Below are 230,686 nucleotides of genomic sequence, written 5' to 3' on the forward strand. Positions count from 1 at the left end.
GGAATGCCCAACAGAGCGACCTTGCCTCCATGGTGCATGGTGCGCAGCAGATCGGTGAACGCGAGCGGATTGCCGGACATCTCCATACCGATGTCAAAGCCCTCGGTCATCCCGAGTTCGCGCATTGCGTCGTCCAGTGAATCGCGGGTGACATTCAGCGCTCGGGTCGCGCCAAGTTTGCTTGCCAGCTCAAGTCGATAATCGTTGATGTCAGTAATGACGACGTGGCGCGCCCCGGCGTAACGAGCTATGGCGACGGCCATAATGCCGATTGGGCCCGCGCCTGTGATCAGCACGTCTTCGCCAACCAGGTCAAAAGACAGCGCGGTGTGGGTTGCATTGCCTAACGGATCCAGCACCGCAGCCATGTCGTCGGTAATGGCATCTGACAACTTGAAGACATTAAATGCCGGTACGGAAATGTATTCGGCAAATGCACCCGCTCTATTCACACCCACGCCGCTGGTGTTCATGCACAGATGACGACGACCGGCGCGACAATTGCGACAGACACCGCAGGTAATGTGGCCTTCCGCGGAAACCCGATCGCCAGTTTCAAAGCCCACGACTTCACTGCCGAAATCGACTACCTCACCACAAAATTCGTGGCCCACGGCGATCGGTACCGGGATAGTCTTGCGAGCCCAGTCGTCCCACTGAAAAATGTGAATATCAGTGCCGCAGATCGCGGTGCGACGTACGCGAATCAAGACGTCATTGTGGCCGATCTCCGGCTCCCGAATGTCCTCCATCCAGATGCCGCGTTCAGCTTTGGCCTTGACCAGTGCTTTCATCATTTTGTCCTATTGAATGACGCCGAGTTCGCGGCCTACTGTTGCAAAAGCAGCTACGGCTTTTTCCAGGTGAGAGCGGTCGAGACCCGCCGACATTTGCGTGCGGATTCTGGCCTGGCCACGTGGCACGACAGGAAATGCGAATCCGATCACGTAGACGCCGTGATCCAGCAACTTGTCGGCCATCGCCGTTGCCAGTTTTGCATCACCGAGCATGACCGGAACGATTGGGTGCGCGCCGGGTTTAAGATCAAAGCCTAGCGCAGACATTTCAGTTCGGAAGTAGCGGGCGTTGTCGTGCAAGCGGCGGCGCAGGCTGTCATCGTTTTCGAGGAGGTCGAGTACTGCAATGGAGGTTGCAGCAATGGCCGGTGCAACGGAATTCGAGAACAGGTAGGGGCGCGAACGTTGTCGCAGCCAGCCGATTATTTCCTTGCGTCCGGATGTGTAGCCGCCAGACGCGCCGCCCAGTGCCTTGCCGAGCGTGCCGGTAATGATATCGACGCGGCCCAAAACATCGCAGTGCTCATGAGTGCCGCGACCCGTAGCACCCAGAAAGCCGGTGGCATGGCAATCGTCGATCATGGTGACGGCGTTGTACTTATCGGCGAGCTCACAAATACTTTTTAGGTCGGCAATCGTTCCGTCCATGGAGAACACACCGTCAGTAACGATCAGCCGGTGGCGACTGCTCGCCGCATTCTTCAACTGTGACTCAAGGTCGTTCATGTCATTGTTCTGGTAACGAAAGCGGCCGGCTTTACTGAGCCGAATACCGTCGATAATACTGGCATGATTCAGCGCGTCGCTGATGATGGCGTCTTTGTCGTCCAGCAAGGTCTCAAAGAGGCCGCCGTTGGCATCGAAACACGATGGGTACAAAATGGTGTCTTCGGTGCCAAGGTATTCGCTGATACGGCGTTCGAGTTCCTTGTGTATCGTTTGCGTGCCGCAGATAAAACGAACTGATGCCATGCCGTAGCCGAACTCATCAAGAGCTGTGTGGGCGGCCTGAATGATCGTCGGGTGATTAGCGAGGCCAAGGTAGTTGTTTGCGCAAAGGTTGATGACTTCGGTTTCTGAGCCGTTCTGTGCGACCTTGATGTCCGCCTGTTGCGGCCCGGTAATGTGGCGTTCCTGCTTGAACAGTCCTTCGTCCTTGAGGGCTTCGGTTTGGGTCGCCAGCTGGTCTAGTAAGGTTGTTGACACGGGATTGCTCTCTTTGGTCAAAGGCAGCAAAGTATATCAGGGTGACCCTATGGTACAGAGCCGCTAATGCAGACGAATCCGCCGGCCGGGCTACGAATTGATCGTTGGCTCTGGTTCACACGCTTCTACAAAACCCGCACGCTCGCAGGGCAGGCGGTAGCGGGCGGGCATGTGCGGATCAACGGCGTTCGTGCGCGTCCGGGCCAAGAAGCAGCGGTTGGAGACAATGTTGAGCTCGTCAAGAATCAACTGCCGTGGAAGATTCAGGTAGTCGCTATCCCCGCGCGTCGTGGTCCGGCGAGCGAAATGACGGGCTGTTACAGCGAAGATGCAGAAGTGGTGGCGCAACGTGATGCATTGCGACGCCAAATCAGCAGCGACCGGCGCCAGATGCCAACGACCGAAGGCCGGCCGGACAAGCACACAAGGCGTTTGCTACGGCAACGTAACAGAGGCGAGTAAGCGACAGAATCCCAACTCTCTTTTATGCGTATTATCGAGCGGCTACACTGCGGCGTGTCGCTCTGGGAATCCTTCACCAGGTTGGCAAGGACACTCGGCTGCCACGGACGATCACGCTATGAAGTTTACTGAACAAGGTTCGGCCAGTACGCACCCTCTGGGTAAGGTCAGTAAGTTGTACCTTGCAGACGAGGCTGTGCTGGTCAGTCGATTGGCAGCAAAAGCCGACGCTGGTGAGGCGGGTCGCGCACAGGTTCAGGCAACAGCAAAAACACTGGTTGAAGCCGTGCGCCGGCACTCGGCCAATGACGGCGGTATCGATGCTTTTCTGCAGCAGTACGACTTGTCGTCGGAAGAAGGTGTGTTGCTCATGTGTATCGCGGAAGCGTTGCTGAGAATTCCGGATGCCGACACGGCTGACCGATTGATCGCCGACAAGATTACTGCGGCGCGCTGGCAGGATCACATTGGCGCCAGTGACTCTTTGTTTGTTAATGCATCGACCTGGGGGCTGATGCTTACCGGCAAGATACTGAAGGTCGAAGACGCGGCGAAGCGCAACCCGGCCCATTACCTCGGCAAACTGGCTAGTAGCGCCGGTGAACCGGTTGTTCGGGCGGCGATGCGTCAGGCGATGCGCATCATGGGGCATCAGTTCGTCATGGGTCGCAACATATCCGAGGCGATCAAACGTTCATTGAAGAAAGACAATGCCCGCTATCGTTATTCGTTCGATATGCTCGGCGAAGCGGCGTTAACAGCGATTGATGCCGAGCGCTATTTCGAATCGTACAGCCGGGCTATCGCGACAATTGGCGAGAGCACTTCTGACGACAACATATTCAGCGCACCGAGTATTTCGGTGAAACTGTCGGCACTGCACCCTCGCTACGAGTACACCCAATACAAGCGGGTAATGAACGAGTTGGTACCTGTGCTCACCGAGTTGGCGATGAAAGCGCGTCAAGCTGGCATAGCCCTGACCGTGGACGCCGAGGAAGCGGATCGCCTCGAGCTGTCGCTGGATGTTTTCGCAGCGGTGTATCGCGATAAGCGACTGAGTGACTATCAGGGACTCGGTCTTGCCGTACAGGCATACCAGCGACGTGCGACCGATGTAGTGCAGTTTGTTGCAAGCCTGTCCAGTGAGTACGGCCGACGTATTCCGGTACGGCTGGTGAAAGGCGCCTATTGGGACACTGAGATCAAGCGAGCGCAGGAGCTGGGACTTGGCAGCTACCCGGTTTTCACCCGCAAGGCGCACACGGACGTGTCTTACCTTGCCTGTGCCCGGCAAATGCTGGCAACAGGGGAGCAGCTCTACTCACAGTTCGCGACACACAATGCGCACACGCTTGCGAGCATCATGCATTTCGCCGGTGCGGGTAACGATTTTGAATTTCAACGTTTGCACGGTATGGGCGAGGAGCTGTATGACGAAATTACGGATCCTGACAAGTACAACAAACCGTGCCGGGTATACGCGCCTGTCGGCAGCCACGAAGACCTGTTGCCTTATTTGGTACGCCGTCTTTTGGAGAACGGTGCAAATACATCGTTCGTCAACCGGATCATAGACGAGAGCGTCGCCGTCGAAGATATTGTTGCGGACCCGGTTGCATTGGCGCAAACGACAGAGTTTCAGCCGCATTCAAGGATTCCGTCACCCGGCGGCCTGTTTGGCGAGCGACGTCGCAACTCGGCTGGGCACAATCTCGCGGATCGTGACGCTACCGCAGCATTGTTGAAGGCGATGCAAGCTGTGGATTCGATGTCGATTGCCGCGGCGCCTATCGTCGGCGGCAAGTTATTGGATGGCGAGTCCGGGGTTTCCGTTAACCCGGCGAATAACGCTCAGGTTGTCGGCCACTGCAAGCAGTCTACGCCGGCGGCGGTCGAGAAGGCGCTCGACCTTGCGGTTGCTGCACAGCCAGCATGGGATGCAATGGATGTGGAGCAACGTGCGCTGATCCTTGAGCGTGCCGCTGACCTTTATGAACGCGATACGGCACAGCTGATCGCCTTGTGCGTACGTGAGGCCGGCAAGACTATCCCTGATTCAATTTCAGAATTGCGCGAAGCCGTCGATTTTCTCCGTTACTACGCACAGCAAGCCCGGCTACATTTCGCGACAACGCAAGTGTTGCCGGGACCGACCGGCGAAAGCAATGAACTCGGGATGCGCGGGCGCGGTGTGTTCGTTTGCATCAGTCCATGGAATTTCCCATTGGCAATCTTCACTGGGCAGGTCTCAGCGGCGTTGGCTGCTGGCAATGCCGTACTGGCCAAGCCCGCTGAACAGACGCCGTTGATCGCATTCAAGGCAGTGCAGTTGTTGCAGGAGGCCGGTGTACCGGACGACATCCTGCATTTCTTACCGGGAGACGGCGCGGCAGTAGGCGGGCACGCTGTTGCCGATCCGCGGGTCGCTGGTGTGGCATTTACCGGTTCTACGGAAACGGCGCGGTTGATTAACCGCACGCTCGCTCAACGTGATGGACCGATCGCGGTGCTGATTGCCGAGACCGGTGGCCAGAACGCGATGTTTGTAGACAGCTCTGCGTTACCTGAGCAGGTTGTCGATGATTGCGTGGCGTCCGCGTTTAACGCCGCCGGCCAACGGTGTTCGGCATTGCGGATATTGTGTGTGCAGGAAGACATAGCGCCAAGGGTCATTTCGCTCTTGCAAGGCGCGATGCAGGAACTGGTGATAGGTGACCCGGGCGATCTGGCGACTGACGTTGGGCCGACCATCGATGATGCGGCGCGTGCAGGCTTGCAGGCGCATCTTGACGACATCAGCCATGAGGCGACGGTAATACGGCAATGCCGTTTGCCGGCAACCGCCAGTTCGGGCACCTACTTCGCGCCGGTTGCCATCGAGATAGGCAGCATCGAGTTGCTTAAGAAAGAAGTATTCGGGCCCGTCCTGCATGTCTATCGTTACCGGCGCCGTAAACTTGCCGAAACAATCACTGCCGTTAATGCCACGGGTTTCGGTTTGACAATGGGACTGCACAGCCGGATTGGGGCTCGCGCAAGAGCGTTCGTAAAGCAATCCGGTGCAGGCAATATTTACATCAATCGCAATATGATCGGCGCGATAGTCGGTTCACAGCCGTTCGGTGGGCGTGGCCTGTCCGGCACAGGACCGAAGGCCGGCGGGCCGAACTACTTGCCGCGCTTCGGTACGGAGTATGCTGTTAGCAATAACGTTGCGGCGGTTGGCGGCAATGCTGGCCTGTTATCACTCTCTGAGTCCTGAACGAATCCAAAGGCGCGCCTCATGGCTGAAATCAGTGTCTTCGACATATTCAAGATCGGTGTAGGACCTTCCAGTTCGCACACGGTAGGCCCTATGAAGGCCGCGTTCGAGTTCGCTAATTCGCTGGCGGCCGCATCGTTCGACCTGACGAGCATCAACGTGCGTCTGTACGGCTCGCTTGCGTACACCGGGCGCGGGCACGGCACCGACTCTGCCGTATTGCTGGGTTTGAGCGGCGCTCATCCAGCCACTATCGACCCGGATAGCATGGAGCCGACCTTGCGACGCATTTACGCCGAACATCGTCTGAATGTACCTGGTGTCGGCGAGATTGATTTTGATCCTGAGAACGATCTTGTCTTCGATTTCGAAGACGAATTGCCGCGCCATACCAATGGCATGCGCTTTAGCGCCTTCGATCAAGCCGGCACGCAACGGCTAAGTGAAGACTGGTACTCGGTAGGCGGCGGGTTTGTCGTACGTGGCGAAGAGCCGGAATCCACGCCACAGGAAGGCGAACCGCCGTATCCCTTCGCGGATGCCGCAACATTGCTCGGGCTCGCTGCCGACACCGGAATCAGTATTCCGGAGTTAATGCTGCGAAACGAACGACACTGGCGTTCCGAACAGGAAATCAAGGAACGGTTAGGAGCGATATGGCAAGCAATGCGCAGCTGCGTGCAACGCGGCCTCGTTACTGAAGGGGTGTTGCCGGGCAAGATGTCGGTGCTGAGGCGCGCTCCCAAGTTGCACCGTACGTTGCAGGAACGCAGCGACGGTGGCGGGCTCGACACGATGGACTGGATTAATGCGTGGGCGATCGCCGTTAATGAGGAAAATGCGGCTGGGGGGCGTGTCGTTACCTCACCGACCAACGGTGCCGCCGGAATTATTCCCGCGGTCCTGCATTACTACAGCGAGTTGGTGCCCAGCGCGACGCAGGCTGGCATCGAACGCTTTTTATTGACCGCTGGCGCGATCGGCATCCTGTACAAGATCAATGCGTCAATTTCAGGCGCCGAGATGGGTTGTCAGGGCGAGGTCGGTGTCGCCTGTTCGATGGCGGCCGGCGGCCTTGTTGCGGCGTTGAGTGGCAGCAATCAGCAAATCGAGAACGCCGCCGAGATTGGCATGGAACACAACCTCGGCCTGACCTGTGATCCGGTGGGGGGTCTGGTGCAGATTCCGTGCATCGAACGCAACGCCATGGGCGCGCTTAAAGCCATTAATGCGGCACGTCTGGCGAAACATGGCGACGGTACCCACAAAGTGTCGCTCGATCAGGTGATTGCGACGATGCGCCAGACGGGGATCGATATGTCGACCATTTACAAGGAAACGTCGCGCGGCGGTCTGGCGGTCAACGTTCCCGAGTGTTGATTGCTGACCGATGCGGCAGCGTCGCTTAGCGGCCGGCTTTCTTCGGGTAGTCGTATATCAGTAACTCTTTGCTGCAGTCGGCACGCAAATCCCAGTGATCGGTATCAATGCTTACCGATACGACCGCACAGGTCGGCAGGTTGCCCGTGAGACCGGGAATCAGGTAGTTGGCAAGGTCAGTCAGCCCTGGGTTGTGGCCGACCAGCATCAAGTTGTTGAAGCCCTCATCCTGTTTCGCAATCACTTCGAGCAGGCGGTTTTTCGATGCCAGGTAGAGGTCGTGCTCCCGTTGCAAGAACTCCAGTGGGTATTTCAATTCGCGCGCTACGACTTTGGCCGTGCTCCATGCGCGCACGGCGGGGCTGCTGATAATCAGGGAAGGGCGGATTCCCGCTTCCAGAATCCGCTTAGCCATCATCGGCGCATCGCGTTCACCGCGTGGGTCCAGCGGTCGGTCGCTGTCGGCAACGCTGCTTGATTCCCAACTGGATTTTGCGTGGCGCAATATCGTAAGCGTCTTCATGGCAACTGACTTTTCCTTACATCAAGCCGGTTTGCAAACGAGCTTCGTCAGACATCATGCTCTGATTCCACGGTGGATCGAAAACCAGTTCGACGTGCACATCTGCAACCGTCGGGATTATAGCGATCTTGTCCTCGGCATCCTGCACGAGCACTTCGCCCATGCCGCAACCAGGGGCCGTCAGGGTCATGTCGACAGACACTGAGCGTTGGCCGTCGGGACGCTTGCTGACGTCACAGCGATAGACCAGGCCAAGATTGACGATGTCCACCGGGATCTCCGGGTCGTAACAGGTTCGCAGTTGCTGCCAAATGACATCTTCAATGTCTTTATCAGTCGCATCGGCCGGTACCGCCGGCGGTTCGACCGGTTCTTTGCCCAGAGCATCGGCATCTATGCCGGCAATTCGAAACAAATTTCCTTCGACGTAGACCGTGAAGCTGCCACCCAATGCCTGGGCGATAAAGCCCGTCGTAGTCTCGCGCAGGATTATCGTTTCGCCGGCCGGAATAATGATGGCTTTGACGTCTCGTTCGAGCGTGAACGGCTCATTGGTATGTCCAAACATTCTGCAGCTACTCTGTTGTTACGGTCTGCGATTCGCTGTTAAGCGCGGAGTGTAATGCGTGCCATGCCAGCGTGGCGCATTTTACCCGAGAGGGGTAATCACGCACGCCTTCAAGTGCACGCAGTTTGCCAAGATCTATTGTTGCGTCTGTCGCTTGCTTGCTATTGCCACTCAAGCGACTGGTGAGCGCGGCAAAGTATGCAAGTGCTGTACCTTTGTCGAGCCCGACGACGGTGTCTGTTAGCAGGGAGGCCGAAGCCATCGAAATAGCGCAGCCTGTGCCGTTAAACGACGCCTTGCCGATTACGCCGTCATCAAGTATTTCCATGTACAGGTGCAGCTTGTCGCCACACAGCGGGTTAACCCCGTCCGCCTGGTGAGTGGCGTTCGGTAGTTCACCAAAATGCCGCGGGTTCCGTGCATGATCCAGTATCAGCTCACGGTAAAGGTCGCGCAGTTCGCTGTTGTCGCTGGTCACCCTGCAAACATCTCCCGCGCTTTCTGCAATCCCTCCGCGAGCCGGTCGATGTCATCCTGGTTGTTGTAAAAACCGAGTGACGCTCGTGCAGTTCCCGGAATTTCAAAAAGTTGCATCACGGGCATTGCGCAATGATGACCCGTACGGATGGCAACGCCCTGATGATCCAGGATAGTGCCAAGATCGTGCGGATGTATGTCGTCCAGCAAGAACGATTGAACACTGGCCTTGCTCGCTGCTGTTCCTATCAGTCGAATGCCCTCGATGTTCTGCAGGGTAGTCGTCATGTATTCAAGCAGGCTGGCTTCGTAGTCGGCAATGCGCTGCATGCCGATAGCCTGTAAGTACGCGATACTCGCGCCGAGTCCGGCGGCGGCTGCAATGTTGGGTGTACCAGCCTCAAATTTGTAGGGCAGTTCGTTATAGCTTGTGCCATCGAAACTCACTTCGAGGATCATGTCCCCGCCGCCTTTCCACGGCGGCATTTTTTCCAACAGGCGCTCTTTCGCATACAGAATGCCAATGCCTGTCGGGGCGAACATCTTGTGCCCGGAAAACGCAAAAAAGTCGGCGTCCAGCGCCTGCATGTCGAGCGCAACATGCGGTGCTGCCTGAGCGCCATCGACCAGTACCGGTATCTCGCGGCGATGTGCTTCCACAATAATTTCTTGCACCGGGTTTACAGTACCCAGAGCATTCGATACGTAGCTGATTGCCAGCAGTTTCACGCGCTCATCAAGCAGTGCGTACAGTCTGTCGAGGATCACTTCGCCGCGTTCGTTGATCGGGGCGACGACCAGTTCGGCACCGGTCTGCTCGCAAATCATCTGCCACGGAACAATGTTGGAGTGATGTTCGAGGTGACTTATTACTATCCGGTCACCTGCTTGCAAAGTCGGCCGCGCGTAACTCTGCGCGACCAGGTTGATGGCTTCTGTAGTGCCACTGGTATAAACGATTTCGCTGCGACTGCGCGCATTGATAAAGGCTGTGACCGCGTCACGGGCACCTTCATAAATGTCGGTAGCGCGATGGCTCAGTGTGTGGACGCCGCGGTGTACGTTCGCGTGGTTGTAGCGCTGGTACTCAGCCATCGCGTCTATGCTGACGTCAGGCTGCTGCGACGACGCCGCACTGTCGAGGTACACGAGCGGGTGGCCGTTGATTGTTTGCGACAACGCGGGGAAGTCCGCCCGGTAATCGCTCATTGGGCGTGAACTGATAGCGGTATTGCTCACAGGGCTGCTCACACTCACTGGCTTGTATCCTCCAGCAAAACATCCAGTCGTGCATCGACCAGAATTTCAAGATGTTCGTGCAGCGATTTGATCGGTAGCTTTGCCAGAATCTGTGCTGCAAACGCGCGCGTCAACAGGTGGGCCGCCTGATCGCGATCAAGCCCTCGCGATTGCATATAGAACAACGCTGTCTTGTCCAATTGGCCGACCGTCGCACCATGACTGCACTTGACGTCTTCAGCGTAGATCTCGAGCTCGGGCTTGGTATCCACTTCGGCTTTGTCAGACAAGAGCAGGTTGTGATTGGCTTGTTGCGCGTCGGTGCCATCAGCGCCTTTGTGAACAACGGCTTTACCGTTGAATACGCAACGTGCGCGGCCGTTCAGAATGCCACGGAATTCTTCGCGGCTGTCGGCCGGGCCTACCCGATGGTCGACACGCGTGTGATTGTCGATGAACTGTTTGTCAGTCGCGAGATAGAGGCCATACATATTGACCAGGGCGCCAGCGCCAACGATATCTGCGACGACGTCCTGGCGAATCATACTGCCACCCAGATCAATGGAGGCGTAATCCAAAGTCGCATCCCGCTGAACTCGTGCGTTCAGTTTGCCGACTTGTGATTGTGAGGCGCCGCGATTCTGCACGCGAACAAAGTTCGCACGCGCACCCGTCGCCAGCTCCAGTTGGGTCACTGTATTCGCGAAGTGTTCGCCGGGAGTGCCGTTGGTGTGATATTCGATAATATCGATGTGTGCGTTCTCAGCGACATGAACAACGATACGAGTCTGGCTCGCGGCGCTGCCGCCGTCGGCAATGAAGATGGCTAGTGGCTTGTCAAGCGTTTTCCCTTTGGCAACGGAGATGTGCAGACCGTCGTGTAACAAGGCCGCATTGAGCGTATCCATCGGCCCGTCAGCGAAGATCTGATCGGCAGCGTCGCGCAATCGGCGCAACTGCAGAACATCAGTGGTGGTGGCTTTTACAGTTGCGAACATTTCGTCATCAACTTGCCCGTTGCTGAACAGCAACGCGTGCGCGTCGATGGTGGGCAATGCAGGGGTCTTAGCCGTGCTGGTCGCGGCATCCGCTGCGATTGACTCGAGCCATTGTGTACTGAGTTTGGCCGCGTTGTTCAGATTGGTGTAACGCCAGTCTTCGTCTCGTGACGTCGGAATTCCCTGGCGCACAAATCTGGGTAGCGCGTTCTCACGCACTGCACGCAGGGCATCATCCGGCAGCGCCTGTTGCGCGCTCTCCAGCAAGGACTGGCTTAGCTGGGCGTCGTTCATGCGCCAGCGGCCTCCCGCACCCAGTCGTAACCTTGGTCTTCGAGTTTCAGCGCCAAGGATTTGTCGCCAGAGCGCACGATTTGACCTTGCGACAGCACGTGCACGAAATCAGGCTCTATGTAATCCAACAGGCGCTGGTAGTGAGTGACCAGCACGATCGCGCGTTCGGGGCTGCGCAGTGCATTGACGCCACCGGCAACTGCTTTCAGTGCGTCGATATCGAGTCCGGAATCGGTTTCATCCAGTATGGCGAGCTGCGGCTCCAGCATTGCCATTTGCAAAATCTCATTGCGCTTTTTCTCGCCGCCGGAGAAGCCTTCGTTGACACCGCGTTTCAGAAAGCTGGGATCCATGTCCAGCAGTTTCATTTTCGCTTTCGCCATTTGCATGAACTCGAACGCATCGATCTCGTCTTCGCCATTGTGCTTGCGACGGGCATTAACGGCGGCTTTTAGCAAGTAGGCATTGTTGACACCGGGTATCTCCACCGGGTACTGAAAGCCAAGAAAGACGCCTTCACGGGCCCGTATTTCCGGATCCAGTTCCAGCAGGTCTTTGCCATTGAAGGTGACACTGCCGCCGGTAACCTGGTAGTCCTTATGGCCGGCAACAACCTGCGCAAGCGTGCTCTTGCCGGAACCGTTAGGACCCATGATGGCGTGCACTTCACCGGCTTTCACACTCAGGTTCAGGCCGCGAAGAATTTCTGTATCGCCGATGCTGGCTTTTAGGTTTTTGATCTCTAACATTTCGTTTCTTCCTGACTAACCAACGGCGCCTTCAAGGCTGACGTTTAGCAACGCCTGTGCCTCGACAGCAAATTCCATGGGCAATTCTTTGAACACTTCTTTGCAGAAGCCATTGACGATCATGTTGACCGCGTCTTCTTCCGATATGCCGCGCTGTCGGCAATAGAACAATTGATTCTCCGAGATCTTCGACGTCGTTGCCTCGTGCTCAATTTTCGCGCTCGGATTGCGGACTTCCATGTAAGGGAAGGTATGGGCGCCGCATTCTTTACCGATCAGCAGGGAATCACATTGCGTATGGTTTCTGGCGTTCTCTGCCTGCGGCATGATCTTGACCAGACCGCGGTACGCGTTCTGCGCGCGGCCAGCCGAAATTCCCTTGGAGACAATCGTGCTGCGGCTGTTGCGACCAATGTGAATCATCTTCGTGCCGGTATCGGCCTGCTGCATGTTGTTGGCAACCGCGACTGAATAAAACTCACCGACGGAATTGTCACCGCGCAAAATGCAGCTTGGGTACTTCCACGTAATCGCGGAGCCGGTTTCAACCTGTGTCCAGGAAATCTTGGAGTTGTCACCACGGCAATCACCTCGTTTGGTTACGAAGTTATAAATTCCGCCTTTGCCGTCCTCGTCGCCGGGATACCAGTTTTGTACGGTTGAGTACTTGATCTCCGCGTCTTTCAGGGCAACCAGTTCTACCACTGCCGCGTGCAGCTGGTTTTCATCGCGCATGGGCGCGGTGCAGCCTTCGAGGTAGCTCACATGACTGCCTTCTTCGGCAATTATCAGCGTCCGCTCAAACTGGCCGGTGTTCGCTGCATTGATGCGGAAATAGGTCGACAGCTCCATTGGGCAGCGGACGCCCTGCGGAATGTAAACGAACGAGCCGTCGCTAAAAACGGCAGAGTTCAGCGTGGCAAAAAAATTGTCGCGATAGGGCACAACCGTGCCGAGATACTTCCTGACCAGTTCCGGGTGATTGCGTGCCGCTTCTGAGAAGGAACAGAAGATTACGCCGGCTTCCGCCAGTTTCGACTTAAACGTTGTAGCAACGGATACGCTGTCGAATACCGCATCGACGGCGACGCCGGCCAGACGCGCGCGTTCATGCAACGGTATGCCCAGCTTGTCGTAGGTCTCGAGTAACTTCGGGTCGACTTCGTCGAGGCTCTGTGGCTTGTCCGCTTCAGACTTTGGCGCGGAAAAGTAAGAGATGGCCTGATAGTCGATCTTCGGGTAATGCACGTGAGCCCATTCTGGCTCTTTCATGGTTAGCCAGTGCCGATAGGCTTTGAGCCGCCATTCCAGCATGAACTCGGGCTCGTCCTTGCGTGCGGATATTGCCCGTACGACATCTTCGTTCAGTCCGGGTGGCAGGCTGTCGGTATCGATGTCGGTGATAAAGCCGTGTTGATAGCGACGGTTGACGAAGGACTCGATGTCCTGCGATTCAGTAGACATTATTTCTCTTTCCGTTCGACATTGACGGGCATGCCGGCAAATTTAAATTGGGGTAGCGGAGCATTGGCGCGAATCAGATCAGCGAGGCTGATATCGTCGAGAGCGCGGCGGATTGCGACGTTTACGCGCTGCCAGGCACCTCCAACACTGCAGACCGCCTCCAGCTCGCAATGGCTTTCATGGCCACTGCACTCGGTTATGGACACCGGACCCTCCAGGGCGTCAATAACATGGGCAGCGCTGATCAGGTCCGGCTTGCGAGCCAGTCGGTAGCCACCCTGGGCGCCACGGCTGGATATTACGAGCTCTGCTTTGTGTAATGATTTCAATATCTTACTTACTGTTGCCAGACCGAGTCCGGTAGCTGCGGCGATGTCGGCCGAGCTGAGCTGGGCCGTCTCGCTGTGGGCAAGGTGGCCGAGGACAACGGTGCCGTAGTCGGTCAGTTTGCTGATTCGCAGCACGGAATCGCTCCAAAGCTGAAAGCGGACCATTTTAGTCCTATTTGCTGGTAGTGGCCAGTCCGGACACCAATCCTTACAGGCATTGCCTGCCACCGATATTTGCTATGCTACGCCGTCGCGAAGGGGCCGCAGGCCGCTTCCCCTGAACACACAATCATCATCTAATTGTAATTTGGAGGCGGTGGCATGGATCTCAAGCAATTGAACGGCGTGGCGAAGGCGATGGTTGCCGATGGCAAAGGTATTCTCGCGGCCGACGAAAGCTCGCCCACGATCAAGAAGCGTTTCGACACGATTGATACCGAATCCACGGAAGAAAGCCGGCGCCGCTATCGCGAAATGCTGATTACGACGCCGGGCGTCGAGAAATACATCGGCGGCGTGATCATGTACGACGAGACGTTGCGCCAGGCTACCAGCGACGGGGTGCCGTTCGCGAAGTACATGGCCGATCTGGGCATGATTCCGGGTATTAAGGTCGACATGGGTGCCAAGCCGCTGGCGGGTTTCCCTGGCGAAACGATTACCGAAGGTCTCGATGGCCTGCGTGCCCGGCTCGACGAGTATTACAAGCTGGGCGCGCGTTTCGCCAAATGGCGCGCGGTAATCACCATCGGCGACGGTATTCCGAGCGAGTTTTGTTTGCAGGCCAATGCGCACGCGCTGGCTCGCTACGCGGCGCTGTGCCAGGAAGCGAACATTGTGCCGATCGTCGAACCTGAAGTGCTCATGGACGGTGGCCACAGCATAGGCCGTTGCGAAGAGGTAACGTCGGCAGCGCTGCAGGCACTTTTCGCGGAGCTGGCGGCTCACAGGGTCGCGCTCGAAGGCATTATTCTGAAACCGAACATGGTTATTTCCGGTATGGCGGCGAGTAATCGTGCCAGTGCCCAGGAAGTCGCGGATGCAACATTGCGTTGTCTGAAGGTCCATGTTCCTGCCAGCGTGCCCGGGATTGCGTTCCTGTCAGGTGGGCAGACTGCAGAAGAAGCGACTGAACACCTCAGCCTGATGAACGCGGCGGGTGATCTGCCGTGGGAACTGTCGTTCTCATACGGACGTGCGTTGCAGGCGCCGGCACTGGATGCGTGGCGCGGCAAAGAAGAGAATTACAAAGCTGGTCAGAACGCACTGAGCAAGCGCGCGAAGCTGAACAGCATCGCGCACCTTGGAAAGTACGACAGTGCCATGGAATCGGCGGCCTAAGGCTGCTGGCAGGCGGAATCCGCAATTGATATGAACACGAACTCTGACGCCTTGATCGAGATTCGCGATCTCGACTATTCGCGCGGGCAAAAGCAGATATTCAAGAACCTGAATATCACGATCGCCCGTGGCAAAGTGACTGCTGTCATGGGGCCCAGCGGTACCGGTAAAACCACGTTGCTGCGTCTGATAACGCGGCAACTGGTTCCGGACCGTGGCTGCGTGCTGGTGGATGGCGTGGATATTTCCCATCTGAAAGAGAAGGAACTGTTCCAGTTGCGTAAGCGGTTCGGCATGCTGTTTCAGAATGGCGCGTTGCTGACCGATCTGTCAGTGTTTGAGAACGTTGCTTTTCCTTTACGCGAGCATACGCGGCTGACCAACCGTTTGATCAGGCACATTGTTCTGACCAAGTTGCACGCGGTTGGCTTGCGCGGTGCAGCGGATATGTTGCCCTCGGAAATGTCGGGTGGCATGGCACGTCGCGTTGCGTTGGCGCGCGCCATGGTAATGGACCCGGAGATACTGATTTATGACGAACCGTTTGTGGGTCTTGACCCGATATCGATGGGCGTCATCGTCCGCTTGGTGCGCAAAATGAACGACGCGCTGGGTATTTCCAGCATCATTGTCAGTCATGATGTGCAGGAAGTGTCGACGGTCGCGGATATCAGCTACCTGATTTCTGATGGCCAGGTCGCGGCATCCGGCAGTCCTGCGGAGCTGAACCAGACATCCTCGGAACTGGTTAGGCAATTCATGCACGGAATGGCCGACGGCCCTGTCGCCTTCCACTATTCGGCGCCAAACTACGCCGAGCAACTGCTTGGGCGGGACAACGAGTGACGCTCATCGGCCAGGCGGTATAGACCATGTTCCGAGATATCTATTACACCTTTATAGAGTTCCTGCGCACGTTTGGCGCGTTGCAGTTGTTCTTTCTGCAATTGCTACGCAATTCGCCAACAGTCTTTGTGCGTCGCTTCAGGCTGGTCGTTCAGCAGGTCTACAATACCGGCGCTTTGTCGCTGGTCATTATCATGGTCTGCGGATTGTTTGTCGGCGGCGTACTCGGCTTGCAGGGCTACTCGAATCTGGCGCGCTTCAATGCTGAAGATTCTGTGGGTACCTTTGCGGCGTTCTCCTTGTTGAAGGAGTTGGGCCCGGTCATTACCGCCTTGTTGTTTGCCGGCCGTGCGGGTACATCGCTGGCATCAGAGATCGGCCTGATGCGAGCGACCGATCAGCTCTCTGCCATGGAAATGATGGCGATCAATCCGGTACGGCGTGTTTTGGTCCCACGCTTTCTGGGCGGCGTGATCTCAATGCCGCTGCTGACGGCCGTGTTCACCGTGGTGGGCTTGTTTGGCGCACACGTAGTTGGTGTGAATTTGCTGGGCGTCGATGCAGGCGCATTCTGGCAACAAATACAGAACTCCGTGAGCCTTGGTGATGTCTACGAGGGCATCATCAAGAGTTTCGTGTTTGGCATTGCCGCCAGCCTGTTCGCGGTTTGGGAAGGCTATAATGCCATTCCGACCGCCGAAGGGGTTGGTCGCGCGACCACACGGACAGTTGTCATTACGGCAATTACCGTATTGATTCTAGATTTCATGATTACCGCAATTGCGATGTAAGGAATAACGATGCAACAGACACGTTCCGTTGAGCTTGGCACCGGCCTGTTTGTTTTGCTGGGCATGGCTGCGCTGTTTTTTCTCACGACCCAGACTACGGGTACCGACGCGTTTTCCGGCGAAGAAACCTATGAGGTGACGGCGCGCTTTGAAAACGTCGGTAGCCTGAAGAGCCGTGCGCCGGTCGCGATGTCCGGCGTCACGATTGGTCGGGTTACTGGCGTACGATTTGACCCCGAACAACTGAATGCCGAAGTGACATTCGTGATTGATCAGCGTTACAGCATGATCCCGGAAGATTCGGATGCCAGCATTCTTACAGCCGGCCTCCTGGGTAGCCAGTACATAGGGTTGCAGCCGGGCGGTTCGGACATGTTTCTTGAAAACGGTAGCGAAATTCAATTCACGCAATCCGCCGTGGTTCTGGAGAACCTGATCAGCAAGTACTTGTTCAGTGCGGGCGGCAATGAGTAGGGCCTACAACATGAAAATAAGACATTACATGGTAGCGATGCTGCTGGCGCTTTTTGCAGTTAATGCGCATGCACAGTCGCCAACTGACCTCATTGAAGAGGCGGCGGACACGTTGGCGAAGCGCATCGAAGGCCGCAAGGACGAGTTGCGGGCGAACCGGCCGGCGTTGTACGAGATGATTGACGAAATTTTGCTGCCGCGCTTCGACCGCGACTATGCGGCGCAGTTGGTTTTGGGTCGCGCATGGCGTACGGCCAGCGCCGACCAGCGCAAGCGATTCGTCGATGCGTTCTACCGGGCGCTACTGCACCGTTATGCGGACGGTGTCCTCGAGTTCGATCAATCGAAAGTTGAAATACTGCCGTATCGGGGCAGTGACGATGACAAGCGCACGACCGTGCGTACGTTTGTCACCCTGGATGATGGCACGCGCGTTCCGGTCAACTACGCACTGGTGAACCGGGACGGCAGCTGGTTAATGTTTGATGTGACTATCGAGGGCATTTCGTACGTGAGAAATTTTCGCGCTGAGATGAACTCGGAGATCAATGAGAAAGGCCTTGATGCGGTCATTAAACGCCTTGAAGCTGAGGCGGCAGCAAACGACGCGTCATGAGTGATTTCAAGTTGGAGGACCTTGGCGAGGGTCGCTTTGCGCTCTCCGGCGAGATGGGCTTTCGCTCAGCAGACCAGATTCTGCGCGCCAGTGAATCCATGTTCGATGACCACACACGCATCGAGGTTGATTTGCAGGGCGTTGATAAAACGGATTCAGCAGGCCTGGCGTTGTTGCTTGAGTGGATCACCTGGGCGAACCACACTGTGCGCGAGATTCGGTTTCTCAATACTCCCGATAAAATCACGGCTATTGCGCGTACAACCGAAGTTGATGGCTTGCTGAAGCGCGGTGAACGGTGGTCGGGCTTTATCGAGGCGCCCAACGACGAAGAAGATTGAACTACGGTTCTTCGTCGAGCATATCGTCATACATGTCGTCGTAAAAATCGTCATCCATCGGCGGATCGCCGTCATGGATTTTGTAGTTGCGATTCTGTAAGTACGACTCCCGCAAGGTGATGTAACGGTCGTTTGAATCCTCCAGGAATCGTTCAGCGGTCAACAGACGGGCCCGCAAATCAATTGCCTGCAGCACGCGCAACTTGTCGCGCACCGAGGAATTCTCGTAGTAGTACAGCGGGCCGCTGAGAATATCGACCGGTGTTGCGAAGGCGTCCCGCAAGGTGCTGGGTCCGAAGAACGGAATGACGACGTAAGGGCCGTCGCCCACGCCCCAAACAGCCAGCGTTTGGCCGAAGTCCTCATTGTGTTCGGTCAGGCCGAATTCCGTACCAACGTCGATGAGCCCGCCGATACCCACCGTACTGTTCATCAGAAAACGCCCGATATCGATGAAGCCGTCGCGACCTTTGCCTTGCAGGAAATTGTTGAGCGCGACAGACGGTGTGCCCAGGTTCGCGAAGAAGTTACTGATACCGCGTCGTGCAATATTCGGCACGACTTTGCGATAGCCTTTCGCCAGCGGCTTTAGCGTGACCTTATCGACCGCCGTGTTGAACGAGTCCGTTTTGCGGTTCATCGTTTCCCACGGATCACTCGCGGCACGGCCATTGTCTGCGGCGGCAGGGCCGTTGCTTGCGCACGCGCTCAGCATGAGGTTAGCGATAAGCAGCAGTACCGCAGTGTATCGATGAGGCATCGGGTTTAGGTTCCTATGATGGGACGGGTTCGAGCAGCGGAGTATTTGGCGTGTCTATGCCGCCGGGCGGCTGGCTGCACTGGGCACCCGACTTCGTCGTAATTGCTGCAATTGTTCTTCGGACATGTATTCCTGAATGCGATCAATGCGTGCCTCGAAACGAATGCGTTGAATTTCCTGCAGCTCGGGCAATGCCAGTGCTTGCCGCAAAAAGCCAACACCGCCCACCAGATCGCCAATCATAAAGCGGTACTCGGCCATGTAGTAGTGTGCTTCGGCGCTGTCGCCCGCTTCGTCGGCGGCGCGGGCAATCAACCGCACCTGTTCTGGCGTTGGCGGTACATTGTTGAGCAGATCCAGCAACAACTGGTGCGCCTTGGCAGGCTGGCCGAGTCGCAGTAACGCTTCGGCGTAATGCACTACCAATGGCACGTTGCGCGGAAACAGGCTCAGCGCTCGCTCGAAGGTGGCGGAGGCGCCATCAATGTCCTCCAGTGCGAGTTGGGCCTGGCCCAGACCGATGTGGTAGGGGATGACGTCCTGATCGCGATTGACGAGTTCCTCGAAGATGGGCTCGGCTTCCCGGAAACGTCCGGCGCGCATGTAAGCGAGCGCACGTCCGTACTTGTCAGCCGCGGATTGCTTGCTGTATTCCTGCAGTTCAAAGCGACTGACGGCTTGGTCGGCACGTTCGAAGCTGTCCACTTCAGTGCGTGCCCGCGCGATGCCATAGCCGCGTCCGCTGCTGCTGGCCACCGGCGGATAGTCTCTGGCACGACTACGGGCTTCGGCGATACGTGCACTGCTGACCGGGTGCGTGCGCAGGAATTCGGGTAAGCGGTATTCGACTGGGCGTGTATCCCGCGAGATCACTTCAAAAAACGATGCCATGCCTTCCGGATTGAAGCCCGCTTTCGCCAGTGCCTCCATGCCAACCCGATCCGCTTCGTACTCGTTGCTGCGGGTGAAATCGATTTGTTGCTGTACGGCCGTACCCTGGGCTACCGCTATGGCACCCTGAATGGCGTCGCCACTGCCGCCCGCCGCGCCGGCCAATACTGCGCCGAGCATGATGGCTGTGCTGAGAATGCTTTGCCGCTGATTCGCGTGAATGGCGCGAGCGATGTGTCGTTGCGTAACGTGCGCGACTTCGTGGGCGAGTACGCCTGCGAGTTCGTCTTCACTGCGTGTCGCTTGCAGGAGCCCGGTATGCACGCCGATGTAGCCGCCGGGTAATGCGAAGGCATTGATGTTGGGATCGTCCACGACAAAAAAGGTGAATTTCTGTTCACCGTCGTTTGCCTGCGACGCAATACGATGACCTATTTCATTGATGTACTCGGTCATTATCGGGTCGTCGATGACCTGGCCGCTTGCACGCAGCTGGGCCATGATCGCTGAGCCGATTCGTGCTTCGTTCGATTTGGAGAGGATTGCGTCAGCGGGGCTGCCGATGTTCGGCAGGTTGATCTCTGCCGCCGACAGCAACGTAGAGCCGCCGAGGGCCAGCAATGCAATGAGCAGGCGAACGTGGCTGGTCAGTGTTTTTCTCACTCGTGGATCACCCGGGTAATGAAATTGGCATCAGCTCTTCGGACTCCGTGATGCCTGCCGCGTTCCCGATAATACCCGCCTCCTGTGCGCTGCCAAGCGAAGATTGCTGTTGCCGCGTGGGCGGTATTACGACAATCAATTGATAAATAAAGGAAAACAGGGTTAACAATTCTTGACGGCCGCTAGTACTTCGGCGGCGTGTTCTTTGACTTTGACCTTGCGCCATTCCGCACGCAATTTGCCGTCTTCGTCGATAAGAAAGGTGCTGCGTTCGATGCCCATGTACTTGCGGCCGTACAGGTTTTTCTCTTGAATCACATCAAACGCCTTGCAGACGGACTCGTCCTCGTCCGACAGGAGTTCGAACGGGAACTCTTGTTTGGCTTTGAACTTCTCGTGTGAGGCAAGACTGTCGCGAGAGACGCCCAGAATGATGCAATTCTGGCGTTTGAATTTTGCGTGGAGATCACGAAAGTCCTGCCCCTCGGTCGTGCAGCCGGGGGTGGCGTCTTTCGGGTAGAAGTACAGTACGACTTTTTTTCCGCGCAGAGCTTTGAGCTGGATGGTTTGATCACCCGTCGCCGGACACTTGAAGTCGGCAACAACCCTATTGAGGCGTGGTGCAGGCACAGTTATCTCCTATCTGCATTTGGGGACGCGGCTGATCAGGCTTTAACCGGCTCTATCAGGCCGTCGAGGTTAAGCTGGTCGCAAATTTCCATGAACTCATCGCGCAGCTGCGACAAATGCACCGAGCCCGGAACGTTGACGCTCATTTGCACGGCGAACATCGGCGAACCAGTGTGCGCGGCCGGGTAGCTGCGGGTGGCAAGGTCGGCGATTTCGATATTTCGACTGGCAAAAAAGTGCGACAACTGAAACACGATGCCAGGCTGGTCCAGGGCGACGACATCAACGGCGTACGGCATGCTTTCTTCAGCACGCTTGCGGACGCCGGTTTTCTTGATGTTGATCGTGAGGTCACGATCCTTGCTGAGTTTGTCGAGACTGGATTCGAGCTTGCTCAGCGTATGCCAGTTTCCGGACACCAGCAGCAGCATCGCGAACTCTGTGCCCAGAGCGGCCATGCGGCTTTCTTCAATATTGCCGCCACAATCCAGGATCACTTTGGTGAGGTCATTGACGACACCCGCGCGATCAGTACCAATCGCCGATAAAACAATAAGTTGTGACATTTTACTCGATTTTTTCTTGAAATTGCTCGGGTGCCGGTGCGGCTGGTCGATGCTTGCTTGCCAGCACCGGGGGTGAACAGTAACATCGCCGCCTTTGTCGTGGCGAGGAGATATTGTGTTCGAAGGCAGTTTGGTGGCGCTGGTCACTCCGTTTGATTCGCGTAACCGTGTCGACTATGGCGCTGTAGAACGCCTGGTTGAATTTCATGTCGCTGCCGGGAGTAACGGCCTGGTTGTCGCCGGTACGACCGGCGAGTCGGCCACGTTGTTGAAAGGCGAGCACGCCGAGTTGATCAAGAACGTAGTCGATATGGTGGCCGGGCGTATGCCGGTTATCGCGGGTACAGGTTCCAATTCGACCTCACAGACGATCGACTTGTCGCTCGAAGTCGCGAATTGCGGTATCGACGCTTACCTGATGGTAGCGCCGTACTACAACAAGCCGGTGCAAGAGGGTATTTATCAGCACTTTGTGACGATCGCAGAGCAGGTGGACAAGCCGATCATGTTGTACAACGTGCCGGGCCGAACCGTGACCGATATCCTGCCCGAGACCGTCGCACGTCTTGCCGCGCACCCAAAGATTTTCGGTATCAAGGAAGCCACGGGCAGCGTGCAGCGCCTGAAGGACATCAAGGCTTTGGTACCGGACAGTTTCCGACTCTTCAGTGGTGACGATTTCACGGTCTGCGAATTCATCGAAGCAGGCGGCCACGGTGTGGTCACAGTGAGCGGAAATCTGGCGCCGGCCGAGCTGGCATCGTTATGCCGGTTGGCGAGCAGTGGCGAGGTCGAGGCGGCGAGGGCGATCGATGCGACGCTGCAGGCATTGAACACAGCACTGTTTGTCGAGTCGAATCCCATTCCGGTGAAATGGGCACTCGCAGAAATGGGTCTCATTGAGCCGCATATTCGCTTACCATTGACCCCATTCAGCGAGCGGTATCACGAACAGATGATCAATGCGATGAACACAGCAGGAATTACACTGGGAGCTACGGCATGAGACAGCAGGCTCTGATACTGGCATCTCTGGCCGCCACGGTGCTGCTTAGTGCCTGCGGCGGTACGAAAACGGTCGAATGCGACGAGCGTCGTCTGTATCAGGACGCCGTTGCCGGCAAACGGATTGAGGCGCCGGAAGGGCTCGACACTCTGGCAGCGGACCGCGAAATGACCGTGCCCAAGGCGTCCCCACAAGCGCCACCCCCACCCGGAACCTGCCTGGACGCGCCGCCGACCCTGAGTACCGATTCCTCCAATAAATAGACAACAGCGCTCAGCCAGTTAGAATACCGGCCGCCGCGGGCGGTCATGCTGATGGCGAGCGGCAGGAGCCGCGAGTCAAAGCGAGTGTGCTGACTATCAGCAAGTAGAAAATTCGGAGAGGTGGCTGAGTGGTTTAAGGTGCTCGCCTGGAAAGCGAGTGTGCGGTAATACCGCACCGGGGGTTCGAATCCCCCCCTCTCCGCCATTCAACGACTTAGCGAGGACCGCTCAGGACCGCTAGAGTCTGTTTTATTTCAAAGTGTTAGGGTGCTCACCACCTGTGAGCGACCAGCCCTAAGAGGTCTAAACCGGGCCTCAGAAAGACACAATAGCGACACATCCAGATGATTGACTGGATTACAGCTGTTGTCCCTTGCACGCACATTGACGCGCTCGATGGTGGTCGTGTCTACTCGGTGGATACCGATGGTTGCGTCGAGTGGGAAACGAGCAAACGACTCTCCGTAGAAGGCTCGTATTCTTCAAAGGTTCAGATCAAGACCCACTCGGATAATCAGATCTGGATCTCCGGCAACCCGTCAAAATTCCTGCAGGGTCACAATCTTTTCGGCTCCAATAGTCCGAGAAAGCTGGTCTATGCTTTCCTAAACGAAATTACCAGGCAACTCGGCCTAACTCCGACTTTCGGAGATCGGCTGCGCTGGCGATCTGGCCACTACAGCATCACGCGCATCGACATTGCGGAATGCTTTCGGCTTCCGAGCACGTTAGATGTAGACAACTGGATTCGAGCCGCAGCACCGCTCGTTCGCGGCAAGCATCAACAAGTGTCGGCCTACGGCGGCGAAACAATATACGTCGGGCAACGGTCGCGGCGGATCTCTCTGAAGATCTACAACAAATCCCGCGAATTGAAAAAGCATCCATTGGATAAACGAATTCCCCATAGAGAGCGATTGCTCGAGTTCTCTGAAGGGCTGTTGCGCGTGGAGGTTTGTTTACGTTCGCAAGAACTGAAGAGGCGAGACCTGGACAGAGTAGAAAATTGGGAGTCAGGGACAGCAATGGAAATCTTGAGAGAAAGAATCGGGAGACTTGAAATGCCAGAAAAACTACGCCTAACCGCCACAGAGATTGCCGAGCTGCCGCCCAGGCTGATTGGAGCCGTTCGGTTATGGGAAAGCGGCCACGATTTGCGAAACGTTTATCCAAAGTCGACTTTCTATCGATACCGATCTGAGCTGATGGAATTCGGCATCGATGTGCTCGCTATTCCTAGCGCAGCTTCGAATGTTGTGCCCCTTATTTCCTTTCTTGATGCGAAGCACGAAGCGCGAGTACCGAGTTGGGCCATTGGCACACCGCTGCTTGCATGCGCGACCTAAGCCGCGCGGCGTTTGAGCGCGCTGAACCTTTCACCTGGAGGAAAACAGAATGACAGAACCTAAAGCTGCGCCGAAGTACCTCAAGTACTTCAGCGCTATTCTGGAAAACCAATCGGCCTCTCAGTTACCGGAGGAGCTGCAAAGCTGCGGCGATTGCGGGAACCAGCATGGCACCTACCATGCGCTTGTAGCAGGCCCCCGAGGGCGCAAGAAAGGTATTGAAGGGGTCTGTGTCGTTAACTGTCAGTCGTGTGGCTCGGTTCATCTGACGCAGCTGTTCACCCGGAACTATCGGGGACGTGGAATGGATGCCCCGATCCTGCGTGCTATAGCGAAGGACATGGGGTTCAATGCTGGACCGGCACGGGAAGCCTGGCATTGGCCGCAGCCAGATGCGTAGCAATCGGCGCGGCCGATGCCAGGCTCCGGCACCGTCATGTGCGGTACCAGTAATACCGCACATTAGTCTCAGTTTGGGACTATCTCTGCCGTAACGCGTTGATTTTGGCTGGACTTGACTGCGAGGTTCACTAGTGTACTCTAGAGTCAGTTACTGTACTTGAGGTTCACTATGTTTAACCGGGCTCCAATTAGACCCTTTCAGAAAATCGACGCAGAGTTGGACAATTATCTCTGTGAGCATATCGCTGAGTTCGAAGGTTATGGGGGCGACCTGCAAGCAGCATTGGGCGCTTTAGTTCTGGGACGGCACTACGGCATGCGGGCACTCCGCATCATGCACAGTCCCGCGACAATCCGAAAATACGACCGCGTACTAGGAATCAAACTCAAAGACTACTGCCCGCAGGAAACGCATCTCTCTGACAAGATTCTGGGCGTGCGATTCGCCAACAAGATAGGCGCTTTTTGGGACGTGGTAACCGGTCGCCGCACTATTGCAGACAAAGGTATGGTTACCGATGAAGGAATGGAGCCATGAAAGACCGCCACTGGGTAACAGTCGAAAAACTGGCGGAACACACTGGCCTTTCTCGGGAGGCGATTTGGGCCTACCGAAAGAAAGGGCAACTCCAGCTTGGCACGCACTACGTCAAGAAGGGCAGAAGACTATTCATTGACCTGGACGGATTTAACCGGTGGCTGGAAGGTATCGAGGCGTAACCAAACGCGGTCAGGGTTGGCAGCTCTCGTTCTCGCTTTCTGACGGTATACGATGCCGGGAAATTGTCCGCTTTCCTCAAACGCGAAAGGGAGAGGACGAGGCGTTTGCGATGCGAGCGAGAATACTTGCAGAGGTCGACCGCGGCACTTTCGACTATGCGCAGTGGTTTCCACGGAGCAAAAATGCGAAGCGCTTTTCATCAAATCCGGGCAGCATATTTTGATTCGAGATGCTTTGCGCGAATACTTGGTACGAGAAAGGGACCGAATTGCGCGGAGTACGTACTACAACTACGAAACGAGAATTTACAAACACCTAATACCAGCATTTGGTCACCTATCGTTGGCGAAATTGACTGCGGAGAACGTTCGAATTTGGTGCCAATCGCAGAATCTGTCTGGAAAATCACTCAATAATATTTTGATCCCGCTCCGGGCAATTTTCACCGATTCATATCAGGCTGGAGTGATTGACCGAAACCCCATGGACCGCATCAAGGCCTACCCAGTCCAACGTCGGGAGCCTAATCCGTTCACAGCTACCGAGGTGCGTAAAATATTGAAAGCTCTGAATCGGCGCAGTAAGGAAATCCGACTCTACTTTCAGTTGGCGTTTGCAACTGGTCTAAGAACGTCGGAACTCTTGGCATTGAGTTGGGATGATGTTGATCTAGAAAATCACACGATATTTGTTTCTAAGGCGTGGGTTCGTGGCCAAATGAAGTCACCGAAAACAACGGCAGGACGTAGGACAGTCGATATCAATATCCTAGCGTTCAAGGCGCTAGTTGCGCTACAAAAGTATCGCTCGAAGGGCCGGGTTTTTCTGAATCCGGTTACCGGAAAATTATGGCAAAACGAGCAAGTGCTGAGAAAGTCGTATTGGTATCCTGCATTGGCCTCGGCCGAGGTGCGCCGGCGAAATCCGTATCAAACTAGGCATACGTTCGCATCTCATTTGCTCAGTAATGGTGAAAATCCTATGTACGTTGCAATGCAAATGGGGCACTCGGACTGGGGTATGATTCGTCAAGTCTATGGGCGATATATCACTGAGTATCAGGGGGCGGCAAGATGATAGACGAACTTGTACGGTCAATAAGAATTCATCTGAGCGACAAAGTTAGTAGTCCCCTAGGTGGAGCGTTCTTCATTTCGTGGATGATTTGGAACTACAGGTTAGTTCTAGTGTTACTCGCAACTTGGGATGTTCGGGAAAAATTTGAATTCATACACCTAACTCTTTATCCAACTATCGAAGAGTTGCTACTTATTGGTATTGTCGCGCCGCTATTATCAGCGATCGCTGTACTGTTGGTTTATCCGCTTCCGGCACGGCTTGTGTACTCGTTTTGGCATAAACAGCAGAGCCTCCTCAAGAGTGTTAAACAAGCGATCGATGACGAGACGCCGTTGACGCAAGAAGAGTCGAGGAAGATTCGGCGCGAGCAGCTAGAGTTAGAGAATCGTTTTGAAGAATTGGTTCGAGCAAAGAATAGTGAGATTGAGCGACTAAGACTGGAAGTCGAGAAATTGCATGAGGACATTGGAACTCAAAGTAGCCCGCTAGAACAAACACATGATCCGTCTTATGATTCTGGTTCATCTCGTAACGTTTATGGGCATTTTGGCTCTGACTTATCTGATGCACTGACAGGCGAAGAGTTGACCGTGCTAGAAAAGCTTACGAAAGAAGATGGTTGGATGTGGGAGGAAGCGTTGTACCAGGAGTTGTCGGTCCCTCGAGTTCGCGCGGAGTGGATACTTGAAAACCTCACTCGCCGAGAATTAGTAAAGGTCGATTTAAGGTGGACAGAGCAACGGCGGAAGCAAGAGCCGATCATCGAACTAACTGCCGGTGGCCGAGAATTTGCTGTTGCAAAGGGGTGGGCGTAGTGCACCCCATTTGCACGATTTGGAACAGGTGCTTGATTTGAAACCGATTCAGGGGGGTTCGAATCCCCCCCTCTCCGCCATTCTTCGAACGTAATTGCTTGAAGTAATTTAAATAAAAAGAAGTACGATTCAAGTTAACCCACAAAACGTCCCACAATATTTTGTTTCGCTTAAATCAGAATTTGCCTTCAGTGAATCGGAATCTCGCGCACTCTGCATTGCGTTGATAGCCACAGAAAGGCCAAGTCGGCGCGACGGCTATCGATTTGCCCTCAATAAATGCTGCTTCGATCAAGTCGCCCAACCCCTCACCCAGTGGATTATTTGCAAACCGAATGATGGGTGAAACAGCTTTGAGTAGGCAATTAACAAAAATGTGTGATGCCAAAATTTTCTCTTCGCTTCTTATTGCTTGTCCCTGCAATTGCAGACCAACTTCATCTGTGTTGCTGCCTTGAAATTGTCACTTTTCCCAGCCTAGCTGAGCGAATCCCCGGTTCGTTTTATTAAGTGGGGTGCCGAATAGTTTTACATTCGTCACACATTGCAACGACCAGCGTTCTCATAACTCTTAGATTTTTCAGACAATTCGGGTCCGGGCACAACTCTTGCACAGGTGTTACATGAGTTCCGCGAATAACTTATAGAGAATTGACCGGTACAGCAAACCAGTACGTATAAAATTGGACTATTGGGAAGCGAGCTATGAGAAAAATAATGAAGAGAGTTCTATCAGCCAGTGTACTTATTGGGCTGTTTGTAGGGCAGGTTAGTCAAGCGACCATCATTGAGCTCGATTTCAAGGCGGATCGTCGGTACTACGGTAGCGATCCAGCCTTGGCTGTGCATCTTTATGGGACTATCACCATCGATACGAGCGCGGCTGAAATAAACTCGAATTCTAGCCTCCCAGAAGATACCTCACCCTATCTGATCCGAATCCGTGATTTTGTTTCGAACGTAGACCTCAACGTAAATGGTGAGGATATCGATTTCGGTGATATTTCTGGTAGCGGGATGCGGATAGATACACCTCCAGATATGGGGGTAAGTGGACAAGGACCAGCTAGCTTCTATATCGAAGGCTATGTTCTCCGATACTTACCGCAGTTAAATTTCATGGATTGGACAGAGGCTGATATGGCCGACATGCTCTTGGACATCGATACTACGTCTGACCGTCAATTTGATATGAGTGCTGTACTTCCTGATGGTCGGGTTTTTCCGTCGGAATCTATAACTGGAACAATGACCGCGGTACGTGCAGTTCCTGAACCTAGTTCTCTTGCACTCCGTAGGTCTAAGCTTATTTGGTCTAAAGCTAGCTCGTCGTAAGAAATTGGGGAGGGCACAAAGAAATAATTAGGGTCTAATTGCTTCTGCACTGTGGTTAATCGTATTAGGTAGGGGTGATGTTCGGTTGTAGATGATTTCGAAACCGATCGTGATCATTCCGTCCTAGAAAGCCAGGAAAAATGGCAAGTTGTATCCGCTTGGCGGAGTTCCTCTCTCTGCCACATTTTGGCCTAAGTAGCTGAAGAATAAATAAGCCGATTTGACTCGGGTCAGGTTGCCGAAAGAGTCTCCGGCACGATCGCAAGTTTCTTCCAGCGCCTGTGTTCCCGGTGCAGATATACGCTGAGCGCTATCCATACCAGTACCAGCAGAATATTGATAACAACGAATCCCATGTAGTTCAGATCAAACACGCGCGTGCCAATGAGTATGGTCATTGCAGCAAGGCCGTCACCCAGCCTGACGAACAGGGTGTCGACCGTTGGTTTAGCCTGATAGAGCATCTCTTTGGTCGTTGGCAGCCACAGCATGTGCCGTGCTGTATTGTGAATCGAGTACGCGCTTGAGTTCTCGGCAATCTTCAATACTTTTATGAGTCCGAGAATTGGCACAAAGGCCATGGACGCGTACGCCGCCAACGATACGAATGGTGTCGTAAACAACAGTGCCCGCATCCCGCCCGCGCTTAGAATTCTTGAGACGATGAACGCCTGCAGGAAGAGCGTCGCGAAGTTGATCCAGAAATAGAAATCGCCGTAGAACGCCGTGGTAGCTTCGTTCAGCGCCACGTTGTAGGCGAGCGGATCATTCTGAACATCAACAAGCGTTTCGCTAATGGTCTCCTGAACAATACCGAATAGCAGATTGTCGCCACTGGTTACGACCCAGGTGAAGACCATGATCATCAGGGCCGTAACGGTGAGGTACCGGTGTTTCAGCAGCAGGTGGTACGGCCCTTCGTTGACAGGAGCTGCTGGCTCACGCCAGCGGTCTTTAGTCCACGCGGACGGGTTTCCGTAAGTGCCTCGGCGGTCAGTCCATGCGGCAAGCAGCAAGGCAATCAGTAATGGGACCAGCGCAACCAGGAGCAGATCAAACGCTTCCACGTAGGGCAGTCGAACCAACTTTTCGCCTAGCCATGAGCCGGTAGTCGAGCCGAGCGCCGCGCCGATGGCAATCAAGGGAAACAGCCGCGCACCTCGCTGGGCGCCATAAATATCCGCGCAAAATGCCCAGAATAGTGCGACCAGCGTCACGCTGAATATCCCGACAAACAGGTAAAAAAGAATGCCGGCGAAGGGTATGCGCGTGAACAAGAAGTTTGGCTGGGAAAACCAGAAACCGACAAGGACGAAAGCAAAGGCACCGCCAACGCGCAGGATAAGATCCCGGCGCGACCATTTTGCTGCGAGCCGCGCGTAGGTTGGCAGTATGGCTACGAGTAACATGCTTTGAGCGAATGCCGAGTAAGCTTTGACCTCAAGCTTCGTCAGTCCCGCGATGTCCGTGACAGCTAGCCAACCCTCCCGAACCGGCTTGATGAGATAATATGCGGCGAGTATCAGAAATATGTTTCCTACCAGAACCAGGCAGGTAATGCCTTCACGCGGCTGAACGTCGGCGAATACCCGTAACAACCGTTCGAATTGGGAATACGTACCCGCCTGTTTGGAACCGGCGCTCATGTGAAGGACCCCGGAGAATTACTCATGAAGTTGGTCGCCCGTTTAGTCTTACTGCTGTTAACGAGCATTGCAGGCGCTGCGCCACTGGACCCGCCATCATCTGATGTTGTAACTGCGGCGCGTGGGATTGTACAGGACATGATCGCGAACCCGCGCGGTCCGTACAGCCGCATTCGTTGGTACTGCAACGATGGCACCGTACAGCCACCCATCGCGTATGCCTGCCGGGAGCACGGTGGAGGGCGACAGCACGCCGAATACTCGAGCCAAAGAACCGAGCTTGCCGCGTTAGGTTGGTCGGTCGGCACCGTTTTCGCGAGCATGACTTTTGAAGAGTTGTTTGAGAATGGTCTGCGACAGTCGAGGTTGCGCGAGCTGGCGCTTGAACGATACCTGATCGACACCGACACGGGGTGGGTCCTGCGGCGGGCGCGGGGCTACAGGGGAAGGGTTCAGGTTGAGGATGAGGCGGCGGCGGGTACGGCGTTGCTGCTCCGCCTGCTGGAGAACACGTCCTGGGTTAGTGACAACTTTCTGCTTACCCGCGAAGCGGTACGAGTGATTCCGCACGGCGAGGAAACCGACCTAACGCGCCGAATCCGTCGCGCCGCAATCGAACTGGCCGAGCTTGACGCCGATGCGGAGCAATGGCGCGCAGAGATTCATTCAGACCCGGGCCCCGGCATTGCGGAACGGCTGCGAGAGTGGCTGGACCAGGGACGGCAACATGCAACGGCGGAGGCCGGTTACCTGCTCGTCGCGGATCTCGAACGTTTGTACGGCCGTGATGGCCGTCGCGAGCGACTCGACGTGTCGCTTGACCGGATGCGCAATGTTCCTGCCAGCGCAACCTGGGCCGCTGCACTTTCGAACGTATCTGCTCTACCTGCCAAAGAACAAATTCCCCGGCTGTGCAACGCGCTGGCCGATGGCCGGTCGACTGTGCTTCAGGCGCTCCCTTCACGAGAACGACTCGCGATGCTGGACGCCATGCAGAACCTGGATACCGAAGCCCTCGTCGTGTATCAGGACATCGATGCCAGTGAGTCCTTGACCCGCGCTGATCTACTTGCGTTGAGCGCTGCGCTTGTTGATTGCGCGTACGGCTCGGGTCTGCTTTCCGGCACCGAGCGCGCGACACTTGTGAAAGACCTGTCGGTGGAGAACGTCGAAACACTCGCGCTGGCCGATTACCGTCGACTTGTTGCCCGCCTCAAACGTGCCCCGAGCTGGGCTGTTGGCACCATTCGACATACGTTTGCGGAGGCGTTGGTGCGTTACTCGGCGCTCGAGCCAGGTGCGTTGCGCTTCAGCGACGACTTGCTACGCGGTTCGTCGATGTGGCTGCTTGGCGATACGCTCAAAGTGCTTTCCAGAGACCTCGATGCAATGCTTGGCAGTGTCGTTCAGTTCAACGGACGAGCGGTTGCATCTGCGGTTGCTTTAAACGGGGGAATAGCAAAAGGCCGACTGCGAATATTTGAATCGATAGATGAAGTTGAATCTGCTGCATTGCAGGCAACGGATATCGTCGTGCTGCCGGAGACGATCGCGGAGCTGTCGCCGGTCGCGGGCATTCTAACGCTCGGGGAAGGCAATCCTTTGTCGCACGTGCAGTTGCTCGCGCGAAATTTCGGGATACCAAACGTGGCCATCGGCCAAGAGGCTGTTGAGCATCTGCGTCCCATTGAAAATTCTGTCGTAGCGCTGGTAGTTGATAACCGAGGGAATGTTATTCTTCGATCGGAAGATGCCAATACCGCCGAAGTATTTGCCCGTCATGCCGGGTTGCAAACGCGATCACTCGAACGCTTCAGCGTTCCGCTACCGGACCTGGCAGGCGTGCAGCTACTGCCTCTTTCCACTCTTGGACGGGAACTCTCGGGCAGGTTGGTTGGCCCGAAGGCGGCCAACCTGGGCGAATTGAACCGTCTGTTCCCCGGCCGCGTTGCTCCGGCGATCGCTATCCCGTTCGGCGTGTACGCGTCGCACTTGAAACAGGCAAATCTCGACCAACGAATAGCGACACTCTTTGGGGCCAAAGATGACGGCGATACGGGCAGCGAGGAGTTTGCTAAGGCAATTGCCATCGTCCGTGCCGAGATTGCGGCGCTCAATCTCGATGACCGGGTTCGGTCGGACCTGGTAGGTATGATGAACGAAGAATTTGGAGAGCCGGGAACGTACGGTGTATTCGTAAGGTCTGATACGAACGTCGAGGACCTGCCGCGCTTCACGGGTGCAGGACTGAATGAAACGGTACCGAACGTCGTCGGGCTAGACGCACAATTGAACGCTATTCCTCGCGTCTGGTCGTCGGTTTTTAGTCCGCGCGCGCTTGCCTGGCGATCCAACGTGCTGGAAAACCCGGAGCACATTTATGCGTCGGTACTGCTGATGAAAAGCGTGCCGGTGACAAAGTCAGGCGTTCTCGTTACCGCGAATCTATTCGATCGGGAATTGCCCGCGCTGACCGCTTCTGTAAGCTGGGCGTGGGCGGTGCCGTGGCAGGTGAGTCGGCGGAAACAACGGTCATTCACAATGACAGCAGTGAAATTTACTCGGAGGCGAAGTCACCGTATCAAAGGGAGATTCTTGAGACTGGCGGCGTCGCATGGAAACCTGCACCGGCAGGCCCTGTGCTGAGTGAAAATGAGATGAACGCGCTGCGCCAATTGGCTGTCGAAGTTGACGAGAAATACGCAGCGGTACTCGACGATACGGGCGAGCCGCGCCCCTGGGATATTGAGTTCGGCTTCATCGACGGCGAGTTAACGCTGTTTCAGATACGGCCGTTGGTTGAACGCGGCAATCTCAACGCCGATTCGCTACTGCGGCAGCTATTGCCAGGTATTCAATCAGCCGGCAAGGGGTCCGCAACGGTGGTGCTTCAAGAGCGGGTGCTTCAATGACCCGGTCAAATCTGTCTACAGTCTTGACGCTGGCACTAACGCTGCTTGTCGTCGCGCCATTCGCCAATGGCTACCCGCTCGACGAGGAGTCGTCAGGAATTCGCCGGCTTGAAGGTGACCGGCTCGCACAGAAAATGCCGAATGGACCAAAGCTGGTACCCGGCCAACTCTGGAGTACGACGGACATACGTCTGAGCCTGCTGGACTACGACGGACCGGACTTCGATCAGTTGCCACAGGATCCTGGACTCGCAGCATTTCTTGCCAGCAACCTCAGCATGCGCGACCCAAGCTACAGCATGGTGGTCGTTAATTTTTCCGATCCCGCACGGATACGGTGGGCCGGACTTCGACCGGACCTGAAACAGAACGCCGGCAGTGTCGGCAAACTGCTGTGTTTGACCGGACTTTTTTATGCACTCGCGGAAGCGTTTCCGGACCCTGTGGATCGAGCACGCATCCTGCGCGAATCGGTATCGCCAGCGGGTCATTGGGTCAGCAATGAAATACACAAAGTACCGAAGTGGAGTGACACGGAGCAACGCAATCGGTACTCAGTCATTCAACCTGGCGACCGCTTCCGTTTGAGTGAATGGATTGATCACGCAATTTCTGCATCGGCGAACGGTGCCGGCTCGATCATATGGCGGGAAGCGATGTTGATTCGTCACTTCGGTTCCAGTTACCCCAGAAGCGACGAGGAGAATGATCGTTTCTTCCGCGAGACGTCTAAAGGCACGCTTTCCGCTCTTGCACGAGTGGTGATCAACGAACCTTTGGTAGCCGCCGGTCTGGATACCACCAATTTGCAGCAGGGATCATTTTGGACCACGAACTCGAAAGCCATCGTTCCGGGCACTGTTTCTTTCGCGACGCCCAGAGAGCTGGCGCGGCTGGCGTTTCGGCTTGAGCAAGGGCGATTGGTGGATGAGTGGTCGAGTCTCGAGATGAAGAAGTTCATGTACCTTACGAAACGTCGCTACCGTTACAGTTATGCTCCCGAGCTACGTGACGCCGCGGTCTTTTTCAAGAGCGGTTCACTTTACTCATGCAAGCCCGAAGAGGGGTTTCGCTGCGACAAATACATGGGCAACGTGCGGAACCTGATGAACTCGCTGGCTGTCGTCGAAGGCGCGGGGCAGGTGGGTCCGCACTATATTGTTTCGCTGATGTCCAACGTCCTGAAATTCAATTCGGCCTGGGACCATTCGCGCATTGCCGCAGCATTGCACGAGACGATTCTTACCGACTCTACACACAGTCTGCGCGAAGACGCATCGGCTGGCGAAATGCAGGAGGCGGGAAGAAGCGAATGAGGGTGGAGTCGCGGGCGCGGTGGTAACAGATGGTCATCATGGACGTGACGAAATGTGCCAGTTTGCGGCGGTTATCGCGGGTGCTACAGTCGGCAATTCGCTATCGTCAGGTGCCGACCCCAGCACGTATGCAGTGTCATTGACCGAAGTAACGACCATGTTCCTGGGGCGGTAGTACTTTTCGCTTTACCTCATACCGCTGCGGCGGGCGGTCGTGATTGCCAGAGAGCAGCGTTTCGGTGGACTAATCAGGGTTGCTGTTTGCAGCGTCGATTAGATCACTCGTGGGCCCACGTGTCCGTGGCGTTCGGTTACTTTTCCGGTCTAGTCCAATCATGAAAATCGATTGCAAATCAATCAGATACTTAATCCAGATTTCGACGTTCAAGGCGTTACTGGGGCGCGTTTTCAGTGAGAGTCCCGGTCGGCGGGAGCCACGCATTGGCCGATTGTTTGGCGGGTTGGGCGGTAGTCTGGCAGCTCTGCAGAACCTGGCCGGGTGCCGTGTTGCAGCCAGGCCAGATCCGCGCCAAAGCCGAACCGGTGGCATTGGCCGGAACCTCCTAGCGGCGGTCTTCCTGCTCACGTTCACGCCGTTCGTCGTTGCTTCAACGGATTGGCAGCCGCTGTACTCGAGGGTGGATCCGTCGCTGCAGCTCGCCATGGAAAAACGCCTGAAAGAAAACCCGGAATGGGCGCGCCTGATCCGGTCGAAGAAGATGGCGATCGGTCTCGTCGATCTAAGTGGGGAACAGCCGCGCTTCGCCCGGGTCAACGGCAATCAGATGATGTATGCGGCCAGCCTGCCGAAGATCGCCATTTTGCTCGGCGCCTACGTTTCGTTTGAGGATGGCTCGCTGGCAGAGACCGAAGCCGTACATACTGATCTCGCGGATATGATTCGAGTATCGAGTAACTCGGCCGCAACCCGCCTTATCGATCAGGTCGGCATGAAAAAGATACAGGCTGTCCTGAAAGATCCGCAGTTCGGTTTCTACGATGAAAAACGTGGCGGTGGACTATGGGTTGGCAAGCGTTATGCAAGCGATGGTCCGCGCGTTGGCGATCCGTTGTACAACATTTCACACGGTGCAACGGTAACCCAGGTCTGCCGCTTTTTTTATCTGTTGGCTAAAGGCCAACTGATCAGCGCAGATCGCTCGGCGCAAATGCTGGATGACCTGGCCGACCCACACCTGCACCACAAATTTGTTTCGCAGATTGACGAGCGAGCACCCGACGCCCAAATGTTCCGCAAGTCAGGAACCTGGAAGCAATGGCATGCGGATGCGATCATGGTGCGCGGTTCTGAATGGCGTGACTACATTCTGGTTGGTCTGGTGGAAAGTCAGAACGGCGAGAAAGTGCTGCGCCAGGTCTTGCCTGCGATCGAAGAGCTCATCGTACCGGACAAGTACGCGCAGAATGCTGGTGGTCTCTGATCCCGAAGGCTGATGAACGCAAGTCCGGGCGCGACTTTCAGGCGAACTATTCTAATTTTCATGACACAACACTGTCGTCGGTATTGATCGTAAGTGCGTCCATTGGAATAGCGAACGGCTTGTTGGCTATTCCGAGTGCGCCGCCAAACGACCATACGGCCAAGTCGATCTTGCCATTGCTTGTGTCGATCAACAGGTCTTCGACCTTGCCCAAACCGCCATCGTGATGATTGATCACTTTGTCGCGAATAGGGGTGCTGCTGGATACGTGCACTGTCCAATGTCGACTGCATTCGTATGAGCAACGATTGTTGCAAATAACCTTGCGTCCGCTGATGGCGTCAAAATTGAAATCGCGCAACGCACCGGGCGGAATCCAGCTGCAGCTGACGCGCGCAGGCAGCTTGCTGCGATTTTTAGCGTTTGTTGTGGGGCTCCGACGGCCCCTAAAATGTTGCCTGTGACTGCGAACGCGGTGGTGTAACGGCGGTCCCTCCGGCATGTCGGCCGCCTTTACAGTTGGCTACAGTCTGGTTTGTGAGGAAGTCGGTAACACATTGAAAAATAATATTAAAAAGGTTCCGGCACGATCATTGCTTTGTACCTGGTAACACTCAAAGAAAGCAGGGATGATCCAATGAAAGGCATTTTCAAAACACTCGCAATTTCATCGCTGGTATTCGGCGCGGCGACCGCGCAGGCAATACCGGTTGAGATTAGCTTTACCGCCGACAACGTTACCGGCGATGGCGGCCTGTGCTCGAACTCCGCTTGCTCCACCGGCACTGGCTGGTCCGCGCTGGGCGCTACGCCGAATACCGGCAATTGGCGAGCGGCTGACAGCGTCACGGTTGATCTCGGCGTTGGTACGCACTGGTTCGCGTGGCTGGTCAATAACACGGGAAGCGGCAGCTCGAACAACCCGGCGGCTTTGCTGGCAGAAATCCTCTGGGACGGCAGCAGTAATTCGTCATCCGTATTGTGGGAAATCAGCACGGACAATCGCAGTTCCTGGGAAGCGGCGACCTCCTACGGTGCCAATGGCGGGAACAACATCTGGAATTCTGTGAATGGCGGCCCGGTAGCTGGTATCAGCGGTGACGCCGAATGGATCTGGACGCCGTACAACCACAATATCGAAATGCACAACAGCGCCTGGGTACGCACCAGCATAACAATTGCCAGTGTTCCTGAGCCGGGCACGCTGGCCTTGTTGGGTCTGGGATTGGCCGGTATGGGCTTCTCACGACGCCGCAAGAGCTGAGCCTCAGGATTCAGGCAGGAAGATCAAACGCCCCGCATTGCGGGGCGTTTTTTTTTGCTTCGGCTCAAGTGCCGCTCGCAGTACGGTTTGGCAGGACCTCTGATCCTCGTGCCGATGTATGGCTCGAAGCGTTTATCGTCAGCCAGTTGATCGCTGTAACGATTGTTCACGACATTTTATCCCCTGTCCGGTGATACTTATCGGCCACAGACCTGAAACAGATTCCCCCGGAGGCAGCCATGCGCTGGAAAGGCCGCAGACGCAGTTCGAACATAGAAGATCGCCGCGGCGCGAGCACTGGCGGCAAACTTCTGGGTGGCGGCATCGGTACGATCGTGGTCATCCTGTTCGCCGCGTACACGGGTATCGACCCGAGCTTGCTTATGCAGGGGCTGGATGTGGTCAATAGCTCAACCCAGTCTTCGCAGCCGTTGCCGGAAGAACTGAAAAACGACCCGACCTCCAATCGGGTTGCTGTCGTCCTTGCCGACACAGAAGAAGTCTGGAGCCAGATATTCCAGAGTGGCGGACAAACCTACGAACCACCAACGCTCGTGCTGTTTACAGGCTCCACTCGTTCTGCCTGCGGACTGGGGCAAGCGGCGATGGGTCCGTTTTACTGCCCGGCCGACCGTAAGGCCTACATTGATCTGAGCTTTTTCGAGGATCTGCAGAATCGTTTCGGTGCGCCGGGCGATTTCGCCCAAGCATACGTATTGGCTCATGAAGTCGCGCATCACGTTCAGAACCTGCTGGGTGTCTCGGGGAAGGTCCGCGAGCTGCAACAACAGGGACGCAATCAGGCCGAGGTCAATCAGCTGTCCGTGCGCCTAGAACTGCAGGCGGACTGTTTCTCGGGAGTATGGGCCAATCGGGCGGAGCAGATGTTCGGCATCCTGGAAGAAGGTGACTTGGATGAAGCGCTGAATGCGGCGACGGCGATAGGCGATGACCGACTGCAACGTCAATCGCGTGGCACTGTTGCGCCGGACAGTTTCACGCACGGCAGTTCTGCGCAACGCAAACGCTGGTTCAAGACCGGATTCGATACCGGCAACCCGGACGCCTGCGATACGTTTACCAGCGGATCTCTCTGATTCCGATTGCGGCTAGCGCTGGAGCGCAGAACCGCTACAATCGCCGCCATGCTGCAGTTCACTCATCTCGCATTACGGCGCGGTGTGCGCCTCTTGCTCGAGGACACCACGTTACAAATTCACCCGGGCCACAAAGTCGGTCTGACCGGCGCTAACGGCAGCGGCAAGTCGAGCCTGTTTTCTTTAATACTCGGTGAATTTGGTCCTGATGGTGGCAGCGTGTCTGTGCCGTCAGACTGGGTGATCGCGCACGTCGCCCAGCAAACGCCGCACGATCTCCGTCCCGCAATTGAATACGTACTCGATGGCGATGCCGAGCTGCGCGAAGTTGAGCGCCTCATCGCGGCGACTGATGGCGAGAAAGACGGTGAGAAACTGGCCCTGCTGCACGGACGCCTCGAAAACATCGACGGCTACTCGGCGCGCGCCCGTGCCGGTCGCCTGCTGCACGGCCTCGGTTTCGGCATTGGCGAAGAACTGCGCGCGGTGAACGAGTTCTCCGGCGGCTGGCGAGTCCGCCTGAACCTGGCGCGTGCCCTGATGTGCCGTTCGTCGTTGTTGTTGCTTGATGAGCCCACCAACCACCTGGATCTCGATGCCGTAATCTGGCTCGAGGGCTGGCTACGGGAATACCCGGGCACATTGTTGCTGATTTCGCATGACCGGGATTTTCTGGACAGCGTCGTGGCGCATGTCGTGCACATCGAGCACAGCAATGCGCTGCTGTACAAAGGCAACTACACCGCATTCGAACGCGTGCGAGCCGAGCGGCTTGCATTGCAGCAATCGCAGTACGAGAAACAACAACGCGAGATTGCGCACATGCGGTCGTTCGTAGATCGGTTTCGGGCGAAGGCCTCCAAGGCACGGCAAGCACAGAGTCGGCTCAAAGCGCTGGAGCGGATGGACATGATCGCCGCAGCGCACGTCGACTCGCCATTTCATTTCAAACTGTTGCCCCCTGAGAAAAACCCGAAACCGCTGCTGACCCTGGAGCAGGTTGCGGCGGGCTACGGCGTGACCAACGTGCTGCAGGGCGTGCGGCTGACGCTGCGTCCCGGTGATCGGGTGGGTTTGCTGGGCAAAAACGGCGCGGGTAAATCAACCCTGATCAAACTCATGGCAGGAATGATTGAAGCGCAGGGTGGCGAGGCGGTGGCGGCACGCGATCTTAAGATCGGTTATTTCGCGCAGCACCAGATAGAGCAGCTCCGCCCGGACAGTTCGCCACTGGAGCACCTGCAGTTACTGAATCCAAAAGCGCGGGAGTCAGAGCTGAGAAACTGGCTCGGCGGCTTTGGCTTTGCCGGAGACACTGTATTTATGAACACGGCGCCGTTTTCCGGCGGCGAGAAATCACGGTTGGCGTTGGCATTGCTGGCGTATCAACGGCCCAACTTGTTGTTGCTCGACGAACCCACCAACCACCTGGACCTCGAAATGCGCCAGGCCCTTGCTACGGCGTTGCAGGATTTCGATGGCGCGATGGTCATCGTTTCGCATGACCGGCATTTGTTGCGGGTTGTGACCGATACTTTGTTGCTGGTTCACGGTGGTCGCGTTGAGGACTTTGACGGCAGCCTCGACGACTACCCGGAGTGGCTGGCACAGCAACAACGCGAGGGCAGCAGCAAGGCGGGCAATAACAGTGCCCAGCAATCGGCTGCAGAACGCAAGGCGCAAAAGCAACGGGATGCCGAGAAACGACAGTTGCTGTCTCCGCTCAGAAACCGTATGCAGAAGTACGAACGGCTGCTTGAAGACTTGCAGGTGCAGAAAGAGCGCATCGAAAAGGCGCTCTCTGATTCGACGCTGTATGAGCGCGAGAACAAGGCGACGCTCGACAGCTTGCTGGCCGATCAAGCGCGCGTTTCTCACGAGCTGGATGACACGGAGCTGAACTGGCTGCGAGTGTGCGACGAACTGGAGCAATTGCAAAACCAATGAGCACTGCAGCACAGCAAACATTGCGCCGTGTATTCGGCTATGACGCTTTTCGCGGTGAGCAGGAAGCGGTTATCGAGTCGGTCATCGCAGGGCAGGATGCGCTGGTCATCATGCCGACAGGCGGAGGCAAGTCGCTTTGCTACCAGATTCCGGCTTTGCTGCGCGAAGGGGCGGGTCTCGTTGTGTCGCCATTGATTGCCCTGATGCAGGATCAGGTGGCGGCGTTGCACGAAGCCGGCGTCGAGGCCGGATTTCTGAATTCCAGCCAGACAGATGAAGAACAACGGGAAGTTGTCCGGCAACTGCGCGAGGGCAAACTTCAGTTGCTTTACGTTGCACCCGAACGGCTTGCTCATGGCAGCACCCGGGCATTGTTACGTGAAGTGCCATTGTCAGTGATTGCGATCGACGAAGCCCACTGCGTATCGCAATGGGGGCACGATTTTCGGCAGGAGTATTTGCAACTCGGCGAGTTGAAAACACTGTTTCCCGGCGTACCGCGCATGGCATTGACAGCTACCGCTACGCGACTCACACGCACCGAGATTGTCGAACGACTCGCGCTCGACGAGCCTGGTATCTTCGTCAGCCCTTTTGACAGACCGAATATCTCCTACCTCGTGCAACCGAAGACGGATGCGAAACGGCAGCTATTGAAGTTCCTGCAGGGGCATCGCAAGGAAGCCGGTATTGTTTATTGCCTGTCCCGAAAGAAAACCGAAAGCACGGCAGACTGGCTGTTTGCTCAGGGTTACAACGCGTTGCCTTACCATGCGGGACTTGCGAGCCACGTGCGCACTGAGCATCAGCGCCGGTTCCTGAACGAGGACGCGGTTATTATTGTCGCGACGATCGCCTTTGGCATGGGGATTGATAAACCGGACGTGCGATTTGTAGCCCATCTGGATCTGCCCAAAAGCATGGAATCGTATTATCAGGAAACCGGGCGCGCGGGACGGGACGGCGAACCGGCGGATGCATGGATGGTGTACGGATTGCAGGACGTCGTGCGTCTGCGGCAGATGTTGGACGACTCCGACGCCAACGAAGAATTCAAACGTCACGAACGGCAGAAACTCGACGCACTGCTGGGTTGGTGCGAAGTGACCGGCTGCCGTCGGACCCCGTTGCTTGAATATTTTGGCGACCAACCCAAAACCGATTGCGGGAACTGTGATGGATGTCTGACACCCGTGCGAACCTGGGAAGGTACCGAGGCTGCGCAGAAGTTGTTGTCGGCTGTTTATCGGACCGGGCAGCGATTCGGTGCGGCGCACGTGATTGATGTGCTGGCTGGCAAATCCACGGATAAAGTGCGCCAGCACGGACATACGGAACTCAGTGTGTTCGGTATAGGCAGCGAGCTGGATGCGACGGTATGGCGATCGGTCATACGTCAGCTGATTGTACGGGGCTATTTGCGCTCCGACGCAGAGCGTTTCAGTGCGCTGGTGCTTACTGAACAAAGTCGCAGCTTGTTGCGCGGCGAAGTGGCGGTACAGTTCCGGGAAGACCCGAAACGTCCTGCAACCGTTCGAACCTCAGCTACGGCTGCTGCAGCGATCGCGCCACAGCATGCCGGCATGTGGGCCGCGCTGCGCAGCTGCCGGCAGCAGCTGGCCAGTGAACACGACGTGCCGCCGTACGTCATATTTCATGACAAGACGCTGCAGCAAATGCTGATCGATCGCCCGCAAAATGAGGCGGATCTGCTTGAGATCAGCGGCGTAGGCCAGACCAAGCTTGACCGCTACGGCGCTCATTTTCTCGAGGTCCTGCGAAACCCGGCGTTCGCAGCGGGCTAATTCGCCGTCACCAGGTTGCGCTGCGGCAGCGAACCGGCTTAGCGGAGTAAAGTGAACTGATCAGCGTCGGCGGCGAACGGAAACTTCTCGCGAAACCTTGCCAATCCCGCGCTGTCCAGCGCAGCGTATGCTGACTCAGCTTTGTCGCCCAGATCGACGATGTTCTGGCCGAGGTAATCAATAATGGTGCTGCCACCGGCATAAGGCAGGCCGTTGTCGTCAGTGCCAATGCGATTCACGCCGGCAACATAACACTGGTTTTCAATGGCTCGCGCACGCAACAGGGTTTCCCATGCGTGATGACGCGGCTTTGGCCAGTTGGCGACATAGAGCAACAGGTCGAAGTCATCGTCCTGGCGTCGTCGGCTCCACAGCGGGAAACGCAGGTCGTAACAGACCATTGGTCGAATGCGCCAGTCGTTCAGCATGAAGGTGGGCAGCGCGGAGCCCGCCTTGAAGTGCTCGCCTTCACCGGCAAGGTGAAACAGGTGACGTTTGTCGTAGTGCGCAAACGATCCATCAGCCTGCATGAAAATTAATCGATTGTAGTATTGGCCATCGTCCTTAACGATAAGGCTCCCGCAAATTGCCGCATCCGCTTTCTTCGCCTGATCCGCGAGCCACTGCAGTGACGGTCCGTCCATCGTTTCTGCTTGCCCCGGTGCATCCATGGAGAAGCCGGTAGTGAACATTTCCGGGAGAACGATCAGGTCACAAGCAGTATCGAGAGCATCGATGCGTGCACTGAATCGATCGCGATTGGATTGTGCGTTGTGCCAGTCCAGCTCGGCTTGAATTATGGCTACGTTCAAAGTCGACATAGGCGCTCGGCGGCTTCCTCTAACATGGCATCGTCTTTTGCGAAACAGAACCGCAACACGCGACTTGCAGGTTCTTCCTTGCAGAATACGGAAATCGGGATGGCAGCAACGCCTATTTCGCGGGTCAATCTCTGTGCGTAACTGAGATCATTTTCGTTGGAGATTTCGGAGTAATCCAGCGTCTGGAAAAACGTCCCGGCCGCGGGTTTGTGTTTGAACCGAGAATCCTTAATCAAGTCACAAAAGTGATCGCGCTTCTGTTGGTAGAAATTGGACAGCTCCGCGTAGTGATTCGGTGCTTCGCGCATAAAGTCTGCCAGGGCGTGCTGGATCGGCGTTACTACGGCGTAACAGGCAAACTGGTGGATGCGCCGAAATTCGACGGATAGCGCCGCGGGTGCGACGCAATAGCCAATTTTCCAGCCAGTCGCGTGATAGGTCTTGCCGAACGATGTAACGACAAAGCTTCGTTCCCACAATTCATCGTGGGTGAGGACGCTGCAGTGTTGCTCGCCGTCAAACACTATGTGCTCATAGACCTCGTCGGATAACAGGAAAATCGACGTATCCCGCACTATCTCCGCCAACGTATCCAGATCATTGCGACTGAGAATCGAACCGCTGGGGTTGTGCGGAAAGTTAATGATGATCAGCCGGGTACGTTCGTTGATCGTATCCTTTAACTGGTCATAATCGATGTGCTGACCGGGCCGCGTCGGGCTGTCCTGCAAAGGCAAGTGGCGCGCAATACCGCCAGCCAGAGTGACTGCCGGTGCATAGGAGTCGAACGCGGGGTCAAAAATAATGACCTCGTCACCCGGTCTCACAACAGCAAGGATTGTGCTGAACAAGCCTTCGGTTGCGCCGTCGCTGACGGTGACCTCATGGTCACTGTCAACCGTGCGACCGTACAAGCGCTGTACTTTTTCCGCAATAGACTCACGCAATTCATCCACGCCCGCCATCGGTGCGTACTGATTTGCGCCGTTTTGCAGATGGTAGCTAATTCGCGCCAGCAATCGAGGGTCCGGTTCAAAGGTCGGAAACCCCTGGGCCAGGTTGATGGCGTTGTGTTCATTTGCGAGCTGTGTCATCACCGCGAAAATCGTGGTGCCGACGTCCGGCAACTTACTGTCGATAGTAGGAATGTGCTTGACCTCAGGCTGAAGCAGGAATAGTCCAGCCGGCCGGCAACGGCCCCTGGTCCATGATGATTTCTCGGTGGCCACTCCAGGTAGCGAGTATCGCTTCTGCAGTGCCGATGCCGGCCGCGCGCGGATCACCGCATGGCCCGAACCAGTGATTTTGCGGTGCGCCCGTCGTGCGGGCACGCATACCGCAATAGGTCGTACCGTTTACTGTTGCGCCCAGAACGGTTTTCTGGAAGGCGACGTCGTTGCTGACGACGGCCGCTGTCAGGTGATGCGATATACGTTCAAGAATGCCGAGTACCGTCGCCAGATCTTCGTCGCCGTAGCTGACGACAACCTGGAAGGGGCCAAACAATTCGGTAGTTGCCAGTTCGAAGTGGTCGCCGGCGAGGGCAGCCAATGGCACTTCAACCGCCGTGGCTTGCAGGGTGCCGTAACAGGCCGGGACATTGTGTCCGTCCAGGGCTTTGCCACCGAACAGGAGTTTTGCGCCAGGCAATGCGGACACGGCAGCAACATGCGCTTGCATGCGTTCGCTGGTCCAGCTCAGCACAGGGCCAAGGGTTAGGTCGTCGATGCTACGGCGCGCCGCCAATTCCGCGAGTTTCGGCAGCAAGTTTGCCCGCCAGTTCTCATGCACAAACAAAATGCTCTGTGCCGAGCATTTCTGGCCGGTGGCGTTGTAAGCGTCCTGGTCGGATTGCCACGCAACGTAGTCGAGCCAGTCGGGGTCATAATCCGGTCCGATCACTTTCCAGTCGAAGCCGGCATCTTCGAGTCGGACGCGGCCGTTCAAGTCATGCGCGAGGCGTTCTGCAACGCCGCTTGAACCAGTGAATTGCACGAGACGCAGAACATCGCGGGCATCGTGTATGAGGTTGCCCATTTGCTGGCCAGGACAATGTATGAGGTCGACGTCGGTTGCGGGTAAGCCGCAATGAATCAGCATCCGCAGGAATTGTTCGAACACGGTGCTGACTTTGGAATCAACTTTAACAATTGGCTTGTTACCCATGAACAAGGCGCCCATCGTTTGCAGCGCCGGAATCTCAAGGGGGAAGTTGAATGGGGCGACCACGGCGACGGGTCCGAATGGCCAGCGATAGCCGCGGGATTCCTGACCATCGTGATCGCCGGGGTTGGAGAAGCCGCGACCCAGAAAACGCACCCCATCGCCGGCAAAATTCTCCAGGAATACCCGGGTGACGACCACTTCGCCTTCACACTGACCCCAACTCTTCGGCATGACGCGCTGAATGAGCCGGGTAAAGTAATCCTGCACGTCAGGTTCGGCCATCAGGGCTGCAGCCCGCGCGCAGACACGGCCGAGCATCAGGTAGCGGTCCGGTCGCGAATGCGGATTGTGCAGGCCGGTCTTCGGACACTGTCGCAACGAGTCAATGTACCCGACGTAGTCCTTCGTATCAGGAACCTGCAGGAAGGCTGCGCCGTTCATTGGGTCAACGATGTCGTCGCGAATCGCCGAGCCGCTACTCCATGCGCCTGCCAACAGGTTTTGCACGACGCCGGGTGCTTTGGCGGTCATGCCGTTGAACGGGTCGACGGTGGCGAAATCCGGCAAATTGGACATCGAGCTCTCCTGAGGGGTATGGCGCAACGTGTGACAGGCGGCGCGGTGAGGGAGGATATCAACCTGTTACGACGCAGACCATGCCAAATTGAGCGGATGAACGATATGGGACGCGAGTATCGGCAGGTTGGGCCGGTATCGGGCCGCGCGCATTGTAACGAGCGTCGTCCAAGGTGATAATCCCGCCCGGTCCGCGTCGGCTACCTCGCGACGGTCAACCGTGAACCCCGTCAGACCCGGAAGGGAGCAGCGGCAGCGGTGCAGCCGGGTGCCGGGGAGCGGCTGGCGCGGACCACTCATTTAAAGCGACCGGCGAACGGCCAAATGCGGCTTGTTACGCTCGCACCAATGGTTACACTGGTCGCTCTGCACTGAATCCTGCCGAATCAGGCACCTAACTGGCTGGCGTATGAGTTATCTGGTTCTCGCGCGTAAGTGGCGACCGAAGAATTTCACCGACACGGTCGGGCAAACCCATGTCCTGCGCGCGCTGTCCAACGCGCTGGAAGCCGAACGCCTGCATCACGCGTACCTGTTTGCCGGCACCCGTGGAGTTGGCAAAACCACGATTGCGCGCATTCTTGCCAAGTGCCTGAATTGCGAAAAGGGCCTGACCGCGTATCCCTGTGGCGAGTGCAGCGCCTGCCGTGAGATCGACGAAGGGCGCTTCGTTGACCTGATCGAGGTTGACGCCGCTTCCAAGACCAAAGTAGACGATACCCGCGATCTGCTGGACAACGTGCAGTACGCGCCCGCTCGCGGACGATTCAAGGTGTATCTGATTGACGAAGTGCACATGCTGTCGAAGAGTTCGTTCAACGCCTTGCTCAAGACCCTGGAAGAACCACCGCCGCACGTTAAATTTCTGCTGGCAACGACTGATCCACAGAAGTTGCCGGTCACAGTGCTGTCCCGCTGTTTGCAGTTCAACCTAAAACGCTTAACGCCGAAGCTCATCCGTGACCGTCTTGATTACATTTGCAAGGAAGAAGGGATTGAATGCGACGTCGATTCACAGGCGCTGATTGCGCGCGCCGCCGACGGCAGCTTGCGTGACGCCTTGAGTTTGATGGATCAGGCCATTGCCTATTGTGGTGGCGCAGTTGAAGGCGCGTCCGTAGCGGCAATGCTGGGAACGATCGACCGGGCACACGTGGCACGGCTGCTGGCCCTCCTCGCGGATGGCGATGCAGCCGGTTTGCTGCAGGCGGTTGCCGAGATTGACGAACAGTTTCCGGATTACGCCAGCCTGCTGGATGATCTGGCGCGGACACTGCAGAGAATTGCCGTCTATCAGGTGACCGGCGTCAGTGACCTGCACGATGAACTGGACGAGGCACAGCTCGCCGATTTCGCAGGAAGGATCGCGGCCGAGGACGTACAGCTCTATTACCAGATTGCGATTATCGGGCGTCGTGATCTTCATTTGTCACCCGATCCACGCAGTGGTGCAGAAATGACCTTGTTGCGGATGTTGGCATTCCGGCCGGGCGCCGCCGCTCCCACGGCCGCGGGTGGCAACCGACGTCCCGCACCGGCCAAGACTGCCTCGACAGCAAGCGCGCCGGCGGTCGGCACTTCGTCGGCGCCCGCAGCACCTCGCAGACGAGAGGCGGCGGCTACCAGTCAGTGGCAGGAACCCGATTGGTCCGCATTGATAACGACGCTCGGTCTGAATGGGGCGGCTCGTATGCTGGCCAGTAATTGCGGCTATTTGCGCCGTGAAGGCGGCACGGTGCACCTGTCGCTCGACAAGCGTTCTGAGGCCATGCTGACGCCGTCGCGCAAAGACACCATAGCGAATGCATTGACGCGACAGTTCGGCGAAGAACTGCGGGTAGAAATTGAAATTGGCAATAGCGCGGTTGAGACCCCCGTGCAGGCGGATGCGCGGATTGCCGACGAGCAATTGGAAGCGGCCCGGCAATCACTGGAAGACGACCCCAATGTAAAGGCACTGCAAGACATGTTCGGTGCCACATTGAACCCGGATTCCGTCGAGATTGTCAGCCGCGACAAATCAGCAAACCAGGAGCATTGAATGAAAGGTGGTATCGGCCAGCTCATGAAGCAGGCGCAAAAAATGCAGGAAGACATGCAGAAGGCGCAAGCCGAGATGGGCAAGGAAATGGTGACCGGCGAGTCCGGTGCCGGCATGGTGCAGATTCACATGAGCTGCAAGCATGAAGTGCAGGGCATTAAAATCGATGATTCGCTGCTTGGCGAAGACAAGGACATGCTCGAAGACCTGATCGTCGCGGCATTCAATGACGCCGTGCGGCGTGTAGAAACGACGGTTGCGGAAAAGTTTTCCGGCATGGCGTCCGGCCTGCAGTTACCGCCGGGCATGAAATTGCCGTTTTAGTTCGCTGTGTCCTATTCCCCGCTATTGGTACGCCTGATCGATGCACTGTGCTGCATGCCGGGCGTTGGGCGTAAATCGGCCCAGCGAATTGCCTTTCATCTGCTTGAGCGTAATCGCGATGGCGCAAACTTGCTGGCAACGGCGCTCAGCGAGGCCTCGGCCGGTATCGGTCATTGTCAGCGTTGCCGGATGTTCAGCGAGACCGAGCTTTGCAGTATATGTTCGGCCGGCAGCCGCGACCGCAGCTTGCTGTGCGTTGTGGAATCGCCGGCAGACGTTATGGCCATTGAGGATGCCACCGGCTACCGCGGCCTCTATTTCGTGCTGATGGGGCATTTATCGCCCCTGGATGGAATTGGTCCTGAGGAACTCGGCGCCAGCGCATTGGAAAAACTGCTGGGTGAAAACGAGACCAAGGAAATGATCATCGCCACGAATCCTACGGTCGAAGGTGATGCGACCTCGCATTTTCTGGCCGGCCTTGCCGCACAGCACGGTATTCAGGCGAGTCGAATCGCGCACGGAGTGCCGCTCGGCGGTGAACTCGAGTACGTGGACGGTGGCACATTGTCACACGCATTTTTCGGCCGGCGAGCCATCTAGCGGCCAGTACCGGCAGGTTAAGGAGTCCAGCCATGTCTGACAGCGAATGCCTGTTTTGCCGCATCGAACGCGGCGAACTCAATGCCGATATCGTTTATCAGAACGATTCAGTCATTGCGTTTCGCGATATCAACCCGCAAGCCCCGACCCACATCCTGATAATTCCGCGCAAACACATTGCGACTATTGATGATTTGCAGGACGACGATGCGGCGACGGTTGGCGCATTGTTTCTGGCGGCCAAAGAACTGGCAGCGTCAGAAGGCTTGGGTGAGTCAGGTTACCGTGTGGCGATGAACTGCGGAGAAGGTGCCGGGCAGAGCGTCTTTCACATTCATTTGCACATGCTTGGCGGCCGGGCATTCAGTTGGCCACCCGGTTGATCAGTAGCGGCCGCGTCCTTGCTGCTCAGTTAGCAATAGCATTCGTTTGTAGCTCTCATAGCGACGTTCACTGATATCGCCGGATTCCAGTGCGGCTTTGACCGCACAGCCCGGTTCGTGACGGTGACGGCAATTGGCGAAGCGGCAGTTCTCACTGCGACTGTGGATTTCGCGAAAACCAAATTCAACATCAGCAGGTTCAGCGATAGCCGGCGCGTAGTCGCGAACGCCGGGTGAGTCAACGACGAAACCACCACGAGGTTGTGCGAGCATGACGGAGTTGACGGTGGTGTGCCGGCCTTCACCGCCTTTCGCCGTCGACACCGCCGCCGTTCGTTGTTCGCCCTGGGTAATGACATTGATCAGGCTGGATTTGCCGACGCCGGATTGACCCACAATGATGGCAACGTGTTGTTCGAGTACCGTTTCCAGAGCATCCATATTGCGTTCGGTTTTTGCGCTACAGACAACGGTGTCGTAGTCCAGCGCGCGATAAACGGCGAGCTCGTCCGCCGCGTCAGGTTCGGGGCTGCCGTCGTCAACTTTGTTGAACACGATTGCGGCTTTGACCTGCATCAGTTCAGCGGCACACAAATACCGATCAACAATGTACCAGTCCGGCTTTGGCACGGCAGCGCAGGTGACTGCAACGAAATCGATGTTGGCGGCGAGGATCTCTGTCTTGCCGCGTAGGTTCGGTCTTGTTAGTTCGTTGTCGCGAGGCAGGATTTCGACGATGAGCAAGTCGGGCTCATTTTCAATGTCTTCAGCGAGCACCCGGTCGCCGCAGACCGGTTTCAGGTCGCGGCCTTTGATTCGCGCTCGAACAGTCGTGCCATTGGACAATATTCGCAAGTTCATGCGTCGCCCAAAGGTTGCGATGACGACAGCTTCTTGCCGGTTGATCACAAGGCACTACTGACGGGGTTGGGGTTAATTCTGCGCATAGCGCCGCAGTATGCCGTGCACCGGGTGGGCATGCACGAACTGAGTGGCTGGTGACAGGCTGGAACCGCGGGTACTGGCCATGCGACACTGCCGACCGGAAACCAGCGATGACAGAGGACAGGATGGACGAACCTGAATTGCACCCCGCGGCCGACAACCTGATCTGGATAGATCTGGAAATGACCGGCCTGGATACCCAGCGCGATCACATTATCGAGATTGCGACGATCGTTACGGACCGGCACCTGAATGAGATCGCCGAGGGGCCAGCACTGGCGATACGCCGGCCGAAATCGGTGATGGATGCAATGGACGAATGGAATACCCGTCACCACGGCAACTCGGGTTTGACGGATCGCGTGCTGAACAGTTCGGTGACTCTGGAAGAAGCCGAGCAAGCGACCATCGCTTTTCTCGCTCAGTACGTAACGCCAGGGAAGTCGCCCATGTGCGGTAACAGCATTTGCCAGGATCGGCGCTTCATGGCTCGCGAGATGCCGCAACTTGAAGCGTACTTTCACTACCGCAATCTGGATGTCAGTACGCTCAAGATTCTCGCTCAGCTTTGGGCGCCGGACGCTGCCATCGCCCCCGCAAAATCATCGGAGCATCGTGCTCTGGCGGATATACGGGACTCGATCGCTGAGTTGGAAGCCTACCGACGTACTCTGTTCGATCAAAACGTACTGGCAGGTAACGCATGACGCGGTTGGCAGATGCGCCGGCAACGGCACGGAATCGGCAACCGATTCTTGAGGTCCTGCAGCAGGAAATGAACGCTTGCCAGAACGTGCTCGAAATCGGTTCAGGTACTGGTCAACACGCTGTCTATTTCGCCGAAAAAATGCCCGGCGTGACATGGCAGACCAGCGATCGTGAAGAGAACCGCGCGGACATTGCGGCCAGACTGCGCAGCGCGGCACTGGACAACATTGGATTGCCGCTGGCACTGGATGTACTGCATGACAAAGACCCGGATGGCACGTATGACGGGATATTCTCTGCCAACACCTCGCACATCATGAGTATTCAGGCGGTCGTCGCACTGTTTGCGCTGGTTGGTCGTTTATTGCCCGAGGGCGCACCGTTTTGCCTGTACGGACCGTTTCGCATTGACGGCGAGTTCACCAGCGAGAGCAATGAGCAGTTCGATACATCGCTTAGACAGCGAGATAGCGCGATGGGAATTCGGGATCTCGAGTACCTTGATGAGCTGGCGACGCTGGCACAATTGCAACGGACGGCGTTGTACGCGATGCCAGCCAATAACTTCATTGCCGTGTGGCGCAAAATGGCGACAGTTGTAGAAAGCGCTTAGCTGTCTAAGCGACCGTATTCACAGAGGATTTGACTGACAGCGGCCGCTAATGTCTTATACTCGGCGGACCGCAATGTGAGCGATTGATCTTGATGCACAGAATCACCAAATTTTCGGCGTACACGCTGCTTTGCAGCCTGATGCTGACCAGCTTGGCGTTGGCCGAGCCTATGTGGGTTAGCGACCGGTTCGAGGTCATGCTGCGTACCGGACCCAGTACCAGCAATGCTATCCAGTTGATGGTGGACAGCGGTACTCAGCTGGAAGTCATCGAACGTGACGCTGCGAGTGGCTATTCAAAAGTCAGAACGTCGGGTGGCACTGAAGGCTGGGTGTTGACGCGCTACCTCATGGCCGAGCCAGCCGCGCGCGAACAGCTGCAGCAACTGACTGGTCAGCTGACCGATGCAAAGTCGACTGGCAGCGGTCTCAGCGAACAGCTCAATGCGATCCGTGGTCAGCATAAGGAAGCGAACCAGCGCATCGATACCCTCGAGCGTGAAAAGCAGGCGCTGCAGAGTGAGCTGGATACGATCAAACGGACGGCTGCCGATGTGCTGGCGATCGACAGTCAGAACCAGCGGCTGCAGGAAAAACTGACCGACACAGAAATCCGCGCAGATACGTTGCAGCAGGAAAATCAGAACCTGCGGAGCCAGCAGAATCGCAATTGGTTTTTGACAGGGGCCGCGGTATTGGTGGCGGGCATAATTTTGGGTATCTGGTTGCCGCGAGTCCGATGGCAACGGCGCTCACGCTACGATCGTTTGTAAGCGAATTCAGAACAAGAAAAAGCCCGCCCTGTTGCCAGGCGCGGGCTTTTTTTTGCGTTGTAACTGCGTAACCGCAGCGCGGATGATCAGATTTCCTGACCCGCCAGGAACATCCAGGTTTCGATAACGCTGTCCGGATTCAGCGACATGCTTTCGATGCCTTGTTCCAGCAGCCACACCGCGAGGTCGGGATGATCGGACGGACCTTGTCCGCAGATGCCTACATACTTACCGCGCTTGCGGCACGCCTTGATGGTCATTTCGAGCATGGCCTTGACCGCTTCATCACGTTCATCGAACAAGTCGGCAATCAGTCCGGAGTCTCGATCCAGCCCCAGAGTCAGCTGGGTCATGTCATTCGAGCCGATCGACATGCCGTCAAAATGGTCCAGGTACTTGTCAGCGAGCAGGGCGTTAGTCGGCAACTCGGACATCATGATTACACGCAGTCCATTCTCGCCGCGCTTCAATCCGTTCTCCGCCATGATGTCGATGACCTGTTTCGCTTGAGCGACGGTGCGCACGAACGGGATCATTATCTCAACATTGGTCAAGCCCATCTCATCGCGAACTTTTCGCAGTGCCGCGCACTCGAGATCGAAGCAAGGTCTGAACGCTTTGGACACGTAGCGTGCGGCGCCTCTGAAGCCGAGCATAGGGTTTTCTTCGTCCGGCTCATACTTCTCGCCACCAATCAGGTTCGCGTACTCGTTTGATTTGAAATCCGACATGCGGACAATAACGGGTTGCGGCGCAAACGCTGCGGCGATGGTGCTGACACCTTCTGCCAGCTTGTCGATAAAGAAGTTGATTGGATCCGGGTATCCCGCCATTTGGCCATCGACGAGTTCTTTCGTATCTGCGTCGAGCGTATCGTATTCGAGCAGCGCGTTCGGGTGTACACCAATCATCCGGTTGATGATGAACTCAAGCCGGGCGAGACCGACGCCACGGTGCGGAATTGATGCAAAATCAAACGCCCGGTCGGGATTGCCGACGTTCATCATGATCTTTACAGGAATTTCCGGCAGCGAATCCAGCGCGATCTCGCGCTCTTCGAATTCGAGCAGGCCGTCGTACACGTAGCCCTCATCGCCTTCGGAGCAGCTCACGGTCACCGCTGTACCATCTTCTATGAGTTTCGTTGCATCGCCGCAGCCGACTACGGCCGGTATGCCCAACTCGCGTGCAATGATAGCGGCGTGACAGGTACGGCCGCCGCGGTTGGTGACAATAGCCGAGGCACGTTTCATGACCGGCTCCCAATCGGGGTCGGTCATGTCGGACACCAGTACGTCGCCAGGTTGAATACGATCCATCTCGCTTACGTCACGTATGACTTTCGCCGTGCCAACGCCGATCTTCTGACCAATACTGCGGCCTGTGCAGATAACGTTGGATTGGCTCTTGAGGATATAGCGGCGGATCGATTGACCACTGCGGCTTTGGACGGTTTCTGGTCTGGCTTGCAGGATGTACAGTTTGCCGTCGCTGCCGTCTTTGCCCCATTCGATGTCCATCGGTCGCTCGTAATGGTTCTCGATCGTAACTGCCATGCGTGCCAGTTCGATGATGTCATCGTCATTCAGTGAAAATTGCTGCGCATCCACGTCGTCGACGTCAACAGTATCAACCGTCTTGCCGGGCGTCGGATCGTCGCTGTAAATCATCTTGATGGCTTTCGCACCAAGGTTCTTGCGCAAGATTGGAAAGCGATTGTTAGCTAGAGCAGGTTTGTAAACGTAAAACTCGTCGGGGTTAACGGCGCCCTGGACAACTGTTTCACCGAGACCGTAAGACGACGTAACGAAAACCGCATCGCGAAATCCGGATTCGGTATCGAGGGTGAAAATTACGCCAGCCGAACCGATGTCACTGCGTACCATGTACTGAACGCCAACGGACAAGGCGACAATGTCGTGCTCGAAACCCTGGTGTACCCGGTACGCTATGGCCCGGTCGTTGTACAGCGACGCGTAGACCTGGTGTATGGCGGCAAACAAGTGTTCTTTGCCGCGCACATTAAGAAATGTTTCCTGCTGGCCTGCGAACGATGCATCGGGCAGATCCTCGGCCGTAGCGGAAGACCTGACAGCGACGGCGATTTCTTTGCCACCGGACATCTCGTCCCAGGCTGCTTCGATTTGCGCGGTGAGCGTATCCGGCAACGGCTCGTCGGTAATCCAGCCTCTAATGGTCCGACCGGCCTCCGTCAGTGCAGCGATATCGTCAACATTCAGCTCACGAAGTAGCTCGGAAATTCGCCGGTCAAGACCATTGCTGGCAAGGAATTCCCGGTAGGCGGCGGCAGTGGTGGCAAAGCCGCCAGGGACCGAGACACCGAGGTCGCTAAGGTTACTGATCATTTCGCCGAGCGAGGCATTCTTGCCACCGACGACTTCAACATGTTGCATGCCAAGCTCATTGAGCTTGATGACGTAAGGCTCCAAACCGGACTCCCTTGTGTTGACGCTTAGGACGTGCACAATCAATCATGCAAACCACACGCAAGCCGCGCAATGAGTGACGGCGATTGATCGGGGTTAACTAGCAATGAGTGAGCGAGCTGTTTTCTTTCTGTCGGACCAGACGGGCGTAACTGCAGAAACCCTTGGCCATAGCCTGTTGACGCAGTTTGACGGCCAGAAATTTCGGCATGTGACTTTGCCATTTATCGATACCCTTGACAAGGCGAGGGAGTCCGTTCGGAAGATTAATCTGGCAGCCAAAGATAGCGCTTTGCGGCCGATCATCTTCTCGACCATGGTTCAGGATGACTTCCGCGCGGTTATTCGGGAGGCCGAAGGACTGCATCTGGACATATTCGACGTATTCCTGGAGCCACTGGAAGCGGAGTTGCAGCAGAAATCAACGCATCTGGCTGGTCGTGCACACGGTATGAGCGATATTGAAGGGTATATGCGTCGTATTGAAGCCACCAACTTTGCACTCGCGAATGATGACGGCGGAATTTCCCGAAATTATGACAAGGCGGACGTTATCCTGATCGGCGTGTCGCGGTCCGGTAAGACCCCAACCTGCCTCTACCTTGCTCTGCAGTACGGTGTCTATGCGGCTAATTTCCCATTGACCGACGAAGAGTTTGATCGCGGCGAGTTGCCGGATATTCTTCTGAAAATGAAGCAAAAGCTGTTCGGGCTGACGATCGCGCCAACACGGCTTCGCCAGATTCGAAAGGAACGCCGTCCTTTGGGCAAGTATTCGTCTACGCAGCAAGTCGGGTACGAAGTCCGTGAGGCCGAGAAAATATTCAAGCGCCACAATATTCCTTATGTCGATACAACTGAATTTTCAATCGAGGAAATAAGCAGCCGGATTCTCGATGGCACCGGGGTTGAACGACGCGTTCGACCCTGAACGGTCAAGTGACGAAATTGAGAACTCTGGCGTTGTAAGCACGGTGGATTGCGGTCCTCGTGTGATATATTTCGGTCATGTTACTTGAGCATCAACTGGTTCCACAGGCTATAGCGAAACCCGGTAGTTTCGTCGGTTTGATGGCGCTGTACGAAAGCAACTATCTGCGTTTGCTGCAGCTGGTTCCGGAGATAGAGCGACTCGATGGCTACTATCGCTCAGGAGTCGCAGGCGATTGCGATTTACACCTGGAAATTCTCGATCGAAGTCGTTACACGGTGACTCTGTCTCTCACGTATTTCTTCTTTGACGGATCCCGTCGGGTTGCCGATCCGGACATGCAAATTCGGCTGTACCTCGATTGTAATCTGGCTGAAGCTATGAGCCTTAGCGGGAATCACCGTCACGCCGGGTTTCGGCAGCTGGTTCGTGAGCACAAGAAAGAACTGGATGCTCGCTGGCATCGCAATACCGTGCTGAATAAATGGCTGGAGTATTTGAGCGATCATGGCCACCTCATTCTTGAACGTTAGCTGATCTCGCGGTAGTGGCGTACTTGCCCGTGATCCTGTTGGCTTGTCCCTGATTGAACCCTTGCGGCCCCGTATTCACGTCCGGCCTAAGAAATGAGTGTTAAGTCAAAGAATCCAGTGGAGCCGGAAGGCATCATCGCTGCTGGATAAGATTGCCGTGGCCGATGCCGGCCATGGGATTATGTCAAGGAGTGAGCATTGTCAGTGCTTGCGGGACTTTTCGGAAGTACGCCCGACCAATCGCATGACAGCGAGAAATTGCTGCACCTGTATTGGAATCGCGCTGAACTGAAAAAAGAATTCGCAGGGCTGCGCAAAGAACAATTCCGGCTACGTGATCTCGTGAAGCAGCAGGAGGGCGCGACCGCGCGTTTGCAGCAAAAGCTCGATCACCTCGAGAGCTTGCTGATCGATCCTGAGTGGGCAAGTAACGCGGTTACGTTCTATCAGCTACGTGGCTTGGCGCTGCGCTGCGAACGCAAGCTGGCCAGGTTCGCGGAACAACTAAAGCAGCAACGTGAACAAAAGCAGCACAACCAGTTGCTTGTAAGCTGGAATGACGAGCGTATGCGTGAGCGCCGTATTATCGAACGGAAACTAGCGGGCGTTCGGGAGACGGCAACAGAGCTCGGGACGGCGCTGTCTGCGGAAAAAAGCAAGCTGGTCAAAATGAAAGGCTTTCTTAAAGTATTTCGGCGACGATCAGTTACCGCGATCCTCGAAAAAACCACCAGTCAGATTGAGGAACTCCAGCAGCAGGAATTGGAAATACTGGACAAGCTTCAACAGTTGAAGGATCGGCGTCCCCCTGAAAATCATGGGCTGGACATAGCCACCAAACGCTCGATCAATTTCATGATCATTGCGTACTCCCAGCAGCTATTCTTGCACTTTGGAGATAACGATTTCGCAGCGTTGGCCAAAGAGGCGAATGACAAGAGTGTTGGCGGCATCAAGTACGGTAATGATGCGGAATGCCAGCATTTGCTGCGGCGAATCCAGAAGCATGTAGCGGTGTTGGATCGCAGCAACGATGTAGCTGCCGTATTGCAACGGCGTTCACACTTGATCGGCGAAAAAGCCGAATTCCGAAACGATGATGATGCTGTACCGATTGCCACCAGTGTGGCGATTGTCTTCGAATTTGGCAGTGATTCGCAGGTTACCGAATCCAGGGCCAACATACTTGGCGAGAATTACTGGGGTATTGCGAAGTACCTGAGCCGGTAGCGAATCGACTACTCGATGCGAAAAAAAAGCGCGCTGGGCCGGTCGGCTCAGCGCGCTTTTTGGTATTCGAGTGTCTTAGATGTCGGTGCGATACATTTGCCGCTGGAAGCGAGGTACGTATTGATTGTTGCTTGAATCAGTGCTGCGATCAGCGTCTAGCGTGTTGTTTGCCGCAGGCGCAACCGGAGCACTAACCAGGGGCGGGCTGGAAGCCGCAGGCAGCTTCTTCTCAACCGGCATGGGCTCTTTATCGGCAACGGTTGCGTCGTCAGTCAGGTTTGCATCAAAGACCTTGCGCATGATCGTTGCGACCCGAGGCGTTAGCAACAAAATCGGTGCCACGGCGTCCGCGTGATCAAGGTCGCTCTCCAGTGATGCCGACAGTTGATCGCTGCCATCAACCGATACGTGATCAACGGTCTCGAGCGGCAAAACGTTCGCGGGTACTTCGAGGCTGCGCAATTCGCTTGCAAGTTGATCGCAATCAAAAAAACTGTCGGTTGCTGCGAGCGCCGACTGGCCAAACAGCACACTCGCGAACAGCGCAATGGCCGTCAGGCGGGTGCGGTGACCGGGTTCCAGACAAGGGCTGCGCGATTACTACTCTTTGCGGCTGCATTTCGACCTCCGGTCGGGGCTATACCCCGTTAGGTGTTATAGCCGAGTATAACAGCGGGCAATAGCCGCGCAAGCCCGGGCGGGGCCTGCGCGGGTCAGGCGAATGGCCACGTGCTATTGCACCGGTTCCGGCTGAATGCCCGCTGTCTGGGGCAAGTGGGCTTTGACCTCCCGCATCTGCGCCAGGTCTGAGACGATTTCCGCCGCCTCGTTGCGCTGTACGTCGGGCCCTTCCAGTTTTTCAAGTTCTTCAACGGTTTCAATCGCTTCCAAACCCAATGCTGCACGGCGCTGATTCTCACGTTCCAGCCCGCGCTGCCGATCATCTTCGCGGTCGGCGAGTCGATTGTTGATGTTCAATGAGACGGTTTTTCGGGCTCGCGCTTTCTCCACTTCTTTGATTGCGGCTGTCAGATACTGGTAATCCGGGTCGATCTTGCTGCGGTCCAGGTGGTTTGCCGTCAATGACGAAATTGTGGCATTCAGGGGCTCTCCGGCGCGGAAACGGGTCGTACGTATCGTGTCCCAGGGGAGGGCGGTGTCGCGCACGCTTTCACCAACCTGACTCGCATCGATCGGCGAGGGCAGCAATATGTCCGGGTTTACGCCGCGGTGTTGCGTGCTTTCGCCGGTGACCCGGTAGTACTTACCGATGGTCAGCGTCAGTTGTCCCAGGCCCTCTTCATCCTGTCGACGGACGTATTGATCCAGCGAGTACAGGTTTTGCACGGTGCCTTTACCAAAGGTCTGCTGGCCGATGATCACGCCACGGGCATAGTCCTGAATTGCCGCTGCAAAAATTTCCGATGCGGAGGCACTGTAGCGATTGACCAGTACCGCGAGCGGGCCGTTGTAGGCTACCCGGGCGACCGGGTCCGGGTCATCGAGACGGCTGATACGGCCGTTCGAGTTGCGGAGCTGGACGACGGGCCCGTTGTCGATAAACAAGCCAGATAGTGCGGTTGCTTCGGTTAAATGACCGCCGCCGTTGTTGCGAAGGTCGATGACCAGGCCGTCGATTCCCTGTTCTTCCAATTCACCGATCAGGCGTTTTACGTCCTTGGTGGTGCTCGTGTAGTCCTTGTCGCCGTTGCTCAAAGCCCGGTAGTCACGATAGAAACTGGGAACCTCAATGACACCGATAGACCATTCCCGACCATCACGAGGCACGGTAATGATTTCACTCTTGGCGGCTTGTTCTTCGAGCTTCACCTGATCGCGGGTCAGGTTGAGTACGGTCTCCGGGCTGCCAGGTAAGGCGCCGGCGGGAAGTATTTGCAGTCGGACCTGAGTATTCTCAGGTCCTCTGATCAATTGCACGACATCGTCCAGGCGCCAGCCGATGACATCAACCAGTTCACCATCCGGACCTTCGCCGACCGCGGTAATTCTGTCTTTCGGTTGCAGAGAACCGTCGATGGAGGCAGGGCCGCCCGGGATAATGTTGATGACCATGACGTAGTCATCGTCCACTTGCAGCGATGCACCAATGCCGAAATACGACAGGCTCATCTGGATCCGGTATTCCTCGGAATTACGAGGCGACAGGTAGCTCGAATGCGGATCCAGCGTGTGCGCGAATGCATTCATGAAGGTTTCGAACACGTCGTCGTTCTTCACCTGGTCCATGCGTTTGAGGAAACGAGAATAGCGTTTGTTCAGCGTTTCCTGAATTTCTGTCCACTCTTTGTCCGCCATCGCGAGGCTCAATGTGTCGTTCTTGACCCGCTTGCGCCAAATTTCGTCCAGTTCGGCTTCGGTCTTGGCCCACGGTGAGTCTTCGCGATCAAACTCGTATTCTTCATCAACGGTGTAATCGGGTTCGCTTTCGAGCAACTGCAATGCGTAGGTCAGCCGCTGACGAGCACGTGTGCGGTACACGTCGAACATTTCGAATACCGGTGTCAGAGGATCTGCCCGCACCATGTCGTCGAGTTTATAACGGTACTTCTCGAACGCCGCGACATCACTTTCAAGCAGGTAGAGGCGGTTACTGTCCAGTGACTCGACGTAGCGATCGAGAACCTGTGACGACAGTTCGTCATCCACGGCCGCCTGCCGGTAGTGTGATTTCTGGACAAACTCCGTTACCAACTGGCCGATTTTTTCATGACGGGGCAGTGGCGCGAGTTCACTATTGGTTTCTGTTGCTGGCGGTGAGGCCGCTGCAGACAATAAAAATAAACTCAGAATGGCCGCGGCTATCCGAAGCGGCGCGCCGGTCACATATTGCGTCAAGTCTTTCTCCAAACAAGGCCACCGAAGGTGTTGTGTTGAGCGTAGTTGAGCTAGGCTAGATGTCCCTAGCGCCCCGATCAAGGGTGTATTTGGCAATTTCATCGGAATCTATTTAGCTGCCCGCGAGGGCGGAACTCACAGTTATGCGTCCACTTACCGTAATTACCGGCATTATTTTCGGCTCATGCGCGTCAGTTGCAATCAGTTTGATGGCGGTATTGCTCATATTTCTGATCCTTGGCGACGATTACCCGAGACTCCAGTACGAATTTCGCGGGCTGGTATCCAGTTTGCTGATATTTGTAGCTATGACCGCGATAACTGCGTGGAGTTTCTATTCCATGATAACTAACAACAAAGCCCGGCATTTTGCGCAGGCAGCAATGTGGTCGGGTCTGTCTGTAGTGGTTTTTTACTATTGGCCCTAGGCCTCGGATGCCCGCTTACAGGAGCTTGAGAGGACGCGGACGGCCGGGCTCGTTGTTTTTTTTCCGACGCCGACGCATTCGGGACTGAAGTTCCTTGCGGCGCTCCTCCAGCCACTGATCGCGTGTCACGTCGGTTGTCTTGGCTTTGATGCTGGTGCGCGGTGCCATACGTTCGCGGTAATCGCAGAAATCGCGGTAGGCATCCATTTCATGGCGTAATTCCCGAACCACCAGTTCGATCATGATGGCATCGTCAAGGAATCCCAGTCCTGGCACGTGGTCCGGAATCAGGTCCTCGGGGTCGCGAAAGTAGGCCAGAGCATTGAGGACCCGCGCGACTTCCGTGGCTGGCAAGCGCCATTCATGGTCTTCGAGCATCTGGATCATGATTGCCAGTCGTTCAAGGCGTTCACTGATGAACTGGGGTACACGCACTGCCTTCACCTCGCTCAGGAGCTGCTTGGCGCTGGCGACGATGTCTTCGGGGCTAAGATTGGCGGCGGACTTGCTCGCCTCTTTCATGATAAGACGAAAGTGCTGCAGGTCGCTCTCTTCGAGCTCGAAAGTAACGCGCAGGCTCATGCGGGTAGCTCCGGGTGCGGGGCGAGCAGACTAACTGCCAGTGGCGGAAGCCGTCAACGCAGCTTGCTGCCTTTTTTCCTGAGCCGTTGGTGACCGTACGGCCGGCCGCGGTGATATCTACTTGCGGAAGCGTGAGTTCCAGGACTGAGACCGATCAAACCGCCCTGTATTGTAGGGGTCGATACCGTCGTCCTCTTTGATCTCCAGTGCATCCGGGTCGATAATTTTGAGATTGTCGTGCGTGCCCGAGTCTTCACGAATGTACTTGTTTCGAACCAGCACGTTTTTTCCTGGCCCGGCATCTTCAATTCGCCCGCCAATCTCGGTTTCGAAACGCAGATCCTTTTTAGGCGCGGGCTTTTTCGCTTCAACGGTTTTCGGGTTTATTCCTGCGCGCTCGGCAAGAGGGCGAACCCGAACGGCCGTCTCTCGGAAATCCGGTTCAGATGGGTGGCGAAACTTGGCGATCAGTTCGCGAATCCTTGATAGTAGTCTGTGCATAGTCGTGTTGGACGGTGTTGGGTCAGCGCTGTTCAATATTTTCTGCACGGACATTCGTGCCATCGGGAATCATGCAATAGTGTTTACATAATTGCCATGAAACTCAGTCTAAATGCTTGTTTGAAAAGTAGAAAATGTGAATCGCGTCACATTTGATTGCGACCTGCCTGTGCTCCTAGCGAGCCGTCGGAAGCGCTCGTGAGCGAAAAGCCTTGATGGTTATGCGCAGTGTTTGCAGCACCAGGTAAGGAGACAAGACCAGAAATATCACCGCCCACTGGCCCTGCATCAGGCCTGTCAGCAAGTTCTTGTGAAAATCGTTGTATTCCCCGCCACCGTAAACGCCGAATACCGTGTGACCCACCGCATAGACCGCGATAGGCAGAATGGTGATTCCGATAAACAACAGAACGCCGAACAGAATGACTTCTTTTCGCCAACGCGGGGCGGCGCTCTTGCTCGTTGTGGACATGACAGGTCGCTCGATGGGGCTTGGAAGCGCCAATCCTATCGGCCCAATCCGGTGGGTCAAGCGATTGCCGTGATTGGCAGAGTTTTATTGCAGCGTTTCGCCCGTTTCAGCGGCATCAGGAGAGTCCGGATTTTGCTGCTTTCGGCGCCGTAAAACCACCAGAGAAAAGTGCAGGCACGCGGCCGAGAACAACAGGTAGTGAGGCAATACCCAGAACCAGTCACTGATGTACAAGGTCGCGAATAGTGCGGCGAAGCCGGAGCTCAAGTAGAAGTAGGGAAGCGCGTCATAGACGAGCCGCGGCAACCAGATTTTTCGAGTCGCGAAGTTGCCTGCCTTGGTTACAAATATGCGGGTACTCGAGAGGTCCTGCACTTCATTCGCGGTATTGGTCAGCATTTCGAAAGAATCGGCGGCGGTGAACAGTGTTGCCAACCTTAGCGAAATGTGCCTAGCAGTTCCGTGATTGTTCTCACAGATAACAAACCGGCTCATCCGCGCCTTGTTAGTTACACGGGACCGTACGCCCATCGGCCCATTGGCGCAGGGCCTGGAGCTTTTCCTGCATTACTACCGACAGTGGCCGCGTTGCCTCGACTTCGGTGAGCAGCAGGGACGTCGTGATCGGCGAATTCTGGGCATGCGCCGCGTACAGCGCGGAAACGACCACTTGCTCCAACTCAGCGCCCGAAAAGCCGTCAGTCGCTGCGGCCACCGTTCGCAGGTCGATGCCATCGCCGGGTTGCTCGCGTTTGCTGAGGTGTATGGCAAGAATGGTTTGCCGGACATCGACGTCAGGAAGGTCGACGAAAAATATTTCGTCAAATCGACCCTTGCGGACCAGTTCGGGCGGCAGAGCGCTGATGTCGTTCGCCGTGGCGACAACAAATACCCGACTTTGTTTGTCGGCAAGCCAGGCCAGAAAGCTGCCGAGCACGCGTTGCGTGGTACCCGTTTCACCACCGGTGCCTGCCAGGCCTTTTTCAATTTCGTCGATCCATAAGACACAAGGCGCCATAACATCGGCAGTCTGCAATGACTCGCGAAGATTGCGTTCCGTTTCGCCATGGTACTTGTTGTAGAGCGCAGCAAAGTCCAGTCGCAACAAAGGAATACCCAGAATGCCGGCGGTTGCGCGTGCGGCAAGACTCTTGCCGCAACCCTGCACCCCGATCAGCAACACACCTTTAGGCGTATCAAGGTGCACGGCCTGGGTGGCGGTTGAGAAGGCGGGTTTGCGTTGCGTCAGCCATGTCTTGAGTTTGTCGAGTCCGCCTATTTCAGCAAATTGCCGGGTGTCGTACTCAAACTGCAGAGTGCCGCCACGATTGAGCAATTCGTATTTGGCTTGCATGACTCCGGGCAAGTCACTGTGGGTAATGGCACCGTCTACAAAAATGGCATTGCGGGCCAGCTGTTCGGTGTCACCTTCAGTCAGACCGGCGAGGTTCTGGATCAGCAATTCGTAAGCACGGGAGTCGGTCTTGACGGATTGCCCGGGGTGTTGATCGACATACTCACGAGCGACACGCCGGACAATGGCTTGTCGCTCGTTCTGATTTGGCAAAGCCATTTCGAAACGTGCAGCGTAGGCCTCCAGTTCACTGGGAAGGCTGATCTCATGACTTAGCAAAATCAATTGCCGTGCATGTGTCGAGAAGGTGATGCAAATATCTTTGAGCAAACGGATATTGACCGGGTCTTTCAGGTACGGGTGAAAGTCAAGCAAGACGTAGATGCCAGCTTTCGTTACCGCGCGAATGTGTCGCAGAGCTTCTGTCGGTTCCGCGTTGTGGAGCTGCGGTTCAAGAGAAATGTCGAGGCGTTGCAGGCCGTCGGTGACGGTCCAGCGGAACAGCGGGAGGTATTCGTTTGAGGCACCTTTAAGCGTAATCTCCTTGAGCATCGCAAGGACCCGGGATTCATCGCGAGTCTCGATGGTCACTAGTGGCGTGCGTGATCGCAGCACCAGCTCTAGGTCGTTTTGCTGATTCTGGCGGGGCACTACAGCTTGCACCCTGGCAGATTGCGGGTCGATAACGCTTTGGGCATTGAGCCATTGATTTCGCTGGCGAGGCTGCGCAAGTCGGCGACGCTCACCTTGCTGTTGGCGGCCACCAGGTTACGGAGCAGGTCGTCGAGCGGATCTCCACCGCTGCGGCGCAGCTCTTTGTGCAGTGCCGCGATGACGCCGACTGCACGCGCAGTAGTCGCGCCGGTGGATTGTGTCGTGCACAGAGTTTCTGCACTTTCTCCCCATTCGGCCAGATTCTTAAGTGCCGCCTCAAAGCGCTTCTTCGAGATGCTGCGACTGCGCCGCAACAGGTCCAGCGAGTAATATTCTGCAAAGCCTTCGACGATCCAGTCCGCGCCCGGCTCCGCGCTGAAGCCGGTTCCCAGATGCAGAATCTCGTGCAGCAACGTGCTGGTCGCATTTTCGCTGATCAGCGGCAAGTCAGCATGCAGAAAGAGCGATTGCGGACCGGACAGTCCGCCACGCCACATGTCTTCGCCGGCACTGATGATGGTCAGGCGCGATGGGAAGTCGGGGAGTACGCCTTTCAGGTGAGGCAGCGTCCAGTGCAGCAGGGCGAGCACGTCAAGGCGACGTACAGCGTGTCCGGCAGGCCCACCGATCAATACGCGGACGTCGGCGATGGTTTCGATTCTTACGCCGATCTTGCCGAGCAATATCCAGCCCGTCGGGCGGTCGAACCGACGTTCCGGATTTTTCACGGGGTAACGGCCTGCACGTTCCGCATACTGCGTCAGTGATGACCAGTCGTCCGGCAGGTCGAATTGCAGATAGGTTCGACTCTGCGCGCCCGTCAATGCGCGGGTGCGTGCCGGCGGTATGATGTCGGAGGCGCGGAAGACGGCCCAGTCCTCATCCAGCCACGCGTCGTACGTTGCATTGTCGCGCTGGTGTTTGATTTTAACGGTCCAGCGCAAAGTGCCACCGTCACGTGGTGGAGACCAACGCAATTCTTTGTTGGTTACCGCGAGTTCGCCGTCGCCACTTATTTCGCTGAAACTGTTGCCAGGCAAATCCATGGTCAACTGACGGAGCATGCCTCGTGTCTGACTCACGGCCATCTCGATCTCAGCACTGTTTGAATCCGGCAGCGGTCGGACAGTGTAGACGACGTCGTATATGCGCTCGCCGTCCGTGTCAGCAGCAAATGCCCCGAACGCGCAACCGCAGATCAGGAAAAGCGCTAAGGTCACACCACGCCGTCGTGCCGCAGGGCGACGCTGGCCGTTGTGAGCGGGAACGTTGTCTCTCGTCGGGGTGTCTTGTCCTGTTTCGCCATTCATGCCGGATTCAGTCTGCTCCATGTATGCTTGTCCATTAGTGAGGCCGAAGTGTTTCATATGATCTTGCAGCCAGCCAGTCTTGCCCGGTTAATCGTCGTAATCGTCTGCAGTGCGGGCCTGTTTGGTTGCGCGGGACACACTCCATACCCCCGAACTGCCAATTCGCCACCACCCAGCCCGCCGACGGTCGCAAGCGATTCTGGCGAGGTCGTGCCGGAACGCTCGTTAGGTGAAAGGGCGGCCGTCGTCGCGGTACGTCAGATTGGCGTACCGTACCGTTACGGTGGTGCTGGTCGCGATGGTTTTGACTGCAGCGGCTTGATCCAATACGCCTACAAGCATGCTGGGGTGACGGTTCCGCGCACGACCAGTAGTCAATGGCGAGGCCTGCAAGCGGTCAGTCCCGATGACATGCAAATAGGCGATGTTCTGTTTTTTCGAATTCGCGGCAGAATGTCCCACGTAGGAATGTATCTCGGTGATGGCAGGTTCGTACATGCGCCGTCAAGTGGGCGGGAGGTTACGGTTGCAGCACTTGATACGCCGTTCTATCGGCGTGCTTTTATTCGGGCCGGTCGGCCCTGAGATTGACGGTCAAAGTCAGGCGTCTTCGTCGACGATGAACAACTTAAGTTGATCGGACAGGCCTTTGCAGGCCTTGGCTTGAGTCCGCGCAAAGAGTGGTATGGGTACGACCACGGCCGGCAAGAACGAGGTGCCGCTGAAATCGGCGCTGACGGTGCCAGCGTCCTCGAGACCCGACAAGTCCCACACTGACGCTTCGTAGTTGGCGTCATTCTGCCACCACGCAAACCCAAAACACCCGCCGCCGCCCGGACCGGCTGCGCACGAAAGACTGCCGCCACCGGCTACCCGGTCGGTCTCGCCATCGAGCCAGACAACGTAGCGCACGCCTTTCTTGGCAATGGCCTGCTTCACACCGGGGCGCGACATAAGGCTGGGCAGGCCTTTGGTATCGGCAGGCGCTGTGCGCGGTTCAAACCACGGAAACAGTGCGTCGACAAATTCCTGATTGGGCACTACGCGCAGGCCGCTTGAACCCCGCCCGATGGCGTCGCCAACGCAGGAGATAAATTTACTCTCCGTCTCATTGCCGAGGTGATAGCTCTTGGCCATGATGACGATACCTTCGCCTGCATTGATGCCGGTGCCACCTTGTCGGGAATCTTCGACCCGCGAAGTTACGCACGCGCTCAGAGGCAGCAACAACAAGCCGAGCAGGAAACGCTGCCATGTACCGTCCAGACGGCTATTGCTGTAATCAACCGGACTCATCGGTAATGACCTCCGTTGCGGTGGTTTGTTGCGCGGCAGGCGTCAGGGTCTGTTCCGCCGGTGCCGGGCTGGCTGCAGGTGCCGCTTTCTTGCCAAGCTGGCTGATGCCGGTTGCTTTGTCCATTTGCAGAATGACCAACGCGGCGGCGTCGCGCATGGCCAGGACCGCGGCACGTTGCAGTGCATTGTCACCGCCAAAGGTGGACGACTCGCTCTTGCCGTAGGCGCTGATTGGCCAGTTGGCAATTTGCGTTCCGGCATCATCGAAAATCTTGATTCGGTAACGAATCCACACGGCAAATGCGTCAGTCTGACTTTGTTCAGGTACCGAAAACTCAAAGGCATCGATGCCGGGCTCGATCAAAGCGTCAATGCCGAGAGCGGCGGTATCGGTATCGGCGTCTATGACCTGCAGGTTGTCGAACATCGCACCGAACAGCTTGGTGAACAGCAGCTTGTTCGACTTGCCAAGATCGATCGTCCAGGTCTCTTTACCGATAACCCGTTCTTCGTGGACGAAGTGTTCGAAAGACTCGGGGTAGCGCACGGCCACACTGATGGGCATGCGAGCGACAAGTGGATCAGGAATTCTTGGGTCGACCATCGCAACTTGCGAGCCGCACCCTTGCAGAGCGATCAGCGTCAGCAAAAAAATACCTGGATAGAGCCGTACTGACATCAAGTCCCCGATATTGCGGAGAGAGCTTTACACCGCTGGTTATTCATTCATTTGAGCCATTTGGTCAGTCTTAGTTCCGCTTCGTAGCGCCTGACTTTGACGATTCCGACTTTAGACCGGGTCCCATGGATTCGCAACAGGGCGATGTGGCAGGCAGGTGAGCAGGGCTCTTGGTCAGGCGTACCACGCCAATGGCGGCTCTTGAATCAATGCGGTTTGCTCGCGCAGGCTCAGAATGTGCTCGTCCCAATAACGGCGGGAATTGAACCACGGAAACGCCTGTTTGAAGGCCGGGTCTTCCCAGCGGCGCGCCAGCCAGGCGGCGTAATGCATCATCCGCAGGCTGCGCAGAGCTTCGATGAGGTGGAGTTCACGGGCGTCAAACGGGCGAAATTCCTGATAGCCGTCAAGCAGTATGCTGAGCTGAGGGGTTTGTTCTTCTCGGTCGCCGGACAGGAACATCCATAAGTCCTGAACCGCGGGGCCGGTGCGGGCGTCGTCGAGGTCAACAATATGCACCCGGTCTTCCTGCACCAGGACGTTGCCCGGGTGAAAATCGGCGTGTAGACGGAATTCGCGGACGGTACCAGCACGCTCGAAAGCGGCTTCAATATTGTCGAACAAGTGATCCGCTATGCCGATGTACACCTCTTCCAGTTCCTCAGGTATGAACTGGTTGTCCAGCAGGTAATCGTGCGAATCGATACCGTAGCTCTCGATATCCACGTGCGGCCGGTGTTGAAAATTGGACCGTTCGCCCTGCAGGTGTATGCGAGCCACGAGTCGACCGATCTGACGCAGCAACTCGTCGTTGTCGAGATCCGGTGAGCGCCCGCCATGACAGGGTGATACCGAAACCCGAAACGGCCCGTGATGGTGCAGCGTTGCGTCATTGATGCGCAGCGGCGCGACCACCGGGATATCCGCGGCCGCGAGTTCGGCAGCGAATTGGTGTTCTTCTTCGATCGCCTCGTCAGTCCAGCGGGCCGGCCGGTAGAACTTTGCAACGACCGGCGGACCGCCTTCTATACCTACCTGATAAACCCGGTTCTCATAACTGTTGAGTGCCAGCATGCGGCCATTGCAATTAAAACCGAGACTCTCCAATGTATCGAGTATGTCGTCGGGTTGCAGTGCCTGATAAGCGAGTGCGCTGTCGTCGCTTTCGGTCATGCTCGCAGTCGTGAATCCCGCTTGCGTTCGTTCTCACTCAATAATTTCTTGCGCAGCCGGATGTTGTTCGGAGTGACTTCGAGCAGTTCGTCGTCGTCGATAAATTCCAGCGCCTGTTCCAGTGAAAAGCGGATCGGTGTCGATAGGACGATATTTTCATCGTTGCCGGCCGCACGAATGTTGTTCAGCTGCTTGGCCTTGGTCGGGTTAACGACGAGGTCGTTCTGCCGACTGTGAATGCCAATAACCCGTCCTTCATAGACCGGCTCACCGTGGCCTATGAACAGTTTGCCGCGTTCCTGCAGGTTGTACAGGGCGTAGGCCAGCGCCTTGCCCGTTACCATGGAGATAAGCACGCCGTTATTGCGCTGACCGAGGGACTCTGCGATATGACGATCGTATTTTTCGAACACGTGGTAGATGAGGCCGGTACCGGACGTTGCCGTAAGGTACTCAGTCCGGAAGCCGATCAGACCGCGGGTCGGGATGCGGTAGTCGAGACGCATGCGACCTTTGCCGTCCGACTGCATGTTCAGCAGTTCACCTTTGCGCTCGGCAATGCGTGACATGACGCCGCCCTGATAGGCTTCTTCAAAATCGACGGTCAGTTGTTCCCACGGTTCCTGCTTCACGCCATCAACTTCGTGAATAATCACTTCAGGGCGCGATACCGCGAGTTCGAAACCTTCGCGACGCATTGTTTCTATCAATACCGACAAATGCAGTTCGCCGCGGCCGGAGACGCGGAATTTGTCGGGGTCGTCGGTATCGTCAACGCGCAGCGCAACGTTGTGTTTCAGCTCCTGTTGCAGTCGTTCCCGGATCTGGCGGCTGGTGAGAAACTTGCCGTCCTGACCGACAAACGGTGATTTGTTCACCTGGAAGGTCATGCTAATGGTGGGTTCGTCGACTGCCAGTGGAGGCAACGCTTCCGGATGATCGCGTGGACATAACGTGTCTGAAATATTCAGGTCATCAATGCCGCTGAATACGACGATGTCGCCAGCATTCGCGGTTTCGATCTTGCGCCGTTCCAGACCGTGGAAACCGTACAGTTCGAGCACGCGTGCATTGCGTGTTCGGCCATCGGCGCCCACGACGCTGACAGCGGTATTGGTGGCGATTGCGCCGCGCTGGACACGCCCGATGCCGAGTACGCCGACGTAGGAATCGTAGGCAAGACTGGAAACCTGCAACTGCAGCGGGCCGTCAATGATCACCGGCGGTGACGGCACCTTGTCGACGATTTCCTGGAACAGCGGCTGCATGTCACCGCTGCGGGCGGTGGAATCATGGCTAGCGTAGCCTTCCAGTGCCGACGCGTAGAGCACCGGGAAATCCAGTTGTTCGTCAGTGGCGCCCAGTCGGTCAAAGAGATCGAAGGTTTGATCCAGCACCCAGTCCGGGCGCGCGCCGTCGCGATCAATTTTGTTAATGACAACGACTGGCACGAGGCCGCGAGCAAACGCTTTCTGGGTAACGAAACGGGTCTGTGGCATCGGGCCGTCAACCGCGTCCACGAGCAGCAGTACGCTGTCGACCATCGACAGGACGCGCTCAACTTCGCCGCCGAAGTCGGCGTGCCCGGGGGTGTCGACGATGTTGATGTTGTAATCGTGCCAACGAATGGCCGTGTTCTTGGCCAGAATGGTGATGCCTCGCTCACGCTCCAGATCGTTGGAGTCCATCATGCGATCGGGCATAGCCGCCCGTTCATTGAGCGTTCCGGACTGTTTTAGCAGTTGGTCTACCAGGGTGGTTTTGCCGTGGTCGACGTGCGCGATAATGGCGATGTTGCGGAGCTTGGAAAGATCGGACATGAGAATAAGTGCTGTGGCGAAGTGGCCGCGGATTATAGAGAGCGGCAAGGCCAATTGATATGTCAGTTGACAATCAAGCCGTAAAAGACCGGATCTGCGGTAAGCTGCGGGCATTCAGGAGGTAGCCAGTGGCAGCGAATTCGTCGGTCAGGGCCGTATATGGCCAGATTACGCGCGAGGCGGAGCGCTCGGCCAAGGGCCCGGGCAGTATTGCGTTCTTCGACTTTGACGGCACTTTGATCTTCGGGTTCTCCATTGCCTCGGTCTTCCGCGAACGCCTCGTTTCCGGAAAATTGACGCCTCGGGACGCTATTGCGCAGTTTTTCGGCATGGTGACGCACGGCATTAATGGCAGCGACTATGCGCAGCTGCTGCGCGATGCGGGCAGGACGCTCGCCGGTGTCAGCGAGCAGGAGTTCATCGATCTCGGCGAAACCGTATTCCGCAAGTACCTTGCGGGCTCTGTCTACCCGGAATCGCGGGCGCTGTTGCGCGCCCATCAGGCGCGCGGGCATACCGTGGCGGTGCTGTCGTCGGCAACCCCTTATCAGATCGAGCCAACAGCTCGTGAGCTGGGCATGAGTCATGTGCTCTGCAACCACTTTGAAGTGGAAGACGGTGTATTCACAGGCGAAATTCGCGAGCCGGTCGTGTTCGCCCAGGGCAAGCTGGATGCGGCGCGAGTGTTTGCCGCTGAACGCGGCGTCGATCTGGCTGATTGCTGGTTTTACAGCGACGGCCTTGAGGATTTGCCGTTGCTGGAAGCGGTCGGCAGGCCGCGGCCTTTGAACCCGGATACGACCTTGCGCGAGATCGCAAAGCGGCGTGACTGGCCGATACGCGATTTCAGCAGCCGTGGTCTGCCAGGCTTGAAGGAAGTGGTGCGGACCGGCCTCGCGTACGGCGCGTTCTTCTCAGCTGCGCTGCAAATCGTGCCAACCTGGATATTGAACCAGTCTCGTCGCGATGCGGTAAATCTCGCGGTAACGACCTGGGGCGAGTTCGGCAGTGCACTTGCCGGTGTCGACATTCGCGTGCGTGGGGAGAATTACGTTTGGGAGCAGCGGCCCGCCGTGTTCCTGTTCAATCATCAGAGCGCCATCGACGTACTGATTATTGCCAAGTTGTTACGCCGTGATTTCACGGCGATTGCTAAACAGGAAATCGCGTTGAACCCGCTGGTTGGCCCGGTATTCAGAGTGGCGGATACGGTGTTCGTTGACCGACGCAATCACGAGAAAGCAATTGAAGCGTTGCGCCCCGTGGTCGAGTCATTGCGCTCCGGCTTGTCGCTGGCAATTGCGCCTGAAGGCACCCGTAGCAACAGTGATCGGCTGGGGCCGTTCAAGAAAGGGCCGTTTCATATCGCCATGCAGGCGAACGTACCGATCGTTCCAATCGTCATTCATAACGCCAGTGATGTGTTGCCAAAAGGCAGTCTGTTCATTCGTCCGGCACGGGTACAGGTGGACGTCTTGCCGCCGGTCTCGACGGATAACTGGCGTCCGGAAACGGTTGACAAGCACGTCGCTGAGATTCGACAGCAATACCTTGAGGTACTCGGGCAGGCGGAAGAAACGACGCCTGTGCTGAAGCAGGTCAAACAATCTCGGTGAAATGAGACCTGATACGCGCCGGGTCAGGGTATTGCCAGTATCCTTCCGTGTTGCCAGCAAGCTGATGCCGGTAGCCGACATTCACGCACCACGAATATGGAATGACAAACCATGCAAGCAAGTACCTTCCTCCGAAATTTATGCGCTGTTCTGTTGCTGGCGCTCGTAGCGGCCTGCAGCAAGGGAGCGGATGCGGTTCAGGCCGCCGACTCGCCGATACTCCAGTACGTGGCGGCCGATACCCCGTATCTGTTTGGCATTCTGCAACCGCTGCCGGATGATCTTTCTGACAAACTTGAGCCGCGAATTGAGAAACTACTGCAGGGTTACCAGAGTTTGCTGCGTGCGGCTGTTATAGCGGACGTTGAGGACCCCGAAATTGTCAATATGACGACGACAGAGAATCGCGAACGAGTCATCGCATTGTTCGACAAGATGACAGGTTTGTTTTCGGTGTCGGGAATGCGGGAAGCAGGCATCGGTCGCGAATCAACGATGGCAATGTACGGTGTGGGTCTGGTACCTGTGTTGCGAATCAGCCTGACGGACGGTGACGCCTTCGAACGCGTGTTTGCCGATATTGAAGCGGACGCCGACTCTGCGATGGCAACCGCCGAAATTGACGGTAAAGAATATCGCTACGCGGGCGACAACGACGCTACGTTTATTCTGGCCAGATTTGACGAGCAACTCGTATTGACCGTGCTGCCTACCGAAGCGAGTGACGAGTTACTGCGCACTGTGCTCGGTCTGACACTGCCGACGAAGTCTATCGCCGACTCCGGCAAGTTGGATCAAATCAGCGATGACTATGGATTTACCGCGCACGGTGTTGGCTTCATAGATTTCAGGGGTATTGCGACTACGTTCCTCAATGAGCCAACAGGCGTAAACGCAGAGCTGTTCGAATTGGCCGACTATGACAGTGACTCTTTGAGTGCGGTGTGCAAATCGGAGCTGTCATCTTTGGCTGATATCGCGCCACGGCTGCTAACGGGCTACACCGAAATCAATGCCGACGTTATCGCATCTAACACGGTGCTGGAACTGCGCGCCGATATCGCCAACGGATTAAAGGCACTGACGGCACCCGTGCCGGGACTCGGTGCAGATCATGGCGGTTTGTTCTCAATCGGCATGAGCATCGACCTGCTGGCATTCCGTTCATTCCTGGAAGCACGCCTGGATGCCATGGATGACGATCCGTTCGACTGCGAATTGCTTGCGGATTTGCAGGCCAGCGTTGCTCAGGGGCGGATGGCACTGGAACAGCCCTTGCCGCCAGTCGCGTACAGCCTGAAAGGCTTTCTCGCCGTCGTTGATGACGTGCAAGGTGGGAACCTAGCTGCCCAAGTACCTCCAACCTCGATCGACATGCGATTCCTTTTGGCGACGGACAACGCGGCGGGCCTCGTGGCGATGGGCAGCATGTTCAGTCCTGAACTCGCCGGCCTGAACCTGCAGGCTGATGGCAAACCGGTTCGTTTCGATTCACCGTTATTGCAAGCTCCCGTTGAAGAAGCGTGGCTGGCGATGAACGGCAGCGGCCTGGCACTGGCAGTAGGCGAGGGCGGTGACAGGCGCTTGTCAGCGATGCTCGCCGCAAAAGCGACGGAGCCGGCGCCCTTCTACGCCATGCACATGGATGCCGAGCGCTACTACGCATTTATTGCGCAAGCGAGCGACATTCAGCAAAGCGAGGACACGACGCCGGAAGTCACTCAGGCAACTCGCGACATCATGCTGAGCATGAGTGGGTTGTTTGATCGCATATCTCTGTTTGTGAATCTCACCGAACGAGGCGTGGAAATCCCCAGCGTGGTTACGCTGGCTGACTAGCCGGGTTGGAGGGTCGGTATTTCTATACCGGCACACATTGTCACTACGGTTGAAACTGGCTTGCCAACGTTAACTTCGCCCAGAGGAAAATCGCTTAAGCGCTGACTTCGATGTGGGATGAAAAGGATTTCCGGCGGTGACTTTGCGAACAGCTGAGTGACGACCGAGGCTGTGTGCTGCAAGTCGCTGGTACGCAGATCAGGTAGCTTAAGAGTTGCACCATATTGGTTGGCAGAAATTTCGAATTGCTGCCCTATGACCGAAATTTTCATCACAACAGGTTAAGACAGGAGTGTGCAATGCGAAACGTAGTTCTGCTATCCGTCATATTCTCGCTGTACGGCTGCTCGTCGGAAGAGCCTTCCACGGTGTCACAGCCTTCAGCTGATGTGGCGACAATGGCCCCAGCAGCGGCAACCGGTAACGAAGAATTTCACATGAGCATTGCGGATGTATTTAACATTACGAACAGTGGCACTGTGGTTACCGGCAAAATTGCATCGGGAATGGTGTCCAAAGGGGATTCAATCTGTATCGACTCTGCCAAGGTCGGTAAGACGGATATTCAAGTTACTGGAATAGAGCAGTTCCGCAAATTGCTGGAGTCAGCCGGTGCTGGTGAGAATGTTGGCCTGCTGGTGACCGGCATCGCCAAAGACGATATTAGTGTTGGCGACACGTTGAGCGACGATTGCTAGGTGCTAACAGTCGCATGCCCAATATGACGTGAAGTGTCGTGCAAATTTTGTAGATTCGCTCGGCTGTAGTACCTGCCCGGCAAATGGCCGTCGCATCCTCAAATGCGTCGATATATGGCGTCGTCGTTGTTAGGTGTTTGCGACCAGCCTGAAAGCAATCGAGTAGTCAGCGGATCGACATCGCCGGTTCGCATGAGGTCAAATTTCCCCTGTCCTGAGCCAGCGTGACCATTCCTGTCGGCGCCTGGCCTTCTAGCATTGCAACGTTGTAGTGGCCTGCAGCCTTTGCAGCCTCAAATGCAATCACCAGTTCATCATCTCGCGAATCCGGCGCTGCGGTGACAGCCAGCGGTGCCGCCCAGCGCATACCATTGAATGTTCATACACTCGCATGGCCGGACTTAATCGCGCCAAGGCGCTGAATCTGTACGTCAAAAGCCTCTGATTAATTTCGGTAGAGCAAATTTCTACAAGAAATAAAATAATTGCCTTTAAAAACAAGATCTTTATGAATTTCTGTCCAAAAATGCCCCGACATTGGCCCCTAAAGTTGCCCCAAATTGTGCCCCGTTAGGATATGTAATTGTCGACCTTCGTTATTGTTTATATAGCTTTAAAAACAGAAAGTTACTGTCTAACTTAAGCAACCTTTTTACTTTTTGTTCAGTAGCTTCGGAAGGTCGCCGGTTGAATCCTGCTTTCTAACGACGTTAGCGACAAAGCGGGAGGTAACCCCGACCGGGTTGGAGGGGGGACTAGAAAAGTTCGAAATTCACGGGCGCGGTCAAATCCTTAGCCTTGTTTTTGGGTTTCTTTGCAGATTTCGGCTCGTCGTTGCCCGCCTTAATGCGATCGAGATAATCAGCCCAGGCCTGCATCATCTTTTTTCGTTCCCGGAGGTGGGTGGACTTGTTGGTGAGCGGATTGACTTCGCTGTCCACCGTATTACCCAGCTGCTGCTCTATAAGTTCCGGTCGGAAGCTCAGGACTTCGCCAAGAATCGTTCGAGCCATTGCCCGGAACCCGTGGCCGGTCATCGTGTCTTTCGAGATACCCATGCTTCTGAGGGCGGCGAGTATGGCGTTGTCGCTCATCGGGCGCGTTTTGCTGCGTCCGCCCGGAAAGACGTAATCGCTGTTGCTGGTAATCGTCTGCAGATTCGCGAGTATCGGGATCGCCTGTCGGGACAACGGGACGACGTGCTCAATTCCTGATTTGGCGACCGTGAAGCGCCATTCTGCGGCTTTAAGGTCGATTTCTTTCCAGCGGGCTTTGCGCAGTTCACCGGGTCGAACAAACACCAGCGGCGCGAGCTTCAGGGCACTGCTGACCACCGGCGTTCCCTGATAGGCGTCGATGGCTCGTAGCAGCTCGGCGATCTGATCCGGTTTAGTCACTGTGGGGAAGTGCTTGGCTTTGACCTGGGGCAGGGCACCGCGGAGGTCCGCTGAAATGTCCCGTGCGGCCCGTCCTGTAGCCAGAGCGTAACGCATGATCTGACCGCACAGGCTCAATGTTCGGTGCGCCGATTCGAGCGCTCCTCGTTGTTCTACCCTTCGGACAGTGCTCAATAATTCCTGCGGTGTTAACTGGCTGATTTCTCCAATGCCGATCCACGGGAAGACATCGCGTTGCAGGCCACTGATAACTCGTACCGCATGCGCCTGCGACCATTTGGGCTCGTGCTTGGCAAACCACTCGCGGGCCACGGCCTCGAAGCTGGAAGCACCCATTGTCTGCCGTAAGGCCTTTTGTGCCTTCCGGGCGGCACTTGGATCGATGCCGTTGCCGAGCTGCTGTTTGGCAGCGTCACGGCGCGTACGGGCCTCTATCAGGCTCACTCGCGGGTAAACCCCCAGAGAGATTCGCTTCTCTTTCCCGCCATAGCGGTACTTGAGTCGCCACCATTTGCCACCTGATGGCGCTACTTCCAGATACAGCCCTCCGCCGTCGAACAGGCGTTGCGCCTTGCTGGCAGGCTTTGCATTAATGATGGTGGTATCGGTCAGGCGCATTTGGGGGCAACTTTCGGATAGCTGGTTTTCCGTGGCCGCGCATGTTGCCCCCAGATGGCTCTGAATGTCAAAAGGACAGTAGGGGGCAACTCTATGCGACAGAGACAGGGAGGCCTCTGTTGGAATGGCATGCAGCGTCACGGTGGATTCCGACAAGCCCGTGTGTAGCGCAGAAACTGGGAATCGAATCAGAACCAATCAGGAATTGGTTTTAGCCGCTGCTGCAGTGCGTATGTGCCTGAGGCCGTTCAGGTAGTCCGTACTTACGCGACCAATAAAATGAGCCCCAAAAGGGGCCCAGATTTTGTTGGTGGAGGCGGCGGGAATCGAACCACCACCTCGCAAGATTTTATGAGCGCCACACCTGTCAGCGGCATACTGTGCCCAAACCCACGCGGGTGGTTGGCGCGGGCACCGCGAACAAAATGGGCCCCAAAAGGGGCCCAGATTTTGTTGGTGGAGGCGGCGGGAATCGAACCCGCGTCCGCAAGCCCTCCGCTATGAGGTCTACATGCTTATCCCTTCTTTAATCTCACCGAGAGCTACCCGAAGGGCAGGGAAGACTCACGGCCTGCTCAGATTGGATTTAACGGTTTGCGTGCTGAGCACACCCTCCCCGCGGTCCTATGTGGGTGACCCCTGGACCCCGAACGCACAGGCACATCCGGTCAGAGGGCATTCAACTGGTTTTTAAGCAGCTAATGCGTAGTTGTCGTCGTTGGCAACTATAAGTGTTACAGCTGGATTTACGAGGTTATCTGTTCCTCGGCATGCACCCAGAGTTTCGCGACCCACGTCGAAGCCATGTCGCCCCCGGTGTCTATCAACGCCGGCCACCTGCCGACGCTGCCCACAGTGTAGGGGCGTTTCGGCAAATTACAATCACTTACCAGCTGAATCGAATACGAGCAGCAACAGGCCGCGCTGACTTGTATTGTTCAAACCCTCAGCTACGCTATTGATATCATAGCAAAAACCAAAGGCGCTACTGTTTGTATAGCAAGTAGCGGGAGGCCGCATGAATAAAAGCCCTGGACGATGGCGACGTCAACCCACGCCGACAACGTTTGTCGCTCTGAGCGACTTGCTGGGGCGGCGTTGGGCCTTGCGCGTAATCTGGGAGTTGCGTGCCGGAGCGCTGACGTTTCGGGCGCTGCAGGCTGCCAGTGGACGGATTTCCCCCAGTGTATTGCAGGCGCGCGTGCACGATCTCTCCAGCCTGGGCGTCATTGAGAAAATTCCCCGGGTCGGCTATCGCTTGAGTGCAAGCGGCGAGCAGTTGTTCTTAATCCTCGAGTCACTGTGCGACTGGGCAGAGGGCTCTGTAGTTGCCCCCAAACAGATGTGATAAAAGACGTTAATTATTATCGATAAGTAATTGGTTATTATATAAGAAATAAGTGATATCGACTTGTTCGTCACACCATCCTTGGCCCCGCCTGAAAGCGAGGGTCAACCAGTTGTTTCTGCACCTGTACGCATTGAGTAATTGGAGCTGAAGGGGCTGTAGTTGCCCCCAAGCGAACCCAGCCAATGTCTTTTCAGGGCCGATCCTGTTCGGTGTTTTGTCGAAGCCGAAGATGAGCTAGCGGTCGTTGCCCATTTGGCTTCCGCTGGCCTGCGTGCGGTGAGCCGCTGTCGCCGCACCTGGAGATACGGTGCGACCTGGCATAAGGCTTTGAAGTTGCCCCCAAGCGAACGCAGCGAATAACTTTAGCTAAAGCGCATAACTTCTTGTTTGGATGCCTGTCAGTGGTGGATCAAGTTTGATTCTTGATTCGAGCTTGGCATTGCTTGGGTACGAGCGAAGTACTGCAGTTTTGGTATCGTGCGCTGCGGTTCAAACGGACAGGGAGTGCTGGAGTTGCCCCCAAGACCAGGGTGGTAACGAGGGTGATCTGAAGGTTGTCCTCTGGTTCGAAGGTCGCTCGGTGGAGATTTCAGGTGGTCGGTTTCAGGATTGGCCGATGCTCGCCAGTGAGTAGTGAGCGGCTGCTGCTGCGCCTGGAACCTGGGTCAGATGCCTCTAAGTTGCCCCCAGCAAAACTTAATTTAAAACATCATAAATAGAGCATAGGTCATTGTTTTAACAGTTATGGACGAAGAATTCTCGCCTTCTGGCGTTCCCAGTCCCGTGCCTTGTCCGTCGCCCGTTTGTCATGTTGCTTCTTGCCCTTTGCCAGGCCGATGTCCACCTTCGCTTTGCCTTTCGACCAGTGCAGGTTCAGCGCCACCAGTGTGTAGCCCTTGCGTTCGACGGCACCTACCATCCGGTCCAGTTCGTTCTTGTTCAGCAGTAACTTCCGGGTGCGCGTCGGATCTGCGGTGATGTGCGTAGAGGCGCTCAGGAGCGGCGATATGTTGGCGCCGATCAGCCAGCCTTCACCATTCTTCAGGTGGACGTAGGTTTCGGTAATCTGCGCGCGACCGGCCCGCAGGCTCTTGACCTCCCAGCCTTGCAGGACAAGGCCGGCTTCATACGTGTCTTCGATGAAATAGTCGTGCCGAGCTTTGCGATTTTCCGCAATGCGCGAGTCCGTTTTCCCAGCTTTTTTCGATTTGCTCATTGCGGTGTCTTGCGACCATTTGCCCAAGGCGACCGGCGATTATACGGGAGCAAGCCGCACTCCACACGGTTGAGCGTTGTTGTCAGGGCTCCTGATTTGATCCAGAATCCGGGCCATCGCGGGAGACGAGAATAATAATGCTCACACCGGAAGCTGGCGACGGCGGGAAACGCAAATCACTACACGGCCATTGGTCCTCACGAATGGCATTCATACTGGCGGTGACCGGGTCCGCGGTTGGCCTCGGCAACATCTGGAAGTTTCCGTACATCGCCGGTCAGAATGGCGGCGGCGCTTTCGTCCTCGTTTACCTCTTGTGCGTATTCCTGATTGGCATGCCGGTCATGATGTCGGAAATCCTCATCGGCCGTCGCGGCCGACGCAACCCGGTCGCCACCATGGCGTTGCTTGGCAAGGAAGAAGGCAGTTCCAGTCAATGGAAATGGGTTGGTGGTATGGGCGTTCTCGCCGGCGTACTGATTCTTTCCTATTACAGCGTCATAGGCGGCTGGACGCTGGCTTACGTCTTCAAGAGCATTAGCGGTACCTTCACCGGTGCCAATGCCGCTGACATCAGCGCCGAGTTTTCCTCGTTCACCAGCAGTTGGTGGAAGGTGGCGTTGTGCCACACATTCTTTATGGGGCTCACGGTCTTCGTCGTAGCGCGGGGCGTGGAGCGCGGTCTCGAGAAAGCCGTTCGCTTTATGGTGCCGGCACTGTTGTTGCTGATGTTCACCTTACTTGGCTACTCGATAAATTCCGGGCACTTTGGCAGCGGTGTGTCGTTCATGTTCTCGGCTGATTTCGATGCGCTGACCTGGGACAGCGTACTTGCTGCGATGGGGCAGGCGTTTTTCACCCTGAGTATCGGCATGGGCGCGATTATGGCTTACGGCGCCTACCTGCCTGAGGAAACATCCATTACTGGTGCGTCGACGGCGGTCGTCATCGCTGACACCGGCATCGCAATACTCGCTGGTCTTGTCATTTTCCCATTAGTGTTCGCGAACGGTCTGGATCCGGCAGACGGCCCAGGTCTGGTATTCGTTACGCTGCCCCTCGCGTTCGGGCACATGACGGGCGGCACAATCTTCGCAACCATCTTTTTCGTCTTGCTGACATTCGCCGCCTGGACATCTGCTCTGGGCCTGGTTGAGCCAGCTGTCGCCTGGTGTGTCGAACACTTCAAGCGCACTCGTTCGCAAGCCGCGGTGATAGTGGGTGGCGTGATATGGGTATTGGGCTTCGCTACCGTATTCTCCTTTAACGCCATATCTGACGTGACCTTCTTTAGAGGTACGTTGTTCGACAACATCGACTACCTGACCAGCAACGTGATGTTGCCGCTCAGTGGCCTCCTGATAACCATCTTCGCCGCGTGGGTCATGTGCCGGAACTCGACCTCGGAAGAACTCGGCGGGGCTGGGACCGGATACCGCGTATGGCGTTTCCTGGCGCGGTTTGTGGCGCCGGTCGCGATCCTGTTCGTGTTCCTTAAGGCCATCGGCGTGTTGCCTGAATTCTCAGGTGGCTAGACCGTTTCCAGCAGGCACGGTCGGAAGTATGTTTGCTCATGCGTAGCGCTCACCGCAGTGCGCTGGTCCCCTTCAGTGCCCGGCAAATGTACGAACTTGTGGATGACATTGAGGCGTATCCAGAGTTCTTGCCGTGGTGCAGCGACGCCCGCGTTTTGAAGCGTGAAGGCAATACGGTTGAAGCAACTCTGGAACTTAACAAGTCAGGCATTCGCAAATCATTCACTACCCGCAATACCGGTCACGCCTACGATGCGATAGAGCTGAGGCTGGTGGGCGGCCCGTTTCGCCATCTTGAAGGTGGCTGGCGATTCACGGACCTGAACGGACAGGGGTCCAAGGTTGTGCTCGATATCGACTTTGAGTTTGAGTCGGCGTTTGTCGATGTCATCTTTGGATCGTTTTTTGAGGATACCTGCAATTCGCTGGTTGATGCATTTACACAGAGAGCTGGCTCGGTCTACGCAGGCGGTGGAACGTGAGTGATGTCGGCACTGGTCTGCAGGTTGAGGTCGTATTCGCGACCCCGGCTCAACAGGTCATAAAAGCAGTGAACGTACCCGTGGGAAGTTGTGTTGACGATGCGATCGAACAGTCGGGGATTCGGGCGTTGTTTCCCGATGTCGACCTTGACGTCCTGGCAACCGGCGTTTGGGGGCAGCCAGCCGAACGCAGCCAGATACTGCGCAGCGGTGATCGGGTTGAGGTTTACCGTGCGCTACTGATGGACCCCCGCGAAGCACGGCGCCAGCTTGCCGAGCATGGCGGCGCGATGGGCCAGAAATCGTCGGCTCAGTAGAGTAGGCCGTCCCGGCCAACGTTGCGCTCAGATGTTGGGGCTTAGTCCGCGGTCTTTTTCGATGCGCGTAACCGCTTCGTCTTCAAAGTAGATTGATACCCAACGCTTGAAGCTCGCTTTCTCGCGGCCCACACGCAGGTAGTAGACGTAGTCCCAGCGATCCTTGTGGAAAGGGTCGTTCACCATTGGCGTGCCGAGCAAAAAGCGAACCTGGCTGCGGGTCATACCCACTTCAACCTGTTCAAGGTCATCCTCTTTCAACAGGTTGCCTTGTGACAGCGGCGCTTGGTAGACGCAGGCGCTGGTCAGTGACAGTAGCAGAAAGGCGAACAGTGTCAGGGCTAATCGTTGCATGGGTTCTCGAATCAAATTGGCCGGGGATTACCCAGACTCCGTCTGCACAGGTGGAGCCGTACGGATAACTGGGTCATAATAGGCGCTGAATGATACCTGCTCGACGCCGGCGACGATAGCCGCGGATTTCCCCTAATAAATTGAGAGTGTTGCGGATGTTACAGCGCCAGGAACTTAGAAAAGCCGGTTTGAAAGTGACCTTGCCGCGGCTGAAAATCCTCGAGATTCTGGAGGGCGACGGTACTCGTCACCTCAGCGCCGAAGATATCTACAAGGAATTACTGGAGACAGGTGAGGATATCGGGCTCGCGACGGTCTACCGCGTACTGACCCAGTTTGAATCTGCGGGCCTTGTGACCCGGCACAACTTTGAAGGCGGTCATTCAGTCTTCGAAGTCGATGAGGGCGAACATCACGATCACATGGTTTGTGTCGAGACCGGGGATGTCGTCGAATTCATGAACGAAGAGATCGAACGTCTGCAAAAAGAAATTGCGCGCAAACACAATTACGAGCTGATCGATCACAGCCTCGTGCTTTACGTAAAGCCTCTCAAGAAAGACAAGTAGGCGATTCAGCCTGCGCTGCGTTTGCGCTTCTTGCTAGCGTTACCCACCTTGCCGAGCATTTCCGCAGCGTGATCGCGGGTTCGCTTGGTGATTTCCACGCCGCCTAACATGCGCGCCAACTCTTCGATGCGTTCTTCTTTCTTAAGGACCGTCACTGTGGTGCGTGTGGACTTGCCGTCCGAGATTTTGTTGATACGCAAATGCTGACCGGCCTGGCTCGCAACCTGCGGTAGATGTGTTACGCAGAGAACCTGGCGACGCCCCGCCAATTCACGCAGACGCCGGCCCACCATCTCCGCAACACTACCGCCCACACCGCTATCCACTTCATCAAAGATCATTGTAGGGATGGCACTGCCGTCACTGGCAATAACCTGAATCGACAAACTCATGCGCGATAACTCGCCGCCGGAGGCAACTTTGGTCAGTGGCATGGGACGTTGGCCCGGGTTGGCGCTAATCAGGTACTCAGCATCCTCAAGGCCCCAGGCACGTGCGTCATTCTCACCCCGCGGTTTCAGAGTGACCTCGAAAACGCCACCTGGCATACCCAGGTCGGCCATCGCAGCCGTCACTGCCACGGACAATTTTTTCGCGGCTTGCTGTCTGCCTTTGCTGAGTTTTTGCGCTTGTGATTCGTAGTTGCCCCAGGCTTTTGCGACACGTTCTTCGAGTTGTTCGCCACGCTGTTTGGCATTGCGTAAATCGTCAAGTTGTTGCGCGATGCGTTCGCGCAAATCACTCAACGCGTCAGGTTCGACCCGGTGCTTGCGCGCGATCGATTGAACGGCGTCGAGCCGCTCTTCAATCCAGTCTCGTCTTGCGGGGTCAGCGTCCAGATTGTCGGCGCACCGCTGCAACTGGTCCGCGGCTTCTGCCACCTGAATGACCGACTCCGAGAGCAAGGTCACTGCCGAGGCGAGATTCTTGTCGAACTCCCCGAGCGGCTGCAACGACTGCTGGGCTTTGGCAAGCAGGCGGTGTGCGTTGTCGGGTTCTGCCTCGTAGATGAGTTGCAGTGCTTCGGCCACGCCGTCCGCAATGCGTCCGCTGTACTGGAGTTTCTTGCGTTCTGCGTGTAACTCATTGAGTTCGTCCGGCTTTAGATCCAGCACTTCGAGTTCGTCGAGCTGGAATTCCAGCAAGTCGATTCGCGACGCGCGATCCGCGTCGTCGTCTTCCAGTGACTTCAGTTCCGCCGCCAGCTCGTGCCACTCGGTCCAGGCTGCAGCAATGGCAATGCGCTGTTCCGTGAGCTTGCCAAAATGATCCAGCAGGTCCCGTTGTACCTCGCGTCGACCGAGTGACTGGTGAAAGTGCTGACCGTGAATGTCCAGCAACAGCGCGCCCAGTGCCGCGAGGCTCTGCAGTGTTGCCGTGGTGCCATTAATAAATGCACGCGAGCGACCGTCAGCACCAATGACCCGGCGCAGGACGCAGGCGTCGTCCACGTCCAGTGCCTGTTCTGCGAGCCAGGCGCTGGCCGCTTTGTGTTCACTGATGTCAAATTCCGCACAAATTTCGGCTCGGTCTGCGCCTTCGCGAACAAGCCCGGCGCTGCCGCGCTCGCCCAACACGAGCGCAAGTGCGTCCACAAGAATTGACTTGCCGGCGCCGGTCTCGCCGGTGAGCACTGTCATGCCGGATGCGAAGACCACATCGACCTGGTCGATGATGGCGAAGTTACGTACCTGCAAACTGGTCAGCATGTCAGGACTCCGACACTTCGTCCGAACCACCGCGTCGACGGCTATCACGCCCCCAGTGCAGCTTGGATCGCAGAATCTCGAAGTAGTCGTAGCCGGGCGGGTGGATGAGCGTTACCTGGCTACCCGCATCCCGGACTAGCAATCGATCTTCCGGCGTGAAATCGCCAAGGGTGTGGCCATCAACGGTGACTTCCGCTTTCGTGTCCATTCGCTCCAGAACCCGGATTTCGATTTCCAGTGTTGAGGGCACGACAATTGGTCTGTCGCTAAGCGTATGTGGGCAAATGGGCACCAGGACCACTGCATTCAGTGATGGTTCGATGATCGGTCCGCCGCAGCTTAAGGCATAGGCGGTTGAGCCCGTCGGCGTAGCGACGATCAAGCCGTCGCCGGAGTGCGCGTTCACGAAGCGTCCTGCAATGCGGGTTTCGAAATCGACCATGCGGCCGGTTTCCCGGCGCTGCAAGACTACGTCGTTCAGTGCCATGGCACTCGCCTCGACTTTACCGTCGCGGATGCGTTCGGCCACCAGTAACTGGCGGGATTCCCGGGAGTAGTCGCCGGCAAGAACCTGGTCGACACTTTCCAGCATTTCGGCCGGAGTAATGTCAGCAAGAAAGCCGAGCCGTCCGCGATTGACGCCGAGCAGTGGTACGTTGCGATCAAATGCCAGGCGCGCCGCGTACAACATCGTGCCATCGCCACCGATGGCGATTATCAGGTCGGCCTGACGCGCGAAACCGGTTTCGTTGACCTGACGGGCCGGCAGATCGAAGTTCTCGGCTGAATCCGCGATGACGTCGACGCCGGCCCGCGTGAGGTGCTCCGCGAGCAACAGCATCGGTTCCGCGACGCGAGGGTCCTCGTCCCGGCCGAGAACTGCGATTGTCTTAAACTCCATACTCGATCCAGGGCAGGTGATGGTGGTGCTTTCGCAGCCAGCCTTCGGCGTGAGAGGTCGCGATTGTTGCAAACCGCGGCCCTGTCGCCAAGCAGGGGGCGCGCTTACTTTGTCGAAATTCACAGCAATGTGCAGCTTGTCATGCTCCACTGACTTGTACCATGGCTTCCTTGTGTATACTTTTTCGCCCACGGTCCCTGTGTTTCAAATGAGCCTACCTCCGGCATGTCGAATCAAGCAGTAAGCAATGTGCCCAATGAGCGTTCTCAGTACCTCCTGAAAATACTGATTCAACGCTTTATTCGTGATGGTCAGCCGGTCGGATCGCGCACTTTATCGCGGGATTCCGGTCTGGACCTCAGCCCGGCGACCATACGCAACGTTCTCGCAGATCTGGAAGACCTGGGCTTCGTCTCGGCGCCGCACACGTCCGCCGGTCGGGTGCCAACGCCTCGCGGTTACCGCATGTTTGTGGATACCCTCGTGCAGTACAAGCAGCCGAAAGACGGCGAAATCCGGCGTTTGCAGAAGCGCCTCGCGGGCAACGATCAGGACCCGGACAACCTCGTGAATTCGGTATCGAATGCCTTGTCGCGTATTACAAGTCTCGCGGGTGTCGTCACGATGCCCAAAGGCCAGCACGCCACATTGCGCCAGATTGAATTCTTGCCGCTATCGGACAACCGGGTTCTGGCAATTCTGGTCATCAATAACCGGGAAGTACAAAACCGCATCCTGAATACCGACCGCAACTACACGAGTGACGAACTGCAGCGTGCGGCCAATTACATTAATGAGAATTACGCCGGGGTTGAGCTTACGGATATTCACCTGCGGCTGGTAAGCGATCTGGAAAAAACCCGGGATTCCATGAATCAGGCGATGCTCGATATCGTGAGCGTAGCGCAGTCGGCGATGGACGGGGCGGGGCCGCAAAAAAGCGGCTTTGTCGTGAGCGGCGAAACGAATTTGATGGGTATTGCTGAATTGTCCGATATCGACAAGCTGCGGCGTCTGTTCGACGCGTTTTCGCACAAGCGGCTGCTGATCGACCTACTGGACCGGAGTATCAGCGCCAACGGTGTGCAGGTATTTATCGGTGAGGAATCCGGCTACCAGATCCTTGATGACTGCAGTGTGGTTACGGCTCCGTACCGCATGGACGACGGCAAGATCGGCGTGTTGGGCGTTATTGGTCCTACTCGCATGGCCTACGACCGGGTTGTTCCGATCGTCGAGGTTACGGCGAAGATGCTGGGTTCTGTCCTGAACGTGCCTGATTAGCGACTCATTTGCGCTATATCGGCGTGAAAACGACGATTAACCGCCTCAGACGCTTGATATTTTCGTCGCTGCCCCCAAAATCCCCCCCTTCTTCAGCGGTACCCGCGGGCGAGCCTGCGGTTATTCGTACGGTCAATTATCAGTACGTGGAGTTTTTTTGACATGACAGGACAGCCCGATCGCCCGCAAGCCGACAACCCGGACCGGCCCAACGCCGACGAACCGTTGGCGGAAAATGCAGGCGCCGAAGGTGCGCAAACGGCCGACAACAGCGAACTCGAAGTACTGCAAGCCCAGGCCGACGAGAACTGGGACAAGTACCTGCGAGCCATGGCCGAGCTCGACAATGTGCGCAAGCGTTCGCAGCGTGACGTCGAGAACGCCCGCAAATTCGCACTGGAGCCGTTTGCCAGGGAGCTGTTGAACGTGCGGGACAGTCTCGAAATGGGCCTCGCAACCAGTGCAGGTGCCGAGCCGGAGCCGCTGCGCCAGGGATTCGAGGCCACCCTGAAGCAGTTGGCTACCACGATGGAACAGTTCGGCATACAGGAATTGGATCCGCACGGCGAGCCTTTTGATCCGCAACAACACGAGGCAATGACCCTGCAACCGAGCACTGAGGTTGAGCCGGGAACCGTGCTGACCGTCTATCAGAAAGGCTATTCGCTGAATGGCAGGCTGTTACGACCCGCGCGCGTGGTTGTCTCGGCAGCGGTGGACGCCGAATAAATAGGGTGATGAGCAGCGCTTGAAAGCAGAGCCTCAGACCCCACCTAAAGAATCAGTTTGCAGTTTCATAAAGAATTCGGAGAAATACGTTATGGGTAAAGTGATTGGTATCGATCTGGGTACCACGAACTCCTGCGTCGCGGTCATGGAGGGTGATAAGCCCAAAGTGATAGAGAACAGCGAGGGCGATCGAACAACGCCGTCGATAGTCGCGTTCGGCAAGGACGGTGATGTACTGGTAGGCCAGGCAGCCAAGCGTCAGGCGGTAACCAACCCGAGCAATACCTTGCACGCGGTTAAACGTCTGATCGGTCGGCGGTTCAGTGACGATGTTGTTAGCCGCGACATTGACATGGTGCCTTACAAGATTGTCAAAGCCGACAATGGCGATGCCTGGGTCGAGGCCAATGGCAAAGCCATGGCACCGCCGGAAATCTCCGCGCGCGTCCTGATGAAAATGAAGAAGACCGCTGAGGATTACCTGGGCGAGCCGGTCACTGAGGCCGTCGTCACTGTGCCCGCGTACTTTAACGATTCGCAGCGCCAGGCAACCAAAGATGCCGGCCGTATTGCCGGTCTGGACGTCAAGCGCATTATCAACGAGCCGACCGCGGCTGCGTTGGCGTACGGCATGGACAAGAAGCGCGGCGACTCGAAGATTGTTGTGTACGATCTTGGCGGCGGTACCTTCGACGTCTCAATCATTGAAATTGCTGAAGTCGACGGCGAGCATCAGTTTGAAGTACTGGCCACGAACGGCGATACGTTCCTCGGCGGTGAAGACTTTGACCTGCGCATCATTCAGTACCTGACATCAGAATTTAAGCGCGAAAGCGGCGTGGACATCAGCAAAGATCCGCTTGCCATGCAGCGCCTTAAAGAAGCGGCTGAGAAGGCCAAGATCGAGCTGTCTGCCGGTCAGCAGACTGAGGTTAATCTGCCGTACATCACTGCAGACGCTTCAGGTCCCAAGCACCTTACGATCAAGCTGACGCGTGCCAAGCTGGAATCACTGGTTGAAGATCTCGTAACCCGTACGATCGAGCCGTGCAAAGTAGCGCTCAAAGATGCGGGCTTGAAGGTCAATGAGATTAACGACGTCATTCTGGTTGGCGGCCAGACGCGTATGCCTAAAGTTCAGGAAGCCGTACAAAACTTCTTCGGCAAAGAACCGCGTCGTGACGTAAACCCGGATGAGGCTGTTGCACTTGGCGCCGCAATCCAGGGCGGTGTTTTGGCAGGCGACGTGAAAGACGTCTTGCTGCTGGACGTTTCGCCGCTGTCGCTGGGTATTGAAACGCTTGGCGGTGTCATGACCAAGCTGATTGAGAAAAACACGACTATTCCGGCCAATGCGGAACAGGTGTTCTCGACAGCCGATGACAACCAGACCGCAGTAACTATTCACGTACTGCAGGGTGAACGCGAGAAGGCGCAGGGTAACAAGTCGCTGGGTCGATTCGATCTGACTGATATTCCGCCGGCACCGCGGGGCATGCCACAAATTGAAGTGACCTTTGATATCGACGCGAACGGTATCCTGAACGTGTCCGCGAAGGACAAGGCAACCGGTAAGAGCCAGAACATCGTGATCAAGGCATCGAGCGGTCTCACCGATGACGAGATCGACAAAATGGTATCGGACGCAGAAAGCCATGCTGAGGAAGATCGTAAGTTCCGCGAACTCGTCGATACACGAAACAAAGCGGATGGCTTGATCCACGCAGCTGAAAAGACGATCACTGAACTCGGCGATAAGGCGACAGACGAGGACCGTGCTGCCGTCGAAGCGGCTGTCAGTGACTTGAAAGATGCGTTGAAGTCTGACGACCCTGAGCAGATCGAGGCCAAGATCAATGCCTTGACCGAAGCGTCGGGAGCGGTTGCCCAGAAGTTGTACGCTGAGCAAGCGACAGAGGGCGCAGCTGAAGGCGAAGCCGCAGACGGCCAGGCAGCGTCAGGCAAGGACGACGTCGTTGACGCGGAGTTTGAGGAAGTTGACGACGACAAGAAAAAGTCGAGTTAATTTAAATACAAGAGATTGAGTGCTATCCGGCGGACGTCAGGCCTGACGTCCGCTTTTCAGCAATAGAGGCAGTATGGCCAAACGCGATTATTACGAAGTTCTTGGGGTTAAAAAGACCGCAACCAAGGACGAAATCAAAAAAGCTTATCGCCGTCTGGCTATGAAGCATCATCCTGATCGCAACAAGGATGATGAGGATGCAACGCGCCGCTTCAAAGAAGCTCGCGAAGCCTATGACGTGCTGAGCGATACCGAGAAACGCGGGACCTACGACCAGTTCGGCCACGAAGGATTGCGTAGCAGGGCTGGCGGTGGTGGCGGCTACGGCGCCGAAGGGTTCGGCGACATTTTCGGCGACGTCTTTGGCGACATTTTCGGCGGTGGCGGCCGGCGAGCCGGGCGGAGCCAGGTGTTCCGCGGCGCGGACCTGGGCTACGAGTTGCGTCTTGATCTGGAAAAAGCAGTCAGCGGCGACACCGTTACCATCGAAGTGCCGACCCAGGCTGCCTGCGATACCTGTGACGGCAGCGGCGCACGCAAAGGCAGCAAACCAACCCAGTGCACAACCTGCGGCGGTGTTGGTCAGGTGCGCATGCAACAAGGATTCTTTTCGATCCAGCAGACTTGCCCGGCGTGTAAGGGCAGCGGCTCCGTTATCGCGGACCCTTGCGATGATTGTCACGGTCGCGGCCGCGTTTCCCGCGTCAAGAAACTCTCGGTGAAAGTGCCGGGCGGAGTGGATGAGGGTGATCGTATTCGCTTGTCGGGCGAGGGCGAAGCGGGCCGCAACGGCGGACCTCCCGGTGACCTGTATGTCGAAATCAGGGTTAATCCGCACAAGATTTTCACCCGCGAAGGCGCGGACCTTGCCTGCGAAGTGCCGGTCAGTATTACGACCGCGGCCTTGGGTGGCGAGGTGGAATTGCCAACGCTTGAAGGTCACGTGTCACTGAAAGTGCCCGCTGGCACGCAGTCAGGCAAAGTATTCCGGCTGCGCGGTAAAGGTGTTTCGACCGTACGTGACCGTCGCCAGGGCGACTTGTTCGCGACGGTGCTGGTTGAAACTCCCGTTAATCTGACGGAAACGCAAAAGACGCTGTTGCGGGATTTTGAAAAAGCAGTGGCCGAAGGCGGTGACAAACACAATCCTCGTGCTGACAGCTGGCTGGGCACCGTCAAGCGATTCTTTGATCGTATTGGGCAAGCCTAGGCAACTCGGCGCATCGGTCTGCCGGATGGTGGCGCTGTAGTCGGCCAACGCCGGCAAATTTTGGAGATCCGACATTTCAAAGCTTGGCATTAGTGTGCTCGGCGCAGGCCGCATGGGCCGCGAAATCATGCGAGCCATCGCGGCCAGTGAAGCATCGCTGCAATTGAGCGGAGTTTGGGTCCGTCCGGACAGCGCATTGCTGGACAGGCCCATGACCGAGTTTGCTGGATCCGCGGCCAATGGCGTGACCGCGAGTTGCGATTTGCCGTCAGTGGTCGAAGCGGCGGACGTTGCCATTGATTTCAGTCTGCCGGATGCGCTGCCGGGCATCCTCGAGGTATCGGTCAAAGCGCGCAAGGCGCTGGTTTGCGGCGTCAGCGGTCTGGATCAGGATTCACTGGCGGCGTTGCAGTCCGCTGCGCGCACTGTGCCGCTGTTCTACGACCGCAATATGAGCATAGGCGTTGCTTTGCTGCGGCGCATGGTCGAGCAGAGCGGGCGAGTACTCGGCTCGGGATTCGCGGCGAGAATCAGTGATCTGCACCATGCCGAGAAACGCGATGCACCGTCAGGCACGGCGCTGATGCTGGGGGAAACGCTGGCGCAAGCGCGTGGACAGGATTTCGATTCGGTCATGCGTTACGACGCAGAGCGGCCGGCGATTGCACAGAATAACGACGAGATCGTATTCGACGTGCGCCGCGAAGGGCTGCACCCCGGTGCGCACACGGTGGTGCTTACCGGCCCTGACGAAAACCTCTCTTTTAGTCATACGGTTACGGACCGGCGAGTCTTCGCCGTTGGCGCCCTGCGAGCGGCGCAATGGCTGCACGGACGCCCGCCGGGGCTCTATAGCATGCAGGATCTGCTCGGCGGTTGAAACGACAGCAGAGGGCAAACAGCGGGTTCCCGCGCGCGAATCGGGTTCCGGGGATAAGCAAATTGCCCGCATAGCTCTGGCACCTTTCGCCCGCGTTGAGTAGACTACGCCGGATCGCCAGTTGGCTGGCGATCTCATAAGCGGGAGGCATCGTCCTTCCGCTTTTGTGCATCTAACGTTGCCGTTTCCAGCGGCGCCGGTAGATGGTAGTACAGAACAAACCGAGGAATGCCATTGACTACACCCGCAATACTGGCCCTTCAGGACGGCACTGTATTTCATGGTATTTCCGTCGGCAGTGAAGGCAAGACGATCGGCGAAGTCGTCTTCAATACGGCCATGACGGGTTACCAGGAAATATTGACCGATCCGTCCTATTGCCGCCAGCTGGTAACCCTGACCTATCCCCACATCGGTAACGTTGGCACCAACAGCGAAGACATGGAGTCGCGCCGTGTGCACGCGTCCGGGCTCGTCATTCGCGACAGCTCAATGGTGACCAGCAGCTGGCGCTCGGAACGCAGTTTCAGCGACTTTCTGCGGCAGGCGAAGACCGTCGCCATTGCCGAAATCGACACGCGCAAACTGACCCGTTTGCTGCGTGAAACCGGCGCTCAGTCCGGCTGCATTATGACGGGCGACGCCGATCCTGCAGTTGCCGTGCAGCACGCGCGCAAATTCCCGGGCATCTCCGGCATGGACCTCGCCAAGTTCGTGACTTGCGAACAAAAATACCAGTGGAGCCACGGTACCGAGTTTGGCCGCGGTCCGCGGGTAATGACTCGCCGGATAGCGCCTTACCACGTGGTCGCCTACGATTTTGGCGTCAAGCGTAATATTTTGCGGCTGTTGTCCGACTTCGACTGCCGGATGACCGTTGTCCCCGCCACTACTTCGGCCGAAGAAGTTCTGGCGATGGCGCCGGACGGTGTGTTCTTGTCCAACGGCCCCGGTGATCCTGAGCCCTGCGACTACGCGATCAGGGCCATTCAACAATTCCTCGAGGTTGAAATTCCGGTATTCGGCATTTGCCTCGGCCACCAGTTGCTGGCACTGGCTGTCGGTGGCCGTACTGAGAAAATGAAATTTGGTCACCACGGTGCCAATCACCCGGTCCAGGATCTGGCGTCCAAACGGGTTTTGATCTCCAGTCAGAACCACGGTTTCGCGGTTGATGAGGCGTCACTGCCGGGCAATGTCGAAGTGACGCACCGTTCGCTGTTTGACGGCTCGGTTCAAGGTATCGCGCTGACGGGTCAGCCAGCGTTCGGCTTTCAGGGACATCCGGAGGCGAGTCCAGGGCCGCACGATCTCCTGTTCCTGTTTGAGCGGTTCATCGCTGACATGGATGAAGCAAAGCGCGGTGCGGCGCACAGTACGCTCGCGGCGAGACAATAAATTAGCTTCATTTCAATCAGATACAATCAATAGTTAAAGTAAAAAACGATTTCATTAGCTGGCCTCGGGGCCACAGCAGCAGAGCACCATGCCCAAACGCAGTGACATAGAAAGCATCTTGATTATCGGCGCTGGCCCCATCGTTATTGGTCAGGCGTGCGAATTTGATTATTCCGGTACTCAGGCCTGCAAGGCGCTAAAGGAAGAGGGCTACCGGGTCATACTGGTGAACTCGAATCCGGCGACGATCATGACGGATCCGGAAACGGCCGATGCCATCTACGTCGAACCGGTTCACTGGCGTGCCGTTGAGCAGATTATCGCCCGTGAACGGCCTGATGCATTGTTGCCGACCATGGGTGGGCAGACGGCGCTGAACTGTGCTCTCGACCTGGTTCGGGAAGGTGTCCTCGAGAAGTACGGCGTCGAAATGATCGCCGCATCGCGCGATGCCATCGACATGGCCGAAGATCGCGAGCAATTTCGTCAGGCCATGACCGAGATAGGGCTGGAAACGCCACGGGCCGAGATCGCTCACACGCTGGACGAAGCGCTCGAGAAACAGGAGAGCATCGGTTTCCCGACGATCATCCGGCCGTCCTTCACCATGGGCGGCAGCGGCGGCGGTATCGCCTACAATCGTGAAGAGTTTTCGCGCATCGTCGCGCACGGTCTGGAGCTGTCGCCAACCACCGAGGTCCTGCTGGAAGAGTCGGTACTGGGGTGGAAAGAGTTTGAGATGGAAGTGGTTCGCGACCGCGCGGACAATTGCATCATCGTCTGCTCAATCGAAAATTTCGACGCGATGGGCGTGCATACCGGGGATTCCATTACGGTAGCACCCGCACAAACGCTGACCGATAAAGAGTATCAGCGGATGCGCAACGCGGCGGTCGACGTACTGCGCAAGATCGGCGTCGAAACCGGCGGCTCGAACGTGCAGTTTGCATTGAATCCTGTTGACGGGCGCCTGCTCATTATTGAGATGAACCCGCGGGTGTCCCGATCTTCCGCGCTCGCGTCTAAAGCGACCGGCTTCCCTATTGCAAAAATCGCGGCGAAGCTGGCAGTTGGCTATACGCTCGACGAACTGCAAAACGACATTACGGGTGGCGCAACGCCTGCCTCGTTTGAACCTTCGATAGACTACGTAGTTACCAAGATCCCACGCTTTACGTTTGAGAAATTTCCGCGTGCCAATACACGCCTGACGACGCAGATGAAGTCCGTCGGCGAAGTCATGTCGTTCGGTCGAACCTTCCAGGAGTCACTGCAGAAGGCCTTGCGCGGTCTGGAAACCGGCGTCTGCGGGCTGGATGAAAAGCTGCACACTCTGCAAGACCCGAACGATCTCGATGAACTACGCCAGGAATTGCGTTTGCCCGGTGCGGACAGAATTTGGCTGATCGCCGATGCCATGCGGCTGGGGATGGAGCTGGACGAGATCGCCGAAATCAGTGGCATCGACCCGTGGTTTTTGGCTCAGATCGCGGACCTGGTGCGCGAAGAGCAGGCATTTGCCGATACTGGCATCGATGGTATTGATGCCGCGTGGCTGCGCCGACTGAAACGCAAGGGCTTCTCCGACATGCGACTGGCGAAACTGGCCGGTTGCCCAGAGGCGAGGGTGCGGGCTGCACGGCACGAGTTCGGTCTGCGGCCCGTTTACAAGCGCGTCGATACCTGTGCGGCCGAGTTTGCGACCACAACCGCGTATCTTTACTCGACCTACGAAGAAGAGTGTGAGGCGGAGCCAACCGGCCGCGACAAGATCATGATCCTTGGCGGCGGCCCCAATCGTATTGGCCAAGGCATCGAGTTCGATTATTGCTGTGTGCATGCGGCGCTGGCTTTGAAGGAGTCGGGTTACGAGACCGTCATGGTCAATTGCAACCCGGAGACTGTGTCTACGGACTACGACACCTCTGATCGGCTGTATTTCGAGTCGCTGACGTTCGAAGACGTCATGGAAATTATCGACAAAGAAAAGCCAAAAGGGGTGATTGTTCAATACGGTGGGCAGACGCCGTTGAAACTCGCGCGTGATCTTGAGGCTGCTGGCGCTCCGATTATTGGCACGTCGCCGGATTCGATCGATCTCGCCGAAGACCGGGAGCGTTTCCTGCAGCTGGTTAATGAACTGAAACTGCGTCAACCGCCAAACCGTACGGCTCGAAATTACGATGAGGCATTGTTGATGGGGGCGGACGTCGGTTATCCGCTGGTTGTCAGGCCGTCCTATGTACTGGGCGGACGGGCGATGGAAGTCGTACACAGCACGGATGATCTGGCGGCGTACATGAAAGCTGCGATAGATGTGTCCAATGACAGCCCCGTGTTGCTCGATCGCTTCTTGGATCTGGCCACTGAGGTTGACGTCGATATTATTTGCGACGGCAAAGACGTGCTGGTCGGTGGAATCATGGAACATATCGAACAGGCTGGCGTGCATTCAGGTGATTCCGGTTGTTCCTTGCCGCCGTTTAGTCTGAGCGAAGACATACAGAAAGAATTGGTTGAGCAGGTCATTAAACTTGCCAATGGTTTGAATGTTGTAGGGTTGATGAACACCCAGTTCGCTATTCAGAACAATGTGGTTTACTTACTGGAAGTGAATCCGCGCGCGTCGCGAACCGTACCGTTTGTATCCAAGGCGACCGGCGTGCCGCTGGCAAAGATCGCTGCCCGGGTTATGGTTGGCGAGTCATTGCAGGATCAGGGCTATACCGAGCAACGCAAACCGACTTTTTTCTCGGTCAAGGAAGCGGTATTCCCGTTCATTAAGTTCCCCGGCGCTGACCCGATTCTTGGGCCGGAGATGAAATCCACCGGTGAAGTGATGGGCGTAGGACGTTCATTTGGCGAAGCCTATGCAAAGGCGCAGCTGGCTTCCGGCGTGGTGTTGCCGCGCAAAGGCCTGGCGCTTATCAGTGTTCGCGACCGGGATAAAGATGGCGCGATAGAGCTGGCGCAAATCCTCGAAGCACACGGATTTGATATTGTAGCGACACACGGTACTGCGAAAATGCTGGCGGCCGCCGGCGTGCCGTGTCGGCGAGCGAACAAAGTGCGCGAAGGTCGGCCGCATATCGTTGACATGATCAAGAATAATGAAATAGCGTTGATCGTTAATACAACGGAAGGAAAACAGGCTATTCAGGAATCAGAATCTATTCGCGCCGAAGCGGTGCGGAAGAACGTTACCTATTACACGACGCTCGGCGCTGCGATCGCTACATGCCGGGCGCTCGATCATCTCGATAATATTGAAGTCAATCGATTGCAGGACCTGCACAGTGAGGTGGCAGCATGAATAAAGTACCGATGACCGTACGCGGTGCTGAACTGCTGCGCGACGAACTCAAGAAACTGAAATCGACTGATCGCCCTCAAGTGATTCAGGCCATTTCAGAAGCCCGTGCACACGGGGACCTGAAAGAGAATGCGGAATATCATGCGGCTAAGGAGCAGCAGGGTTTCATTGAAGGTCGCATCAAGGAAATTGAAGGCAAGCTGTCCAACACTCAAATCATTGATGTCAAAACCATAGACGCCAAAGGGCGAATCGTTTTCGGTTCGACTGTCGAGTTGCTTGATGAAGAATCAAGCGAGAAGAAGGTGTATACGATCGTGGGTGAGGACGAAGCCGATATAAAAATTGGCATGATTTCGTTTTCGTCGCCGATTGCCCGCGCACTGATTGGCAAGAATGAAGGCGATGAAGTCAGCTTCTCTGCGCCAGGCGGCGAGAAGCATTACGAAGTGATCGCTGTTCGTTACGAATAGCTTGCCCAGTTTCCGGGTAGCTTGATCTTTGGCTTTTTGCGGTTGCGCCGGAACAGCAGCGCGACATTGCCGATGCGGGTTATCAGCTCGGCAGACCCGGACTCGCACAGTTGCTCAATGATCTGGTCGCGTTGCTGGCGATCGCCAATGCGAACCTTCACTTTGATGAGTTCGTGATGATTGATTGTTGAGTCAAACTCTTTCATCACTGCTTCGGAGAGGCCGGCGTCGGCAACGGTAACGACAGGCTTCAGCGAGTGGCCAAGTCCGCGCAGGTATTTTTTTTGTGATTCGGAGATTTTCATGGGCGGCGATTGTAACAGCCTGCGAGGGCGGCCGGTGATAGTTGCCGCAGGAAATTTGTGAGCCGGCCGCGCGGCAGTTCGGGCTCCTGGCGATCGCGGCAGGAACGGGATCCCTATGTGCAGCGAGCACGCCGCGAAGGGTGGCGATCGCGGGCCGTTTTCAAGCTGGAAGAGATTCTGACCAAGGAGAAACTGCTGAAACCGGGCATGCTGTGCGTGGACCTCGGCGCGGCGCCTGGCGGCTGGAGTCAGTACGTGAGCGCCCGCAACACCGGCAAAGTAAGAATCGTGGCCGTCGACCTGCTGCCGATGGACAGTTTGCCGGATGTGGAGTTCATACTGGGCGATTTCACCGAGCCGGAAATCCTGGAGCAAATGCTGCTTAGCCTCAATGGCGAAAAGGCAGACCTTGTAATGAGCGACATGGCACCCAATATCAGCGGCACGAAGGCCGTTGACCAACCGCGCTCGATGTACCTGACTGAACTGGCGCTGGATATGGCGCGACAGGTGCTGAGAGCGGGAGGCAGCTTCATTTGCAAGATGTTTCAGGGTGAAGGCAGTGATGCCTTTATCCTCGATGCGAGGCGGTCATTTGGGCGAGTAAAAGTGATGAAACCCGCGGCCTCCAGAGCCTCCAGTAGTGAGGTCTATCTGGTAGCGAGAAACTATCAACTGTAGTAGTGTCTAAGGCTTAGACGCAGTCTAAAACAGGTGCCGAAGGCGGCTGTGCGGAAGGCGAAAAGCTGTTTTCGGAGTGGTGCAAATACTGTGAACGACCTGACCAAGAACATCCTCGTATTCATTGTCATCATAGTGGTGCTGCTGTCAGTTGTGCAGGGCCTTACGGGTGCCAATGGTCAGCCGCCGGCAAAGGTTGATTACTCCGAATTTCTTCAGGAAGTTCGTGGTGGCAACGTACAACGAGTCGAGTTCAAAGGCGACCGGATCAATTTCGGCAGCCGTGACCCATTAACGAACTACACGATCAGCCCCGAGACTGACAACAACACGTTGATTGGTCTCCTTGAGCAAAACGGCGTTCGGTTTACTGCTGAAGAGCCGGAACAGCCCAGCATCATCGGCCAACTGCTGATCAGCTCATTCCCGATCCTGTTATTGATTGGTGTATGGATTTACTTCATGCGCCAGATGCAAGGTGGGGGCGGTGGCCGTGGCGCAATGTCCTTCGGCAAGAGCAAGGCCAGACTGCTGGGCGAAGACCAGGTCAGCGTGTCGTTTGCAGATGTTGCCGGTGTCGAGGAAGCCAAAGAAGAGGTTTCCGAGATCGTCGAGTTCCTGCGGGACCCCAGCAAGTTCCAGCGTCTCGGCGGCAAGATTCCCAAGGGTGTGTTGATGGTAGGCCCGCCCGGAACCGGCAAGACCTTGCTTGCCCGCGCTATCGCCGGCGAAGCCAAAGTGCCGTTCTTTACGATTTCCGGTTCGGACTTCGTAGAAATGTTTGTGGGCGTTGGTGCTTCCCGTGTTCGCGATATGTTCGAACAGGCGAAGAAACAGGCGCCTTGCATTATCTTCATTGACGAACTGGATGCTGTAGGTCGCCATCGCGGTGCGGGTCTCGGCGGTGGTCATGACGAGCGCGAGCAAACCCTGAACCAGATGCTGGTTGAAATGGATGGCTTTGAGGGTAACGAGGGCATCATCGTCATCGCTGCGACCAACCGCCCCGATGTACTGGATCCAGCGTTGTTGCGACCGGGCCGTTTTGATCGGCAGGTTGTGGTGCCGTTGCCGGATATTCGTGGCCGCGAACTCATTCTGAAAGTACATATGCGCAAAGTGCCGCTCGCCGACGATGTCGATGCAGCAGTAATCGGTCGCGGCACGCCAGGTTTCTCCGGCGCCGATCTCGCGAATCTGGTCAACGAGGCCGCGTTGTTTGCGGCACGTTCGAACAAGCGCGTCGTGAGTATGGAAGAGTTCGAGAAGGCCAAAGACAAGATCATGATGGGCGCTGAACGCCGATCCATGGTGATGAGTGAGAAGGAAAAGCTCAATACGGCCTATCACGAGGCAGGTCATGCCATTGTGGGTTACCTGGTCCCGGACCATGATCCAGTGCACAAAGTGACTATCATTCCACGAGGGCGTGCTCTCGGCGTAACGATGTACTTACCTGAAGAGGACAAGTACAGCATTTCAAAAGAACGCCTCGAAAGCTCGATTTCGTCTTTGTTTGGTGGCCGTCTGGCCGAAGAAATGACGCTGGGGCCAAACGGTGTCACGACCGGTGCGTCCAATGACATTGAACGAGCGACGGATATTGCCCGCAACATGGTTACCAAATGGGGATTGTCCGAAAAGCTTGGGCCGCTGACTTACAGTGAGGACGACGGCGAAGTGTTCCTTGGTCGGTCAGTGACTCAACACAAGCAGGTGTCCGACGTTACTGTGCATACGATCGATGAAGAAGTACGCGCCATTATCGATCGCAACTACGCGAGAGCGAAACAGATCCTCGAAGAGCAGGTCGACAAGCTGCACGTCATGGCGAAAGCACTGATGAAGTACGAAACGATCGACTCAACCCAGATTAAAGACATTATGGAAGGGCGCGAACCGCAGCCGCCTGAGGGTTGGGACGACACGGGCAGCACGCCGCCGCGTGGCACGCGCAGCAAGCGCGATAACAATGATGCCACCGGCACCATTGGCGAGCCTGCTACCGAGAACTAGCACCCGACGTACAGGGTTGTCGCGGGCGGCGAAGTATCGCCGCCCGCGATACTTCCGGCAGACCGCTCCATGCAACTAAACCTCGGTTCGCAAACATTCGACCTTTCGCGACCGCGGGTCATGGGCATTCTGAACGTTACCTCCGATTCGTTTTCAGACGGAGGCCGTTTCCTTCACTTTGATGATGCGCGCCGGCAAGCCCTGGAAATGGTCGCGGCCGGCGCCGATTTCATTGATATTGGTGGCGAATCGACAAGACCGGGCGCTGCCAATGTCCCTGTCGACGAAGAGATCGAGCGGGTAGTACCCGTCATCGAAGCGGTTGCCCGGGAGACCGGTGCGCTGATTTCCATCGATACCAGTAAGGCCGGGGTCATGCGTGCCGCTGTAGCTGCCGGTGCCTGCCTGATAAACGATGTGTACGCATTGCGGCGTGATGGGGCGCTCGCGGCGGCAAGCGAATTGCCGGCGGCTGTCTGCCTGATGCACATGCTGGGCACACCAGCCACCATGCAGGCAGACCCTGTTTATGAGTCGCTGCCCGGCGACATTATTGATTTCCTGAGTGAGCGAGTCGCAGCTTGTGAGGCAGCCGGGCTTGCGCGGGACCGGTTGGTGATTGACCCTGGCTTTGGCTTCGGCAAGACGGATCAGCACAATCTCAGGATCTTGCGAAGCTTGGCAGAATTCCGGCAATTGGGCCTGCCCGTACTGGTTGGTTTATCCCGTAAACGCACGCTCGGTAACCTGACTGGACGCCAGCCTGACGAGCGCCTGGCGGCAGGACTGGCAGCCGCAGTCTTGGCTGTAGAGCGCGGTGCGCATATAGTGCGCACACACGACGTCGCCGCAACGGTCGACGCACTGCGGATTGTCGCAGCCACCATGGCCGATTCGTGATCTGCAATAACTTCGAAGACAGAGGCCAGATGACTACCAAATATTTCGGAACAGACGGCGTTCGTGGCACCGTGGGGCGCGACCCAATGAGCGCTGATTTTGCACTGCGACTGGCCAGCGCGGCGGCGCAGGTGCTGGTACCGCCAGGCGGTACGGTGTTGATCGGCAAAGACACCCGATTGTCAGGGTATATGTTTGAATCGGCGCTGGAGGCCGGGTTCGTCGCCGCCGGCGCCAACGTCTTATTGCTGGGACCACTACCTACGCCCGGTATTGCCTTCCTGACGCAGCAATTCAATGCGGATCTCGGCGTCGTAATCAGCGCATCGCATAATCCGTACTACGACAACGGGATTAAATTTTTCGATGCCAACGGCGGCAAACTAACCGACGAGGAACAAGCGGCTATTGAACGTTACCTCGGACAGCCTGCAATTACGCTTGAGTCCCATGAGCTTGGTCGCGCCCGTCGAATTGATTCGGCGCGTAGCCGTTATCAAGATTTCTGCGCGTCCACTTTCCCGAAGGAATTGACCCTCGACGGCATCAAGGTCGTCTTTGATGGTGCCAACGGCGCAGGCTACAAAGTGGGACCACGGACACTGAACGAATTGGGTGCGGAAGTCATTCCAATTGGTTGTTCACCGAACGGGCGCAATATCAATGACAGTTGTGGCTCCACCGAACCGGGGTTGTTGCAACAAACGGTGCCGGCCGTAAAAGCCGATGTAGGTATCGCGCTGGATGGTGATGGTGACAGAGTAGTGATGGTCGATGAGGCCGGTAACCTGCTGGATGGCGATCAGCTGCTGTATATCATCGCAACCGATCGCAAGCAGGAAGGCAAGTTGCGTGGGCCAGTGGTCGGGACGGTCATGAGCAATCTTGGGCTGGAACATGCCCTGCAAAAGAGCGGCATAGATTTCCGGCGGGCAAAAGTGGGTGACCGCTACGTACTCGAAGCCTTGCGCGAATCCGGCGGAATCATCGGTGGTGAAACCTCCGGGCACATGATTTGTCTGGACCAAACGACTACGGGCGATGGCCTGATCAGTGCGTTGCAGGTATTGGCGATCATCAAGCGCACAGGCAAGACTTTGGGCGAACTGGCAGCAGGCATGCCGAAATACCCGCAAATATTGCTGAATGTACGGACGGACAAGCGTCTGGACCCAGCTTCGTCAACCGCCATAACCGCTGCTGTCGAACAGGCAGAAAAAGAGCTGAAAGACTCGGGTCGGGTAGTGCTGCGGGCCTCGGGCACGGAACCGGTAATTCGGGTCATGGTAGAAGGGCAGGATCAGAGCCAGGTGCAGGCGCTGGCGGAGCGATTGGCCGCCGTGGTCGCGGAAGCGGCCACTTGATACCCTTTCTGTCCGCGCGCGAGCACTTCCGCGTTGATTTGCGCCTGACCGGCGGGTATCCTTGCGCGCCTTTTGAGCAGACCCGGATGCGGGGACAGTGATGCGGAACTTTCTGGTAGCTGGAAACTGGAAGATGAATGGCAGCCGTGCTGCCAACGCGGAGTTGTTGAGTGCGATACGCGCCGGCGTTGAAGTCGGTTCTAGCGCGAAAATGCTCGTTTGTCCGCCGTTTCCGTATCTTGCTGATGCGGTAGCAGCGCTAGCAGGCAGCGGAATTGCTGTTGGTGGTCAGAACGTGTCGGAACACGAGTCCGGGGCGTTTACGGGGGAAATCTCGGCGGCCATGTTGCAGGACGTTGGTTGCAGTCATGTCATAGTCGGCCATTCCGAACGGCGTGCGCTACTTGGCGAGACCAGCGAGACTGTGGCGGCCAAGTACGTGGCGGCGATTTCGCAGGGGCTGACGCCAGTATTGTGCATCGGCGAAACCTTGCAGGATCGTGAGGCAGGCCGTACCAACGGCGTGATTGACGCGCAATTGAATGCGGTACTGGAATTGGCGGGCGTTTCGACGTTCGCCGGAGCCGTTGTAGCGTACGAGCCGGTTTGGGCCATAGGAACGGGCGAAACGGCGAGTCCGCAACAGGCGCAGGAGGTGCACGCGCACATCCGGGGCTTAATTGCGGCACAGGATGCGGGCGTGGCTGAACGTCTGCAAATCTTGTATGGCGGCAGTGTCAAAGGTGACAATGCGGTTGGCCTGTTCGAGATGCCGGACATAGACGGTGGCTTGATCGGCGGTGCGTCGCTGAAGCCGGCGGATTTTTTGGCGATTGCTGAAGCAGCAAGCGCCTGTAATTGAGGTAACAATGAATACATTGCAAACAGCTGTCCTGATCGGCCATACGCTGATCGCGATACTTATTATCGTGCTGGTACTGATTCAGCGCGGCAAAGGCGCGGATGCTGGCGCCGCTTTTGGTGGCGGTGCGTCCGGTACGGTCTTCGGTGCACGCGGTTCATCGAGCTTTTTCTCCCGTATGACGGCAGTACTGGCGACAGCATTTTTCGCCACCAGCCTTACGCTGGCTTACATGAGCAGCCAACGGGCCGAGGCGCCAACCAGCCTTATCGAAACGGCACCGATAGTCGATGAGTCTGCTGCGCCCGCCGTCAACGAAGTGCCGGAGCTGCCGACACTGGACCCGGCTGATGAGGCCGCCGTGGACATGCCGTCACTGGAAAGCAGTGACGAAACGGTTGATCCGCAGTAGCGGGCCGAAGGCATACAACGAAATTAGCCGACGTGGTGGAATTGGTAGACACGCTGTCTTGAGGGGGCAGTAGCGAGAGCTGTGCCGGTTCGAGTCCGGCCGTCGGCACCAATTCAAAAAGGGCGATTTGCACGGGCAGATCGCCTTTTTTTGGGGCGCGTGTTGGCCTTCCGGCCCATGCGGCCTTGCAGTTGCCGGAGTAGGGCATGGTCGTGGGCGTGTTACCCGCTGAGTCGCTGCTCGTCACGAACCCTGCCTGCGTGCGCAGTCCTTCACGCGCGAATGTTGCTGCCGCGTGCCGCAAGTTGGACGCATAGCTATTGAGCAACCTATCAAAACACGTGTGTGTATCCGGCGAAATTCGGGCTATTACTGTTTCTGAAACGAAAAGTAAGGAAAAAGTGTTACCGGCAGGGGAGTTAGGGGTATTAACAGCCTCCGACAGACTGATACAATACCGCGGCTTATTTACCTGGGAACGGGGCAGCTATCTGGCTGCCGAGAACAATGCTTGAAAATTACCTGCCTGTTTTAATTTTTCTCGGTGTTGCAACCGGCATTGGCTTGCTATTGCTTGCCCTTGGCTTTTTGTTCGGTAGTGGTGAGAAAGACACTGAAAAGCTGTCGGCCTACGAATGCGGCTTCGAACCCTTTGAGGATTCGCGGACGAAGTTCGATGTGCGTTACTACCTGGTTGCCATCCTTTTCATTATTTTTGATCTCGAGATCGCCTTTCTGTTTCCCTGGGCCGTGTCACTGGATACGGTCGGCGGATTCGGTCTGATCGCGATGGGAATCTTCCTGGCTATCCTCGTGGTCGGCTTCGCGTACGAATGGAAGAAAGGGGCGCTCGAATGGGATTGAGTACCGCAGGTCAGGAACCCGTTCCTGCCGCTGCTACTGGCGGTGCTGAGCAAAGCCTGCAGAAAAAAGGCTTCGTGGTCACCAGCGTAGACAATGTGATCAACTGGGCGCGGACCGGCTCGTTGTGGCCCATGACCTTCGGGCTCGCTTGTTGCGCCGTCGAAATGATGCACGCTGGTGCAGCACGTTATGACCTTGATCGCTTCGGAATTATATTTCGTCCAAGTCCACGACAATCGGATGTCATGATCGTTGCAGGAACTCTGGTCAACAAGATGGCGCCGGCATTACGCAAAGTCTACGACCAGATGCCAGAACCGCGCTGGGTATTGTCCATGGGCTCCTGTGCCAATGGCGGCGGTTACTACCATTATTCATACGCAGTTGTTCGCGGTTGTGATCGCGTTGTGCCCGTAGATGTTTACGTGCCGGGTTGTCCGCCAACGGCTGAGGCCCTGGTGTACGGCCTGATTCAGCTGCAGAAAAAAATTCGCCGTACCAATACGATTGCCCGGTAAGACATCAAAACAATGAACGACAAATACGAGACCCTGGCGGCTCGGATCGACGCTCGTTTTACGAGTAACGTGGTTCGTGTGCCGTCCACCTGCAGGGAATTGACCTACGAGGTCGAACGCGACGCGTTGCTTGAAGTTGCTGAGGCAATTCGCGACGAATTCGGGTTCGAGCAACTGATCGATGTTTGTGGTGTTGATTACCTCACCTATGGCACCGCTGAATGGGTGACGGAGCAGGCTACTGAAACCGGGTTTAGCCGCGGAGTTTTGCGCGAGCCTGTGATCCTCGATGAGTCAGACGTCTTTGAATCCCGGCGTTTTGCGGTCGTCTACCACTTGCTGTCGATACAGAACAACGTTCGCTTGCGATTGCGGGTCTTTACCGGCGAAAGCAATCCACCGGTCATCAAGTCGGTCGTCAATATCTGGAGTTCCGCCAACTGGTTCGAGCGAGAAGCGTTCGACATGTACGGCATACTCTTTGAAGGCCACCCTGATCTTCGCCGCGTCCTGACCGACTACGGCTTTATCGGCCACCCGTTCCGTAAAGACTTTCCGTTGTCAGGCAACGTTGAAGTGCACTACGACGCTGAGAAGGGCCGTGTAGCGTATCAGCCGGTCAGTATCGAACCGCGCACTTTGGTACCCAAGGTGATTCGCGACGACAACCGTTACAACCCAGATATCAAGGACGTCGCGACCGATGGCTGAGATTCAGAATTTTACAATGAACTTCGGCCCGCAGCATCCGGCCGCGCACGGTGTATTGCGCCTCGTGCTTGAAATGGATGGCGAAGTAATTCAGAAGGCAGACCCGCACGTGGGTCTGTTGCACCGCGGTACCGAGAAGCTGGCCGAGTCGAAGCCCTATAACCAGAGCATCGGTTACATGGACCGTCTCGACTACGTGTCGATGATGTGCAACGAGCACGGTTACGTGCAGGCCATCGAAAAATTGCTCGGCATTCAGGCGCCGGTCCGCGCGCAGTATATCCGGGTCATGTTTGACGAAATTACCCGCATCCTGAACCACTTGATGTGGCTGGGTGCACACGGGCTGGATATCGGCGCGATGACCGTGTTCCTGTATTGCTTCCGTGAGCGCGAAGACTTGATGGACTGCTACGAAGCAGTGTCCGGTACGCGTATGCACGCAACTTACTACCGGCCGGGCGGCGTCTACCGTGATTTGCCTGACAGCATGCCGAAGTATCAGGCGTCGAAATGGCGTAAGCAAAAAGACGTCGATGAACTCAACGAAGCCCGCGACGGATCTTTGCTTGATTTTGTCGAAGCGTTCACCGAGAAGTTTCCCGCGTGCGTTGATCAGTACGAAACGCTGTTGACCGATAACCGCATCTGGAAACAACGCACGGTTAACATCGGCGTGGTTAGCCCGGAACGTGCGCTCCAGCTGGGTTTCACCGGTCCCATGCTGCGCGGTTCAGGCATCGAATGGGATTTGCGCAAGAAACAGCCGTACGCGGTGTACGACAAGATGGACTTCGACATCCCGGTCGGTGTGAACGGCGACTGCTACGACCGCTACCTAGTGCGGGTTGAAGAAATGCGTCAGTCCAATCGTATCGTGAAGCAGTGCGTCGACTGGCTACGTAATAATCCCGGCCCCGTGATGGTGGATGATCACAAAGTCGTCGCCCCAAAACGCGTTGAGATGAAAGATGACATGGAGTCATTGATCCATCACTTCAAACTGTTTACCGAAGGCTATTGCGTTCCGGCTGGTGAAGCATACGCAGCAGTTGAAGCGCCGAAAGGCGAGTTCGGTGTTTACATGATTTCTGACGGCGCCAACAAGCCCTACCGTGTGAAGGTCAGGGCACCGGGCTTTGCGCACATAGCGGCAATGTCCGAGATGGTCGAAGGCCACATGCTGTCTGACGTGGTTGCCGTTATCGGTACCCAGGATATCGTTTTTGGTGAGATTGACCGATGAAGAATTCGGATGTGCTGTCGGCACACGTGTGTGAAGAGATAGAACGCTGGATAGCGCGATTCCCTGAGGATCGCAAACGCTCGGCCGTGATCGGAGCATTGCATGCGGCACAGCATGAGAACGAAGGCTTCCTCACGACGGAGATTATGGATGCGGTTGGCGAATACCTCGACCTGCCGCCCATTCAGGTTTACGAAGTCGCGTCGTTCTATTCCATGTTCCAGACCAAGCCGGTTGGGCGGCACAACGTCGCTATTTGCACCAACGTTTCATGCATGTTGCGTGGCGGCGAAGAACTGGTCGCGCATGCCGAGAAGAAACTGGGCATTAAGCTCGGAGAAAGTACCGCGGACGGACGTATTTACCTCAAACGTGAAGAAGAGTGCCTCGCAGCATGCTGCGGCGCCCCCATGATGATGGTGGATCACAAATACCACGAGAACCTGACCATCGAGCAGGTTGACGAAATTCTGGACGGGCTGGACTGATGGCGTACGAACAAAATCTGGTCTGCTTCAAAACCTTTGGCTCGGAACAGTCATGGTCGCTGGCTACTTACGAGAAGCACGATGGCTATCAAACCTGGCGGAAGGTGCTTGCCGGCGAATTGACACCTGAACAGATCATCGACGAAGTAAAAGCATCCGGCCTGCGCGGTCGCGGCGGTGCTGGTTTCCCTACTGGTCTCAAGTGGAGCTTCATGCCCCGAACGGCACCGGTACAAAAATACCTGGTATGCAACTCGGACGAGAGTGAACCCGGAACCTGTCACGACCGCGAAGTGCTGCGCAAAAATCCGCATGCCTTGATTGAAGGTATGGCGATTGCCGCTTATGCAATGGGCGCGACAGTTGCATACAACTACATTCGCGGCGAGTTCATTGACGAACCCGTGCCACGGTTCGAGGCGGCACTGGAAGAGGCCTACGCGGCCGGTCTGTTGGGCAAGAACATTCAGGGATCGGGAATTGATTTCGACCTGTACACGTTCGTCGGGGCGGGTGCTTACATATGTGGTGAAGAAACCGCGTTGATCGAATCGCTGGAAGGCAAGCAGGGCAAACCGAGATTCAAGCCGCCGTTTCCGGCGAACTTTGGTTTGTACGGTAAACCGACCACAATCAACAACACTCAAAGTCTCGCCAGCGTGCCAACGATTATGCGCAAGGGGGCGGCGTGGTTTGCGGCACTCGGTCCTGAGAAATCAGGCGGCACGGCACAGTTTTCAGTTTCCGGTCACGTTGAGAAGCCCGGCAATTTCGAGCTTCCGATGGGAATTCCGTTCAAAGACTTGCTCGAGCTTTGTGGCGGCGTGTGGCAAGGCCGCAAGTTGAAAGCCGTCATTCCTGGCGGTTCGTCGGTTCCCGTGTTGCCGGCCGATATCATCATGGACTGCACGATGGACTACACGTCATTGCAGCAGGCCGGTTCGTCGTTCGGTACCGGTGCGGTCATGGTGATGGACGACACAACCTGCATGGTGCGCGTCCTGCGACGGATTTCCCGATTTTACATGGCAGAGTCCTGTGGCCAATGCACGCCGTGCCGGGAAGGTACGGGTTGGCTATACCGTATGTCGACCCGAATTCTGGAAGGCGAGGGCCGTGAAGAAGACCTCGATCGCCTGGTGGCGGTAGCCAACAAGATCGAAGGGCATACCATTTGCGCATTAGGTGACGCCGCGGCCTGGCCAGTGCAGAGTTTCCTGCGACATTTTTATCACGAGTTCGAATACATGGTGAAGAATCGGGGCCGCAGTATTGTTGAAGGCGGCGCAGAGGTTGCGGCATGAGTGACGATACCGTAACCATTGAGGTCGATGGCAAGCCTGTTGAGGCGCGCAAAGGCCAGATGCTGATCGAAGTAACGGATGCTGCCGGGCAATACGTGCCGCGTTTTTGTTATCACGAGAAGCTGAGCATCGCGGCCAACTGTCGCATGTGTCTCGTCGAAGTCGAGAAAGCACCGAAACCCTTGCCGGCCTGCGCAACTCCGGTTGGCGATGGGATGAAGGTATTCACCCGTTCACCGAAAGCCATCGCTGCGCAGAAAGCAACGATGGAATTCCTGCTGATCAATCATCCACTGGATTGCCCGATTTGTGATCAGGGCGGCGAGTGTGAGTTGCAGGATTTGGCGATGGGCTACGGCCGTGATGTATCGCGTTACAACGACGGCAAGCGCGTTGTTAAAGACAAAGATATAGGCCCGCTCGTTTCGACTGACATGACACGCTGCATACATTGCACTCGCTGCGTGCGCTTCAGTCAGGAAATCGAGGGTCTGCAGGAGCTCGGTACTATTGGTCGCGGCGAAAACATGCAGATCAGCATGTACATTGAAAAGGCGGTCGACCACGAAATGTCGGCCAACATCATCGATCTGTGTCCGGTAGGTGCACTCAATAACAAACCTTATCGCTACAGTGCCCGCGCCTGGGAAATGGTGCAGCGGCCGGCGGTGTCGCCACACGATTGCGTGGGTTCAAACATGTACGCGCACGTACTGCGTGGCACGGTAAAGCGCGTTGTGCCGCGTGAGAACGAAGAAATTAACGAAACCTGGATTTCGGATCGCGACCGGTTCAGCTACCAGGGGATTTACAGCGACGAACGCCTGTCGCGGCCGCTGATGAAGGTCAACGGCGATTGGCAGAGTGTGGATTGGCAAGTGGCGTTGGAAAAACTGGCCAACGTCCTGTCGGCAGCTGACGGTGACAAAGTCGGTATCTTGTCAGCACCTACTGCAACGCTGGAAGAAAGCCACCTGCTGGCTCGAATTGCGGCGAAATTGGGTAGCGACAATCTTGACCATCGCTTGCAGCAACGGGATTTCTCAGACCAGGAGAATGACCCGTTAATGCCCGGGTTGGGTTGTAGCATTGCAGATCTGGAAACGCGGGATGCGATTCTCGTGGTGGGTTCGAATCTGCGCCGGGAGGCGCCGATTCTGGCGCACCGGGTACGCAAGGCAGCAATGGCCGGTGCACGTGTGGCATTTGTTAACAATGGCCGCCATGAATACAACTTCCCGGTCGCGGAATATCTGGATACAACTTCGTTGGTAGCAGAGCTCGCGGGTGTTGCCGTTGCATTGAGCGCTGGTCGTTCTCTGCCGGATTCGGTGCGCGATCTTTGCAAGGGCGTGTCAGCGACCGCCGGTCAGGAACAGATCGCAACCTTATTACGCGACGCTGCTGCTGCTCACGTACTGCTGGGTAACGTTGCCGGGCATCACCCTGCGTTCGCGGCACTGCGCGCATTGTCCTCGGCCATTGCCACGCTCGCCGAGGCAGGGTTCGGTCGCTTGAGTGACGGACCGAATTCGGCAGGTGCTTCACTTGCCGGCGTATTGCCGCATCGCAAGCCGGGCGGTGAAGCGCGCGCTCCTGGCGGTCTGAACGCTGCTGAAATGCTCGACGCTGATCTGGATGCGTTGTTGCTGCTTGGCGTTGAGCCCGACAAAGATCTGGCTGACAGTGATTCATTGGCGAAAATCGCCGCACAGAATTTTGTGGCCGCCTTGACGTGTTACGACACGCCAGCGCTTCGACAATCCGTTGACCTGATGCTGCCGATAGGCAGTTTTGCGGAATCGGCCGGTACGTTCGTCAATTGCGAAGGTCGGTGGCAGAGTTTTGCGGGCATGGCAAACCCTGTGGCCGAAGCAAGGCCAGCATGGAAAGTGTTGCGCGTGCTCGGCAATCTTCTGAACATCGACGATTTCGATTACGAATCCAGCGAAGATGTCTTGACCGACATAGGCACCGTGGTGGCCAAGTCGCCGCCTGCCGCGCAATACACAGGAAACAGGGTACTGCCGGGCGTCAATGGCGAAGACAAAGCGCAAGCTGAGTTCGATGTGCCGATGTACGCGACTGACAGTCTGGTACGCCGTGCTACGGCCTTGCAGCTGACGGCAGAGGCGCGTCGCAACGGCGGAGGGAACGAGGTATGAGCGGTTTGATTCCTCAGTTCGTTGTCGACATCTGGGACAATCTGCCACCGATGCTACAGTACCTGACCATCACTACCAGTCAGATTTTGGCCGTCACCATTTGCGTCATTCTTACTGTTGCCTTTACCACTTACTTTGAACGCAAAGTAATAGGTTACATGCAGGGCCGAGTTGGTCCGAACCGGGTTGGTCCGTACGGCTTGCTTCAGCCATTCGCTGACGTCATCAAACTGCTGATCAAAGAAGTGGTCATTCCGACCCGGTCGAATCGCTTCCTGTTTGTTATTGCGCCGTTGTTATCGATTATCCCGGCTTTGGCTGCTTGGGCGGTTATTCCGCTAACGGATTCTTTCGTTATTGCCGATATCAACGCAGGCCTTCTGTACGTCCTGGCCCTGACATCTATCGGCGTATACGGGGTGATACTGGCGGGCTGGGCAACCAACTCGAAGTACGCATTTCTCGGTGCCATGCGTTCCGCTGCACAAATCGTCGCTTATGAAATAGCGATGGGCTTTGCGCTGGTTGGCGTCCTGATGGCCGCAGGCAGCCTGAATCTGGGCGATATTGTCCGCGCGCAGTCCGGCGGTTTCAGTCAGTGGTTCCTGTTGCCATTGTTACCGCTCTTTGTCGTTTACTTCATTTCGGGCGTCGCGGAGACCAACCGTGCGCCGTTCGACGTAGCGGAAGGCGAGTCCGAAATTGTGGCCGGCTTTCACGTTGAATATTCAGGTGTAGCTTTCGCGGTGTTCTTCCTCGCGGAGTACGCCAACATGGTGCTGATATCCGCACTGACGGCGATCTTTTTCCTGGGCGGCTGGGCTTCTCCGTTCGAGGGTTGGGCATTCCTTGGCGAAGATAGTCTGTTGCGAGCAGGCAGCTTCTTCTGGCTGGCCGCGAAAATAGCATTCTTCATTTTCGTCTTCTTTTGGTTTCGAGCTACATTTCCGCGCTATCGCTACGACCAGATCATGCGCTTGGGCTGGAAGGTATTCATTCCGGTGACAATTATCTGGATCGCGGTTGAAGGCTTTATGTCCTGGATGCATTGGGGTCCATGGGCAAGGTTGGCAGGTTAATTTGATGGACAGGTTTGTAAGCTATTTTAAGACGTTTTCGCTGTGGGAGCTGTGGCAGGGCCTCGGCGTCACGTTCCGCAATTTCTTCCGTAAGCCGGTTACGGTCTACTACCCGGAAGAAAAGACGCCGCAATCGTCGCGCTTCCGTGGATTGCATGCGTTGCGTCGTTATCCGAACGGAGAAGAGCGTTGTATCGCCTGCAAATTGTGCGAAGCCGTATGCCCGGCGCTTGCGATCACCATTGACTCCACTGTCGGTGAAGACGGCACTCGCCGTACGGCGCGTTACGACATCGATCTGTTCAAGTGCATTTACTGCGGCTTTTGCGAAGAAGCGTGCCCGGTCGACGCGATCGTTGAAACCAGGCTGCACGAATACCACATGGAAAGGCCCGGTGAAAATATCATGACCAAAGACAAGCTATTGGCTGTTGGTGATAAGTACGAAGCCATGATTTCGGCTGATAAAGCCGCCGATGCCAAGTATCGCTAAGGGGCAATAAGAACGTGTTTCACGCAATCCTCTTCTACTCTTTCGCCGCTGTCTTGATCGGCGCTGCACTGGGTGTGATTTTTTCGAAGAACCCGGTGCACGCGGTGATGTTCCTCGTGCTGGCATTTTTTCAAAGCTCCGTACTCTGGTTGCTGGCCGAAGCGGAGTTCCTGGCGATCGTGCTGATCCTGGTGTACGTCGGCGCGGTCATGGTGTTGTTCCTGTTTGTCGTGATGATGTTGGATATCAATGTCGAAGAGGCGCGCGATGGCTTCACCCGTTATCGCTGGTTCGGTCTCGGTATAGCGATGCTGATGGTGGTTGAGTTGATGCAACTGATTTGGTTGCGAGGCAGCGACGTGATGAGCGGCACTGGCTTTGCGCCAACCCCTGAGGGGTACAGCAATACCAAAGCGCTGGGAGCTGTGCTCTATACCGAACACGTGTATGCGTTTGAGCTTGCTGCTGTGATTTTGCTGTTGGCCATCGTTGCGGCGATTACTCTGACGATGCGCAAGCGGCCAGGCCTGAAAATGCAGAATATTTCCAAACAGGTTGCTGTGCGGGCTAAGGACCGCGTGCGAGTTGTGAAAATGGATTCGGAGAAGTCGCAATGATTGGTTTGCAGCACTACCTGACCATGTCGGCGATTCTGTTTGCTCTTAGCGTCGCCGGTATATTCATTAATCGACGTAATTTGATTCTCTTGCTGATGTGCATCGAACTGATGTTGCTGTCAGTTAACTTCAACTTCGTCGCTTTCAGCCGATACCTTGGCGATGAAACCGGGCAGGTATTCGTGTTCTTCATTCTTACTGTGGCTGCAGCAGAAGCCGCTATTGGTCTCGCCATTCTCGTGGTGCTGTTCCGTAATCGACGCTCCATTAATGTCCAGGAGCTGGACACCATGAAAGGCTGACGGGCAATGCACAGTATTCATCTGACAATTGTATTGGCGCCGCTGTTCGCGGCCATCATTGCGGGCCTGTTTGGTCACAAGATCGGCAGGGCGGGCGCTCATTGGATAACGATCCTCGGCGTCGGCCTGTCTTGCGTTTTGTCCCTCCTGGTTTTAAAGAACCTCTATTGGGATGGCGGTCAGTCTGACAATTACAGCCTGTATACGTGGGCGGTAACCGACGGATTGCGAATGGAGGTTGGCTTTCTGGTCGACCGCCTGACAGCGCTGATGATGGTTGTAGTGACCTTCGTTTCGCTGATGGTGCACATCTACACCATTGGCTACATGCACGATGATCCTGGCTACCAGCGCTTTTTTAGCTACATATCGCTGTTTACGTTTGCGATGTTGATGCTGGTGATGTCCAACAACTTCCTGCAGCTGTTCTTCGGCTGGGAAGCGGTAGGTCTGGTTTCGTACTTGCTGATTGGCTTCTGGTACAAACGAGAAACCGCAATATTTGCCAACCTGAAAGCGTTCCTGGTTAACCGGGTCGGTGACTTTGGTTTTATTCTGGGTATTGCCGGCGTGGTGATGTTCACCAACTCGCTGGACTACGCAACCGTGTTTTCCCAGGCCGACAACATTGCTGCACAGCAGATAGAAGTATTCGGCGGCAGCCCATGGAATGCGATGACGTTGATTTGCATTTTGTTGTTTGTCGGTGCGATGGGTAAGTCAGCGCAAGCGCCGCTGCACGTGTGGCTACCGGATTCGATGGAAGGTCCGACACCCATCTCCGCGCTTATCCATGCGGCTACCATGGTGACGGCCGGCATTTTCATGGTGGCGCGCATGTCACCGTTGTTCGAGTTGTCTGAAACGGCGTTGGCGGTTGTGCTGGTCATCGGCTCCTTCACTGCTTTCTTCATGGGCCTGTTGGGTATCGTCCAGAACGACATCAAGCGGGTCGTCGCGTACTCGACGTTGTCGCAGCTGGGTTACATGACGGTTGCTTTGGGTGTCTCAGCCTACGGCGCTGCGATTTTCCACCTCATGACCCACGCGTTCTTTAAAGCGTTGTTGTTCCTGGGTGCGGGCTCCGTAATTATCGCGATGCATCATGAGCAGGACATTCGCAAGATGGGTGGCCTGAAGAAATACATGCCGATCACCTACTGGACAGCATTGATCGGTTCGCTGGCATTAATTGGTTTCCCGGGCAGTGCGGGTTTCTTCTCGAAGGACGCTTTGATAGAGGCGGTCAAGGACTCACACTGGCACGGCCAGGGCGCAATATATTGGATTGCGTATCTGAGCGTATTGCTTGGTGTGTTCATCACCGCGCTGTATTCATTCCGGATGTTCTTCCTGGTCTTTCACGGTGAAGAGCGTATGGACGCCAAGACCAAATCGCACCTGCATGAAACACCGGCGGTGGTCACTGTGCCGTTGATCATGCTGGCGATTCCCTCGGCGGTTATCGGCTGGTTCGCCATAGGACCCGTGCTGTTCGGCGGTTTCTTTGGCGATGCGATTGTTGTCAGCCCGGCTCACGATGTGTTGGCTCATTTGGGTGAAAATTTCCACGGTAGCTGGGCCTTTATTCTGCATGCGTTACAAGGGCCAGCGGTTTATCTGGCTGCGGCGGGTGTGGTCACTGCCTGGTTCCTGTGGCTGAAGCGGCCGGATATTCCAGAAGCGCTCAAACAACGGTTTTCTGGTTTGTACAACCTGCTGGACCGCAAATACTACTTCGACGAATTGTGGATTAAGGGCTTTGCTGGCGGCGGTCGTGCGCTGGGCGGATTCCTTTCTGCCAAGGGTGACGCCCTGGTCATTGACGGCTTGCTGGTTAATGGCACCGCCAACAGCGTTCGTCGACTTTCCGGTGTCCTGCGGCATTTGCAGACCGGTTATCTCTACCACTACGCGTTTGCCATGATCATCGCCTTGACGATGTTCCTGGGCTGGCTGTTATGGCTGCAATAAGCGACGTGACTAAACAAGAACAAGACCCGCGACAGCGGCTCCGCGAACAACGAGTCTGACGCATGGATTTATCGCACAATATTCTGAGCATACTTATCTGGCTGCCGATTCTGGGTGGAATCGCTGTACTGGCGGCGGGAGATGATGGCGATGCCGACAGCGCCCGTGCTGGTGGCATGCGTATGCTTTCGCTGGGAGTGTCCGTACTGACGTTCCTGTTAAGCCTGTTCCTGTACAAGAGCTTCGACAACGGCACGGCTGCCATGCAGTTTGTTGAACGAGTGCCCTGGATTGCGGCGTTCAACGTTGAATACTTCCTTGGTGTTGATGGTATTTCGGCGCCGCTGATATTGCTGACAACGTTCATAACACCACTGGTGATCATTACTGGCTGGAACAACATCAAGCAACGCCCGGCACAGTACTTCGCGGCATTCCTGATCCTTGAAGGCCTGATGATTGCGGTCTTCTGCGCTCTTGATGCCGTGTTGTTCTACGTAATGTGGGAAGCCATGCTGGTGCCGATGTTCCTGATCATCGGTGTATGGGGTGGTGAACGCCGCGTATACGCGACGATGAAGTTCTTCCTCTACACGTTCCTCGGCTCTGTGTTGATGCTGGTTGCCTTTATTTATCTGTACGGCAAGACCGGCGACTTCAACTTCTTCTCGTTCATGGAAGTACCGTTGTCCATGACGGAGCAGAAGCTGATATTCATTGCGTTCCTGTTGGCCTTTGCAGTCAAAGTTCCGATGTGGCCAGTACACACGTGGTTGCCGGATGCGCACGTTGAAGCGCCGACAGGTGGTTCCGTCATTCTGGCAGCGATCATGTTGAAAATGGGGGGCTATGGCTTTGTGCGCTTGTCACTCCCGATGCTTCCGGACGGTAGCCAGTACTTTGCCGGTTTAATGATTGGGCTGTCGCTGATCGGCGTTGTCTACATTGGCATGGTTGCGCTGATGCAGAAAGACATGAAAAAGCTCATTGCATATTCGTCGATCGCGCACATGGGTTTTGTCACGCTGGGCTTCTTCCTCTTGTGGGGAATTGGCGAGGGTAACGGCGCCGGACTCGGAATTACTGGCGGCATGGTTCAGATGGTGTCGCACGGGCTTATTTCCGGTGCAATGTTCCTCTGTGTTGGCGTCCTTTACGATCGTGTTCACAGTCGACAAATTGCGGACTATGGTGGTGTCGCCAATACCATGCCGACATTTGCGGCATTCTTTGTACTGTTCGCGATGGCGAATGCCGGTTTGCCAGGTACCTCCGGTTTCGTCGGTGAGTTCATGGTGATCATCGCCAGCTTCAAAGCCAGCTTCTGGTACGCCTTCTTCGCCGCGATGACCCTGATTCTGGGTGCCGCCTATACCTTGTGGATGATCAAGCGCGTCCTCTATGGCGAAGTAGCGAACAAGCAGGTAGCAGAACTTAAGGACCTGAATCAGCGCGAGTTCGTTGTCCTCGGCATTCTCGCTGTAATGGTTTTGCTCGTTGGTCTATGGCCAGCTCCTTTGGTCGACATGATGACAGTAACCGTCGATCAACTCATTCAGCACATCAGCCAGTCCAAACTGGCAGCTTTGTAAGGTTCAAGACGAATGCGAGTTACTGATTTCATGCCTGCGGCACCGGAGATGGTCCTCCTTGGATTGATCTGTGCGGTATTGCTGATCGATCTGATGGTGCGTGATGAGAAACGCGTCGTAACCTTCTGGCTCAGTATTGCGGCACTTGCGGTGACGGCGATTGCCTTGCTTGCGACTGCTCCTGAAGGACGAGTCATTACGTTCGACGGCAGCTATGTCAGCGATGGCTTGTCGCAGCTACTGAAGTTGATGTCGGTCGGCGTGGTTGCAGTTGGTTTCCTCTATTCTCGCGACTATCTCAAACAGAATGAATTGCTGCGCGGCGAGTTCTTCCTGCTGGGCTTGTTCGGCCTGCTTGGCATCATGGTGATGATTTCGGCCAACAGCCTGCTGACCATGTATCTTGGCTTGGAGACGTTGTCGTTGTCGCTTTATGCGTTGGTGGCATTCGAACGCAATTCGGCTACAGCGGCCGAATCGGCGATGAAATATTTCGTGCTTGGCGCCATTGCATCCGGTGCCTTGCTGTACGGAATATCCTGGGTCTACGGTATTACCGGCAGCATTCAGTTCGACGAGATTGCCGCAGCCCTGCAAGCCCGTCCGGAACTCAATGACGTTCCTTTGTGGTTCGGGCTGGCATTTCTTATCGTCGGTATCGCGTTCAAATTCGGTGCGGTGCCGTTCCATATGTGGCTGCCGGATGTTTATCAGGGTGCTCGTTCACCGGTGACCTTGTACATAGCGTCCGCACCAAAGCTGGCAGCGCTCGCCCTGACGTTACGCATACTGGTCGATGGCTTGGGTGATATCCATGCCGTCTGGCAAGGCATGTTAATGGTCACCGGTGTCTTGTCTCTGGTCATCGGCAACATAGTGGCGATCGCCCAGACAAACATCAAACGCATGCTGGGTTATTCTGCGATAGCGCATGTCGGTTTCATCTTGCTCGCGATCTTTACCGGTTCGGCGGAAGGCTACGGCGCTGCGGTGTTCTATACCGTCACGTACGTGATCATGGCGGCCGGTACCTTTGGCATGATCATTCTGCTCAGCCGGCAAGGTTTCGAAGCCGATTCGATCAGCGACTTCAAGGGCCTGAACGCGCGCAGCCCATGGTTCGCACTGATGATGCTGTTTTTCATGTTTGGTCTGGCTGGCGTGCCGCCGTGGGTTGGTTTCTTCGCCAAGGTGAACGTGATCAGCGCGGTGGTGAACGCGGGCTTCTCAGGTTACGCCGTATTGATGGTCTTGGCGTCAGTCGTCGGGGCTTTCTATTACCTGCGCGTGATCTGGTACATGTACTTCGATAAGCCGGCTGATCGCTCAGTGTTTCAGGCGGGCAGGGATACGCAGTTCGTGCTCAGTCTGAACGGTGTGGCTGTTCTTGTTTTGGGTATTGTGCCGGGTTGGCTTCTCAAAATGTGCCTGGACGTCATGGGATAACGATTCGCGTCTGTATTATTTAAATAACAGGTTGTAATCATCAGGCGACGTTTGTATGATCCCGTCCCTACTGATGCGGGGTGGAGCAGTCTGGCAGCTCGTCGGGCTCATAACCCGAAGGTCGCAGGTTCAAATCCTGCCCCCGCTACCAAATTGAAATGCCGGGCCCGGTCTTTTTCGGGTCCGGCTTTTTAGTTTGGAAATGAGCAAGGTTGAACCTGTACAGCCGCGGCGCGGCGCAGGTTCGTGTCGAGCGCGGCGCAGCCGCGCGACATAACTGAGCCTCGAAGAGGCGAAGGCCCATCCTGCCCCCGCTACCAAAAACTAAAAGAGCCGGTCCCTGTGGGTCCGGCTTTTTTTATGCCATCGCGGACAGAATTTGTCTGCGAAGGGATCTGAGCGATTTTGGGTTGAGTCACTGAAGAGCAATCCGCGCCGGGCGGTCTGGAAAATTGTCGGCATGGCCAGCAAGTAGAAACCGAATTTCGTCCCTGTTATTCGTTGAATAGCCAGCGCTTAGGGACCGGCGTTCTTCCCCGCCATCCCTGCCAGAAAAGTCGCTCAACGTATGATGCATTGGCAGATAGTCTCGCGGGGGCAGACTCGCTGAAGCCCTGTTCCTCGTTGAGATCCGGCAGGCCCTGACGGTCCCGGATCGCGCCCATGTTATTGTGCCAATGGGCTGCCAAACTCCAGCCATCGCGATATTGATGCACACTGGTTCAGGCAAGTGGGAGTGCGAATGAGTAACCGACTGGGATTCTGGCTGAATCGATTGGGAGAACGCCTGTGGGTGAGGCCACTGGTATTCTGTGTCTTGTCCGTCGGTGGTGCTTTTTTGGCGAAAATTGCTGATCGACTTGATCTTGATGACGTAGTGCCGGATATCTCGCCCGATTCTATCGAGGCTTTGCTCTCCATCGTTGCATCCAGCATGTTGGTGATTGCGACCTTTGCCGTGGCGTCGATGGTGTCGGCCTATGCCTCCGCTGGAAGCGCCGGCACCCCACGGTCGTTCCCGTTAATAGTGTCCGATGACGTGTCGAAAAACGCGCTGTCGGTTTTTATCGGGGCATTTATTTTCAGTATTGTTGCGTTGGTGGCTTTGAAGAACAGCTACTACCAGAACGCTGGGCATTTCGCGTTGTTTGCGTTAACCCTTGGCGTCTTCGCCTGGGTAGTGCTGACGTTCGTTCGCTGGGTGGACAAGATTGCACGGCTAGGGCGATTGGGCACCACGGTTGATAAAGTAGAAAGCGCGACTGCTGCTGCGCTGCAATCTCGCCGCCGCTACCCCAGTATGAGTGCGGTGGCAGCTACGGGTAAATCGTCTGAAGGAAAGCCCGTCTTCGCCAGGAAAGTTGGTTACGTACAGCACATCGATATTAGCGCATTGCAGCAGCATGCTGAGAAGTGGAATCTGCAGATTAGGGTGGCGGCTTTGCCGGGAACCTTGGTGACGCCTGATAAGCCGGTTGTCTATTTTGCTCGCTCAGAGTCGGACGCGGATGAGTTCGATGAGTCAATGTTGACTGCTCCGTTTGAGGTCGGAGATGACCGGGTATACGAAGACGACCCTCGATTTGGCCTGATCGCACTTTCGGAAATAGCCAGCCGCGCATTGTCGCCAGCGGTCAATGACCCGGGCACAGCGATCGATGTGATCGGGACTCTACTGAGATTGTTCGCTGCCTGGAGTTCGCCGCTCGATGAGGACGAGTCCAAAATGGAAGTTCGTTTCGACCGGGTACAGGTACCACTACTGTCTGTACGTGATCTGTTTGACGACGCGTTCGCGTCGATAGCTCGTGACGGTGCCGGGCTCGTCGAAGTACAGATCCGGCTACAGAAGGCGTTATCGGCACTTGCTGCGATGAAAAACGATGAAATGGCAGCGGCGGCCAGAGAGCTTTCGCAATTGGCATTGGAGCGGTCGAAGAACACGCTTACCTTGCAGCACGATATTGATTTGGTTGTGGCACAGGCAGATTGGTCTGCGGAGTAGAACCCATAAAATAAACTGGCGTATACGCCCGGTGCCGGACGCAGTTTTCACATTACAAGGACTGTGTTATTGAATACTGTGGCCCTTAGGGCGGCCGATTGTGCCGCGAACAAATTTCAATCAGGAGACGCATGAGCAGCGGCTTTGTCAGAGTCATCAACAGACGCGAAGTACTGTCATTGGCCTTCGGCGCAATGGTCGGCTGGTCCTGGGTGGCGCTGAGTGGCGTTTGGGTCAACAACGCCGGGCCTGCAGGGGCGGTTGTGGCATTCTTGCTGGGCGGGACCGCCGTAATCCTGGTTGGCCTGACTTACGCGGAGCTCGCGTCGGCGATGCCGCTGGTCGGTGGCGAACACGCTTACTCGAAACGGGCGCTGGGTCGGACAGCGTCGTTTATATGCACGTGGGCAATTCTTCTGGGCTACGTGTCGGTGGTTGCATTCGAGGCCGTTGCACTACCCACGGTACTTGAATACCTGGTTCCCGGGTTCAGTCAGGGGTATCTGTGGACGGTGGCAGGATGGGATGTAAACGCCAGTTGGGTTGCTACCGGGTCGGTGGCGGCCATTTCGATGGTTGTACTCAATTGCATCGGTATTCGTACCGCGGCCAAGCTTCAGGTGCTTGTGGTCGTAGTAATCCTGCTTATTGGCACGAGCTTGTTTACCGGCGCTGCAGTGCGTGGCGAAGTCGCGAACGTATCGCCTGGTTTTGTCGGCGGCATAGCTGGGATGGCCACTGTGCTGGTGATGGTGCCATTCATGTTCGTCGGATTCGACGTCATCCCGCAATCGGCTGAAGAGATCAATGTGCCGTTTGCCGAAATTGGCCGTCTGCTCATCGTCTCCATTGTGCTGGCCGTAGTCTGGTATGCAGCGGTCATCGGTGCGGTAGCGCTGGGCTTGCCCGCAGCCGACCGGTCCACAGCAACATTGCCGACAGCGGAGGCCGCTACGGCATTGTTTGGCGGCGAATGGGCCGGGCGATTGTTGGTGATCGGTGGAATAGCCGGGATTATTACCAGTTGGAATGCATTCCTGATCGGTGGCAGCCGCGCGCTCTATGCGCTGGCTGTAGCCGGGCAGGCGCCCAGCGCATTTGCAACTTTGCACCCGAAGTACCGGACCCCGCATCGGGCCATCATGCTGATTGGCGGCTTCGCGGTCATTGCGCCGCTGTTCGGTCGCCCAGCAATGGTCTGGCTGGTTGATGCGGGCGGGCTGGGGATCGTCACTGCCTACGCGATGGTTGCTTTGTCGTTTCTGGTTTTGCGCAAACGAGAGCCGGATATGCAACGGCCTTACCGCGTCAGTCACGGCATGGCGGTCGGCTCGGCGGCATTGCTGCTGTCCGTCGGGCTTGCAGCGCTGTACCTGCCGTGGAGCCCAGCGGCGCTGATATGGCCGCAGGAATGGGCCATAGTCATTTTCTGGTGCCTGTTAGGACTGCTCTTTTTCTGGAGTAGCCGGAAGCGCCAAGCCGACCGTATCGCTGATTAGCCCAGCCGTTCGGTCGTCAGCAGCCAGGCAGCGGTCGAGCCGTTTATCCGGTTTGGGCGCGCTTGGTCCGGATCAGCGGTTAACTCCGCAGGCCGATTCCCGATTTCCGATACGAGCTCACGCCAGAGGGGGGGCATGTGTGGGCAGTCGGTCGTCATTGCGCAAGTCGGCCGAATTGCCTATAATCGCGCGCCTGCGGGTGGTGGGTTTGCACTACAGACACTTGTCTTCGAGTGCGCTCTTGCCTCCGCTACCAGCTACTTGGTAGACGAAGAAACCCCGCTATGGGGTTTTTTGTTGCCCGGTGACAGTGGCTCGGGCTCGGACCGAGGGTAAGACGAATGGGCCGAAGGCCCATTTTTTGTTTAGGAAATATGTTTAAAATACAGACGTTTACGAGGCGATCAAGATGACCAGTGAGGAACTCTCCCGGTTGCTGGAGCCTGCTATTGAAGGTCTGGGCTACGAGTTGTGCGATCTCGAGGCGAAACTCGGCGGCCGCGACGGCGTGCTGCGGGTTTTCATCGACAAGCCTGAGGGCATCGTGCTGGAGGATTGCGAGAAAGTTAGCCGGCAGATCAGCGCTATTCTCGACCTCGAGGATCCATTGCCAGGGCAGTACGCTTTGGAAGTGTCGTCGCCGGGGCTGGATCGGCGTTTGTCGAAGCCCGCGCATTTTGAACGTTTTTTAGGTGAAGTCGTAAAGATCAAATTGCGTATGCCGCTGGATGGGCGACGCAATTATCGAGGCACACTGCGTGCCGCGAATGAAGAGAACATAGAAGTTGAGGTCGACGGACAGGCACATAGCTTGCCGATTAAGACCATTGAGTTGGCCCGACTGGTGCCGTCGCTCTGATCGCGATGACACCGCATGGACTAGGTAAAGATTATGAGTAAAGAAATTCTGATGGTGGTGGATGCTGTCTCTAACGAGAAGGGCGTCGAAAAAGACATCATCTTCGAGGCAATCGAAGCGGCCCTGGCATCGGCGACGCGTCGCCGTAACGGTGACGACATTGACGTCCGAGTGGCAATTGACCGCGAGAGTGGCGATTACGAGACATTCCGCCGTTGGTTGGTATTTGCTGATGAATCCACCGAGCTTGAATTTCCGGATCGCGAACTGCGCATGATCGATGCTGTTGACGTCGATCCCGCAGCAGAACCTGGCGGCTACGTCGAAGAGCCGATGGAGTCAGTGGACTTTGGGCGCATTGCGGCGCAAACCGCAAAGCAGGTCATTGTCCAGAAGGTACGTGAAGCAGAGCGCGAGCAGGTCGTCGAAGAGTACAAGGAACGCGTCGGCGAGATGTTGTCCGGGTTGGTAAAGCGTGTCGATCGCAACGGTGTCTATATCGACCTTGGCGGCAACGCCGAAGGCTTTGTTTCGCGTGATCAAATGGTGCCGCGCGAGCCAGTACGTCCGCAAGATCGCATGAAGGCTTTGTTGACTGAAGTACGTTCGGAACCGCGAGGCCCGCAATTGTTCATGACCCGGACATCACCGGAATTTTTGGTCGAGCTGTTCAAGATCGAGGTTCCCGAAGTTGGCCAGGGCTTGATCGAAATTCTGGGCGCTGCTCGTGACCCGGGTTTGCGCGCCAAGATTGCAGTTAAGAGCAACGATTCGCGAATCGATCCTGTCGGTGCTTGCGTCGGTATGCGCGGTTCGCGCGTCCAGGCCGTGTCCAATGAGCTGGCCGGCGAGCGAGTCGATATCATTCTCTGGAACGAGAACACGGCGCAGTATGTTGTTAATGCGATGTCTCCGGCCGAAGTCGTGTCTATCGTCGTCGACGAAGATTCACACAGCATGGATATCGCCGTTGACGAGGATAAGTTGTCACAAGCGATAGGTCGTGGTGGTCAGAATATCCGCCTGGCCAGCGAGCTCACCGGTTGGGAGCTCAACGTCATGACTGAAAATGACGCCGAGCAAAAGACCGAAAAAGAAACCCGTGAATTGTTGGACCTCTTTTCCAAGCAGCTCGATGTTGACGAAGAAGTCGCGTTGATTCTGGTGCAGGAAGGGTTCTCAACCATCGAAGAAGTGGCATACGTGCCGACTTCGGAATTGATGGCAATTGAAGAGTTTGACGAAGATATCGTTAACGAGCTGCGCAATCGTGCCCGGGATGTACTACTGACTCAGGCGATTGTTCAGGAAGAAAAAATTGACGAAGCTGAGCCGGCCGAAGACCTGCTTAGTATTGAAGGCATGGATCGCGGACTGGCGTTTAAGCTGGCCAGCGAAGGCGTTGTTACTCGCGAAGATCTCGCTGAGTTGGCAACTGATGATCTGCTTGAAATTAACGAAATGGATCAGGAAGAAGCAGCTGCCCTGATTATGAAAGCCCGCGCCCATTGGTTCGAAGCAGAACAGCAGGCCTGATGACGGAACACCTGGAGTAAGTGATGGCTGACGTTACTGTTGCACAATTTGCGGACGTACTGAAAGTTTCGGTCGATAAGTTGCTCGCGCAGCTGGATGAGGCCGGAATCAAAGTAAAAGGTTCCGACGATACGATTAGCGAAGATGCGAAGCTCGAGTTGCTGACGCACCTTCGACGAAGTCATGGTCAGCAAGCCACGGCGGGTGACGATGGCGCGCCGCGGCGAATTACGCTCAAGCGTAAATCGCAGTCTGAACTGCGGCTGGCTGGTGCACAAGGACGATCACGAACCGTCAATGTAGAGGTTCGTCAAAAGCGCACATACATAAAGCGCGATGTTCTTGAAGAGCAGGCACAGAAAGAGCAGGACGCGCTTGACGCAGAGCGTCAGGCCGAACTTGATCGGATTGAGGAAGCACGTCTCGCTGTAGAGCGCGAGAAGGCCGAGCGCGAAGCGTTGGTTCAGAAAGCCGAAGAGACCAAGCGGCAGAAAGAAGAGGCCAAGCGTGAGGCGGAAGACGCCGCTCGTGAAAAAGCGGCGAAAGAAGCGGCGGCTGCAGCCGAGGAAAAAACCCGCTTGGAAAAAGCGGAGCAGGACGCCCGCGAACGCCGTGCCAAAGAAAAAGATCGCAAGAAAGCCAAGCCGGGCGAAACCCGCTATGGCCGTAAAGAATTGCACGTGGCTGGCGACAAGAGCGGTCGTCGCAAGCGTAAATCTCCGTCGCGCCGACGACCGGTCAATGTTGCCGGTGACGGCCAGCACGGTTTCGAACGACCGACAGCGCCAGTTATCCGTGAAGTCGCACTCCCGGAAAGTATTGCCGTCTCCGAATTGGCCCAACGAATGGCAGTCAAAGGCAACGAGGTTGTCAAAGTGCTGTTTAACATGGGCGCTATGGTGACCATTAATCAGGTTATCGATCAGGACACAGCCACACTGGTCGTCGAAGAGTTTGGTCATACAGTGAAGCTGGTTAGCGGCGCTGAAATGGACGAGAGCTTGCTGGCGAACGAGAAGTTAACCGGTGATGAAGTACCGCGCGCGCCAGTCGTTACCGTGATGGGCCATGTCGATCACGGCAAGACCTCGCTGCTCGATTACATTCGTCGGGCGAAAGTGGTCGATGACGAAGCCGGCGGTATTACCCAGCATATCGGCGCTTACAACGTCTCGACCGATAAAGGAAACATTACGTTCCTCGATACCCCGGGTCACGCGGCGTTTACCGCCATGCGTGCACGCGGTGCGCAGGCAACCGATATCGTTATTCTGGTTGTAGCGGCTGATGACGGCGTCAAGCCGCAGACAGTCGAAGCGATCAAGCACGCGCGTGCCGCGGGCGTTCCCATCGTGGTCGCGATCAATAAAATTGATCGGGAAGCCGCCGACATAGAACGAGTGAAAAACGAGTTGTCGCAGCACGAGGTGATCTCCGAAGACTGGGGTGGCGACAACATGTTCGTACCCGTTTCGGCACATACCGGTGAAGGCATCGATCAGCTTCTGGATGCATTGTTACTGCAGGCAGAAGTCATGGACCTCAAGGCGGTAGCAGAAGGTGCGGCGCAGGGTATCGTTATTGAGTCGAGCCTCGAAAAAGGCCGAGGCGCTGTTGCAACGTTGCTCGTGCAGGCTGGTACTTTGAAGCAGGGCGATATGATTATTGCCGGCGAAGAATACGGTCGTGTTCGCAACATGTTTGACGGAACACAGAAATCAGTTAGTTCGGCAGGTCCATCGACGCCGGTCGCTGTGCTCGGTCTTTCCAAGACGCCAAGCTCGGGTGATGAGTTCCTGGTCGTCAAGAACGAACGTAAGGCACGCGAAGTGGCTGAGTTCCGCCAGAGCAAGACGCGTGAATCGAAACTTGCGCAGCAGCAAGCCGCGAAGCTGGAAGATGTCTTCAGTCAGATGACCGAAGCCGAGCTTGGCGAAGTGCCGTTGATCATCAAGTCGGATGTGCATGGCAGTACGGAAGCATTGCGCGATGCACTGACCAACCTCTCTAATGATGAGGTGAAGGTCAAAGTCATTAGTTCGGGTGTTGGCGGTATTACGGAATCTGATGCGACGCTGGCCGCGGCCTCGAAGGCGGTCATCATCGGCTTTAATGTTCGGGCGGATAGCGCTGCACGAACTGCAATCAAAGAATCCGGTGTTGACGTTCGTTACTACAGCATTATCTACGAAGCCATTGATGACGTGAAAGCGGCACTCAGCGGTCTGTTGTCGCCGGAAATTCGCGAGAACATCGTTGGTCTGGCCGAAGTTCGCGAGGTATTTACTTCGCCGAAACTGGGTAACGTTGCTGGTTGTATCGTTAGTGAGGGCTACGTGAAGCGTGCGCTGCCGATTCGCGTGCTGCGCGACAACGTCGTGATCTACGAAGGTGAACTCGAGTCGTTGCGCCGGTTCAAGGACAACGTAAATGAAGTTCGTGCCGGTACAGAGTGCGGTATCGGTGTAAAGAACTACAACGACGTTAAGCCTGGTGATCAGATTGAGTGCTTTGAGCGGGTTGAAGTTGCCCGTTTCATTGAATAACTGAACGCCAGCGACGGGCCACAAGATGCCACGCGAATATTCCCGAAGTCAGCGCATGGGAGCTCAGGTGCTGCGCACCTTGAGCGAACTGCTGCGCTCGGAAGTCAAAGATCCGCGCCTGGAGTCGGCGTCGCTGACCGCCGTTGAGCTGTCGCGTGACCTTAGTGTTGCTCGCGTGTATTTCAGCTTGCTGAATCCGGACGACGAGCCGCAACCGGCCCTTGACGCATTAACCCACGCGAGTGGTTTTCTGCGTAGCAAGCTCGGACGGGCGATGAAAGTACGCCACGTTCCCGAACTTCGTTTTGCGCATGACGACAGTATCGCGCACGGATCGGCAATGTCGAAACTTATCCAGGATGCTCTGGACAAAGGCAACAACGGCAACGACTGATGGCGGCGGCTCCACAAAAGCGACGGGAGACAGTGCCCGTGCATGGCCTTGTGTTGCTGAACAAGCCGGCCGGCCTGACTTCAAATCAGGCGTTGCAGAAAGTGAAACGTCTGCTAAAAGCTCGCAAAGGCGGCCATACGGGAAGCCTCGACCCGGCCGCCACCGGCATGTTGCCGCTGTGTTTTGGCGAAGCAACCAAAGTCTCGGCTTATTTATTGGACGCGGACAAGTCGTACCGGGTCGTCGCGAAATTGGGCGAGTCCACGGATACCGCTGACGCTGACGGAAAAGTGATTGATTCGGCTGCTGTGCCGGATCTTGACGCTGCACGATGGGCAGAGATTCTCGCTGGCTTTCTGGGTGATTCCGAGCAGATACCGCCAATGTATTCGGCGCTGAAAAAAGACGGCAAACGGCTCTATGAGCTGGCGCGGCAAGGTCAGGTGGTTGAACGCGCTGCCCGGCCAGTACGAATCAGCGAGATCGAGCTGCTTGAGTACCACGGTCGCCGCCTCGCATTTCGGGTCAGTTGCTCTAAAGGCACCTATATAAGGACGCTCGTGGAGGATGTGGCTGCCGTGGCAGGAACGCTGGCACACACGGTTGTCTTGCATCGCGAGACCGTGGCCGGGTTTGCGGCTTATGACATGCTGGAATTGTCCGAACTGGAAGAGCTGGCGGCTGAAGGCGATCTCGATGCGCTGTATGCGCGCCTGCTGCCGATAGATAGTGCACTGCAGCATTGGCCGTCTTGCGAGTTGCAGGCCACTGATTGCCAGCGCTTTGAGCGCGGACAGCCGGTTGCAGCGACCGCAGAATGGCCGCAAGGGACCTTGTTGAGGGTCTATGACGAGGCCGCACGGTTTGTAGGTATTGCGGAATCGGTCAGCGAAGGCCGGCTGGCGCCAAAGCGGGTGTTCAATTTGGCACCCTGAACGATAGGCCTGCAGCGGTCAACAGCCGCTGGCAGGGAAAATATCGCCTAATTCACGCGAATGGGCTATTAACGGCCGGGAACAGGCGCTAGAATAGCGCGCTTCCAAAAAGGGCCTAAGATTAGAGAACGATTGGAGTTTTTGAGTAATGTCACTTTCCACTGGAAATAAGAGCAGCATTGTCGCGGATTTCGCCCGTGGCGAGGGAGACACCGGTTCGCCGGAAGTTCAGGTCGCGCTGCTGTCAGCACGAATTAGCGAGCTCACCGAGCATTTCGGCGAGCACAAGAAAGACCACCACTCCCGGCAGGGTCTGCTGAAAATGGTTAACAAGCGCCGCAAGCTGCTTGACTACCTGAAAGGCAAAGATCAGGCGCGGTACCGCGAGCTGATTTCCCGGCTCGGTCTCCGCCGTTAAATATTCGGCGCCAAGTGCAATGAACGAAGCCACCGCGCGATCCTGTAATGGGTTCGGGTGGCTTTGTCTTGCCTGTTAAATTCATACGAGAATCTAAGTGAAAGCTATCAGCAAATCGTTCCAATTTGGGGAACACACAGTAACGCTCGAGACCGGCGCTATCGCGCGCCAGGCGGACGGCGCAGTCTTGGTTAAAATGGCGGATACCGAAGTACTGGTTACCGCAGTAGGTCGGAAGACTGCTGACCCAGGTCGTGACTTCTTCCCACTGACGGTCAACTATCAGGAAAAGACCTACGCTGCGGGCAAGATTCCGGGCGGGTTCTTCAAACGTGAAGGTCGGCCGAGCGAGAAAGAAACCCTCATTTGCCGCCTGATCGATCGTCCGATTCGCCCGCTGTTCCCGAAGGGCTTCACTAACGAAGTGCAGGTCATCGCGACCGTCGTTTCGTTGAACCCTGAAGTGGATTCAGATATTCCGGCACTGCTCGGCGCGTCAGCAGCACTCGCTATTTCAGGTATGCCGTTCGCAGGTCCGATTGGCGCGGCGAAAGTGGCCTACAAAGACGGCAACTACATCCTCAATCCCAGTGCGACCCAAATCAATGAGTCTGATCTTGATCTCGTCGTTGCGGGTACCGACCAGGCTGTCCTGATGGTTGAATCGGAGGCCAAACGGCTTTCCGAGGAAGTCATGTTGGGCGCTGTTGTATTCGGCCATGAGCAGATGCAGGTTGCCATCAACGCAATCAAAGAGTTTGCCGCTGAAGCTGGCAAGCCGAAATGGGAGTGGGAAGCTGCTGCCGTTGATCAGGAGCTGGATTCGGCCGTTGCTGAAGTGGCTTCAGCCGGACTGGCTGATGCGTACCGCATTACTGACAAGATGCAACGTCAGTCGGCGGTCGGTGACACGAAAACGGCGGCTTTGGAAGCACTTGCGTCTGGTGATGCACCCCGTTATAGCAGCGAGGAAGTGTCCGGCGCGCTGAAGAAACTCGAAAAGAACATCGTTCGTAAACGTGTCATTGCTGGCGAACCGCGAATTGATGGACGTGATACGAAGACAGTTCGACCCATCGACGTTGAAGTTGGTGTATTGCCGCGTGCTCATGGTTCAGCTGTCTTTACACGTGGTGAAACACAGGCGTTGGTTGTTACGACGCTCGGCACCGGACGTGACGCACAGATCATTGACTCCATTGGCGGCGAGCGCAAAGAGCCGTTCATGTTCCACTACAACTTCCCTCCATTCTGCGTAGGCGAGACCGGTTTCGTCGGTTCGCCGAAGCGACGCGAAATCGGCCACGGCAAACTGGCACGACGCGGTATTCAGGCTGTTATGCCGACAATGGAAGCCTTTCCGTACGTATTGCGCGTGGTTTCAGAGATCACCGAATCGAACGGTTCCAGCTCCATGGCCTCTGTGTGCGGCTCAAGTCTTGCGCTGATGGACGCAGGCGTTCCTATCGCGGCGCCGGTAGCGGGTGTTGCAATGGGACTCGTCAAGGAAGGCGATGATTTCGCGGTCCTGACCGATATCCTGGGCGACGAAGATCACCTCGGCGACATGGATTTCAAGGTGGCGGGTACCGACGACGGCATCACCGCTTTGCAGATGGATATCAAGATTCAGGGTATCACTCGCGAGATCATGAGTAAGGCTCTGGAGCAGGCACGTGACGCGCGTCTGCACATTCTTGCGGAAATGGCGAAAGTCATTAGTGCACCGCGCGAGGATATGTCCGAGTGGGCGCCGACCATCATGACTTTCAAAATTGATCCCGAGAAAATTCGTGAAGTTATCGGTAAGGGTGGTGCGGTTATTCGTGCCATCACGGAAGAGACTGGCGCGACGATCGATATTGAAAATGACGGAACGGTTCGTATTGCCTCAGTAGACGGTTTGTCTGGCAAGGAAGCAAAACGCCGGGTTGACCTGATTACAGCCGACGTCGAAGTAGGCCGTATCTATGAAGGCAAGGTTGCGCGCTTGATGGATTTCGGTGCGTTCGTGACCATTCTGCCAGGCAAAGATGGCCTTGTTCACATCTCGCAGATTTCAAACGAGCGGGTTGAGAAGGTTAGCGACAAGCTGGCTGAAGGCGATGAAGTTAGGGTGAAGGTACTCGAAGTTGATCGTCAAGGTCGTGTCAGACTGTCCATGAAGGACGTCGACGCCGCCTGATCAGATTTCAGGCTGTAAGTAGCGCCTGGCGTCCAGCCAGGCGTCAAACTCGTTCTCCGGCATCGGCCGGGCTATGTGATAGCCCTGGCCGACGTCGCAGCCGAGTTTTTTTAGCATCTGGATAGTGGCTTCGTCTTCGATGCCTTCGGCAACCACTTTCATGTTGAAACGATGTGCCAGGCCGATGATCGTTTCGACAATGTGCTGATCGGCCTTGTCCTCCACCATCCCGGCGACGAATGCCCGGTCAATCTTCAACTCATCCGCAGGGATGGTTTTAAAATAGGAGAATGACGAGTAGCCCGTGCCGAAGTCGTCAATAGAGATTCTTGCGCCGAGGGCTTTGAGGCTCGACATCGTAGCAAAGCACTTGTCGACATCTGCCATGATCGCGCCTTCGGTCAGTTCCAGGGTAAGCCGGCTTGCTTCAACGTCCCAAATAGACAGCAGGCTTTCGACCATGTTCACCAGGCTGCTATCGAGCAGCATGCAAGCTGGCAAATTCACGGCGACGCCAATGTCGTGACCATCCCTTTGCCACATCATCAGGCTGCGCATTGCTGAATTGAGAACGAGTCGGGTCAACGGTTGTATCAGATCGGATTCTTCTGCCACAGCGATAAAGGTCTCGGGGCTGACAGGGCCGCGCGTTGCTGAAAACCACCGAACCAGTGCTTCGGCACCCCATGCATTGTCGGTCAGCAAGTTAAGTTTCGGCTGGAAAAAAACCTGCAATTCGCTTTCGTGAATTGCTTCAGCGAGATCGTCCCGCATTTCCCAACTAACGGCGATATTGCCGACTTTTTCGGTGTCATATGACACGAGGTCTTGCTGAGTATCCTTGGCCACTTCCAACGCAAGCTGAGCGCGTTGCAACAACTCATTGCTACGAAAAGAATGTTCAGGATACAAGGCCATCCCTATGCGTACTTCTAGCGTACCCTTGTCTCGCTCGGGTTCCGGTGTTTCCGGTGCCGCAACGCGCATCAGCTTTCGGCAAGCTAGAGTTGCGTGGCCTTTGTTCTTGAGTCCAGGAACTACAACGGCGAAGGTGTTGTCGCCAATCTGTATGGAAAAATCGACTGGCCGCAATGATTCATTGAGGCGCCGTGAGAGTTCATTAAGAACATCATTGCGGTGGCTGCGGCCGAATCGCGCGTCAATGCGCGAGAGGTTGGAGACTTCCAGCATGATGACTGCGACGATCTGTTCTTCATTCTCGAGGCATTCTTCGAGATGCTGTGCCAGTGATTCGAACGCCGACAGCGATTGTGCGGTCATATTCATCATTGCAGGAGGCCAGACCTCAGAGAAAGTACTCGGCGGGGTCAATTCCGAATGATCCTGGTTCCAGACCGCGATCAATCCACATCGTTTCCTTGCCAAGTTCATCGTTTGTGTTCATGCGCAAGTCAACGGTCTTGAAGTCATCGCAAAGTTGCTTGTCCCGATCAAGAATAATCATGACTTCGGGTCGTAATCTTTGGTAATTATTTTGTGCGGTAACGACAGCGACTTCGCCTGTATTGAGCTCGACGAGGCTACCCGTTGGGAACATGCCTACGGCCTGCACAAACTGATCGACCATTTCTTTCTGAAACTGGCCTTTCGCCATCATTTGCAGTTGGCGCATGGCATCAAACGTAGACTGTGTTTCCGCGTAGGGGCGTTTGGAAACCATGGCATCGTAGCAATCAACGATGCCGGCGACTCTTCCGAGTACCGGGATGATTGTGCCTTTTAGCTGGTTCGGGTAGCCGCTGCCATCGAAGCGCTCGTGGTGCGTGGCCAGCATTATTTCGACTCTGGCGTCGTTCTTGCCGGCATCGCGCAGAATCTCCAGGCCAAACTCGACATGTTTGCGCATTAGCTCGGTTTCTTTTTCGTTGAGCTTGCCGGGTTTTCGCAATAGTTCTATGGGTAGTTGGGTCTTACCGATATCCAGCAACATGCCGCCGAGGCCGACGGCATTCAGGGTTTCTTTGTTGAAACCGAGGTGGCGGCCAAAGACGACAGCCCAGACGGAACTGCCGATGGAATGTTGGTAGACGTACTCGTCCTTCTCCCGTATTCGCATCAACCAGGCCATGGCATCACTGTTGCGCAGGACGCTATCAACGAGAGGGTCAACCGCTTGCTCCAGTTGCGGGACGTCTAGCTGGCCACCATTGCGAACGCCATCGATGACACTATTGATTGCGTGCGATGCTCGCTTCTCAATCTCCTGCGCACGGACGAGTTCTTTTCCGAGTTCCTCGGTGTTGACGTAGTACTTGCCCGTCTTACTGAAATCGGGCTCTGGTATGTCCGCTACAGATTTCTTGGGGATCGGGCGAGGAGGAGGTTCAACCTTGGGCTCTGGTTTTTTGTTGAGATTTGCGAGCCGCAGAATTTCCTGCGGAGGGAGGTCCGATTGCTCTACGTCAACGATGACGGTTTTGCAGTGTTTTTGTAACTCGACGATATCGTCATCGTCAGCGATTTTAAAACCTTGAAACAGAAACGGTGTTTCCAGCCACGGGCGGTCGAGATCCACGACATAGAGGCCGATCTTTAAGTGTTCTGTGGTGATTGTCAGTTTGTCCATGAGCTCGATACAGTGTCATTTGTCCGACCCCGGAATCGGTTGCCGGGGATAACTAGCACACTACAAACGACGATCTTAAGGAACTGTCAACTACCCGGCTATGATCGAGTCGAAGAAATTCAAGATCCGATCAGGCAGAAAGTATCTCGGGCGCCAGGGCGTACCGCCTGCGATGAAGCCTACGTGACCGCCTCGTGCGCTGATCTCAAGCGTTACGTGCTCTCCGAGCTGTTCTGCTGCCGGAATGATGTCGGGCGTCATGAACGGATCGTCAAGAGCGTTGATTAGCAGTGTTGGCCTGTCGATGCTATGGAGGAAGTGGCTGGCGCTGCAACGATCGTAATAGTCATCCTTCCCGGAAAAACCGTGTAGTGGGGCGGTGACAGCGTCATCGAATTCGGCGAACGTCCGTGCTTCGACGGCACGGGTCCAATTGAACGGGGCGGTATGGGCGTTAAATTTCCGGAACACGGACCGTTTCGCCCGTTTCAACAGGTATGACTGGTAGATTCTCGCAAAACCCACCTGCAGGGTTGCAGCGGAAATGTGCAAATTCAGCGGCGCCGAGACAGCCGTGGCGGCGAGCAGCGGCGAGGTGTCGCCAGCTTCGCCAAGGTATTTCAGCAAGACATTGGCGCCGAGTGAGTAGCCCGATGCAAGCAAGGGGCCTGAAAAGCCTCGACGCCTGAGGAGGTCGAGAAAGTATCGCAGGTCGTCGGTTTCCCCTGCGTGATAGCGGCGCGGCAAGCGGTTACGAAAATCACCGCAATCGCGAAAATGCAGCACTACAGCGTTCCAGTTCCGCGCCGCGGCAGCGCGCAACAGGTGTCGGCAGTAGGGCGATGCGGCGGATCCTTCCAGTCCGTGCAGTATGACCAGTAGTGGACTGTCATCGTGCGCCTGATCGTTTGTCAGCCAGTCAACGGACGTAATATCGCCATCTGGCAGCTCAAGCGACTCGTGCGCGAGCGTTATCCGCGGCCCGTTGACCCAGGGAAGGATGGGAAACATGGTTTGCAGGTGACGATTGCGCAGCCAGCGAGCAGGCACAAAAGCACTCTTTGTTATTCGGGATTCCATGGACAAATCGGGCGAGATGAGGGACTTCCGGCGTATCGGTGGGGCAAAAAAATGGCCCCCCGCGTGCTGCGGGGGGCCAGCCGTAGAGCTTGCGCTCCTTCAGGCATGCAACAGGGGGCGGGGGAGCAGAACCCTGCTGCATCGCACAAAGTAGGTCATTAGGCGGGTTCCTGTCAAGCCTGATGGCCGGTCTTTTGCGGTCGGATCAACCCGCTTTCTTGCGGTCGTCGCCCTGTTCGTTGTCGTCGTCATCGCCGCCTCGATTTGAACCGGTGAAACGTCGAAAGACCTCGTCTTGCAACGATTTCCAGCGGTTGAAGTTCTTTTGCGCCAGATCAGTAACCGCCGTCACCGGATCAACTCCCACCACCTTTTTGACCTGGCCCCGTATGTTTTGCTGTTGGCTCATAACGAGCTTCATGCTTTGTTCGAGGTAGCGTGCCATGAACCCCGGCATTACATTGCCGTAGGAGCGGATGACCTGCGAGAGGAAATCGCGACTCATGATGGCGTCGCCCTGTTGTTCCTGTTCACTGATGACTTGCAACAAGATCGTGCGGGTAATGTCATCACCGCTCTTCTTGTCGATCACGGTGAATTCAATCTTCTTGAGGACCAGGTCACGGATATCGGCCAGCGTTATATAGCGGCTCTCCTCTGTGTCGTACAGGCGTCTATTCGGGTATTTCTTAATGATTCGGGCGGCAGTCATTGGGTACTCGTCTGATTGAATACGGTCCGCAGGTCTAGCGTCGCTGGTTGCGATCGGGTCAGTGTTGTCTGGGAACGGCGGGTCCTGCGCATTGTCGCGCAGCCGAGAACTTGCAGAACGTTACCATAGCCCATTTCACGGGCCAGCCATAGGGGGGGGCGAGCTCAGTATTTGGCGTTGTCCGGCCAGCTTTGCTGGCTGCCAGTTTGCGCGTGCCCACTCCCAGATGTCCGCGATCGAACTGGCTGCCAGATCGTCGAGCACAGGCAGTTGCAGGGCTGCCAGCGCCGCTACCAACACGGGTCGCGGATCGGTTTCAGGCAATGGCGGTGCACCCGTCAGTTTGCTGAGTTTCTGGCCTTCTTCGTTCTCGATCACGGGTATATGCATATACCGGGGTGTAGGCAGTCTCAGAAGCTGTTGCAAATGAATATGCCGGGGAGTCGAATCCAGTAAATCGATGCCACGAACCACCTCCGTTACGCCGTCGGTGGCGTCATCCGCGACCACGGCCAGGTGGTAGGCGATCAGTCCGTCGCGCCGCCGTATGATGAAATCACCCGATTCGGTCTCCAGGGATTGGCAATGCTGGCCCTGCAACAGATCCGTAAAGCAAATTGGCTCATTGTGGGTTTGTACGCGAATCGCGCACTCACCGGCAGTTGTGCCGGTACGGCAAGTGCCTGGGTATATGGGGCCGAGTGGGCCGACAGCGGCATCCTGGAGGTCGCGCCGTGAACAGCCGCAACGATAGGCTTGCGCACCCGCGACCAGAGCGGCGGCAGCGTCTTCGTGGTCAAGGGTTCTTGTGCTTTGGTAGATAACCGGTCCATCCCATTGAAATCCATAGAGTTCTAGGGCTGAGACTATGCGCTGGCACGCGCCGGGTTGTTCGCGCGGGGGATCAATGTTCTCAATGCGCAGGAGCCATTGGCCGTTCGCGCAGAGCGCTTGCAGATAGCTCGCGCAAGCGGCAAGTAAGGAACCGAAATGCAGGGGGCCACTCGGTGAGGGCGCGAAGCGGCCCACATAGCGGGCCGCTTCATTCATGCGTTGCTCCAGGTTTCCACTGCACTAGCGGGCAGCAGCCGGAAACATGGTTTTACCGGTATCGGTCATCCCGATCGCGAAATTGGCGTTCGGCCATTTCGCGGCGTTCCTGTGCTTCCAGGCAAAGGGTTGCGACAGGGCGAGCTTCCAGGCGCTTGAGGCCTATCTCTTCGCCGGTTTCCTCGCAATAACCGTAGGTGCCTTCGTCTATTCGAGCGAGCGCGGAGTTGATCTTGCGCAGCAATTTGCGCTCCCGGTCGCGGGTCCGCAATTCCAGGCCGAACTCGGATTCCTGGGTTGCGCGATCATTGGGGTCGGGAAAATTGGCCGCCTCGTCCTGCATGTGGTGCAGCGTACGATCCACTTCATTCATCAATTCACGTTTCCATGACTGCAGAATGTCGCGGAAATGCTCCAATTGTTCGGTGCTCATATAGTCTTCGCCACGCGAGGACTGGTAAGGCTGAATGCCGTGTATGGGCCCAGACATCACGTCGCCACCTTTTCTTGGCACCGCACGGGCCACAACTTTCTTGGCCGCCTTTTTCGGTGCCGCGCTGGCGGACGATTTCTTCTTAGCTGCCGGGGGTGCTGCTTTTTTCTTGCTGACTTTCGTCGCGGCTTTCATGCTGGCCAATTTCTTTTTGCTCGCCTTTTTTGCGGCTTTCGCCTTCTTTTTGCTGGTTTTTTTCGCGGTCGCCTTCTTGGCGGCCGGACGTTTTTTGGTCGCGGGTTTCTTTTTCGCCGCTTTCTTCGCGACTTTCTTCGTGACTTTCTTGGCCACCTTCTTGGCTACTTTTTTCTTGCTGGCAGCCGGCTTTTTCTTCGCCGACTTTTTGGCTGCGGTTTTCTTCTTGGTCACTTTCGTCTTTTTACCTGCAGGTTTTTTACGCGCAACAGCTTTCTTCGAAGTTGCCTTCTTTCGGGAGGTTCCAGCCTTCTTACGCGTCTTGCTCGCGGTCTTTTTTGCGGGCATTTTTTGCTCCTGCTGGTTCAAGAAAAACGCGGAATTATACATCGCTTGAGGCAACATGGAAGCACTAAACGCAGGCATTTTCTGCCTTTCGACGGTTGCCCTACGGGTCGGGAGCAATATCGTGCGCAAGTGGTTGCGTTAGTTGCAATTTAACGCGTTTCGCTGCGGCTGCGACCGGCCGATAATTTTGTTCAGTGCGCGGCATGTCGTCTGTCGACGACAATCGTTTTATCTGACCAATTACATTACACTAGCCGGATTTGACGGGCTAATTGGCGTAATTCCAGCAGATGCGATTAAGCAAGATTAAGCTCGCCGGCTTCAAGTCTTTTGTAGATCCCACCACCATTCCGTTTCCGAGCAATCTCGTAGGGGTTGTTGGTCCGAACGGATGCGGCAAATCCAATGTGATTGATGCTGTGCGATGGGTTATGGGAGAAAGCTCGGCGAGCCGCCTTCGTGGCGATTCACTTACCGATGTAATTTTCAATGGTTCCAGTTCACGCAAGCCTATCGGCGCTGCGTCGGTTGAGCTGTTGTTCGACAATACCGAGACGACCCTCGAAGGGCAGTACGCGAACTACGCGGAAATTGGTATTCGTCGTGAGGTTTCACGGGATGGGGTGTCGAATTACTACCTGAACGGGACTCGCTGTCGGCGCAAGGACATCACGGGCGTCTTCCTGGGAACAGGGCTCGGACCACGAAGTTACTCGATTATTGAGCAGGGCATGATTTCGCGCTTGATTGAAGCCAAGCCCGAAGAAATGCGCGTGTTCATTGAAGAGGCGGCTGGAATCTCCAAGTACAAGGAGCGTCGCCGGGAAACATCGAACCGGATCAAGCACACCAAAGAAAACCTTGATCGCTTGATGGATCTGCTTGAAGAAGTTGAAAAACAGCTCAAGCACCTTGATCGGCAGGCAAAGACCGCAGAGCGTTACGGCAAGCTCAAGAACGAAGAGCGCCGTACTGTCGCCGAGTTGCTTGCACTGCGACTGCGTGATCTCGACCAGATAGCGAGTGAGTCCGAAGCACGTCTAGCCGAGAAAGAAACGGCATTGCAAGGAGCAATTGCAGAACAACGGAAGCTTGAAGCAGAGCTGGAACGTTGCCGCGCTCAGCAAGGCGAACGTAGCGATTCTTTCAATGAAGTGCAGGCGCGTTTTTACAAAGCCGGTTCTGAAATTGCGCGTCTCGAACAGACTATTGAACATGCGCATGACCTCCGCGAACGCCAGTCACGTGATCTTGAGCAGGCGGTCAAGGGTGCGACGGAAATCGCCACGCACATCAATCAGGACCAAACAGAAATTGAGCAGCTGGAACACACCCTCAGTGAGTTAATGCCAGGCCTGAAGCAGGCGCGCGAGAGCGAGCAGTTGTCAGGACAGTCTCTGCAGAAAGCGGAGCAGGCACTGGCAGCGTGGCAAGAGCGCTGGAATGAATACTCCGGCAAGGCGAACGAGTCCGAGCAGGTTCGCAATGTCGAAAAGACACGTATCGAACAAATAGAGTCACGGCTCCAGAGCTTTAGCGATCGTTTGCGTAAACTGGGCGAAGCCGGTCAGGCTGCTAATTTGGGTGAGCTCAAGAACCTGTTCGAACAACTGACGGCTCAGGAAATTCAGAAGCGCCAGGCCCGGGACGAGTTCGCTCGTAAAGTGGCGGAGCTCGCAGATGAGATTCGAAAGCTGCGTGAGCAAGATGGAAAACTTGCCAGGCTTGCGGACGAACGGAATGCAGCATTGCAAGAGGCGCAGTCGCGGTACGCGTCACTTGAAGCTGTACAGAAAGCCGCTTTGGGGCAAAGTGACGAAACCGTCAAAGGTTGGCTCGAAGCCAGTGGCCTTGATCAGAACGAGCGCGTAGCGCGATCTATCGATGTAGAAAGTGGTTGGGAGCGTGCAGCTGAGACCGTACTGGGCGACTACCTGCAAGCCGTTTGCGTCAACGACGTAACTCAGGCTATTCAAAATATCGGCCAGTTGAAAAATGGCACGGTAACTTTGCTCGCGCGAACCGCGAACGACTACGCGCAGGCGACCCATAACGCTGATTCACTGGCGTCGAAGGTCAGCAAGGCGCCCGCTGCATTACAGAGTTTGCTCAACTCTGTGAAAACAGCAGAAACATTGAACGATGCAATGGTACTGCAATCGCAGCTTGCAGCCGACGAGTCGGTGATTACGAAAGACGGTATCTGGTTGAGCCAACATTGGCTGCGAGTAAGTCGGGACAAAGATCAGCAAGCTGGCATTCTTGCCCGCGAACAGCAAATGCGGAAGCTCAAGGACGAAGTGCAGGAGTTACGGGCACGTGCTGAGAGTGCTAAGAACCTGCTGACAGATGGTCGCACCCGTCTTACTCAACTTGAAGAGAATCGCGAATCGTCGCAACGGCAAGCGTCAGTGGGCATGAGCGAGTATTCGGAAACCAAATCCAGTCTAGACTCTGCCAGATACCGGATGGATCAAGCGACGGCGCGCGCCGCTGCTATTGCGGAAGAGCAACGAGAACTTGAAGTAGAAAAGCGTGCGGCGAATGAGCAGCTGGCTGAATCGCGCCAGCGCTTTTCAACGGCCGATGCGACCTTAAGCGAACTAGAGGAAGAGCGGGCAGCGCTGGAATCTCGACGCGAAGAGTTGCGAGCCGAGCTCGACCGGGTTCGTGCTCAGGCCGACCAGGATCGTCGGGTTGCCCAGGATATGGCTATTCAGTTTGAAAGCCGCCGTTCCAGTAAAGAGTCTGCTGCTCAAGGTCTGGAACGCATGCAGAAACAGCTTGAACAGTTCCGGCACCGCGAGCAGGAGATCCGCCAGCAGCTGGAGCAGGGCGAGGAGCCACTCAGCGATAAGAAGAAAGAGCTGGAAGGGTTGCTCGAAGTCCGTGTGACTATTGAGTCATCGCTGTCGGCGGCGCGCAAGCTCGTAGAGAATTCCGAAAGCGAACTGCGTGAACTTGATCAGAAGCGCATGCAGATCGATCAGAACGTGGAAGACGCCCGGACCCAGGTTGGCGAGTCCAAGATGGCAGCACAGGAAGTCAGGGTGCGTCGGGAAGGTATTTCGGAGCAATTCGCGCAAACCAAACACGAGCTTGAGCCACTGCTGGCTGAGATGGATCCTGCGGCTGAACCGAATGGCTGGGAAGAAAAGCTTGAAAAGGTTCGTCGGCGGATAGAACGTCTGGGGCCTATCAACCTGGCAGCCATCGACGAGTTCAAGGAACAGTCGGAACGCAAAGAGTATCTGGATTCCCAGTTGAAAGACTTGACGGATGCACTCGATACACTTGAAGGCGCGATACGCAAAATTGACCGGGAAACGCGCACACGTTTTCGTGAAACGTTCGAACGGATCGACAGCGGTTTCAAGCGCCTGTTTCCGCGCCTGTTTGGTGGCGGACACGCGTACATGGAATTAACCGGCGATGATTTACTATCGACCGGTGTGACAGTCATGGCGCGGCCGCCAGGTAAACGCAACAGCACGATCCATCTGCTGTCGGGCGGTGAAAAAGCACTGACGGCTGTGGCGCTTGTGTTCGCAATTTTCGAATTGAATCCTGCGCCGTTCTGTATGCTTGACGAGGTCGACGCGCCACTTGATGATGCCAACGTAACTCGCTTTTGCGACATCGTTCGAGAGATGTCTGAGAAGGTGCAGTTTGTTTTTATCACGCATAACAAAGTGACCATGGAGCTGGCTCGCCAGTTGACCGGCGTCACAATGCAGGAGCCTGGCGTTTCCAGAATGGTTTCTGTGGATCTGGACGAAGCTGTCAAAATGGCGGCCAGTTAAATTTGAACACGAACGAGTATCTGTATGGATGGGCTTCGTTGGTTACTGTTAGTAGTTGGTCTTCTGGTTGTTGCCGCTGTTTATTGGTACAGCCGGCGCGAGGCCAGTCGTGCGAGCAGACCTGAGCCATCGTCGCGGCTAGAGCCCTCTCTCGGAGACGCTGCTGGAGCGGATGGCGACGCTGAGCCGCTGCTTGAGGTCGACGAGTTTTCAGATGAGCTCGACGCTGACGATGAGGAATCGAACCTAGATTCGGAAATGGAGCCGGGCGAGTCGCCGGACGCTGTAGCGAAGCCTCGTGAGAAAATCGTCACACTGCGTTTGGTGGCGGGTCGCCAGGCGACGGCGTTTGCCGGTGACGAACTTGCTCTTGGCATGCGCGCTGTCGGTATGCGCCACGGCCGATTCGGTATTTTCCATCGTTACGTTGGTGATGACGAGAACCGGGTGGTCTACAGTGCCGCGAGCCTCGTCGAACCTGGCAGTTTCGATTTAGCCAATCTGAAAGAACAAAAACTTCCAGGAATCAGTTTGTTCATGGTACTGCCAGGACCGCTGGACGGTGCTGAAGCGTTCGACATGATGATGGAAGGCGCGCGCGCTCTTACAAAGTCGCTGCAAGGTGAGTTGCTGGACGAGTCTGGCAGCACTCTCAGTATCCAGCGAGAGCGCTATCTGCGTGAAGAGATTATTCAGTATCAGCATGGCATCCGAGTCGCCTGAGCGGGTATCTGCGCCGGAAAATATGACCATCGCCGGAATTCGAAATTCGATCGACGAGCTGCGGCGTGAAATCGACCGCCACAACTACCTCTACCACACGCTGGATCAACCCAGTATTCCGGATGCCGAATACGATCGCTTGATGCGAAAGCTGCAAGCGATGGAAGCGAAACACCCGGAGCTGATTACAGCGGACTCTCCGACTCAGCGGGTAGGCTCTGAACCTGTAGCAGGCTTCGGTACGGTGGAACACACGGTACCAATGCTCTCGCTAGGGAATGCTTTCAATGACGAAGATCTGCGTGAGTTTCATCGGCGAGTTACCGATCGACTCGAGTTGTCTGAAGGTGATGCGCTGGACTATGCAGTGGAGCCCAAACTTGACGGTGCCGCGGTTAGTTTGCGTTATGAGCAGGGCATTCTCGTTCGCGGTGCGACTCGTGGCGATGGTAAGACCGGCGAAGACATCACACACAATGTTCGTACGATTCCAGCAGTGCCGCTGAGGCTCAGGGGAAGTGGGTACCCTGATGTGCTTGAAGTGCGCGGCGAAGTGTTCATGCCACGCGCAGGTTTCGAAAAATTTAACGCGGCTGCTGCGAGCAAAGGCGAAAAAACATTTGTGAACCCGCGCAATGCGGCGGCGGGCAGCCTGCGGCAACTGGACCCCCGATTGACTGCATCCAGACCTCTGGATATCTACGTTTACTCTGTGGGATACGTTGATGGTGGTTCGGTGCCTGACCGGCATAGCGATATTCTGTCAACACTGCAGGAGTGGGGTTTCAAAATTTGCCCTGAGCGCAGGGTTGTCCAGGGCGTCGATGGGTGTATCGAGTTCTACAACGACATTGGTGATCGACGTGCAGACCTTCCGTACGACATCGATGGTGTGGTTTATAAAGTGGACCGAGTCGATTTCCAAAAGGAACTCGGGTTTGTCTCCCGAGCTCCTCGATGGGCAATTGCCCACAAGTTCCCGGCTCAGGAAGAGCTGACTCTGGTGAACGACATCGAGTTCCAGGTGGGTCGTACTGGTGCTATCACGCCGGTCGCCAGGCTTGAGCCCGTCTTTGTTGGCGGCGTTACAGTGAGTAATGCGACTTTGCACAACATGGACGAGTTGAGCCGCAAAGACGTGCGTATTGGTGACACCGTGATTGTCAGGCGAGCGGGAGACGTAATTCCCGAAGTGGCGCAAGTGATTCTGGAGCGCAGGCCAGAAAACACCGTGCAGGTAGTCGCCCCTGTTACATGCCCGATTTGCGGATCCGCGGTCGTTCGACCGGATGGTGAAGCAGTGGCTCGTTGCAGCGGCGGACTGTTTTGTTCCGCCCAGAAGACGGAAGGTCTGAAGCACTTCGTGTCCAGACGTGCGTTGGATATTGAAGGGCTGGGGGCAAAGCTGATTGAGCAGCTGGTCGCGGCTGATCGCCTGCAGACGGCTGCAGACATCTTTTCGCTGGAAAAAGAAGAGTTGGTTGCTCTTGAACGAATGGGAGAGAAATCAGCTGAAAATCTATTGGCTGCTATTGAGAGTGCAAAGAACACGACCTTGTCACGCTTTCTCTACGCGTTGGGAATACGCGAGGTGGGCGAAGCTACATCGAATGCGTTGGCGGACTACTTCGGGCGACTCAGTGCCGTAATGAGCGCCGATCAGGAGGCTTTGCAGCAAGTGCCTGATGTGGGGCCGGTTGTAGCCTCCCACGTAGTGGCTTTTTTCGCCGAACCGCACAATCGCGAAATAATCGACGAATTGCGAGGCCAAGGTCTCACCTGGCCGGAGTCTGAGCCACAAACCTCGCCAAAAGACGGTGCACTCATGGGCAAGACGTTCGTGCTAACTGGAACACTCGTTTCCATGACGCGAGAGCAGGCCAAAGAGAAAATCATGGCCCTCGGTGGAAAAGTGAGTGGGAGCGTGTCCAAGAAAACGGACTTCTTGGTTGCGGGAGATAATGCTGGTTCAAAACTAACAAAAGCGCAGAAACTGGAAATCACCATACTCGATGAGGTCCAATTGGCAAAAGTGCTGATTGATCAATAATTAACAACCAGTTTGGAAAAAAAGGAGAAGAATATTCAATGAAATCAAGTCCTAAAAGTTTACACATCAGCTAGAAATATCAATGGTTGTGCACATTAATTGAAGAGGAGACTTGGGCCATTTTTCCCAAGTGTCTAATTTCATTGACCGAAAAAAGTGGCGCTCCTATATTTCGCGACCATGCAAGATTCAATTCAACGACAAATTCTAAAAGCCCTTCTACAGGTCCTCCGGCCGGTCATCCGATCGCTATTACGTGCAGGCATTGGATATCGAGAATTCGCAGAGGTGTCTAAAGCCGCTTTTGTTGATGTTGCTACGAAAGATTATGGACTGAGAGGGCGGCCAACCAATATCTCAAGAGTTGCGGTAATGACGGGTCTAACGAGGAAAGAAGTTAGACGATTGAGAGATAAGGCAGCCGCGGGCGATCAGACCGTAGTGATGCGTTCTGCGCCGATGGCGGTAATTCTCCATCGATGGTACACCGAGGATGAGTTTAGGAATTCTGAGGGCGGGGCACGAGACCTTCCTTTTGACGGCTCTTCGCCATCGTTTTCAGATTTAGTAAGAAAGTTTGGTGGCGATATTCCACCGGGCGCTATGAGAACGGAGCTAAAACGAATTGGCGCGATTGAGGAAGCTGGGGACGGAGCGTTGAAAGTATTGAAGAGGAACGTTTCGGGCCTAGACGCCCATGAGAAATTAATTACAGGCCTGGCTGGAATCTTGTACCCAGCAGCTCTAACTATTGCTCACAATACCGATCCGGCGAGAAAGGGTAACACTTGGGTTCAACGCTATGCTGCGACCAAGAGTATTAGAGGCGATGACATAGATCGGATAAGGCGGATAAGTTCTGACCGTTTGACTGAGTTCACAGAGTCTATCGACGACCTTTTCGCCGCCTACGAAACTCTGTATGACCAAGAAGAAAGTACTCAATCAGAGAGGGCGGTTGGGGTTGGCGTGTTCTACTTCGAAGAAGATAAGAGTGAGTCAGACATATTCGCGTGATTCAAGGCTAGTTCGCTCCTGATTTGGAGTCCTTGTGAGCTCGAATTTGCGCAATGCTGAAGAAAATATTTGAGGCTTCTACAGGCAGTCTCTTGGTCATTGATCTGCTCGGCTCCCGACTGATCGCTGATTGAATTTCATGTAAGTGTGTAATACCCACTTACAACCCCGAATCTAATCTTGATGCGGGTATTAGAATAACTCCTTACTAAGTTGATTTTTCAGTAAATTCCTATTAGCTCGCAGTTTTACATAACGCGACTATTTGGTAGTTTCAACTGAGACGTATGCCATTTTTCGATTCATATGGTCGAAAAAAATCGAACAAGTGTATAGCTCTGTTTGTTAAGCGATTTGGCTCGCCTAACTTAAAGTTGACTGTGACGTAGTTCGGGAATAAATTCCCTACTGAAGTCATTATGTTGAAACATGAGCGATTCTGTAAAAACCGGTCTACTAGCTGCCTACTCCAAGTTACTACGGCCATTAGTCCGGATTCTCTTGCGACACGGTGTTACTTACGCTGAATTCTCGGAAGTCGTAAAGACGGTTTTCGTGACAATTGCAGCTCAGGAGTTCCGTGTTCCTGGCAAGAAAATGTCGAAAGCACGAATCGCGATCGTGACGGGGTTGACTAGAAAGGAAGTTCAGAGACTTTCAACCGTTGATCAGGAGGAGCGATTTAGTCTCAAGACCAACCTTAGTCGTATTGGTCGAGTGCTTTCGGGTTGGCACACCGATCCGGATTTCACCGGTCCATATGGGATGCCGCTAGAAATTCGGTACGACTCCGATCTGCCGAACGACGCGACATTCACTCGATTGGTTCAACAATACAGTGGCGATATGACACCGCGAGCAATGCTAGATGAGCTGCTGCGAGTCGGAGCCGTTGTCGAGACAGATCAAAATTGGTTTAAGGCAATCCGCAGAGAATACGTTCCGCATACGTTGGCGCCGGACTTTTTGGAGAGAGTGGGACGTGGCGTGCACGATTTTATTCATACCGTCGAAGAAAACATGCAAAAGCGAGGTCGGGAGCCGGGGCGTTTTGAACGAACTGTCAGACCTGCGGCAGGGTTAAGGCCACAAGATTTACCACTCTTCGACGCCTATGTGAGAGAGAAGTGTCAGGCGCTTTTGGAAGATATTGACAATTGGTTGACCAAGCTTGAAGAGCCGGACGCAAAAAAGGGTGATAAGGCCATACATACAGGAGTTGGGATTTATCACTTTATTGTAAAAGACGAGTTTGAACAGAAGAAGATTAAAGATTTGTTGGAAAGCAGGAGTGATTCCGAATAACGGATTATTCGAAATAGCACTTTAGTGAGTTGGCTAAATGGACTGCCACCTCCACTGAAAAGTTAGATTGTTGGAGATCTAATTTAATGAGCGATTTAAAGGGAAGTCTTGGGCACCTGTTTCGGGTGATCCCAACAATTGTAGTATTTGGGGCTTGCGCCGCCGGCACGGCGAGCGCGGCTATAGACGGCACTGGTGCACGAGTCATTGACGGAACCGGTGGTTACGTAATTGATGGCACAGGCGCACGGGTAATTGACGGCACTGGTGCACGAGTCATTGACGGAACCGGTGGTTACGTAATTGATGGCACAGGCGCACGGGTAATTGACGGCACTGGTGCACGAGTCATTGACGGAACCGGTGGTTACGTAATTGACGGCACAGGCGCACGGGTAATTGACGGCACTGGTGCACGAGTCATTGACGGAACCGGTGGTTACGTAATTGATGGCACAGGCGCACGGGTAATTGACGGCACTGGTGCACGAGTCATTGACGGAACCGGTGGTTACGTAATTGACGGCACAGGCGCACGGGTAATTGACGGCACTGGTGCACGAGTCATTGACGGAACCGGTGGTTACGTAATTGACGGCACAGGCGCACGGGTAATTGACGGCACTGGTGCACGAGTCATTGACGGAACCGGTGGTTACGTAATTGACGGCACAGGCGCACGGGTAATTGACGGCACTGGTGCACGAGTCATTGACGGAACCGGTGGTTACGTAATTGATGGCACAGGCGCACGGGTAATTGACGGCACTGGTGCACGAGTCATTGACGGAACCGGTGGTTACGTAATTGACGGCACAGGCGCACGGGTAATTGACGGCACTGGTGCACGAGTCATTGACGGAACCGGTGGTTACGTAATTGATGGCACAGGCGCACGGGTAATTGACGGCACTGGTGCACGAGTCATTGACGGAACCGGTGGTTACGTAATTGATGGCACAGGCGCACGGGTAATTGACGGCACTGGTGCACGAGTCATTGACGGAACCGGTGGTTACGTAATTGACGGCACAGGCGCACGGGTAATTGACGGCACTGGTGCACGAGTCATTGACGGAACCGGTGGTTACGTAATTGATGGCACAGGCGCACGGGTAATTGACGGCACTGGTGCACGAGTCATTGACGGAACCGGTGGTTACGTAATTGATGGCACAGGCGCACGGGTAATTGACGGCACTGGTGCACGAGTCATTGACGGAACCGGTGGTTACGTAATTGACGGCACAGGCGCACGGGCAATCGACGGTACCGACCTCCTTGCCCTTGGCAGCGTCGAGGCAGTTGGTGACGGTTTTATATCAGTGTTAGGACAGACGGTATTTGGTGCTGAAAGCGATTTCGCAGGGATCAGTACTGGGGAGACCATTGCGGTCTTTGGCTCGATCGATTCCGTTACCGGCGGTTTTGTGGATACACGAATCGTTTCGGTATCTCCAACCGGCGTCGATTCGGGCATGCCGTCTTTCTTGCGGGGCACGGTCGATGAGGTCAATGTGACCTTGGGACGTGCTGTAGTCAGCGGTATTACAGTTGACTACAACGCACTACTGTCCAGGGGCGTTGCGCCGGCAGTAGGCGATCGAATTGCCGTAACCGGTCGAAACTATCGTGGAATGGGCTTATTGGTTGCCGATCCAGATATGGCTGCGGAGTTACGGTAACGACGAAAGTCGGGGGCAAAAAAAAGTCGGCGTCCCTGCCGACTTAGGTCTCGTTTCAACTTGAAGGAGATTCGAGAGTTGGAGAAGCCACCCCTGAGCGATTGAGAGGCGACTTGCGAGCTATATTGGCACCATGGGCAAATATTGCTGTGATCCGTCTCACAGAAAAATCGGCAAAAGAAAAAGGGCGCTTCGAGCGCCCTTTTTCTTGTCTACTTGTCAGAGATTAAGTTAACTAGTTGCTGATCTCGCTAGTGCTACGCAGGTCTTCCAGGTGTTTCTGGAACATGCGTTGCTGCACAACTTGTTGAATCTCTCCTCGCACCGTGTCGAGAGGCGGTGCTTCTGCTTCCCGAGATTCCTCGCGCTTGATAACGTGCCAGCCAAACTCCGTTTGAACAGGGGATTTGGTGTAAGCGCCATCTTCAAGTGCTGCGACGGCATCAGAGAAAGGAGCAACCATTTGGTTGGGAGAGAACCAGCCAAGATCGCCACCATTGGGTCCTGAAGGGCCCGTTGAACGAGTCTTCGCTAATTCAACAAAGTCCTCACCGTCATCCAGGCTGCCGATTATCTCTGTCGCTTCGCCCTGGCTTTCAACCAAGATGTGCCGGGCTCTGAACTGCATTGGAGGAGCCAGCGCACGTTGAGCCTCGTACTCAGCAGATATCTGCTCGTCGGTAACGGTGGCGTCGGCAAAGAATCGACCAGCAACTGCCTGTGCGAGAATGCCTCGACGCTGTAATTCGATCTGCGCCGCAATCTGCGGATCGTTTTCGATCGCGCTGATATCCTTCTGCGTTGTCAGCAAGTAAATGTCAGTCAGTTCTTCCAGTAACGTCTCACGTTCGTTTGCCGCAACCTGGGCTGATGGACGGCTCGTTCGGCTTTGCATGTAGAACTCGAGCACGGAACTGTCGATGTCTACACCGTTCACGGTCTTTACCGTTTCTGCTACCGCCGAATACGATGCGGATACGCCGAGTACGCTCACCAACAGTGCAGGCAGCAGTCTCACAGCGCGGGTCGTGCCGATCATTTGTTCCATCTAGTAGTCCTTATAATTTTCGAAAAAAAGGGGGAGGGCTGCGAATCAACATTCATCGGGTGTTTGAGCGCGTATCTGCACAGCGTGTATATCGGTTTGCAGCAGCGCTCCCAGCGCATCATAAACCATGCGGTGTCGTTGCAATTGGCTATGACCTTCGAAACTGGCAGCGGTAATTCTCACGTCGAAATGGCCTCGACCGTCTTCTGCTCCGGCGTGGCCGATATGAAGATGACTCTGATCCTTGACCAATAGTTCCTGCGGATCAAAGACCTGGCGTAGCCGTGTCTCTATCTCTTTGATTCTACTCGTGCTCAAGGCAGGACCAATTTGAAGGGCTTGACTGTAACCCGAGAGTAAACACCAGCAGCCGCGTATGGGTCGGCATCAGCCCAGGTTTGGGCATCTTCGAGAGTAGGGAAATCCAAGACCAAGAGACTTCCGCTGAACCCGGCCGGGCCGGGGTCTTCGGAATCGATTGCCGGATGTGGGCCGGCGACCAACACACGCCCGGCATCCCGAAGTTCAACAAGGCGTTGCAAATGGGCTGCACGCGCTTTGAGTCGCCGCTCGAGGCTGTTTTCAATATCTTCGCTGATAATGGCGTACCACATCCTAGTTCTCCGATTTGTTGTCGAGTGTGTCCTCGTCTTTCATCGCCGATGAAAGCCACACGCTTTGAATGATGATGAACACCAGGGTCAGCCCAAGCATGCCAAAGAGTTTGAAATTGACCCAGAACGCTTCACTGAAATTGTAGGCGACGTAGATATTGACGACGCCAACGAACATAAAAAACGCGACCCATATTAAATTCAACGTACGCCACTGCGGGGCGCTGAGAGTCGCGGCGCTACCGAGCATTCGTTGGATTATCGGTTTGTCACCGATCCACAGACTGCCGAGAAACACCAGGCCGATGACCCAATTTAGTACCGTTGGTTTCCAGAACAAGAATAAGGGATTGTGGAAGAACAGCGTTGCTGCGCCCAAGACCAGAACCAGCACAGTGGATGCCGCATAGATTCGGTTCAGCTTTCGTGTCATTAGCCATTGCACGGCCAAAATGAGTGGCATGGTGCCCATCAACACCGCAGTCGCGAAATAGATGTCTTTAAAGAAGTACGCGACAATAAATACGACTATGGGGATATAGTCTACGAGAAGCTGCATGTGGGTATTGTCTTTAGAGTGGAGGGGCGAAAGGGCCGAATGATAGCGCACTCCTGCCGGTGACCGAAACGCCAAAAACTAAAGGCGACGTGGGCGGGTTGGTATCGTTACAATCCAGTCATGGCGCGTATAGTAGAACTTCACCCGGTCGACCCTCAACCACGCACAATCGCGGAAGTTGTCGCAGCGATCCGTAGTGGCGGATTGGTGGCTTACCCCACGGACTCCAGCTACGCGTTGGGCTGTCACTTGGGTGATAAGCGCGCGATGGACCGGATTCGGCGGATTCGGCGTACAGACAAGGACCACAATTTCACCCTGGTTTGCTCCGACCTTTCCGAGATCAGCACTTACGCGCGGGTGGACAATTGGGCCTATCGGTTGATCAAAGCGTTAACGCCTGGCCCTTATACCTTTATTTTGCCCGCAACACGCGAGGTGCCGAAACGCCTGCAACATGCTCGCCGGCGTACGATTGGTCTGCGTGTGCCGGACCATACCGTCGTTCGGGCGATGCTCAATGCGCTGGGCGAGCCGATCATGAGTTCAACGCTGTCGCTTCCTGGCGACGATATGCCATTGACGGATGTTGATGAGATAGAGCGACGTATCGGCCACGATATTGAAATCATCGTTTCGTCCGGATCGACGGGTATTGAGCCCACGAGCGTGCTGGATCTCACCGGTGATTCCGCGGAAGTATTGCGGGTGGGACGTGGCGATTTGAGTTTTCTGGACTGAACGCGGCAGGCATGGCGCGGTATGTAAACGATGGCTTGCAGTCGGCGGCGCTTATTACGCTAAAATGCACCGACCCCGCCCGGATATCCCATGAAGCCTGAATTGACAGTCGTTACCAGCAAGGACGCGCCCAAACCCGTGCAAGAATCGCCAGTACGGCCCTCGCAGGGTGAAATGCCGTTTGCCGTCGTTGACGGCGAGCCACTCACTCAGCTCCCCCAGGATCTGTATATCCCGCCGCATGCCTTGCAGGTGTTTCTTGAGGCATTTGAGGGGCCGCTGGATCTGTTGCTCTACCTGATTCGGCGCCAGAATATCGACATTCTCGATATTCCGATCGCAGAGATCACTCGGCAATACGTTCAGTACATTGAGTTGATGAAGGAGATGCAACTCGAGCTGGCGGGCGAATACTTGCTAATGGCAGCGATGCTGGCTGAGATCAAGTCGCGGATGTTATTGCCTCGACCTCCCTCCGAGGAGACCGAGGAAGAAGATCCGCGCGCGGAACTCGTCCGTCGTTTGCAGGAATACGAACGTTTTAAAAAGGCGGCAGAGGATCTCGACGGTTTGCCGCGTCTTGAAAGAGACGTTTTTCCCGTGGCGGCTGAAGTACCAGAGCGGCAGGTCACCCAGATCTTGCCCGATGTCACGCTAAAAGAATTGCTGCTCGCGTTTCATGATGTGTTGAAGCGCGCAGAGATGTTTTCTAATTTGCAGATGCAGCGCGAGCCATTGTCTGTTCGGCAGCGAATGTCGGAGATACTGTCACGCATCAAGTCGACGTCGTTTAGCAGTTTTGCAGACCTGTTCGACCCGGAAGAAGGTCGCATGGGCGTGGCGGTGACGTTCATCGCAATTCTTGAGTTGTTGCGCGCATCAACGATTGAAGTCGTACAAGCTGACGCTTATGCGCCGCTGCATATTCGCGCTGCGTCATCTGTGCGCTTGGTTGATTCGAATTCCCCGGACGACCTTGAAGACCCGGCAGGCGGTCCTGACGACGCGGAAGCAAACGGCTAGTTTCGGGCGCGACCGTTCCCTCACTACTGAACAATACTGAGCCTTAAATGGAAGTTACGGAAATCAAATATTTTGTAGAGGCGGCACTGTTGGCAGCTGCTCGACCGCTATCTATCGATCAGCTGAAAGGCTTGTTCGATGAGTCTTCTTCACCGGACAAATCAGACATTCGTGAAGCGCTGACCGAGTTACAGCAGGAATACAAACCTCGCGGTATAGAGGTGACCGAAGTTGCTTCCGGGTTCCGTATGCAGGTCAAAGCAACCATGGCAGAGCGGCTTGAGCGGCTCTGGGAAGAGCGGCCACCGCGCTATTCCCGCGCACTGTTTGAAACATTGGCATTAATCGCATATCGCCAGCCAATGACGCGCGGTGAAATCGAAGAAATTCGTGGCGTCGCTGTGAGCTCCAATATTATTCGCAGCTTGCTGGAGCGAGACTGGGTGCGGGTCGTTGGTCACCGGGACGTGCCTGGGCGACCGTCAATGTTCGGGACAACCCGCCAGTTTTTGGACTATTTCGGCCTGAAGAAACTGGATGACCTGCCGCCGCTGGCCGATCTTTCGGACTGGGAGAGTTTGAGGGTCCAGTTGAACCTGCCGGCTGTTGAGGGCGATGAGGTTGATACCGGCGAAGATCCTGAGCTGGAGGGTTCGGACGCCGTCGCAGAAAATGAGGGCGGCACCGACGATGAAAGTTCCTTCGAGGACAGCGACGATGGTGAAAGTGCATTTGATGACAGCGATGACGGTGAGACCGACGTTGATGACGATTCGGAGTCTGAGGCGAGTGGCGATCAAGACGCAGGGCCAGGATCGGCGGATTCGGTCGACGAAAGTGATATAGCCGAAGCCGAAGCCGAAGCCGAAGCCGAAGCCGAAGCCGAAGCCGAAGCCGAGATTCCGGCTGATGACACTGAAGACGATACGGCGGACGTCGCTGAAGAGTTGGACGAGCGATCAAGTAATTCAGCCAGTAATGGTTAACGCCCGCTGATGGCCGATCGAGTTCATAAGTTTCTGGCAGCAGCCGGACATGGCTCCCGACGTGAGATCGAAGGTTGGATACGCGAAGGTCGCCTGACTATTGACGGCAAGCCCGCGGAGCTCGGCAGCAGCGTTGAGGGCGGCGAGAGCTTCGCGCTCGACGGTCGGCGCATCCAGGTACGCCAGAAGGCGATTCCCCATCAGCATTTGATGTACCACAAGCCCGGCGATGAGCTGGTGAGCCGAAAGGACCCGGAAGGCCGTCGGGTGGTGTTCGCGTCGTTGCCTCGTCTGAAAGGCAGTCGCTGGGTGGCCGTTGGGCGCCTGGACATGACCACAACAGGTCTCTTGCTGTTAACCACTGACGGAACCCTCGCCAATCAGCTTATGCATCCGGCACAGGGTTTAGTCCGGCGGTACGCTGTGCGGGTCCACGGGCAGCCGAGCGATGATGATATTGCACGCCTGTCGAATGGGGTGGAGCTGGAAGATGGTATCGCGTCATTTGACTCGATTGCCGAGGCGGGTGGCGATGGCGCCAATCGCTGGTACAACGTGTCCTTGCGTGAGGGCCGAAATCGCGAAGTCCGGCGACTGTGGGAAGCGCTCGGCTTCGAAGTAAGTCGGCTGATGAGAGTCGCGTACGGGCCGATTGAATTGCCCCGCGGCTTGCGCCGAGGTAAGCACCGCTTATTAGCGCCCAGCGAAATTCGGGCCCTCTATACGGCGGCAGACCTGCCGGTACCGCGCGCGGTCATGGCGCCATTCAGAAAGAAAAAGTACAGTAAAAACAAAAACAAGCGTTAACTTATTGATGTAATTGCTACTGTGCGTCCAGGCTCTTCCCGGTGACTTCGATGCTGTCACGTCCCAGCAGGTACAAGTAGCTTGCCAACACTTGCTCGGGTGTCTTCAGGGCATCGCGGTCTTCGGCGGGATAAGCGGCCAGCCGCATGCCGGTGCGAACAGCGCCCGGATTAATACAGTTCACACGCATCCCGGTGTGTTCCTGTTCAGCCGAGAGAATTTGCGACAATGCCTCGGTACCAAATTTGGATACGGCGTAGGCGCCCCAGAATGCTTTGCCGACACGACCGACGCCGCTACTCGTGAAAATGATCGACGGATTTTCAGCTTCGTGCAGCAAGGGTAGTAGCACCTGAGTTAGTGCAAACGCAGCTGTCAGGTTTATGTGGAGCACTTTCTGCCATTCGCCGGCATCGTACTGTTCTATTGGCTGACGATTGCCGAGAATGCCCGCGTTGTGGACCAGCCCGTCCAGGCGCCCGAATTCTTCCAGCAGGCTTTCGGCCAGCGTGGAATACGAGGTGCCATCCGCTGTCGCGAGATCCATAACGGCAATGGACGGTCTTTCGCTGCCTTCAATTGCTTCAATGGCGTCGTAGACTTTTTCCAGCTTCGCGGCATTGCGGCCGTGCAGTATCACTCGTGCCCCGAGGCGCGCAATCTCGATAGCGAGCGCGCGGCCAATGCCGTCGCTGGCCCCGGTTACAAGAATGACCTTTTCGCGGAGCAGGTCGGCGGGGGCTTCGTAGTTTTTGTGGTCAATAGTCAATGCTTCAGTTCCAGGGTTTGCCGCCGCGAGCACCGCGGCGGCGTTGTCTATTTTAGTTCCGACTGATCCGGCTCGTCGTTCGAATGCAGGTTGTCAGTTCCGTCAGCACCTGCATCGACAATACGTCGAGGCAGTGACTCCAGCGGATCGGTGGACTCGATTTCCTTTTTTGGCCGGATTCCCAGCTCGACGAACTTCCGTGCGCCAGGCAGGACTTTTCGCTCCAGTGAACCGACCGCGCGATTGTAATTCTCCACGCTGCTCGCGAGGTTTTTGCCAACCTTGTTGAGATGGCCGACGAACGTGCCCAGCCTGCCGTACAGGTCTTCGGCGAGTCGGCGAATCTCTTCGGCATTCTCGGCCAATGCCAACTGACGCCAGCCGTACGCGACGGCTTTTAGCAAGGCGACGAAACTCGTTGGTGTCGCCAGTATAATTTGCTGCGACAAAGCGAACTCGATCAAGTCGGGGTCTTCGTTTAGCGCAGCGCTCAGAAACTGATCGCCGGGTATAAACAAGATCACGAACTCGGGACTCTTCGAGAACTGGTCCCAGTAGCCTTTGCTGGCGAGTTTGCGGATGTGCTCGCGAAGATTTCGCGCATGCCGCTTAAGGTGCAGATCACGTTGTGCATCGTCCTTCGCTTCAACGGCCGCGAGGTAGGCATCCAGTGGTGTCTTTACGTCAACAATCAGTTCGCGCTGATCAGGCATGCTGACAATCATGTCCGGGCGCATGATTTTGTCACCTTCGATGTTGTGCACCTGCTCCTGAAAGTCGCAGTGCTCAACCATGCCGGCCAGCTCGACCAGCCGCCGCAAGGTAATTTCCCCCCAGCGACCACGGACTTCCGGACGCCGCAATGCTTTGACCAGGTTCTGCGTTTCTTCGGTCAGTGCGCGCTGGTTTAACTGCATGGTTTCCAGTTGCGAGCGGATACTGCCGTAGGCTTCGCTACGGGACTTCTCCAGTTCGGAAATCTGCTGTTGCGATTGCTGCAATGCGTCGCGTATCGGTTTGACCAGGTTTTCCACCGCTTGCTCGCGTTCGCCAAGTTCACGTTTTGCGCGTTCCTGATGAGTGCTCAGGTTTTGTTCTGCCAGTCGCAGGAAGTTTTCACTGTTCGCTTTCAGTGACTGGTTGGCGAGCTCGGAAAATGCGGCGGTCAGCTTACTGTTCGCGGCCTCGAACGCGAGTTCCCGTTCTCTTTGCAGGTCCTCCTGGTCCTTAATGCGGGACTGCAAGTCGACGATGGACTGTTGCTGAGTACGCAGCCGGGGACGAAATACGAGCCAGGCTAACAGTGCGCCAAGCAGCAAGCCTGCCAGCAACATGGGAACTCCGACGTCGATCAGGGCAGGGTGGAGTGTCAGTGTTGCCATGGCGGCTTAGCTTAACTCTCGCGCCAATAGTTGCGTGAGGTCCGCCGGGCTGGCTGCAACGGTATCCGCGTGCCATAGCGCCGGGTCATCGTCTTCGGTGATGTAACCCCAGGCGGCGGCAACAGTGGCCATGCCCGCTGCTCGCCCTGCCTCTATGTCGCGCCTGGCATCGCCGACATAGACGATGTGGTGTGGCTCAATATTGAGGATTCTGCTCGCCAGCAGCATCGGCGCGGGGTCTGGCTTGCGTTGCGGCAGCGTATTGCCGCTGATCGCGCAGCCCATGCGCTGGTTCAATCGCAGAGTTATCATGATGGCGTCGGTCATGGCTTGCGGCTTGTTCGTCACGACGCCCCACGGCCGGCCCTGGGCTTCCAGAGTGTCCAGCAATTCGCTCAAGCCCGGAAATACTCCGGAGCTTGCACACACTTGCTGTTCGTAAGTTCTGAGGAACCGTTGCTGAAGTCCAGTCTGTACGTCGGTATCAGCATCCGGGAAGCCGATCCTTACCAGTCCGGCGGAACCGTTGGAAACACAGGCGCGGGCCAGCTCGTAGTCGGTCACGGCGACACCCATCTCGGTTTGCAGGCGATGCAGTGCGGCAACCATGTCCGGTGCGGTGTCCACCAGAGTGCCATCAAGATCAAAAAGTACTGCGTGACAATCCACGCCTTGTAGTGGTGTGGTCATGCGGCCTCAGGTCGGGTGTAGTGCATCAGGTAGTTCACATCAATGTTTGGCCCAAGCGAATATTCCTGGGTCAGGGGGTTGTAGTGGAGGCCGGTACTGCCGCGCAACTCCAACGACGCGTCCCGAGCCCATGAATCAAGTTCAGATGGCTTGATGAACTTTTGGTATTCGTGTGTGCCGGCCGGTAACAGGCGTAGCAAGTGTTCCGCTCCGACGATCGCGAAGAGAAATGCTTTCGGGTTGCGATTGATCGTCGACAAAAATACGTGGCCGCCAGGTTTGACCAGCGCGGCACACGCGTTGATCACCTCATCAGGTGCTGGCACGTGCTCCAGCATTTCAAGGCAGGTGACGACGTCGAAGCTTGCTGGGTGGGCTTCCGCGAAGGCTTCAGCCGTGCTTTGCTGGTAGGTAACCGGTATACCCGTCTCGGTCTGGTGCAAGCGGGCAACCGTCAGCGGGCCTTCAGCCATGTCGATGCCAGTGACGGTCGCACCCGCGGCTGCCATAGACTCCGCCAGAATGCCGCCACCGCAGCCGATATCCAGAACTCGCAGTCCCTGCAATGGAGCGCGTTGCCGAATATAGTCGAGACGCAGTGGGTTGATCTGATGCAGCGGGCGAAATTCCCCGTTGGGGTCCCACCAGCGCGCCGCGAGGGCATCAAATTTCGCAATCTCCGCAGCATCGACATTGTTGTTCGTTGTGGTCACAGTTCAACTCTCTTGGCGTGTTCAGGCAGTGCCTATACGGTCTCGCCATTCGGCGCTGCGTGTCAGGATGTCGTCTATATCGACGTGCATCAACTGACCGTCTTCGACCTGGTGTCGGCCAGCGACCCAAACGTCACTCACCTGCTGCGGGTGCGCAGTGTATACGAGCTGCGAGGTCGGGTCGTACAGCGGCTGGCTGTTCAGGGTACGCAGATTGATGCAGGCGATATCGGCCCATTTGCCAGGTTCCAGTGAGCCTGTCAGCTCATCGATGCCGAGCGCGCGGGCTCCGTCCAGCGTTGCCATGCGCAGCGCGTCACTGGCGGGTAAGGTTGCGGCATTGCCCGCCACTGCCTTGGCCAGCAGTGCCGCTGTGCGCATCTCACCCAGCATTTCCAGCTCGTTGTTGCTGGCAGCGCCATCAGTTCCGAGGCCAACGACGACGCCAGCCTCGCGTAATGCAGCAACCCGGGCCATGCCGCTGGCAAGTTTCAGGTTCGAGCGGGGGCAGTGGGCGACCGAAACGCTACGATCCGCGCAGAGCGCGATTTCGTCATCATTGAGGTGGACGGCGTGCACCAGCATCAGCGTTGCGTTGACCATGTTCAGCTTTTGCAGCCGTGCAAAGGGTCGTAATCCGCTACTGCGTTGTTCGTCAATAATTTCCTGTGCCGTTTCATGCAGGTGTATTTGCACACGACTGTCGAGCTGGTCGCAGAGTATGCGGAGTTGGGAAAACGATTCATCAGAAACGCAGCCGGTTGAGTGCGGTGCGAAAGCGGCTGAAATAAGCGGGTGGTCGGCGTAGCGATCATGGACCAGTTCGGCGCCTTTACTCAGGCACTGGGCGGCGTTTTCGGCCCACGGGGTAGGAAACTCGACGACGGGTGTGGCGACAACAGCCCGCATGTGCATGACATCGGCGGTTTCGGCGACGACCTCCGGGAAAAAATACTGGTCGCTGAAGCAGGTGATGCCCGACAGCAGCATTTCAGCGATTGCGTGGCGGCTGCCGTCACGCACCATTTCGGCGCTGACTGAGCGGTGTTCAGCCGGCCAGATGCGATCTTTCAGCCAGTGCTCAAGCGGCAGATCGTCCGCGTAGCCACGAAACAGCGTCATCGCGGCATGCGTGTGGGTGTTGATCAGGCCTGGAATGACAACGTGGTTCGGGCGCTCAATCAGGGCTCCCGGCGAAAAACGTTCGAGCGCTGCGGCTGTTGGCAAGACGTCAAGTATCCGGCCGTCGCTGATAGCGATGGCGTGGTCTTTTAACGCAGTGCCGTCGCCACTGACGGGTAAACACCACCCGGCCACTATCAGTGTGTCGCATTGCTGCATGAATACCTGCTCTTGTCTGCTCATGGCGGCGCGGCCAGGTGCCGCAATCGGGCCATGCTGACCGGATTCGGCCGCTAACTGCCGGTGCCGCGAAGGGTCGCTAGTATAACCGTCAGCCTATGGCATGCCAGCAAATCGCAAGGTCGATTCCAGTGTCTCGAGAATGGCGCATAACCGTGTGGTTCTGCGGCCCGCTGTGCTATCATGCCGCCTACGGATTTGATGCTTCTCAGCCCTCGATCCGGGCCCGGCAAAGCAGAATTAATCTCAACCAATTCCAAGTCAATGAAGGTCGCGATTCCGTTCCTTCGAACGGGGCCGCTCATAACGTGTGAGTAAGGATGTCTGAAGTAGCTAAGGAGATTTTGTCTGTAAGCCTCGAAGAGGAAATGCAGCAGTCTTACCTCGATTACGCCATGAGTGTCATCGTGGGCCGCGCTTTGCCGGATGTCCGGGACGGTCTGAAACCTGTTCACCGCCGTGTGCTGCACGCCATGCGCGAGCTGGGCAATGACTTCAATAAGCCTTACAAGAAATCGGCCCGCGTCGTCGGTGACGTTATTGGTAAGTATCACCCGCATGGTGACTCGGCGGTCTATGACACCATAGTCCGCATGGCGCAGCCGTTCTCGATGCGTTACATGCTGGTTGACGGACAAGGTAACTTCGGTTCAGTCGACGGTGACGCCCCGGCCGCCATGCGTTACACCGAAGTGCGCATGTCCAAGATCGCGCATGAAATTCTCGCGGATATCGAGAAAGAGACCGTCAATTTCGTCGAAAACTACGACGGTTCCGAGTCCGAGCCATCGGTTATGCCGACTCGGTTCCCGAACCTGCTGGTCAACGGCTCGTCGGGTATCGCTGTTGGTATGGCGACCAACATAGCGCCACACAATCTTACTGAAGTGATCAACGCCTGCCTGGCGATGATAGACGATCCGGCTATTGATCTTCCGCAGTTGATGGAAATCATACCAGGGCCGGACTTCCCGACGGCCGGCATCATCAATGGCGCCGCGGGCATCTATTCCGCATACCGAACCGGTCGGGGACGCGTGCATATCCGCGCCCGAACCAATATTGAGGTTATTGATAAGCGCGGCAAGGAAGCGATTATCGTGACCGAGCTGCCGTACCAGGTGAACAAGGCACGGCTGATCGAGAAAATTGCCGATCTCGTCCGGGAAAAGCGCATTGAAGGCATCACGGAATTGCGTGATGAGTCGGACAAAGACGGCATGCGTGTCGTCATTGAGTTGCGTCGCGGCGAAGTATCGGATGTCGTGCTCAATAACCTTTACAAGCAAACGCCGATGCAAAGCGTCTTCGGCATCAACATGGTGGCGTTGCACGAAGGGCAGCCGAAGCTCCTGAATCTCAAGCAGATTCTGGAAGCGTTTCTGTCGCACAGGCGGGAAGTGGTCACTCGCCGGACGATTTTCGATCTACGCAAAGCGCGTGATCGGGCGCATGTATTGGAGGGGCAGTCGGTTGCATTGGCGAACATTGACGAAGTGATCGCGTTGATAAAAGCGTCACCGTCGCCTGCCGAAGCAAAAGAACAGTTGGTTGCGCGGGTTTGGTCTTCGGGCACGGTTAGCGACATGCTGGAACGTGCCGGTGCGACCGATACCCGGCCAGACGGACTCGACGATGAGTTCGGGCTGCACGGTGCCGAGTACCGGCTGTCGCCGGTTCAGGCGCAGGCAATACTCGACTTGCGTCTGCACCGACTGACCGGTTTAGAGCAAGATAAAATATTAAATGAATACAAAGAGTTGCTCGATAAAATTAATGAGTACTCTATTATTCTTTCGGACCCGGATGAGTTGCTGCGTGTTATCCGCGAAGAGCTCACTGTCATTCGTGATACCTACGGTGATGAACGCCGAACCGAGATTGTGCAGGACCACAGTGACCTCGTTGCCGAGGACCTGATTCCGCAAGAAGAAGTCGTGGTTACCTTGTCTCATGGTGGCTATGCCAAGGCTCAGCCGATTGATGACTACCAGGCGCAAAAGCGTGGCGGTCGGGGTCGGTCGGCAGCGAAGGTAAAAGACGAGGACTTCATCGACAATTTGTTCATTGCCAACACGCATGACACGTTGTTGTGTTTCTCGAGCCTCGGCAAGATGTACTGGCTCAAGGTTTACCAGGTACCGCAAGCGAGCCGTGGCTCACGCGGCAAGCCGATAGTGAATCTTTTGCCGTTAAGTTCGGACGAACGGATAAGCGCAATCCTGCCTATTCAGGAGTTTGACGACGAAAGTTTCGTGGTCATGGTGACCAGCGGCGGCACGATTAAGAAGACGCCGCTGAGCCAGTTCTCCCGGCCACGAGCTAACGGAATCATCGCTATTGATCTACGCGATGATCGGTTGGTCAACGTCGCGCTAACTGATGGCCAGCAGGAGATCTTGTTGGTGGCCAGCAGTGGCAAGGCCATCCGATTCAATGAAAATGACGTACGGCCGATGGGCCGCGGTGCCGCCGGCGTACGCGGCATCAAACTGAGCGACGGTCACGAGGTAATCGGGCTGTCCATTCTTAGTGATGGAATGATTTTGACCGCAACAGAAAACGGTTACGGCAAGCGCACAGAGATTGATGACTTCCCGGTCCAGGGTCGCGGCGGTCAGGGTGTGATTGCAATACAGACGACGGACAGGAATGGCCGTACGGTCGGTGCGTTGCAGGTGTCGGACGACGATGAAATCATGTTGATCAGCTCCAGTGGCACTTTGGTGCGGACGCCGGTCAGCGATATTTCTATCATCGGCCGCAATACGCAGGGTGTACGACTGATTCGTCTGGAGTCGGGCCAACGACTGGTTGGTTTGGCGCGTATCGAACTCATGGGCGAGGACGAAGCCGAAGCCGAATAAATCGGTCATATTCAGCCCGTATACTGTTGTTTACCTGCCTCTCGAATTAACTCAATCTCTACAGGAAATCGCATGTCCCGCGTATTTAATTTCAGCGCTGGCCCAGCCGCATTGCCAGAACCCGTTTTAGACCGCATTCGTAACGACATCCCGGACTGGCAAGGTTCGGGCATGTCCGTGATGGAAGTCAGTCATCGCAGTAAGCCGTTTATCGCTGTCGCGGAAAAGGCCGAATCCGATTTGCGCAAGCTTCTGGGTATTAATTCGGACTACAGCGTGCTTTTTCTGCAAGGCGGGGCAACACTGCAATTTGCCATGACTGCCTTGAATCTCGCGGGTCCGGGTGACACCGCTGACTACGTGCAGACCGGCAGCTGGTCCAAGAAGGCGCTGAAAGAGGCCGCCCTGCATTGCAACGTCAATGTTGCAGCCAGCGGCGAGGCCGGCGGGCATTGCCACATTCCGCCTGAAGAAGAATGGAACCTCACGAAAGACGCCGCCTATCTGCACTACACACCGAACGAAACTATCGGTGGCGTTGAGTTTCATTTCGTTCCTGAGGTAGGGGACACGCCGCTGGTGGCCGACATGTCGAGCACGATACTGTCGCGCCCCGTGGACGTGAGCAAATTCGGCCTGATTTACGCCGGCGCGCAGAAGAATATCGGACCGGCCGGAATCACCGTAGTCATCGTTCGCAACGACCTGCTGGATCGGGCACGACCAGGACTGCCGACACTGCTGACCTACAAAGCGTTTGCAGAATCAGGCTCCATGACCAACACGCCGCCTACGTTTGCCTGGTACGCGGCAGGGCTTGTGTTTGACTACCTGCTGGAGCAGGGCGGCCTGACATCGGTCGCCGCGGTTAACGAACGCAAGGCCAAGAAGCTGTACGCGGCGATTGATGCATCGGAGTTCTATACCAACCCGGTTGCTGTTGATGCGCGGTCCTGGATGAATGTCCCATTCATTCTTGCGGATTCCAACCTGGACGGCGAGTTCCTCGCGCAGGCGGATGCAGCAGGCCTTACAAACCTCAAAGGCCACCGTTCAGTCGGCGGTATGCGCGCGTCGATCTACAACGCCGTTTCTGAAGCAGCGGTCGATGCACTGATCCAATTCATGCAAGATTTCGAGAAATCGCAATCCTGATTCACTGTCCGAATAACCTGAGCCAGACTAACGACATCATGTACAAAGTATTAACACTGAATAACATCGCCGTTGCCGGCCTGCGCCGTTTACCTCGAGATCGCTACGAAATCAGCTCCGAATCGTCGTCGCCGGATGCCGTCATCCTGCGGTCGCACAATATGCACGACATGACGATTCCGGACTCGGTTGCCGCTATAGGGCGTGCGGGCGCGGGCGTAAATAATATCCCGGTTTCGTCTATGAGCGAACGCGGTGTGCCGGTATTCAATGCTCCTGGAGCCAACGCGAACGCTGTTAAAGAGCTGGCGGTCGCCGGTCTGCTGCTTGCCGCACGCAATATTTGCGATGCCCGGGAATACGTCAAATCGCTGACCTCCTCAGGCGATGAACTTGCAAAGGCCGTCGAAGGCGGCAAGAAGAAGTTCGTTGGCTTTGAGTTGCCTGGGCGTACGCTTGGCGTGATCGGTCTTGGCGCCATCGGCGTTGAGGTTGCCAACGTCGCGTTAGCGCTGGGCATGAAAGTCGTGGGCTTTGATCCGAAGATCACTGTCAAGAGAGCATGGCAGTTGTCGTCTGGCGTAAAGCAAGTCGAGACTCTGGATCGCTTGTTCAAAGCGTCGGATGCGGTGTCCGTACACGTGCCTCTGGTAGATGGCACGAAAGGTCTGGTCAGCGCCGACCGCCTGAACCTGATGAAAGATGGCAGCGTTGTTATTAATTTTGCGCGCGGTGGGGTGGTCGATTCGGCGGCTGCACTGCAGGCGCTTGATAGCGGTAAGTTGCATGCTTACGTTTGCGACTTCCCGACTCCTGAATTGATTGCACACCCCAAAGTCATTGCGTTACCGCACCTCGGGGCATCGACGAATGAAGCGGAAGAGAATTGCGCAATCATGGTCGCGGAGAACGTCAAGGAATACCTGGAAAACGGCAACGTTCGTTCATCAGTTAACTTTCCTGAGGCGGTCATTCCACGTACGGATGCCTGGCGGTTGACCATTGCCAATGCCAACGTGCCCAATATGGTCGGCCAGATTTCGACCTGCCTGGCACAGGCCGAGCTGAATATTGCGGATCTTCTGAACAAGTCGATGGGCGATATTGCGTACACGATCGTGGATCTCGACGGCCCGGTATCGGAGGAAACGATGCAGGCGATCCGTGGAATCAAGGGCGTGCTGAGATTGCGTAATCTTGGCAAGCCGATATCCTGACAGGCGTGACCCGGAGAGCCGCCTGCAAGGCGGCTACCTGACACGGCCTTTTGGGTGGATGACCGTCAGCAGGCATGAGCATGTCCAAAGTCAGTAAGGATTCAGAAACGACCGTCGATCTGCCCGCGATTCGCAAGCGCATCGATGAGGTCGATCAGCAAATTCAGGCGCTCATTAATGAGCGAGCCCGTTTCGCGCAGAAGGTAGGTGTGAGCAAGGGCGAACTGGCGGCGGCGGTCGACTATTACCGGCCGGAGCGTGAGGCCGAAGTCTTGCGCATGGTGCTTGCGCGGAACGAAGGCCCGTTGCGTGACGAGGAGATTTTGCGGCTCTTCCGCGAAATCATGTCGGCCTGTCTTGCGCAGCAGGAACCGCTTAAAGTCGGTTTTCTCGGCCCGGAAGGGACGTTCACCCAAGCAGCCGTCTACAAGCATTTCGGGCACTCTATTCGCGCACTGCCATTTGGCACGATCGACGAAGTGTTCCAGGAAGTTGAGAGCGGTGTAGCTGATTTCGGTGTCGTACCTATCGAGAATTCGACAGAAGGCACGGTCAATAACACGCTTGATATGTTTCTCACCTCGCCACTGAAGATTGGCGGTGAGATTGAATTACGGATCGAGCAGCACCTCCTCGGCAGGATGCAGAATCTGGACAAGGTCGAGCGCGTATGTGCCCATGAGCAGGCGCTGGCGCAATGCCGTGGCTGGCTGCGTGAATACTTGCCGCAGGCAGAGCTGATTGGAGTCAGCAGTAATGCCGTAGGCGCACGACGTGCACGCGATGAGTCGGGAACGGCAGCCATCGGTAGCGATGCAGCGGCAGAAGTCTACGATCTGAAAATCATGGTCAACAATATCGAGGACCGCTCGGATAACGCGACTCGCTTCCTCGTGATTGGCCGCAACCTGCTTGCTGCCAGTGGCCTGGACAAGACGACGATCATGGTGTCGACGAGCGGTACTGCGGCGGGAGCGGGTGTATTGCATTCCTTGCTCCAGCCATTTGCCACACACGGCGTAAACATTACCCGGATCGAGTCGAGGCCATCGCGACGACGCAACTGGGACTACGTCTTTTTTCTGGATATCGATGGTCATGCGGAGCAATCACCAGTGTCTGAAGCACTGGCCGAATTACGCGAATTGAGTTCGCTGTTTCGCGTGCTAGGCGCGTATCCGCGCGCTGTTAGCTAGGGGCTATCGTGCACTATCTAGTTTCTCCTTCTGAGGTGGGCAATGGCTCGCTGCGGGTACCGGGCGACAAATCCATATCGCACCGGGCATTGATGTTTGGTGCGATCGCCGAAGGGCAAACACGCGCCAGCGGCTTCCTTAACGGTGAAGATTGCCTCGCCACGCTTGCCGCATTGCGCTCGCTCGGTGTGGCAATCGAAGAATCAGCAGATGGTTCGGTGGTTGTAACGGGCGTCGGTTTGCACGGGCTGCGCGCACCGGCCGTCAACCTTGACCTGGGCAACTCCGGGACGGCGATGCGCTTATTTTGTGGGTTGCTGGCCGGCCAGAGCTTTTCGTCGACGCTCAGTGGTGATGCGTCGTTGTCCGGCCGACCGATGGGGCGCGTGATCGAGCCCATGACGCGGATGGGTGCCGAAATTCACAGTGACAATGGCAGGCCACCGTTACAAATTCAGGGCGGTAACAAGCTGGCAGGTATCGACTACGTCATGCCCGTGGCAAGCGCGCAGGTAAAGTCAGCTGTCCTGCTGGCTGGCCTGTACGCAAGTGGTACTACCAGTGTGCATGAGCCCGCGGTGTCGCGCGATCACACCGAACGAATGCTTACCGCAATGGGCGCGACGGTGCACCGTGATGCGAACCGAATAACAGTGCTGCCAGGCTCAGCATTGCGCGGTATCGATATTGTCGTACCCGGTGATTTATCGTCAGCCACGTTCCCTATGCTGGCGGCGCTGATCGCCAATGACAGTTGCGTCATGCTGGAGAACGTTGGCGTGAATCCGACCCGCGCCGGCGTTATTACTATCCTGCGGCAGATGGGAGCGGACATCCGGTTGCACAACGAGCGTCGCTGTGGCGATGAGCCGGTTGCCGACCTGGAAGTTCGGTCGTCCAAGCTACGCGCGATAACGCTGGACCCAGCCCTGGTGCCGTTGGCGATCGACGAGTTTCCGGCGTTGTTTGTCGCGGCTGCATGCGCGGAAGGGACGACCGAGTTCAGTGGGCTCGCGGAGTTACGGGTCAAAGAAAGTGATCGAATCAGCGCGATGGCGGATGGCCTGCGTGTACTTGGTGTCAGTCTTGAAGAGCAGCCCGACGGCATCCGAATCACGGGCGGACCGTTAGGTAATGGTACCGTTCACAGTTGCAGCGACCATCGCATTGCGATGGCGTTCGCCGTGGCCGCCAGTCGCGCCAGTGACACCGTACGGATTGAGGACGTGGCCAACGTGAATACCTCTTTTCCTGGGTTTCTGGGCGCCCTGCAGAGGCTCGGAGTGGACATAATGCAGGAAGCAAACCAAGCCTGATGAGTAGTGCAATGGCGCCAGTAATTGCGATCGACGGACCGAGTGGTTCGGGTAAGGGCACGGTCGCCAGACGAGTTGCACAAACCCTTGGTTGGCGACTGTTAGACAGCGGCGCGTTGTACCGGTTGGTAGCGCTGGCTTCGTTACAGGCTAGTGTTGACGTTGGGAACGAGCCTGGTCTGACGAAGCTGGCGGCGGCGCTGCCTGTGGTGTTCGGAGTCAGGACCGACGGCAGTGAGCAGGTCCTGCTGGAGAACAAGGACGTCACCCTTGATATCCGCACGGAGGAGTGTGGTCTCCGGGCTTCGGCAGTCGCGGTTCTGCCGGCGGTACGCGAGGCTTTGCTGGAGAGACAGCGCAGCTTTCAGGCCCCGCCGGGTTTGGTCGCGGATGGCCGGGACATGGGGACCGTCGTGTTCCCGGACGCAGGGCTTAAAGTTTATCTCACGGCCAGCGCTCATGAGCGGGCGAGCAGACGCTATAAGCAGTTGAAAGAAAAGGGACTTGGTGTTAGCCTTGCCGCCCTTTCGCGGGACATTGAGGACCGCGACAGGCGGGATTCCGAGCGATCGGTGGCCCCGTTGCGACCCGCAGACGATGCCCGAATACTGGATTCCAGTGACCTGACGATTAGCGAAGTCAGCGATCAGATTCTGGCTTGGGCGCGGCAAGAGCAGCTCGCGAAGTAAGTCTGACCAGCGAGTCTGGTTAGCAAACCCGGTAGTACATCGACACGACAGGATCGTCGTGTCATTTCTTAAAGTAACCGTCGGCTAATGGAAGTAGCTGGGCGATTGGGTTGAGGGTCGGTTAACGATTCTCTGGTTTATTCTAATGTCTGAAAGTTTTGCTGAGTTATTTGAACAGAGTTTTGCCAGTCAACATATAAAGCCAGGTGCCATCATCACAGGTACCGTCGTTGATATTAATAATGACGTCGTCATCGTCAGTGCAGGTCTCAAATCCGAGGCCGTTATTCCCATCGAACAATTTCGCAATGATAAAGGCGAAACCGACGTTAACGTCGGCGATGAGATTGAGGTTGCACTTGACGCTGTTGAAGACGGCTTTGGCGAAACCAAACTCTCGCGCGAGAAAGCTATCCGTGCCCGTACCTGGACGCAGCTCGAAAAAGCGTTTGAGAAAAATGAAGTTGTCATCGGAATTATCAATGGTCGCGTAAAAGGCGGCTTCACCGTTGAAATCGACAACGTTCGTGCATTCTTGCCTGGTTCGCTTGTGGATGTACGTCCCGTACGTGACCCTGCTTACCTCGAAGGCAAGAGCCTTGAATTCAAGGTTATCAAGCTCGATCAGCGTCGTAACAACGTTGTTGTATCGCGTCGCGCAGTTGTCGAACAGGAATACAGCGCAGAGCGCGAAGCGCTGCTGGAATCCTTGCAGGAAGGCAATGTCGTCAAGGGTATCGTCAAGAACCTGACCGACTACGGTGCATTCGTCGATCTCGGCGGCATCGATGGCCTGCTGCACATTACCGATATGGCCTGGAAGCGGGTCAAGCATCCGTCGGAAGTCGTCAATGTTGGTGATGAAATCGACGTCAAGATCCTGAAATTTGATCGTGAACGTCAACGCGTATCACTCGGTATCAAGCAGCTTGGCGACGATCCGTGGCATGACCTCGCACGTCGTTACCCGCCGCAGACACGTCTGTTCGGCAAGGTAACCAACATTGCTGACTACGGCTGCTTCGTTGAAATCGAAGAAGGCGTTGAAGGCCTTGTGCATGTCTCGGAAATGGATTGGACCAACAAGAACGTCAATCCGTCCAAGGTTGTGAACATCGGTGACGATGTTGAAGTGATGGTGCTTGAGATTGATGAAGAGCGCCGCCGCATATCACTGGGTATCAAGCAGTGTCAGTCGAATCCGTGGGCAGAGTTTGCAGCGACCATTAATCGCGGCGACAAGGTCAGCGGCCAGATCAAGTCGATTACCGATTTCGGTATCTTCATCGGTCTGGACGGCGGCATCGACGGTCTCGTTCACTTGTCCGATATTTCCTGGGATATGACCGGCGAAGAAGCCGTGCATAACTACAAGAAAGGGCAGGAGATCGAAGCAGCTGTGCTCGCAATTGATGCAGAGCGTGAGCGCATCTCGCTTGGTATCAAGCAGCTGGACAAAGACCCGTTCTCGGCCTGGCTTGCTGATCATCCGAAGAACACGGTTGTTAAGGGTACGGTCACGGAAGTGGACGCACGCTATGTAATCGTTGATCTGGGTGACGGCGTTACCGGTTCCTTGCGGTCCTCTGAATTGGCCCGTGGCCGGGTAGAAGACGCCCGCACGATGATCAAGATAGGCGATGAGATTGAAGCGAAGTTCACGAATGTGGATCGCAAAAATCGCAGCGTTGCTCTGTCGATCAAAGCCAAGGAAGTTCATGAGGAAGCCGAGGCGCTCAGTAGCTACAACTCCGACTCGGGCAGTGCCCCGACCGGTACCACACTGGGCGAGCTTCTCAAGGAAAAGATGTCCGGCGAGAGCAATTAAGAAAAAAGTTTGGCCCGGGCCTCACGGTCCGGGCCATATTTCCTTTATAATCGGCGGCTTAGGCGGAACGACACCGGGAATCAAGCGAAGCGTGTTATGACAAAGTCTGAACTGATCGAAATTATCTCGAAGAAGCAAAAGCACTTGCCTGCCAAGGATGTTGAATTGGCCGTCAAGCACCTGCTCGATTTGATGAGCGACTCCCTGGCAACCGGCCAGCGGATAGAGATTCGTGGTTTCGGCAGCTTCTCGCTGCATTTCCGCCCGCCACGCATCGGTCGCAACCCCAAGACCGGCGAAGCTGTCGCTTTGTCGGGCAAGTACGTACCTCACTTTAAACCCGGCAAGGACTTGCGTGAGCGGGTCAATGAGAGTCGCGAGTTTCCAATCAAGTCCTGATTGATTCACCTCGCGGCATTTTACTTGCGTCGTGCGGCTTACCATCGATCAACGAAACCAATACACTGTGCGAATCGCATAGGAGCCGCCAGCCAACGGCGGGAGCGGGCGCATGTTCAAAAAAATCGCGGTAATCATTGTTGTCTTGGTCATATTCGCCGTCATGGTGGTGTTTACCGACCGCAACCCCGGTCAATTACCCCTGGATCTCGCTTTCGGCGTTGTTGAGCCGTCAATCGTTTTGGCGATTTCGCTGACATTTGTTGCGGGCTGGGTCTTTGGCCTGTTGTGCACTTGTCTCTTTATTATGCGACTGGTGAATGACCGACGACGTCTGCGTAGCGAGTTACGCAAGACAGAGTCCGAAGTCAGCCGCTTGCGCAGCATGCCGATCGCCGATGCCGACTGAATCGACTTTCTTACTGGCGGGACTGTTCCTGTTGCTGGTCGCAGCAGGTTGGACGCTGGGCCGGTTTGGAGAGCGGGATGAGCAGGATGAAGTCGCGCCGCCACTCAATACCGATTACCTGAAAGGCCTGAATTTTCTGCTGAATGAGCAGACCGATCAGGCGTTGGAACATTTCCTCAAGATGGTGCGGGTTGACGACAAGACCATCGAAACTCACTTTGCCTTGGGCAGCCTTTTTCGGCGTCGAGGTGAAGTTGATCGGGCGATCCGAATTCATCAGAACATCATTGCTCGACCGGATCTTGCGGCTGAGCAGCGAGATTTGGCGCTATTTTCCCTCGCGAAAGATTACTTACGGGCCGGGTTACTCGATCGAGCTGAGAAAATGTTTGTGCGTCTCGCCCAAGGCTCGCGACACCAGGTGGAAGCTCTGGAGCGGCTTTGTCGAATTTACGAGCAAGAACGCGAATGGCAACGCGCGATCGATTGCAGTCAAAAACTGGAAACCCTCAGCGGCCGTTCCCTCGCATTGCAGATTGCTCACTACTATTGTGAGTTGGCAGAAAAGTCGGCGTTGGCCAAGGATTATCCTGCTGCACGGGCCTTTGTGAAGAAAGCGCAGAGCGGGCGACCAAGAACGTTTCGAGGCGCATTGACCCGGGCTGATATTGCACGGGAAACCGGCGACTTTAGTCTGGCGCTAAAACTCTACCATCGGGTAATGGACGAGAGTAATTACCTGATCACCGAGGCGCTGCCGCGAATGGTGGATATTCACAGCGAAGAAAGAACGATCGACCAACTGCAAAAAACGTTGCAGGCTATGCTTGAGAAGTACCCGGAAACCGGTAAGGACATTGCCTACACTGCGATCGTCAACAACATCGGCGGCATTGCCGTAATCGACGATTGCGTCGAGCACTACATGTTGAATGAGCCTACCTTGCTCGAGTTTGTCGATCTGCGCCAGTTCGCAGCCGGTGATGACGGCGCCAGGAAAATGGCGCTGGACCGGGTGCGAGCAGCGCTTAGCAAGATGGCTGCGTCCACTCCACGTTATCAGTGCCATGAATGCGGCTTCTCCAGTCAACGCTTACTTTGGCAATGCCCCAGTTGCAAGAACTGGGAAACGCAACGGCCGTTCACCCGGGTTCAGTTTGACACTCTTCTGCAACGAAGCGCAGCACCTGCCTAGAACGTTTTAAGGCGTTGTGCCAAGTTTCGGACGCGGCAAACCACACCTCCTGTAATTAAGCTTCGATCACCAGGTCGGCTGCCGGGGAATCCTCGGCCCGCTGGTTGTCTTCCACTCTTGCAGGAGTTCGACATGAGAAAAATCACTCATCATTGCCTGGTCTCGCTGGGCATTGCACTGATGCCAATGCTCGTTTTTGCCGGGCCGGTTAATGTGAATACGGCGGATGCCGAAACCATTTCAGCTGAATTGCGCGGTATTGGCATGACCAAAGCTCAGGCTATCGTTGCCTGGAGGGCTCAGAACGGGCCTTTTAAAACCGCTGATGACCTGGTGCTGGTGAAGGGCATCGGCGAGCGAACCGTAGAAATCAATCGGGCCGATATACTGCTCGATGGTGGTGCGAACAAATCGCGCAAATAGCGCTTATCATTCCCGCTGCGGCTGTAGTGGCGCAGCGGGAATGGTGCTTGAGTCTGGGTCGTACTTTTTGAGAACTGCGCCGTTATCGTGAGCACGCTGTCTTGGGTATCATGCCGCTGACGTCTAAAGCTGGAGAGCCCTGTTGTCTAAACCTATTCGAGCCGCTGTATTCCCCGTTGCCGGTCGGGGAACCCGTTTCCTGCCAGCTACCAAGGCTAGCCCGAAGGAAATGCTGCCCATCGTCGACAAGCCCTTAATCCAGTATGCGGTTGAAGAAGCGGTTGCTGCCGGGGCAACTCGACTGATATTCGTAACAGGGAGCTCTAAGCGGGCGATCGAAGATCACTTCGATATGGACGCTGAGCTGGAACGGGCGCTGATCGAATCCGGCAAGGATGACTTGTTGGCCCTAATTCAGAATATCGTGCCTAAAGGCGTTTCCTGTATTTACATTCGTCAGGGCGAACCGCTTGGCTTGGGGCACGCGGTCCTTTGTGCACGCAGTGCCGTCGGTGATGAGCCGTTCTTCGTACATCTCGCGGACGACTTGATCCGCGGCGAGCCGGGTTGCCTGTCGCAAATGGCCGGCGAATACGGCCGCCACGGCGGCAGCGTGATTGCGGTGGAAGAAGTGCCGCCGCAGCAGACCTCCAGTTACGGCATCGTCGCTATCGACAATGATGATGACAATCGAATTACGCGCATTGTTGAAAAACCGAAGCCGGAGTCGGCTCCTTCAAACATGGCGGTGGTTGGACGCTATTTGTTGGACCCAAGAATATTCGACAAGCTTGAGACAACCGGGCGGGGCGCAGGGGGCGAGATTCAGCTCACTGATGCAATCTCCGACCTGTTGGGTGAATTGCCGGTACACGCGCTCTCATTCACAGGTGAGCGATTTGATTGCGGCAGCAAGTTGGGCTACCTGAAAGCGACCGTGGCGTTTGCGTTGGCCCATGAACAATTGCGTGATGGCTTCAAGGAACATTTGCGCTCGCTGGACCTGGGTTAGAACGAGTCCTGCGGTTCGAGTCACAAGCCGATTGACAGCGCATCTGCACGCCATAGTCCGGAACAGAGAACAAGCGGTAGTTTAATCAGGGTGGCTGTTGGCCGGTTAAATCGCTGATTGAAACGCGCCAGCCACCGCCGACTGTGTGATTTTATGGCGGCCCAACGTGTGCCGTGGCTGCGGCGCTCGCAGGACTAGCAGATCGTTGGGGCTACGACATCCGTTGGTTTCAAGTTCATCCGCGTTGATCCCTGTGCCAGTATTAATGCATGGAAATCTCACTCACCCTTAGTGCCTGCGCCGCGTTGTTTGCTGCGATGCTGATACTTGCATTGGTGCCGAGCTTAAGTGTGCTGACAGTTTGTGCGCGGTCGGCTTCATTCGGTTTTCTGCACGGTGCTGCCACCGCATTGGGTGTGGTCACAGGCGATATCATTTTTATCCTGATTGCTATTCTGGGATTGGTCGCGATCGCAGAAACCGTAGAAATCGTACCGGTTCTGCTGCATTACCTGGGGGCCGCTTATCTGATCTGGCTTGGGGTTCGGACCTTGCACTCCGGGGCAGTCTCCGAGAGCACAGGGACTCAGGCGTCGTCTTCCATCACGGCCAGTTTCATGGCCGGCTTGCTGCTGACTCTGGCTGACCAAAAAGCAATTTTTTTCTATTTGGTGTTCTTTCCTGCGTTCGTTGATCTGTCGGAAATGACGGTGACTGATATCGGAATAGTCTTAATAATCACGGCAGGGGCGGTGGGCGGTGCAAAGCTCGGCTATGCCTTCCTGTCCAGCGAAGCGATACGTTGGCAGAACCGCAAGTTCGACCGGGTCATCAGCTTGGTCGCCGCTGCGGTAATGATCACGGTAGGGCTGTTTCTGTTGCTCGGACCGTAAGGCGCACACCAAAAACGACTATAAAGGGAGACCCAATGGGTACCCCTTTTCATACTTGGCTCCCCGGGCCGGACTCGAACCCAATTGGCCCGCGCGGTAAAATAATGTAAACGGAATGGTGCCGATTGATCTTTAGTCCGACTGCCGAAACCAGTCGCAGAACCCGCGCTGGTGGGTTCGGTCCGTCAGCGGACGCGAAAAAAAAGGGGCACCCAATGGGTACCCCTTTTCATATTTGGCTCCCCGGGCCGGACTCGAACCCAATCGGCCCGCGCGGTAGAATAATGTAAACGGAATGGTGCCGATTGATCTTTAGTCCGACTGCCGAAACCAGTCGCAGAACCCGCGCTGGTGAGTTCGGTCCGTCAGCGGACGCGAAAAAAAAGGGGCACCCAATGGGTACCCCTTTTCATACTTGGCTCCCCGGGCCGGACTCGAACCCAATCGGCCCGCGCGGTAGAATAATGTAAACGGAATGGTGCCGATTGATCTTTAGTCCGACTGCCGAAACCAGTCGCAGAACCCGCGCTGGTGAGTTCGGTCCGTCAGCGGACGCGAAAAAAAAGGGGCACCCAATGGGTACCCCTTTTCATATTTGGCTCCCCGGGCCGGACTCGAACCAGCGACCAATTGATTAACAGTCAATCGCTCTACCAACTGAGCTACCGAGGAATTGTTGCGGGCCTAGACACGCAGGGGCGGCATTCTCGTTCAGACCTATGCGCAAGTCAAGGTTACGGGTCGAGGTCAGGCCAGAACACTGCGAATTCGTCGGACTGACTCCCGTAAGTCCTCGATTGAACAGGCGAAAGAGAGCCGTACGTAACCTGGTGTGCCGAACGGGCTGCCGGGCACCATGACCACCACCGCCTCCTGCAACAGGAGTTCGACCAGCTCGAAATCGTCTTTCAGCCCGCGGGCTTCCAAGGCGCCGGTTACCCGAGGGTAGGCGTAAAACGCTCCCTCACCGCGTCGGCATTCGAAGCCCGGAATGCTGTTCAGAGCATCGACGATGTAGTCGCTGCGCGCCTTGTAGGCGGCATTCATTTCAGCGATGCAGGCCTGATCTCCATCCAGCGCGGCTGTGGCCGCCACTTGCGAAATACTGCACGGATTAGAGGTGCACTGGCTCTGGATGGTCTTCATCGCCTTGATGACCTCTGTCGGACCTCCCGCGTAGCCAATTCGCCAGCCGGTCATGGCGTAGCACTTGGATACGCCATTGATCGTGACAACCTGGTTCTTTAGTTCCGGTACGGCAGTTACCAGGCTGCAAAAAGGTTCGGCGCCCCAATGAATATGCTCGTAAATGTCATCGGCAGCAACGACGATATTGGGGTGACGCAGGAGCACAGCACCCAGCGCTTCCAGTTCCTTGCGGGTGTAGCAGCTGCCACTTGGGTTTGACGGGCTGTTGAGAAACAACAAGCGTGTGCGCTTTGTAATCGCGGCCTCCAGCTGTTCCGGCAGGATCTTGAAGTCGCTATCGATACCGGTCTTGATGGAAACGGGCACGCCGTCTGCTACCCGAACCATGTCGGGGTACGAAACCCATGCCGGTGCGGGAATGATGGCTTCGTCACCGGCACTCAGGACGCCCATACAGAGGTTGAACAACGTGTGCTTTGCACCGACTGAAACCAGAATTTGATCCAGTTCGTAGTCGAGTCCGTTGTCACGTTCGAACTTGCGCTGAACCGCCTGCTTCAGGCTCGTAGTGCCGTCGATGGCTGTGTATTTGGTCTGTCCGTCGTGTATGGCGCGAATTGCCGCCTCTTTGATGTGCAGAGGTGTATCGAAATCGGGTTCACCGGCACCGAGACTGATGACATTCTTGCCTTCTTCACGGAGGCGGGCTGCGAGGCCGAGCACCGCACTGGTGGCTGATGGCATCACGCGACTCATTCGTTCCGAAACTGTTAGACTCACTCGCTTTTCTCCTATAAAGCCGCCGCAATAGTACGTGATTCTTGCGAGGCGCCCAAGATAATGACAGACACTGAACGTAACCGGCTAGAACTCGTTTCCAAGTACAGTCCTGCGGGCGATCAGGAGGCTGCGATCAGTGGTCTGGTGAGCGGGCTGCGGGATGGACTGGCACGCCAAACGTTGCTGGGCGTTACGGGTTCCGGCAAGACCTTTACGATGGCCAGTGTTATTGCTGAGGTCCAGAGGCCGGCCATTATTCTGGCGCCGAACAAAACCCTGGCAGCACAGTTGTATGGCGAGATGCGTGAATATTTTCCGCGCAATTCTGTCGAGTATTTCGTTTCGTACTACGACTACTATCAGCCTGAAGCGTACGTCGCCAGCTCGGATACGTATATCGAAAAAGACGCGTCCATCAACCAGCACATTGAACAGATGCGGCTGTCGGCAACGAAAGCACTTATCGAGCGTCCCGATACGATCATTGTTGCCACCGTTTCGGCTATTTACGGCCTTGGCGATCCGGAAGCCTATTTCAGTATGGTGTTGCATCTGGCCCGTGGTGAAACAGTGGAGCAGCGCAGCATCCTGAGTCGATTGGCCGAGATGCAATACACCAGGAACGAACTCGAACTGTCTCAGGGTACTTACCGTGTACGCGGTGATGTGATCGACATCTTTCCGGCGGAATCTGAGCGCGACGCAGTACGCATCGAACTGTTCGATGACGAGATCGAGGCATTGTCCTACTTTGACCCGTTAACGGGTGAGGTTGTGCGCCGGGTGCCCAGGCTGACGGTATTTCCGAAATCTCACTACGTAACGCCGCGCGAGAAAATGATGGCGGCGGTCGAGAAGATCGAAGCCGAGCTAGGCCCGCGGCTTGAATATCTGCGCAAGCACGAGAAATTGCTCGAAGCACAGCGGCTGGAACAGCGCACCAAGTTTGACATGGAGATGATTAAGGAGCTGGGCTACTGTCAGGGCATTGAAAATTATTCACGCTATTTGTCTGGCCGCGAACCCGGCGAGCCGCCACCGTGTCTCTTCGATTACTTGCCGACCAATGCGTTGCTGATTGTCGACGAGAGCCACGTTACGGTTCCGCAGCTGGGTGGGATGTACAAAGGTGACCGGTCTCGCAAAGAAACGCTGGTCGAGTTTGGGTTCCGGTTGCCATCCGCACTCGACAACCGCCCACTGCGTTTTGACGAGTTTGAAGGCTTGTCGCCGCAGACCGTGTACGTGTCAGCGACACCGGGCGACTATGAACGCGAGCGGTCGGACAATATTGTGGAACAACTGGTCAGGCCGACCGGCCTGATTGACCCGGAGGTTGAAGTACGGCCGGCGCTCACTCAGGTTGACAACGTTTTGAGTGAGATACGCCTGCGCACGGCAGCCGGTGAACGTGTCCTGATTACTACGCTAACCAAGCGAATGGCAGAAGATCTGACCGAGTACGTACAAGAGCACGGCGTGAGTGTGCGCTATTTGCATTCAGACATCGGTACCGTTGAAAGGATGGAAATCATCCGCGATCTGCGCTTGGGGGCTTTCGACGTATTGATCGGCATCAACCTGCTGCGTGAGGGGCTGGATATGCCGGAGGTGTCGCTGGTAGCGATTCTCGACGCGGACAAGGAAGGCTTCCTTCGTTCTGAGCGCTCTCTGATTCAGACGATCGGGCGGGCTGCGCGCAATCTGAACGGCAAGGCAATTCTGTATGCTGATCGCATGACCGGATCCATGGAACGAGCGATCGGCGAAACTAACCGGCGACGGGAACGCCAGGTCGCGCACAATACGCTTCACGGGATTGTGCCGGCCAGCATTATCAAGAGCGTGGCCGACATTATGGAATCGGGGCAATCCGGGCCGGTTCGCGGCCGCAAACGTGCGGCTGAGGATTCAGCCTCTTACGCCACGATGGCGCCCGAACAATTGCTGCAAAAAGCGCAGAAGCTGGAAAAGCGCATGCTGAAACACGCCCGCGAGCTCGAATTCGAAGAAGCCGCTCGTTTGCGGGACGAAATTCATGCGTTGCGCGAAGCGGCGCTCGGGCTTTCTGACCGACTGGTAGGCTAGTTTCAAATTTCTGCCAAAAAGGCGCCGACAGTGCTTGCTAAGGATCAGCTCCTTGAGTATCTTGGGCGCCGTTTTGCGGGACCCACCGCACACCGTGCGGGCGATTAGCTCAGGGGTAGAGCGCCACGTTGACATCGTGGAGGTCGGTGGTTCGAGACCACCATCGCCCACCAGACCCGGTGGCTTGTTGTAGATCTGCGACAAAAAACCGTCAAACTTGCGTATCAGGCCTGAATTTGTTGCTATTCAGGCCCTTTGGCGCTTGTGTCGTACTCACGGCGGCTATAAAATTCGCGTCCCCGTCTTGCGGGTGCCGGTAGTAGACCGGTTGCAGGCGGAGACATTCATGGTATTTGGGAGGATCGGCTTATCGCAGCCACTAAGCGCGTCAGGCGCAATGAAGAAATCGAGGCATCGGAAGTTCGGGTAATTGATCAGGATGGTGAACAAGCCGGTGTAATGCCTTTGAGAGAAGCGCTGGTAATCGCGAAAGAACAGGGATTGGATCTTGTAGAGGTCTCTCCCACAGCGAAACCGCCCGTATGCCGGGTGATGGACTTTGGCAAGTACCTGTTTGAGCTGAATAAAAAGGCGCAAACGGCGAAACGCAAGCAAAAGCAGGTCCATGTTAAGGAAATCAAATTTCGTCCTGGCACGGACGAAGGTGACTACAAGATCAAGCTGAAGAAGCTGACGACGTTCCTCGAGAACGGCGACAAGACTAAAGTCACTTTGAGGTTCAGAGGCCGCGAGATGGCGCATCAGGAATTGGGTGCCAAACTGCTTGCCAGGGTCAGAGATGACCTGAAAGAACTGAGTGTCGTTGAGCAGATGCCGCAGATGGAAGGACGGCAGATGATCATGGTGATGTCACCGAAGAAAAAGTAAGTACAAGAAGTTCAACAAAAGAAAAGTGAGTACGGGTAAACCTGGCTAACGGGTCACTGCCTGAACCCCGCCTGTCGCGGCGCATCGCATGTTGCGGTGACGTACGTTGCAGGGCTAGAAAACAGGAAATGACAATGTCAAAGATGAAGACGAACCGGGGCGCGGCCAAGCGCTTCCGCCGGACGGGCAAGGGTGGCTTCAAGCGCGCTCAGTCCCATCTCAATCACATCCTTACGAAAAAGAAGTCGAAGCGTAAGCGCCAGTTGGGTTTGACCCTGCAGGTTGCTGAGTGCGACGTTAAAAGCGTGCGTCGCATGCTGCCGTATAGCTGAGGAGCGATTGAGTCATGGCAAGAGTTAAACGTGGCGTAACCGCCAAAGCGCGTCATAAAAAGGTACTTGGCAAAGCCAAGGGCTATTACGGCGCTCGCAGTAAGTTATTCAAGACAGCCAAACAGGCTGTCATCAAAGCCGGTCAGTACGAGTACCGCGACCGTCGTCAACGTAAACGTCAGTTCCGTGCATTGTGGATCGCGCGTATCAACGCCGCCGCCCGCATTCACGGTTTGTCCTACAGCCGCCTGATCAATGGTTTGAGTCGTGCGGAAGTGGATATTGACCGAAAGGTGCTGGCCGATATCGCGGTGCACGATCTGGAGGCATTCGGTGCAATTGCGGAGCAAGCTAAAGCCGCACTTGCCGATTCCTGATTGCCTGACCTAAGTAGTCAGGTCAGTGCAAACACTTGATGAGTTGCTCGCGGCAGCGGCGAAAGAAATCGCGGCTGCCGCGGACCTGTCTGCTTTGGATATGGTTCGCGTCACTTACCTGGGCAAGAAGGGTGAGCTGACTTCAAGGCTCAAAGCATTGGGTCAGGTGTCCGCTGATGAACGCCCGGCAGCCGGTCAGGCGATCAATGCCGCCAAGCAGACCCTGGTTCAGGCAATCAATGCTCAGCGCGATGCGTTGGAGCAAGCGGCGCTTGAGGCCCGGTTGCAGGCGGATGCGGTCGACGTAACCTTGCCCGGTCAGGGGCTGGGGATTGGTGGACGGCATCCGGTATCCCGGGCCATGGCACGGATCGAAGCCATCTTCGGTAATGCAGGCTTTGAAGTGCGGTCGGGGCCGGAGATCGAAGATGATTTCCACAATTTTACAGCGCTGAATATTCCCGAAAATCACCCGGCACGCGCGATGCACGACACGTTCTATTTTCCGGGTGGAAAATTGCTGCGTACGCATACCTCGCCCGTACAGATACGCTCAATGGTGGAAGAGGGTGTTCCGATCCGTATCATTGCGCCGGGTCGCGTCTATCGCTGCGATTCTGATCAGACCCACACACCAATGTTTCATCAGGTCGAAGGCCTGGTGGTTGACCGCGGTATCAGTTTCGCTAACTTGAAGGCGGTCTTGCATCAGTTCGTCGAATGCTTCTTCGAGCGTGATGCTGAACTCCGTTTCCGCCCGTCGTACTTCCCGTTTACAGAGCCTTCTGCCGAAGTCGATGTGATGTGGGGTGAAGACAAATGGCTCGAGATCCTCGGCTGCGGAATGGTGCACCCGAAGGTGTTGACCGCTGCCGGTATCGATGCCGAAGAATTCACCGGTTACGCGTTTGGTATGGGCATCGAACGGCTCGCCATGCTGCGCTACGGCGTAACCGATCTACGCACGTTTTTCGACAACGACTTGCGCTTCCTGCGTCAGTTCAGCTAGTTCGGGACTCCACACGATGAAGTTTGCAGAAAGCTGGTTACGGGAGTGGGTTAATCCGGATATCGATGCCAAGGGTATTGGTGAGCGCCTGACCATGGCGGGCCATGAACTCGACAGCCTGACAATTGAAGGGCAGGGCCTGGACGGTGTGATTGTGGCAGAGGTTCTAGAGGCTGTACCGCATCCGGACGCCGATCGATTGCGGGTGTGTACCGTCTCCGTCGGCACCGGAACTTCAGTACAAATCGTTTGCGGTGCACCTAATGCCCGCGCCGGAATCAAGAGTCCGCTTGCCAGTCCCGGTACAAAATTGCCCAATGGCGTAAAGCTACGAAAGGCGAAGATTCGCGGCGTCGAATCAATGGGTATGTTGTGTTCGGCAATTGAACTGGGACTGGGCGATGAGTCGGATGGCATTATTGAATTGCCCGCTGACGCGACCGTAGGGCAGTCCCTTAACGAGTACCTTGGGTTGCCGGACGCGGTGTTCGATGTAGACCTTACACCGAACCGCGGCGATTGCTTCAGCGTCCTTGGTCTCGCACGAGACCTGTCAGCGCAAAGCAATACGGCACTGCTGGGGCCAGCGATTGTTAACAGTACGGCTTCCAGTGACATTGGCCACCCTGTTGAACAGATTGAGCCCGATGCGTGCCCTCGGTTTGCCGGGCGTGCGATTCGCGGTATCGATACAGGCGCCAAGTCGCCATTGTGGCTGACAGAGCGTTTACGCAAGAGTGGTATTCGCGCGATCCATCCAGTGGTCGATATCACTAACTACGTCATGCTGGAATTCGGTCAGCCGTTGCATGCCTACGACCTGGACAAGTTGCAGGGAGCCATCAAGCCCCGTTATGCGAAGTCCGGCGAGCGCCTGGTCTTGCTTGATGATCGTGAAATCACCCTGAATTCAGACACGGTTGTAGTAACTGATGATTCCGGTCCGATTGGTCTGGCTGGCATCATGGGCGGACTCAGCACGGCCGTGACAGACAGCACGGCAAACGTATTTTTTGAAGCCGCATTCTGGCCACAGGATGTCATGGCCGGACGAGCGCGCAGCTACGGGATGCACACTGATGCCTCTATGCGGTTTGAGCGTGGCGTAGATCCTGAACTGCCACCACGCGCAATAGAGCGTGCTACTGAATTGTTACTGGCCATTGCCGGCGGCGCCGCGGGACCCGCACAGGATCACGTTCAACGTGACTTGCTGCCAATGCGACCCGAAGTAACCTTGCGTAGAGCACGACTGCACAAGCTATTGGGTGTGAAGCTGGACGACGACGTAGTCACTCAGATCTTGCGAGGTCTGCACCTGACCGTTGCAGAGACGGACGCCGGCTGGACGGTCACGGCCCCCAGTTTTCGATTTGACATAGTCATTGAGGAAGACCTCATCGAAGAGGTTGCGCGCGTGTACGGTTACGACCGCATCGATGAATCAACGGCCATTACGACGACACCGTTGCGGCCGGTCAGTGAATCGCAAATCAAAACGGATCGTGTTGCTGATGTTTTGGTAGCTCGTGATTATCAAGAGGTCATTACCTGGAGTTTCGTTGACGCGGAATCGGATCAACGGGTGACCGGCCATGTGTCGCCATTGGTTCTTAGTAACCCGATTTCGTCGGCAATGTCAGTCATGCGCGGTTCTCTGTGGATCGGCATGTTACAGGCAGCGGCTAACAATCTTGCGCGGCAACAGGATCGGGTTCGGCTATTTGAGATTGGTAAGTCTTATCACGGAACGCTGGACGACACGCGGGAAGTTCAACGTGTCTCCGGTCTTGTGCTCGGCGCGTTACTTCCCGAGCAGTGGAGTAGTAAGCCGCAAGTCGTTGATTTTTTTGCTATTAAAGGTGACGTCGAAGCATTAATCGCGACAACCGGCGATCGCAGCGGTTTCACGTTTGACGTGCTGGAGCATCCTGCACTGCAACCGGGGCAGTCGTGCGCCATTGTGCGTAACGGTATGCAGGTCGGCGTGCTCGGCAAGGTTCACCCGGCTGTTGCGAAGCACTTTGGCATTAAGAAAGAAGTGTATGCGTTTGAGCTGGATGCTGATGCAGTGTTTGCCGCGCATTTACCGGCCGCCGCAGCCGTTTCTCGTTATCCGGCTATCCGCCGTGATCTCGCCATTGTGGTGCCCGAACAGGTTTCGGCTGCGCAAATCAGGGCCGCGATTGCGGCCGCTGCTCCTGCCCTGGTTCAGGACGTTCGAATCTTCGATGTGTATCGCGGCCCCGGCATAGAAGCTGGGCTAAAAAGCGTAGCTTTAGGCTTGATTTTACAGGAAACATCCCGCACCCTTACTGACGCTGATGCTGATTCTGTAACGGCCGCAGCGGTCACTAAACTGCAACAAGAATTCGGCGCGGAACTGAGAGAATAACCCTATGGCACTGACAAAAGCCGACATGGCGGAATCGTTGTTCAATGAATTAGGGCTCAACAAACGTGAAGCACGTGAACTGGTTGATCTGTATTTCGAGGAACTGCGAGCATCGCTTGCCGTTGGCGAGCAGGTCAAACTTTCGGGCTTCGGAAATTTTGATCTTCGGGATAAAAATGAACGTCCAGGCAGGAATCCAAAAACTGGAGAGGAAATACCCATCACGGCGCGCCGTGTGGTGACCTTTCGGCCTGGACAAAAACTAAAAGCCCGAGTAGAGGCCTATGCTGGAACCGGGGAATAACGACGAACTACCACCAATTCCTGGTAAGCGCTACTTCACTATCGGTGAAGTGAGCGACCTTTGTGCTGTGAAGCCACACGTGCTTCGCTACTGGGAACAGGAATTTCCACAACTGAAGCCGGTGAAGCGTCGTGGCAATCGACGTTATTACCAGCGTCAGGACGTACTGATCATTCGCCAGATTCGTGCCTTGCTGTACGAAGATGGCTTTACCATCGGCGGTGCCCGGCAACGTTTGATGGGTGATCAGGCGAAGACAGACGTAAGTCAAAGTCAACAAATAATCAAGCAGTTGCGCGTAGAACTTGAACAAGTTCTTAAGATTCTTCGCCGCTGACAAGAGCCTTTAATCTCACTGGGCTGGCACGTATTATTGCCGGCCTCTATAGAGGTATGCCAGTTTCGGTCGGGGCGTAGCGCAGCCTGGTAGCGCACCACAATGGGGTTGTGGGGGTCGGAAGTTCGAATCTTCTCGCCCCGACCAATTAGAAGTAAGGAAGCGCCTGTTACGGTTGTAGTCAGGCGTTTTTTTTGTCGCCGGTTTCGGGCAGGTGCAGTCGATGACCTAGAAAGCAGGCGCGGCCTCGGCACAGTGTTCGAGTTTCAATTTGCGGTCTTCTATCCCGAGTAGTATTGGTTCGGCGAGTTCGCGGTAGATGTTGACCTTCGCGTTGTAGGCTGTTCGTGTCAGGCCGTGCTTGTCACGAATTTCCAGCTTGCGAATATCAAAATCGCCGCTCTCCAGTCGTTCGCCGGTCAGGTAGCACTTGATGGCCGTGACTTTTTCGCCGGAGAGCACGAGGCCGCTGAGTTTGGACAAATTGCCTTGTGCCCGCTCGAGAAAAGCGGCGGCATCAAGGTGAACTTGCGATTGCTCATGATCGTTGATATCGCCGATCAGTTCGGCATGGAAGTCACCAACAAGGATTTGCCCTGGCGAGGCGGCATCGATCATACGGGCCAGGTCAATCGTGACATCACCGACGATAAAGTCGTGAATCGTCGGGTTCAGGCCTTCCGCCTGATGGAACTCGTAGCAACTGCCAACGTGAAAACACGCGCGAAGTCTGGGTACGATTTTTGACGCGGACTTGCTGCGGGCAATGGCATTGTCGGCGAGGACAATGTGCATAAAGTGATAGAGATTCACATTGGCTTCAAGTCCATTGTCCCTGTTCCAGATGTAGAACCCATCGCCCGTTGTCGAGCGTGCGAAATTAATTTTCACGTCCTGCTCAAGCATTTTTGCGTGAGCGGAATTTAATGAATAGGAAAGACTGTTGAGTTGCGTCATTTGTTCGAAGGGTGTCAGCAGGCTGAAGCCGACGATATCAAACAGGGTCACAGCCCGGCTGGCGACGAAGTTAATGCCATAGCGGCGGATCATCTTTTCGATAATCTTGGTTTCGACCGGGTGGTTGCTTAGCGGCTGCCGCAGCCGGAGATGCTTCGGCTCGACGTTCATCAGTTTTGCCACTTTCTGCATTTGAGCCAAAGTCAGCTCACGTTCGTTGGATATGAGCTCGATGATGAATCTGGATGAAACGTTATGCGCTACATTGCCGCTGCTGGGGATACCTGCGATGTATTCGGCGATGGCATAGTGGGGCACGACAAGTACCAGCAAACCGTCATCCAATGGTGTCCAGCTAAGGATGCTGTTTTGACCCAATGCCCAGAGTTCGTTGAGTGAGCGTTCGAGCTGGACCAGATTACTGCGCTGCCGCAGCCCCATATTGCTGGCATAACCGGCCAATTGGTCGAGGTACGGCGAATATCCAGCGATCCGGTGAATGCCTGACGGCGACAGATCATCATAGTCCATTTACTTGGTCCATCCTGGGGAGCAGGCAGCGTGAGCTACGTCCCCCTGCGCAGTTCGCAACACTCAATGCGCGGCGATGACCGGTTGCCGCTCCGCAGGTCCCCACCTGGCATCGCTTTTGGCACCGGTACTTTGCGAAGAAATTAATCAACTCTGCTGCACAGTGCAAGTTTTATTAAGATTCAGCCGTAGGTATTTAAAATTTCATGCATTGATGGCTGTCCGGAAACGCAATGTCGGGTGCCAGTCGCGGCCTGGGAGGGTATCATCCGGGCGGGGTTTCCCTGTTCCGGAGTCATTACTTGCCTGTTCCGTCATCCGGCCTTGCCGAAATTCGCGCCTTGCATACGGTGCTTGCGCGCTGGCTGGTCAATACACCCGTGGTTCGTTGTCCTGCGCTGGAAGCGGTGACGGGCGCGCCAGTTCATGCCAAGCTGGAATTCCTGCAACGCACATCGACGTTCAAGCCTCGCGGTGCCTTGGCTGTCATGCTCGAAATGGACACAGCCCAACGCGCCGCCGGCGTCGTTACCGTCAGTGCTGGAAACCATGCCATCGCCACGGCGTACGCGGCCAGCGAGCTGGGCATATCCGCGAAAGTAGTCATGCCTGCATCTGCAAGCGCGGCGCGCGTTGCGCGGTGTCGCCACTACGGCGCTGAGGTGATGACAGCGCCCGATGCTCACCAGGCATTCGCGCTTGTGGATCAGATCGTCCGTGACGAAGGCCGCTTCCTGGTACACCCGTTTGAAGGACCACGGACGTCGCTGGGTACGGCAACGCTTGGCATGGAAATCTGCGAGCAGGTGGATCAGTTCGAGGCCGTTATCGTACCAATTGGCGGTGGCGGCTTGTGCTCGGGTGTGGCGTCTGCAGTCAAACTGATGCGACCGGATGTGCAGGTCTACGGCGTTGAACCGGAGGGTGCTGATACGATGTACCGCAGCTTCGTCAGCGGCAGCCCGCAAGCAATAGACAAGGTCAGCACCATTGCGGACAGTCTGGGGGCTCCGTTTGCGTTGCCTTACTCCTATTCACTCTGCTGCGCGCACACCGATCAACTTGTGCGCGTTAGCGACGATGAGTTACGCAGCGCGATGCGGTTCATTTTCCATGAAATGAATGTGGCAGTGGAGGCTGCTTGCGCTGCGAGTACGGCAGCGCTACTCGGGCCACTGCTAAAAAAAGTGCGTGGCCGACCCGTGGTAATAGTGCTGTGCGGCAGCAATATAGACTGGGCAATGTACGAGAGACATGCCGAACTGGAGAACGTGTGATAACTGAACGACTGAAGCAGATTGTTGGCGAGAACGGCTGGATAAGTGCCGCCGAGGACCTCGAACCGCACCTTCAGGAATGGCGCGGCAGCTGGCGCGGCGCAACGCCTGTCATGTTGATGCCGGAAAACACCGAACAGGTCTCGCGTATTCTGGCTGAGTGCCATGCCAGTGGCACGGGTGTGGTGCCGCAGGGCGGCAATACCGGGCTATGTGGTGGCGCGATTCCGGATGCGAGCGGCACGCAAGTCCTGCTGTCGTTGCGTCGCATGAACCGGATTCGCTCAATTTCTGCCGAAAACTATTCGATGGTTGCCGAGGCTGGCTGCGTTCTCGCCGATCTGCAACGTGCGGCTGACGATATCGATCGGACGTTCGCTCTCAGTCTCGCGGCCGAGGGCAGTTGTCAGATCGGCGGCAATCTGTCGACCGATGCAGGCGGCGTCAATGTTCTGCGCTACGGAACAGCGCGTGAGCAGGCGCTCGGACTGGAAGTGGTGCTGGCCGACGGTACGGTGCTCAACAGCCTGCGTACGTTGCGCAAGGACACAGCAGGATACGACCTCAAACAGCTGTTCATCGGTGCTGAAGGCACCCTCGGTGTCATTACAGCGGCGAGCTTGCGACTGTTTCCGAAGGTACGGCAGCGCGGTACCGCACTGCTGGCTTTGACCAGCGCCGAACAATCTGTGACTTTGCTGGCCGAGTTGCGAGGCCGGCTGCACGATCAGTTACTGGCTTTTGAATTGATATCAGCGCCTGCGGCTGGCTTGGCCGAGAAGCACATGGAAAATGTTCGCATGCCCTTTGAGAACAGCTCACCCTGGTACGTTCTGCTTGAATCGGCCGTGGTTGATGACGGGAGCGAATTCGAGGACGAAGTGATGCGGACATTTGAGATGGACCTCATTACCGACGCCGCGATAGCGAAGAATGAAGCCGAGCGAAACGGCTTTTGGCACTTGCGTCATTCAATATCAGAGGCGCAGAAGTACGAAGGCGCCAGCCTCAAGCATGACGTTTCCGTACCAGTCGGCGTTGTCGGGCGTTTTATCGAGAGTGCCACTTCAGCCGTTGAGCAATTCTGCCCCGGTTCGAGGGTGATGGCCTTTGGTCACGTAGGCGATGGCAATGTGCACTTCAATGTTTCTCAGCCGGTCAGCTGGACGGCCGAACAGTTTTACGCTGAACGTACCGCGATGGCCGGTGTCGTTTATGACGTGGTAGCAGAATTCGACGGCAGTTTCAGTGCGGAGCATGGCGTTGGAGTGCTCAAGCGAGAAACGCTGGCACACTATAGGCACGGGACGGAAATTGCTTTGATGCGCACAATCAAAGCGGCACTCGACCCCCGCAACATTATGAACCCAGGGAAAGTACTTTGACATCGTTGCACATCGGGCCGACAGATTTGCTGGCCAGTTCCCACAGACTCGCGGCGAGATCGCGCTAACATGGTCATTAGCTGCATCTGGCAGCGAGAATTGCTGTTTGACTGTGCATGGCGTTTCTGGAGACAGGCGTGACCGAAGATCTCAAGACGGAGCCCGAAAAGATGCCTGGCGATACAACGGACGGGACCTCGCCACTGGCTGGAGGTCACGACGCCGATGACGATTTCAGCCGCACAATGGTTCTGGAAAAGCCGTCGACTGTTGTAACCGAACCCGACCAACGGTTGCAGGCTGGCTCTGTGCTACGTGATCGCTACCTGCTGCATGACAACGTTGCGGCTGGAAGCATGGGCGTTGTTTACAAAGCGTTCGACCGGCACCTCGCAGACGTTGATGGTAGCGACGCCGCTGTAGCCATCAAGGTTCTGTCGCCGCATTTGTCCGGGAATCCTGATGCATTGCGGGCATTGCAGCAGGAAGCGGCGAAGGGGCGTTGTCTCAATCATCCACATATCGTCCGCTTCATCGATCTGGATCGCGAAGACGATCTGTACTTCCTCGTTATGGAATGGCTCGAAGGTGAATCGCTTGCCAATGCTTTGGACAGCGGCAATCTGAAAGCAGACATTCCGCGGGCGTTCGAAATAATCAAACAGATCGGTGGTGCACTGGACTTTGCGCATCGTTGTGGCGTTATTCACGCGGACGTGAAGCCCGGCAATATCATGCTGTTGCCGGACGGGTCGGTGAAACTGGTTGATTTCGGCATTGCACGCGTGCAACAACGTCGGCGCGGCGCCAATACCCCGAACCCGGACGTACTTCGGGCGGCTACCCCAGCCTACTCGAGCATGCAGGTATTGACCGGCGATGAACCAACTGCTGCTGACGACGTATTTTCACTGGCCTGCCTTGCGTACCGCCTCATCGCGGGTCATCGGGTTTTTGGTCCGCGGAACGCAGCGGAAGCGGCAGAGGCAGGGATGGACCCGCAACGACCGCAAGGCTTGAACGACAGTCAATGGAAAGCACTGCGTAAGGGACTCGCCTATTCGCGCGTGGCACGACAGCGGTCACCGCTTGAGTTCGTTAATGAACTTACGGCCGAGAGTTCGACCGTGGAATTTAGTCCGGCAGACGAGCTGAGAATCCCGGTCGATGCATTTGTTGAACGGCGGTTCGAGACCTCCCGGACTCGATGGCCTTACGCCGTTTTCATGGCTCTGATCGTGGGCGGATTGGCGCTGGCTGTTCGCCCTGATTGGCGGGCCGCGGCTCTTGACTGGTTGCCATCTGCAGTGAAATTCCAGCAGGCTACCGCACCGGAGTCGTCACCTCAGGAACCTGTCGCGAGCGGCGTGCCGTCCCCGGACAATACGCCGATCCGGGAATCCTCACTGCCGGACAGTACAGGTTCCCGCCCGGTCGCGGAGACGAACGCTGCTAACGAAACAAACAATGGTGTCTTGTCGGGCACGGATGCCGATACTGCAAGTTCTGCCGCTGCGCCATTGGCAGAAGCGTTGCCGGCAGGAAACGGGCCGACTGATCATTCGGCTCAGGCGGACGAAGTGGCTTTGGCCGACTTCCCGACCGAGGGCGTCGCTGAGGAGGCACCGACACCGGCAGCGAATGGCGGCAATAGCCTGGTGCTTGCCGCGCCAGGCGAAAGCAGTGAGGCGTTGGTGCTGAACATTGCTGAGGACGGCGGTGAGGTAGTCCTTGAACTCTACCGCTGGTTCGGCCTGTCAGAAGCCTTGCTCGTGCGTATCGACGAAGTGGGTTTCAGCGGGTCTCGTTCACCCCTGGAAGACGGAGAGTTTTCCATGTCAGGTGACGGTATCGTCAACTTCGATCCGGAACAGCGGCAGGCGTCCGTTACCATTCAACCGAGACCTGATGACCTTCGTGAATCAGACCGGCAGGTCAATCTGCTGCTACGTGACTATTACAATCCGGAGTCGACGCTCGGGCGGGTTGAGTTGAGACTGCTGGATGATGATCAACGCCGTTATGAAGAAGCCTACGCGGTCAATACGGTTGCGTTTGCAACGAGTAGTGTCGTGGTCAGCGAACGGGATCCCGCTGTGCTGATCGATGTGGAAAGGCTAAATCCTGACCAAAGTTCGCTGTCTGCTCGTTACGAAATTCGCGATATCACGGCAACTGAAGGCGAAGACTATTTCATCCCGGGCCGGCGATTCGTGACCTTTGGCCCCGGACAACGTAGCGCGCGCTTGCTGATTCCGCTTGTGCAAGATACCGTTACGGAAGACAACGAATCGTTTGCCATCGAGTTGGGGCAGAGCGGACCGGCTTCGAGCGCAATAAGCCGCGTTGTCGTCACCATTCAGGACGACGATTCACTGTTGAGGTAAGTCCCGGTATCAACTACCGGAGCGGGCGCGTCTGTACGAGCGTTCGCGTTCTTAATTGTAATTCGAATACAGAGCGAACCCCGATGACAGAAAAAGAAATGCGCCGCTACTCGAAAGTAGTGGTTGACGGTGTTGAGCACGCACCGAGTCGAGCGATGCTGCGTGCAGTAGGTTTCGAGGAACAGGATTTCAAGCGACCACAGGTCGGGATTGCCTCAACCTGGAGCATGGTCACGCCGTGCAACATGCACATCGACAAGCTGGCAGTGAAGGCGGCAGCCGGAGTGGATTCGGCCGGTGGCAAGGGCGTCATATTCAACACCATCTCGGTTTCTGACGGCATCTCGATGGGTACGCCGGGTATGCGGTATTCACTGGTGTCGCGGGAGATCATAGCGGACTCAATCGAGGCCGTGGTTGGTGCGCAAGGGTTCGATGGTGTTGTGACGATTGGCGGCTGCGACAAAAACATGCCGGGTTGCGTCATGGCGATGGCGAGATTGAATCGCCCATCGGTGTTTGTTTACGGCGGTACCATCAAGCCAGGTCGTGGTCGTCGGGACATCGTGTCCGTCTTCGAAGCCGTCGGCGCGCATTCAGCGGGCAAGATTGATGACGCCGAATTACTGGATGTTGAACAAACGGCCATTCCGGGCCCGGGTGCCTGTGGCGGCATGTACACGGCGAACACGATGGCATCGGCCATTGAAGCGCTGGGTATGAGCCTGGCCAACAGTTCGGCCCAGGAAGCAGTCTCGGCCAGCAAAATTGATGATTGCGCTCGCGCTGGCGAGGCGGTACTCGAATTAATCCGCCAGGACATCAAACCGCGCGACATCATGACGCAGAAAGCGTTCGAGAACGCCATCACTGTGGTCATTGCGCTGGGCGGCTCGACCAATGCCGTTTTGCACTTACTGGCTATGGCGAAAGAGGCAGAGGTCGAGCTTAGCCTTGATGACTTCACCCGGATTGGCAAGAACGTGCCGGTACTGGCGGATGTTAAGCCGAGCGGTAAGTACCTGATGTCGGAATTGATAGCGATTGGCGGGATTCAGCCGTTGATGAAGCGCTTGCTGTCTGAGGGTCAGTTACACGGTGACTGCCTGACTGTGTCGGGCAAAACGGTGGCTGAGAATCTCGCAGACGTAGCCGATTACCCGGAAGGTCAGGACATTGTCAAAGATTTTGCCAATCCGATTAAAGCGAACAGCCACCTGGTTGTTCTGTACGGCAATTTGGCACCGGACGGCGCGGTTGCAAAAATTTCGGGCAAAGAAGGACTGCAGTTCTCCGGTCGGGCGCGGGTTTATCACTCGGAAGAGCAGGCTCTTCAGGCCATTCTGGACAATGCGATTGTTGCCGGAGACGTAATTGTAATTCGTTATGAAGGACCAAAAGGCGCGCCCGGTATGCGCGAAATGTTAAGCCCTACCGGCGCGATCATGGGCAAAGGTCTAGGTGCGGAGGTTGCGTTAATTACAGACGGCAGATTCTCAGGCGGTAGCCATGGATTTGTCGTTGGGCACGTCTCACCCGAAGCTGCGGTTGGTGGTCCCATTGCCTTGGTCGAAGAGGGCGATCAGATAACGATCGATGCGGAGAGTCGGCAGATCCTGCTTGATGTCAGCCCGGAGGTTATGGAGCAACGTCGGCAAACGTGGCGTCGGCCACCGTCGAGTGTCAAGACGGGCATTTTGGCCAAGTACCGGGCGGAAGTTTCGTCGGCATCCAAAGGCGCAATTACTGAAGCACCGGATTGGGATTAATATGCCTGTCACTCTTGACGTCGACGCGGCGCTCGGTTCTACTTCCGCAATGAAAAAATCATCCGCCCCCGTAACGTGCCATATCAACGACTTGTTTGTTGCAATAAAACGCATAAAGAAACCGGCGCGCCAGAGGTGCGTGGGCGTGATGGGCGGCAGAACCGGCTGAGAAAAATCCGGCTGCAGTCATCAAACCCGCAAGGAATCACCGTGCGGGTTTTTTTTTGGGCGCCGCATTTACAACCACCGTTAACGAACGAGTACGACAGGAATGACAATGCAAATCGAAGAAGCAGAATTTCGCGCCAGCAGTGAACTAGGCGCAGAGCCGCATATAGCAACGTCAGAGTGGGTTGTACTCAAATTTGGCGGTAGCAGTGTTGCGACGGCTGACAACTGGCAAATCATCGCAGGCGTCTTGCGCAATCGGTTGCAGGCAGGATTGCGCCCCCTCGTGGTTCATTCGGCGATCGCCGGGGCGTCGAACGCGCTTGAGAACATACTCACCAGCGCTATTCGGGGCGATGCACAGGTTGAATTGACGGCGCTGCAGACAATGCATTGCTCGCTGGCCGCAGATCTCGGGCTCGACGGCAAAGCATTGTTGCAGGAACTCTTTGCCGAAATGGAGCAACTTGCAGCGGGTGTACAGCTGGTGCGTGAGGTCAGCCCCAGAGTGCACGTGCGCATGATGGCGTTGGGTGAATTGATGTCGACGACACTGGGCGCGGCCTTCCTCAATGCCAATGGCATTGAGACCAGCTGGGCGGATGCTAGGGAGTTGATGGTCAGCAACGACGCACCGCGTCGCACGATTGCCCAGAACTACTTGTCGGCTACCTGCGATTTCTCGCCCGACCCATCCCTCGTGGAAAAATTATCGGCCCGGACGGGAGTGATTTTGACGCAAGGCTTTATCGCCAGTAACCCGCGGGGCGAGACGGTGTTATTGGGGCGCGAAGGATCCGACACGTCGGCCGGTTACTTTGCATCCCGGGTTCAGGCGCGGCGACTTGAGATTTGGACCGACGTGCCCGGCATGTTCACGGCCGATCCACGGTTGGTGCCGACTGCTCGATTGCTGGCTGAACTGCATTTCGACGAGGCTCAAGAGCTGTCGTCTACCGGCAGTCGTGTGCTGCACCCACGGTGTCTTAGTCCACTGCGGCGATCCGGAATCCCGTTGTTCATTCGCTGTACGAATGCTCCCGGCGTGTCAGGTACGGTAATTTCATCGGTGACAAGTGACAACGAGTCACAGGTAAAAGGCGTTTCAGCGCGACGCAATGTAACCCTGTTCTCTATGGAAGGTGCGGCGATGTGGCACGAGGTTGGCTTCTTGGCCGACGCCTTCAGCTGCTTTGCGAAACACGGTATTTCCATTGACCTCATCTCTACTTCGCAAACAAACGTTACAGTTTCTATCGACAACGACGACCAAATGCTTGCCGCCGATGTTCAGCGGGCATTGGTAACGGACCTCGAGTTGTTGTGCCGGGTGCGGGTCATTCCTGATTGTGCGGTGATCAGTCTGGTGGGTCGAAAGATCCGCACGATCCTGCCAAGAATTGCGCCGGTATTGAGCGCCTTCGATGAAGAGAAAATTCACCTCGTTTCGCAGGCGGCGAATGATCTGAACTTTAGTTTCGTGATTGATCAGGAGCAGTTGGGAAAACTGGTTACCCGGATTCACAACGCCGTCATTCGCAGTGCCGGTGGCAGTCGGGTGTTTGGACCGAGTTGGGAAGCGTTGTTCGATGAGGTAGAGCCGACACGCGCCAGCCCAAATGCATGGTGGATCCGCAAACGCGACGAACTCTTGAGTTTGCTTGATGGTCGGCTGCATGCCTACGTTTACGACAGCGACACGGTGCGTGCTGCGGCGGAATCGTTGCTGGGCCTGCAGTCGGTTGATCGGGTCCTGTACGCGATGAAGGCGAATTTCAACCCCGAAATTCTGCGTCTGATCAGCGATCTTGGCGTTGACTTTGAATGTGTGTCGCCAGGGGAAGTCCAGAAGCTTCACGAGGTCATTCCGGATTTTGACAACAGCCGGGTTCTATTCACGCCGAATTTCGCACCCAAGGAAGAATACATTTGGGGGCGCGATCAGGGCTTGCAGCTAACGCTCGATAACTTGTACCCGTTGCGAGCCTGGCCCGAGATATTCAAGGGCGTCAAACTATTCATCCGCGTCGATCCGGGCCAGGGCAGAGGTCACCACGAACACGTGAAAACCGGCGGTGTGCAGTCTAAATTTGGCGTGCCATTGTTCGAAATGGACGAACTGCAGGAGCTGCTCGAACGCGCAGGTGCCGACGTCATCGGTATCCACGCACACAGTGGTAGCGGAATACTCGATCCGGACAACTGGCGGTCAGTGGCGGCAACGCTCGCGCAGGTTGCGGATCGATTCCCCAACGTGGAAGTGCTGGATCTTGGCGGCGGGCTCGGCGTGCCTGATCGTTCCGTGGATACTGCATTCGATATTGCCGCACTCGATCAAACGCTCAATGAAATCCGCAAGGCGTATCCGAAGTACCGTTTGTGGCTTGAACCCGGACGTTACCTGGTGGCGCAATCGGGAGTGCTGCTCGCACGAGTTACTCAGGTTAAAGGCAAGGGCAGCATGCAGTACGTTGGCGTTAGCACTGGAATGAATTCGCTAATCCGGCCTGCGCTGTACGGGGCCTGGCATGAGATCGTCAACCTTAGCCGGGCCGACGAGGTGGCTACGGAATCGGTCACAGTGGTTGGGCCTATCTGTGAGACCGGCGACAAACTGGGAACGGACCGGTTATTACCGCCGAGTAGCGAGAACGACGTTATTGCTATTGCCAACGCAGGTGCTTACGGCCGCGTAATGAGTTCGCGTTACAACCTGCGTGAACCGGCAGACGAGGTAGTGATCTGAGTTAGCGGTTATGCCTGGATTCGAGTACAGCGACGGCATCAGATAGTCGAAGGCCGCTGTCAGTCAGCAGCACGAGGAGGTGGTAGAGAAGGTCGGCGGTTTCTTCCAACAGTTCATCGCGTTCACCCGCGGTGGCTGCCAAAGCAACCTCTACGCCTTCTTCGCCCACTTTTTGCGCGATACGACGGGTGCCGGCGGCCAATAGTTTGGCCGTATAGCTGTCATTGCCCGGTTGCTTCGCGCGTTCCCTGATCACGTTTTCAAGTGTGGTCAGAAAGTCGATTGTATTGCTGCTCATTATTCATTTCCCAGGTTTGACGTGTCCGGAAGGCGCACGTCAATGCGTTGTTCATGCAGGTAGGTTTTCAGCGCGCCGATCGCAATCTCTCCGCTGTGGAAAACGCTGGCGGCCAAGGCACCGTCCACGTTACTGGTGCGAAATACGTCGGCAAAATGGCCCATTGCACCGGCGCCGCCGGAGGCAATCAACGGAACCCGGCACTGTTCTCGAGCCCGGCTCAACTGGGCGCAATCGTAGCCTTCACGGACACCGTCCTGATTCATGCAGTTCAGGACAATTTCGCCGGCGCCGCGATCCTGTACTTCGCGGATCCACGCCAGAGTGTCGAATTCTGCGGCGACAGTCTTGTCAGGATCGCCGGTGAATTTATACACCTGGTAACCGCCAGCGGCTTCGCGACTGTCTATGCCGATAACGACGCACTGTGAACCAAAGCGTTTCGCCAGCGTTGAAATCAGTGAAGGGTCCTGCAGGGCCGGTGAGTTAATCGAGATCTTATCGGCACCCCGATTGAGCACGTCTTCGGCGTCCGCAATGCTGCGTATGCCGCCGGCAACACTGAACGGTATATCCAGGACGCGGGCGACGTCACTCACCCAGCGGCGGTCTACCGAGCGTCCATCCGGACTGGCAGTGATGTCGTAGAAGACGAGTTCGTCCGCCTGTTCACGGCAATAGCGTTCCGCGAGTTCGATGATGTCGCCAACCACCCGGTGATTGCGGAACTGCACGCCTTTGACGACCTTGCCATCGCGGACGTCAAGGCAGGGAATTATGCGCTTTGCTGGAATGACGCTATCTCCTCAGCCGTGATGCAACCGTCAAGCAATGCGCGTCCGGTGATTGCGCCGGCGGCTCCCAGACTTCGCAATTCATTGAGGTCGCTGATATTTCGAACGCCACCGGATGCTTGTAGTTCGAGGGTAGGAAAGCGTTGCCGGATCTCTCGGTACAGGTCCACTGACGGTCCGCTCATGGCACCGTCGCGGCTGACGTCGGTACACAGCAGGTGTTTCATTCCGGCGCTGTCGTAGCGAGCAATGCAGTCCCACAGGGTAACGTCCGATTGTCGTACCCAGCCGTGGGTGGCAAGCCAGGGAACGCCATCGTCATCGCAGCGGCAATCCAGAGCAAGCACGAAGCGGTCCGCGCCAAACTCGTCCATCCATTCCAGAACCCGGGACGATTCCGTGACCGCAAGACTGCCGACCACCAATCGTTGCACGCCGGCTTCCAGCCACGCATTAACGGTTTCAATGTCGCGAATTCCGCCGCCAAGCTGTACCGACAAGCCGCTTGCGGAGACAAGTTGTTGGACGCAGTCCCGATTGATCTGCTGGCCACTTTGTGCGCCGTCGAGATCGACGACGTGCAGGTAGCGGAAACCGTAGTCGTAGAACTGGCGAGCGACGACCAGCGGCTCTGCGCTGTAGTGAGTTTGCTGCGCGAAGTCGCCCTTGAACAGGCGGACACAACAGCCGTCTTTTAAATCTATTGCCGGTATTATTTTCATCAGGACATCTGCAGGAAGTTTTTGAGTAAGCGTGCGCCCGCGTTCGCGGAGCGTTCGGGGTGGCATTGAGCGGCGTAAAAGTTGTCCTGTGCAGCAATGGCGCAAAACTCATCTGCATGGCGCGCCGTCGCGCAACTGTAATCGCCGATCGGCAATGCGTAGCTGTGCACAAAATAGAACCAGCTGCCTTCGTCGATGCCGTACAAGAGTGGGTGGTCGCCTTGCTTATCGATACGGCACCAGCCCATGTTGGGTACCGGAATGCCCTGGTCGTCAGGGAGTTTCGTTGCGGTCGCGGGAATTACGCCGAGGCAGCGCGTATCGCCCTCGGCAGAGTATTCAGCCAATAATTGCATACCGAGGCATACGCCAAGGACCGGTTGTGTAAGGCCTGGAATCAGGTCAAGGAGGTCATGTTGTTCGAGCCGTTGCATGGCGTCGCCCGCCGCGCCAACACCGGGCAGAATAACTCTGGGGGCATTGCCTATGACTTCCTTATCGGTCGTCAGGGTAGCCGTTGCTCCGAGCCGTTCAAGCGCGAACATCAATGACGCAATGTTTGCGCCACCACTGTCGATAATTACAACGTCGTTCTTCATATCAGGCCAGCATGCCTTTGGTCGAAGGCAGACTGTCGCCTTCAATGCGTACGGCTTGGCGCAGAGCACGGCCTGTGCTCTTGAAGCAAGCTTCTACCATATGGTGTGTGTTTTCGCCGCGGACTTCGATGTGCAGCGCTGCTGCCAATGCATCCGCCAGCGAGCGGAAGAAATGTGGCACCAGTTCCGTCGCAAGGCCGCCTACTTCAGCACGTGGAAAATGGCCGTCGAACACGAAGTAGGGTCGACCGGATAAATCGATGGATACTTTGGCTTCGGTCTCGTCCATCGGTAACAAAAATCCAAATCGGCCAATGCCGAGCTTGTTGCCAAGCGCTTCACGCAGTGCTTGTCCCAGACACAAGGCAATATCTTCAACTGTGTGGTGCTCGTCTATGTGCAGATCCCCGTCGCACTTGATTTGCATACTGAATCCACCGTGCCGCGCAATTTGTTCGAGCATGTGGTCGAGAAAGCCGAGGCCGGTATCGATAGCGACAGGTTGCTCGTTGTCGAGATTCACCTGTATCCGAATCCGGGTTTCCTTGGTTTCGCGGCGAACGTCAGCGCGACGTTCGGTATCGAGTAGTGCGCTCGCGATGCCGGGCCAGGATTGCTCCCAATCGCCGTCCGGCGAAACTAGACAGCCGCGAACGCCGAGGTTTTCTGCTAACTGCATATCTGTTTCCCGATCACCGATGACAGCGCTGCGCGCGACATTGAGATCGGTGCTGGCCAAATAGCGAGTCAGTAGTCCGGTACGGGGTTTGCGGCAGGCGCAGCCGTCCTCATCTCTATGCGGGCAGATCAGAATTTCATCAAAGCAAATTCCTTGGCTGGCGAACAAGGAAACGATATGGCTCTGACAGCGTTCGAAATCGTCTTGCGGAAAGGATTCTGTGCCGAGGCCGTCCTGATTGCTGACCATGACAAGGCGATAGCCGGCATTGACCAGACGAATGAGCGACGGAATTACCGCTGGCAGGAGCTTGATTTTGTCGAGCTTGTCGACCTGATAGTCTTCAGGTTCTTCAACCAGCGTTCCGTCGCGGTCAATAAAAAGTACGGATGAACTCACGTTTCGGTCTCCGTTAAATTCTTTAGGGTATCAATCAGCAGATTGTTCTCAGTCGCTGCGCCGATGGTGATTCGTGCACAATTGTTCAGCAATTCATCTTTGGCGAAAGAGCGGATCAATACTTTTGCTTTGCCGAGTGCGTGGTGGACTGCATCGAGATCCCGAAAACGAACGAGCAAAAAGTTGCTTTGACTTGGCCAGACCTTCACTACCGGTTCAAGCGCTTCCAGGCCCGCGCGTACCCGGCCTCGTTCTGCCGTTGTTGTGGTGACCAGTGCATTCGCAGTGGCAATCGATTCCGGTGTCAATGCCTCCAGTACCCGTTCCGTGGTCGGCGTTGAAAAGGCGTAGGGCGGTAACATGGCGCTCAATAAGCGAATCGTGGCAGCCGGTGCAATTATGCTGCCGCAGCGTAAACCTGCAAGACCGTAGGCTTTGGATAGCGTACGCAATATGACGAGGTTGTCGTAATCATTCAGCGCGTTTAGCAATGACGGCCGTTCGCTGAATTCGATGTAGGCCTCATCCACGACCACTATGGAACGACCGGCGCGTGCTTTCACAATCTGCAAGATGCTGTCGTTGTCCAGCAAATCGCCACTCGGATTGTTTGGTGAACAGAGGAAGATCAATTTGCTGTTGTCGGTGCAGGCAGCAAGTAGCAGTTCCGTGTCCAGTGCGAAATCACGCTCCATGCTCAGCGGGACTTGCACTATCTCGGCGGCCTGCATTTCAGCATATACGCGGTACATCGCGAAAGATGGTGATGTCGTAACGATGTTGTCGGTATAGGCCCTGCAAAAGCTACGAATCAAGATATCGATAGCCTCGCTGCTGCCGCGTGTAACCATGACGTGTTCCATGGTTACACCGTACAACCCGGCCAGTCGCTCAATGATCGCGTCCGGCCGAATCTGCGGATAGCGATTGAGCTCGGAATTTTCAAGCGTCGGCGAATAAGGCGCTTCATTGGCGTTCAGGCGGACAGTATCGGGTTGCTGCTCTGCGGTGACATAGGCTTGCAAACGCGCAATTTCCGGCCGGGCCAATTTATCGATGCTCACCGCTTGCGCTCCGTCAGGCTGTTGATACGAATATCAACGGCAGCGGCGTGAGCATCGAGGCCTTCGAGACGTGCGAGTTCCGTAACGCTGGAGCCGAGTCGCTTCAGGCCATCCGGGGTGAGTTCCTGCACCGTCATTTGCCGGCAGAACTGTTCCAGCCCCAAGCCGCTGAAGTTTCTGGCCGCGCCGTAAGTCGGCAGCACGTGATTGGTGCCGCTGCAGTAGTCGCCGACTGACTCGGGTGTCCAGGGGCCGACAAACACGGAGCCCGCGTTTCTGATGTCAGGTAGGGCACTGCGCGGGTTTTCGAATTGCAATATCAGGTGCTCAGGCGCATAGCGGTTGCTTATAGCTATGGCCGTTTCGAGGTCGTCGCAAACAATTAAGCGGCTGTGCAACAGCGCGGCGGCCGCGACATCACGCCGATCAAGTGTCTGCAGTTGCTGATCAAGTTGCGTTGTAACCTCTGACACCAATTGTTCGCTGGTGCTGAGCAAGATGACCTGAGAGTCAGCGCCGTGTTCAGCTTGCGAGAGAAGGTCGGAGGCCACGAACGCAGCATTTGCTGTGTGGTCGGCGATAACCAGTACTTCTGAAGGGCCGGCCGGCATGTCGATAGCGACCCCGCCTGCAACACCGGCAACCTGCGATTTCGCAGCGGTCACCCATGCATTGCCTGGCCCGAATATTTTGTCGACTGGCAATATACTCTCTGTGCCGAAGGCCAGTGCAGCGATAGCCTGTGCGCCACCGACCTTGTAAATTTCATCAACGCCGGCACGCTGAGCGGCCACCAGAACAGCGGGGTCGGCGGTGCCGTCGGGGCGAGGCGGCGTGCACAGCGCCTTACGGCCACACCCTGCAATGCGTGCAGGCACGGCAAGCATGATTGCTGCAGATGGCAGGGGCGCGGTACCGGCGGGGACATAAAGTCCGACAGCATCGATAGGTCGGGTCAGTCGTTCACAACGAACACCGGGCATGGTTTCGATGTCGATCGCTGTCAGGCGTTGCGCTTCGTGAAAGCGGCTAACGTTCGCAATCGCCACGTCTATAGCTTCAATGGCTTTGCTGCTGAGTGCTTGTTCCGCTGCCGCAAATTCCTGCGCGGTGACACGTAAGGAGGTTAGCGCGGCCTTATCGAATTTGGCCGTTAGTTCGAGCAGTGCCGCATCGCCGTTGGTTCGGACTTGGCGAATAATCGCTGCTGCCGCGTCTGCAACATCAGGGCCGACAGACAGCGCCGGTCGTTGCAGTACGCTGTGACGCTGCTCATCGTCCAGTTCGCGCCAAACGAGCACTTGCATGCTCCTGCCTGCAGTTGTGACCTTCACGGCAGCATTTTCTCAACAGGCAGCACCAACATTGCACTGGCACCCGCCGCTTTCAGGTTCTCGAGCGTTTCCCAAAAAACGTTTTCACGGCACACAGCGTGCACGGCAACCCGCTTGTCGTCGCCTTCCAGTGGCATGACGGTTGGTGCCTCGGAGCCTGGCAACAAGCGACGAATTTCCGCGAGGGCCGAGCGTGGCGCGTGCAGCATGATGTATTTGCTTTCACGGACCTGCAAAACACCGTTTAGTCGCTGCAGCAATTTATTGACCCATTCCTGCTTGGATGTACTCAGGGAAGCGCGAGTCTGGATGATGATCGCTTCGCTTTCGGTGACCGTTTGTACCTCACGAAGCTGATTGGCGGCGAGCGTCGATCCGGTCGAAACCAGGTCACAAATAAAGTCCGCACGACCGAGTTTCGGCGCAATTTCCACAGCACCGGAGAAGTAAACGATTTCGGCGGAGACGCCATTCTCACGCAGGTAATTGCCAAGGGTCGCGGTGTAACTCGTTGCTATGCGCTTGCCTTGCAAGGATTGCGGGCCGGCAAACTCGACGCCTTCGGGTGCCGCAACAGAAAGCCGGCAGTGCCCGAAGTCCAGTTCAAAGACCTGATCAAACTGGGCTTCGTTACCTTCATCCTGCAACGCATGGCGTTTCTCAGTGACGACATTCAGGCCGACAATGCCGAGGTCGCACACGTCATCGCTGACCAGCCCCGGAATATCGTCATCTCGCACGAGCAGCAGGTCGACAGGCATGTTTTCGCCGTAGCAAAACAGCTGGTCTTTGCTCTGCGTAAATTTGAGTCCGCAGCGTTCAAGAAGATCGAGGGAGTGATCTGTCAGGCGGCCGGATTTCTGCACCGCAATCTTGATGCGTTGCTCTGGGTTTTCCATGCGAATTGTCCTAGTGGGAGATGTTAAGTTTGCGCGGGCTTTGTCGTTTGTTGCGTTCCAAGGCTGTTTGGTAACCGCCGTGGCCGTCGCTAAGGAAGCGCGCAACCCGTCCGATCGTCGTCACGCTAACGCCGGTCAGTTCGTGAATGCGGCGATAAGGCAGATCTTCCTGCAAAAGGCCGACAACCTGCCAGCGATCGACAAGAGCCTGAAGCTCGGCCGGCGTGCACAGGTCCTTCAGGAAATTGCGGAACTCTTCGATGCCACGCAGAGAGCTCAAAGCCGTAAACAGTGCATTTTCCGCACGTTCGCGCTCTGTAGCTGAGTCCTGTCGATTCGGTTTCATGAGGTTTTTTGCCTGTTTCGAGCTGTTCTAATGTATTAATGCGTTAGTACACTAGTGCAAGCAGGTGATGAAAGCAAGCAGGGAATTCAAAAACGTATACGCGGGCGAAAGAATGGCGGCGCCGAAAAAAAACCGTGCGGATGCTTGACCTGATTGCAACGGCCACACTAGACTGCGTCCCACTCATCGAGACCGGCTGAGGGAAAGGCCCATAGACGCCGGGGCAACCTGCAGGACTAACCATCCTGATAAGGTGCCAACTCCTGCGGAGCGCTAGACGCTTCCGAGAGATGAGGGGCAGTGCAATGCAAAGTCCTTGATGGACGACGCGGAGGGCACAGCACCCTTCCTGCGGTATCCGCGGGGTTCCGATGAGAGTACGCGACCTGTGGTCGCACATTGGAAGCTCACGCGGAGACATAAATGACATCTTCAGTTCACCCGGCCACCCGTGCTGTTCGTGCTGCCATCGAAACCGATACGCAACACGGCGCCATCGTGCCGCCATTGCACTTGTCCACCAACTTCAGTTTTGCCGCTTTTGGTGAAAAACGGCAATACGACTACACCCGCAGCGGGAACCCGACCAGAGATGCGCTGGCCGACGCATTGTGCCAGCTTGAAGATGGAGCAGGCGCTGTTGTGACGTCGTCGGGCATGGCCGCATTGACCCTGTTGGTGCAGTTGCTCGAGCCGGGCGATTTGCTGGTCGCACCTCATGATTGTTATGGCGGCACGTACCGTTTGTTCGAGAATCTCGCGAGGCGCGGACACTTCGAACTTGCCTTCGTCGACCAAACCGACAGTAAGGCAGTAGCGGCTGCCTGCGAACGCAAACCGCGTTTGATTCTGGCTGAAACCCCGTCAAACCCTTTGCTGCGCATCGTCGACATTCGCGCTCTGGCGAACGCAGCGAAATCGTGCGGCGCACTCTTGGCCGTCGACAATACGTTTTTGTCTCCAGCGCTGCAGAATCCGTTAGCGTTGGGTGCGGATCTCGTTGTGCATTCAACAACCAAATACCTGAATGGCCACAGCGATGTGGTTGGCGGCGCAGTGATAGCGGCCACCTCGGAACTGGCGGAAACCCTCAGCTGGTGGGCGAACTGTCTGGGCATTACCGGCGCGCCGTTCGACAGTTTCCTGACCTTGCGCGGTGTCCGTACTCTGCATTCAAGAATGCGCACTCACGAAGAAAATGCCGGGCAGTTGGCCGCAGCGCTCGCCGCTCATCCTGCTGTCAAGCGGGTCTATTACCCAGGTCTTGCCGACCATCCGGGACACGAATTGGCCGCGGAACAGCAGAAAGGGTTCGGCGGCATGCTGAGTTTCGATCTGGCCGGAGATGAAGAGAACGTTCGCGCCTTCGTCAACAATCTCGAATACTTTTCGTTGGCTGAATCACTCGGTGGTGTAGAAAGTCTCGTGTGTCATCCGGCATCCATGACTCATGCTGCTGTAAGTCGTGAGGCTTTGGCTGTAGCCGGTGTTGGTAACAATCTGGTGCGTTTGTCGGTCGGCCTCGAGAACGGCGACGATCTGCTTGCTGATGTGCTGCGTGCGCTTGAGCATGCGCAACGTGCAAGCGATAACGCCACTCTTAGCGCTGTAGCCAGCTAGGCATCGCAGTGAGCGCAACGCCTGCCTGTGCAGCCGAAGAGCCGTTGCGGCGACACGTGTCGGCATTGACCCGGTATTGCCGGCTGCCGGGTGCGTTGAAACTGGAGTGTGGTGAGACGCTGCAGGACGTGACGATCGCCTATCGCACATGGGGCGACCCAGCCAATGCGGCGACAAACGCGGTGTTGATATGCCATGCCCTGACAGCATCCGCCGACGTGGATGTTTGGTGGCCTGGAATGATAGGTGACGGCGCCGCATTTGATCCAGCGTCAGACTACATTGTTTGCAGCAATCTGCTGGGTAGTTGCTATGGCACGACCGGGCCGGTATCGCTACGTGCCGGAAGTACAGAGCGCTACCGAGCGGATTTTCCCGCCATCAGTGTGCGTGATTGTGTACGGGCACAACGCATGCTGCTCGATCATCTTGGCATAGGCCGGCTGGCACTGGTCACGGGACCCTCCCTAGGCGGTATGCAGGCACTTGAGTGGGCGGCGATGTACCCGGACCAGGTAGACGCCATAGTGCCAATGGGCGCGGGCGGTCGGCATTCGGCGTGGTGCATCGCCAGCAGCGAGGCACAATGCGCGGCAATTCGGGCTGATGCCAATTGGAATGACGGTTTCTACAGCGACGACAAGCCACCCAGCAAAGGACTCGCTGCCGCCCGAATGATGGCCGTGTCGATGTACCGGAGCTGGCGTGGATTTCAACAACGCTTCGCACGGGATCAGCGCGGCGACGGAACGTTTCAAGTGCAGTCTTACCTGCGCCATCAGGGTGACAAACTTAACGATCGCTTTGACGCCAACTGCTATCTAAGGTTGATCCAGGCGATGAACGGGCATGACCTGGGGCGAGGGCGCGACCAGTATTTCGATGTGCTGGAAAGCATCACCCAGCCGGCCTTGTTAATCTCCAGCAGCTCCGATCAACTGTATCCCGTGCACGAACTTGAGGTTGTGGCCAGGCACTTGCCGAATGCAAGCCACGAGACGCTGTCAACGGACGAAGGGCACGACGGATTCCTGATCAAGACCGGACCATTGGCCGCTATGGTCCGGAAGTTCAGAGACAGTCTGGTGCCTGCGAAGGGCGCATCGGCATTCGATGTTGATGAAGCGGGCGGTTGCAATTCGCCCGTCAGTTCAGAGCCCCAACAGCGTTTGGCCAGCTAAGCTGCCCAGTCGTTGACTGGGCAGGTCTGCAGACTTGCTCTAGCTGAGTTGAGCGACGATCGCCGTAGTCATGGCTTGAGTCGATAGCACTTGATCACCATCGACAGCAATATCCGCAGTACGTTTGCCATCAGCGATTACCTGGCGTATGGCCGCTTCTACGGCATCAGCTTCGTCGTTCAGGTGCAGACTGTAGCGCAGTAATAATGCGACGCTGGCGATAGTGCCGCACGGGTTGGCAATTCCTTTTCCGGCAATGTCCGGCGCGGACCCGTGGATCGGTTCGTACAAACCGCATTCGGAGTCGCCGATGGACGCCGAGGGCAGCATGCCGAGGGAACCTGCCAGCATCGACACTTCGTCAGTAAGGATATCGCCGAACATGTTTTCGGTAACTACGATGTCGAAATCGGCTGGCCGGTTAATCAGGTGCATTGCAGCCGCGTCGACCAGCAAGTGTTCTACGTTCAGGTCAGTAAACTCTGTAGCGATGAGTTTTGTGGTTACGTCACGCCAGAGTCGCGAAGTCTCGAGCACGTTGGCTTTGTCCACCGAACACAATCTTCCAGACCGGTTGCGCGCAAGATTTGCAGCAACGCGAACGATACGCTCGATCTCGTGGCGTTCGTAGACGCACAAGTCGCTCGCTGAGGTCGCGTCGCGGGTCTTGGCGCCGAAGTAGATGCCCCCCGTCAACTCGCGTACCACGATCATGTCGACATTGCGCAGGCGTTCCGATTTGATCGGAGAGGCGCCTGCGAGTTGCGGCAGAATCTGCACAGGGCGCAGGTTGGCAAATACGCCCAGCTCGGCTCGGATAGCGAGCAAACCTTGCTCCGGCCGTACACTGGCATTCGGGTCCGACCACTTAGGACCACCAACCGCACCCAGCAGGACGGCGTTGCTTTCACGGCAACTGGCAACGGTGTCGGGCGGCAGCGGATTGCCTATGGCATCAATTGCCGCGCCGCCGATCAGTTGTTCTGAATAACTGAAGTTGTGGCTGTATTTTTGCGCTACCGCAGTGAGGACTTGCTGTCCTGCCGCGGCAACCTCGGGACCTATGCCGTCACCGGGCAAAACTGTAATCAGGGCGTCCAGGATCTGTTCTCCTCAAATGTGGTGATGTCGTCGCTGTGCTTCAGCAGGAAACCCAACTGGTCGACGCCTTCCAGCAGACAATACCGCGCAAAATCATCAATGGGGTACTCCACTCGCCGACCGTCAGGCAGCGTTAGTGTGGACGACTCCACATCTATGGAAACCTCGACGCCTGGATTATTCAGCAGCCAGTCCAGCACATCTTGCTCGACCAATACCGGCAACAAGCCATTCTTAAGTGAATTGCTGCGAAAAATGTCGGCGAATTCGCTACTGATGACCACGGTAATACCATAGTCGAGCAGTGCCCACGGTGCGTGTTCCCTTGAAGAGCCGCAACCGAAATTTCGATCGGCGACGAGAACCCGGCAACCTTCCGCATGTGGTTGGTTGAGCGCGAACTCCGGATTCATTTCACCGTTGGCCTGGTAACGCCAATCTGCAAACAGGTTTTTGCCGAGCCCATCTCGGGAGGTCGTGGTCAGAAAGCGGGCCGGGATGATTTGATCGGTATCTACGTCGGCAACAGGCAGTACCACGGTGCGGGAAGTAATTTGTCGAATAGGGTCCATGTCGGCTCCGTGGGTATTACAAGAACGGGCGTGGGTCTGCAACCCGACCGACGATTGCCGAGGCAGCGGCGGTCATGGGGCTGGCGAGCACGGTTCGGGCGCCTTTGCCCTGGCGTCCTTCAAAATTGCGGTTGCTCGTGCTCACGCTGAGGTGGCCTGCAGCGACCGTGTCGCCGTTCATACCGAGACACATTGAACAGCCAGACTCCCGCCATTCAGCGCCGGCAGCACGAAAAACCTCGTCGAGTCCAATGGCTTCGGCGTCGGCTTTGATTTGTTGCGAGCCCGGGACAACCAGCATGCGCACACCTTTCGCAACGTGGCGTCCCCGCAATACGTCAGCAGCTTGTTGCAAGTCGCTTAGCCGGGAATTGGTGCAGCTACCGACAAAGACTACATCGACGGCAGCTTCCGTCAGTGGCTTGCCTGCCGGAATTCGCATGTAGTCGAGCGCTTTGCGAAAACCAGCATCCGTACGGTTGGGCACCGGCTCGTTGATGCCAACAACCATGCCCGGGTTCGTGCCAAAGGTCACCATAGGCTGCAACTCCGATGCATCTATGGTCACAGTCTTGTCGTAGGTAGCATCGGTATCACTCGGCAACTGACGCCAGCGCGTCAGTGCGCGCTCCCAGTCGGCACCTTGCGGTGCACGTGACCGCCCGTGCAGAAACTCAAAGGTGGTGTCGTCTGGCGCAATCATCCCGGCGCGAGCGCCTGCTTCGATGGACATATTGCAGACCGTCATACGCTGGTCCATGTCCATTGCGCTGATGGTATTGCCACGGTATTCGATGACGTGACCTGTACCGCCATCAACGCCGATTTTGCCAATGATGGCCAGTATGACGTCTTTGGCCGTGACGCCGCGCGCTAACGTACCGCGGACATCAATTTGCAGGGTTTTGGCTTTGCGTTGCAGCAGGCACTGGGTCGCCATAACGTGCCCGACTTCAGTTGTTCCAATGCCGAAGGCCAGTGCGCCAAACGCGCCGTGCGTGCTGGTGTGGCTATCCCCACAGACGATCGTCTTGCCCGGTTGTGTAGCGCCGAGTTCGGGCCCGATGACGTGCACAATCCCGCGGTGCCGGGAACCGAAGCCGTGCAATTCGAGGCCAAACTCGCGGCAGTTGGTCTCCATCTGCGCAACCTGTTGCGCAGCCCCTTCCGCCACGACCGCGATGTCCTGAAGGCTGCCGACCGGCGTGGTCGGTGTGGAATGATCCATAGTGCCGAGCGTCAGATCAGGGCGCCGCAGTTTCAGACCTTGTGAGCGCAGCAAGGAAAAGGCCTGCGGTGTAGTAACTTCGTGGATCAGGTGCAGATCGATGTACAGGATCGCCGGCGTGTCGGCGGTTTCCGGGCGAACTATGTGTTCTGCCCAGACTTTTTCGAAGAGCGTTCGTGCGTTGTTGCTGCGCATGTTGGCGCTACCTGCGTATTTCGGGAGGGACAAGAAAGGCGGCTCGCCAAGTCGCTTATGGGGCGCTTGCTACCGCGAGAGATTCTTCATCAAGGCCGTCGAGCCAGCCGTACGTGTCTTTCGTCTCGCCGGAGAACAAACCAAAAAATGCGTCCTGCAACTGCCCGGTGATGGGACCACGTTTGCCAGCGCCGATCTGAATTCGGTCGACCGAGCGAATCGGAGTAATCTCCGCTGCGGTTCCGGTAAAAAACATTTCGTCGGCGAGATAAAGCGCTTCGCGGGGGATCGATTGTTCCCGGACGGTCAAGCCAAGATCGCTCGCAATTTTGATGATCGAATCACGGGTGATGCCAGTCAGGATAGAGGCGGCGGACGATGGCGTCATCAGGACTCCGTCGCGAATGACGAACAGGTTTTCACCAGCACCTTCACTGACCGTACCGTCGGTTGACAACGCAATGCCTTCCGCGAAGCCTAAACGTTTGGCTTCCGTGCTGATCAACTGACTGGACAAGTAGTTGCCACCGGATTTAGCCAATGCCGGAATCGTATTGGGAGCTACTCGCTGCCAGCTGGATATGCAAACGTCAACGCCTTTCTCAAGACCGTCTGCGCCGAGATAGGCTCCCCATTTCCATGCTCCGATGGCGACATCGACCTGGTGTTCTGCTTTCGGTGCAAGGCCAATTTCGCCGTAACCGCGAAACGCGATGGGGCGGATATATGCGCCGTCGGTAAGGCCATTGATGGCACAAACTTGCTTGCACGCGCTGGATAGTTCGTCGAGCGATTGGGGTATCGGCATACGATAAATTTTGGCCGAATCGTAAAGACGACGCATGTGGTCGTAAAGCCGAAAAATTTTGGGCCCATCGGGCGTGGCGTACAAGCGAATACCCTCGAATACCGAAGAGCCGTAGTGCAGGGCATGCGTCATGACATGAACGTTTGCTTTTTCCCAAGGCATCATCTGGCCGTTCATCCAGATATGTTTTGCGCCGTCAAAACTCATTGATCGCCTCCACAAGCGTCATTCAGGGGTGTTCAGGACGGCGTAGCTTAGCAACTGACGTATCCTTTCGCACTTACGAAATAAGGGTAGCAGCCGGTCTATATTGAAGCCCGGTTGATGTCGTTGTCTGTTGTCTCTTCGTCAAGGCCACGTTCGCGGCGGCGCAAGATTCTGTTGATCACCTCGAGGCAAGCACGCGTACCGGCCTCAACAATGTCCACGCTGGTTCCGTGACCACGCCAGGTCTTGCCGTTGTAGTCGACCATAACGGTTACTTCACCCTGAGCGTCGTCACCTGCTGTCGCGCTGTGCAGCTCGAATTTTCGCAGCACCAGCGCGATGCCCGTGGCCTGGCCTAGTGCTTTGAAGGCCGCTTCCATCGGCCCTTCCGCCGTAGCAGCTACGGTGCACTCAGCGCTTTCTTCGTTCAACAAGCTGACGCTTGCACGCGCGACCTGGTCGGTGCCGGACTGCACTTCCATCGATTTCAATGTCCAAGGACCGCTCGATGCGCTGTCAACATTCAGAATGATGGCCTCGATGTCGCCGTCGTACATGTCTTTCTTTCTATCCGCGAGCTTCTTGAATTCCTGGAAGGCCCGGTTCATTTCAAACTCGTCGAGGATGAATCCGAGGTTGCTGACACGTTCTCGGAACGCATGCCGTCCGCTGTGTTTGCCGAGCACCAGATTGGACTTGCTGATGCCGATATCTTCGGGCCGCATGATTTCGTACGTCGAAGCGTGCTGCATCATGCCGTGTTGGTGAATGCCAGCTTCATGTGCGAACGCGTTCTCACCGACGATGGCTTTGTTGCGGGGAATTTGCATGCCTGTAATGTTCGCGACCATCCGCGAAGTAGGGTAGAGCCGGGTTGTATCGATTCCGGTTTCAAGATCAAAGAAGTCACTGCGGGTCCGAACAGCCATGACCAGCTCTTCAAGCGAACAATTGCCAGCACGCTCGCCAATGCCGTTAATCGTGCATTCGACTTGCCGTGCACCAGCGGCGACAGCAGCCAGACTGTTGGCCACTGCCATGCCGAGATCGTTATGGCAGTGCACGCTCAAGGTGATCTCTTCAATGCGCGCAACGTGCTTCTTGAGGTAACGGAACAGCTTGTCAAATTCTGCCGGGACGGTGTAACCAACCGTATCCGGAATATTCACGGTGGTTGCACCGGCCTCGATTGCGGCCGAAACGACCTCCGCCAAATATGCCAACTCGGTTCGGGACGCGTCTTCCGGTGAGAACTCAACGTCATCGCACAATTCGCGCGCGTGTCGAATAGCCCCGACGGCGGTCTTAATGATTTCTTCTTTCGCCATCTTGAGCTTGTGCTCACGATGGATAGCGCTGGTCGCCACAAAAACATGAATACGGTGGTTGTCCGCACCTTTGACCGCGGCGTGCACTTTTTCAATGTCTTCAGGATTGCAGCGGGCAAGCCCACAAATAATCGGGCCGCGATTTTCATCAGCGATCGCTTTTACGGCTTCGAAATCGCCAGGAGACGCGGCGGGGAAACCAGCTTCAATGATATCCACACGAAGGTCAGAGAGCGCCTTTGAGAGCCGAAGCTTCTCGCGCAGCGTCATGCTGCAACCCGGTGCTTGTTCTCCGTCCCGTAGTGTCGTGTCGAATATCTTGATTCGCTGGTCGTTCATTGCCTGTCCCCGGTATTGTCTATCAGTACAGAATAAGTTGTCGCTGTTTGGTCCGGCCTGATTCTTGTTCGGCGCCAGTCAGTTCGACTGGCGCCGACATCGGTCAACGCAGGTTCTGTCAGTTTTCAAGCCAATCCATGCGACCACGAAGGTCTGCACCGACTTTCTCGATCTGGTGATCAAGGTCTGCATTCATCAGTCTGCGGTACTCCTTCTGGCCACCGGCAGTTTCCTTGATCCAGTTGCGTGCAAAAGTGCCGTCCTGAATATCAGTAAGGACGTCCTGCATACGCTCGCGCACGTGGGCATCAATAACGCGCGGACCGCTGATCAGGTCTCCCCAGGCAGCCGTTTCACTGATGAACTCGTGCATCTTTTTCATGCCACCTTCATGCAGCAAATCAACAATGAGTTTCAGTTCGTGCATGCACTCGTAATAGGCGACTTCGGGCTGGTAACCAGCTTTAACCAAGGTCTCAAAGCCGGCAACAACCAGTTCGGTTGCGCCGCCACAAAGAACGGCCTGTTCGCCAAACAGGTCCGTTTCCGTTTCTTCGGCGAAGGTGGTTTCGATGACGCCGGCCCGCGCGCCGCCGATCCCGTGGGAATAGGCCAATGCCAGTTTCAGTGCGTCGCCGGTAGCATCTTGTGCAACCGCGACGAGGCACGGTACGCCATGACCTTCTTCGTACTGACGGCGCACCAGCCCGCCTGGACCTTTTGGCGCAATCAGAACAACGTCTATATCGGCGCGGGGTTCGATTTGCTTGTAGTGAATATTGAAGCCATGAGCAAACAAAATTGCGGCGCCCTTGTCGATCTTGGATTCAAGGCTGCGATAGAGGTCGCCCTGAACCAGATCTGGCGTCAGAAATACGGTGATTGCTGCACCCTGCACGGCGTCCGCCGGTTCCATCACGGTGAGTCCGTCCGCTTCAGCACGTTTCCAGCTTGGGCCTCCGGGACGCAGACCAACCACGACGTCGAAGCCGCTGTCCTTAAGATTCAGAGCGTGCGCTCGGCCCTGGCTGCCGTAGCCAAGAATTGAAACGCGTTTGCCTTGCAGGCAGGTGATGTCGACGTCGGACTCCGAGTACATTTGCATTGCAGTATTTCCCCAATCTATGACTTTTTCTCAGTCGTTTGTTAGCTAAAAAAAACGGTGCGCCAAAAAAAACCCCACTATCCTGGCAAGGATGCGGGGTTTACCTCTGTTCGCTGCAACAACAGGTCTACCCGCAATGTCTCCCGCTAAGGAGGACACCAAGCAGCACCCACAGCTTAAGCGGTTCGGCGCGGCGCAGGCCCAATGCTGTTGTCACAGAAATACGCATAAGCGCGATAATGTTAGAAGCCTTCATTGATGTCAACCGCTGGCTCTCAGTTGCTCCAGATACTTCGATTTGCCGCTGTTACAGGCGGCATTTCGGGTGATTCGTACGGGATTGCGCAAGAGAGAGGGTGGGTCTTCGGCGGATGCTGGTCGTCGCACCGGTCGTTACAGTCGGACGATGACCTTGCCTGTGGCTTTACGCTCTGCAAGGTAGTTAAAAGCAGCGCTCGCTTCGGGGAGGCTGAAGACTCTTGAAATGTAAGGCCGCAGTTTGCCGGCCGCAAAATACTCCAGGAGTTCAGCGACGTTTTTCGCCTGTGCGGCCGGTTCGGACTCCGCAAAGCGGCCCCAAAAAACCCCGACGATCGAACTACCCTTTAATAAAGGCAGGTTTGCCGGGATTTTTTGTATCGACCCGGACGCAAAGCCAATCACCAGAATTCGGCCATTCCACGCAATGGATCGCAGGCATTGGTTGAAAAGCTCTCCACCAACAGGATCGTAAATGACGTCGACCCCTTTGCCCGCCGTAATTTCCTTTATCCGCTCCTGCAGAGACTCCCGATTGTAGTTGATGCAGTAGCTTGCTCCGTATTGCTGGGCAAGCTGTAGTTTTTCGTCGGTACTTGCGGCGGCAATTACAGTTGCGCCCGCAACTTTCCCCAGTTCAACGGCGGTAAGGCCAACACCGCCTGCAGCCCCTAATACGAGGAGTGTCTCGCCAGCCTGAATCTGCCCACGTTGTTTCAGCGCGTGCCAGGAGGTGCTGTATGTAAGGAGAAAGCCGGCAGCGATATCAAAACTCATCTCATCCGGTATCGGCACTACCCGCCCGGCGGCGACACAAACCTGTTCAGCCATAGCCCCGTGACCGCACAGCGCAAGAACTCGCTGGCCAATTTGCAGGCCGTTCACCCCGTCGCCTACCGCGTCTATGATTCCAGCGAGTTCAGCACCCGGCGTAAACGGCAGCTCGGGTTGTATCTGGTAGCGTCCAGCGATCATCAGAATATCCGGAAAATTGACGCCGCAGGCGCGCACTGCTATCCGCACTTCTCCGGGAGCGGGGTCCGGCGTCGGCAGCTCAGTGAGTTGCAGCATCTCGGGGGTACCGTGTTCCAGGCAGCTAATGGCGCGCATCGTCCTGTTCCTTAAGATGTGTTTCTTTGTGCAAGGGCGTGCCAATGCCCATTAGCCATAACACTACGCCAGGCCGATTGTGCGTTGCAACAACTGTGCGGTGGACCGAAGTGCGTGCTGATTCGGGATTGACCGACTGTGACAGTCGTAAGGTATGCTCCAGCGTCCGGCGTTTACGGCCTGCCTATCGATATCCACGATGAATTTTGACTATTCCCCGAGAGTGACTGCGTTACAGGCGCAATTGGCGGCATTCATGCGCGAGCATGTCTATCCGAATGAAGCGGTCTATGCCGAGTCGCTCGATGACGGCGATTCGCGTTGGCTCGTACCTTCAATAATGGAGGAGTTGAAGCGGCGTGCGCGCGATGCCGGCCTCTGGAATCTGTTCTTGCCTGACAGCGAATACGGTGCCGGCCTCAGCAATCTTGAATACGCGCCGTTAGCCGAAATTATGGGGCGCTCACCAATCGCGCCAGAGGTGTTCAATTGCGCGGCGCCGGATACTGGCAATATGGAAGTATTGGTGCGTTACGGGACAGATGCGCAGAAAAAAACGTGGCTGGAACCCTTGTTGCGCGGCGAAATTCGCTCTGCGTTCGCCATGACGGAACCGGATGTGGCGTCGTCTGACGCGACCAACATCCGCTCAACTATCGTCAAAGACGGCAGCGACTACATTATTAATGGTCGAAAGTGGTGGACATCCGGGGCGATGGACCCGCGCTGCCGATTACTCATATTTATGGGTAAAACCGATCCGAATGCAGATCGGCACAAGCAGCAATCGATGATCCTGGTGCCCCGAGATACGCCGGGCGTCAAAATTGTCAGGCCACTGACCGTGTACGGTTTCGACGATGCACCCCATGGCCACGCAGAAGTGCTGTTTGAAAACGTCAGAGTCCCTGCCGATAATCTGCTGCTTGGAGAAGGGCGTGGGTTCGAGATTGCGCAGGGGCGCCTCGGCCCAGGCCGGATTCATCACTGCATGCGCTCGATCGGTATGGCAGAGCGCGCGCTGGAGGCCATGTGCAGGCGCGCAGGTTCGCGCACTGCGTTCGGGCAGCCGCTGGACAAACAAGGCGTTGTTCGCGAGGCAATTGCCGATTCCAGAATGGAGATTGACCAGGCGCGGCTTCTGACTTTGAAAGCGGCGGACATGATGGACAAAGTCGGAAACAAGGTCGCCAGAGCGGAAATCGCGATGATAAAAGTGGTTGCACCGGCGATGGCGCTGCGCGTAATTGACCGGGCGATTCAAGTGCATGGCGCCGCCGGCGTAGGCAGCGATTTCGGTCTCGCGGCAGCCTGGGCCGGCGCTCGTACACTCAGACTTGCGGACGGGCCCGATGAGGTGCATCGTGCGACTCTTGCCAAGTTGGAGTTGGCACGCCAAACGGCGGCGCTGGTTTGAAACGGATGCCGTATATGGATTCGGAAAACTGGTTCCCTTGGTTACGAACACCTTATGTTGCTGATGGGCTGGCGATCTATCATTCATGTGGTATTCTTGGCGACCACAATGGGGGTGGGCGCAGTGATTCGGCGTTGAGGTAGGGATTGCCTCATATATAAATATAGAGAACCGAACGCAGGTCGTTCGGATTCAGAATTTGGAAGGTGGAATACCAAACTAGTGAAACGCCGCGACTTCAGGGGAGAGGGTCGTGAGTGAGGTGATAATGTCGTTGCACTAGGCATTGTCATAAGGGTGCAGGACATATACCCCCGCGCATCTCTTTCCCCATCGGTTCAATCAAATCATTAAATCAAAACTCGATCTTTTTAAGGAGTGTCCATGAAACGGTGCAAAAGTAGCAGTCGGCAGATGACAGCTGCATTAATTGCAGCAACCGTCATCGCAACATCCGGCAGCGTCTTCGCCCAATCCGTCGATGACGTGTTAAAGGCTGACCAGCGACGGTTAGAACTGGCTCAGGCTTCACAGGAGCGTATCAATGAGGTGGTGGAGGGCACTCGTTCTCTGACTGATCAATACCGCGCGATCAATAAGGAAATTGAGGGTCTTCAGGTTTACAACCGCCTGATGAGTGCTCAGGTTGAAGGGCAGCAGGCAACGCTGGCCGACATCGAGCTTTCAATGGATCAGGTTGATGTTATCAACCGCCAGATCTTCCCATTGATGACTCGCATGATTGACGGCCTTGAGCAGTCAATCGCGCTGGACATTCCGTTTCTTGAGGCAGAACGCACGAATCGCGTAGAAGCGCTCAAAGAAATCATGGAGCGTTCAGACGTTAGTGTTGCGGAGAAATTCCGCAAGGTGATGGAGGCCTATCAGATTGAGATGGACTACGGTTCCTCATCTGAGTGGTACAAAGAATCTCTCGACATCGACGGCGCATTGCGTGACTACAACATGCTGCGAGTTGGTCGGGTTGGTCTGTACTTCCAGTCAGACGATTCTCAAATCACCGGTCACTACAATCAGGAAACTCGTCAATACGAGATGGTCGATGATGAAAACAGAAGTGAAATTCGGAAAGGCCTACGTATGGCTCGCCAGCTGATCGCGCCTGAGTTGCTTCTGCTGCCGATACCGGCTGCAAAACCTGCTGGGGAGACTTCTTAAAATGAAACGCATAGCAACATTAGTCGTCGCTGGCCTGCTTGCCTTTGGTACAGCGCAGGCCCAAGAAGCGGCAGGTAGCATGAGCGAGCTGCTCAACTTGATTGAGCAGGGACAGGCAAGAGATTCTTCTGAAGCTCGCCAACGCGAGGCGGAGTTCGCCAGCAAGCGTGCCGAGCAACAGCAGATACTTAACCAGTCACGCGCTGAACGTACACGTCAGGAACAGGAGAGCCAGAGGCTCGAATCGCAGTTTGCTGCCAATCAGCAGCAAATTGGTGATGCGCGCTCAGCCCTTGACGAACGCCTCGGTGCATTGAAAGAGCTGTTTGGTGTATTGCAGACGGTTACCGGTGATGCGCAGGGACGATTCAAAACGTCTTTGACCAATATCCAGTACCCGGATCGCGGTGAATTCCTGACTGAACTGGGCAGCAAGATGGCTGGTGCCAGCTCGCTGGCGTCTATTGAAGACATCGAGCGCCTGTGGTTCGAACTGCAGCGCGAAATTGCCGAGTCAGGCAAGATCGTTCGTTTCAATCAGCAGTTTGCAACGGCAGACGGCGAACGCGTTAGCGAAGAAGTAGTGCGGGTCGGCGTATTCAATATCGTCTATGAAGATGGCTATTTGCAGTACGACCCTACGACTGAAAACGTAACGGAGCTGCAGCGTCAACCTGAACAAGCCCGATACACCAACTCAACGGGTGACATGCTCAACTCCACAGACGGTACGGTCCGATTTGGTCTTGACGTCACGCGCGGCAGCATTTTGTCGCTGCTCGTGGAATCGCCAACCGTGATGGAACGCGTTCATCAGGGCGGTATTGTGGGTTACTGCATTATCGGTCTCGGTATTGTTGGTCTCTTGATCGCATTTTGGCGCTGGATTGGCCTGTCAGTTGATGGCCGGAAAGTGGCTGCTCAGCTCAAGCGCGATTCCGCCAGCACGGACAACCCGCTTGGTCGTGTACTTGCGGCCTACGAGACGAACAGAAGTGCCGATACTGAAACCATCGAGTTGAAGCTCAGTGAAGCAGCGCTCAAGGAAATGCCAGGACTGACCAAAGGTCTGTTGTTCATCAAGGTGATTTCTGTTGTTGCACCGCTCATGGGACTGCTCGGTACGGTTACCGGTATGATCAAGACCTTCCAGGTGATCACACTTTACGGTGCAGGCGATCCGAAGATGATGGCTGGTGGTATTTCTCAGGCATTGATGACAACCGTACTCGGCCTGGTTGTAGCTATTCCGATGGTTCTCATCCATACCCTGGTAAGCGGCCAAAGTCGTAAGATCGTCAATATCATCCATTCACAGAGTGCCGGCATAGTTGCCCAGCATTCTGAGAAGAATGGCTAACGCCGAGGGGAGTGACGATGCATTGGTTGTATGACAATTTTGAGGCTATACGAGATTTTATGGATCTCGGCGGCCCTGTCTTACGCTGGATAGCAGTCACCATCTTCGTCATGTGGGTTTTGATAGTTGAACGAATCATGTTTTTCCGCAGCTCGATGAAAAATCTTGCTGCGGAAACTCTTGAAACCTGGGAGGCACGACCAGAACGCAGATCCTGGGGTGCGCATCAGATTCGCGAAGGCATGATTTCAAAATTCGAAATGGCGAGCACTCGCTCAATTCCGATGATTCAGACTTTGGTAGCGCTATGTCCGCTGCTGGGCCTGATGGGCACGGTTACCGGCATGATCAAAGTGTTTGAGGTCATGGCGGTATCCGGCTCCGGTAACGTGCGGGCGATGGCTGCCGGCGTATCGCAAGCGACAGTGCCGACAATGGCGGGAATGGTTGGAGCCCTTTCAGGGGTACTCCTGGTGACGCTACTTAGCCGCCGCGCGGCGCGTGAAGTCGAGTTCCTTCAGGACTCGCTCACGATGGATCATTAAGAAGGTAGACAGACATGCGAAGAGGAAACCAAGGAGCGGGCGCCGATGAGGACGAAGCGGCAATCGACCTTACGCCCATGCTGGACGTCGTTTTCATCATGCTCATCTTTTTCATCGTAACTGCTTCATTTATTAAGGAAGCGGGCATTGACGTAAACCGACCCGACGCGCCGACGGCGGAGAAGGTCCAGGATGCTAATATCCTGATTGCGATCAGTTCCAACGATGAAATATGGATCGACCGCCGATTAATTGACCCACGCGCAGTTCGGGCCAATATCGAGCGCCTGCATGCGGAGAATCCGAAAGGATCTGTCGTTATTCAGGCCGATAAAAAGTCGACCAACGAGATGCTGGTAGTAGTGATGGACGCTGCACGATCGGCGGGAGTGTTTAACGTATCAATCGCGGCTAATAATTAGCAACGAACTGACGGGGATATTCGGGGTCATAGTTACTTACGGGCTTCGGATATCCCAATCAGATTGTTGATGCGATTAGCGTTTCAGGAGAGTTAAATCATGGTAGGCCGATACGTTTTTGCGATCATAGTCGGATCCGTAGTCACACTGACTTTGTTGTTCGTCATGCACTTGCTCATCGAGAGCGGTCAGGATGCACTTAGTCAGGATCGGGAACGTCACATGCTTGAGTTCGTGCGTGTTAAACGTAACGAACAGGTTAATACGGAAGATATAACGCCGGAGAAACCACCCAAGCCACCCGAAGTACCGCCAGAGGTGCCACCGCAGGATATGGACAGTGTGGATCCAAACGCACCCACGGTTAATGTTCCGCCTCCGTCTGTTGCACAGAGTGTGGATATTGGCGGACCCGGCGGCATGAACATTGCCGAAGGTGATTACCTCCCGATCGTGCGAGTGGCGCCAGTTTATCCGTCGCGGGCATTGTCTCGCGGGATCGAAGGCTTTGTTGATTTGTCATTTACAGTAACGTCGGCAGGCACGGTAATTGATCCGGTTGTTATTCAGTCAACAAGCAGTCTGTTTGATCGTGCTGCTACGCGTGCGGTATTGAAGTTCAAATACAAGCCACGGGTAGTTGACGGTGAGCCGGTTGCTGTTCCCAACGTTAAAACAAGGATCACATTCAAGATCGAGCAATAAACGCGGATGGCGGGAGCTATACCTTCCACTCTCAAGTGCGGGACTCGATTAAGGATATATAGATTATGAAACTTGAAACGCGAATATTTCCCAGGCTGTGCCTGATATTGCTGGCTGGGGTTTTCTCAGCCAGTACAGTAGTTGCACAAGAGCGTGCAAATGCTGAGGAAGACGATACCAAGACCAAGCAGGCGCAGGCCGTCAGCAAGAAGGTCTACGATCGGATTCAAGTCGCTCAGGAGAAAGTTGACGCCAAGGAGTACAACGAGGCGCTTAAGATCCTCAATGACCTTCGAGCTGGCGACAAGTTGACTGAGTACGAGTTGCAGAACGTGCTTAACTACCTTGGCTTCGTTTACTACAACATGGACAACGTGAAGGATGCGATCCGGATTTACGAGGAAATGCTGCGAATTCCCAGTATCGAACCGCAAATCAAGAAGCAGACTTTGTACACGCTGGCTCAGCTGGCAACCATGGAAGAGGACTACGCTAAAGCGCTGAAGTTGCTGGATGAATGGTTTGTTTTGGAAACCAATCCGGCGCCGGAGCCATACATTCTTTATGCGCAAAACCTCTACCAGATGTCCAAGTACAAGGAAATGATTAAGCCGATAGAAACGGCGATGGAAGTTGCAAAGAAGCGAGAGAAAGAGGCCAAGGAAGATTGGTACGTTCTTTTGAACTTTGCTTATTTCCAGGAAGAGAACTACGCAAAGGTTAGGGATATCCAGAAGATCCTTCTGGTTAACTGGCCCAAGAAGCGTTACTGGTTCTCACTGGCCGGAGCCTATACGGAGTTGGGCGAAGATCAGAATTTGATCAGTGCCTACGATGCTGCGCACACTCAAGGTATGCTGGAAAAGGAATCTGAGTTTGTCACCATGGCACAGCTGTACATGCAGGCTGAGGTGCCGTACAAGGCAGCGAAACTGATTGACGAAAAGATGAAAGAAGGCACCGTCGCCAAGAATGCGAAGAATTATCGTTTGTTGTCGCAGGCATGGCAGTTGGCAATGGAAGACGAAGAAGCTATTCCTGCATTGCAGGCGGCTGCAAATCTTGAAGACGATGGCGAGCTGTTTGTACGGCTTGGCAATGCACATCTGAACCTTGGCGAATACGACAAGTGTGAAGAAGCGGTTCGTGCGGGCATATCGAAGGGTGGCTTGAAGAGCCCGGACAATGCGCAAATTTCGTTGGGTATGTGCCTTTACAACCTGAAGAAATACCAGCCTGCAATCGCCGCGTTCCGCGAGGCTGGAAAATCCAGTCGTTCAGAGCGTATCGCTCGACAATGGGTTAGCGTTATCGAGAGTGATATCGAGAGAAATGAGCAGATCAGTCTGGCCGAAGCGGCTGCCCGCAAGCGGTCAGAACAACTCAAGAAGCGCCGCGAACAGGCTGAACGCATCTAACTGTCAGTCATAGTAGCTAGTTGAAGGAGCCCGGTTTGTGCCGGGCTTTTTCATTTGTGCGATTTGTAAATGGTGTGTTGCCGTTGACCTTGGGTTGCAAGCCCTCATAGAATACCGCCCGTTTTTACCCGGAACCCGCGCTAATGCCAAAAATCATCTATATCACGCCAGATGGCGAACGCCACGAAGTTGAAGTCGAAAACGGTTACACCGTAATGGAAGGCGCCATCAACAATAACATCGACGGAATCGTCGCTGAATGTGGCGGCGCGTGTGCTTGCGCGACCTGCCATAGCTATGTCGATGAAGCCTGGATTGCAAAGATGCCGGAAATGGATGACATGGAAGACAGTATGTTAGACGCAGCCTACGAGCGGAAGGACAATAGCCGCCTAACCTGCCAAATCGAAGTGAACGACTCACTTGATGGCTTGGTTATTCACGTCGCTGATAACGAAGGCTAGAAAGCGTATAGCAATTGCCTTCGCAGAATGAATCGTCAATGGCGCCGCTAAGTGGCGAAAGATGCTGCGGTCAGCACTATAGAATGTTCGGTGTGATGTCAGGGAACTAGCGCAATCCGGTTTCAGTTCTACCGATTACCATGCGTTGAATTTCACTCGTGCCTTCGTAAATCTCGGTAATCTTGGCATCCCGGAAGTACCGTTCGAGCGGTAGTTCTTTGCTGTAGCCCATGCCCCCGTGAATTTGCAAGGCTTCGTTAGTGACGAACATTGCTGTCTCGGACGCGAACAGTTTTGCGATGCTTCCATTCAGTGTGTTTTTTGCGCCGGTCCGTTTCGATTCCATCTTGGACCAGGCAGCGCGATAGACCAGCAGGCGCGCGGCATCAATTCTCACTTTCATATCCGCGATCTTGTTCTGGATGGTCTGAAAGGAGCCGATAGGCGAACCAAACGCGTGCCGTTCCCGCGAGTAGACCAGTGCCGCGTCGTAAGCTGCCTGAGCGATTCCGAGCGCTTGGGCGGCGATGCCGATTCTGCCCGAGTCCAAAACAGTCATGGCGATTCGAAAGCCTTCACCCTCGGCGCCTAAGCGTTGTTCAACCGGGCACTCATAATCAGTTAACTCTATTTCGCAGGTGGCCGATGCGCGTATGCCTAGTTTCGGTTCGGTCTTGCCGCGATGAAATCCGTCTTTGCTGGTGTCAATAATGAACGCACTGATTCCTTTGGATCCGGTTGCGTCTGGATCGGTCTTGGCGAACAGGACAATGTATCTGGCCACAGGCCCGGAGGTTATCCAGGACTTTTTTGCGTTTATGACGTAGTGACTACCGTCGCTACTAAGTAATGCCCTTGAACGCATGGCGGCGGCGTCCGAACCGGATTGCGGTTCGGTAAGTGCATACGCGCCATTTACCTGGCCGCTGGCTACGGGCGTAAGGTACTTGGTCTTTTGTTCCTCGGACCCGAAGTTTAGTAACGGTACGCCGTACAGCGTATTGTTCACTGAGACGATAACGCCGTGTGCGGCGCAAGCGGCTGAAATTTCTTCGATGACTAGCGTGAAACTCAAACTATCGAGTCCAGCGCCACCGTACGCTTCCGGGATTTCAACACCCATAAAGCCCAATTCGCCAGCCTGTTGTATCGTCTTGACCGGGAACTCACCACTGGCGTCAAACTGCGCGGCGACAGGCGCTATTTCATTCTGCGCGAACTCTCTGGCCGCGGATTGAATCATCTGCTGTTCGTCATTGAGCTCAAAATTCATCGTGGTCCTCCTGCGGAGCCGAAATTATACGGCTCGAATGAATGACGGTCACCCGAATGTGGACGCCGTGTTACCAGAGCTCGGATTATTGAGCATGACGACACTGGGAAATCAGCATACCATTGCCAGCGTAGTCCGCCGGTGCCGGTATAGATCACCGTTGCGGCGTTAATTTCACTCAACCGGCGAGGAGAAGAATGAATGACAATTAAAGTGGGCGACAAGATGCCGTCAGGCACATTCGGCGTAATGACGGATGCGGGCCCAGGTGCTGTGTCCAGCGAAGACTTGTTTGCGGGCAAGAAAGTGGTTCTGGTATCAGTACCCGGGGCGTTTACGCCTACTTGCTCCATGAACCACTTACCGGGTTTCGTTGATCAGGCGGATGAGTTGATGTCCAAAGGCATCGATACGATTGCCTGTATGGCCGTGAACGACGTTTTCGTCATGGACGCGTGGGGCAAGGATCGTGGTGTCGGCAGCAAAGTTATGATGCTTGCGGATGGCAACGGCGAGTACGCGAAAGCGTTGGGGCTCGAGCTGGATGCCAGCGGTTTCGGAATGGGTACGCGCGGTCAGCGTTTCGCCATTGTAGTCGACGATGGCGTTGCTTCGCACGTCGCGGTTGAGCAGGCAGGTAAGTTTGAAGTCAGCAAGGCCGAAGCGATATTGGCACAGCTGTAACCATGCCAACGGCATTGCGGCTCATTGCCGCAATGCCGTTGTTGTTCAGGATTGCAGTGCTTGCTGCAATTCCGGAATGACGGTAAACAAATCGCCTACCAGGCCGATATCTGCAACATCGAAGATCGGCGCATCGGCGTCCTTGTTAATAGCCACGATGGTTCCGGCATCCTTGATGCCAGTCAGGTGCTGAATGGCGCCGGAGATGCCAATGGCGAAGTACAAATCCGGGGCGATTATCTTGCCTGTCTGACCAACTTGCATCTCGTTCGGAACATAGCCTGCGTCAACGGCTGCACGCGATGCACCAACCGCTGCACCGATGGAGTCGGCAAAGTGGTAGATGATCTCGAACTTCTCCGCACTACCAAGTGCCCGCCCACCAGAAACAACCTTGGCCGCGGTTTGCAGATCGGGCCTGTCGGATGATCCCGCTTTCAACTCTACGAACCGCGTATGTTGCGGTAGTTCGGCAGAGATATTGGTAGTCTCGACTGCAGCTTCGCCGGTCAGTGCTGCCGCGCTGTATGACGCTGTTCGCACCGTGGCAACGACAGTGCTCTCGCTGGAGGCTTCAACCGTTGTAATTACATTGCCTGCGTAGACCGGTCGTTTGAAGCTATAGGCGCCAAGTACTTCCATGATGTCACTGATCTGGTTGACGCCGAGCAGGGCGGCGACGCGCGGCATCAAGTCTTTGCCGAAAGTTGTTGATGGTCCGAATACATGGCTGTAATTGTCAGCGATAGCGACGATCTGCGGCGCTAACACCGCGGCCAGTGATTGTGCGTTGGTCGGATTGTCAATCGCAATGATCTTGCTGACTCCGCTGATCTTCGCGGCTTCAGCCGCGATGATTGCACTGTCGGCGGCCAACACTGCGATGTCGATTTCCGAACCATCGATGGCTGCTGCGCAGGAAACGCATTTAGCCGTGCTGGTGTTCAGGCTCTGGCCGTCGTGTTCGGCAATGATAAGTACTTTGCTCATTACAGCAATCCTTTGTCTTTCAGTGCGGATACCAGTTCAGACACATCGCTGACCATGACACCTTTTTGTCGTTCCTGCGGAGGTTCAAATGCCGTGGTCTTGATACTGTGGTCGGGGCTGATGCTCAGCTCGGTTACATCGATTTCCTGCAACGGCTTTTTCTTGGCTTTCATGATGTCCGGCAGCTTCACGTAACGAGGCTCATTCAGACGCAGGTCGGTAGTGACAACCGCCGGTAAATCGACTTCGATAGTTTCGAGGCCAACATCCACCTCGCGAGTGACTTGTAAGCGGTCATCCAAGACTTTGACTTCAGATGCAAACGTCGCCTGCGGCCGGTTCCACAATGCAGCCAGCATCTGGCCGGTTTGATTATTGTCATTGTCGATGGCCTGCTTGCCGAGCAAGACGAGGTCGGGTGTTTCGCGTTCGACGATAGAAAGCAATACTTTCGCGGCACTCAGGGAATCGAGCTCTGTATCACACTTAACGAGAATTGCCCGATCTGCGCCCATCGCGAGACCGGTTCGCAACTGCTGTTGCGCTTCGGCAGGACCCATGGATACGACGATAACTTCGCTGGCGTCACCGCGTTCCCGAATACGCAACGCTTCTTCCAGGGCAATTTCGTCGAACGGGTTGATGCTCATTTTAACCCCGTCGGTGTCTACGCCACTGCCGTCTGAGCGGACGCGAACCCGGACGTTGTAGTCAACAACCCGCTTCAGGCCTACCAGTATCCTTTCCACGCAATAAATCTCCCAAAAGTCGAAACTGTATTGCCGCGCAACCGGACGGTTACCCGAACCGGCACATTGTCCCCGACCGCCATCGGGTGTACAAGGCGGAATCAAAGCAAATACAGGGACAGAAAAATGCATGCGTATGGTGGTCTTGTTTCGGTCGACGAGCTACGTCGACACCTCGGCGAGCCGAACTGGAGGATTGTCGATTGCCGGTTTGAGCTGATGAACCCGGAAAAGGGTCGGGCGGATTTTGACGCTGGGCACATTCCCGGCGCCGTATACGCTCATTTGGATGACGACCTCGCCGCGGCAGTAAGCGCGGAAACAGGTCGGCATCCGTTGCCAGACGTGCGCGCGTTCGAGGCGACTATGCGCCGTTTCGGCATATCACCAGGTATGCAGGTCGTCGCGTACGACGCTGCCGGTGGCGGCCAGGCAGCCCGGTTGTGGTGGATGCTCCGCTGGCTCGGGCATCCGACGGTGGCGGTGCTGGACGGTGGAATGGCGGCGTGGCGCGCGCAGACCCTCGATGTCGAACAGGCTGCCCAGACGCCGCCTCAGGGAACGTTTGTGGCCAATCCCCGGCCTGAGTGGGTCATTGATACTGACGAGCTCTCCGAGCGTTTGGGAGGCGATACGGCGCCATTGCTGGTCGATGCCCGGGAGCCTGACCGTTTTGAGGGGCAGGTCGAGCCGATCGACAGCCGTGCTGGGCACGTGCCGGGCGCTGTCAATTACCCGTTTGCGCAAAACCTGCGGCCTGATGGCCACTGGCGGACCCCTGACGAGTTGGCGGAGCAATGGACTGCCCTGTTTTCAGGCAAAGCGCCCTCGGAATGGGCAGTAATGTGCGGTTCCGGTGTTACGGCTTGCCATCTGGCGCTATCGGCACACCTCGCGGGTCTGCCTGCGCCGCGCCTCTATCCAGGCTCCTGGAGCGAGTGGATCAGAGACCCGGCGCGGCCTGTGGCGCCGTGAGCAAGAAGTGTCAGCCCATGGGGCGTGTCAGCGGGCGGCGCTGAACTTAATTCAGGACTGATCAGTCCAATCAGCCAATGTGCTGGCAAAATTTATTGCTGGCATCTTCGCCATGAGAGGGTAGAGGTTTACTATGAAAGCACTTATAAAACAATTGATTATTGTCATTTGTTCAAGTGTATTCGTAATGAATGCAGGGGCCGCAGATCAGCCTCGCAAGGGCGTGGATGACCTCGATTTGCGAGGTTCCGATTGCATCCTGATCCGGACTATCCGAGACTATACCGCGCTGGACGACAGCCATCTCCTGATCAGGGGCTCCGCAAGACGCGGTTATTTTGTCACCCTGGGCAGGCCAGCTTTCGGCGCTCGATCGTCATACCGGCTGGGATTTTCGTCACGAGACGATCAATTGTGCCCCTACGGTGGTGATTCGATTGTCTTCGGCGGACTTGGCAATGAAAGCATCAGCGTGCGTTCGATCAGCCGTGTAAATGAAGAACAGATAGAAGAAATACTGATCCGGTTCGGCAAGAAAACGCCGACCGAAAAACAGACCCCGACGCCGGCCGAAGTCAAAGGCGCAGAGGTTGAAGAGCTAGACTGAGTTGGCCAGTCAGTACCGCAAGGTCCGAACACCAACCTAGTCGCGCAATCCGCAATTCTCCGTGCGGACCCACCCGACCAGCTAACGCTGGTCGGGTTTTTTATTGGCCGCGCAATGCCCCGTGATCGGCACTTGCGATTGCTGTTGGGGAATTCGACAATCGGCGACCCTCTGCCATTACGGATCCGTTTCGATGCAAGGACCGCTACACGATATCAAGGTGCTCGATCTTTCGCGGGTTCTGGCCGGGCCATGGGCAAGTCAGCTGCTGGCTGACTACGGTGCGGAAGTTATCAAGGTAGAGCAGCCCGACAGTGGTGATGACACGCGTCGGTGGGGCCCGCCGTGGCTGCGTGCAGAAGACGGCAGTGAAACCAGCGAGTCGGCCTATTTTCTGGCGACCAATCGCAACAAGAAATCAATCACGGTCAATATCGCCGATGAAGCTGGTCAACAGATGATCAAAGAGCTGGTCGCGAAAAGCGACGTCTTGGTTGAGAATTTCCGAGTGGGATCACTGGTGCGCTACGGGCTTGACGCGCCGACCCTGCTGAGCGAGTTTCCTTCATTGATTTATTGTTCGATATCCGCGTACGGTCAAGACAGCCAGCGTTCCGCTGAACCCGGTTACGACGCAATGATTCAGGCATCGGCTGGCTTGATGAGCCTGACGGGAGAAGCGGGCAGCGTGCCTCAGAAAACCGGGGTTGCAGTAGCGGATATCATGGCAGGTATGTACGCGGTCAGCGGCATACTCGCCGCTTTGCACTCTCGTGACCGGACCGGCGCAGGCCAGCACATAGACGTTCCATTGTTTGATAGCCAGGTTGCGTGGCTCGCGAACCAGGCGATGAATTACCTGGTGGGCGGCGAAGTACCGCAACGTCACGGGAACGCACATCCCAACATAGTTCCTTATCAATCGTTCGCGACGGCGGACGGCTACTTGATGTTAGCGGTCGGAAACGACCGACAATTTGTGGCCTGCGTTGATTGCCTGGAGCTGGGTCACTTGGCCAAGGACCCGCGATTCAGCGGCAATAGCGGCCGGGTGAAATACCGAGGCGAACTCGTAGCAACGTTAGCCGGAAAGCTGAAGACAGGAACTACCGCCGACTGGTTGAAAAAATTTCGTGAACGCGGTGTGCCCAGTGGCCCGATCAACGACCTTTCCCAGGTTTTTGCCGATCCGCATACCGTTGAGCGCGGCCTGCTTCATTCGATGCCGCACCCACTGGCCGGAACTGTGCCGAGTGTCGCCAATCCGGTGACGTTCTCAGCAACGCCGACCCGCATGCACAGTGCGCCGCCGCTGCTGGGAGAGCACACCGAAGATGTTTTGCAAAATACTTTGGGTTACAGCGCAGAGAAAATCGCCGTGCTGCGAGCGGCCGGTACTATATGATGCGCAGCGTCAACAACAGCACTGAAATGAGTAAATGAAACAAACAACAGTGGGCACCAGTGAAGCTCTCGCCGATGTCAAATACGAAATTCGCGGCCAACTGGCGCATCGCGCGCTGGAGCTCGAGAAGCGCGGCTACGAAATCATTTCGCTGAACATCGGCAATCCCGGACTCTACGGTTATCGAACGCCGGAAACGATGCGTCTGGCAATGATTGAGAATCTCGGTGCTGCCGAACCATACAGTCACCAAAAGGGCATATTCCCGGCGCGGGAAGCTGTCGTCATGCAGCAGCAGAACCGCGGTATTCAGAATACCAGCGCCGATGACGTGTTTATCGGCAACGGTGTGAGTGAACTCATCGACCTTTCCCTGCGAGCTATGCTGAATCCTGGTGACGAAGTTCTGGTTCCCAGCCCGGACTACCCGTTATGGTCGGCCGCCGTGACTTTGAACGGCGGCAAAGCGGTGCACTATCCGTGCCCACCCGATGCCGGATTTCAGCCCGATTTGGCAGCGCTTGAGAGTTTGGTTACCTCGAGATGCCGGGCTATTGTTGTAATCAATCCGAATAATCCCTCGGGCGCGGTATATAACCGCGAAGTACTGGACGGTCTCGTGGAATTTGCCGAACGGCACGGACTCGTTATTCTGGCTGATGAAATTTATGACCAGATGACTTACGACGGCGCGGAATTCATACCACTGGCAACGCTGGTAAAAAATGCGCTGTGTCTGACGTACTCCGGCTTGTCGAAAATTTATCGGGCCTGTGGCTACCGGGTGGGCTGGTGTGTATTCGGCGGTGATGTGGATCGGGGCAGCCAGCTCGCACATGCCATGGAATTACTCGCTGCTCTGCGACTGTGCAGCAACGTACCCGGGCAATGGGCGGTGCAAACGGCGCTCGGCGGTTTCCAGAGTATTCACGAATTGGTGGAGCCGGGTGGCAGGTTGTATCAATCGCGGCAAGCGGTCATCGATTGTGTCGCTGCGAGCCCATACCTTGAGTTGGTGCCGCCCGAAGGGGCGATGTACGCGTTCATTCGACTGAGCGAGCGAGTCGCCAGACACTTGACGGATCGCGAGTTTGCCCGACGATTGCTGGAAGAACATCACGTGCTTATCGCGCCTGGAAGCAGTTTCAATACGACGTATACCGATCACTTTCGCATTACGACACTGCCCGATGTCGATACGCTGCACACCGTATTTGAAAGAATTGACGGTCTGCTGGCCCAGTCGGATTAAATGACGAACAGCTACACATGGCTTGCGGGTGCGATCAGGGCTAACGCAACGGTTGTTACAGCAAGTCGTCGCCTTGCTCGAGAACTGCAGGCTGCCTTTGAACAGCAACAACGCATCGCAGGCCGACGAAGCTGGCCGAGTCCGCACATTGTGTCGGTCAGCGATTGGATGTCGACCGCGCTGGAGGGTGCGGAGCAGCAGGGCCTGAAACGCCTGATTGATCCGGCAGCGAGCGTACTGTTATGGGAGCAATGCCTGGGCCAAACCAGTCGCCAGGATTTGTTGAGCATTGCCGGTGTGCTGCGACACTCGCGGCAAGCCTGGCAGCGTATGCACGACTGGCGTTTATCACTTGAAACGGTAACGGCAGCAGCAGGCAGTCGTGACGAACACTGGTTTGTGCGAGCGGCATCGGCGTACCGGGAGTTACTTGACGCCGACGGCTGGATTGATCAGGCGCAACTAACGGAGTATTGCGGCAACGCGCTGAGTGCGTCGCAGTTGGCGCCGCACAAGCGCGTTCACTGGGCTGGATTCGATCGACTCACGCCTGCTCAGAGTTACCTGTTTGAACGCCTGGCGTCGGCCGGCGTCGATTTAGTTGAGGTGCCGGTGACAGCCAAAGCGGCGGTCACGGCCTACCGTTCGTATTTGAATGAGGACGCCCAATGGCGCGCGGCGGGTCTCTGGGCCCGGGAGCTATTGCAGCGTGAGCCGCAAGCGCGGGTTGCAGTCATCGCGCCGGATCTGGATCAGGATGCGGCAGCCATCGCGCGGAAAGTCAGGGAAGGCTTCGCCGCCGGATGGCAGTTGGGCGGTGCGGGCTACCGGTCCGCAGTGAACGTGTCCTACGGTCAGCGATTGTCCAGTTTTCCTGCCGTCGTCGCAGCCGAGAAGGCGCTCAGGTTTGCCGCTGACGGCTTGCGCAGTAGCGACATCAGTTTACTCTTGCGTTCGCCTTTCTTGGGGAGTGACGATTTACCGGGACGTTGTCGCCTTGAAACACACCTCCGTACGCTGGTTGACAGGCTGTGGAAGCCGGATGTTCTTCTGGACGCGTTGGCGGATACGGGGCAGCCGTCGGACGGTGTGCTCTGGCGTGAACGAATGCGCTTGCTCGTTGATCTGGCGGAGCAGCAGGACGAATCACTTCCGCCGTCAACCTGGGCGTCGAGGATCGATGTGCTGTTGACTGGCCTTGGTTGGCCGGGCATCCAGAATGCAGACAGCGAAGAGTTTCAGCTGGTGAATCGTTGGCGCCAACTACTGAATGAGTTCGCCCGACTTGGCAGTGTGCGCGCGCAAGTGACATTCCGTGAGGCCATAGCTTATCTGTTCCAAATGGCGGGCGACGCTCTCTATCAACCAGAAGCCCCTGCAGGTGGTTTGAGTCTGATCGGCTTGCTGGAAGCGGCTGGGCTGGAATTTGATCACGTCTGGATTGGCAACATGGATGCGAGCCGCTGGCCGCCGGCAGGGCAACCGCTGGCGCTGCTAAATCGGCAACTGCAACGTGATACCGGCATGCCGGATGCCACACCTGCCGATACGCTGGGATTCGCAGAACGTACGCTTCTGCGTTTGCAAAAATCGAGCGATGAACTGCTGTACAGCTGGTCGCGCAGCGATGGTGACACCGAACTCCTGCCGTCACCGTTACTCAAATTGGATGCGAATTCTGCAGTCGAAGCAGACGTCGGCGATCCGGGCTGGTTCGCGTCCAGAATGTCGGGCCTCGCCAGCCTCAATTCGTTGCACCCGGATTCTGCACCGCCGGTCTTGCCAGGCGAGAAAATACGCGGCGGTGCTTATACCGTTCAACGTATGCAAGAAGAACCGTTTTCAGCTTTTGTCGCTGGCCGATTGGCGGCAAATACGCTGGAACCGTATCAGGCCGGCCTTACGCCGCGTTTACGAGGGATTGCGTTGCACGATGCGCTGCACCGCTTGCTGGCAGACAAGCCGTCGCTGGACCAACTTCAAAGTTGGAATGATGAGCAGCGTCAGGAGCGTTGCGAGCGAGCAGCATGGATGGCGCTGGCCGATATCGGAAAACACGCGGATGATATTCTGCGCCTTATTCTGCAGTTCGAAAAAGGTCGCTTGCAGCAGCTACTTCTTCGGTTTCTTGATGAAGAGTGTGCTCGTGACGACTTCTACATTGACTCACTTGAAGAGCGGCTGCAGTTGCAGCACGGTGCCGTGAGCCTGAGTCTGCGTATAGACCGGCTTGATCGTTTGCCCGATGGCAGCCTCCTGGTCATTGATTACAAATCAGGCACACGCAAGTCCTTCATGAATACGAAAAGGGGCGTGCCGGCCAATGTGCAATTGTCGGTATACGCACGGACCCTTGATGCAGCAGTGGGCGGCCTTGCATTGATCTACTTGGACAGTCGCGAGATCAGCTATCTGGGGGAAGGTGCGGGCGTGCCTTTTGGCAAGATCAAAGCCGAGGACTGGCCCCAGGCATTGGCGGCGTGGTGCGCAGACGTGGATGCACTGCTGGTACGTTTTGCATCCGGCGAGACCGGAGTTAACGGCAACCAGTCCGCTGATGACGGCCGACCGCTTGCATTGCTAAGCCGAATAGAAGAACTGCGACGTGAAGACTAATGCTGAGCTGCTAAGCGCTGACCACACTGCGCGCAGCGACGCGCTGGACGTAACCCGGTCGTTCATCGTGCAGGCACCGGCGGGATCGGGCAAGACTGAATTGTTGATCCAGCGTTATCTGTTTCTGCTGGCAACCGTGTCCGAGCCGGAAGAAGTGGTTGCCATTACCTTCACTAACAAAGCCGCTGCAGAAATGCGGCATCGGGTCGCACATGCGCTCGAACGTGCGGCCAATGGTGAAACCGGCGATGCGGAACATGAGCAACGAACGCTCGGAGCTGCTGCGCGCATATTGCGACGCGACGCCGAATTTAACTGGCGATTGCAGGAGTCGCCGCGGCGAATGCGCATCATGACGATGGACGCGTTCTGTGCGTCAGTTACCCGCATGCTGCCCATCAGCTCGCACCTAGGCGGCTCGATGCGCACGGTTGCCGACGCGCAGATGAAACGCTTGTACTCTGAGGCGGCGATAGCAACGCTGGACTGGCTGCCCCTTGGTGATGCTCGTGCTGCTGAACTGGAGCGGGTGTTACGGCATCTTGACAACAACGTCGGAGATTACGTCAGCTACCTGGCCAAGATGCTGGCAAAGCGTGATCAGTGGATTCCGTTTACCGGCATCGGCGCAACAGGCAACGCCGACAAGGTTCGTGCTGCGCTGGAAGCGACGATTGATGGTCAGGTATGCGCGCACTTGCACTTGCTACGAAGTGTGTTTCGCGATCTCGGCACGCAACAGCACCGCGAGTTGCTCCGTTACGCGGGCAAGAACCTGCAGGAAAAGACGGGCGTTGAGCACGCGCTGGCCGATCTCAATATTGACGACTGGCCGGAGGCCAATAGCGACAACGTTTTTCTCTGGCGAGCCATTGCTTCGCTACTGCTGAAGCTGGATGGTGATATCCGGGTATCGGTGGACGTTCGCTGCGGTTTTCCAGCGAAGGACAATGGCGAAAAGACAGCGTTCAAAGAGTGGCTGTTGGTCTTGCAGGAACAACCTGGATTGAGGGAGCAGTTGGCAACCATTCAGCTCTTGCCGGATGCAACTTACCGTGACGAACAATGGCAGGTGATGCTTGCCTTGTTTGATGTTTTACCGTTGGCCGTTGCGGAATTGCAGCGATTGTTCGCAGAGCGTGGCGTGAACGATCATGTCGAAGTTGCACAAGCTGCGAGCAAGGCTTTAGGCGACGCCGATGAGCCCGGTGAGCTTTCCATGTTGCTCGACTACCGAATCAGCCACTTGCTTGTTGACGAAATGCAGGACACCTCGATCGGTCAATACCTGTTGTTGTCAAAATTGACGGCGGGTTGGGAGCCCGGCGATGGTCGAACCCTGTTTTGTGTGGGCGATCCCAT

At 56.0% G+C, this 230,686-nt stretch carries 212 protein-coding genes, 6 tRNA genes, 2 other RNA genes and 1 riboswitch (2 of these 221 cut by a window edge); of the genes, 143 read left to right on the forward strand and 77 right to left on the reverse strand.

Features of this window, described 5'->3' with window-relative positions:
- Positions 1-794: the 5' portion of an L-threonine 3-dehydrogenase gene (gene tdh, locus AC0L8N_RS16435; RefSeq protein WP_473670203.1), read on the reverse strand. Its footprint begins 235 nt before the window's first position; only the first 794 of its 1,029 coding nucleotides appear in the window; its start codon is at positions 792-794; the stop codon falls past the left edge of the window.
- A 9-nt stretch (positions 795-803) separates the two neighbouring features.
- Positions 804-2,003, reverse strand: a complete 1,200-nt coding sequence (locus tag AC0L8N_RS16440) for a glycine C-acetyltransferase (protein WP_473669127.1) — start codon at positions 2,001-2,003, stop codon at positions 804-806.
- A 66-nt stretch (positions 2,004-2,069) separates the two neighbouring features.
- Between AC0L8N_RS16440 and AC0L8N_RS16445 the strand changes: the two genes are divergently transcribed.
- The 3 genes from AC0L8N_RS16445 (at position 2,070) to AC0L8N_RS16455 (ending at position 7,110) form a co-directional block, all read left to right on the forward strand.
- On the forward strand, positions 2,070-2,465 hold the full coding sequence (locus AC0L8N_RS16445; RefSeq protein ID WP_473669129.1) for an RNA-binding S4 domain-containing protein: 396 nt from the start codon (positions 2,070-2,072) through the stop codon (positions 2,463-2,465).
- A 118-nt stretch (positions 2,466-2,583) separates the two neighbouring features.
- Positions 2,584-5,730, forward strand: coding sequence for a bifunctional proline dehydrogenase/L-glutamate gamma-semialdehyde dehydrogenase PutA (gene putA / locus AC0L8N_RS16450; RefSeq protein ID WP_473669131.1), 3,147 nt, complete (start codon positions 2,584-2,586; stop codon positions 5,728-5,730).
- Positions 5,731-5,751: 21 nt separating this feature from the next.
- Positions 5,752-7,110 carry an L-serine ammonia-lyase gene (locus tag AC0L8N_RS16455; protein ID WP_473669133.1) on the forward strand — a complete coding sequence of 453 codons (1,359 nt, stop codon included), beginning with the start codon at positions 5,752-5,754 and terminating at the stop codon, positions 7,108-7,110.
- Positions 7,111-7,135: 25 nt separating this feature from the next.
- Here AC0L8N_RS16455 and AC0L8N_RS16460 read toward each other — a convergent pair whose 3' ends face one another.
- Genes AC0L8N_RS16460 through AC0L8N_RS16495 form a run of 8 tightly spaced genes read right to left on the reverse strand, consistent with a single transcriptional unit; the run spans position 7,136 to position 13,886 of the window.
- Positions 7,136-7,633: a SixA phosphatase family protein gene (locus tag AC0L8N_RS16460; RefSeq protein WP_473669135.1), complete on the reverse strand. Its 498-nt coding sequence runs from the start codon at positions 7,631-7,633 to the stop codon at positions 7,136-7,138.
- Between the two features lie 16 nt (positions 7,634-7,649).
- Complete coding sequence (sufT, locus tag AC0L8N_RS16465) at positions 7,650-8,201, reverse strand: putative Fe-S cluster assembly protein SufT (protein WP_473669137.1); 552 nt, start codon at positions 8,199-8,201, stop codon at positions 7,650-7,652.
- A gap of 7 nt (positions 8,202-8,208) precedes the next feature.
- Positions 8,209-8,679, reverse strand: a complete 471-nt coding sequence (sufU, locus tag AC0L8N_RS16470) for a Fe-S cluster assembly sulfur transfer protein SufU (protein WP_473669139.1) — start codon at positions 8,677-8,679, stop codon at positions 8,209-8,211.
- Positions 8,676-9,902 carry an aminotransferase class V-fold PLP-dependent enzyme gene (locus AC0L8N_RS16475; protein ID WP_473670205.1) on the reverse strand — a complete coding sequence of 409 codons (1,227 nt, stop codon included), beginning with the start codon at positions 9,900-9,902 and terminating at the stop codon, positions 8,676-8,678. Before AC0L8N_RS16475 ends, sufU begins: the two co-directional genes overlap by 4 nt.
- A gap of 29 nt (positions 9,903-9,931) precedes the next feature.
- Entirely contained in the window at positions 9,932-11,209 is a 1,278-nt protein-coding gene (gene sufD / locus AC0L8N_RS16480; RefSeq protein WP_473669141.1) for a Fe-S cluster assembly protein SufD, read from the reverse strand.
- Positions 11,206-11,958 carry a Fe-S cluster assembly ATPase SufC gene (sufC, locus tag AC0L8N_RS16485; RefSeq protein ID WP_473669143.1) on the reverse strand — a complete coding sequence of 251 codons (753 nt, stop codon included), beginning with the start codon at positions 11,956-11,958 and terminating at the stop codon, positions 11,206-11,208. Before sufC ends, sufD begins: the two co-directional genes overlap by 4 nt.
- 15 nt (positions 11,959-11,973) lie before the next feature.
- Positions 11,974-13,422, reverse strand: a complete 1,449-nt coding sequence (gene sufB / locus AC0L8N_RS16490) for a Fe-S cluster assembly protein SufB (RefSeq protein WP_473669145.1) — start codon at positions 13,420-13,422, stop codon at positions 11,974-11,976.
- Positions 13,422-13,886, reverse strand: a complete 465-nt coding sequence (locus AC0L8N_RS16495) for an SUF system Fe-S cluster assembly regulator (protein ID WP_473669147.1) — start codon at positions 13,884-13,886, stop codon at positions 13,422-13,424. The genes sufB and AC0L8N_RS16495 overlap by 1 nt, the downstream gene beginning before the upstream one ends.
- Positions 13,887-14,072: 186 nt before the next feature.
- On the opposite strand from AC0L8N_RS16495, the gene AC0L8N_RS16500 reads away from it, so the two are divergent.
- The 6 genes from AC0L8N_RS16500 to AC0L8N_RS16525 are packed head-to-tail and all read left to right on the forward strand — an operon-like array spanning position 14,073 to position 18,160.
- A complete protein-coding gene (locus tag AC0L8N_RS16500; RefSeq protein ID WP_473669149.1) occupies positions 14,073-15,092 on the forward strand; it encodes a class I fructose-bisphosphate aldolase in 1,020 nt (339 codons plus the stop codon).
- A gap of 30 nt (positions 15,093-15,122) precedes the next feature.
- Complete coding sequence (locus AC0L8N_RS16505) at positions 15,123-15,938, forward strand: ABC transporter ATP-binding protein (RefSeq protein ID WP_473669151.1); 816 nt, start codon at positions 15,123-15,125, stop codon at positions 15,936-15,938.
- A 26-nt stretch (positions 15,939-15,964) separates the two neighbouring features.
- Positions 15,965-16,729: a lipid asymmetry maintenance ABC transporter permease subunit MlaE gene (gene mlaE, locus AC0L8N_RS16510; RefSeq protein WP_473669153.1), complete on the forward strand. Its 765-nt coding sequence runs from the start codon at positions 15,965-15,967 to the stop codon at positions 16,727-16,729.
- Between the two features lie 9 nt (positions 16,730-16,738).
- Positions 16,739-17,203, forward strand: coding sequence for an outer membrane lipid asymmetry maintenance protein MlaD (gene mlaD / locus AC0L8N_RS16515; RefSeq protein WP_473669155.1), 465 nt, complete (start codon positions 16,739-16,741; stop codon positions 17,201-17,203).
- Between the two features lie 10 nt (positions 17,204-17,213).
- Complete coding sequence (locus AC0L8N_RS16520; protein ID WP_473669157.1) at positions 17,214-17,819, forward strand: MlaC/ttg2D family ABC transporter substrate-binding protein; 606 nt, start codon at positions 17,214-17,216, stop codon at positions 17,817-17,819.
- Complete coding sequence (locus AC0L8N_RS16525; protein ID WP_473669159.1) at positions 17,816-18,160, forward strand: STAS domain-containing protein; 345 nt, start codon at positions 17,816-17,818, stop codon at positions 18,158-18,160. Before AC0L8N_RS16520 ends, AC0L8N_RS16525 begins: the two co-directional genes overlap by 4 nt.
- A 1-nt stretch (position 18,161) precedes the next feature.
- Here AC0L8N_RS16525 and AC0L8N_RS16530 read toward each other — a convergent pair whose 3' ends face one another.
- From AC0L8N_RS16530 to AC0L8N_RS16545, 4 genes are all read right to left on the reverse strand, one after another.
- Positions 18,162-18,920: an MlaA family lipoprotein gene (locus AC0L8N_RS16530; protein WP_473669161.1), complete on the reverse strand. Its 759-nt coding sequence runs from the start codon at positions 18,918-18,920 to the stop codon at positions 18,162-18,164.
- A 54-nt stretch (positions 18,921-18,974) separates the two neighbouring features.
- Positions 18,975-20,474 (reverse strand): beta-barrel assembly-enhancing protease, encoded by a 1,500-nt coding sequence (locus AC0L8N_RS16535; RefSeq protein ID WP_473669163.1) that lies wholly within the window; start codon positions 20,472-20,474, stop codon positions 18,975-18,977.
- A 162-nt stretch (positions 20,475-20,636) separates the two neighbouring features.
- Complete coding sequence (locus tag AC0L8N_RS16540; RefSeq protein WP_473669165.1) at positions 20,637-21,104, reverse strand: peroxiredoxin; 468 nt, start codon at positions 21,102-21,104, stop codon at positions 20,637-20,639.
- A gap of 35 nt (positions 21,105-21,139) precedes the next feature.
- Complete coding sequence (locus tag AC0L8N_RS16545) at positions 21,140-21,670, reverse strand: glycine cleavage system transcriptional repressor (protein WP_473669167.1); 531 nt, start codon at positions 21,668-21,670, stop codon at positions 21,140-21,142.
- Positions 21,671-21,785: 115 nt separating this feature from the next.
- Between AC0L8N_RS16545 and dapA the strand changes: the two genes are divergently transcribed.
- The 11 genes from dapA (at position 21,786) to AC0L8N_RS16600 (ending at position 28,638) form a co-directional block, all read left to right on the forward strand.
- Entirely contained in the window at positions 21,786-22,676 is an 891-nt protein-coding gene (dapA, locus tag AC0L8N_RS16550; protein ID WP_473669169.1) for a 4-hydroxy-tetrahydrodipicolinate synthase, read from the forward strand.
- Positions 22,673-22,939 (forward strand): hypothetical protein, encoded by a 267-nt coding sequence (locus tag AC0L8N_RS16555; RefSeq protein WP_473669171.1) that lies wholly within the window; start codon positions 22,673-22,675, stop codon positions 22,937-22,939. The genes dapA and AC0L8N_RS16555 overlap by 4 nt, the downstream gene beginning before the upstream one ends.
- Before the next feature lie 114 nt (positions 22,940-23,053).
- Positions 23,054-23,144: transfer RNA gene (locus AC0L8N_RS16560), tRNA-Ser, on the forward strand.
- A gap of 139 nt (positions 23,145-23,283) precedes the next feature.
- Positions 23,284-24,285, forward strand: a complete 1,002-nt coding sequence (locus tag AC0L8N_RS16565; protein ID WP_473669173.1) for a phage/plasmid replication protein, II/X family — start codon at positions 23,284-23,286, stop codon at positions 24,283-24,285.
- Between the two features lie 49 nt (positions 24,286-24,334).
- Complete coding sequence (locus AC0L8N_RS16570; RefSeq protein WP_473669175.1) at positions 24,335-24,685, forward strand: hypothetical protein; 351 nt, start codon at positions 24,335-24,337, stop codon at positions 24,683-24,685.
- 219 nt (positions 24,686-24,904) lie between these two features.
- A complete protein-coding gene (locus AC0L8N_RS16575) occupies positions 24,905-25,225 on the forward strand; it encodes a hypothetical protein (protein WP_473669176.1) in 321 nt (106 codons plus the stop codon).
- Positions 25,222-25,407 (forward strand): helix-turn-helix domain-containing protein, encoded by a 186-nt coding sequence (locus AC0L8N_RS16580; RefSeq protein WP_473669178.1) that lies wholly within the window; start codon positions 25,222-25,224, stop codon positions 25,405-25,407. The genes AC0L8N_RS16575 and AC0L8N_RS16580 overlap by 4 nt, the downstream gene beginning before the upstream one ends.
- Positions 25,383-25,631, forward strand: coding sequence for an Arm DNA-binding domain-containing protein (locus tag AC0L8N_RS16585; protein ID WP_473669180.1), 249 nt, complete (start codon positions 25,383-25,385; stop codon positions 25,629-25,631). Before AC0L8N_RS16580 ends, AC0L8N_RS16585 begins: the two co-directional genes overlap by 25 nt.
- The gene (locus tag AC0L8N_RS16590; protein ID WP_473669182.1) at positions 25,571-26,485 is read left to right on the forward strand and encodes a tyrosine-type recombinase/integrase; all 915 of its coding nucleotides are present in this window, start codon (positions 25,571-25,573) and stop codon (positions 26,483-26,485) included. The genes AC0L8N_RS16585 and AC0L8N_RS16590 overlap by 61 nt, the downstream gene beginning before the upstream one ends.
- Positions 26,482-27,303 carry a hypothetical protein gene (locus tag AC0L8N_RS16595; RefSeq protein ID WP_473669184.1) on the forward strand — a complete coding sequence of 274 codons (822 nt, stop codon included), beginning with the start codon at positions 26,482-26,484 and terminating at the stop codon, positions 27,301-27,303. The genes AC0L8N_RS16590 and AC0L8N_RS16595 overlap by 4 nt, the downstream gene beginning before the upstream one ends.
- A gap of 717 nt (positions 27,304-28,020) precedes the next feature.
- Positions 28,021-28,638: a hypothetical protein gene (locus AC0L8N_RS16600; protein WP_473669186.1), complete on the forward strand. Its 618-nt coding sequence runs from the start codon at positions 28,021-28,023 to the stop codon at positions 28,636-28,638.
- Positions 28,639-28,868: 230 nt separating this feature from the next.
- On the opposite strand, the gene AC0L8N_RS16605 is transcribed toward AC0L8N_RS16600, so the two are convergent.
- The gene (locus AC0L8N_RS16605) at positions 28,869-30,284 is read right to left on the reverse strand and encodes an NTP/NDP exchange transporter (RefSeq protein WP_473669188.1); all 1,416 of its coding nucleotides are present in this window, start codon (positions 30,282-30,284) and stop codon (positions 28,869-28,871) included.
- A gap of 24 nt (positions 30,285-30,308) precedes the next feature.
- On the opposite strand from AC0L8N_RS16605, the gene AC0L8N_RS16610 reads away from it, so the two are divergent.
- The 4 genes from AC0L8N_RS16610 (at position 30,309) to AC0L8N_RS16625 (ending at position 35,954) form a co-directional block, all read left to right on the forward strand.
- On the forward strand, positions 30,309-32,930 hold the full coding sequence (locus tag AC0L8N_RS16610; protein ID WP_473669190.1) for a PEP/pyruvate-binding domain-containing protein: 2,622 nt from the start codon (positions 30,309-30,311) through the stop codon (positions 32,928-32,930).
- An 11-nt stretch (positions 32,931-32,941) separates the two neighbouring features.
- Complete coding sequence (locus AC0L8N_RS16615) at positions 32,942-33,196, forward strand: hypothetical protein (RefSeq protein ID WP_473669192.1); 255 nt, start codon at positions 32,942-32,944, stop codon at positions 33,194-33,196.
- Entirely contained in the window at positions 33,193-34,512 is a 1,320-nt protein-coding gene (locus AC0L8N_RS16620) for a serine hydrolase (protein ID WP_473669193.1), read from the forward strand. Before AC0L8N_RS16615 ends, AC0L8N_RS16620 begins: the two co-directional genes overlap by 4 nt.
- A 335-nt stretch (positions 34,513-34,847) precedes the next feature.
- A complete protein-coding gene (locus AC0L8N_RS16625) occupies positions 34,848-35,954 on the forward strand; it encodes a serine hydrolase (RefSeq protein WP_473669195.1) in 1,107 nt (368 codons plus the stop codon).
- A gap of 58 nt (positions 35,955-36,012) precedes the next feature.
- Here AC0L8N_RS16625 and AC0L8N_RS16630 read toward each other — a convergent pair whose 3' ends face one another.
- Complete coding sequence (locus AC0L8N_RS16630) at positions 36,013-36,228, reverse strand: PRC-barrel domain-containing protein (RefSeq protein WP_473669197.1); 216 nt, start codon at positions 36,226-36,228, stop codon at positions 36,013-36,015.
- Positions 36,229-36,591: 363 nt separating this feature from the next.
- Between AC0L8N_RS16630 and AC0L8N_RS16635 the strand changes: the two genes are divergently transcribed.
- The 4 genes from AC0L8N_RS16635 (at position 36,592) to recQ (ending at position 42,067) form a co-directional block, all read left to right on the forward strand.
- Complete coding sequence (locus AC0L8N_RS16635; RefSeq protein ID WP_473669199.1) at positions 36,592-37,218, forward strand: PEP-CTERM sorting domain-containing protein; 627 nt, start codon at positions 36,592-36,594, stop codon at positions 37,216-37,218.
- Between the two features lie 239 nt (positions 37,219-37,457).
- On the forward strand, positions 37,458-38,315 hold the full coding sequence (gene ypfJ, locus AC0L8N_RS16640; RefSeq protein ID WP_473669201.1) for a KPN_02809 family neutral zinc metallopeptidase: 858 nt from the start codon (positions 37,458-37,460) through the stop codon (positions 38,313-38,315).
- 48 nt (positions 38,316-38,363) lie between these two features.
- On the forward strand, positions 38,364-40,262 hold the full coding sequence (locus tag AC0L8N_RS16645) for an ATP-binding cassette domain-containing protein (protein ID WP_473669203.1): 1,899 nt from the start codon (positions 38,364-38,366) through the stop codon (positions 40,260-40,262).
- The gene (recQ, locus tag AC0L8N_RS16650; RefSeq protein ID WP_473669205.1) at positions 40,259-42,067 is read left to right on the forward strand and encodes a DNA helicase RecQ; all 1,809 of its coding nucleotides are present in this window, start codon (positions 40,259-40,261) and stop codon (positions 42,065-42,067) included. The genes AC0L8N_RS16645 and recQ overlap by 4 nt, the downstream gene beginning before the upstream one ends.
- Positions 42,068-42,105: 38 nt before the next feature.
- On the opposite strand, the gene AC0L8N_RS16655 is transcribed toward recQ, so the two are convergent.
- The 3 genes from AC0L8N_RS16655 to AC0L8N_RS16665 all read right to left on the reverse strand — a co-directional run bounded on the left by AC0L8N_RS16655 (position 42,106) and on the right by AC0L8N_RS16665 (position 45,630).
- Complete coding sequence (locus AC0L8N_RS16655; protein ID WP_473669207.1) at positions 42,106-42,888, reverse strand: amidohydrolase; 783 nt, start codon at positions 42,886-42,888, stop codon at positions 42,106-42,108.
- A complete protein-coding gene (locus tag AC0L8N_RS16660; RefSeq protein ID WP_473669209.1) occupies positions 42,876-43,982 on the reverse strand; it encodes a methionine aminotransferase in 1,107 nt (368 codons plus the stop codon). The genes AC0L8N_RS16655 and AC0L8N_RS16660 overlap by 13 nt, the downstream gene beginning before the upstream one ends.
- A 64-nt stretch (positions 43,983-44,046) precedes the next feature.
- Positions 44,047-45,630, reverse strand: coding sequence for an aldehyde dehydrogenase family protein (locus AC0L8N_RS16665; RefSeq protein ID WP_473669211.1), 1,584 nt, complete (start codon positions 45,628-45,630; stop codon positions 44,047-44,049).
- 194 nt (positions 45,631-45,824) lie between these two features.
- On the opposite strand from AC0L8N_RS16665, the gene ffs reads away from it, so the two are divergent.
- The 5 genes from ffs to AC0L8N_RS16690 all read left to right on the forward strand — a co-directional run bounded on the left by ffs (position 45,825) and on the right by AC0L8N_RS16690 (position 48,981).
- An RNA gene (gene ffs / locus AC0L8N_RS16670) (signal recognition particle sRNA small type) lies at positions 45,825-45,921 on the forward strand.
- A 118-nt stretch (positions 45,922-46,039) separates the two neighbouring features.
- Positions 46,040-47,671 (forward strand): DNA polymerase III subunit gamma/tau, encoded by a 1,632-nt coding sequence (dnaX, locus tag AC0L8N_RS16675; RefSeq protein WP_473669213.1) that lies wholly within the window; start codon positions 46,040-46,042, stop codon positions 47,669-47,671.
- On the forward strand, positions 47,672-47,995 hold the full coding sequence (locus AC0L8N_RS16680; RefSeq protein WP_473669215.1) for a YbaB/EbfC family nucleoid-associated protein: 324 nt from the start codon (positions 47,672-47,674) through the stop codon (positions 47,993-47,995).
- 6 nt (positions 47,996-48,001) lie between these two features.
- The gene (gene recR / locus AC0L8N_RS16685; protein WP_473669217.1) at positions 48,002-48,598 is read left to right on the forward strand and encodes a recombination mediator RecR; all 597 of its coding nucleotides are present in this window, start codon (positions 48,002-48,004) and stop codon (positions 48,596-48,598) included.
- 32 nt (positions 48,599-48,630) lie between these two features.
- On the forward strand, positions 48,631-48,981 hold the full coding sequence (locus tag AC0L8N_RS16690; RefSeq protein ID WP_473669219.1) for a histidine triad nucleotide-binding protein: 351 nt from the start codon (positions 48,631-48,633) through the stop codon (positions 48,979-48,981).
- On the opposite strand, the gene rsgA is transcribed toward AC0L8N_RS16690, so the two are convergent.
- Positions 48,982-49,890, reverse strand: a complete 909-nt coding sequence (gene rsgA / locus AC0L8N_RS16695; RefSeq protein ID WP_473669221.1) for a ribosome small subunit-dependent GTPase A — start codon at positions 49,888-49,890, stop codon at positions 48,982-48,984.
- A gap of 176 nt (positions 49,891-50,066) precedes the next feature.
- Between rsgA and orn the strand changes: the two genes are divergently transcribed.
- The 3 genes from orn to AC0L8N_RS16710 all read left to right on the forward strand — a co-directional run bounded on the left by orn (position 50,067) and on the right by AC0L8N_RS16710 (position 52,020).
- Entirely contained in the window at positions 50,067-50,633 is a 567-nt protein-coding gene (gene orn, locus AC0L8N_RS16700) for an oligoribonuclease (protein WP_473670207.1), read from the forward strand.
- Positions 50,630-51,247: a DUF938 domain-containing protein gene (locus AC0L8N_RS16705; protein WP_473669223.1), complete on the forward strand. Its 618-nt coding sequence runs from the start codon at positions 50,630-50,632 to the stop codon at positions 51,245-51,247. The genes orn and AC0L8N_RS16705 overlap by 4 nt, the downstream gene beginning before the upstream one ends.
- 92 nt (positions 51,248-51,339) lie before the next feature.
- On the forward strand, positions 51,340-52,020 hold the full coding sequence (locus AC0L8N_RS16710) for a TIGR04211 family SH3 domain-containing protein (protein ID WP_473669225.1): 681 nt from the start codon (positions 51,340-51,342) through the stop codon (positions 52,018-52,020).
- Positions 52,021-52,106: 86 nt separating this feature from the next.
- Here AC0L8N_RS16710 and ppsA read toward each other — a convergent pair whose 3' ends face one another.
- Positions 52,107-54,470 carry a phosphoenolpyruvate synthase gene (gene ppsA / locus AC0L8N_RS16715; protein WP_473670209.1) on the reverse strand — a complete coding sequence of 788 codons (2,364 nt, stop codon included), beginning with the start codon at positions 54,468-54,470 and terminating at the stop codon, positions 52,107-52,109.
- Positions 54,471-54,573: 103 nt separating this feature from the next.
- Here ppsA and ppsR point away from each other — a divergent pair, with 103 nt between their 5' ends.
- The 3 genes from ppsR (at position 54,574) to AC0L8N_RS16730 (ending at position 57,161) form a co-directional block, all read left to right on the forward strand.
- The gene (gene ppsR, locus AC0L8N_RS16720) at positions 54,574-55,398 is read left to right on the forward strand and encodes a posphoenolpyruvate synthetase regulatory kinase/phosphorylase PpsR (RefSeq protein WP_473669227.1); all 825 of its coding nucleotides are present in this window, start codon (positions 54,574-54,576) and stop codon (positions 55,396-55,398) included.
- Between the two features lie 77 nt (positions 55,399-55,475).
- On the forward strand, positions 55,476-55,931 hold the full coding sequence (locus AC0L8N_RS16725; RefSeq protein WP_473669229.1) for a DUF1249 domain-containing protein: 456 nt from the start codon (positions 55,476-55,478) through the stop codon (positions 55,929-55,931).
- A gap of 204 nt (positions 55,932-56,135) precedes the next feature.
- Complete coding sequence (locus tag AC0L8N_RS16730; protein ID WP_473669231.1) at positions 56,136-57,161, forward strand: hypothetical protein; 1,026 nt, start codon at positions 56,136-56,138, stop codon at positions 57,159-57,161.
- 75 nt (positions 57,162-57,236) lie between these two features.
- On the opposite strand, the gene AC0L8N_RS16735 is transcribed toward AC0L8N_RS16730, so the two are convergent.
- Together AC0L8N_RS16735 and AC0L8N_RS16740 are read right to left on the reverse strand one after the other, a co-directional pair.
- Complete coding sequence (locus AC0L8N_RS16735) at positions 57,237-57,623, reverse strand: hypothetical protein (RefSeq protein WP_473669233.1); 387 nt, start codon at positions 57,621-57,623, stop codon at positions 57,237-57,239.
- Between the two features lie 270 nt (positions 57,624-57,893).
- Positions 57,894-60,017, reverse strand: a complete 2,124-nt coding sequence (locus tag AC0L8N_RS16740; protein ID WP_473669235.1) for a carboxy terminal-processing peptidase — start codon at positions 60,015-60,017, stop codon at positions 57,894-57,896.
- 143 nt (positions 60,018-60,160) lie between these two features.
- Here AC0L8N_RS16740 and AC0L8N_RS16745 point away from each other — a divergent pair, with 143 nt between their 5' ends.
- Positions 60,161-60,445, forward strand: a complete 285-nt coding sequence (locus AC0L8N_RS16745; RefSeq protein ID WP_473669237.1) for a hypothetical protein — start codon at positions 60,161-60,163, stop codon at positions 60,443-60,445.
- A gap of 15 nt (positions 60,446-60,460) precedes the next feature.
- On the opposite strand, the gene AC0L8N_RS16750 is transcribed toward AC0L8N_RS16745, so the two are convergent.
- The 6 genes from AC0L8N_RS16750 to AC0L8N_RS16775 all read right to left on the reverse strand — a co-directional run bounded on the left by AC0L8N_RS16750 (position 60,461) and on the right by AC0L8N_RS16775 (position 65,339).
- On the reverse strand, positions 60,461-61,027 hold the full coding sequence (locus AC0L8N_RS16750; protein WP_473669239.1) for a YkvA family protein: 567 nt from the start codon (positions 61,025-61,027) through the stop codon (positions 60,461-60,463).
- A gap of 117 nt (positions 61,028-61,144) precedes the next feature.
- A complete protein-coding gene (locus AC0L8N_RS16755) occupies positions 61,145-61,528 on the reverse strand; it encodes a hypothetical protein (RefSeq protein ID WP_473669241.1) in 384 nt (127 codons plus the stop codon).
- Between the two features lie 175 nt (positions 61,529-61,703).
- Positions 61,704-62,000 carry a hypothetical protein gene (locus AC0L8N_RS16760; RefSeq protein WP_473669243.1) on the reverse strand — a complete coding sequence of 99 codons (297 nt, stop codon included), beginning with the start codon at positions 61,998-62,000 and terminating at the stop codon, positions 61,704-61,706.
- Positions 62,001-62,084: 84 nt separating this feature from the next.
- Positions 62,085-62,435 carry a hypothetical protein gene (locus AC0L8N_RS16765; protein WP_473669245.1) on the reverse strand — a complete coding sequence of 117 codons (351 nt, stop codon included), beginning with the start codon at positions 62,433-62,435 and terminating at the stop codon, positions 62,085-62,087.
- A 70-nt stretch (positions 62,436-62,505) separates the two neighbouring features.
- Positions 62,506-63,945, reverse strand: coding sequence for an AAA family ATPase (locus tag AC0L8N_RS16770; protein WP_473669247.1), 1,440 nt, complete (start codon positions 63,943-63,945; stop codon positions 62,506-62,508).
- 59 nt (positions 63,946-64,004) lie between these two features.
- Positions 64,005-65,339 (reverse strand): hypothetical protein, encoded by a 1,335-nt coding sequence (locus tag AC0L8N_RS16775; protein WP_473669249.1) that lies wholly within the window; start codon positions 65,337-65,339, stop codon positions 64,005-64,007.
- A gap of 36 nt (positions 65,340-65,375) precedes the next feature.
- Between AC0L8N_RS16775 and AC0L8N_RS16780 the strand changes: the two genes are divergently transcribed.
- The gene (locus tag AC0L8N_RS16780; protein WP_473670211.1) at positions 65,376-65,903 is read left to right on the forward strand and encodes a C40 family peptidase; all 528 of its coding nucleotides are present in this window, start codon (positions 65,376-65,378) and stop codon (positions 65,901-65,903) included.
- 15 nt (positions 65,904-65,918) lie between these two features.
- On the opposite strand, the gene AC0L8N_RS16785 is transcribed toward AC0L8N_RS16780, so the two are convergent.
- From AC0L8N_RS16785 to typA, 4 genes are all read right to left on the reverse strand, one after another.
- Positions 65,919-66,614, reverse strand: coding sequence for a hypothetical protein (locus AC0L8N_RS16785; protein ID WP_473669251.1), 696 nt, complete (start codon positions 66,612-66,614; stop codon positions 65,919-65,921).
- A complete protein-coding gene (locus tag AC0L8N_RS16790; protein WP_473669253.1) occupies positions 66,601-67,293 on the reverse strand; it encodes a hypothetical protein in 693 nt (230 codons plus the stop codon). The genes AC0L8N_RS16785 and AC0L8N_RS16790 overlap by 14 nt, the downstream gene beginning before the upstream one ends.
- A 174-nt stretch (positions 67,294-67,467) precedes the next feature.
- Positions 67,468-68,466 carry a serine/threonine protein kinase gene (locus tag AC0L8N_RS16795; protein ID WP_473669255.1) on the reverse strand — a complete coding sequence of 333 codons (999 nt, stop codon included), beginning with the start codon at positions 68,464-68,466 and terminating at the stop codon, positions 67,468-67,470.
- Positions 68,463-70,286 (reverse strand): translational GTPase TypA, encoded by a 1,824-nt coding sequence (gene typA, locus AC0L8N_RS16800; RefSeq protein WP_473669257.1) that lies wholly within the window; start codon positions 70,284-70,286, stop codon positions 68,463-68,465. Before typA ends, AC0L8N_RS16795 begins: the two co-directional genes overlap by 4 nt.
- Positions 70,287-70,414: 128 nt before the next feature.
- Here typA and AC0L8N_RS16805 point away from each other — a divergent pair, with 128 nt between their 5' ends.
- The 3 genes from AC0L8N_RS16805 (at position 70,415) to AC0L8N_RS16815 (ending at position 74,439) form a co-directional block, all read left to right on the forward strand.
- On the forward strand, positions 70,415-71,902 hold the full coding sequence (locus tag AC0L8N_RS16805; RefSeq protein ID WP_473669259.1) for an HAD-IB family hydrolase: 1,488 nt from the start codon (positions 70,415-70,417) through the stop codon (positions 71,900-71,902).
- Between the two features lie 111 nt (positions 71,903-72,013).
- The gene (locus AC0L8N_RS16810; RefSeq protein ID WP_473669261.1) at positions 72,014-73,741 is read left to right on the forward strand and encodes a hypothetical protein; all 1,728 of its coding nucleotides are present in this window, start codon (positions 72,014-72,016) and stop codon (positions 73,739-73,741) included.
- A 299-nt stretch (positions 73,742-74,040) separates the two neighbouring features.
- Positions 74,041-74,439: an EF-Tu/IF-2/RF-3 family GTPase gene (locus AC0L8N_RS16815; protein ID WP_473669263.1), complete on the forward strand. Its 399-nt coding sequence runs from the start codon at positions 74,041-74,043 to the stop codon at positions 74,437-74,439.
- A 755-nt stretch (positions 74,440-75,194) separates the two neighbouring features.
- Here the strand turns inward: AC0L8N_RS16815 and AC0L8N_RS16820 are convergent.
- Positions 75,195-76,595 (reverse strand): tyrosine-type recombinase/integrase, encoded by a 1,401-nt coding sequence (locus AC0L8N_RS16820; protein ID WP_473669265.1) that lies wholly within the window; start codon positions 76,593-76,595, stop codon positions 75,195-75,197.
- A gap of 313 nt (positions 76,596-76,908) precedes the next feature.
- Positions 76,909-77,269: a transfer-messenger RNA gene (gene ssrA, locus AC0L8N_RS16825) on the reverse strand.
- Between the two features lie 203 nt (positions 77,270-77,472).
- On the opposite strand from ssrA, the gene AC0L8N_RS16830 reads away from it, so the two are divergent.
- Positions 77,473-77,802 (forward strand): winged helix-turn-helix transcriptional regulator, encoded by a 330-nt coding sequence (locus AC0L8N_RS16830; protein ID WP_473669267.1) that lies wholly within the window; start codon positions 77,473-77,475, stop codon positions 77,800-77,802.
- Between the two features lie 745 nt (positions 77,803-78,547).
- On the opposite strand, the gene smpB is transcribed toward AC0L8N_RS16830, so the two are convergent.
- Positions 78,548-79,021, reverse strand: coding sequence for an SsrA-binding protein SmpB (gene smpB, locus AC0L8N_RS16835; protein ID WP_473669269.1), 474 nt, complete (start codon positions 79,019-79,021; stop codon positions 78,548-78,550).
- A 137-nt stretch (positions 79,022-79,158) separates the two neighbouring features.
- On the opposite strand from smpB, the gene AC0L8N_RS16840 reads away from it, so the two are divergent.
- Genes AC0L8N_RS16840 through AC0L8N_RS16850 form a run of 3 tightly spaced genes read left to right on the forward strand, consistent with a single transcriptional unit; the run spans position 79,159 to position 81,355 of the window.
- On the forward strand, positions 79,159-80,556 hold the full coding sequence (locus AC0L8N_RS16840) for a sodium-dependent transporter (protein ID WP_473669271.1): 1,398 nt from the start codon (positions 79,159-79,161) through the stop codon (positions 80,554-80,556).
- 38 nt (positions 80,557-80,594) lie between these two features.
- The gene (locus AC0L8N_RS16845; protein ID WP_473669273.1) at positions 80,595-81,038 is read left to right on the forward strand and encodes a type II toxin-antitoxin system RatA family toxin; all 444 of its coding nucleotides are present in this window, start codon (positions 80,595-80,597) and stop codon (positions 81,036-81,038) included.
- The gene (locus AC0L8N_RS16850) at positions 81,035-81,355 is read left to right on the forward strand and encodes an RnfH family protein (RefSeq protein WP_473669275.1); all 321 of its coding nucleotides are present in this window, start codon (positions 81,035-81,037) and stop codon (positions 81,353-81,355) included. The genes AC0L8N_RS16845 and AC0L8N_RS16850 overlap by 4 nt, the downstream gene beginning before the upstream one ends.
- A gap of 27 nt (positions 81,356-81,382) precedes the next feature.
- Here the strand turns inward: AC0L8N_RS16850 and AC0L8N_RS16855 are convergent, their stop codons facing one another.
- Positions 81,383-81,709 (reverse strand): outer membrane protein assembly factor BamE, encoded by a 327-nt coding sequence (locus tag AC0L8N_RS16855; protein WP_473669277.1) that lies wholly within the window; start codon positions 81,707-81,709, stop codon positions 81,383-81,385.
- A gap of 155 nt (positions 81,710-81,864) precedes the next feature.
- On the opposite strand from AC0L8N_RS16855, the gene fur reads away from it, so the two are divergent.
- Positions 81,865-82,278 (forward strand): ferric iron uptake transcriptional regulator, encoded by a 414-nt coding sequence (gene fur / locus AC0L8N_RS16860; protein ID WP_473669279.1) that lies wholly within the window; start codon positions 81,865-81,867, stop codon positions 82,276-82,278.
- A gap of 5 nt (positions 82,279-82,283) precedes the next feature.
- Here fur and recN read toward each other — a convergent pair whose 3' ends face one another.
- Together recN and AC0L8N_RS16870 are read right to left on the reverse strand one after the other, a co-directional pair.
- Positions 82,284-83,987 (reverse strand): DNA repair protein RecN, encoded by a 1,704-nt coding sequence (recN, locus tag AC0L8N_RS16865; RefSeq protein ID WP_473669281.1) that lies wholly within the window; start codon positions 83,985-83,987, stop codon positions 82,284-82,286.
- Between the two features lies 1 nt (position 83,988).
- Positions 83,989-84,888 carry an NAD(+) kinase gene (locus AC0L8N_RS16870; protein ID WP_473669283.1) on the reverse strand — a complete coding sequence of 300 codons (900 nt, stop codon included), beginning with the start codon at positions 84,886-84,888 and terminating at the stop codon, positions 83,989-83,991.
- A 225-nt stretch (positions 84,889-85,113) separates the two neighbouring features.
- Here AC0L8N_RS16870 and hrcA point away from each other — a divergent pair, with 225 nt between their 5' ends.
- From hrcA to greA, 8 genes are all read left to right on the forward strand, one after another.
- Positions 85,114-86,172 (forward strand): heat-inducible transcriptional repressor HrcA, encoded by a 1,059-nt coding sequence (hrcA, locus tag AC0L8N_RS16875; RefSeq protein WP_473669285.1) that lies wholly within the window; start codon positions 85,114-85,116, stop codon positions 86,170-86,172.
- A gap of 162 nt (positions 86,173-86,334) precedes the next feature.
- Positions 86,335-86,901, forward strand: a complete 567-nt coding sequence (grpE, locus tag AC0L8N_RS16880) for a nucleotide exchange factor GrpE (RefSeq protein ID WP_473669287.1) — start codon at positions 86,335-86,337, stop codon at positions 86,899-86,901.
- Positions 86,902-86,992: 91 nt separating this feature from the next.
- Positions 86,993-88,927, forward strand: a complete 1,935-nt coding sequence (dnaK, locus tag AC0L8N_RS16885) for a molecular chaperone DnaK (RefSeq protein WP_473669288.1) — start codon at positions 86,993-86,995, stop codon at positions 88,925-88,927.
- A 73-nt stretch (positions 88,928-89,000) separates the two neighbouring features.
- Entirely contained in the window at positions 89,001-90,137 is a 1,137-nt protein-coding gene (dnaJ, locus tag AC0L8N_RS16890; protein ID WP_473669290.1) for a molecular chaperone DnaJ, read from the forward strand.
- A gap of 94 nt (positions 90,138-90,231) precedes the next feature.
- On the forward strand, positions 90,232-91,017 hold the full coding sequence (dapB, locus tag AC0L8N_RS16895) for a 4-hydroxy-tetrahydrodipicolinate reductase (protein WP_473669292.1): 786 nt from the start codon (positions 90,232-90,234) through the stop codon (positions 91,015-91,017).
- A gap of 228 nt (positions 91,018-91,245) precedes the next feature.
- A complete protein-coding gene (gene carA, locus AC0L8N_RS16900; RefSeq protein WP_473669294.1) occupies positions 91,246-92,415 on the forward strand; it encodes a glutamine-hydrolyzing carbamoyl-phosphate synthase small subunit in 1,170 nt (389 codons plus the stop codon).
- Between the two features lie 88 nt (positions 92,416-92,503).
- Entirely contained in the window at positions 92,504-95,728 is a 3,225-nt protein-coding gene (gene carB, locus AC0L8N_RS16905; protein ID WP_473669296.1) for a carbamoyl-phosphate synthase large subunit, read from the forward strand.
- Positions 95,725-96,201, forward strand: coding sequence for a transcription elongation factor GreA (gene greA / locus AC0L8N_RS16910; protein WP_473669298.1), 477 nt, complete (start codon positions 95,725-95,727; stop codon positions 96,199-96,201). Before carB ends, greA begins: the two co-directional genes overlap by 4 nt.
- On the opposite strand, the gene yhbY is transcribed toward greA, so the two are convergent.
- Positions 96,192-96,506: a ribosome assembly RNA-binding protein YhbY gene (yhbY, locus tag AC0L8N_RS16915; RefSeq protein WP_473669300.1), complete on the reverse strand. Its 315-nt coding sequence runs from the start codon at positions 96,504-96,506 to the stop codon at positions 96,192-96,194. The two genes, greA and yhbY, sit on opposite strands and share 10 nt — an antisense overlap.
- 57 nt (positions 96,507-96,563) lie before the next feature.
- Between yhbY and AC0L8N_RS16920 the strand changes: the two genes are divergently transcribed.
- The 31 genes from AC0L8N_RS16920 (at position 96,564) to pnp (ending at position 129,917) form a co-directional block, all read left to right on the forward strand.
- Positions 96,564-97,187 (forward strand): RlmE family RNA methyltransferase, encoded by a 624-nt coding sequence (locus tag AC0L8N_RS16920; protein WP_473669302.1) that lies wholly within the window; start codon positions 96,564-96,566, stop codon positions 97,185-97,187.
- Between the two features lie 90 nt (positions 97,188-97,277).
- Positions 97,278-99,203, forward strand: a complete 1,926-nt coding sequence (gene ftsH / locus AC0L8N_RS16925) for an ATP-dependent zinc metalloprotease FtsH (protein WP_473669304.1) — start codon at positions 97,278-97,280, stop codon at positions 99,201-99,203.
- Between the two features lie 69 nt (positions 99,204-99,272).
- Positions 99,273-100,103: a dihydropteroate synthase gene (gene folP / locus AC0L8N_RS16930; protein WP_473669306.1), complete on the forward strand. Its 831-nt coding sequence runs from the start codon at positions 99,273-99,275 to the stop codon at positions 100,101-100,103.
- A 29-nt stretch (positions 100,104-100,132) separates the two neighbouring features.
- The gene (gene glmM, locus AC0L8N_RS16935; RefSeq protein ID WP_473669308.1) at positions 100,133-101,467 is read left to right on the forward strand and encodes a phosphoglucosamine mutase; all 1,335 of its coding nucleotides are present in this window, start codon (positions 100,133-100,135) and stop codon (positions 101,465-101,467) included.
- Positions 101,468-101,567: 100 nt separating this feature from the next.
- On the forward strand, positions 101,568-102,329 hold the full coding sequence (gene tpiA, locus AC0L8N_RS16940; RefSeq protein WP_473670213.1) for a triose-phosphate isomerase: 762 nt from the start codon (positions 101,568-101,570) through the stop codon (positions 102,327-102,329).
- A 7-nt stretch (positions 102,330-102,336) separates the two neighbouring features.
- Positions 102,337-102,741 carry a preprotein translocase subunit SecG gene (secG, locus tag AC0L8N_RS16945; protein ID WP_473669310.1) on the forward strand — a complete coding sequence of 135 codons (405 nt, stop codon included), beginning with the start codon at positions 102,337-102,339 and terminating at the stop codon, positions 102,739-102,741.
- A gap of 26 nt (positions 102,742-102,767) precedes the next feature.
- Positions 102,768-102,852 (forward strand) — tRNA-Leu (locus AC0L8N_RS16950).
- A 396-nt stretch (positions 102,853-103,248) separates the two neighbouring features.
- Positions 103,249-103,605, forward strand: coding sequence for an NADH-quinone oxidoreductase subunit A (ndhC, locus tag AC0L8N_RS16955; RefSeq protein ID WP_473669312.1), 357 nt, complete (start codon positions 103,249-103,251; stop codon positions 103,603-103,605).
- Positions 103,596-104,123, forward strand: a complete 528-nt coding sequence (locus AC0L8N_RS16960; RefSeq protein WP_473669314.1) for a NuoB/complex I 20 kDa subunit family protein — start codon at positions 103,596-103,598, stop codon at positions 104,121-104,123. Before ndhC ends, AC0L8N_RS16960 begins: the two co-directional genes overlap by 10 nt.
- A gap of 12 nt (positions 104,124-104,135) precedes the next feature.
- On the forward strand, positions 104,136-104,834 hold the full coding sequence (locus tag AC0L8N_RS16965; RefSeq protein WP_473669316.1) for an NADH-quinone oxidoreductase subunit C: 699 nt from the start codon (positions 104,136-104,138) through the stop codon (positions 104,832-104,834).
- Positions 104,827-106,080 carry an NADH-quinone oxidoreductase subunit D gene (locus AC0L8N_RS16970; RefSeq protein WP_473669318.1) on the forward strand — a complete coding sequence of 418 codons (1,254 nt, stop codon included), beginning with the start codon at positions 104,827-104,829 and terminating at the stop codon, positions 106,078-106,080. Before AC0L8N_RS16965 ends, AC0L8N_RS16970 begins: the two co-directional genes overlap by 8 nt.
- Positions 106,077-106,568: an NADH-quinone oxidoreductase subunit NuoE family protein gene (locus AC0L8N_RS16975; RefSeq protein WP_473669320.1), complete on the forward strand. Its 492-nt coding sequence runs from the start codon at positions 106,077-106,079 to the stop codon at positions 106,566-106,568. Before AC0L8N_RS16970 ends, AC0L8N_RS16975 begins: the two co-directional genes overlap by 4 nt.
- Positions 106,568-107,872 carry an NADH-quinone oxidoreductase subunit NuoF gene (nuoF, locus tag AC0L8N_RS16980; RefSeq protein WP_473669322.1) on the forward strand — a complete coding sequence of 435 codons (1,305 nt, stop codon included), beginning with the start codon at positions 106,568-106,570 and terminating at the stop codon, positions 107,870-107,872. The genes AC0L8N_RS16975 and nuoF overlap by 1 nt, the downstream gene beginning before the upstream one ends.
- The gene (nuoG, locus tag AC0L8N_RS16985; RefSeq protein WP_473669324.1) at positions 107,869-110,037 is read left to right on the forward strand and encodes an NADH-quinone oxidoreductase subunit NuoG; all 2,169 of its coding nucleotides are present in this window, start codon (positions 107,869-107,871) and stop codon (positions 110,035-110,037) included. Before nuoF ends, nuoG begins: the two co-directional genes overlap by 4 nt.
- Positions 110,038-110,087: 50 nt before the next feature.
- Complete coding sequence (nuoH, locus tag AC0L8N_RS16990) at positions 110,088-111,116, forward strand: NADH-quinone oxidoreductase subunit NuoH (protein WP_473670215.1); 1,029 nt, start codon at positions 110,088-110,090, stop codon at positions 111,114-111,116.
- Between the two features lie 4 nt (positions 111,117-111,120).
- Entirely contained in the window at positions 111,121-111,609 is a 489-nt protein-coding gene (gene nuoI, locus AC0L8N_RS16995) for an NADH-quinone oxidoreductase subunit NuoI (RefSeq protein ID WP_473669326.1), read from the forward strand.
- 14 nt (positions 111,610-111,623) lie between these two features.
- Positions 111,624-112,226 (forward strand): NADH-quinone oxidoreductase subunit J, encoded by a 603-nt coding sequence (locus tag AC0L8N_RS17000; RefSeq protein WP_473669328.1) that lies wholly within the window; start codon positions 111,624-111,626, stop codon positions 112,224-112,226.
- Positions 112,223-112,528 carry an NADH-quinone oxidoreductase subunit NuoK gene (nuoK, locus tag AC0L8N_RS17005; protein ID WP_068615906.1) on the forward strand — a complete coding sequence of 102 codons (306 nt, stop codon included), beginning with the start codon at positions 112,223-112,225 and terminating at the stop codon, positions 112,526-112,528. Before AC0L8N_RS17000 ends, nuoK begins: the two co-directional genes overlap by 4 nt.
- Positions 112,529-112,534: 6 nt before the next feature.
- Positions 112,535-114,502: an NADH-quinone oxidoreductase subunit L gene (gene nuoL, locus AC0L8N_RS17010; RefSeq protein WP_473669330.1), complete on the forward strand. Its 1,968-nt coding sequence runs from the start codon at positions 112,535-112,537 to the stop codon at positions 114,500-114,502.
- 62 nt (positions 114,503-114,564) lie between these two features.
- The gene (locus AC0L8N_RS17015; RefSeq protein ID WP_473669332.1) at positions 114,565-116,094 is read left to right on the forward strand and encodes an NADH-quinone oxidoreductase subunit M; all 1,530 of its coding nucleotides are present in this window, start codon (positions 114,565-114,567) and stop codon (positions 116,092-116,094) included.
- A gap of 12 nt (positions 116,095-116,106) precedes the next feature.
- Complete coding sequence (gene nuoN, locus AC0L8N_RS17020) at positions 116,107-117,540, forward strand: NADH-quinone oxidoreductase subunit NuoN (protein WP_473669334.1); 1,434 nt, start codon at positions 116,107-116,109, stop codon at positions 117,538-117,540.
- Positions 117,541-117,614: 74 nt separating this feature from the next.
- Positions 117,615-117,691 (forward strand) — tRNA-Met (locus AC0L8N_RS17025).
- A 591-nt stretch (positions 117,692-118,282) separates the two neighbouring features.
- The gene (locus tag AC0L8N_RS17030) at positions 118,283-119,545 is read left to right on the forward strand and encodes a DUF2254 domain-containing protein (RefSeq protein ID WP_473669335.1); all 1,263 of its coding nucleotides are present in this window, start codon (positions 118,283-118,285) and stop codon (positions 119,543-119,545) included.
- A gap of 131 nt (positions 119,546-119,676) precedes the next feature.
- Positions 119,677-121,044 (forward strand): APC family permease, encoded by a 1,368-nt coding sequence (locus AC0L8N_RS17035; RefSeq protein ID WP_473669337.1) that lies wholly within the window; start codon positions 119,677-119,679, stop codon positions 121,042-121,044.
- A 409-nt stretch (positions 121,045-121,453) separates the two neighbouring features.
- Positions 121,454-121,903, forward strand: coding sequence for a ribosome maturation factor RimP (gene rimP / locus AC0L8N_RS17040; RefSeq protein ID WP_473669339.1), 450 nt, complete (start codon positions 121,454-121,456; stop codon positions 121,901-121,903).
- A gap of 33 nt (positions 121,904-121,936) precedes the next feature.
- A complete protein-coding gene (gene nusA, locus AC0L8N_RS17045; RefSeq protein WP_473669341.1) occupies positions 121,937-123,439 on the forward strand; it encodes a transcription termination factor NusA in 1,503 nt (500 codons plus the stop codon).
- Between the two features lie 23 nt (positions 123,440-123,462).
- Positions 123,463-125,985 (forward strand): translation initiation factor IF-2, encoded by a 2,523-nt coding sequence (infB, locus tag AC0L8N_RS17050; RefSeq protein WP_473669343.1) that lies wholly within the window; start codon positions 123,463-123,465, stop codon positions 125,983-125,985.
- Between the two features lie 25 nt (positions 125,986-126,010).
- On the forward strand, positions 126,011-126,379 hold the full coding sequence (rbfA, locus tag AC0L8N_RS17055) for a 30S ribosome-binding factor RbfA (protein ID WP_473669345.1): 369 nt from the start codon (positions 126,011-126,013) through the stop codon (positions 126,377-126,379).
- Positions 126,379-127,314, forward strand: a complete 936-nt coding sequence (truB, locus tag AC0L8N_RS17060) for a tRNA pseudouridine(55) synthase TruB (protein WP_473669347.1) — start codon at positions 126,379-126,381, stop codon at positions 127,312-127,314. Before rbfA ends, truB begins: the two co-directional genes overlap by 1 nt.
- A 148-nt stretch (positions 127,315-127,462) precedes the next feature.
- Positions 127,463-127,732 (forward strand): 30S ribosomal protein S15, encoded by a 270-nt coding sequence (rpsO, locus tag AC0L8N_RS17065; RefSeq protein WP_068615883.1) that lies wholly within the window; start codon positions 127,463-127,465, stop codon positions 127,730-127,732.
- A gap of 97 nt (positions 127,733-127,829) precedes the next feature.
- Positions 127,830-129,917 (forward strand): polyribonucleotide nucleotidyltransferase, encoded by a 2,088-nt coding sequence (pnp, locus tag AC0L8N_RS17070; protein WP_473669349.1) that lies wholly within the window; start codon positions 127,830-127,832, stop codon positions 129,915-129,917.
- Here the strand turns inward: pnp and AC0L8N_RS17075 are convergent, their stop codons facing one another.
- The 6 genes from AC0L8N_RS17075 to dksA form a co-directional block, all read right to left on the reverse strand.
- The gene (locus AC0L8N_RS17075) at positions 129,918-131,198 is read right to left on the reverse strand and encodes a putative bifunctional diguanylate cyclase/phosphodiesterase (protein ID WP_473669351.1); all 1,281 of its coding nucleotides are present in this window, start codon (positions 131,196-131,198) and stop codon (positions 129,918-129,920) included. It lies immediately after the preceding gene.
- A 25-nt stretch (positions 131,199-131,223) separates the two neighbouring features.
- The gene (locus AC0L8N_RS17080) at positions 131,224-132,504 is read right to left on the reverse strand and encodes an HD-GYP domain-containing protein (RefSeq protein ID WP_473669353.1); all 1,281 of its coding nucleotides are present in this window, start codon (positions 132,502-132,504) and stop codon (positions 131,224-131,226) included.
- A gap of 90 nt (positions 132,505-132,594) precedes the next feature.
- The gene (locus AC0L8N_RS17085) at positions 132,595-133,554 is read right to left on the reverse strand and encodes a hydrolase (RefSeq protein WP_473669355.1); all 960 of its coding nucleotides are present in this window, start codon (positions 133,552-133,554) and stop codon (positions 132,595-132,597) included.
- A 235-nt stretch (positions 133,555-133,789) separates the two neighbouring features.
- Complete coding sequence (phaR, locus tag AC0L8N_RS17090; RefSeq protein ID WP_473669357.1) at positions 133,790-134,296, reverse strand: polyhydroxyalkanoate synthesis repressor PhaR; 507 nt, start codon at positions 134,294-134,296, stop codon at positions 133,790-133,792.
- Positions 134,297-134,431: 135 nt separating this feature from the next.
- Positions 134,432-135,346 (reverse strand): tRNA glutamyl-Q(34) synthetase GluQRS, encoded by a 915-nt coding sequence (gluQRS, locus tag AC0L8N_RS17095; RefSeq protein WP_473669359.1) that lies wholly within the window; start codon positions 135,344-135,346, stop codon positions 134,432-134,434.
- Positions 135,347-135,398: 52 nt separating this feature from the next.
- Positions 135,399-136,451, reverse strand: a complete 1,053-nt coding sequence (gene dksA / locus AC0L8N_RS17100) for an RNA polymerase-binding protein DksA (RefSeq protein ID WP_473669361.1) — start codon at positions 136,449-136,451, stop codon at positions 135,399-135,401.
- Positions 136,452-136,612: 161 nt separating this feature from the next.
- Here dksA and smc point away from each other — a divergent pair, with 161 nt between their 5' ends.
- From smc to AC0L8N_RS17130, 6 genes are all read left to right on the forward strand, one after another.
- A complete protein-coding gene (gene smc / locus AC0L8N_RS17105; RefSeq protein ID WP_473669363.1) occupies positions 136,613-140,125 on the forward strand; it encodes a chromosome segregation protein SMC in 3,513 nt (1,170 codons plus the stop codon).
- 24 nt (positions 140,126-140,149) lie between these two features.
- Complete coding sequence (locus AC0L8N_RS17110) at positions 140,150-140,848, forward strand: cell division protein ZipA (RefSeq protein WP_473669365.1); 699 nt, start codon at positions 140,150-140,152, stop codon at positions 140,846-140,848.
- A gap of 22 nt (positions 140,849-140,870) precedes the next feature.
- The gene (gene ligA / locus AC0L8N_RS17115) at positions 140,871-142,898 is read left to right on the forward strand and encodes an NAD-dependent DNA ligase LigA (protein ID WP_473670217.1); all 2,028 of its coding nucleotides are present in this window, start codon (positions 140,871-140,873) and stop codon (positions 142,896-142,898) included.
- A gap of 180 nt (positions 142,899-143,078) precedes the next feature.
- Positions 143,079-143,915: a DUF6502 family protein gene (locus AC0L8N_RS17120; RefSeq protein ID WP_473669367.1), complete on the forward strand. Its 837-nt coding sequence runs from the start codon at positions 143,079-143,081 to the stop codon at positions 143,913-143,915.
- Positions 143,916-144,344: 429 nt separating this feature from the next.
- Positions 144,345-145,220 (forward strand): DUF6502 family protein, encoded by an 876-nt coding sequence (locus tag AC0L8N_RS17125; RefSeq protein WP_473669369.1) that lies wholly within the window; start codon positions 144,345-144,347, stop codon positions 145,218-145,220.
- An 86-nt stretch (positions 145,221-145,306) separates the two neighbouring features.
- Complete coding sequence (locus tag AC0L8N_RS17130; RefSeq protein ID WP_473669371.1) at positions 145,307-146,905, forward strand: autotransporter outer membrane beta-barrel domain-containing protein; 1,599 nt, start codon at positions 145,307-145,309, stop codon at positions 146,903-146,905.
- 235 nt (positions 146,906-147,140) lie between these two features.
- Here AC0L8N_RS17130 and AC0L8N_RS17135 read toward each other — a convergent pair whose 3' ends face one another.
- From AC0L8N_RS17135 to AC0L8N_RS17150, 4 genes are read right to left on the reverse strand one after another with little or no spacing between them, the layout of a single operon-like run.
- Entirely contained in the window at positions 147,141-147,953 is an 813-nt protein-coding gene (locus AC0L8N_RS17135) for a peptidylprolyl isomerase (protein WP_473669373.1), read from the reverse strand.
- A 45-nt stretch (positions 147,954-147,998) separates the two neighbouring features.
- A complete protein-coding gene (locus tag AC0L8N_RS17140; RefSeq protein ID WP_473669375.1) occupies positions 147,999-148,271 on the reverse strand; it encodes a BolA family protein in 273 nt (90 codons plus the stop codon).
- Complete coding sequence (locus tag AC0L8N_RS17145; protein WP_473669377.1) at positions 148,268-148,567, reverse strand: YciI family protein; 300 nt, start codon at positions 148,565-148,567, stop codon at positions 148,268-148,270. The genes AC0L8N_RS17140 and AC0L8N_RS17145 overlap by 4 nt, the downstream gene beginning before the upstream one ends.
- Position 148,568: 1 nt before the next feature.
- Positions 148,569-149,126, reverse strand: a complete 558-nt coding sequence (locus tag AC0L8N_RS17150; RefSeq protein ID WP_473669379.1) for a septation protein A — start codon at positions 149,124-149,126, stop codon at positions 148,569-148,571.
- A gap of 120 nt (positions 149,127-149,246) precedes the next feature.
- On the opposite strand from AC0L8N_RS17150, the gene AC0L8N_RS17155 reads away from it, so the two are divergent.
- The 4 genes from AC0L8N_RS17155 (at position 149,247) to rluB (ending at position 152,683) form a co-directional block, all read left to right on the forward strand.
- Positions 149,247-149,867 carry an L-threonylcarbamoyladenylate synthase gene (locus AC0L8N_RS17155; RefSeq protein WP_473669381.1) on the forward strand — a complete coding sequence of 207 codons (621 nt, stop codon included), beginning with the start codon at positions 149,247-149,249 and terminating at the stop codon, positions 149,865-149,867.
- A 90-nt stretch (positions 149,868-149,957) separates the two neighbouring features.
- Positions 149,958-150,890, forward strand: a complete 933-nt coding sequence (locus tag AC0L8N_RS17160) for a segregation and condensation protein A (protein WP_473669383.1) — start codon at positions 149,958-149,960, stop codon at positions 150,888-150,890.
- A gap of 47 nt (positions 150,891-150,937) precedes the next feature.
- Entirely contained in the window at positions 150,938-151,876 is a 939-nt protein-coding gene (gene scpB / locus AC0L8N_RS17165; RefSeq protein WP_473669385.1) for an SMC-Scp complex subunit ScpB, read from the forward strand.
- 9 nt (positions 151,877-151,885) lie between these two features.
- Complete coding sequence (rluB, locus tag AC0L8N_RS17170; RefSeq protein ID WP_473669387.1) at positions 151,886-152,683, forward strand: 23S rRNA pseudouridine(2605) synthase RluB; 798 nt, start codon at positions 151,886-151,888, stop codon at positions 152,681-152,683.
- Positions 152,684-152,699: 16 nt separating this feature from the next.
- Here rluB and AC0L8N_RS17175 read toward each other — a convergent pair whose 3' ends face one another.
- Genes AC0L8N_RS17175 through AC0L8N_RS17195 form a run of 5 tightly spaced genes read right to left on the reverse strand, consistent with a single transcriptional unit; the run spans position 152,700 to position 157,602 of the window.
- On the reverse strand, positions 152,700-153,446 hold the full coding sequence (locus tag AC0L8N_RS17175) for a YciK family oxidoreductase (RefSeq protein WP_473670219.1): 747 nt from the start codon (positions 153,444-153,446) through the stop codon (positions 152,700-152,702).
- A 53-nt stretch (positions 153,447-153,499) separates the two neighbouring features.
- Positions 153,500-154,834 (reverse strand): DNA recombination protein RmuC, encoded by a 1,335-nt coding sequence (locus AC0L8N_RS17180; protein WP_473669389.1) that lies wholly within the window; start codon positions 154,832-154,834, stop codon positions 153,500-153,502.
- Positions 154,835-154,840: 6 nt separating this feature from the next.
- The gene (gene gph, locus AC0L8N_RS17185) at positions 154,841-155,524 is read right to left on the reverse strand and encodes a phosphoglycolate phosphatase (protein ID WP_473669391.1); all 684 of its coding nucleotides are present in this window, start codon (positions 155,522-155,524) and stop codon (positions 154,841-154,843) included.
- Positions 155,521-156,237, reverse strand: a complete 717-nt coding sequence (gene ubiG, locus AC0L8N_RS17190; protein WP_473669393.1) for a bifunctional 2-polyprenyl-6-hydroxyphenol methylase/3-demethylubiquinol 3-O-methyltransferase UbiG — start codon at positions 156,235-156,237, stop codon at positions 155,521-155,523. The genes gph and ubiG overlap by 4 nt, the downstream gene beginning before the upstream one ends.
- A gap of 21 nt (positions 156,238-156,258) precedes the next feature.
- Entirely contained in the window at positions 156,259-157,602 is a 1,344-nt protein-coding gene (locus AC0L8N_RS17195) for a TRZ/ATZ family hydrolase (protein WP_473669395.1), read from the reverse strand.
- Between the two features lie 317 nt (positions 157,603-157,919).
- On the opposite strand from AC0L8N_RS17195, the gene gyrA reads away from it, so the two are divergent.
- From gyrA to AC0L8N_RS17260, 13 genes are all read left to right on the forward strand, one after another.
- Complete coding sequence (gene gyrA, locus AC0L8N_RS17200) at positions 157,920-160,466, forward strand: DNA gyrase subunit A (protein ID WP_473669397.1); 2,547 nt, start codon at positions 157,920-157,922, stop codon at positions 160,464-160,466.
- A 72-nt stretch (positions 160,467-160,538) separates the two neighbouring features.
- Positions 160,539-161,621: a 3-phosphoserine/phosphohydroxythreonine transaminase gene (serC, locus tag AC0L8N_RS17205; RefSeq protein ID WP_473669399.1), complete on the forward strand. Its 1,083-nt coding sequence runs from the start codon at positions 160,539-160,541 to the stop codon at positions 161,619-161,621.
- Between the two features lie 38 nt (positions 161,622-161,659).
- The gene (locus tag AC0L8N_RS17210; RefSeq protein ID WP_473669401.1) at positions 161,660-162,838 is read left to right on the forward strand and encodes a phosphoglycerate dehydrogenase; all 1,179 of its coding nucleotides are present in this window, start codon (positions 161,660-161,662) and stop codon (positions 162,836-162,838) included.
- Positions 162,839-162,918: 80 nt separating this feature from the next.
- A complete protein-coding gene (pheA, locus tag AC0L8N_RS17215; protein ID WP_473669403.1) occupies positions 162,919-164,034 on the forward strand; it encodes a prephenate dehydratase in 1,116 nt (371 codons plus the stop codon).
- Between the two features lie 35 nt (positions 164,035-164,069).
- A complete protein-coding gene (gene aroA / locus AC0L8N_RS17220; protein WP_473670221.1) occupies positions 164,070-165,350 on the forward strand; it encodes a 3-phosphoshikimate 1-carboxyvinyltransferase in 1,281 nt (426 codons plus the stop codon).
- 11 nt (positions 165,351-165,361) lie between these two features.
- The gene (gene cmk / locus AC0L8N_RS17225; RefSeq protein WP_473669405.1) at positions 165,362-166,039 is read left to right on the forward strand and encodes a (d)CMP kinase; all 678 of its coding nucleotides are present in this window, start codon (positions 165,362-165,364) and stop codon (positions 166,037-166,039) included.
- A gap of 145 nt (positions 166,040-166,184) precedes the next feature.
- On the forward strand, positions 166,185-167,867 hold the full coding sequence (rpsA, locus tag AC0L8N_RS17230; RefSeq protein ID WP_068615819.1) for a 30S ribosomal protein S1: 1,683 nt from the start codon (positions 166,185-166,187) through the stop codon (positions 167,865-167,867).
- 96 nt (positions 167,868-167,963) lie between these two features.
- A complete protein-coding gene (locus tag AC0L8N_RS17235) occupies positions 167,964-168,266 on the forward strand; it encodes an integration host factor subunit beta (protein WP_068615817.1) in 303 nt (100 codons plus the stop codon).
- Between the two features lie 112 nt (positions 168,267-168,378).
- Complete coding sequence (locus tag AC0L8N_RS17240) at positions 168,379-168,675, forward strand: lipopolysaccharide assembly protein LapA domain-containing protein (RefSeq protein ID WP_473669408.1); 297 nt, start codon at positions 168,379-168,381, stop codon at positions 168,673-168,675.
- The gene (gene lapB, locus AC0L8N_RS17245) at positions 168,665-169,870 is read left to right on the forward strand and encodes a lipopolysaccharide assembly protein LapB (RefSeq protein ID WP_473669410.1); all 1,206 of its coding nucleotides are present in this window, start codon (positions 168,665-168,667) and stop codon (positions 169,868-169,870) included. Before AC0L8N_RS17240 ends, lapB begins: the two co-directional genes overlap by 11 nt.
- Positions 169,871-170,002: 132 nt before the next feature.
- Positions 170,003-170,293 carry a ComEA family DNA-binding protein gene (locus tag AC0L8N_RS17250; RefSeq protein WP_473669411.1) on the forward strand — a complete coding sequence of 97 codons (291 nt, stop codon included), beginning with the start codon at positions 170,003-170,005 and terminating at the stop codon, positions 170,291-170,293.
- Positions 170,294-170,435: 142 nt separating this feature from the next.
- Positions 170,436-171,305 (forward strand): UTP--glucose-1-phosphate uridylyltransferase GalU, encoded by an 870-nt coding sequence (gene galU, locus AC0L8N_RS17255; RefSeq protein ID WP_473669413.1) that lies wholly within the window; start codon positions 170,436-170,438, stop codon positions 171,303-171,305.
- 269 nt (positions 171,306-171,574) lie between these two features.
- Positions 171,575-172,198 (forward strand): LysE family translocator, encoded by a 624-nt coding sequence (locus tag AC0L8N_RS17260; protein WP_473669415.1) that lies wholly within the window; start codon positions 171,575-171,577, stop codon positions 172,196-172,198.
- 596 nt (positions 172,199-172,794) lie between these two features.
- On the opposite strand, the gene AC0L8N_RS17265 is transcribed toward AC0L8N_RS17260, so the two are convergent.
- Both AC0L8N_RS17265 and AC0L8N_RS17270 read right to left on the reverse strand, forming a co-directional pair.
- Positions 172,795-172,870, reverse strand: a tRNA-Asn gene (locus AC0L8N_RS17265).
- Positions 172,871-172,945: 75 nt separating this feature from the next.
- Positions 172,946-174,127, reverse strand: coding sequence for a pyridoxal phosphate-dependent aminotransferase (locus AC0L8N_RS17270; protein WP_473669417.1), 1,182 nt, complete (start codon positions 174,125-174,127; stop codon positions 172,946-172,948).
- 60 nt (positions 174,128-174,187) lie between these two features.
- On the opposite strand from AC0L8N_RS17270, the gene uvrB reads away from it, so the two are divergent.
- The 10 genes from uvrB (at position 174,188) to AC0L8N_RS17320 (ending at position 182,004) form a co-directional block, all read left to right on the forward strand.
- Positions 174,188-176,215 carry an excinuclease ABC subunit UvrB gene (gene uvrB, locus AC0L8N_RS17275; RefSeq protein ID WP_473669419.1) on the forward strand — a complete coding sequence of 676 codons (2,028 nt, stop codon included), beginning with the start codon at positions 174,188-174,190 and terminating at the stop codon, positions 176,213-176,215.
- 98 nt (positions 176,216-176,313) lie between these two features.
- Positions 176,314-176,388, forward strand: a tRNA-Val gene (locus AC0L8N_RS17280).
- A 178-nt stretch (positions 176,389-176,566) separates the two neighbouring features.
- Complete coding sequence (gene infC / locus AC0L8N_RS17285; RefSeq protein WP_473670223.1) at positions 176,567-177,103, forward strand: translation initiation factor IF-3; 537 nt, start codon at positions 176,567-176,569, stop codon at positions 177,101-177,103.
- A 134-nt stretch (positions 177,104-177,237) separates the two neighbouring features.
- Positions 177,238-177,435 (forward strand): 50S ribosomal protein L35, encoded by a 198-nt coding sequence (gene rpmI, locus AC0L8N_RS17290; protein ID WP_068615801.1) that lies wholly within the window; start codon positions 177,238-177,240, stop codon positions 177,433-177,435.
- 14 nt (positions 177,436-177,449) lie between these two features.
- Entirely contained in the window at positions 177,450-177,812 is a 363-nt protein-coding gene (gene rplT, locus AC0L8N_RS17295; RefSeq protein ID WP_068615799.1) for a 50S ribosomal protein L20, read from the forward strand.
- A gap of 25 nt (positions 177,813-177,837) precedes the next feature.
- Positions 177,838-178,821 carry a phenylalanine--tRNA ligase subunit alpha gene (gene pheS, locus AC0L8N_RS17300; protein WP_473669422.1) on the forward strand — a complete coding sequence of 328 codons (984 nt, stop codon included), beginning with the start codon at positions 177,838-177,840 and terminating at the stop codon, positions 178,819-178,821.
- Between the two features lie 16 nt (positions 178,822-178,837).
- Positions 178,838-181,216 carry a phenylalanine--tRNA ligase subunit beta gene (gene pheT / locus AC0L8N_RS17305; protein ID WP_473669424.1) on the forward strand — a complete coding sequence of 793 codons (2,379 nt, stop codon included), beginning with the start codon at positions 178,838-178,840 and terminating at the stop codon, positions 181,214-181,216.
- 4 nt (positions 181,217-181,220) lie between these two features.
- A complete protein-coding gene (ihfA, locus tag AC0L8N_RS17310; RefSeq protein ID WP_068615793.1) occupies positions 181,221-181,520 on the forward strand; it encodes an integration host factor subunit alpha in 300 nt (99 codons plus the stop codon).
- Entirely contained in the window at positions 181,501-181,857 is a 357-nt protein-coding gene (locus AC0L8N_RS17315) for a MerR family transcriptional regulator (RefSeq protein WP_068615791.1), read from the forward strand. The genes ihfA and AC0L8N_RS17315 overlap by 20 nt, the downstream gene beginning before the upstream one ends.
- Before the next feature lie 70 nt (positions 181,858-181,927).
- Positions 181,928-182,004 (forward strand) — tRNA-Pro (locus tag AC0L8N_RS17320).
- Positions 182,005-182,085: 81 nt separating this feature from the next.
- Here AC0L8N_RS17320 and AC0L8N_RS17325 read toward each other — a convergent pair.
- Positions 182,086-183,345, reverse strand: a complete 1,260-nt coding sequence (locus AC0L8N_RS17325; RefSeq protein WP_473669427.1) for a hypothetical protein — start codon at positions 183,343-183,345, stop codon at positions 182,086-182,088.
- 233 nt (positions 183,346-183,578) lie between these two features.
- Here AC0L8N_RS17325 and AC0L8N_RS17330 point away from each other — a divergent pair, with 233 nt between their 5' ends.
- The 5 genes from AC0L8N_RS17330 (at position 183,579) to AC0L8N_RS17350 (ending at position 193,077) form a co-directional block, all read left to right on the forward strand.
- The gene (locus AC0L8N_RS17330; protein ID WP_473669429.1) at positions 183,579-184,622 is read left to right on the forward strand and encodes a threonine ammonia-lyase; all 1,044 of its coding nucleotides are present in this window, start codon (positions 183,579-183,581) and stop codon (positions 184,620-184,622) included.
- On the forward strand, positions 184,619-186,007 hold the full coding sequence (locus AC0L8N_RS17335) for an FAD-binding oxidoreductase (RefSeq protein ID WP_473669431.1): 1,389 nt from the start codon (positions 184,619-184,621) through the stop codon (positions 186,005-186,007). Before AC0L8N_RS17330 ends, AC0L8N_RS17335 begins: the two co-directional genes overlap by 4 nt.
- Positions 186,008-186,144: 137 nt before the next feature.
- Positions 186,145-188,394 (forward strand): protein kinase domain-containing protein, encoded by a 2,250-nt coding sequence (locus AC0L8N_RS17340; protein WP_473669433.1) that lies wholly within the window; start codon positions 186,145-186,147, stop codon positions 188,392-188,394.
- 83 nt (positions 188,395-188,477) lie between these two features.
- A complete protein-coding gene (ilvD, locus tag AC0L8N_RS17345; RefSeq protein WP_473669435.1) occupies positions 188,478-190,163 on the forward strand; it encodes a dihydroxy-acid dehydratase in 1,686 nt (561 codons plus the stop codon).
- Positions 190,164-190,440: 277 nt separating this feature from the next.
- Complete coding sequence (locus AC0L8N_RS17350) at positions 190,441-193,077, forward strand: bifunctional aspartate kinase/diaminopimelate decarboxylase (protein WP_473669437.1); 2,637 nt, start codon at positions 190,441-190,443, stop codon at positions 193,075-193,077.
- A 1-nt stretch (position 193,078) separates the two neighbouring features.
- On the opposite strand, the gene hisE is transcribed toward AC0L8N_RS17350, so the two are convergent.
- From hisE to AC0L8N_RS17395, 9 genes are read right to left on the reverse strand one after another with little or no spacing between them, the layout of a single operon-like run.
- Positions 193,079-193,375, reverse strand: a complete 297-nt coding sequence (hisE, locus tag AC0L8N_RS17355; RefSeq protein ID WP_473669439.1) for a phosphoribosyl-ATP diphosphatase — start codon at positions 193,373-193,375, stop codon at positions 193,079-193,081.
- The gene (hisF, locus tag AC0L8N_RS17360; RefSeq protein ID WP_473670225.1) at positions 193,375-194,169 is read right to left on the reverse strand and encodes an imidazole glycerol phosphate synthase subunit HisF; all 795 of its coding nucleotides are present in this window, start codon (positions 194,167-194,169) and stop codon (positions 193,375-193,377) included. The genes hisE and hisF overlap by 1 nt, the downstream gene beginning before the upstream one ends.
- Complete coding sequence (hisA, locus tag AC0L8N_RS17365; protein WP_473669441.1) at positions 194,151-194,891, reverse strand: 1-(5-phosphoribosyl)-5-[(5-phosphoribosylamino)methylideneamino]imidazole-4-carboxamide isomerase; 741 nt, start codon at positions 194,889-194,891, stop codon at positions 194,151-194,153. Before hisA ends, hisF begins: the two co-directional genes overlap by 19 nt.
- Positions 194,891-195,490 (reverse strand): imidazole glycerol phosphate synthase subunit HisH, encoded by a 600-nt coding sequence (gene hisH / locus AC0L8N_RS17370; protein WP_473669443.1) that lies wholly within the window; start codon positions 195,488-195,490, stop codon positions 194,891-194,893. The genes hisA and hisH overlap by 1 nt, the downstream gene beginning before the upstream one ends.
- A gap of 1 nt (position 195,491) precedes the next feature.
- Positions 195,492-196,568, reverse strand: coding sequence for a bifunctional histidinol-phosphatase/imidazoleglycerol-phosphate dehydratase HisB (hisB, locus tag AC0L8N_RS17375; RefSeq protein ID WP_473669445.1), 1,077 nt, complete (start codon positions 196,566-196,568; stop codon positions 195,492-195,494).
- Complete coding sequence (gene hisC / locus AC0L8N_RS17380; RefSeq protein WP_473669447.1) at positions 196,565-197,632, reverse strand: histidinol-phosphate transaminase; 1,068 nt, start codon at positions 197,630-197,632, stop codon at positions 196,565-196,567. Before hisC ends, hisB begins: the two co-directional genes overlap by 4 nt.
- Complete coding sequence (gene hisD / locus AC0L8N_RS17385) at positions 197,629-198,939, reverse strand: histidinol dehydrogenase (RefSeq protein ID WP_473669449.1); 1,311 nt, start codon at positions 198,937-198,939, stop codon at positions 197,629-197,631. Before hisD ends, hisC begins: the two co-directional genes overlap by 4 nt.
- 23 nt (positions 198,940-198,962) lie before the next feature.
- Positions 198,963-199,865 (reverse strand): ATP phosphoribosyltransferase, encoded by a 903-nt coding sequence (hisG, locus tag AC0L8N_RS17390; RefSeq protein WP_473669451.1) that lies wholly within the window; start codon positions 199,863-199,865, stop codon positions 198,963-198,965.
- Positions 199,866-199,875: 10 nt separating this feature from the next.
- The gene (locus tag AC0L8N_RS17395) at positions 199,876-200,211 is read right to left on the reverse strand and encodes a YerC/YecD family TrpR-related protein (RefSeq protein ID WP_473669453.1); all 336 of its coding nucleotides are present in this window, start codon (positions 200,209-200,211) and stop codon (positions 199,876-199,878) included.
- 180 nt (positions 200,212-200,391) lie between these two features.
- A riboswitch (SAM riboswitch) is annotated at positions 200,392-200,508 on the forward strand.
- 126 nt (positions 200,509-200,634) lie between these two features.
- On the opposite strand from AC0L8N_RS17395, the gene metB reads away from it, so the two are divergent.
- A complete protein-coding gene (metB, locus tag AC0L8N_RS17400) occupies positions 200,635-201,831 on the forward strand; it encodes a cystathionine gamma-synthase (protein WP_473669455.1) in 1,197 nt (398 codons plus the stop codon).
- Between the two features lie 8 nt (positions 201,832-201,839).
- Positions 201,840-203,012, forward strand: a complete 1,173-nt coding sequence (gene metX / locus AC0L8N_RS17405) for a homoserine O-acetyltransferase MetX (RefSeq protein WP_473669457.1) — start codon at positions 201,840-201,842, stop codon at positions 203,010-203,012.
- Positions 203,013-203,051: 39 nt separating this feature from the next.
- On the opposite strand, the gene leuB is transcribed toward metX, so the two are convergent.
- The 7 genes from leuB to AC0L8N_RS17440 all read right to left on the reverse strand — a co-directional run bounded on the left by leuB (position 203,052) and on the right by AC0L8N_RS17440 (position 211,263).
- Positions 203,052-204,113, reverse strand: a complete 1,062-nt coding sequence (leuB, locus tag AC0L8N_RS17410; RefSeq protein WP_473670227.1) for a 3-isopropylmalate dehydrogenase — start codon at positions 204,111-204,113, stop codon at positions 203,052-203,054.
- On the reverse strand, positions 204,101-204,685 hold the full coding sequence (gene leuD, locus AC0L8N_RS17415; RefSeq protein ID WP_473669459.1) for a 3-isopropylmalate dehydratase small subunit: 585 nt from the start codon (positions 204,683-204,685) through the stop codon (positions 204,101-204,103). Before leuD ends, leuB begins: the two co-directional genes overlap by 13 nt.
- A 16-nt stretch (positions 204,686-204,701) precedes the next feature.
- Positions 204,702-206,108, reverse strand: a complete 1,407-nt coding sequence (gene leuC, locus AC0L8N_RS17420) for a 3-isopropylmalate dehydratase large subunit (protein WP_473669461.1) — start codon at positions 206,106-206,108, stop codon at positions 204,702-204,704.
- 55 nt (positions 206,109-206,163) lie between these two features.
- Complete coding sequence (locus tag AC0L8N_RS17425; RefSeq protein ID WP_473669463.1) at positions 206,164-207,138, reverse strand: branched-chain amino acid transaminase; 975 nt, start codon at positions 207,136-207,138, stop codon at positions 206,164-206,166.
- 83 nt (positions 207,139-207,221) lie between these two features.
- Positions 207,222-208,790 carry a 2-isopropylmalate synthase gene (locus tag AC0L8N_RS17430; protein ID WP_473669465.1) on the reverse strand — a complete coding sequence of 523 codons (1,569 nt, stop codon included), beginning with the start codon at positions 208,788-208,790 and terminating at the stop codon, positions 207,222-207,224.
- Positions 208,791-208,908: 118 nt separating this feature from the next.
- Positions 208,909-209,895: a ketol-acid reductoisomerase gene (gene ilvC / locus AC0L8N_RS17435; RefSeq protein ID WP_473669467.1), complete on the reverse strand. Its 987-nt coding sequence runs from the start codon at positions 209,893-209,895 to the stop codon at positions 208,909-208,911.
- 393 nt (positions 209,896-210,288) lie between these two features.
- Positions 210,289-211,263: an NADPH:quinone oxidoreductase family protein gene (locus AC0L8N_RS17440; protein WP_473669469.1), complete on the reverse strand. Its 975-nt coding sequence runs from the start codon at positions 211,261-211,263 to the stop codon at positions 210,289-210,291.
- Positions 211,264-211,462: 199 nt separating this feature from the next.
- Between AC0L8N_RS17440 and AC0L8N_RS17445 the strand changes: the two genes are divergently transcribed.
- The 8 genes from AC0L8N_RS17445 (at position 211,463) to AC0L8N_RS17480 (ending at position 218,773) form a co-directional block, all read left to right on the forward strand.
- A complete protein-coding gene (locus AC0L8N_RS17445) occupies positions 211,463-212,680 on the forward strand; it encodes an acyl-CoA dehydrogenase family protein (RefSeq protein ID WP_473669471.1) in 1,218 nt (405 codons plus the stop codon).
- 414 nt (positions 212,681-213,094) lie between these two features.
- Complete coding sequence (locus tag AC0L8N_RS17450) at positions 213,095-213,859, forward strand: DUF3450 domain-containing protein (protein WP_473669473.1); 765 nt, start codon at positions 213,095-213,097, stop codon at positions 213,857-213,859.
- A gap of 1 nt (position 213,860) precedes the next feature.
- The gene (locus AC0L8N_RS17455) at positions 213,861-215,219 is read left to right on the forward strand and encodes a MotA/TolQ/ExbB proton channel family protein (protein ID WP_473669475.1); all 1,359 of its coding nucleotides are present in this window, start codon (positions 213,861-213,863) and stop codon (positions 215,217-215,219) included.
- 17 nt (positions 215,220-215,236) lie between these two features.
- The gene (locus AC0L8N_RS17460; protein ID WP_473669477.1) at positions 215,237-215,764 is read left to right on the forward strand and encodes a MotA/TolQ/ExbB proton channel family protein; all 528 of its coding nucleotides are present in this window, start codon (positions 215,237-215,239) and stop codon (positions 215,762-215,764) included.
- A 14-nt stretch (positions 215,765-215,778) separates the two neighbouring features.
- On the forward strand, positions 215,779-216,186 hold the full coding sequence (locus AC0L8N_RS17465) for an ExbD/TolR family protein (protein ID WP_473669479.1): 408 nt from the start codon (positions 215,779-215,781) through the stop codon (positions 216,184-216,186).
- Positions 216,187-216,285: 99 nt separating this feature from the next.
- Positions 216,286-216,891: an energy transducer TonB gene (locus tag AC0L8N_RS17470; RefSeq protein ID WP_473669481.1), complete on the forward strand. Its 606-nt coding sequence runs from the start codon at positions 216,286-216,288 to the stop codon at positions 216,889-216,891.
- Positions 216,892-216,956: 65 nt separating this feature from the next.
- Complete coding sequence (locus AC0L8N_RS17475; protein WP_473669483.1) at positions 216,957-218,309, forward strand: tetratricopeptide repeat protein; 1,353 nt, start codon at positions 216,957-216,959, stop codon at positions 218,307-218,309.
- 143 nt (positions 218,310-218,452) lie between these two features.
- Complete coding sequence (locus AC0L8N_RS17480; protein WP_473669485.1) at positions 218,453-218,773, forward strand: 2Fe-2S iron-sulfur cluster-binding protein; 321 nt, start codon at positions 218,453-218,455, stop codon at positions 218,771-218,773.
- A gap of 106 nt (positions 218,774-218,879) precedes the next feature.
- On the opposite strand, the gene AC0L8N_RS17485 is transcribed toward AC0L8N_RS17480, so the two are convergent.
- Positions 218,880-220,046 carry an acyl-CoA dehydrogenase family protein gene (locus AC0L8N_RS17485; protein ID WP_473669487.1) on the reverse strand — a complete coding sequence of 389 codons (1,167 nt, stop codon included), beginning with the start codon at positions 220,044-220,046 and terminating at the stop codon, positions 218,880-218,882.
- 201 nt (positions 220,047-220,247) lie between these two features.
- Between AC0L8N_RS17485 and AC0L8N_RS17490 the strand changes: the two genes are divergently transcribed.
- Complete coding sequence (locus tag AC0L8N_RS17490) at positions 220,248-220,730, forward strand: redoxin family protein (RefSeq protein WP_473669489.1); 483 nt, start codon at positions 220,248-220,250, stop codon at positions 220,728-220,730.
- 45 nt (positions 220,731-220,775) lie between these two features.
- Here AC0L8N_RS17490 and AC0L8N_RS17495 read toward each other — a convergent pair whose 3' ends face one another.
- Complete coding sequence (locus tag AC0L8N_RS17495; RefSeq protein WP_473669491.1) at positions 220,776-221,720, reverse strand: electron transfer flavoprotein subunit alpha/FixB family protein; 945 nt, start codon at positions 221,718-221,720, stop codon at positions 220,776-220,778.
- Complete coding sequence (locus tag AC0L8N_RS17500) at positions 221,720-222,469, reverse strand: electron transfer flavoprotein subunit beta/FixA family protein (protein ID WP_473669493.1); 750 nt, start codon at positions 222,467-222,469, stop codon at positions 221,720-221,722. Before AC0L8N_RS17500 ends, AC0L8N_RS17495 begins: the two co-directional genes overlap by 1 nt.
- A gap of 126 nt (positions 222,470-222,595) precedes the next feature.
- Here AC0L8N_RS17500 and AC0L8N_RS17505 point away from each other — a divergent pair, with 126 nt between their 5' ends.
- The 6 genes from AC0L8N_RS17505 to AC0L8N_RS17530 all read left to right on the forward strand — a co-directional run.
- Positions 222,596-223,444 (forward strand): sulfurtransferase, encoded by an 849-nt coding sequence (locus AC0L8N_RS17505; protein WP_473669495.1) that lies wholly within the window; start codon positions 222,596-222,598, stop codon positions 223,442-223,444.
- Between the two features lie 133 nt (positions 223,445-223,577).
- The gene (locus AC0L8N_RS17510; RefSeq protein WP_473669497.1) at positions 223,578-224,051 is read left to right on the forward strand and encodes a DUF6491 family protein; all 474 of its coding nucleotides are present in this window, start codon (positions 223,578-223,580) and stop codon (positions 224,049-224,051) included.
- A gap of 193 nt (positions 224,052-224,244) precedes the next feature.
- The gene (locus tag AC0L8N_RS17515; protein WP_473669499.1) at positions 224,245-225,456 is read left to right on the forward strand and encodes a CaiB/BaiF CoA transferase family protein; all 1,212 of its coding nucleotides are present in this window, start codon (positions 224,245-224,247) and stop codon (positions 225,454-225,456) included.
- 34 nt (positions 225,457-225,490) lie between these two features.
- Positions 225,491-226,708: an aminotransferase class I/II-fold pyridoxal phosphate-dependent enzyme gene (locus AC0L8N_RS17520; protein ID WP_473669501.1), complete on the forward strand. Its 1,218-nt coding sequence runs from the start codon at positions 225,491-225,493 to the stop codon at positions 226,706-226,708.
- Positions 226,709-229,324, forward strand: coding sequence for a PD-(D/E)XK nuclease family protein (locus AC0L8N_RS17525; RefSeq protein ID WP_473669503.1), 2,616 nt, complete (start codon positions 226,709-226,711; stop codon positions 229,322-229,324).
- Positions 229,314-230,686: the 5' end (the start) of a UvrD-helicase domain-containing protein gene (locus tag AC0L8N_RS17530; protein ID WP_473669505.1), read on the forward strand. 2,023 nt of this gene lie beyond the right edge of the window; 1,373 of the gene's 3,396 nt are visible here — the first part of the coding sequence; it begins with the start codon at positions 229,314-229,316; the stop codon falls past the right edge of the window. The genes AC0L8N_RS17525 and AC0L8N_RS17530 overlap by 11 nt, the downstream gene beginning before the upstream one ends.

The sequence above is a fragment of the Woeseia sp. D3-10 genome, assembly GCF_055809415.1.

Excerpts from the sequence above, each read along its gene's own strand:
- AC0L8N_RS16610 (WP_473669190.1), top strand. The coding sequence starts at position 30,309 with ATGAAGTTGGTCGCCCGTTTAGTCTTACTGCTGTTAACGAGCATTGCA.
- AC0L8N_RS16830 (WP_473669267.1), top strand. The coding sequence starts at position 77,473 with ATGAATAAAAGCCCTGGACGATGGCGACGTCAACCCACGCCGACAACG.
- rluB (WP_473669387.1), top strand. The coding sequence starts at position 151,886 with ATGGCCGATCGAGTTCATAAGTTTCTGGCAGCAGCCGGACATGGCTCC.
- AC0L8N_RS17260 (WP_473669415.1), top strand. The coding sequence starts at position 171,575 with ATGGAAATCTCACTCACCCTTAGTGCCTGCGCCGCGTTGTTTGCTGCG.
- dnaX (WP_473669213.1), top strand. The coding sequence starts at position 46,040 with ATGAGTTATCTGGTTCTCGCGCGTAAGTGGCGACCGAAGAATTTCACC.
- AC0L8N_RS16660 (WP_473669209.1), bottom strand. The coding sequence starts at position 43,982 with ATGACACAGCTCGCAAATGAACACAACGCCATCAACCTGGCCCAGGGG.
- infB (WP_473669343.1), top strand. The coding sequence starts at position 123,463 with ATGGCTGACGTTACTGTTGCACAATTTGCGGACGTACTGAAAGTTTCG.
- rimP (WP_473669339.1), top strand. The coding sequence starts at position 121,454 with ATGACCAGTGAGGAACTCTCCCGGTTGCTGGAGCCTGCTATTGAAGGT.
- nusA (WP_473669341.1), top strand. The coding sequence starts at position 121,937 with ATGAGTAAAGAAATTCTGATGGTGGTGGATGCTGTCTCTAACGAGAAG.
- AC0L8N_RS16625 (WP_473669195.1), top strand. The coding sequence starts at position 34,848 with ATGAAAATCGATTGCAAATCAATCAGATACTTAATCCAGATTTCGACG.
- nuoH (WP_473670215.1), top strand. The coding sequence starts at position 110,088 with ATGCTACAGTACCTGACCATCACTACCAGTCAGATTTTGGCCGTCACC.
- AC0L8N_RS16970 (WP_473669318.1), top strand. The coding sequence starts at position 104,827 with ATGGCTGAGATTCAGAATTTTACAATGAACTTCGGCCCGCAGCATCCG.
- rplT (WP_068615799.1), top strand. The coding sequence starts at position 177,450 with ATGGCAAGAGTTAAACGTGGCGTAACCGCCAAAGCGCGTCATAAAAAG.
- AC0L8N_RS16605 (WP_473669188.1), bottom strand. The coding sequence starts at position 30,284 with ATGAGCGCCGGTTCCAAACAGGCGGGTACGTATTCCCAATTCGAACGG.
- hisE (WP_473669439.1), bottom strand. The coding sequence starts at position 193,375 with ATGAGCAGCAATACAATCGACTTTCTGACCACACTTGAAAACGTGATC.
- nuoI (WP_473669326.1), top strand. The coding sequence starts at position 111,121 with ATGGACAGGTTTGTAAGCTATTTTAAGACGTTTTCGCTGTGGGAGCTG.
- AC0L8N_RS17035 (WP_473669337.1), top strand. The coding sequence starts at position 119,677 with ATGAGCAGCGGCTTTGTCAGAGTCATCAACAGACGCGAAGTACTGTCA.
- mlaD (WP_473669155.1), top strand. The coding sequence starts at position 16,739 with ATGCAACAGACACGTTCCGTTGAGCTTGGCACCGGCCTGTTTGTTTTG.
- AC0L8N_RS17480 (WP_473669485.1), top strand. The coding sequence starts at position 218,453 with ATGCCAAAAATCATCTATATCACGCCAGATGGCGAACGCCACGAAGTT.
- hisH (WP_473669443.1), bottom strand. The coding sequence starts at position 195,490 with ATGAAGAACGACGTTGTAATTATCGACAGTGGTGGCGCAAACATTGCG.
- hisA (WP_473669441.1), bottom strand. The coding sequence starts at position 194,891 with ATGAAAATAATACCGGCAATAGATTTAAAAGACGGCTGTTGTGTCCGC.
- ligA (WP_473670217.1), top strand. The coding sequence starts at position 140,871 with ATGACCATCGCCGGAATTCGAAATTCGATCGACGAGCTGCGGCGTGAA.
- glmM (WP_473669308.1), top strand. The coding sequence starts at position 100,133 with ATGACTACCAAATATTTCGGAACAGACGGCGTTCGTGGCACCGTGGGG.
- nuoG (WP_473669324.1), top strand. The coding sequence starts at position 107,869 with ATGAGTGACGATACCGTAACCATTGAGGTCGATGGCAAGCCTGTTGAG.
- truB (WP_473669347.1), top strand. The coding sequence starts at position 126,379 with ATGGCGGCGGCTCCACAAAAGCGACGGGAGACAGTGCCCGTGCATGGC.
- AC0L8N_RS16645 (WP_473669203.1), top strand. The coding sequence starts at position 38,364 with ATGCTGCAGTTCACTCATCTCGCATTACGGCGCGGTGTGCGCCTCTTG.
- hisD (WP_473669449.1), bottom strand. The coding sequence starts at position 198,939 with ATGCAAGTGCTCGTTTGGCGCGAACTGGACGATGAGCAGCGTCACAGC.
- nuoN (WP_473669334.1), top strand. The coding sequence starts at position 116,107 with ATGCGAGTTACTGATTTCATGCCTGCGGCACCGGAGATGGTCCTCCTT.
- AC0L8N_RS16755 (WP_473669241.1), bottom strand. The coding sequence starts at position 61,528 with ATGCACAGACTACTATCAAGGATTCGCGAACTGATCGCCAAGTTTCGC.
- AC0L8N_RS16960 (WP_473669314.1), top strand. The coding sequence starts at position 103,596 with ATGGGATTGAGTACCGCAGGTCAGGAACCCGTTCCTGCCGCTGCTACT.
- AC0L8N_RS17080 (WP_473669353.1), bottom strand. The coding sequence starts at position 132,504 with ATGGACAAACTGACAATCACCACAGAACACTTAAAGATCGGCCTCTAT.
- AC0L8N_RS17330 (WP_473669429.1), top strand. The coding sequence starts at position 183,579 with ATGTCGGGTGCCAGTCGCGGCCTGGGAGGGTATCATCCGGGCGGGGTT.
- AC0L8N_RS16775 (WP_473669249.1), bottom strand. The coding sequence starts at position 65,339 with ATGGAGCAGACTGAATCCGGCATGAATGGCGAAACAGGACAAGACACC.
- cmk (WP_473669405.1), top strand. The coding sequence starts at position 165,362 with ATGGCGCCAGTAATTGCGATCGACGGACCGAGTGGTTCGGGTAAGGGC.
- AC0L8N_RS17120 (WP_473669367.1), top strand. The coding sequence starts at position 143,079 with ATGCAAGATTCAATTCAACGACAAATTCTAAAAGCCCTTCTACAGGTC.
- mlaE (WP_473669153.1), top strand. The coding sequence starts at position 15,965 with ATGTTCCGAGATATCTATTACACCTTTATAGAGTTCCTGCGCACGTTT.
- nuoK (WP_068615906.1), top strand. The coding sequence starts at position 112,223 with ATGATTGGTTTGCAGCACTACCTGACCATGTCGGCGATTCTGTTTGCT.
- AC0L8N_RS17460 (WP_473669477.1), top strand. The coding sequence starts at position 215,237 with ATGCATTGGTTGTATGACAATTTTGAGGCTATACGAGATTTTATGGAT.
- lapB (WP_473669410.1), top strand. The coding sequence starts at position 168,665 with ATGCCGACTGAATCGACTTTCTTACTGGCGGGACTGTTCCTGTTGCTG.
- AC0L8N_RS16555 (WP_473669171.1), top strand. The coding sequence starts at position 22,673 with ATGAGACAGCAGGCTCTGATACTGGCATCTCTGGCCGCCACGGTGCTG.
- secG (WP_473669310.1), top strand. The coding sequence starts at position 102,337 with ATGAATACATTGCAAACAGCTGTCCTGATCGGCCATACGCTGATCGCG.
- AC0L8N_RS17485 (WP_473669487.1), bottom strand. The coding sequence starts at position 220,046 with ATGAATTTTGAGCTCAATGACGAACAGCAGATGATTCAATCCGCGGCC.
- AC0L8N_RS16460 (WP_473669135.1), bottom strand. The coding sequence starts at position 7,633 with ATGAAGACGCTTACGATATTGCGCCACGCAAAATCCAGTTGGGAATCA.
- ilvC (WP_473669467.1), bottom strand. The coding sequence starts at position 209,895 with ATGCAAATGTACTCGGAGTCCGACGTCGACATCACCTGCCTGCAAGGC.
- AC0L8N_RS17455 (WP_473669475.1), top strand. The coding sequence starts at position 213,861 with ATGAAACGCATAGCAACATTAGTCGTCGCTGGCCTGCTTGCCTTTGGT.
- leuC (WP_473669461.1), bottom strand. The coding sequence starts at position 206,108 with ATGCGCAGCAACAACGCACGAACGCTCTTCGAAAAAGTCTGGGCAGAA.
- AC0L8N_RS16840 (WP_473669271.1), top strand. The coding sequence starts at position 79,159 with ATGCTCACACCGGAAGCTGGCGACGGCGGGAAACGCAAATCACTACAC.
- AC0L8N_RS17450 (WP_473669473.1), top strand. The coding sequence starts at position 213,095 with ATGACAGCTGCATTAATTGCAGCAACCGTCATCGCAACATCCGGCAGC.
- AC0L8N_RS17325 (WP_473669427.1), bottom strand. The coding sequence starts at position 183,345 with ATGGACTATGATGATCTGTCGCCGTCAGGCATTCACCGGATCGCTGGA.
- phaR (WP_473669357.1), bottom strand. The coding sequence starts at position 134,296 with ATGACTGCCGCCCGAATCATTAAGAAATACCCGAATAGACGCCTGTAC.
- AC0L8N_RS16545 (WP_473669167.1), bottom strand. The coding sequence starts at position 21,670 with ATGTCACAACTTATTGTTTTATCGGCGATTGGTACTGATCGCGCGGGT.
- sufT (WP_473669137.1), bottom strand. The coding sequence starts at position 8,201 with ATGTTTGGACATACCAATGAGCCGTTCACGCTCGAACGAGACGTCAAA.
- nuoL (WP_473669330.1), top strand. The coding sequence starts at position 112,535 with ATGCACAGTATTCATCTGACAATTGTATTGGCGCCGCTGTTCGCGGCC.
- AC0L8N_RS16855 (WP_473669277.1), bottom strand. The coding sequence starts at position 81,709 with ATGCAACGATTAGCCCTGACACTGTTCGCCTTTCTGCTACTGTCACTG.
- AC0L8N_RS17445 (WP_473669471.1), top strand. The coding sequence starts at position 211,463 with ATGAATTTTGACTATTCCCCGAGAGTGACTGCGTTACAGGCGCAATTG.
- sufB (WP_473669145.1), bottom strand. The coding sequence starts at position 13,422 with ATGTCTACTGAATCGCAGGACATCGAGTCCTTCGTCAACCGTCGCTAT.
- AC0L8N_RS17490 (WP_473669489.1), top strand. The coding sequence starts at position 220,248 with ATGACAATTAAAGTGGGCGACAAGATGCCGTCAGGCACATTCGGCGTA.
- AC0L8N_RS16815 (WP_473669263.1), top strand. The coding sequence starts at position 74,041 with ATGCGAAACGTAGTTCTGCTATCCGTCATATTCTCGCTGTACGGCTGC.
- carA (WP_473669294.1), top strand. The coding sequence starts at position 91,246 with ATGCCATTGACTACACCCGCAATACTGGCCCTTCAGGACGGCACTGTA.
- ilvD (WP_473669435.1), top strand. The coding sequence starts at position 188,478 with ATGACAGAAAAAGAAATGCGCCGCTACTCGAAAGTAGTGGTTGACGGT.
- AC0L8N_RS16760 (WP_473669243.1), bottom strand. The coding sequence starts at position 62,000 with ATGTCCACAACGAGCAAGAGCGCCGCCCCGCGTTGGCGAAAAGAAGTC.
- AC0L8N_RS17515 (WP_473669499.1), top strand. The coding sequence starts at position 224,245 with ATGCAAGGACCGCTACACGATATCAAGGTGCTCGATCTTTCGCGGGTT.
- uvrB (WP_473669419.1), top strand. The coding sequence starts at position 174,188 with ATGACAGACACTGAACGTAACCGGCTAGAACTCGTTTCCAAGTACAGT.
- dnaJ (WP_473669290.1), top strand. The coding sequence starts at position 89,001 with ATGGCCAAACGCGATTATTACGAAGTTCTTGGGGTTAAAAAGACCGCA.
- ndhC (WP_473669312.1), top strand. The coding sequence starts at position 103,249 with ATGCTTGAAAATTACCTGCCTGTTTTAATTTTTCTCGGTGTTGCAACC.
- AC0L8N_RS16870 (WP_473669283.1), bottom strand. The coding sequence starts at position 84,888 with ATGGAGTTTAAGACAATCGCAGTTCTCGGCCGGGACGAGGACCCTCGC.
- yhbY (WP_473669300.1), bottom strand. The coding sequence starts at position 96,506 with ATGAAAATCTCCGAATCACAAAAAAAATACCTGCGCGGACTTGGCCAC.
- AC0L8N_RS17475 (WP_473669483.1), top strand. The coding sequence starts at position 216,957 with ATGAAACTTGAAACGCGAATATTTCCCAGGCTGTGCCTGATATTGCTG.
- AC0L8N_RS16810 (WP_473669261.1), top strand. The coding sequence starts at position 72,014 with ATGCAAGCAAGTACCTTCCTCCGAAATTTATGCGCTGTTCTGTTGCTG.
- AC0L8N_RS16525 (WP_473669159.1), top strand. The coding sequence starts at position 17,816 with ATGAGTGATTTCAAGTTGGAGGACCTTGGCGAGGGTCGCTTTGCGCTC.
- AC0L8N_RS16690 (WP_473669219.1), top strand. The coding sequence starts at position 48,631 with ATGTCTGACAGCGAATGCCTGTTTTGCCGCATCGAACGCGGCGAACTC.
- AC0L8N_RS17430 (WP_473669465.1), bottom strand. The coding sequence starts at position 208,790 with ATGAACGACCAGCGAATCAAGATATTCGACACGACACTACGGGACGGA.
- AC0L8N_RS16570 (WP_473669175.1), top strand. The coding sequence starts at position 24,335 with ATGACAGAACCTAAAGCTGCGCCGAAGTACCTCAAGTACTTCAGCGCT.
- AC0L8N_RS16620 (WP_473669193.1), top strand. The coding sequence starts at position 33,193 with ATGACCCGGTCAAATCTGTCTACAGTCTTGACGCTGGCACTAACGCTG.
- AC0L8N_RS17135 (WP_473669373.1), bottom strand. The coding sequence starts at position 147,953 with ATGGAACAAATGATCGGCACGACCCGCGCTGTGAGACTGCTGCCTGCA.
- recN (WP_473669281.1), bottom strand. The coding sequence starts at position 83,987 with ATGCTGACCAGTTTGCAGGTACGTAACTTCGCCATCATCGACCAGGTC.
- gluQRS (WP_473669359.1), bottom strand. The coding sequence starts at position 135,346 with ATGAATGAAGCGGCCCGCTATGTGGGCCGCTTCGCGCCCTCACCGAGT.
- rpsA (WP_068615819.1), top strand. The coding sequence starts at position 166,185 with ATGTCTGAAAGTTTTGCTGAGTTATTTGAACAGAGTTTTGCCAGTCAA.
- AC0L8N_RS17160 (WP_473669383.1), top strand. The coding sequence starts at position 149,958 with ATGAAGCCTGAATTGACAGTCGTTACCAGCAAGGACGCGCCCAAACCC.
- recQ (WP_473669205.1), top strand. The coding sequence starts at position 40,259 with ATGAGCACTGCAGCACAGCAAACATTGCGCCGTGTATTCGGCTATGAC.
- AC0L8N_RS16795 (WP_473669255.1), bottom strand. The coding sequence starts at position 68,466 with ATGACCGAAAGCGACGACAGCGCACTCGCTTATCAGGCACTGCAACCC.
- pheT (WP_473669424.1), top strand. The coding sequence starts at position 178,838 with ATGAAGTTTGCAGAAAGCTGGTTACGGGAGTGGGTTAATCCGGATATC.
- AC0L8N_RS16655 (WP_473669207.1), bottom strand. The coding sequence starts at position 42,888 with ATGTCGACTTTGAACGTAGCCATAATTCAAGCCGAGCTGGACTGGCAC.
- AC0L8N_RS17470 (WP_473669481.1), top strand. The coding sequence starts at position 216,286 with ATGGTAGGCCGATACGTTTTTGCGATCATAGTCGGATCCGTAGTCACA.
- AC0L8N_RS16505 (WP_473669151.1), top strand. The coding sequence starts at position 15,123 with ATGAACACGAACTCTGACGCCTTGATCGAGATTCGCGATCTCGACTAT.
- AC0L8N_RS16600 (WP_473669186.1), top strand. The coding sequence starts at position 28,021 with ATGAAGAGAGTTCTATCAGCCAGTGTACTTATTGGGCTGTTTGTAGGG.
- AC0L8N_RS16705 (WP_473669223.1), top strand. The coding sequence starts at position 50,630 with ATGACGCGGTTGGCAGATGCGCCGGCAACGGCACGGAATCGGCAACCG.
- AC0L8N_RS17075 (WP_473669351.1), bottom strand. The coding sequence starts at position 131,198 with ATGACCGCACAATCGCTGTCGGCGTTCGAATCACTGGCACAGCATCTC.
- AC0L8N_RS17015 (WP_473669332.1), top strand. The coding sequence starts at position 114,565 with ATGGATTTATCGCACAATATTCTGAGCATACTTATCTGGCTGCCGATT.
- AC0L8N_RS17510 (WP_473669497.1), top strand. The coding sequence starts at position 223,578 with ATGAAAGCACTTATAAAACAATTGATTATTGTCATTTGTTCAAGTGTA.
- serC (WP_473669399.1), top strand. The coding sequence starts at position 160,539 with ATGTCCCGCGTATTTAATTTCAGCGCTGGCCCAGCCGCATTGCCAGAA.
- AC0L8N_RS17395 (WP_473669453.1), bottom strand. The coding sequence starts at position 200,211 with ATGAAACCGAATCGACAGGACTCAGCTACAGAGCGCGAACGTGCGGAA.
- AC0L8N_RS17125 (WP_473669369.1), top strand. The coding sequence starts at position 144,345 with ATGAGCGATTCTGTAAAAACCGGTCTACTAGCTGCCTACTCCAAGTTA.
- ypfJ (WP_473669201.1), top strand. The coding sequence starts at position 37,458 with ATGCGCTGGAAAGGCCGCAGACGCAGTTCGAACATAGAAGATCGCCGC.
- AC0L8N_RS16725 (WP_473669229.1), top strand. The coding sequence starts at position 55,476 with ATGTTACTTGAGCATCAACTGGTTCCACAGGCTATAGCGAAACCCGGT.
- smc (WP_473669363.1), top strand. The coding sequence starts at position 136,613 with ATGCGATTAAGCAAGATTAAGCTCGCCGGCTTCAAGTCTTTTGTAGAT.
- AC0L8N_RS17155 (WP_473669381.1), top strand. The coding sequence starts at position 149,247 with ATGGCGCGTATAGTAGAACTTCACCCGGTCGACCCTCAACCACGCACA.
- AC0L8N_RS16580 (WP_473669178.1), top strand. The coding sequence starts at position 25,222 with ATGAAAGACCGCCACTGGGTAACAGTCGAAAAACTGGCGGAACACACT.
- scpB (WP_473669385.1), top strand. The coding sequence starts at position 150,938 with ATGGAAGTTACGGAAATCAAATATTTTGTAGAGGCGGCACTGTTGGCA.
- tpiA (WP_473670213.1), top strand. The coding sequence starts at position 101,568 with ATGCGGAACTTTCTGGTAGCTGGAAACTGGAAGATGAATGGCAGCCGT.
- rbfA (WP_473669345.1), top strand. The coding sequence starts at position 126,011 with ATGCCACGCGAATATTCCCGAAGTCAGCGCATGGGAGCTCAGGTGCTG.
- AC0L8N_RS16750 (WP_473669239.1), bottom strand. The coding sequence starts at position 61,027 with ATGAGCCTGCGCGTTACTTTCGAGCTCGAAGAGAGCGACCTGCAGCAC.
- carB (WP_473669296.1), top strand. The coding sequence starts at position 92,504 with ATGCCCAAACGCAGTGACATAGAAAGCATCTTGATTATCGGCGCTGGC.
- AC0L8N_RS16790 (WP_473669253.1), bottom strand. The coding sequence starts at position 67,293 with ATGTCAGTACGGCTCTATCCAGGTATTTTTTTGCTGACGCTGATCGCT.
- smpB (WP_473669269.1), bottom strand. The coding sequence starts at position 79,021 with ATGAGCAAATCGAAAAAAGCTGGGAAAACGGACTCGCGCATTGCGGAA.
- AC0L8N_RS17315 (WP_068615791.1), top strand. The coding sequence starts at position 181,501 with ATGCTGGAACCGGGGAATAACGACGAACTACCACCAATTCCTGGTAAG.
- AC0L8N_RS17240 (WP_473669408.1), top strand. The coding sequence starts at position 168,379 with ATGTTCAAAAAAATCGCGGTAATCATTGTTGTCTTGGTCATATTCGCC.
- AC0L8N_RS17350 (WP_473669437.1), top strand. The coding sequence starts at position 190,441 with ATGCAAATCGAAGAAGCAGAATTTCGCGCCAGCAGTGAACTAGGCGCA.
- dnaK (WP_473669288.1), top strand. The coding sequence starts at position 86,993 with ATGGGTAAAGTGATTGGTATCGATCTGGGTACCACGAACTCCTGCGTC.
- AC0L8N_RS17440 (WP_473669469.1), bottom strand. The coding sequence starts at position 211,263 with ATGCGCGCCATTAGCTGCCTGGAACACGGTACCCCCGAGATGCTGCAA.
- metB (WP_473669455.1), top strand. The coding sequence starts at position 200,635 with ATGACATCTTCAGTTCACCCGGCCACCCGTGCTGTTCGTGCTGCCATC.
- AC0L8N_RS17505 (WP_473669495.1), top strand. The coding sequence starts at position 222,596 with ATGCATGCGTATGGTGGTCTTGTTTCGGTCGACGAGCTACGTCGACAC.
- AC0L8N_RS17130 (WP_473669371.1), top strand. The coding sequence starts at position 145,307 with ATGAGCGATTTAAAGGGAAGTCTTGGGCACCTGTTTCGGGTGATCCCA.
- nuoF (WP_473669322.1), top strand. The coding sequence starts at position 106,568 with ATGGCGTACGAACAAAATCTGGTCTGCTTCAAAACCTTTGGCTCGGAA.
- rpsO (WP_068615883.1), top strand. The coding sequence starts at position 127,463 with ATGTCACTTTCCACTGGAAATAAGAGCAGCATTGTCGCGGATTTCGCC.
- AC0L8N_RS17520 (WP_473669501.1), top strand. The coding sequence starts at position 225,491 with ATGAAACAAACAACAGTGGGCACCAGTGAAGCTCTCGCCGATGTCAAA.
- AC0L8N_RS17110 (WP_473669365.1), top strand. The coding sequence starts at position 140,150 with ATGGATGGGCTTCGTTGGTTACTGTTAGTAGTTGGTCTTCTGGTTGTT.
- AC0L8N_RS16745 (WP_473669237.1), top strand. The coding sequence starts at position 60,161 with ATGCGTCCACTTACCGTAATTACCGGCATTATTTTCGGCTCATGCGCG.
- AC0L8N_RS16530 (WP_473669161.1), bottom strand. The coding sequence starts at position 18,920 with ATGCCTCATCGATACACTGCGGTACTGCTGCTTATCGCTAACCTCATG.
- AC0L8N_RS16780 (WP_473670211.1), top strand. The coding sequence starts at position 65,376 with ATGATCTTGCAGCCAGCCAGTCTTGCCCGGTTAATCGTCGTAATCGTC.
- AC0L8N_RS16845 (WP_473669273.1), top strand. The coding sequence starts at position 80,595 with ATGCGTAGCGCTCACCGCAGTGCGCTGGTCCCCTTCAGTGCCCGGCAA.
- ppsR (WP_473669227.1), top strand. The coding sequence starts at position 54,574 with ATGAGTGAGCGAGCTGTTTTCTTTCTGTCGGACCAGACGGGCGTAACT.
- AC0L8N_RS16455 (WP_473669133.1), top strand. The coding sequence starts at position 5,752 with ATGGCTGAAATCAGTGTCTTCGACATATTCAAGATCGGTGTAGGACCT.
- AC0L8N_RS17150 (WP_473669379.1), bottom strand. The coding sequence starts at position 149,126 with ATGCAGCTTCTCGTAGACTATATCCCCATAGTCGTATTTATTGTCGCG.
- AC0L8N_RS17145 (WP_473669377.1), bottom strand. The coding sequence starts at position 148,567 with ATGTGGTACGCCATTATCAGCGAAGATATTGAAAACAGCCTCGAGCGG.
- AC0L8N_RS16500 (WP_473669149.1), top strand. The coding sequence starts at position 14,073 with ATGGATCTCAAGCAATTGAACGGCGTGGCGAAGGCGATGGTTGCCGAT.
- AC0L8N_RS16595 (WP_473669184.1), top strand. The coding sequence starts at position 26,482 with ATGATAGACGAACTTGTACGGTCAATAAGAATTCATCTGAGCGACAAA.
- fur (WP_473669279.1), top strand. The coding sequence starts at position 81,865 with ATGTTACAGCGCCAGGAACTTAGAAAAGCCGGTTTGAAAGTGACCTTG.
- ihfA (WP_068615793.1), top strand. The coding sequence starts at position 181,221 with ATGGCACTGACAAAAGCCGACATGGCGGAATCGTTGTTCAATGAATTA.
- AC0L8N_RS17495 (WP_473669491.1), bottom strand. The coding sequence starts at position 221,720 with ATGAGCAAAGTACTTATCATTGCCGAACACGACGGCCAGAGCCTGAAC.
- gph (WP_473669391.1), bottom strand. The coding sequence starts at position 155,524 with ATGACCACACCACTACAAGGCGTGGATTGTCACGCAGTACTTTTTGAT.
- AC0L8N_RS17030 (WP_473669335.1), top strand. The coding sequence starts at position 118,283 with ATGAGTAACCGACTGGGATTCTGGCTGAATCGATTGGGAGAACGCCTG.
- rpmI (WP_068615801.1), top strand. The coding sequence starts at position 177,238 with ATGTCAAAGATGAAGACGAACCGGGGCGCGGCCAAGCGCTTCCGCCGG.
- typA (WP_473669257.1), bottom strand. The coding sequence starts at position 70,286 with ATGTCCGATCTTTCCAAGCTCCGCAACATCGCCATTATCGCGCACGTC.
- AC0L8N_RS17180 (WP_473669389.1), bottom strand. The coding sequence starts at position 154,834 with ATGGCAACACTGACACTCCACCCTGCCCTGATCGACGTCGGAGTTCCC.
- greA (WP_473669298.1), top strand. The coding sequence starts at position 95,725 with ATGAATAAAGTACCGATGACCGTACGCGGTGCTGAACTGCTGCGCGAC.
- folP (WP_473669306.1), top strand. The coding sequence starts at position 99,273 with ATGCAACTAAACCTCGGTTCGCAAACATTCGACCTTTCGCGACCGCGG.
- AC0L8N_RS16635 (WP_473669199.1), top strand. The coding sequence starts at position 36,592 with ATGAAAGGCATTTTCAAAACACTCGCAATTTCATCGCTGGTATTCGGC.
- AC0L8N_RS16520 (WP_473669157.1), top strand. The coding sequence starts at position 17,214 with ATGAAAATAAGACATTACATGGTAGCGATGCTGCTGGCGCTTTTTGCA.
- AC0L8N_RS17525 (WP_473669503.1), top strand. The coding sequence starts at position 226,709 with ATGACGAACAGCTACACATGGCTTGCGGGTGCGATCAGGGCTAACGCA.
- hrcA (WP_473669285.1), top strand. The coding sequence starts at position 85,114 with ATGTCGAATCAAGCAGTAAGCAATGTGCCCAATGAGCGTTCTCAGTAC.
- AC0L8N_RS16680 (WP_473669215.1), top strand. The coding sequence starts at position 47,672 with ATGAAAGGTGGTATCGGCCAGCTCATGAAGCAGGCGCAAAAAATGCAG.
- AC0L8N_RS16615 (WP_473669192.1), top strand. The coding sequence starts at position 32,942 with ATGAACGCGCTGCGCCAATTGGCTGTCGAAGTTGACGAGAAATACGCA.
- hisG (WP_473669451.1), bottom strand. The coding sequence starts at position 199,865 with ATGGAAAACCCAGAGCAACGCATCAAGATTGCGGTGCAGAAATCCGGC.
- AC0L8N_RS17210 (WP_473669401.1), top strand. The coding sequence starts at position 161,660 with ATGTACAAAGTATTAACACTGAATAACATCGCCGTTGCCGGCCTGCGC.
- AC0L8N_RS16785 (WP_473669251.1), bottom strand. The coding sequence starts at position 66,614 with ATGAGTCCGGTTGATTACAGCAATAGCCGTCTGGACGGTACATGGCAG.
- AC0L8N_RS16965 (WP_473669316.1), top strand. The coding sequence starts at position 104,136 with ATGAACGACAAATACGAGACCCTGGCGGCTCGGATCGACGCTCGTTTT.
- pheA (WP_473669403.1), top strand. The coding sequence starts at position 162,919 with ATGTCCAAAGTCAGTAAGGATTCAGAAACGACCGTCGATCTGCCCGCG.
- AC0L8N_RS16975 (WP_473669320.1), top strand. The coding sequence starts at position 106,077 with ATGAAGAATTCGGATGTGCTGTCGGCACACGTGTGTGAAGAGATAGAA.
- AC0L8N_RS17195 (WP_473669395.1), bottom strand. The coding sequence starts at position 157,602 with ATGAGCAGACAAGAGCAGGTATTCATGCAGCAATGCGACACACTGATA.
- AC0L8N_RS17465 (WP_473669479.1), top strand. The coding sequence starts at position 215,779 with ATGCGAAGAGGAAACCAAGGAGCGGGCGCCGATGAGGACGAAGCGGCA.
- AC0L8N_RS16445 (WP_473669129.1), top strand. The coding sequence starts at position 2,070 with ATGCAGACGAATCCGCCGGCCGGGCTACGAATTGATCGTTGGCTCTGG.
- AC0L8N_RS16565 (WP_473669173.1), top strand. The coding sequence starts at position 23,284 with ATGATTGACTGGATTACAGCTGTTGTCCCTTGCACGCACATTGACGCG.
- AC0L8N_RS17250 (WP_473669411.1), top strand. The coding sequence starts at position 170,003 with ATGAGAAAAATCACTCATCATTGCCTGGTCTCGCTGGGCATTGCACTG.
- putA (WP_473669131.1), top strand. The coding sequence starts at position 2,584 with ATGAAGTTTACTGAACAAGGTTCGGCCAGTACGCACCCTCTGGGTAAG.
- gyrA (WP_473669397.1), top strand. The coding sequence starts at position 157,920 with ATGTCTGAAGTAGCTAAGGAGATTTTGTCTGTAAGCCTCGAAGAGGAA.
- sufC (WP_473669143.1), bottom strand. The coding sequence starts at position 11,958 with ATGTTAGAGATCAAAAACCTAAAAGCCAGCATCGGCGATACAGAAATT.
- AC0L8N_RS16710 (WP_473669225.1), top strand. The coding sequence starts at position 51,340 with ATGCACAGAATCACCAAATTTTCGGCGTACACGCTGCTTTGCAGCCTG.
- AC0L8N_RS16665 (WP_473669211.1), bottom strand. The coding sequence starts at position 45,630 with ATGTCCAATTTGCCGGATTTCGCCACCGTCGACCCGTTCAACGGCATG.
- leuD (WP_473669459.1), bottom strand. The coding sequence starts at position 204,685 with ATGGACCCTATTCGACAAATTACTTCCCGCACCGTGGTACTGCCTGTT.
- AC0L8N_RS17235 (WP_068615817.1), top strand. The coding sequence starts at position 167,964 with ATGACAAAGTCTGAACTGATCGAAATTATCTCGAAGAAGCAAAAGCAC.
- sufD (WP_473669141.1), bottom strand. The coding sequence starts at position 11,209 with ATGAACGACGCCCAGCTAAGCCAGTCCTTGCTGGAGAGCGCGCAACAG.
- grpE (WP_473669287.1), top strand. The coding sequence starts at position 86,335 with ATGACAGGACAGCCCGATCGCCCGCAAGCCGACAACCCGGACCGGCCC.